Genomic DNA, 226,018 nt, shown 5'->3' with positions numbered 1-226,018 from the left:
TTGCTGGCGGACGCATGGGTCTTGCGTCCGACGAAACGGCCCGCCAGTTCCACGCCCCACTGCGACTGGTCATAGGCCAGGCCCAGCGCCGCGGTCAGCGGATCCACGCTGTCGAGCCAGGTGTCGTCGGTCTTGTCCTTGCCACGCGACCACGCCGCCGAACCACGCATCGACCAGCCGTCCCAGCTCGGCGACAGCGCGCCGAAGTCGATGCCCGCTTTCACCTCGGCGCCGTAGATCTCGGCCTCGGCGATGTTCTGCGACTGGAACACCATCAGCCCTTCGGCATTGAAGCCGATGTTGCGGCTGGACTCGATGAAGTCGTCGTACTGGTTGTAGTAACCGGACAGGCTGGCGTAGACGGCATCACCGGAGAAGCGCAGGCCCAGTTCCAGACCGTCACTGGTTTCCGGCTTGAGATTGGGGTTGGCGATGGCGGTATAGCCGAACTGGACGTTGGTGAAGCCGATGTTGACGTCGTTGTACGGCGGCGAACGGAAGCCGCGCGCATAGCCGCCGAACAGTGACCATTCATCGTTGAAGTGCCAGACCAGGCCGAACTTGGGCGAAATACTGGTCTCGTTGAGGCTGACCGCGCGAACGCCGGGATTGTCCTCGGCGAAGATGTTGTCCATCTTCGGCTTGAGCCGGTAGTGGTCCACGCGCAGGCCGGGAATCAGCCGCAGGCGGCCATCGACCATCGCGATTTCGTCCTGCACGTACAAGGCGCCGACCGTGGTTTCGCTGTTGGGAAAGTCGCGCACGGGGAAGCTGTCGGGCGCCATCACCGGCGTGGTCACGCCGGTGAGCGGGAAGGTGCGCACGCCGTCGCGCTTCTGGCGGGTGCGGGTCCAGGCCAGGTCCACGCCGTAGCTCAGATCGTGCTGCGCGGCACCGGTTTCGAAATGCTTGCGGAAATTCGCCTGCAGACCGTAGGTGCGCTGATCGAAATTGAACACGCGATCGCGGATGTCCTGCAGGATCGGCGGTGACAGCGTGCGCTCCTCGTGGGTGTACTGCGTGGTTTCACTGTCCTGACGGTAGATCTGCCAGTCCAGGCTGTCGGCAAAGCCGGCATCGAGTCCATCCCATTCATGCGCCAGCGACAGGCGCGCGCGGGTCTGGCGATCGCGGGCCGTGACCGCCGTGTTGGTGGCACGGGTCGCCGACTGGAAGCCCAGCGCATTGAGCAGGTTGGTATCGGCATTGTCCTCGGTGCCTTCCACCGTCAGGCGGAAGTGCTGCTGCTCGTTCGGTGCGAACACCAGCCGGGTCAGCAGGCTGCGGCCATCGCGTTCCTGCGGGTTGGGTTGCGTGCGACTGCTGCCTTCGCCACCGACGCGTCCCATGTTCTCGGTTTCCTTGCCCTGGCGATGGCCGACCACGGCCAGGCCGCTCCAGCGCTCGCCGCCGAAAGCGGCGGTGGCGCTGCCGAACAGTCCCTTCCAGTCGCCCTCGTAGCCGAGCTTCAAGCCGAAGTAGGCGTCCTTGCCGTCCCCCAGGTAGTCGGAGGGATCCTTGGTGATGAACGACACCACGCCACCAAGCGCGTCGGATCCGTACAGGGAACTCGAAGGCCCGCGCACGATCTCGACCTGCTTGATCGTGTCCAGGTCGACCAGGTTGCGGCCGGCGTTGGAGAAGCTGCCGATCGAGAATGCATCGGCGACGGCGATGCCGTCGGTCTGGATGCGCACGCGGTTGCCGTCCAGGCCGCGGATGCGGAATCCGCCCATGCCGAACCGGCCGAAACTCGAGGTAACGCTGACACCCGGCTCGTAACGCACCAGATCCTTGATGTCGCGTACCAGGTGATCGTCCATCTGTTCGCGGTCGATCACGCTGACGGTGTTGGGCACGTCGGCGATCTCGCGTTCGCTGCGGGTCGCGGTGACCTGGACGCGTTCGAACTCGCGGGTGGGCGCTGTGCCGGCGGATGCGGCGTCGGCAGGCGTCTCAGCCTGGGCCATGCTTGCGCAGGCCAGCCACAATGCGGAGGTAAGCAGGGTTGGGCGAATCATCGGGGTACGGCAGTCCTTGATCGGTTTCCCGGCGCGCAACGCGTGCGCACCGTGGGTGGCGGGAAACCTGGAAGGCTGGCGGGCCGGTCGAACCGATGGCTGGCGCCCAGGCGGAGAGAGAAGGTCACCACCGCGGCGGCGCGCCCCGCCGGGGAGAGAGAGCGTTGGGGCGCGGCCGCGGCGGCGGTGTTTACTTGGTGAGGATCAGCTTGTCGTTGCTGGTGTGGCGCAGGCGATAGATCTTGTCGCCGTGGCGGATCAGCACTTCGCGCTGGCCCTTGAGCAGCACGTGGCTGTCCAGTACGTCCTCGGCGAGGGCGGCCGGCCGGGCAGGCAGACGGTCGCGCAGCGACAGGGGTTCGACGTTCGGCAATGAGGTGACGTTCGAGATCATGGTGGTGGGCTCCGGGTCGGGCCACTCAAATGATAATGATTCTCATTGGCTAGTCAAATCTTTTTTTCAATTCCCGGCTGGCGTTTCCGCCCTTGCCGTCAATGGCCGGAATTCAGGGGTATTCGCGACGCACGAAGTCCCACAGACCCAGCGCCACGGCGGCTACGCCGCCCAGCAGGCCGGTCACGGCGACCTGTCCCATCAGTTCGCCCTGCCCCGCGAACACCTGCATCGGCAAGGTCCACGGATACCACGGTCCGAAGCGGGCCGACTGGCCGATCAGGAATCCGGCCACGGTGGCGGTCATGCCGGTCGCGACCGCCACGGTGAAGCTGGTCCAGCGCAGGGCGATCCACAGGTGCAGGCCGATGATGCAGGCGGACGCGGCCAGGACGACCGCCGCGCGCAGACCGAGGAAGGCCCAGGGCACCGGGCCGCCGATGCCGAGCGGATTGTGCAGTTGCACCAGCAGCCATCCCCCCAGCGGAATCAGCGCGGCCAGCACCAGCGTCGCCAGCGCCACCATTCCGATCAGGATGATCAGCTTGCCCAGGTAGTGGGCGCTGCGCGGAACCGGCAACGCGAACAGGTGCTTCCACTGGCGTTCGCCGTGTTCGAGGCCGGCGAGCAACGCCGATTGCAGGGTCACGTACAGCGGCAACATCAGGAACGCCCACAGCAGCATCACGCCCTGGATGAAGCGCTCCCACGCCAGCAGCGGCGTCGCCAGCGGTTGCCCGCCCTTGCTTAGCAGCAATTGCAGCACCGACAGCGCCACCACCAGCCCCGGCGCGATGAAGCAAAGGCGCAGTGCCAACGTGCCCTTCAGTTTCAACGATTCGGCGGACAGCGCGCGCAGGCTTGCGGGAATGATCGCGCTCATGCCGCCTGCTCCTGCGCGGGATCGCCGGTGAGGGTGAAGAACAGTGATTCCAGCGACACCGCCTCGCGCGCCAGATGGGAAACACCGATTCGGCGGCCGACCAACAGGCGATTGATGTCCTGTTCGCTGCGCAGATGCAGGTGGACCTTCAGTCCTTCCGCATCGAGATCGCTGATCCGCTCGCCTGCCTGGCGCAGGGTCTCGGCGGCCTGCGCGGGATCGTCGCAGCGGATCTGCAGGCGTGGGCGCGCGCGTGACCGCAGTTCCTCCAGCCGTCCTTCGAAACGGAGCTGCCCCGCCTGCAGCACGCCGACATGGCTGGCAATCAACTCGATCTCGCCAAGCAGGTGGCTGGAGACGAACACGGTAATGCCCTGCTGCGCAAGCTCCCGCAGCAACCGGCGCATGTCGAGGATGCCGGCGGGATCCAGGCCGTTGCTGGGCTCGTCGAGGATCAGCAGGCCGGGCGAAGGCAGCAGGCTGAGGGCCAGCGCCAGGCGCTGGCGCATGCCCAGCGAATACGCGCGCACGCGCCGATCGCCGGCGTCGCGCAATCCGGTCAGATCCAGTACTTCGTCGATGCGCTTGCGCGGCAGATCGAGCAGGCGGCGGGTGACCTCCAGGTTCTGCCGACCGCTGAGGTGGGGATACAACGAAGGGGATTCCACCAACGCACCCACCCGCGACAGTACCCGCCGGTCATCGCGCACGAGCGGCTGGCCGAACAGTTCCACCCGTCCGCGATCCGGATGCAGCAGGCCCAGCAACAAGCGCACCGTGGTCGTCTTGCCGGCGCCGTTCGGCCCCAGGAAGCCGTACACGGTGCCCGCCGGCACATGCAGGTTGAGCGACTGCACGCCGAAGCCGCCGGGAAAGCGGCGCTGCAGATCGAAGGTCCGGATTGCGTAGGTCATGGCCGCTCCTGCGGATAGGGCCGCAGTATCGGCATCGTCACCTCGCGGACTCCCCTGCCGGGAGTCACGCCGTGTCGTTGGTCATGTGTTGTGGTGGTTTTGGGTGAATGGCTTTCGGTGGCTGATCGGAGCGTCGAGATCATCGGCTTCGGCTTGCCCCCACCCCAGCCCTCCCCCCGGGAACGGAGGAGGGGGTACATGGTGCCGTGTGAACGTTGGAGTCACGCGGCGGGATTGGTCATGTGTTGTGGTGGTTTTGGGTGGGGGCGTTTGATGGCTGATTGGAGCGTCGGGATCAGTGGCTCCGGCTTGCCCCCACCCCGACCCTCCCCCGTGAACGGGGGAGGGGGGTGATGTCACTTCATTTGTTGTCAGCTGGCGGCGGCGCCCAGTCGTTCCCAGACGGTTTCGTCGTAACGCTGCGCCAGATCGATGGCGGTCAGATTCTGTTGCAGTTGCCCGACCCTGCTGGCGCCGGTGATGACGGTGGACACATGCGGATTGCGCAGGCACCACGCGATCGCCAATGGCGCCGGGGCTTCGCCGAGTTCGGCCGCCAGCGCGGTGAAGCGGCGCGCGCGCTCCAGCTTGCGGTCACCGGCGGTGCCGATCACCATCCGCTGCAACTCCTCGTTGCCGGCGTGGCCCAGGCGGGTATCGTCCGGAATGCCGTCGTTGTATTTGCCGGTCAGCAGGCCGGAGCCCAACGGCGACCAGGTGGTGGTGCCGAGGCCGAGTTCGGCATACAGCGGCGCGTATTCGAGTTCGACCCGCTGGCGGCGCAGCAGGTTGTACTGCGGCTGCTCCATGGTCGGGCCGTGCAGGTGATGCTGGCGCGCGACGCGGGCGGCCTCGCGGATCTGCGTCGCCGGCCACTCCGAGGTGCCCCAATACAGCACCTTGCCCTGCCGGACCAGCGCGTCCATCGCCCAGACCGTTTCCTCGATCGGCGTTTCCGGATCGGGACGATGGCAGAAGAACAGATCCAGATAATCGACCTGCAGACGCGCCAACGCCGCGTGGCAGGCGTCGGTGACGTGCTTGCGCGAGAGCCCGCGCTGGGTCGGGCGGGGCGTTTCGGCCGAACCGAAGAAGACCTTGCTGGAGACGCAATAGCCGTCGCGTGGCAGGCCGAGGTCGCGCAACGCCTGGCCCATCACCGTTTCCGACGCGCCCTGGGCATAGCTTTCGGCGTTGTCGAAGAAATTGACGCCATGGTCCCACGCGCAGGCCAGCAGATCGCGCGCGGCTTCGCGCCCGACGCGATCGCCGAACGTCACCCAGCTGCCGAAGGAGAGTGCCGACAACTGCAATCCGGAGCTTCCCAGGCGGCGGTACTGCATGGACGGCAACCTCGCACGGACGGGTAAATGAGAACAGTTTACGCCCGCGCCCGCGGGCCTCCGCTAGAATGCGCGCACTTACCTCCGGGGAGTAGCCCGTCCGCCACGCGCGGATACCCTGCATCAACACACTTGGCGGCACGCCATGGTGCGGGGGACGAAGCAAAGGCTTCGTCGGGCAAGACCGAAGGCAAGCGCGACGCGACCCGGGCCGGGCTGCGTGCGTTTGCCTTCGCGTCCATGCGAAGCCCGGCCCCGGAGTTCCTGATGTTGCTGTCGTTCCAGGCCCTGCTGGTCTCCACCGGCACGGTCGCGCTCGCCGAGATCGGCGACAAGACCCAACTGCTCGCCCTGTTGCTGGCCGCGCGCTACCGCAAGCCCTGGCCGATCGCCTGGGGCATTCTCGCCGCAACCCTGGTCAACCACGCCATCTCCGCCTGGCTGGGAGCCGAACTGACCCGCTGGCTGTCGCCGGACGTGCTGCGCTGGGGCGTGGCCGCGAGCTTCCTGGCGGTCGCGCTGTGGACGCTCAAGCCGGACAAGCTGGACGAGGACGAAGAGAAACTGCCGGCCTACGGCGCCTTCGTGGCGACCACGGTCGCGTTCTTCCTGGCCGAAATCGGCGACAAGACCCAGGTGGCGACAGTGCTGCTGGGCACCCGCTACGACCCGCTGTGGCAGGTCATCGCCGGCACCACCCTGGGCATGCTGGTGGCCAACCTGCCGGTGGTGTGGCTGGGCCACCGGTTCGCCGACCGGCTGCCGCTGAAGCTGGCGCGCACGGTCGCGGCGCTGGTGTTCCTGGGCCTGGCCGCGTGGGTGGCCTGCTTCGGGGTCGGCTGAGCCCCGCTGGAGCGCGATTCAGGCAGGCCGGCTCGCCCGGCCTGCTAGACTGCCCGCCTTTGAACGACGCGTAGTGGTCTGGGGGATTGCATGGTGGAAGCTCTGGGGCGGATCGGCTTCGGCCTGTTCGGCCTGGTGGTACTGATCGGTATCGCCTGGCTGTTCTCGAACAATCGCCGCGCCGTCGACTGGCGGCTGGTGGTCACCGGCATCCTGCTCCAGATTGGCTTCGCCGCCATCGTCCTGCTGGTGCCCGGCGGCCGCGACGTGTTCGACTGGCTCGGCCAGGGCTTCGTGAAGGTGCTGAGCTTCGTCAACGAGGGCTCCAACTTCATCTTCGGCGGCCTGATGGACACCTCCAAGGTGGGCTTCATCTTTGCCTTCCAGGTCCTGCCCACCATCATCTTCTTCTCCGCGCTGATGGGCGTGCTGTATCACCTGGGCGTGATGCAGGCGGTGGTGCGGGCAATGGCCTGGGCCATCACCAAGGTGATGAACGTGTCCGGCGCCGAAACCACCAGCGTGTGCGCCAGCGTGTTCATCGGCCAGACCGAGGCGCCGCTGACCGTGCGCCCGTACATCCCGCGGATGACCGAGTCCGAACTGATCACCATGATGATCGGCGGCATGGCCCACATCGCCGGCGGCGTGCTGGCGGCCTACGTGGGCATGCTCGGCGGCAGCGATCCGGTGCAGCAGGCGTTCTACGCCAAGCACCTGCTGGCGGCCTCGATCATGGCCGCGCCCGCCACCCTGGTCGTGGCCAAGCTGCTGATTCCGGAAACCGGCACGCCGCTGACCCGCGGCACGGTGAAGATGGAAGTGGAGAAGACCACCAGCAACGTCATCGATGCGGCCGCGGCCGGTGCCGGCGACGGCCTGCGCCTGGCGCTGAACATCGGCGCGATGCTGCTGGCCTTCATCGCCCTGATCGCGCTGCTCAACGCCCCGCTGACCTGGCTGGGCGAAATCAGCGGCCTGCAGGCGATGCTGGGCAAGCCGACCAGCCTGTCCACCCTGCTGGGTTACCTGCTGGCGCCGATCGCCTGGGTGATCGGTACGCCGTGGGCGGACGCGACCACCGTGGGTTCGCTGATTGGCCAGAAGGTCGTGATCAACGAATTCGTCGCCTACACCGAACTGGCCAAGGTCGTGAACGGCCAGGTGCCGGGCATGATGCTGAGCGACGAAGGCCGCCTGATCGCGACCTATGCGCTGTGCGGCTTCGCCAACTTCAGCTCGATCGCGATCCAGATCGGCGGCATCGGCGGCCTCGCGCCGGAGCGCCGCGCCGACCTGGCCCGCTTCGGCCTGCGCGCCGTGCTGGGCGGTTCCATCGCCACCTTCATGACCGCGACGATTGCCGGCGTGCTGACCCACTTCGGCTGATCGCCGCCTTCCGCTACCACGCCGCCGGAGACGATGTGCTCCAGCGGGCAACCGCCCCGCCCGGAACAAGCTGACCACCTCCATGCCCAGCGTCACCCTCGTCGGTTCCTTCAATGTCGATCACGTCTGGCGCTGCGATCAGCTGCCGGCGCCCGGCGCCACCATCGCTGGCCGCTACGACACCGGCCCCGGCGGCAAGGGCTTCAACCAGGCCATCGCCTCGGTGCGCGCCGGCGCGGACACGCGTTTCGTCTGTGCGCTGGGCGATGACGCCGGCGGGCAACTGGCGCGCGGCCTGGCCGCGGACAACGGCGTGACGCTGATCGCGCAGGCATCGGCCGAACCGACCGGCACCGCCGGCATCTACGTCGATGCGATGGGGCGCAACACCATCGTGATTGGCGCCGGCGCCAACGCGGATCTGTCGGTCGATTTCGTCGAGACGCAACGCGACGCGATCACCGGCGCCGGCGCGCTGCTGGTGCAACTGGAATCACCGCTGGACAGCGTGCTGACCGCCCTGCGCGCTGCGCGCGGACACGGGGTGCCCACGCTGCTCAACCCCGCCCCGGCCAACTCCGCGACCACCGTCGAGCTGCTGTCGCTGGCCGACGTGCTGACACCCAACGAAACCGAGTTCGCCGCCCTGCTCGCCCGCCATGTCGGCGAACGGGTGGCGCCGGAGGATGTGGCCGCGCTGGACGGCCAGCGCCTGCACGCGCTGTGCCGTGAAGTGCTGCCGCGCGGGACGGTGGTCATCACCCTCGGCGCCACTGGCGTGTTCGTCTCGCACGCCGAGGAGCAGCAACGCGGCGATGCCAGGATGTTCTATCGGCACGCGGCCGAGTCGGTGACCGCGATCGACACCACCGGCGCGGGCGATGCCTTCAACGGTGCGCTGGCCGCGTCGCTGGTGCATGCGCCGGACGCCGCGTTCGCCGAGCACGTGCGCTTCGCCAACCGTTATGCCGCGTTGTCGACCGAACGCGCGGGCGCGGCATTGGCGATGCCCACGCGGGCGGACGTGCAGGCGCGCTTCGGCGACTGATTCGTACGGCGGCGGCCACGGCTGTCACGCTTGCCCATTCCGGGTTTCGGCCAGCCAGCGCCAGAAGCGATCATCGGATTGGCGATCATGCAGGCTGGCGATCCGCCTGACGATGATCGATGCGGTCGCCGGGACGTCCAGATCCAGATCGCGTTCGACGTAGGCGCGGAACCGCAGCGGCGCCAGATAGTCTACCGCCAGGCCATAACCCATGGCATAGGCCTCGGCCGGCGCCATCGCGAAATAGTCCGGCGCCGACAGTTCCGGATAGCCCAGGGCCAGCAGGCGCAGCAGGTGCACCGGATCGTCGGCCAGTTCGCACAGCAGCGCCGGCCCTTCGGGCGCGCCGACATGGACCAGCCGCTGGTGGCCATGGTCGTCCAGCCACAGGCCGGCGCGGGAACCATCCAAGCCGGTATCGACGAACAGCACCAGGCGGTCGTTGACCCGCGGATGCTCGCTGCGCGTCCAGGCCCGGGTGTCGTCCCTCGCGGGTATCCTCAGCGTCACCCGCGAGGATCCCGGTTCCTGGCCGGGATACAGGCGCGCGACCTGCCCGCTTCTTCCGCCGCCGACAAAGCCATTCACGTCCAGCCAGTCCAGCGCCTGCCAAAGCAGGGGCGGTAGCGGATTGGCGACCGGAAAGGCCGCGGCGACACGCTCGGCGAAACCGCTCCCGCGCTTCATGCGGGACTCCCGAAGGCGGGCGCGGGATCGTTGAGGTGTCCGCCCGGGGTCTCGCCCAGTTGCTCGACCAAACCAGCCAACTGACCGACGAAGCCACCCTCCTCCTGCTCCAGGGCCAACCGGCGGGCCGCGGGAAGCATGGTCAGCGCGACCGCCCTGACCCGGCCGCGCGGCGAGGGGAACGCGGCGGGCACGGTCGCCGCGCGCACGCCAACCAGGACGGTCACCAACCCGCTGGCGGAACGCCAGGTATCGGGCAGGCCCGCCACCCTCATCTGCAGGCTGAAGGCGCCCTGCTCGCGCAGCAGCGACAGGAAACGACCGTGGGCCACCGCGTTCTGGCTGACCTGGTGGACCAGATCGAACAACCAGGAGGTCCCCGGATCGGCCAGCGCGCCACGCGCTTCGGCGTAGACCTCGATCCCCAGACCGGGCGTCGTCGTGCCCGCGCCGGCGGCGTCCAACGGATTGCCCGGATCGAAGGGGTCGAAAGGATCGGAAAGCCCATCGCTGAAAATCAGCGTGGTATCGGGACGCTGGATCACCCGCCAGGCCTGGCGCAGCGCCGGCCAGATCGGACCACGGGTGAAGACAGGGTGCCGGGGCGGCGGCAGTGGATACGGCCTGACGTTGCCCAGGCCGGTGAAGAAGGCCTGGCGCGCCCCCGCCATCGCGGTCAGCGCGGTTTCGTTGAGCCTGGGCTCCTGCGCGGTGGCGAATGGCGAGGCAGGGTTCTGGGGCGCCCTCGGGGCGGCCGGCGGAAGCGATCCGGCCCCATCGGACACCGTGTTCGGTTCTATGTTCCAGCTGTTCATGGGATGGCGAGGACTCCGGGCGATGCGCCGGGGATTCCCCTCCCGGCGCGCCTCCGGAAAAGACCATGCCGGCCGCCCCGGGGACCATCGGAAAGCTCCTAAAAAGCCAGGACGCCGCGCCATTCCGGAAGCCGGCCCGCGCTCGTACCGATAACGTTTCTCATTTACAATGCCGCCGATTTCACTCCACCCCCATCCCATGCATTCCCATCGTCCCCATCTGCTGGCGGCCGCCCTGCTGGCCGCCCTCCCCACCCTTGCGCACGCCCAGGCCGGCGCCACCGACGCGCCGGTCGAACTGGACCGCGTCAGCGTCTCGGCCAGCACCAGCCGCATCCCCGACTCCGCCGCCGCGCTGCCCAACACCATCACCGTGATCGACAAGGTCCAGCTCGACCAGCAACTGGCGCTGACCCAGGACCTGTCGCAGGTGCTGGCCAACCTGATTCCCTCGTTCACGCCCTCGCGGCAGAAGCTGACCAACGCCGGCGAGAACCTGCGCGGCCGCAAGCCGCTGTACCTGGTGGACGGCGTGCCGCAGTCCACCCCGCTGCGCGAAGGCGGCCGTGACGGCCACACCATCGATCCGGCGATGATCGAACGCATCGAAGTCATCCATGGCGCCAACGCGATGCAGGGCCTGGGCGCTTCCGGCGGCATCATCAACATCATCACCAAGCGCGCGCCGCGCAAGGACGGCGATCGCTTCCACGATGTTTCCGTGGGCGCCAGCACCGCGCTGCCGCACGAGAGCGACAGCACCGGCTACCGCGCCTCCTACGTGTTCGGCATGCGCGAAGGCGCGTTCGATTTCGTCGGCGGCGCCTCCTACGCCAGCGAAGGGCTGTACTACGACGGCGACGGCCGCGCGATCGCGGTCAACGACGTGCAGGGCGACCTGATGGACGCGCGCAGCCACAACCTGTTCGCCAAGGCCGGCTGGAACATCGACGAGAACCGTCGCCTGCAGCTCAGCGCCAACCGCTACGAGCTGGTGGGCAACAACGACTACGTGACGGTGAACGGCAACCCGGCCACCGGCCAGTTGGCGACCTCGGTGCGTGGCAGCAAGCCCGGCGAGGGCACCCGCAACCTGTCCACCTCGCTGAGTGTGGACTACACCGACAAGGACCTGGCCGGCGGCTACCTGCAGGCGCAGCTTTACTGGGTGGACTTCAAGGGCCGCTACGGCAGCACCGACTGGGAAGACTTCTGGGGCGACGGCCGCGACCCGCACTGGTTCGATCAGTCGCAGAACCTGTCCGAGAAACTGGGCGGCAAGTTCAGCTGGTCGCGCGGCAACCTGTTCGACCAGAACCTGCGCGTGACCCTGGGCCTGGACATCGCCCGCGACAAGACCCAACAGGAACTGGTGCGCGCGCGCATGGCCTGGGTGCCGGAGACCATCTACGAATCGTGGTCGCCGTTCGTGCAGGCCGAATGGTGGATGACCGAATCGCTGATGTTCACCGCCGGCCTGCGCCACGAGCGCGGCAAGCTGAAGGTGGACGACTACCTGACCGTTCCGGATCAGCGCACCAATCCGCCGGGCGTCCGCGGCACCCGCTACTTCGTCGAGGGCGGCGAACCGGAAACCCGCGAGACCATGCCCAACGCCGGCATCGTCTGGGAAGTCACCGACACGCTGAAGCTTTACGCCTCGTACTCCGAGGGCTACACCGTCGCCGACATCGGCCGCGTCCTGCGCGGCATCACCGCGCCCGACCAGCGTGTCGCCAACCTCGTCGATCTGCAGCCGGTCATCGCTGACAACCAGGAAATCGGCCTGGATTACGACAACGGCCGCTGGCTGGTGCACCTGGCGGCGTACTGGTCCGATTCGGACCTCGGCGCGCGCCTGAACTACGACACCGCCACGCGCACCTACAAGGTCGCGCGCGAGCGCACCGAGATCAAGGGCATCGACGGCAGCGTCGCCTACCAGGCCGAGAACGGCATGCGCGCCGGCGTCGCGTACGCACGCAGCGAAGGCCGCTACGACAGCGATCGCGACAACCGGGTGGACAGCGACCTGCCGGGCGTGAACGTCAGCCCCGACCGCTGGACCGCGTTCTGGGAAGTGCCGGTGACGCCGTCGGCGGATCTGCGCCTGCAGGCCAGCAGCTCGCAGGATCGCAGCTTCGATTTCCGCGGTGTCACCAATCCCAACACCCGCTTCAACGGCTACACCACCGTGGATCTGCTCAGTCGCTTCCGTCTGCCGGTCGGCACGCTCAGCGTCGGCATCGAGAACCTGTTCAACGAGCAGTACGTGACCTACTACTCGCAGAGCACGCCGCGCGAGGACACTTATGTCGCCGGGCGTGGACGGGTGCTGTCGCTGAGCTGGTCGCACCGGTTCTGAACGGCCACTCCTGAACGGCCACCGCCACAACGCCCCGCATGTCGCACCGCCAGGCCACATCCGCTTCCACGCCGCCACGCCATCGCGTGCGCGGCGCGCTGAAGTGGCTGCACCTGTGGCTGGGGCTGATTGTCGGCACGGTGTTCGCGCTGGTCGCGCTCAGCGGCACCGTGCTGACCTTCCAGCGGGAAATCCTGCTCGCCCAGCATCCGGAATGGACCCGGCGGCCGTTGCCGGGCGCGGATGCACAGGCAAAGGCGTTCGCACGCCTGCTGGCCGAATGGCAGCCGCGCGGCCTGCGCTCGGTGGACATTCCCACCGCGCGCCTGCCGGTCTGGCAGGCGTATTTCCCGGACGGCGAACGCCGCTATTTTGATCCGGCCAGCGGCGAACTGCTGCTGATCCGCAACGCCGACAACGATCCGGTGTTGTGGCTGCGCGAACTGCATACCCACCTGCTGTATGGCGAAACCGGCGAGGATCTGCTCGGCATCTGCGGGCTGATCGCGATCTTCCTGCTGTTGTCCGGCCTGTACCTGTGGTGGCCGCGCAAGGGCGCGCTGGCCGCCAGCCTGCGCTGGCACGCCGGCCCGCCGACCCGGCGCTGGCTGAGTTGGCACCGCAGCACCGGCGCGGTGCTGTTGCCGCTGCTGCTGCTGGTGACGGTGACCGGCGTGGCGATCGTCTATCACGACGCGGTCCGGCCGGCGCTGCGCTGGAGTTTCGACGACGGTCCCGAGGTGGTGCCGCCGCTGCCGATGGCGCCGCGCGAAGCCGACGTCGACTGGGCCGCGATCCTGCGCGCCGCGCAGGCGGTAGTGAAAGGCGGGGAACTGCGGCGCATTTCCCCGCCGGACGACCAGGACGCGCTGATCACCATCCGCTACCGGGCCATCGGCGAATGGCATCCGAACGGGCGCAGCCAGGTCTGGCTGGACCCCTACGCCGCCCGCGTCGTCCAGGTCCACACCGCCACCCGCCAGGGCGCGGGCGCACGCATCGACGAGGCCATGTATCCGCTGCATGGCGGCTTCATCGGCGGCTGGCCGTGGCAATGGGCGGTGGCGGCGTCCGGCCTGCTGCCGCCATTCTTCCTGGTCACCGGCTTCCTGTTCTGGCGCGCGCGCCGTCGTCGTACCGTCACGGATCCTTAAGACGCCACGGCTAAGCTCGCCAGGCCACCCGTTTCCAAGGAGGACTTCATGGCAGGCAAGTTCGTGATCGGCAAGCGCAGCAACGGCGATTTCCAGTTCAACCTGAAGGCCGGCAACGGCCAGGTCATCCTGAGCAGCCAGGGCTACGCCGACAAGGCCGGCTGCAAGAACGGCATCGACTCCGTGAAGAAGAACAGCACCGACGACGCCCGCTACGAGCGCAAGGTGTCCAGCAACAACAAGTTCTTCTTCAATCTGCTGGCCGGCAACAGCCAGGTCATTGGCACCAGCGAGATGTACGAATCCGAATCCAGCCGCGACAACGGCATCGCATCGGTGAAGAGCAACGCCCCGGATGCCGAGGTGGTCGACGAGACCGCCTGATGTCCTTCCGCGCGGCCCGGTCGACCACCGGCCGCGCCTCCCTGTTCCTTCGTTTCCATCGGCAGCCAATCGCCGCGCTTCCGCGGCGCGCGCCCGATCCGGCACGCTGACCGTCCGCGCCGCGCGCGCGGCGTATGCTGCGACCTTCCGTCGCATTGCCCCTCCTCCCGCGCCTCGTCCAGGATCGGGTCCCGACTCCGGAGATTCGCATGGAAGGCAATACGGCGCTGTTGTTGGCCGCGACGGGCACGGCGCTCGCGGCGCTGCTGCATATCGGCTGCATCGCGTTCGGTCCCGCCTGGTACGACGCCCTGGGGGCCGGCGAACGGATGGTCCGCTGGTCGCGCGAGCGCCGATGGCGGCCGACGGTCATCACCGGCGCGATCACGCTCGTACTGGGGATCTGGACGCTGTACGCGCTGGCCGGCGCGGGAATGCTTCCCACCCTGCCGGCCACCCGCTTCATCCTGCCCGCGATCACCGCCGTCCTGCTGTTGCGCGGAATCGCCGGCGTGGCCATCGCCGCGCTTCGGCCCGGCTACAACGGTGTCCGCTTCTGGATCGTCAGTTCGGTCGCCTGCCTGGGACTCGGCGGGTTCTATCTTGCCGGCACCCTGCAGGTCTGGCCCAGCCTGTAGGTACACGTTCCCGCGCGTCCGCCGCACTACAATGCGCGCATGCAGATCGGTCCGCACCGCATCGATACCCCGGTGATCCTGGCTCCCATGGCCGGGGTCACCGACAAGCCGTTCCGCCAGCTGTGCAAGCGGCTGGGCGCCGGACTGGCCGTGTCGGAAATGACCATCAGCGACTCGCGCTTCTGGAAGACCGACAAATCGCGCCGGCGCATGGACCACGACGGCGAGCCGGCGCCGATCAGCGTCCAGATCGCCGGCACCGAGCCGCGCCAGCTGGCCGAGGCCGCGCGCTACAACGTCGATCACGGCGCCCAGATCATCGATATCAACATGGGTTGCCCGGCCAAGAAGGTCTGCAACGCCTGGGCCGGCTCGGCGCTGATGCGCGACGAATCGCTGGTGGCGCGGATCCTGGAGGCCGTGGTCGGCGCGGTCGACGTCCCGGTCACCCTGAAAATCCGCACTGGATGGGATTGCGACCACCGCAACGGGCCGGTGATCGCGCGCATCGCCGAGGCCAGCGGCATCGCCGCGCTGGCGGTGCATGGGCGCACCCGCGATCAGCACTACACCGGCCAGGCCGAGTACGCCACCATCGCCGCGATCAAGGCCGAACTGCGCATCCCCGTGTTCGCCAATGGCGACGTCGATTCACCGCACAAGGCCGCGGCCGTGCTGAAGGCCACCGGCGCCGACGCGGTGATGATTGGCCGCGCCGCGCAGGGCCGGCCATGGATCTTCCGCGAGGTGGCGCATTTCCTGGCCACCGGTGACCTCCTGCCCGCACCCGCGCTGTCGGAAGTCCGTGATGTCCTGCTCGGCCACCTGCATGCGCTGCATGCGTTCTACGGCGAGGCGCAGGGCGTGCGCATCGCCCGCAAGCACCTGGGCTGGTATGCGAAGGATCGTCCCGAGAACGCCGCCTTCCGCGCGGTGGTCAACCGCGCCGAAACCGCCGAAGCGCAGATCGCGCTGACCACCGATTACTTCGACGCCCTGATCGCGGGCGTCGTCCCGGAGCTGCCCGCCGCCGCCTGACCGGAGCCGTGCCATGAGCGAATCCCCGTCTCCCGCGTATCTGCACGGTTTCTCGCCGGTGGAGCAGGCCCGCCTGATGAAGCAGGCACGGCTGGCCGAATCCACCATCTTCAGCCGCATCGACTACACCGGCGTGCGGCGGGTGTTGGAAGTCGGCAGCGGAGTCGGCGCGCAGACCGAAATCCTGCTGCGGCGGTTCCCCGACATCCACGTGACCTGCGTGGACCTGAATTCGCTGCAACTGGAAGCCGCGCGCCGCAATCTGGCCCAGATGCCCTGGTGCCGCGAACGCTACGAGCTGCACCAGGCCGATGCCACCAACCTGCCGTTCGAACCGCGCACCTTCGATGCCGCGTTCCTGTGCTGGGTACTGGAACACGTGCCCTCGCCGCAGCGGGTGCTCAACGAGGTGCGCCGCGTGCTCGCGCCCGGCTCGCCGGTCTACGTCACCGAGGTGATGAACTCCTCGTTCCTGCTGCATCCCTACTCGCCCAACGTGTGGCGCTACTGGATGGCGTTCAACGATTTCCAGTACGACAACGGCGGGGATCCGTTCGTCGGCGCCAAGCTCGGCAACCTGCTGCTGGCCGGCGGTTTCCGCGACGTGCAGACCGAGATCAAGACCTTCCATTTCGACAATCGCGAACCGGCGCGGCGCAAGACCATGATCGCGTTCTGGGAGGAATTGCTGCTGTCGGCGTCCGAGCAGTTGCTGGAGGCCGGCCGGGTCACCCCGGACGTCGTCGAAGGCATGCGCCGCGAGATGAACGATGTGCAGAACGATCCGAACGCGGTGTTCTTCTACGCGTTCGTGCAGGCCAGCGCCACGGTCTACTGACTATCCGTACCGCCGGACCGCTTCACTCACGGCGCCCCCGGGATCGCGGTCTCCGTCGGCGGTTCCTCCACGATGACGCTGCGCAGGGTGCGCGCATCGGCATGCCAGATGCGATGCCACATCGCCGCCAGCAGCGTCCGCAGCCCGCTCCAGCCGGATATCGGCGCCCGCCAGGGCTGTTGCACCGGCGGCATCGGCTGCCAGCGGCCCCCCTGCCGTCGCGCGACCTCGAAACTGAAGTTGTAGTCCGGCTCCAGTCCCATCCGCAGGTCCGACAGCACCAGCACGCCGTCGTCCCGTACCCGCGCGCGCATGAAGCCGCGGTTGAACCATTGCAGGCGTTGCACGGCGGGAATCCCGCCGGCTTCGGCCAGCGCCTGCACATTGGACGGATATCCGCGGAATGCCATCGCGCCGCGATCCGAAGCAATCGAATACTCCGCCTCCACGTAGCCGGAAGGCGTCATCGCCACCACCCGCCACAGCAGCGTGTTGAACGGCATCGGCACGCTGAAGTACGGCGCATCGCCCAGCCCCATCGCCGCCAGCGAGCGTTCGGCGACCCGATCGATCTGGGCCTTGGCCAGCAGCGACCAGCCCAGGTAGGCGCTGCTCAACACCAGTCCGGCCAGCAACGCACGCCGCGCGGCGATCCGGTCGCGCCACCACCACGCCAGCACGCAGGCGATCAGCAGCCAGATCGTGTACAGCGGATCGATGATGAAGACGCTCGACCACATCGTTGGATGTGGGTGCAGCGGCCACCACAACTGGGTGCCGTAGACGGTGAACGCATCCAGCAGCGGATGGGTGATCAGCGCCAGCTGGATCGCCCAGAACCAGCGCGCCGACGCCTGCGCGACGCGGCCATTGCGTCGCTTGCACAACCACCAGATCAACCCGCCCACCCACGGCAGCACGAACAGCGAATGGCTGAAGCTGCGGTGCATCGTCATCAATGCCACCGGATCGTCGGTGAACAGCAGGATGGGCAGGCTGTCGAGGTCGGGCAGCGTGCCCAGCGCGGCGCCGGCCAGCAAGGCGGCGCGACGGTGACCGGCGGGGGCGATGGCGGCGGCAACGGCCCCGCCAAGGACGATCTGGGAGAGGGAATCCATGCCGGGATGCTAGCAGTTGGCTGACTGGGGGGCGGGTGAGGCGAACAGCAAATCCCCCTCAATCCCCCTTTTCAAAGGGGGGTACTCCTCAATCAGTACAGGCGGCGCCCCTTCCATGCCCCCTTTGAAAAAGGGGGCGGGCGGCCGCGTAGCGGGCGACGGGGGATTTGCTTTTCGCGCCAAATTCCCCGGCTATCAGGCCGCCTTCGCTTCCGGTCGCTCCAGCGCCACCAGCCGCAGGCGCGGCGGGACTTCGCTCAGTACCTGACCGGTATGCGACAGCAGACGCAGGGTGCCGTCGGCTTCCTCGCTGAGCGCGGTGAGGCTTTCCACCCAGTCGCCGTCGTTGGCGTACAGCAGGCCGTCGCGCTGGAACAGCGCGGCGCGGTGGATATGGCCGCACAGGATGCCGTCGAGTCCGCGCCGGCTCGCATCGTCCAGGCCGGCCTGCACGAAGCGGCCGATGTAGCGTTCGGCCGCGTCGCTCTGGCGCTTGAGGTATTCGGCCAGCGACCAGTAGCGCAGGCCCAGCCGGCGGCGGATGCGGTTGGTCAGGCGGTTGCCGGTGAGGATGCGGTAGTACAGCCAGTCGCCGAACTTCTCCTGCAGCCCGCCGAAATGGGTGATGCCGTCGTAGTCGTCGCCGTGGGTGACCAGCAGACGGCGGCCATCGGCGGTCACGTGGATGGCGCGGCGGCGCACCTGCATCGCCGGCAGCATCAGCCCGCAGAAACGGCGGATCGGACGGTCGTGGTTGCCGGGCACGTAGATCAGCTCGGTGCCGTTGCGCGCCAGCGCATGCAATTGTTCGATCACCCGATTGTGGGCGGCATCCCAGTTGGCGCGGCGTTGCGCCATCCACCACAAATCGACGATGTCGCCAACCAGATACAGGCGGCGGCAGCGCAGGGTCGCCAGGAAATCGGCGAACTCGGCGGCGTGGCAATGCTTGGAACCCAGATGGACATCGGAAACGAAGACCGCCCGCCGGATGCCCGCGTCGACGGCCTGCGGGCTCATGCCGGCACCGCCTCGACGGACGGCTGCAGATAGCGCGCCCGCTTCTTTGGCCGGATCCGATGCAGATCCACTTCGATCAAACCGTCGATGGAATCGCAGAAGGCCGGATCCACGCCGAAGGCGAGGAAGCGCGCGCCGCCGGGTTCGCACAGATCCGTGTATTGCTTGTACAGCATCGGCACGCTGGCGCCGAGCGCGTCCAGGTTGGCCTTGAGCACGCGGAACGCGGTATCGGCGTCCATCCCGCCGTAGCTCGGTGGCACGGCGGAATAGCGGAACGGATGCCGCGACACCGCGTCGCGACTGTCCACGCCGTAGTAGCGGGCGTAGTAGGAAACGATCTGCTCGCGCGCATCACGCGGCAGCGCCGCGCTCATCGACACCGCGCCGAACAGGTAGCGCACCCGCGGGTGCCGGCACAGGTAGGCGCCGATGCCCTGCCACAGATAGTCGATGCTGCGGCTGCCCCAGTATTCCGGGACGACGAAGCTGCGCCCCAGTTCCATGCCCTCGGCGATGCGCGGCAGCGCATCGTCGGCATAGCGGAACAGCGAGGCGGTATACAGGCCCTTCAGGCCGTGCTCGGCCAGCACCGGCGCGCCGCGCGCGATGCGGTAGGCGCCGGCGATCTTCCGCGCCTGTTCGTCCCACAGCACGATGTGCTCGTACCAGGCGTCGTAGGGATCCACGTCCAGGCGCTTGCCGGTGCCCTCGCCCACTTCGCGGAAGGTCAGCTCGCGCAGGCGGCCGATTTCGCGCAGCACCGGCGAGTCCGGGGCCAGCCGGCCCACGCAGATGCGCTTGCCGTCGGTGGTGCGGCCCAGTCTTTCCAGCGCGTCGACCGCGACGGCCAGACGCGCCGGATCCACCGGCGGCACCAGCGGTTCCGGACTGACCGGTTCGCTGCGCTGCGCCTCGCGGCGACCCAGCGCGTACAGCGCCCGGCGTACCCGTTGCAGGGCGGTCTGGCTGTCCTCGTCGGCGGCGATGGTCATCGGCGTGCCGATTCGCAGGGCGATGCGGCGCTGGCTGCGCTTGAACATCTCGCGCGCCAGCAGGGCGGTACCGGCCGGCTTGAACAGCGCCGAGGCGCCATAGAAGAACGCAGAATTGCGCGCCTGCACCCGGATCGGCAGGACCGGCGTGCCGGTGCTGCGGGCGAAGCGCAGGAAGCCGCGCCGCCAGCGGGTGTCGGTGATGCCGCGCGGTCCCAGCCGCGAGACCTCGCCGGCGGGGAACACGATGACGCACTGTTCCGCCTCCAGCGCCTGCTCGACCGCGCGGATGCTCTCCGGGCGGGGATTGCCGCCCAGGATGCGCACCGGCAGCAGCAGGCCGGACAGGTTGTCGATGCTGGTCAGCATGTCGTTGGCGACGATCCTCACGTCGCGGCGGATGCCGCCGACGAAGTCCAGCAGGGCCATCGCGTCCAGCGCGCCGGAGGGATGGTTGGCGACGATCAGCAGGCGCCCGGTCGCCGGCACCCGCGCGCGCTCGGCCGCATCGACCGAGTAGCGCAGGTTGAGGAAGTCGATGGCCGCCTGCAGGAAGGCGAAGTCGCGCAGATGGGCGTGCTCGGCCAGGAAGGCGTAGGCCTGGTCCAGCCGCGACCAGCGGCCCAGGGTACGCAGCAGCGGCCGGGTCAGGCCGGCGCGACGGCCACGGAACCAGTGGGGGTAGCGTTCGGCAATCTGCTGTTCCAGCGGGCGCATGGTCGCTCGGATCCGGCCGGTCGGCGGGTTTCGCCGCGCAGCCTGCGCCCGCCGCGCGACAGCCCGATGGCAGCGGCGTGGCGGTTGCATGACAGCCCGGGAGGGCCCTGGCTTAACGCAAGGAACATCCTGAACGGCGCAGAATGCACGCACCGCCCGGCGCGTGTATCATTCGCGCCCATCTTTTCATCCGAATACAGGGATATAAGCCCGATGTCCAACTACCTGTTCACGTCCGAATCGGTCTCCGAAGGCCATCCGGACAAGATCGCCGACCAGATTTCCGACGCCGTGCTGGACGCCATCCTGGCCCAGGACAAGCGCGCTCGCGTGGCTTGCGAAACGCTGGTCAAGACCGGCGTGGCCATCGTGGCCGGCGAGATCACCACCTCGGCGTGGATCGATCTGGAAGCGCTGACCCGCAAGGTGATCCTGGACATCGGCTATGACAGCAGCGACGTCGGCTTCGACGGCGCCACCTGCGGCGTGCTCAACCTGATCGGCAAGCAGTCCCCGGACATCAACCAGGGCGTCGACCGCAAGAAGCCGGAAGAACAGGGCGCGGGCGACCAGGGCCTGATGTTCGGCTACGCCACCAACGAAACCGACAGCTACATGCCGGCGGCGATCCACCTGTCGCACCGCCTGGTCGAGCAGCAGGCCAAGGTCCGCAAGAAGAAGAACTCGCCGCTGCCGTGGCTGCGCCCGGACGCCAAGAGCCAGGTCACCCTGCGCTACGAAAACGGCAAGGCCGTGGCGATCGACGCGGTGGTGCTGTCCACCCAGCATGATCCGGACGTCAAGCAGAAGGATCTGGTCGAGGCCGTGCGTGAGCACATCCTCAAGCCTGTGCTGCCGGCCAAGTGGCTGCACAAGGGCACCAAGTTCCACATCAACCCGACCGGCAAGTTCGTCATCGGCGGCCCGGTGGGCGACTGCGGTCTGACCGGCCGCAAGATCATCGTCGACACCTACGGCGGCTGGGCCCGCCACGGTGGCGGCGCGTTCTCGGGCAAGGATCCGTCCAAGGTGGATCGCTCCGCCGCCTACGCCGCGCGCTACGTCGCCAAGAACGTGGTCGCCGCCGGCCTGGCCGATCGCTGCGAGGTGCAGGTCTCCTACGCCATCGGCGTGGCCGAACCGACCTCGATCTCGGTGACCACCTTCGGCACCGGCAAGATCAGCGACGACAAGATCGAGAAGCTGATCCGCAAGCACTTCGATCTGCGTCCGTACGGCATCATCCAGATGCTGGACCTGATCCACCCGATGTACCAGGCCACCGCGTCCTACGGCCACTTCGGCCGCAAGCCGCACGAGATCAGCTACCTCGACGGCGCCGGCAAGAAGCAGACCGGCACCGCGTTCTCGTGGGAAAAGACCGATCGCGCCGAAGCCCTGCGCAAGGACGCCGGCCTGAAGTAAGCCGGCACGCGCGAACGCCTCCGGACAGACCCCGCTTCGGCGGGGTTTTTCTTTTTCGGTCCCGCGCCTCGCGTGAGTGGAAGGATGACGCTGACCGGTCCGTGCCCCGCATTTCGTCTATTCTCCCTGCCATGGGGAAATCATCCGAACGACGACCGATTGCCGCGCGCGGCAGCGGCTGGGCGCGCGCATCGAGCGCGGCGCTGGCGCGCTCACGGGTCACACCCAACCAGATCTCGGTGCTCAGCATCTTTTTCGCGGCGGTCGGCGCGGCGATGCTGGCGTGGGTGCCCTCCACGGCCGGCCTGCTGCTGTGCGCGGCCTGCGTGCAGTTGCGCCTGCTGTGCAACCTGCTGGACGGCATGGTCGCGATGGAAGGCGGCAAGCAGACGCCGACCGGCGCGCTGTACAACGAGTTTCCGGATCGCATCGCCGATTCGCTGCTGATCGTCGGCCTGGGTTACGCCGCCGGCCTGCCCTGGCTGGGCTGGCTGGGCGCGCTGCTGGCCGCGCTCACCGCCTACGTGCGCGTGTCCGGCGGCAGCCTGGGCCTGGCCCAGGATTTCCGCGGACCGATGGCCAAGCAGCACCGCATGGCGGTGCTCACCGTGGCCTGCCTGCTCGCCATCGCCGAACGTCATTCGACCGGCACGGCGTGGGTGCTGCCCGCGGCCGCGTGGATCATCGCCATCGGTTCGCTGCTGACCTGCGTCACCCGTACCCGCGCGATCGCCGTGCAGCTGCGCGGGAACGCCTGAGATGGCGTCCCGCCTGCTGGCTGGCCTGGCCCATCTGTTCTTCGGCGCGTACCCGCGCTGGCAGGGCTCGCGGCCGGAGCCGCGCCAACGGATCTATTTCGCCAACCACGCCAGCCATATCGACACGGTGGCGCTGTGGGCCGCGTTGCCGCCGCCACTGCGTGCGCATACGCGACCGGTGGCCGCGCGTGACTACTGGGGCCACGGACCAAGGCGCTGGCTGGCCCGGCACGGTTTCAACGCGGTGCTGATCGATCGCCAGCGCAGCACGCCCGATCAGGATCTGCTGGAGCCATTGTACGAGGCGCTGGATGCCGGCGATTCGCTGATCCTGTTCCCGGAAGGCACCCGCAACCACGACATTCACCCGCAGGCGTTCAAGTCCGGACTGTTCCACCTGGCCCGCCGCTATCCGCAGGTGGAATTCATCGCGGTCTACCTGGACAACGCGCGCCGCTGCCTGCCCAAGGGCAGCCTGGTGCCGGTGCCGCTGGTGTGCACGGTGCGTTTCGGCGCGCCGGTCGCGCTGCGGCCGGACGAGGAGAAAGACGCTTTCCTGGAACGCGCCCGTGCGGCGGTGGTGGCGCTGGCATGAACCTGATTCCCTCCGACCTGCCGGTAGGCGGTTTCCTGCAGGCCGCCATCGCCCGCGCGCCGCAGACGTTCTGGGGTGTGATGGGCGGGATCGGCGCGTTGCTGCTGCTGGCCAGCCTGATCGGCTGGGTGCTGCACCTGCGCAAGCCCGGCCCGGTGATCGACAACCTCAACGCGCGCATCCGCGCGTGGTGGGTGATGGCGGCGGTGCTGGCCACCTGCTTCCTGCTGGGCAAGGTGGCGACGCTGATCCTGTTCGGCATGCTGTCGTTCCTCGCCCTGCGCGAGTTCATCAGCCTGACCCCGACCCGGCGCGGCGATCACCTGGCGCTGTGCCTGTGCTTCTACGTCGCCATCCCGTTGCAGTACTGGCTGATCGGGATCGACTGGTACGGGCTGTTCGTGGTGTGCATCCCGGTGTACGGCTTCCTGTTGCTGCCGGCGGTATCGGCGCTGTCCGGCGACACCGAGGATTTCCTCGCCCGCAGCGCCAAGGTGCAGTGGGGCCTGATGCTGGCGGTGTACTGCCTCAGCCACGCGCCGGCGCTGCTGCTTCTGCGCATCCCCGGCTATGAGGGCCAGAACCTGATGCTGCTGCTGTACCTGCTGCTGGTGGTGCAGCTGAGCGACGTGCTGCAGTACGTGTTCGGCAAGTTGTTCGGCCGGCACCTGCTGGCGCCGCAGGTCAGTCCGTCCAAGACGGTGGAAGGGCTGGTTGGCGGGGGCCTGGCCGCCGCGGGGGTGGGCGCGGCGCTGTGGTGGATCACCCCGTTCACCCCGCTGCAATCCGGGCTGCTGTCGCTGTTGATCGTGCTGTGCGGCTTCCTCGGCGGCCTGGCGCTGTCGGCGGTCAAGCGCAGCCTGGGAGCCAAGGACTGGGGCGAGATGATCGAGGGCCACGGAGGCATGCTGGACCGACTGGACTCGGTGGTGTTCGCCGCGCCGATCTTCTTCCACGTGGTCCGCTACGGATTCGGGTAGAGCGGAGCTTGCTCCGCTCTACGTGGGTGGCCTTGGAGCAGCGGAGCGAGCTCCGCTCTACGCGGGTGGCCTCGGGGTAGCGGAGCAAGCTCCGCTCTACGGCCGGGCGGCGGAGGGGTACGGCCGGGTACAATGGTGGCATGTCCCTTCTGCAATTCCAGCGGGTCGACTTCAGCGTCGGCGGTCCGCTCCTTCTCGAACACGTCGATCTGTCCATCGAAGCCGGCGAGCGCGTCTGCATCGTTGGCCGCAACGGCGCCGGCAAGTCCACCCTGATGCGGCTGATGGCCGGCGAAATCCGGCCCGACGACGGCGAAATCCGGATCCAGGGCGGCGTGGTGGTCGCGCGCATGGCCCAGGAAGTCCCGCAGGACACCGCCGGCAGCGTGTTCGACGTGGTCGCCCAGGGCCTGGGCGACCTGGGCGCGCTGCTGGCGCGCTACCACCATGCCGTGGCCGAGGGCGACATGGCCGCGATGGGCGAGGCGCAGGCGCAGATCGAGGCCCGCCACGGCTGGGATCTGGATCGCCGCGTGCAGCAGGTGCTGGCCCGGCTGGAACTGCCGGAGGACGCCGATTTCGCCGCGCTGTCCGGTGGCATGAAGCGGCGCGTGCTGCTGGCCCAGGCGCTGGTGCGCAAGCCGGACATCCTGCTGCTGGACGAACCCACCAACCACCTCGATATCGAGGCGATCGCCTGGCTGGAAGGCTTCCTCAGGCAGTTCGAGGGCAGCCTGGTGTTCGTCACCCACGATCGCAGCTTCCTGCGCGCGCTGGCCACCCGCATCGTCGAGATCGATCGTGGCCAGCTGACCAGTTGGCCGGGCGACTACGACAACTATCTGCGCCGGCGCGAGGAACGCCTGCACGCCGAGGCGCAGGAGAACGCGCGCTTCGACAAGCTGCTGGCGCAGGAGGAAGTCTGGATCCGCCAGGGCATCAAGGCCCGCCGCACCCGCAACGAAGGCCGCGTCACCGCGCTCAAGGCGATGCGCCGCGAGCGCGCCCAGCGGCGCGATCTGTCCGGCAACGTCAGGATGGAAGCCGCCGCCGCGCAGGCCTCCGGACGCAAGGTCATCGAGGCCACCGACGTGACCCAGGCCTATGACGGCCGCGTCCTGCTGGATCGCGTGTCCACCACCATCATGCGCGGCGACCGGGTCGGCATCATCGGTCCCAACGGCGCCGGCAAGTCGACCCTGCTGAAGATCCTGCTCGGCGAACTGGTCCCGCAGCAGGGCGAGGTCAAGCTGGGTACCGGCCTGCAGATCGCCTACTTCGATCAGCACCGCAGCCAACTGGACGAATCGCTCAGCGCGCTGGAGAACGTCGCCGAGGGGCGCGACTTCGTCGAGATCAACGGCAGCCGCAAGCACATCATCGGCTACCTGCAGGACTTCCTGTTCTCGCCCGAACGCGCGCGCGCGCCGATCACCCGGCTGTCCGGCGGCGAGCGCAACCGGCTGCTGCTGGCCAAGCTGTTCGCGCAGCCGTCGAACCTGCTGGTGATGGACGAACCGACCAACGATCTGGACGTGGAAACCCTGGAACTGCTGGAAGAGCTGCTGCTCGACTACAAAGGCACGCTGCTGCTGGTCAGCCACGATCGCGACTTCCTCGACAACGTGGTCACCAGCACCCTGGTGCTGGAGGGCGAAGGCCGCCTCGGCGACTACGTGGGCGGTTACACGGACTGGTTGCGGCAACGTCCGGAATCCGTCGTGATGGCGCCCGACCGGCCGGCGACGGCCGCGCCGGCAACAGCCGCGACTCCCGCCGCGGTGGCCAAGCGCAAGCTCAGCTACAAGGACGCGCGCGAATTGGAACAGTTGCCCGGACGGATCGAAGCGCTGGAGGCGGACATCGCCGGCCGCACCGCGGCGATGAACGAGCCGGCCTACTACCAGCAGGACCCCGCCAGTCTCCAGCGCGCCAACGAACAACTGGCCGCGCTCCAGCAGGAACTGGAACTGGCCTACCAGCGCTGGGCCGAACTGGACGCCTGATCCCCCGCGTCTTCCTCCCCGCGCCACGGCTCTTGACCGCTGCGCGGGCGCGCGCGATGTTGCGCCATGCCGACTGCTCACCCTGTCTCCGCCCTGCTCACCGACGATGGCCTGAGCCTGCAGCCGCGCGACTGGCCGTTGCCGCGGCCGCGTGCGCGCCTGCTGCTGGTGCATGGCCTGGGCGAGCATTCGGGCCGCTACGCGCGGCTGGCGGAGGAATTGAACGCGGCCGGCATCGCGGTGCGCGCCTACGATCACCGTGGACACGGCCGCTCGGAAGGCCCACAGGGCGGCGTGGACGAACTGGCGCGGTTGCCACGCGACACGATGGCGGCGTTCCATGCCTATGCCACCGAGGCCGACGACCTGCCGTTCCTGTTCGGCCACAGCCTGGGCGGGCTGGTGGCCATGTACGCGGTGTTGCTGATGGACCTGGCGCCGCGTGGCCTGATCGCCTCATCGCCCGCGCTGGCGACCCATGCCGGCGGCGCGCAGCGGGCGTTGGCACGCACGCTGTCCGGCTGGTGGCCGGGGCTGACGCTGCGCACGGGCCTGGCCGCGAGCCGGCTTTCGCACGATCCCCATATCGAGCGCGAGTATCTGGAGGATCCGCTCAACCATTCGCGCATCAGCGCGCGGCTGGCGCATTTCATCTTCACCGGCGGTCCCCGCGTGGTCGCGCGGGCCGCCAGCCTGAAAACACCCACGCTGCTGCAGTTCGCGGCCGACGACCATCTGGTTGATCCGGCCGGCGCCCGCGCCTTCGCCGCCGCCGCGCCCCAGCGCAAGCTGCAGGCACACGAATACCTGCGCCTGTACCACGAGATCTACAACGAGGCCGATCCCGAACGCAGCCGCGTGGTCGCGGATCTGCTGCGCTGGCTGGACCTGCAACTGGACAAGCCCAAGCGCGGCAGCCAGCCCTGACGGCGGAATCCGCCGGGAGGATTCGCCATCCCGGCGCCGCGGGCCTCAACCGGTGTTCTGCACGCCCTGCGACACGCCGTTGATGCTCGCCACCAATGCGCGCAACAGGGTGTCGTCCTCGCGCCCGGTCTCGCGCCAGCGCCGCAGCAGATCCGCCTGCAACACGCTGATCGGGTCGATGTAGGGATTACGCAGGCGTATCGACAGCGCCAGCCGCTGATCGTGCTGCAGCAGCCATTCGTCGCCGGTCAGGCGCAGGACCCAGTGCAGGGTCAGCGCATGCTCGCGCTGGATGCGCGGGAAGAACTCCTCGTGCAGGTCGCCGGCCATCCGCGAGAACATCCCGGCGATGCTCAGATCGCCCTTGGCCAGCACCATCGAGATGTCGTCGAGGAAGGTGCGGAAGAACGGCCAGTCGCGCGCCATCTCCAGCACCGCGTCCTCGCCATGCGCATCCACCGCCGCCTGCAGCCCGCTGCCGACGCCGAACCAGCCGGGGATCACCGCGCGCGCCTGACTCCAGGCGAATACCCACGGAATCGCGCGCAGGTTGCCCAGCGCCGCATCCTGGCCGAGCCGGCGCGAGGGCCGCGAACCCAGCGTCATCCGTTCGATCACGTCGATCGGCGTGGCGCTGCGGAAATAGTCCATGAAACGCGGCGCGCCGACGAACCCGCGATAGACCTCGCTGCTATGGCCCGCGACGGTGTCCATGATGTCCCGCCAGCCCGGCTCGCGCGGCTCCAGCGGACGCGGGCGCAACGAGGAGGCCAGCACCGCGCCGACCGATTGTTCCAGCGAGCGCAACGCCAGCGCGCGGATGCCGTACTTGCGATGGATGACCTCGCCCTGCTCGGTCACCCGCAGGCGGCCATCGACGCTGCCGCGCGGCGACGCATCGACCGCGCGAGTGGTCTTGCCGCCGCCGCGGCTGATCGAACCGCCGCGGCCGTGGAAGAAGGTCAGCTTGATGCCGAGTTCATTGGCGGTCTGCAGCAATTCGACCTGCCCGCGCTGCAATCCCCAGCGCGAGGCGGCGATGCCGCCGTCCTTGCCGCTGTCGGAATAGCCAAGCATTACCATCTGCACGTTGCCGCGCGCGGCCAGGTGCGCGCGGTACACCGGATCGGCCATCAGGTCGCGCAGGGTCTCCGGGCCGTGGCGCAGATCGTCCACGGTTTCAAACAGCGGCGCGATGTCCAGCGGCACGTTGCCATCGTCGTCGACCAGTCCACCACGACGCGCCAGCGCCAGCACGGTGAGCACGTCGGCGCGGTTGTGCGCCATGCTGATGATGTAGGCGCCCAGCGCGTCGGTGCCATGCCGGCGGCGCGCGTCGCCCAATGCGGCGAACACCGCGTCCAGGCGTGGATTGCCCTCGTCCTCCGAAGCCGGCAACACCTGCTCGCCGCTGGCATACGGTGCCAGCAGCGCACCGCGCTCGACCGCGTCGCGCGATTCCCATTCCGAATCCGCCAGCGCCGCCGCGACCGCGCGCGCGTGCACGCTGGATTCCTGGCGCACGTCCAGCCGCGCCAGGTGGAAGCCGAAGCTGCGGATGCGCCAGGCCAGCCGGCGTACCGCGAACCAGCCGGCGTGGATGCCGCGGTTGTCTTCCAGGCTGCGCAGGATCAGATCCACGTCGGCGGCGAGCTCATCGGGCCCCGTGTAACCCTGCGGCAGATCTTCCAGCGTCGCCTGCAACCGCGCCCGCATCAGATCGTTGAGCAGGCGATACGGCATGTCGCCGTGGCGCGGGCGCGACTGCGCGGCGGCCTTCGGCAGCAGTTCGCGGTATTCATCCACGCGCGCCAGCACCTCGGCCGACACGCCGACCAGCGAACTCGACTGGCTGAGCAGCGTGGTGAGCTGGCGCAATTCCTTGATGTAGCGGCGCAGGATCACCGCGCGCTGCGCGTTGAGCGTCGCGGTGACGGTGCCGGCGTCGACGTTCGGATTGCCGTCCATGTCGCCGCCGACCCAGGTGCCGAACCTCAACAGCCTGGGCAGATGGCGGGTGATCGCCGGATGTTCGCCGTAGACCTGGGTGATCGCGCTTTCCAGCGTTTCGTACAGCACCGGCATCACCCGGTACAGCACTTCGATCAGGTAGAAGCCGACATGTTCGCGCTCGTCCTCGACGCCGGGACGCACCGGCGAGGAATCGGCGGTCTGCCAGGCCGAGGTCAGCGCCATCCGGAAACGCGCGGTGTCGGTGGCCTGTTCGCCAGGCGTGCGGGTGCCGTCCAGCCCGTTGACCAGGCTGGCGACCATCAGTTGTTCCTTCTCCAGCAGCGCGCGCCGGACCGCCTCGGTGGGATGCGCGGTGAACACCGGCTCGATATCGATGCGCGGCAGCCATTGCGCGAGTTCGTCGATGCCCACGCCCTGCGCCTTCAGTCGCAGCAGCACGTCCTGCAGGCCTTCCGGTTGCGGCTTGCTGCTGTCGGTGCGCTGGTAATCGCGGCGGCGGCGGATGCGGTGCACGCGCTCGGCGATGTTGACCACCTGGAAGTACGCGCTGAACGCGCGGATCAGGCCTTCCGCCTGCGTGGGTTTCAGCCCGGCCAGCAATCCCGCCAGCGACTGCGGCGGCGCGTCGCTCTGGCGGCGCGCGATCGCGGTGGTGCGCACGCGTTCGACTTCATCCAGGAACGCGGGCGATACCTGTTCGGCCAGCATGTCGCCGACCAGCGCGCCAAGCCGGCGCACGTCTTCACGAAGCGGTACATCGGGTGGAGCGAACTCGAGACTGCGGGGCGAATTCATCGAGGCGGCAAACCGGACGTCGGGGTGAGCTCCCAACACTACCCCAATTCGGCCGCCGTTTGCTGCACCGCCGCACGCCTGTCCCGGGATATCTGCCGGGACAGTCGAACCGGACCGCAATTGGTCCGGTTCCGGTCTGGTTCCGGTCAGCGCTTGGCCGCGGCCGGCGCGGCCTGCTTCACGTAGCGATCCAGCCAGGCGTTGGATTCGGCCAGCATCTGCAGGATCGATTCGCGCGCGCGGTAGCCATGCGACTCGTTCGGCAGCATCACCAGCCGCGCGGTGCCGCCCAGTCCCTTGATCGCCGCGTACATGCGCTCGCTCTGGATCGGGAAGGTGCCGGAATTGTTGTCCTGTTCGCCGTGGATCAGCAGCAGCGCGTCCTTGATCCGATCCGCGTGGTTGAACGGCGACATGGTTTCGTACACGTCCGGGGCTTGCCAGAAATTGCGCTCCTCGGCCTGGAAGCCGAACGGCGTCAGGGTGCGGTTGTAAGCGCCGCTGCGGGCGATGCCGGCCTTGAACAGGCGCGTATGCGCGAGCAGGTTTCCGGTCATGAACGCGCCGTAGGAATGGCCACCCACCGCGATGCGATCGCGATCGGCCACGCCCAGGCGCACCGCCTCGTCCACCGCCGCCTCGGCGCTGGCGACCAGTTGCGGCACGTAGGTGTCGTTGGGTTCCTTGTCGCCCTCGCCCACGATCGGCACCGAGAAGTCGTCCCACACCGCATAGCCCATCGCCAGGAACGCCTGCGGCCCCCAATAGCTGATCGTGTTGAAGCGGTACGGCGAATCAGTCACCTGGCCGGCGGCCTCGGCGGATTTGAACTCCGCCGGATAGGCCCACATCAGCATCGGCAGGCGGCCGTCGCGTTTGGGGTCGTAGTTCGGCGGCAAGTACAGCGTCGCGGTCAGATCCACGCCGTCCTTGCGCTTGTAGCGGACCTGCTGCTTCTTCACGCCCTTCAGCTGCGGGGTCGGATGCGGGAAGCGGGTCAGCGCGCGCGGCTCCGCCCCGCCTTCGGCGATGAAGAGGTTGGTCGGCTCGTCCGGCGATTCGCGGGTGATCAGCAGGCGCTGGCCATCGGCGTCCAGCGGTGCCACCGGCACGGCGTAGTAAGGCGCCTGCGAATGGAACAGGCGGGTCTTGCCGCCCTGCTCGAGATCCACCTTGTCGAGGAAGGGACGATCCCCTTCCGGCGACGCGCCGTCGCCAATCCGGTAGATGCTGTGTCCATCGGCGGCGAGCATCAGGCGCATTTCACCGCGTTCGTCCTGCGCCAGCACCGGCTGGCCGGGATCGTTGTAGCGATCCTCGTAGGACCCCTCGCGGATCAGCTTTGGTGCCTGCGCCGCGTCGTCCGGCGCGATCCGCCATTCGCGGATCTGGCGGTTCTTCCACCACGCCTCGCTGATCAGCGCCAACCGGCCGTCGCCCCACTGGATGTCGGCCAGGCGCATGCCGAGGCGCGCCAGCGTCACCGGCGGCTTGTCAAAGGGCGCGGCCTGCATCATCACCGCGTCGCGGATGGCCGCTTCACGCGAAGGATCGCCGCCGTCCTGGGCCTCGGCCCAGACCAGCGTGGCGTCGGCGTCGGCCCGCCACTGGATGTCGCGCACGCCGGCGGGCACCGCGTCGTTGCCGGGCGGCAGGCCTTCGATCAGCGGCAACTTCGCCACTTCGTGGACCAGCCGTCCCTGCATGTCCAGGACTTCGATGCGGGTCGGGAACGAAGTCACCGGCACCAGATAGGAGAACGGCCGCTCGACCCGGCGACGCAGCAGGTAACGGCCGTCCGGCGACGGCGACAGCGACAGGTTCAGATCCGGATTGCCCAGCGGCTTCACCGCACCGCTCAGATCGACCAGCGCCGGCTGCGAACGCAGTTGGTACTCCAGCAGGCGCGCGTCGTCCTCGTTGCGCAGCATGTCCTGGTAGGTGCGGATCTGCACCACGCCGCCGCCCGCCTGGGTCTGCTGCACGTTGGGGCCGGTCGGCACCCCGCTGCGCTCGGGCGCCTCGCCCTGCCCCTGCGGCTGCAACTGGACCAGCAGGCGGCTGCTGTCGCCCAGCCAGGCGTAGCCGCGGCCGACGACGGTGTTGAGGGCGCGATCGGTCAATCGGCGCGCGCCGCGCGATGCCACGTCGATCAACCACAGTTCGTTGGCGGCCGATTGCGGATCGATGCGGTTGAACGCGATGTAGCGCTGGTCCGGCGACCAGCGGAAACCGACCATCGACAGCGGCTGCGGCAGCCCCTGGATGCGCAGTTCCTTGCCGGTGGCGATCTCCTGCAGCCAGAAGTCGGTGCCGAACGAGAACCGGCTGGCCGAATGGCTGCGCGGATGGATGCGCAGGCCGGCCAGTTTCAGCTCCGGCTGGGCGACCACGTCGATGCCCGGGAGCGTGGGGACCTGCATCAGGGCCAGCAGGTCGCGGCGGGGGCTGACCGAGATGTCGGGACGGCGCGGCGCGTCGACGATGGCCCGCAGCGGTGCCGGCGGAAGCTGGTAGCCGGTGTCGGCGACCGCCGCGACCTTGGGTGCGGCGGCCGGCGTACGGGCGATGGCGGCCGGCGCCAGCAGGGTCATCGCCAGGGCCAGCGCGGCGATACGGGGCATGGAGGGCATTGGGACTCTCTCGCGACAGGGTTTCATTCGAGCTTAACAACCCCGATCCCGGTCGGGCCACGGCCGTCGGTCATGCCCGGCCCATCCATCGCTTCATCCGGAACAGCCGATATAATGGCCGCCCTCGCCGAGGGGCGCTGCGACCATGACGGGCTTCAGGAGAAGCATCGATGGCCAGGCTCGGCAGGACTTTTCTGTAACGGCGCCCGGTCAAGAATGCGAGCACAGCTCGCCCATTAACCGGAGCCGAACCATGAACGCCGTACGCCAGTTCTCCACCGAGGGTGACTACAAGGTCGCCGACATTTCCTTGGCCGACTGGGGCCGCAAGGAAATCGACATCGCCGAGCACGAGATGCCGGGCCTGATGTCCATCCGCCGCAAGCACGCCGCCGCCAAGCCGCTCAAAGGCGTGCGGGTGACCGGTTCGCTGCACATGACCATCCAGACCGCCGTGCTGATCGAGACGCTGGTCGACCTGGGCGCCGACGTGCGCTGGGCCTCGTGCAACATCTTCTCCACCCAGGATCACGCCGCCGCCGCGATCGCCGCCAGCGGCACTCCGGTATTCGCCTGGAAGGGCGAGAGCCTGGAAGAGTACTGGGACTGCACGCTCGACGCGCTGAGCTTCGGTGGCGGCAAGCTGGGTCCGGAGCTGGTCGTCGACGACGGCGGCGACGTGACCCTGCTGATCCACAAGGGCTACGAACTGGAAAACGGTTCTGACTGGGTCAACACCGCCTCCTCCAGCCACGAGGAGCAGGTGATCAAGAACCTGCTTAAGCGCGTGCACAAGGAGCGTCCGGGCTACTGGACCGAAGTGGTCAAGGCCTGGAAGGGCGTGTCCGAGGAAACCACCACCGGCGTGCACCGCCTGTACCAGCTGGCCGAAGCCGGCACCCTGCTGGTCCCGGCGATCAACGTCAACGATTCGGTCACCAAGTCCAAGTTCGACAACCTGTACGGCTGCCGCGAGTCGCTGGCCGATGGCCTGAAGCGCGCGATGGACGTGATGCTGGCCGGCAAGGTCGCCGTGGTCTGCGGTTACGGCGACGTCGGCAAGGGTTCGGCGCACTCGCTGCGCGCCTACGGCGCCCGCGTCATCGTCACCGAAATCGATCCGATCTGCGCGCTGCAGGCGGCGATGGAAGGCTTCGAGGTCAACACCATCGAAGACACCCTGGGCACGGCCGACATCTACGTCACCACGACCGGCAACAAGGACATCATCACCATCGATCACATGAAGGCGATGAAGGACCAGGCCATCGTGTGCAACATCGGCCACTTCGACAACGAGATCCAGGTCGACGCGCTGGTCAACTTCCCCGGCGTGCAGAAGGTCAACATCAAGCCGCAGGTGGACAAGTACGTGTTCCCGAACGGCAACGCGATGTTCCTGCTGGCCGAAGGCCGTCTGGTCAACCTGGGCTGCGCCACCGGCCATCCCAGCTTCGTGATGTCCAACTCGTTCGCCAACCAGACCCTGGCCCAGATCGACCTGTGGGCGAACAAGGACGTCTACGAGAAGACCGTCTACCGCCTGCCCAAGCACCTGGACGAGGAAGTGGCGCGCCTGCACCTGGAAAAGATCGGCGTCAAGCTGACCAAGCTGACCCAGGACCAGGCCGATTACCTCGGCGTGCCGGTGGAAGGCCCGTACAAGCCGGATCACTACCGCTACTGATCGCGGTTCCGGTCAACGGTTGCAACGCGACGGGCGCCTTCGGGCGCCCGTCGTCGTTCATGGACAGCAAGCCCGTTCAAGACGACGGCGCGCGGCGCGGCCAGCATGATCGCCGCCGACGACACGGACATCGCCCATGACCCCTGCCATCGAACTGCTCAAGCGCCAGCGCATCGCCCATGCCGTGCACGCCTATGCGCATGATCGCGACGCCGGTTCCTACGGCGCCGAAGCGGTCGAGAAGCTGGGCCTGGACCCGGCCCGGGTGTTCAAGACCCTGCTGGCCGCCACCGAATCCCGCGAACTGCTGGTGGCCATCGTTCCGGTCGCCGGCCAGCTCGACCTCAAGGCGCTCGCCGAGGCCGCCGGCTGCCGGCGCTGCGACATGGCCGCCGCCGACGCCGCCCAGCGCGCGACCGGCTACCTGGTCGGCGGCATCAGCCCGCTGGGGCAGAAGAAGCGGCTGCGGACCTTCCTGGACGCCAGCGCGCAGTCGCTGCCGGCGATTCACGTCAGCGCGGGCCGGCGCGGACTGGAAGTGGAGCTGGCCCCGGCCGATCTCGCGCGCCTGACCGACGCCCGCTTCGCGCCGATCGGTCGCGCCCGCTGAAGGGCGCCGCCCGCGGCCTTCGCCTCCGGTACGGGATTACGGCCTCCAGTTGGCGTTGTTCTCCCAGAATTCCACCGCGCGGCGATAGGCGTCGCGGTCCAGCGGCGTGCCGGAGCCGCCCTCCTCGACGCCCAGCGCGTTGCGCATCATGGTGATGGGCGCCATCGGGATCTCCTCGGGTTCGGCGGTATACAGGCAGCCGACCACGCCCCAGTCGGCGTCGATGGGGCTGCCCTCGCGCGCCAGTTGCTCGCGGCTGTACAGGATCACCACCAGGTAGCGCGCCACCGGCGGCTCCACGCCCTCGAACCAGCGCACCAGCACCGGCAGCTCCTCGCGGGTGCGGGCCTCGTAGGCCGACCGCAGCCGATGGCGGTTGCCGTCGGTGATCGGCACGGTCAGGCAGCGGGTGGAGGTCCAGTTCCGGTGCACGTGCAGCCGGCAGAACGGCGCATAGCCCGGCAGGTCCTTCAGCGGCGCGTGCCGGTTCAGATGCTGCTCGAACTGCTCCGGCGTGCAGTCCTGGATGGTGTTGCGGCGGGTTTCGCGGGGAAACAGGCGGGTGCGGGCGAACGGCGTGAGGACGATGGACATGGACGAGCGCGGTGAAAGGTCCCGCACAGGGTAGCGCGTGGCCGCAAGCCGGCGGCCACAGCGTTTGCATATCCATCTTGATGGAGAGATATAATGGACGCGTTTCCGTCGCCCTGCCCGCCCATGACCGCCCTCAGCTTCGAGTTCTACCCCCCCAAGACCGACGAGCAGCGTGCCCAGCTCGACCGCACCGCGGAGAAGCTGAAGGGATATGGTCCCGAATATGTCTCCTGCACCTTCGGCGCCGGCGGCTCCACCCTGAGCTATACCTCCGAGACGGTCCGCCATCTCAACCAGCAGCATGGCTTCTCCGCCGCGCCGCACCTGTCCTGCGTGGGCGGCAGCCGCGAGGAAATCCGCGAACTGCTCAAGCTGTACCGCGCCATCGGCTGCAAGCGCATCGTCGCCCTGCGCGGCGACCTGCCTTCCGGCATGGGCCACCCCGGCGACCTGCGCTACGCCTCGGAACTGATCGCGTTCATCCGCGCCGAGCATGGCGATACCTTCCACATCGAGGTCGGCGCCTATCCCGAGACGCACCCGCAATCCGACGATGCGCTCAGCGATCTGAAGTACTTCAAGGCCAAGGTCGATGCCGGTGCCGATGGCGCGATCACCCAGTACTTCTACAACCCCGACGCCTATTTCCACTTCGTCGACGCCGCCCGCAAACTGGGCGTGGGCATTCCGATCGTGCCCGGCATCATGCCGATCTCCAACTATTCCCAGCTCAAGCGCTTCTCCGAAGCCTGCGGCGCCGAGATTCCGCGCTGGATCGCCAAGCGCATGCAGGCCTACGGCGACGACGTGGACAGCATCCGCGAGTTCGGCGCGGACGTGGTCGCCAACCTGTGCGAACGGCTGATTGCCGGCGGCGCCCCGTCGCTGCACTTCTATACCCTGAACCTGGCCAAGCCCACCCAGGCCGTGCTGAGCCGGCTGGGGCGCTGAACCACGGGTGGTGTGCGCGGCGTTGCGGTTGGCGCGCGCATGCATGAAGCTCATTGGCGGGCCACGCGTCGGCCGGTAGGCTGATGCGATGCGACTCATCCTCCTGCCGCTGCTTGCCGCCTGCCTGGCCTGGCCCACCGGAATCCTTCCCGCCAGCGCCCAGGATCCGGTGCAGCGCTGCACCACCATGACCGGCGAAACCGTCTACACCGACAAGCGCTGCGAGGACATCGGCGCGATGGACCGCCTGCCGGATCCCGCCACCGCGTCCACGCGCGGCGCCTCCGGCCTGTATCGCGGCACCTGTTCGCGCACGCTCAGCGATCTGGTGGCGCAGATCACCGCCGCCGTCGACGCGCGCGACGTCAACCGGCTGGCCGGCATCTACCAATGGAACGGGATCTCCGACCGATCCGCCCACCGCATCCTGGATCAGCTGGAAGCGGTGGTGCAGCGCCCGCTCATCGACATCGTCCCGATTCGCCCCGCCACGCCGGTGCTGGCCGAGGACGGCAGCGTGCTGGACGCCAACACCGATGGCTACTACCCGCAGACCACCCCGCAACGGCCCGTCGGCCTGCGGCTGGAGCAGACACTGAAGAACAGCGCGACGCCGTCGCGAACGGTGTTCGGCCTGCGGCGCGCCTACAACTGCTTCTGGATCACGCTGTAGGCACGATCGGAATGCGCCCGCCCGAGGAGGCATTCCCGGTCAGGAAAAGCGAAGCGTGGCGATCACGCCGCGTTGCTCTCCCGGCTTCACCCCGACCCGCCAGCCATACAGATCGCAAAGACGACTAACGATCGAAAGGCCAATGCCGCCTCCCTGTGAATGACCGGCGTGGGTACCGCGGTAACCGCGTTCGAACAGACGGGCCGCGTCTTCCTTGCTCAGCCCCGGACCGGAATCGATGACTTCCACCGCCGTCGGCAACAACCTCACGACGACCTCGCCTTCCTGGGTGTACTTGACCGCGTTGCCGATCAGATTGCCCAGGGCCACCGATAGCGCGGCTTCCGGCGCATCGATCTTCAACCCGCAATCGCCCTCGACCCGGAGGTCCAGCGTCTTTCCACCCAACTGGGCGCGGTGCGCATCCAGCAGTTGTTCCGCCACCCGGCCAACGTCGGTGTTGCCGTGCCCGCGTTCGCTCCGCGACAGCAGCAGCAGGGCGCTGATGAGATCCGTGCATTGCTGCTCCGCGCGCTGGATGCGCAGGATGCGCGTGCGGGTCTTCTCGTCCAGGTCCTGGCGCGACAGCATCAATTCGACCGAGCCGCGGATGATGGCCAGCGGCGTACGCAGTTCGTGGCTGACGTCGGCGTTGAACTCGCGATCGCGCTGGACCACCTCGGTCAGGCGGTCGGAATAGTCATCCAGCGCCTTGGCCAGCTCGCCCACTTCGTCCTCGGGAAAATGGGGCGCCAGCGGTTTGGGATCGCTGCTGCCCTTGTAGGCGCGCAACCGGCGCGCCAGGTTAGAAACCGGACTCATCACGCGCGAAGCGGACCACCAGCCGATGATCAGTGACAACGCGCCGAACAACAGCACGGCCAGGTACAGCCAGCGCTTGAGCTGCACTTCGCCCTTGCGCGACTGGGTCATGTCATAGGCCAGGAAAAACCACTGCTCGGGGGCTTTCCTCACCGCCAGCTTGTAGGCGTACTCGACGCCGGTTTCATCGACGCCGGTGATGTTGTGGGTTCCGTCGCGCAGGCGAATCCAGTCGGGGAACTCGGTCCGCAGCCGCTCGCTGTCGGGTGCGAACACGTAGGCGCGTATCTGCTGGACCTTGATGTCCGGGTTCCCGCTGGGGTCCAGGTAGAAACGACGCATGTACTCGTCGATGTTCTGGTTCATCACGTCTTCCACCAGCTGTGTTTCCACGCGCTGGCGGGCGACGTCGGTCAGATAGGCGAACAGGCCGGTCAGGCCGGTGCCCAGCAGGAAAAACGACAGGATGATGCGGGTGCGAAGGCGGTGGCGGAACTTGCGGGCGCGCGCCGCCGCCGGGCGTCCGGGCTCAGCCGTTGCCATCGGGCGCGGCGATCCGGTAGCCGATGCCGTGGCGGGTCTGGATCAGGGGGACTTCGAACGGCTTGTCGACCACCGCGCGCAGGCCGTGGATGTGCACGCGCAGGGAATCCGAGTCGGGCAATTCCTCGCCCCAGACCCGGGTCTCCAGTTCCTGGCGGGTGACCACCGCCGGCGAGGCTTCCATCAGCGCCTGCAGGATCTTCAGCGCGGTCGGGTTGAGTTGCAGCAGCTTGCCCTGCCGGCGCACTTCCAGGGTGTCCAGGTTGTATTCCAGATCGCCGACTTCCAGCACCCGCGTCTGCACGCCCTTGCCGCGACGCGACAGCGCGTTGAGGCGCACTTCCACCTCCTGCAGGGCGAACGGCTTGATCAGGTAGTCGTCGGCGCCGGAGTCGAAGCCGGCCAGCTTGTTGTCCAGGGAGTCGCGGGCGGTCAGCATCAGCACCGGGGTCTGCTTGCGCGCCTCGTTGCGCAGCTTGCGGCAGACTTCCAGCCCGTCCATGCCCGGCAGGTTGAGATCCAGCACGATGGCGTCGAACTCGTGGACCACGGCCAGGTGCAGGCCGGTGACGCCGTCGGCGGCGAAGTCCACGGTGTGGCCGCGTTCCTCCAGGTAGTCCCCGAGGTTGGCGGCGATGTCGCTGTTGTCTTCAATGACCAGAATTCGCATGGCGGTTCCTGTGTTGGGATCCGTTCGACCCGTCCTGCGGGCCGCGGTTCCAAAAGTGAGGCCCTGAATTTAACAAATTCTCCCTGCACGGCTCCGTGCACGGATCAATCGGCCCCGCAACGCCCCTCATTGCAAAGAAAAAGCCCAGGCCGGCGGGCGCCGACCTGGGCCAAGATGTGCCCCGATTACCGTAATCCTGTGCTTTCCGGAAGTAACCCAATCCAGGGAAGACGCAGAGCTGCGGTCGGGCAAGGCTACGCGGATTTCGACTAAAAAACCGTTAAAGCTCGCGTTAATTCCACGTGAAAACGCCCTGTTCAGGCAAAGGTTCAGCCTGAACAGGCGGCCCCGTCCGCTAGGTGGTCGACGATGGCGCCCGCCACGTCCACGCCACAGACCGCCTCGATGCCTTCCAGGCCGGGGGTGGAGTTCACTTCCAGGACCAGGGGACCGCGCCTGGACCGGATCAGGTCCACCCCGGCCACGCCCAATCCCAGCACCTGCGCGGCGCGGACCGCGACCGCCCGCTCTTCCTCGGTCGCCGGGGCGGCCTCGGCGGTGCCGCCGCGATGCAGGTTGGAGCGGAAATCACCCTCGGGTGCCTGCCGGCGCATGGAGGCGATGACCTGGCCGCCGACCACGAAGCAGCGCAGGTCGGCGCCCTCGGCCTCGCCGATGAACTCCTGCACCACGAAATTGGCGTACAGGCCGCGCAGGGCTTCCACCACGCTGCGCGAGGCGGACGGCTTCTCGGTCAGCATCACCCCGGCGCCCTGGGCGCCTTCGTTGAGCTTGATCACGTGCGGTGGCGGGCCGAGCATCGACAGCAGGTCGGTGGTGTCGTCCGGGTTGTCGCCGAACACGGTAATCGGCAGGCCGATGCCCTGTGCCGCCAGCAACTGGTGCGCGCGCAGCTTGTCGCGCGCGCGCAGGATGGCGTCGGACGGATTCGGGCTGAAGCTGCCCATCAGTTCGAACTGCCGCAGCACCGCCGTGCCATAGCGGGTCACCGAGGCGCCGATGCGTGGAATCACCGCCGCATACCCGGCGATCGGCTTGCCCATGTAGTGCATCGCGAACCCGTGCGAGGCGATGCGCATGTAGCAGCGCAGCGGATCCAGCACGCGCACCGAATGGCCGCGCTCGCGGGCCGCCTCGACCAGCCGGCGGGTGGAATAGAGCTTGCTGTTGCGCGAAAGGATGGCCAGTTTCATGGCGGGTCGCCGCGGCTGAGGCCCAGAGAATCGCACGTCCCCGGCAACCGTGGATGACGGCCCGGTGACATGGAAGGGGGGAAGGGAAAAGTGGAGCGGGTGATGGGAATCGAACCCACGTTAGCAGCTTGGGAAGCTGCAGTTCTACCATTGAACTACACCCGCACGGGAACGAGTCTATGCGGTGTCGGGGCGCCGATGCAATGCGGCGCCCACGAGGGGCGCCGCAAGGCAAAGCAGGTGATCGGTGGAATCAGAAGCCGCCACCCAGGCTGACGAACACGGTCGCATCGTGACCGTCCTTCTTGCCGGCCGAGACCCGCGCGCCGACGTCGGCGTCGAGGCCGAAGACCTGCGTGCGGGCACCGACGGTGAGGGTGCCGTAGTTGCGATCGAAGTTCAGGCCCGGCACCGCGTACGGCATCACGCCGGGCATCGACTGCAGGCTGGCGAACACCTGGCGATCGGCTTCCTCGAACTCGTGATCGTAGGTCAGCTGCGCGTACGGGCGGGTGTGCTCGGTGGCCTGGATGCTGGCCTTCCAGCCGACGCTGCCGATCAGCGAATCCAGATCCTGGTCGCCATAGGTCAGCGCGGTGGAACTGGGGTTGCTTTCCGAATAGCCGTCCAGCTTGACCCGCTGGGCGACCACGCTGGCGACCGGACCGTGGCGCAGCTTGCCGTGCTCGAAATCGTAGCCGGCGCTGATCGCCGCGGTCAGGTTGCTGCCGTCCGGCGAACCACTGTGGCGGCGGGTGGCGGGACCGAACGGGATCTCGCGGTCCACGTCGTAGGACAGCCAGGTGTAGCTGACCTGGCCATTGACCCACATGCGATCCTGGTACCAGCCGGCAAAGCCGCCGAGGGTGGCATCCGATTGCTTGAAGCTGCCGCGGCTGTCGCCGAAGTCCATCTTGCCGCGACCGAAACCGGCGAAGCCGCCGAACACGAAATCACCGCGCGTCCAGTCGAGGCCAAAGGTGCCGGTCGGGGTGATGCCGTCGAAATCGCCCTCGTCGTAGCGCAGTGAGTCGCCACGCAGGTCGCCCCACCAGCGCACGCCGTCGGATTCCGGCTTGGCGTCGATGTGGCTGGCGACGCGGTCGGCGCGCGAGCGGCCGATCACCGAGGCGGTGTACGGCAGCACGGCCAGCTGGCGCGGGCCTTCCAGCACCGAAATGGCGTACTGGCCCAGCATCTGGTGCGCGGTCATCGACGGATGCACGCCGTCGGCGAACGCATAGGTCGCCGCGGCGTTCGGATCCACGTAGTTCTGCGGTACGCACAACAGCGACGACACCGCGCCGCAGGCCGGCGTGGTCACATTGGCGAAACCGTACTGGCCCGGCGCGGAAGTGATTTCGCGCAGGAAGTTGAAGGTATCCAGCGGGATGACCCGCAGGCCCTGCGCGGTCAGGCCGTTGTAGAGCGCGGCATTGTAGGTCGCGGCCAGCTGGGTGGCGCCGGCATTGTTGAGGAATGCCGGCGTGCGGCCGAGGTCGGGGATGTTCGGCACCAGGATGTACTCGGCGCCGGCCTGCTTGAGGCCGGCGACCACGGTGACCTGCGACGTCACCGCCGCGCCGATGATGGCCGGCGTCTGCGACGGGTTGGCGACGGCCGCGAACAGATCGTTGGGGCCGCCCCAGACCGTGTACAGCGCGCGCGCGTCGGCCTTGCCGCCGGTCGTGCCCAGATACGAGGCCAACTGGGTGGTCAGCGCCGGAACCGGCACCGTGATCGGGCCGAAGGCCTGCGAACCATCCGTACCGGTGCGGGCACCACCCACCGCGTAATTGGTGCCGCCCTGGTTGGCGCTCACCGCACCCGTGCCGTAGTACTGGGCCAGGAATTCGGACCAGACGAAGCCCGGGTTGGTGGTGAAGCGGCCCGCGACCGCGGCGCCCGGGTTGAGCTGGACCAGGGTCGGCCGGAAATGTCCGCTGTCGGTCAGGCTGTCACCGAAGAAGATGGTTTGCGAGAAGGGGCTGCTCTGCGCGAAGGCAGGCGTCGCGGCAGCGGCCAGGGCCAAGGCCAGCAGGCGGCGCAACGGCCGTTGGGTCGATTTCATGGTGTTCTCCCGGGGCAATGTCGATGTTGTCGTTATGAATGCGATGCGGCGTGGGCTGCGTTGGCCGTACGGCGGCGCATGGGAGGCTATCGTTCCACCAAGGCCCGGGGCGTTCACGCTGCAACGCGGCAAACCGGCGTGCACCGGCACGGCGGGGCGGCGACAATAGGCGCATGAACATCGTATTGAACGGCGAAGCCCGCCACTTCCAGGCCGCGCTCACCATCGCCGGCCTGCTGCAATCCGAAGGCCTGGCCGAACGCCGCGTGGCCGTCGAGGTCAACGGCGAAATCGTGCCGCGCGGCCTGCATCCCTCCCACGCGCTGCACGACGGCGACCGCATCGAGATCGTCCACGCGCTCGGCGGCGGCTGAGCGCCGCCGGCCGCCCGCTCAGCCCGCGGGCGGTTCGACGTAGATCGGATTGCCGAGCAGCCAAAGGCGGCCATCGGCGCCGCGCACGTTGGCGCGCACCCAGTGCCTTGCGCCATCGCCGCGCCAGGTGAACCGCAGGACCTGCTCATGCGCGCCGGTCGGGATGGGACGGCGTTCCACGATCCGGCCATCCACGATCAGTTCGGCGGTGGCGCCGCCCACCGCGCTGGCGCGCAGGACGAACGCGGCTTCGCCATCCGCGGCCACCGGCAACGCCTGCCCCATCACCGCGCGCACCCGCCCTGCCTCGGCTTCCCAGCTCATCGCGCGATCGCGGCTGCCCTGGACATCGACGAACACCTGGCCCTGGCGGATGCCGTCCAGGATGGCCGGCATCGACAGTTCCGCCGCCCGCACCACCGTGACCGGCGTCCCCAGCGCCGCGCCGCCGGCATCGGTGACCTCCCGCAGCGCATCGTGATTGTCGCTGCCGCCAATCGCGGTGAGCCGGTGTCCGGCCGACAGCTGGCGCTCCCAGAACGGAATGCCCGACCACTCGCTGTCGGCGTCGGCGCCGTTCACCACTTCCACCGCCTGGATCCGCGACAGATCCGTCGTGTCCGGCGCACTCCAGCCGCAGCCCATGCAGGCCTCGCCGGAGGGGCGGATGGGATGATTGATGGAGACGATGCCCTGCCCCCGGGTCTGCGCCAGCACCGCGTTCCAGTCCGGCACCTCGGCCGATCCCACCCGGAAATCCAGCGGCGCGATGCTGCCGATCCAGTTGGCATGGCCGCTGAAGGTCGTGATCTCGCGGCCCGGCATCAGCAGCAGGCGATCGAAGTACGGCTGCAGTTCGCGCAGGCCGTTGGCCTGCGACATGGTGTTGTGATCGGTGACGGCGATGAAATCCAGTCCGCGTCGCGCGGCGGCCTGTGCGGTCAGGAACAACGGACAGGGCACGCGCGTGCCGGCCTGGCTGGCGCAACCGCCATCGCTGTGCGCGTCGTGCATGTGCAGATCGCCGCGATACCAGCCCGCTTCCCCGCGCAGGGGCGCCTCGGCGCGGGTGTCGTCGAACCACACCCGTGCGGTGAAGCGATCGTCCGCATCGGCGCGGACATTCGGAAAGCCCAGCAGCAGCGACCAGGTTCCCGGCGTGATCGGCCCGGGCAGGTAGGAGGGCGTGGCGTCCGTCGCCGATACCGTGAAGCGTTGCTTGTTGCCGCCGCTCCAGCCCCGGAATCCGTCGCGTCCACGGAAGCCATCCGGCCCCAGCAGGCCGAGATCGACCGTGGTCCGGCGCTCGCGTCCGCTGTACTCGAATTCCACGCTGATGCGGCCGGTGCCGGCGGGCACCTCGAACGGCAGCAGGCGGTAGCTCTGGTGATCACCACCACGGATGCTGCCTTGCAGGATCCGATCCGGCGCTTCCCCGGCGCGCAGCGAAAGACAGCACAGCAGCAGGCCCAGCAGGGCGACAAGTCGTTGCATCACGGAGTTTCTCCAATGGCGAGGCCCGCGCAGGGATCATCCCCGGGCCGCGGACGGCAGCGGGCGATGCCGCCGCCCGGCATGGCGACGCGGTATTCGCCGAATCGGGCGTCCGCGTCGATGTAGTCGGTGGATACGATCTGCGCGCCGCTGGCGAAGGCGGCGTCGCGGCGCCGGACATCGCCGGCGCGCGCTTCCCGGGTGTCGGCGTCGGCGCGCGTGCGCACCAGCAGGCCCGCTGCCAGCGCCTGCCGGATGGCTTCCGCCTGGTCCCGCGGGTCGTTGAGCGTGCGCCAGCCGGCCGCCGCCGAATCCACGCCGGTGTTGACGAACATCACCCGGCCTTCCAGTTGCCTGCGGGCGCCGCGGTACCGCGACACCTTGGCCTCGTCTTCGTCCAGCGCGAACAGGAAGCGCCCGCGCGCCTGGCCCAGCGTCGGCCAGCGTGGAGGGTCGCCGGCGCCCAGCACCTGATCCGGCAGAATCAGTTCGGCCTCGGAAAACACGTCGCGAATTTCGGCATCCAGCGCGTCGAATGCCGCGGTGTCGAATGGCAACGGCTGCACCTGTCCCGGCGCGGACGGTCCGTCCTTGGCATTGATCTGGACGATGATCGGTACATGCCGGGGATGCGCGCGCGACCACGCCCGCAGTTGCCGCAGGCATTCGCGGAAAGGCTGGCATTGGCTGCGCCAGTCGATGTCGGCCAGATGCATCACCTTGAAGCCCGGCTGGCGCATCGACCGCGCCAGTCCGGCCGGTGCGCCCGCATGCGCGAAGCGTCCGCCACGAGGATCATGGTAGACGTCCAGTTCGAAACCGCGCACACCGCGCGCCAACTGTTCGGCCAGCGGACGATGCGCGTAGTCGATGCCGTCCGCGCCACGAGGATCACGTGCGCGGTGCGCCGCCAGTTCGTGGCCGGGCAACGCGCGCTTGTAGCTGTTGTGCGTGGCCAGCAACTGGATGTCGTCCAGGCGCAGGTGCCGATCCATCCAGGCCTGCGCGCACCCGGCACCCGCCCCCACCGCGTCGGCCGCGGCGAAGTCGCAGGCCGCCGACGCCCAGGTCGCCGGCAGCCACAGTAACAGCGGGCCCAGTACCCGCCAGCCTCGTCCCGCCATCAGAACGCGCTCACTAGAAGCGGTACATCAATGCCAGGCGGTACGAACGCCCCAGCAGCGGGCGCGCGATGAAGGTGTTGGCACCGGCGTCGCCGCTGGATACCTCGCCCGCGCGCGGGTTGCCCTCGGTCAGTCCCAGCGAGTTGTCCAGGTTGTCGACGTAGGCATACAGCGACCAGCGGTCATCGAAGGCGTAGCTGCCGCTGAGGTTGATCACGTCGTAGGACGGCAGGCGCACGCTGTTGGCGGTATCCACGTAGCGCTCGCCCTGGCGTTCGTAGGACGCCTGCAGGCGCAGCTTGCCACCGGCCAGGTTGAACCCGGGCACCACCCGCAGGCTGTTCTTCGGCACCCGGATCAACTGGTTGCCGACGAAATCGCGCAGGACCGGCTGGCCGTTGACCACTTCGGTATAGCGCAATCCGCGATACTCCGGTTCCTGCACCGTCGCGGTCATAGAAACGTCGAACCAGTCCACCGGATAGTAGGCGGCTTCCAGTTCCAGGCCGAAAGTACGGGTGTCGGCGAACAGTTCCTGCCGGGTCGAAGCCCCCGTGTTCGCATCGAACACGTAGTTGCTGTAGCCGACGTTGTCGTACCTGGTGAAGAACGCCGTGGCGAACAGATCGAACTTCTGGTGGGTGAACTTGTAGCCCAGCTCGCCCAGGTCCATGGTCTGGATCACCGGCTTGGCGGTCGCGTTGGTGATGAACGAACCCAGGTTCGGCAGGCGGAAGGTCGAGGTCCAGCGCGCGAACAGGCCGGAATACTCGTCGAACTGCCAGTTGCCGCCCAGGGTCCAGCCGACCTTGTCGAAGTCCCGGTCGTAGGTCGAGAAGCGGCCGTTGCCGATCCACATCTGGCTGTCGGTGACCGGGCCGCCGGCGGTCAGGTTGGGCTGCACGCGCCCTTCCACCCAGCCTTCCACGTTGACCTTTTCCCAGCGCACGCCGCCGTCGATGCGCAGCTTGTCGTTGACCTGCCATTCGTCGGCCAGGTAGAACGCGTGCGTCTGCGAGCGGCCGCTGGCGTTCTCCCATTCGTAGCCGTAGCGCCAGATGCCGTTGTCGCTGATGGTGCCCACCGGATTGCCGCTGGCGTCCACCGCCACCAGGTCCAGAAGGCGGGCGTTGTCACGCGCGTCCAGCAGGACGGTGGAGGAATAGCGATCGAAGTCCTGATCCACCTTGGCGTAGTAATAGCCGAAGGTCAGGTCGTGGGACTGGCTGCCGAACTCGAAACGGCGCGACACCCGCGCGTCGTTCATCAGTTCCTTCACCGGCGCGGTGACGCCGCGCAGGCCGCCGATGACGATCAGGCCGTTGCCGTTCTGGTTGGCCGTGTCGTAGATCTGGCCGCCATGGGTGTAACGGAACTGCAGCGCGGTCGCGCCCGGGTAGCGGGCCAGCAGGGCCAGGTTGTCGCCGTTGGCCAGGAACGAACTGGCGCTCTGCAACGCGTTCGGGAACATGCCGTTGCGCTGGGTCTCGGTGTCGTTGTAGCGCAGGCTGTCGACGAAACGCCAGTCGCCCAGCGTCTTGTCGAACTTGACCGTGAACTGGTCGCGTTTGACGTGGGTGCCCTCGCCGTTGTCGAAATCGTAGATGCCGCCGTCGGCCATGCGCATGCGCACGTGCTCGGTTTCCGGCCCGGCCAGGGTGCCGTGGTTGCCGTCGAAGCCCGGCACCGCGCGGATCTTGCCGCCGATCGTGCGCATCGGGATGCCCAGGTACAGCATCACCTTGTCGTCCATGTGCTTGACGTCGAAGGACAGGCTGCCACCGTCCAGCGCGCGCACCAGGTTCAGTCGCACCTGGCCGCCGTCGTTGGCCTTGAAGCCCGGATCGCGCACACCGTCGTCCTGGCGGTAGTAGCCGCCCAGTGACATTTTCCAGTCCTGGCCAATCGGCGTGCCGACCCAGAAGTCGCCGCGATGCAGGCCGTAGTCGCCGACGGTGTACTTGAACACGCCCTCGGTGCGATCACCCGGCTGGCGCGGGATGTAGTTGACCGCGCCGGCGGGCGCGTTGGAGTAGAAGATCGAGGACGGTCCGCCGCGCACCACTTCGATGCGCTCGGTGGTCTCGTCGAGGCGGAACGCCTGGTCGCCGTTGAGATAGCCCAGCGCGGGGTCGTGCTGCACCGGCATGCCGTCATCGAGCAGGGTGATCGAACCGAAGCCGTCGACCGGCACGCCGCGCGCGCGCACGTTGCCGCTGGCCTCGCCGCCGGACGCCTCGACCCAGAAGCCCGGCACGCTCTTCAGCGATTCGGTGACGCTGGTGGGTGCCTGCAGGCGCAGGCGTTCTTCGTCGATGCCGGTGATCGAATAGCTGGTCTCGGCCTTGCTGCGTTCCTGCACGCCGGCGCGGCCGGTGACAATCACCGTATCCAGTTGCTTGGCGCTGGCGGTCGTGCCCGTCGTGGCCGTCGCGGCGGCCTCCTGGGCATGGGCGGGAAGCAGGCCGGCGGTGAGGCAGGCGCCGGACGCGAGGACGCAGCGAATCGAACCGCCGAGGCGGTGGAGGCGTATGGGCATGGTTGTTTCCTGGGGGAGGAAGAGCGATCGCGCGGCAGTGGCGCCGCGCCGTGATCGACGGGATGTTGGCCAGCGGATATGTCGTCGGGGTGACCGCGGCGGGTCAATCCGATGACCATCGCGACGCCGATCCCGCTTTTCCGGCGCCCCGCGTCGCTCCGCTCACGCACGCCCGGCCGGGATCGGCGATAATCCGCCGATGCCTCACGATACCCACACCGACCCGCTGGTCATTGCGGGAAAAAGCTACCGTTCCCGCCTGCTCACCGGCACCGGAAAATTCAAGGATTTCGAGGAAACCCGCCTGGCCACCGAGGCCGCGGGCGCCGAAATCGTCACCGTCGCGATCCGCCGCACCAATCTGGGCCAGTCGCCCAACGAGCCCAACCTGCTCGACGTGCTGCCACCGGATCGCTACACCATCCTGCCCAACACCGCAGGCTGCTACACCGCCGACGATGCGGTGCGCACCTGCCGGCTGGCCCGCGAGCTGCTGGACGGCCACACCCTGGTCAAGCTGGAGGTACTGGGCGACCAGAAGACCCTGTATCCGGACGTGGTGCAGACCCTGGCCGCGGCCGAGCAACTGGTGGCCGACGGCTTCCAGGTGATGGTCTATACCAGCGACGACCCGATCCTGGCCCGCCGGCTGGAGGACATCGGCTGCGTGGCGGTGATGCCGCTGGCCGCTCCGATCGGTTCGGGCCTGGGCATCCAGAACCGGTACAACCTGCTGGAAATCATCGAGAACGCCAAGGTCCCGGTGCTGGTCGACGCCGGCGTGGGCACCGCCTCGGACGCGGCCATCGCGATGGAGCTGGGCTGCGACGGCGTGCTGATGAACACCGCCATCGCCGGCGCCCGCAACCCGGTGCTGATGGCCAGCGCGATGCGCAAGGCGGTCGAGGCCGGCCGCGAGGCGTTCCTGGCCGGGCGCATCCCGCGCAAGCGCAACGCGTCGGCCTCCAGCCCCATCGACGGCCTGATCGGCTGATCCGATGACCGATCCGTTCTCCAGCCCGGGCGCCAAGACCCCGCCCAAGCCATTCACGGTGGAGGAAGGACGGCGCCAGATCCGCAGCTTCGTGCTGCGCCAGGGCCGCTTCACCGAGGCCCAGCAACGCGCGTTCGATACGCTGTGGCCGCGCTTTGGTCTGGACTACACCGGCCAGTCGCGCGACTACGACGCGGTGTTCGGCAGGCAGGCGTTGCGGGTGCTGGAGATCGGTTTCGGAAACGGCGAGGCGCTGCGCTTCGCCGCCACCCAGGATCCGGAGCGCGACTACATCGGCCTGGAAGTGCACGCGCCGGGCGTCGGCCGGCTGCTGAACGCGCTGGCCGAGGACGGCAGCAATCACGTGCGGCTCTACCACCACGACGCGGTGGAAGTGCTGCAGCACGAGGTCGCCGACGGCTCGCTGGACGAGATCCGCATCTATTTCCCGGATCCCTGGCACAAGAAGCGCCACAACAAGCGCCGCCTGATCCAGCCCGGCTTCGCCGCCCTGCTGGCGGGCAAGCTGCGCAGCGGCGGACGCTTGCATGCGGCCACCGACTGGCAGGACTATGCCGAGCAGATGTGGGACGTGCTCGACGCCACGCCCGGCCTGCGCAACCGGGCCGGCCCGCGCGGACACGTGCCGCGCCCGCCCTGGCGGCCGCAGACCCACTTCGAGACCCGCGGCCAGAAGCTGGGCCACGGCGTCTGGGATCTGGTTTATGACCGGGATTAGGGAATAGGGAACTCGGGATTGGACGTCTTCGCCAAATTGCCTGATAACCGTGCCGGCACCGCACTCGGCCCGCGCCACCGGCGCGCCCGCCCTACCGAATCCCGGTTTTCAACGTCCGAATGGACGGTCATCCCGAATATCGAATCCCAGCCGTGATCACCACTGCGCTGACGCTGACCAACGACATGAAGCTCGTGCTCGGGCTGGTCGGCTTCACGATGGCGATGTTCCTGTTCGAGCGCATCCGCGCCGATCTGGTCGCGCTGGTGGTGCTGGTGATCCTGGGCATCACCGGCCTGATCGCGCCGGAGGAAATCTTCGGCGGCTTCTCCGGCAACGCGGTGATGAGCATCATCGCGACCATGATCCTGGGGGCCGGCCTGGACCGCACCGGCGCGCTGAACCGGCTGGCCTCTTGGCTGTTGCGGCGCGGCCACGGCGTCGAGCAGCGGCTGCTGCTGATGACCACCGCCATCGCCGGCCTCAATTCCTCGTTCATGCAGAACCCGTCGGTGATGGCGTTGTTCATGCCGGTCGCCTCGCGGCTGTCCTCGCGCACCTCGCTGTCGCTGCAACGCCTGCTGCTGCCGATCGCCGCGGCCATCGTGATGGGCGGCGCGCTGACCATGGTCGGCAATTCGCCGCTGATCCTGCTGAACGACCTGCTGGTCTCGGCCAACAACAACCTGCCCTCCGGCATGGCCACGCTGGAGCCGCTGCGCATGTTCGCGCCGCTGCCGATCGGCGTGGCGCTGCTGCTGGCCTCGCTGCTGTACTTCCGCTACTACGGCGACAAGAAACTCAAGGACGAAACCGAAACCAGCGTGACCCCGGCGCGCACCGAGAGCTATTTCGCCAATACCTACGGCATCGAGGGCGACGTGTTCGAGCTGCTGGTCACCGCGGAAAGCCCGCTGGTGGGCATGTCGCTGGGCGAGGCCGAGGCGATGCACGACGCGCCGCTGATGCTGGCGCTGCAGACCGGCAACGACACCCGCCTGGCACCGCCGGCGGACATGCGCATCTGGGTGGGGAGCGTGCTGGGCGTGATGGGTTCGCGCCCGCAGGTGGCCGACTTCGCGCAGAACCATTTCCTGCGGATGTCCTCGCGCCTGCGCCACTTCGGCGATCTGTTCAATCCCAGCCGCGCGGGCATTTCCGAGGCGGTGATTCCGCCGACCTCCAAGCTGATCGGCAAGACCGCCGCCGACCTGCGCCTGCGAAAGCAGGCCGGCATCAGCCTGCTGGCGATCAACCGCGACAAGAAGGTGCTGCGCGAGGACGTGCGCAAGATTCCGCTGCGCGCCGGCGACATGCTGGTCTTCCACAGCATCTGGACCGACCTGCACCAGGCCGCCGAGAGCCGCGACTTCGTGGTGGTGACCGACTATCCCAAGGGCGAGCAGCGGCCGCACAAGTTCAAGATCGCGATGACCATCTTCGCGGTCACCATCATCATCGCGCTGACCTCGAAGCTGCCGGTCTCGCTGACCCTGATGACCGGCGTGGCCGGCATGCTGCTGACCGGCGTGCTGCGGATGGACGAGGCCTACGCGGCGATCAACTGGAAGACGGTGTTCCTGATGGCGGGGCTGATTCCGCTGGGCTGGGCGATGGACAGCAGCGGCGCGGCGGCGTGGGTCGCCGGGCACACCGTCGAGCGCCTGCCCGAGGGCATGCCGGTCTGGCTGATCGAAATCGCGGTGGCGCTGCTCACCACCGGCTTCTCGCTGGTGATCAGCCACGTCGGCGCGACCATCGTGATGGTGCCGATGGCGATCAACCTGGCGCTGGCCGCCGGCGGCAATCCGACCGCGTTTGCGCTGATCGTCGCGCTGTCGGCCTCCAACAACCTGATGACCGCGTCGAACCCGGTGATCTCGATGGTCACCGGCCCTGCCAACTACACCTCGCGGCAGATGTGGCGCGTCGGCGGACCGCTGTCGCTGATCTACACCGTGGTGGTGGTGCTGGCGGTCAACGCGCTGTTCTGGTGGAACGGCCGGGCGGGTTAGGCCCTGTCATCTCGACTGTGGGAGCGACGTCAGTCGCGAGCTGTTGCCTGAGCGGACCAGCATGGTTCATCGCGACTGACGTCGCTCCCACAGGTTGGCCGTGCGCGCTACACCAGCCGCACCATGCCCTCGACTACCTGCACCGGCACCGCCCGCAGCGAGTCGCCGCGGCAGGGACCGGCGACGCAATCGCCGCGCTGCAGTTCGAACGAGGCGCCATGGGCGGCGCAGACCAGCAGGCCGTCCTTGCTTTTCAGGAACTTGCCCGGCGCCCAGTCCAGCCGGCGGCCGGCATGCGGGCAGACATTCAGCCAGGCGCGAACTTCCCCGCCCTGCCGAAAAAGCACCAGAGACTCGCTATCTCCGTCGATATCGGCTTCGACTTCGGCGAACCCGCCGTCTTCTATTCTGTCCAGCGCTATAAGGGCCATGGTCGCCTTAACGAACTTCTCACACCGTCATATTCTTGTCACCGGATACTGCACGCCATCCGGCTCCGGCCGCATTGTGTCACGACCCATCGCCATGTTCGCACGCAGCTTCCAGTTCAACGCCTTCCGTTCCGCCTTCGCTCCGCGCAAGCCCCGTCATCCGCTGCTGCGGCTGGCCATCGGCCTGCTGGGCCTGGCCTTGTTGTGCGTGCTGGTGTTCTTCAGCGTGTTCATCGGCGCGGCTATGATCGCCGCCGGCCTGCTGTACAGGCTGTTCAAGCAGCGCGGCAAGCCGATCGCGCGTGGCGGTGTGGTCGAAGCCGAGTACCAAGTGGTGCGCAAGCCGGTGTTGCCGCTGTCGCACTGACGGCGCGCGTCCTACACTCAGCGGCCGTTTCCCTGCCCGGCACGGCCGGCCGCCGACATGACCGATCTGTTCCCCGCTCCTCCCGTTCCGCGCGTGACCGTGCGTGGCGGCGGCACGTTTCCCGTGCGCCGTATTTTCTGCGTTGGCCGCAACTTCGCCGATCACGCGCGCGAGATGGGCGCCGCCGCCCCGGCCTCGAAAACGGAGCGCGGGCAGCCGGTGTTCTTCCACAAGCCCGCCGATGCCATCGTCGCCGGTAACGCGGATGTTCCCTACCCGCCCGGCACGCAGGATCTGCACCATGAGGTGGAACTGGTTGCCGCGCTGGGCCAGGATGCCCCGGCCGGCGAGTTGGATCCCGCACGGGCGCAGGCGCTGGTGGTGGCCTATGGCGTCGGCCTGGACCTGACCCGCCGCGACCTGCAGGGCGCGGCCAAGGCCAAGGGGCTGCCGTGGGACACCGGCAAGGGCTTCGATCATTCCGCGCCGATCAGCGATCTGGTGCCCGTGGCGGACGTGGGCGATCTCGCGGCGCTCACGCTGACCCTCGCCGTCAACGACCAGGTGCGCCAGCATGGCGCGCTGTCGGATCTGATCTGGGACGTGCCGGAAATCCTGCACGAACTGTCCCGGCTCTACGCGCTCAAGGCCGGCGATCTGGTGTTCATGGGCACGCCGGCCGGGGTGGGTCCGCTGGTGGCCGGGGATCGCTTCGCCGCCTCGCTGGACGGCGTGGTCGAACTGCGCGGCACGATCGTCTGATCCCCGTCGTTCGCGCGAAAAACGTGCGGGAGGGATGCGATCTTCACCCGCCACGGTATAGTTTTGCGCCTACGGGCGCTGTCGCCCGGACATGAGGACATCCAGCATGGGCATGATCAGCGAGTTCAAGGAATTCATCGCGCGCGGCAACGTGGTCGACCTGGCGGTCGGCGTGGTGATCGGCGCGGCGTTCGGCAAGATCGTCACCGTGCTGGTCGACAAGATCATCATGCCGCCGATCGGCCTGCTGGTTGGCGGCGTGGATTTCTCCAAGTGGGTATGGACGCTGAAGGAAGCCACCGTCGATGCCGCCGGCAAGGAGATTCCCGCGGTGGTGATCGGCTTCGGCGAGTTCATCAACACGCTGATCCAGTTCGTCATCGTCGCCTTTGCCATCTTCCTGCTGGTCAAGGCGGTCAACCGCCTCTACAAGAAGGCGCCGGACGCACCGGCCGCTCCGCCCGAAGACGTGCTGCTGCTGCGCGAGATCCGCGACGCGCTGAAGAAGTAAGCCACGACTTGTTTCACAATCGGGGAAAGCCGCGGGCTGCTAAGCTCGCGGCTTTCCTGTTTCCTGCCCAATTTCCAGCCTGCTCCCAGGGGTACTCCATGCGTCTGACGCCGTTGTTGATCGCCCTCAGCCTGTCCCTCTCCGCTCCCATCGCGCACGCCGCGCAGAAACCCACCCGCATTCCCGACGCCGCCCTGGCCACCGCCGCGCAGCTGCGCGAGCAGGCGCTGGCCGACGACACCGGCTGGAAGGTGGTGGAATCGCTGACCACCGAAGTCGGTCCGCGCCTGGCCGGCAGCGAGGCCGACGCGCGCGCGGTGGCCTGGGCCACCGCCAAGTTCAAGGCGCTGGGTTTTGACAAGGTATGGACCGAACCGGTGACCTTTCCCAAGTGGGAACGCCGCAGTGAGCACGCCGCGGTACTGGGTGCGCATCCGCAGGCGCTGACCATCACCGCGCTGGGTGGCAGCCCCGGCGGCACGGTGGAAGCGGAGATCGTGCGCTTCGCCGATCTGGCCGCGCTGGAAGCCGCGCCCGCGGATTCGCTGAAGGGCAAGATCGCCTTCGTCGATTACCAGATGAAGGCGGATCGTTCCGGCAGCGATTACCGCAACGGCGGCGCGATCCGCTCGCGCGGCCCGTCGGCGGCGATCCGCAAGGGCGCCATCGGCTACCTGATGCGCTCGGCCGGCACCGACAACCATCGCGTCGCCCACACCGGCATCACCCGCTTCGACGACGGCCTGACCCCGGTACCGTCGGCGTCGCTGACCATCCCCGACGCCGACCAGCTCGCCCGCCTGCTGGCGCGCGGCCCGGTCAAGGTGCGGATGGCGCTGGATTGCGGCTGGGATGGCGAGGCCACCTCCTACAACGTGATCGGTGAAATCACCGGGCGCAGCCTGCCCAGGGAAGTCGTGGTCATCGGCGGCCACCTGGATTCCTGGGATCTGGGCACCGGCGCCATCGACGACGGTGCCGGCGTCGCCCTGACCATGGCCGCCGGCCATCTGATCGGACAACTGAAGCAGGCGCCCAAGCGCACCATCCGCGTAGTCGCCTTCGCCAACGAGGAACAGGGCCTGTACGGCGGCCGCGCCTATGCGGAGAAGCACGCCGCCGACGTGCGCCTGCACCAGATCGGCGCGGAGAGCGATTTCGGCGCCGGCCGCATCTACGCCTTCAACACCAGCGCGCCCGAGCATGCCCGCGAGGCCACCCGCCAGATCGCCGAGGCACTGGCGCCGCTGGGCATCGAGTACCAGGCCGACAAGGGCGGTCCCGGCCCGGACATCAGCCCGTTCGCCGCGCGGGGCCTGGCCTGGGGTTGGCTGGCGCAGGATGGCACCGACTACTTCAACCTGCACCACACCGCCGACGACACCCTGGACAAGATCGATCCCAAGGCGCTGGCGCAGAACGTGGCCGCCTATACCGTGTTCGCCTATCTGGCGGCGGAGGCCGAGGGCGGTTTCGGCAGCGAGCCCAAGCAGGTCAAGCCGCCGCAGGAATGATGCTTTCGTCTTCCGTGGATGAAAAAAAAGAGCGGGCCATTCGGCCCGCTCTTTCGTTCTGCAAGCGATGTTCGCGCCGGAAGCCGGGGCGGCCAGCGCGTCGCTCAGCCCCTCGCGAGACGCTGCCGCCACTGGGCGAGGAACACGGCGGTCGCCGAGGCCACGTTGAGGCTCTCCACCGCGCCGGTGCCGGGAATCGACAGGCGCGCATCGCAGGCGGCGGCCATTTGCGGATCCATGCCTTCGCCCTCGGCGCCCATCACGTAGACCAGACGTTCCGGCAAGCGCGCGGCGAACAGATCGTCACCGCCGCGCACCACCGTGGCGGCCAGCGAGAAGCCGGCGCCGCGCAGTTGCGCGATGGCGTTTGCGGTGTTGCCCAGGCGCACCAGCGGCACTTGTTCCGCGCCACCTTCGGCGACCCTCGCCGCGGCGCCTGACAGCGCCAGTCCACCCTGCGGCGGCAGCAGGATCGCCGATACGCCGAAGTGCGCGGCCGAGCGCAGGATGGCGCCGAAATTGTGCGGATTGCCGACCCCGTCCAGCCAGATCGCCAGCGCCGGACCGGCCGGCAGCGTGCGCAGCCAATCGCCGGCCGACGTCGGTTCCGCCTTCAGCACCTCGGCGACGATGCCCTCATGGTGCTGGCTGGCGGCGAGCCGATCCAGATCATCCTCGGCTACCACCCGGTAGCCGATGCGCTGCTTCACGCACCACGCCAGCAGCGCCTTGAACGCGGGAATCCGCGCCTCGGTCAGGTAGATCTTGCGGATCGCCTCCGGACGCCGTTCGAACACCGCGCGCACGGCGTTGATGCCATACAGGCGCAACTCGTCGCGCGCGCCCATCGGCGCCCCCATCTGCGCTCCCGCCGACCCGCGCGCGTCATCGCGGGGCTCGGCGGGACGCGGCGCACGCGGCTGGCGCGGGCCCGCGGGACGGCCGGTGCCATGCGAGCGCGGCGGTGGCCGCTTGTCCCAGGGACCACTCATGTCAGCCTTGCCGGTTCTTCCAGAAGTCGGCGTTCTTCACGCCCGCCACGTCCGGATCGAAGACGGGATCCAGGCCCAGCTTCTTCTGCCGCTCGTAGTCGCGCAACGCCGCCATCGCCGGCTTGTGCAGGATCAGGATCGCGATGATGTTCAGCCACGCCATCAGGCCGACGCCGATGTCGCCCAGCGCCCACGCGGTCTTGGCATTGTGGAAGGCACCGAAGATGACCATGCCCATGATGCCCAGCCGCAGCAGCAGCACGGTCAGCGGACGACGCCGGTTGCCGTTGACATAGCTCAGGTTGGTCTCGGCCATGTAGTAGTAGGCCATGATGGTGGTGAAGGCGAAGAAGAACAGCGCCACCGCCACGAAGCCCGCGCCCCAGCCCGGCAGCACCGATTCCACCGCCGCCTGCGCGTAACCCGGGCCTTCCTCGACGCCCGGCGGCATGCCGGTATACAGGTGCGCGCCGCCCGTGGGCGAGTACACGTTGTACTTGCCGGTGGTCAGCACCAGGAACGCGGTCGAGGTGCACACCATCATGGTGTCGAAGTAGATCGCGAAGGCCTGCACGTAGCCCTGCTTGGCCGGGTGCGAGACCTCGGCGGCGGCGGCGGCGTGCGGGCCGGTGCCCTGGCCGGCCTCGTTGGCGTAGATGCCGCGCTTGACGCCCCATTCCACCGCCAGGCCCAGGATCGCGCCGAACGCGGCATGGGTGCCGAAGGCGCTGCTGAAGATGACGCGGAACATTTCCGGCACCAGCTCGGCGTTGAGCACCATCACCGTGACCGCCATCAGGATGAAACCGGCGGCCATGAACGGCACCACGATTTCGGCGAAGTTGGCGATGCGCTTGACGCCGCCGAAGATGATCACCGCCAGCAGGATCGACACCGTGATGCCGATGCCCAGCTTGAATGCATCGCGCGCCGGCATGCCCAGCCACTGGCCGTCCATGGCGCCGCACAGCGACGTGCCCTGGCAGACGTTGGCCGCGCTGTCGGCGATCGCGTTCGCCTGCACGCCCGGCATCAGGAAGCCGGTGGCGGCGATGGTCGCGATGGCGAACAGCAGCGCGTACCACTTCAGGCCCATCGCCTTTTCGATGTAATAGGCCGGGCCGCCGCGATAGCGTCCTTCGGCATCCTTGACCTTGTAGATCTGCGCCAGCGTCGATTCGACGTAGGACGTCGACGCGCCCAGGAAGCCCATCACCCACATCCAGAACACCGCGCCGGGACCGCCGAAGGCAATCGCGGTGGCGACGCCGGCGATGTTGCCGATGCCGATGCGGCCGGCCATCGACATGGCCAGCGCCTGGAACGAGGACACGCCGGCCTCGGATTTCTGCCCGCTCACGGTCAGCCGCAGCATCTCCGCGAAGCCACGCACCTGCATGAAGCGGGTGCGGATGGTGAAATACAGGCCGGCGCCCAGGCACATGACGATCAGTGCCTTGCTCCAGATGATGCCGTTGACGGCATTGATGATGGCTTCCACGCAGTCTCCCCTGCCCTAAAAGGAAAAGTCCCCGTCACCGGGGACCGGTCGATTCTCCACGAATCGGCCCGCTCTGCGAAGCCCGGCGAGGGGGATCACCCTGCTGAACAGGGAAACCCGGGGTGTTCAGTGCGTGGTCGGCGTCCGCAGGCGGGAGAAGACCCGCAGGTCGTGCAACTGCCCATCCTTGCGGATGGCGTGGCGGAGCAGGCCTTCTTCCTGGAAGCCGTTCTTGAGCAGCACCCGTGCCGAGGCCGGGTTGATGTCCAGCACGTTGGCCTGCATGCGGTGCAGTTGCAGGTGATCCATCACCCACGGCACGTAGGCCGCGACCACCCGGCTCATCAGTCCCTGGCCCCAGTAGCGGCGGCCGAGCCAGTACCCCAGCTCGGCGCTGCCCCCACGCTCGCCCAGACGCGGGTGCGCGCCGATGCCGCCGCAGGCGCGGCCGTCGATATCGATGGCGAACACCGGATCGTTCAGATCCACCACTTCGCCGGCGAGGAACCGCCAGGCGTCCTCGCGCCGGTAGGGATGCGGGAAACGTTCGCTCAAGCCGCGCACGACCTGCGCGTCGTTGGCGTGGCGGAGCAGCCAGCGCGCGTCTTCCGCCCGCCAACGCCGCAATGTGAACCCGTCGCCCTGAACCACGCTGTCTTCCATGCTTTCCAGATCAACCATGACCGCCTACCGGGGGAGTTTCTTCTTCCAGTCGCTTCAGTTCGTGGGCCACGGCCTCGGGAGACCGCGTGAACGGTGCCAGCAGCGCGTAGAACGCCGGCACCACGTACAGCGACAGCAAGGTGGAGAAGGAGACGCCGAAGATGACCACGATGCCGATCGTCGCGCGGCTGGCCGACCCCGGTCCGCCGGCCACCACCAGCGGCACGGCGCCCATCACCGTGGCCACGGACGTCATCAGGATCGGGCGCAGGCGCACCTTCGAGGATTCGGCGATGGCGCGCGCCACGCTCATGCCGTCGTCGCGCAATTGGTTGGCGAACTCGACGATCAGGATGCCGTTCTTTGCCGCCAGGCCGATCAGCATCACGATGCCGATCTGGCTGAACAGGTTGAGCGTGCCGCCGGTGACCCACAGGCCGATCAGCGCGCCCAGCACCGCCAGCGGCACGGTCAGCATGATCACCAGCGGGTGGATGAAACTCTCGAACTGCGCCGCCAGCACCAGGTAGACGATCAGCAGCGCCAGCGCGAAGGTCAGCAGCACCGCGCCGCCGGCCTTGAGGTACTCGCGGGATTCGCCCTTCCAGTCGATCTGCGCGTAGTCGGGCAGTTCCTCCTGCGCCACCTGCTGGGCCCAGCCCATCGCCTCGCCCAGCGTATAGCCCGGCGCCAGCGACGCGGTCAGGGTGATCGCGCGCAGGCGGTTGAAGCGGTTGAAGCTGCCGGGTTCGGCGATTTCCGACAATGTCACCAGGTTGGACAGCGGAATCAGCTCGCCCGCGCTGCCGCGCACGTAGGTGTTGGCCAGGTCCGCCGGCGAGGAACGGCGCTCGCGGTCGGCCTGCATCAGCACGTCGTACTCCTCGCCGTTGTCGACGAACGTGGTGACCTGGCGGGAACCCATCATGGTTTCCAGCGTGCGGCCGATTTCCTGCACCGACACGCCCAGGTCGGCGGCGCGGCTGCGGTCGATGTTGACCCGCATCTGCGGCCGGGTTTCCTTGTAATCCGAGTCCACGCCGTACAGGCCGGGGTTCTGCTCCATGCGCGCCATCATCCGGTCGCGCCACTGCGAGAGCTCGTTGTAATCCGGACCGCCGAGCACCATCCGGAACGGCTGGCCACCACCGCGGACCAGGCCGGTGCGCTGGGAAGGCTGGGCGCGGATGCCCGGCATCTGCTCCAGTTGGCCGCGCACCGATTCCAGCACCTCGGTGGTGCTTTCGTGGCGCTTGCTCCAGTCCTGCAGGAACACGATCACCTGGCCGGTGTGCATTTCCTCGCTCGCGCCAAAGCCGCCCGGCACGCGGGCGTTGGCGCGCTGGATCGGCTTGCCTTCGCCGATGTTGTCGGCGAACAGATGCTCGACCTGCTGGATCTGTTTCACGGTGTAATCGAAGCCTGCGCCTTCCGGTCCCTGGATGGAGACGAAGAACGAGCCGCGATCCTCCATCGGCGCCAGTTCCTTGGGCACGCGCAGGCCCAGCACCGCCGCCACCGCCAGGCAGGCGCCCATCGCGATCAGCAGGATCAACAGGATGCGCCGGCCGGGCATCGCCACCATCCGCTGGACCTGGTGGCCATACCCCTCGCTGAGCCGGGCCAGCTGCCGGTTCATCCAGGCGTTGAAACCCTTGGGCTTGCTGTGCGGCCGGACCAGCTTGGAGGACATCATCGGAGTCAGGGTCAGGGCCACGAACGCCGAGATCGCCACCGCCGCCGCCAGCGCCACCGACAGTTCGCGGAACAGGCGTCCGGTGTTGCCTTCCATGAACCCCACCGGCAGGAACACCGCCACCAGCACCGCGGTGGTGGCGATGACCGCGAAGGCCACCTGCGCGGTGCCGCGACGCGCGGCCACCAGCGGCGGCTCGCCCAGGTCGGCGCGGCGCTGGATGTTCTCCAGCACCACGATGGCATCGTCCACCACCAGGCCGATGCACAGCACCAGGGCGAGCAAGGTCAGCAGGTTGATCGAGAAGCCGAACGCGTAGAGGGCGATGAACGAGGTAATCAGGCAGACCGGCACCGTCACCGCCGGGATCAACGCCGCGCGCAGGCTGCCCAGGAACAGCCAGATCACCGCGAACACCAGGATCATCGCCTCCACCAGGGTGGCGTAGACGCGCTCGACCGACGCCTCGATGAACACGGTGCTGTCGTAGGCGACGAAGATCTGGGTGCCTTCCGGCAGGGTCGGGCGGATGCGATCGGCGGCGGCGCGGGCCGCGCGCGCCACATCCAGCGCGTTGGCGGTTGAGGTCTTGACGATGCCCAGGCCGACGTTCGGGCGGCCGTTGCTGCGGAAATAGGCGCGGCGTTCCTCGGTGGTCAGCTCCACCCGGGCCACGTCGCCCACCCGCACCACGTAGCCGTCGGCGCCCTTGCTCAGCGGCATCCGCGCGAACTGCTCGGCGGTCATGTAGCCGCGTTCGACCCGCAGGGTGAAGTCGCGGGTTTCCGATTCGATGCGGCCGGCGGGCAGTTCGATGTTCTCGCGCCGCAGCGCCGCCTCCACGTCGCTGGCGGTGACGCCGCGCGCGGCCATCGCGGCGCGGTCCAGCCAGATCCGCATGGCGTAGCGCTGGGCGCCGCTGATGCGCACCTGGGCCACGCCGTCCAGCGCCGACAGCTGATCGACGATATAGCGATCGGCGTAGTCGGTCAGCTGCAGGGTGTCCATCTTGGTCGAACTCATGTTCAACCACAGGATCACGTCGGCATCGGCTTCCACCTTCTGCACTTCCGGCGGATCCGCCTCGTCGGGCATGCGATCCATCACCCGGCTGACCTTGTCGCGCACGTCGTTGGCGGCGGCCTCGATGTCGCGGGTAAGGGTGAACTCGATGGTGACCTGCGAGCGGCCGTTGGAGCTGCGCGACTCGATGGTCTCGATGCCCTCGATGCCGGCCAGCGCGTCTTCCAGGATCTGGGTGACGCGGGTTTCCACCACCGCCGCCGACGCGCCCGGGTAGGTCACTTCCACCGACACGACTGGCGGATCGATGTTGGGCAGCTCGCGCAGGGTCAGGCGCATGAACGACATCACCCCGAGCACGATCAGCAGCAGGCTCATCACCACGGCCAGCACCGGCCGCTTGATCGACAGGTCGGACAGCTTCATGGTTCAGCCCCGTTTGACGGCGGGTGCGGCGGCGGGCGCGGCGGCCGGTGGCGTGGTCGCGCCGGCCTCGGTGATCTTCGCGCCGGGCCGCAGCTTGCCGGTACCGTCCACGACGATGCGATCGCCGGCCTTCAGGCCTTCGGTGATCTCCACCCGACCCTCGCGACGGACGCCGGTGCTCACGGTGACCTGCTCCACGCTGCTGTCGGCCTTGACCCGGTAGACGAAGGTGTCGCGGCCCACCTGCACGACGGCGATCTCGGGAATCACCAGCGCCTGCCGCTCCGGCCGGAACAGATTGACGTTGAGCAGCATGCCCGGGCGCAGCGCGCGATCCGGGTTGGCGAACACCGCGCGCACGGTGACCGCGCGGGTGGCGGGATCCACCCGCGCATCGACCGTTTCCACGACGCCCTCGAAGGTGCGCCCCGGCCAGGCGGCGGTGGTTGCGTTGACCGCATCGCCGTTGTCGACCGTGGCCAGCGCCGCTTCCGGCACCTGGAAGTCCACGTACATCCGCGAAACATCGTCGAGGGTGGCGATGACGGTGCTGGCGGTGATCAGCGAGCCCGGGCTGACCTGGCGGATGCCCAGTACGCCGGCGAACGGTGCGCGCACCGTGCGATCGCCGATGTCGGCCTTCATCTGCTGCACGCGCGCTGCGGCGGCGTCGCGCAGGGCCAATTGTGTGTCCAGGGTGGAGCGGGCGACCAGTTGCTGTTCGGCCAGTTCCTTCTGCCGGCGGTACAGGCGGTCGGCTTCGGCGTAGGTGGCCTCGGCCTGCTCCAGCGACGCCTTGGCGGCGTCGCCGCGCAAGGTCACCAGCACCTGCCCGGCCCTGGCGTCCTGGCCGCTTTCGAAGTGCACGTCCTGGACGATTTCGCTGACCTTGGCGGTCAGGGTCACCGACTCGCGCGCCTTGGCGGTGCCCAGCGCCTCCAGGGTGTCGCTCCACGCCGAGAGCTGGGCCACCTGGGTGTTCACCGGCACCGGCCGATCCGCACCCTGCCCGCCTCCGCCCGCGCCGGCGGATTTTTCTCCGCAGGCGGTCAACAGGAACATCGACGCGGCGACGGCCAGCGTCGCCCGGATTCCGGTTCGGCTCAGCATGAAAGTACCGTAATGATCGTTATCACGTGAAGTTTACCTTCACGCCATGAACGAATATGCGTACGGAAGCGTTGACAGGGCTATGACTAACGACCCTTGTGCAGCGTGGTTCGCTAGGTCAATCCCAGTTTTTCCAGGACCCGCAGCGCCAAGTGTTCCGGACTCTCTGCGCCGGCATCCAGCCGCAGGTCGGGATGTTCCGGTGCTTCGTACGGCGAGTCAATGCCGGTGAAGTTGGGAATCAGGCCGGCCCGCGCCTTGCGGTACAGGCCCTTCACGTCGCGTTCCTCCGCGAGCGCCAGCGGCACGTCGACGAAGATTTCCAGGAACTCGCCTTCGCCGAACCGTTCGCGCGCCATCTGCCGCTCGGCCCGGAACGGCGAGATGAAACTGACCAGCACGATCAATCCGGCGTCGGTCATCAGCCTGGCGACCTCGGCCACGCGGCGGATGTTCTCCACCCGGTCCTCGGCGGTGAAGCCCAGATCCCGGTTCAGGCCATGACGCACGTTGTCGCCGTCGAGAATGAAGCTGTGGTAGCCCAGCGCGTGCAGGCGCTTGTCGACCAGGTTGGCCACGGTCGACTTGCCGGCGCCGGACAGGCCGGTGAACCACAGCACCCGCGGCTGCTGGCCCTTGATGCGCGCACGCGCCGCCTTGTCCACGTCCAGGTGCTGCCAGTGCACGTTGCCGGCGCGGCGCAGGGCGAAGTCCAGCGTTCCCATCGCGACCGTGTGGTTGCTCTGCCGGTCGATCAGGATGAAGCCGCCCAGCGCGCGGTTGTCCGCATAGGGTGCGAACGCGATCGGTTCGTCCAGGCTGAGGTTGCAGTAGCCGACCTCGTTGAGTTCCAGCCGCTTGGCCGCCAGGTGCTCCTGGCTGTTGATGTCGACCCGGTGCTTGATCTCGCTGATCGAGGCGGCGACCGTGCGCGTACCGATCTTCAGCCAGTACGGACGTCCGGGCAGCAGCGCGGCGTCGTCCATCCACAGTACGTGCGCGGCGAACTGATCGGCGACCTGTGGCGGATCGCCGGCGGCGGCGATGACGTCGCCGCGGCTGATGTCGATCTCGTCGTCCAGGGTCAGGGTGATCGCTTCGCCGGCACTGGCGAGTTCGCGATCGCCATCCGGCCCGAGCACCCGCGCGACCTTCGAGCGCCGGCCCGAGGGCAGCGCCACGATCGCGTCGCCCGGGCGCACCCGCCCCGCCGCCACGGTGCCGGCGAAGCCACGGAAATTCTGGTCCGGCCGGTTGATCCACTGCACCGGCAGGCGAAACCCACCTTCGGCGCCGGCATCGTCCACCGGCACGCTCTCCAGGTGCTGCAACAGGCTGGGGCCGTCGTACCACGGCGTGCGTGCCGAACGCTCGATCAGGTTGTCGCCTTCCAGCGCGGACAGCGGCACGCACGTCACGTCGGCGATGCCCAGTTGCGCGGCCAGTGCGCGGTAGGCGGTGGCGATGCCGTCGAACACCGCGGGATCGAAGCCGACCAGATCCATCTTGTTGACCGCCAGCACGACGTGGCGGATGCCCAGCAGCGAGACGATATAGCTGTGCCGGCGGGTCTGGGTGAGCAGGCCCTTGCGCGCGTCGACCAGCACCACGGCCAGATCCGCGGTGGACGCGCCGGTGGCCATGTTGCGGGTGTACTGCTCGTGCCCCGGGCAGTCGGCGACGATGAACTTGCGCCGCTCGGTGTCGAAGTAGCGGTAGGCCACGTCGATGGTGATGCCCTGCTCGCGCTCGGCGGCCAGGCCGTCCAGCAGCAGCGCGTAATCGATGTCGCCGCCGCGGGTGCCATGCCGGCGGCTGTCCTTCTCCAGCGCCGCCAGCTGATCATCGAACAACCGCTTGCTGTCGTGCAGCAGGCGACCGATCAGCGTGCTCTTGCCATCGTCGACGCTGCCGCAGGTGATGAAACGCAGCAGCGGCTTGGTTTCGTGCTGGCGCAGGTAGTCGGTGATGCTGGTGTTTTCGGGATTGGGGATTCGGGATTCGGGATTCGCAACAGCGGGCGCTTCCGCCAGCGGATCGCTTCCCGCTTTCCCTAATCCCGAATCCCGGTTTTCAACGGCCGGATGGCCGGTCATCCCCAATCCCGGCTTCATCAGAAGTACCCCTCCAGCTTTTTCTTCTCCATCGACGCGCCCGGATCGTGATCGATCACCCGGCCCTGGCGCTCGGAGGACGTCGCCACCAGCATCTCGGCGATGATCTTTTCCAGGGTATCGGCGTCGGACTCGATCGCGCCAGTGAGCGGGTAGCACCCCAGGGTGCGGAAGCGCACCCTGCGCAGTTGCGGCTGTTCGCCTTCATGCAGCGGCAGGCGTTCGTCGTCCACCAGGATCAGCGCGCCATCGCGTTCCACCACCGGCCGCTCGGCGGCGAAGTACAGCGGCACCACCGGAATGCCCTCGCGATAGATGTAAAGCCAGATGTCCAGTTCGGTCCAGTTGGACAGCGGGAACGCACGCACGCTCTCGCCCTTGTGGATGCGGGCGTTGTAGAGGTTCCAGAGCTCCGGTCGCTGGTTCTTGGGATCCCAGCGGTGGCGATCGTTTCGGAAGGAGAACACGCGCTCCTTGGCGCGCGACTTCTCCTCGTCGCGGCGGGCGCCGCCGATGGCCGCGTCGAAGCCGTATTGGTCCAGCGCCTGCTTCAGGCCCTGGGTCTTCATCACGTCGGTATGCACGGTCGCGCCGTGGCTGATCGGGCCGACGCCCTGGGCGATGCCCTCGGGGTTGATGTGCACCCGCAGATCCACGCCGGTCTCGGCCGCGCGGCGATCCCGGAACGCGATCATCTCGCGGAACTTCCAGCGCGTGTCCACGTGCAGCAGCGGGATGGGCGGGCGGCCCGGCGCGAACGCCTTGAGCAGCAGGTGCAGCAGCACCGAGCTGTCCTTGCCCACCGAATACAGCAGCACGGGATTGCGGAACTCCGCGGCCACCTCCCGGAGGATGTGGATGCTCTCGGCTTCCAGGCGGTCGAGGTGGGACAGGCGGTGTTCGGCGCTCATCAAAACGGGCTGCGGTGCGTGACGGGATGCCGGCGCAAAGCGTACCAGCTACCGCCGTTGCTTCTGCCCCAGGAGGCCAACGAGCATTCCATGCCTCCCCCGCGCCGGGAAATAAGCCAGCGGGATAAGCCCATAACCAGCCGTCCTTTCTGCACGGGACAACGGGTTCCTAACATCGGACTCCCTCCTGCGCAAAGCGATTGCCCGCGATGACCGCTTCCTCCTCCGCACTGGCGCCCAGTCCCCTGGCCGAGGAGCGGCGTGTGCTGCTGGCGCGGCTGGTCGAAGGGCTGGATGCGCCGACCCTTTGGTGGCTGTCCGGCTATACGGCCGGGCTCGCCCAGGGCCAGCACGTGCCCCAACTGGCGGTGCTGCCGGGCGGCCAGGCGCAGGCGGGCCAGCGCCTGACCGTGGTCTACGGCAGCCAGACCGGCAATGCGCGACGCGCGGCCGAGAAGATCGCCCAGGCCGTCGAGGCGGCCGGGTTGCCGGTGCGCCTGTTGCGGGCGGACGCCTATCCGACCCGCGAACTGGCCGGCGAACGCCTGCTGTACGTGGTCATCAGCACCCAGGGCGAAGGCGATCCGCCGGACGATGCCATCGGCCTGGTCGAGTTCCTGTCCGGCCGGCGCGCGCCCAAGCTGCCGGAACTGCGCTACGCGGTGCTCGGCCTGGGCGATTCCAGTTACGCCGATTTCTGCGGCATCGCCCGCCGCCTGGATGCCCGCCTGGCCGAACTGGGTGCCCAGCGCCTGTTCGAACCCGGCCTGGCCGATCTGGACATCGACACGGTGGCCGATCCCTGGCGCACCCAGGCGCTGTCGTCGGCGCGCGAACACCTGAAATCCCACCCCAGCGCCCCGCTGGCCACGGTCACCCCGCTGCGGCCAACGCACGCGGCCTCGCCGTGGTCGCACGAAAAACCCTACTCCGCCGAAGTCCTGCTCAACCAGAACGTCAGCGGCCGCGACTTCAAGGGCAAGGCATTCGGGCGGCATGGCGAACGCGACAAGGACGTGCGCCATCTCGAACTGTCGCTGGCCGGCAGCGGACTGCACTACGAACCGGGCGACGCGCTTGGCATCCGCCATCGCAATCCGGATTCGCTGGTGGAATCGATCCTCCAGGCCACCGCGCTGTCCGGCGATGCCGGGATCGAGCTCCAGGGCGATACGCTGCCGCTGCGCGAGTGGCTGGCCAGCCGTCGCGAACTGACCCGGCTCTCGCGCCCGTTCCTGGCCGAACACGCCGCGCAGGCGCGCGCCGAGGATCTGAACGCGCTGCTGGCGCCGGCGCAGCAGTCCGCGCTCGCCGGCCTGCTCAACACCCATCAGGTCGTCGACGTGCTGCGACGCTGGCCGGCACGCTGGGAAGCGCATGAACTGGTCGCCGCGCTGCGTCCGCTCGCGCCGCGGCTGTACTCGATCGCCTCCAGCCGCAAGCGGGTGGGCGAAGAAGTCCACTTGACCGTGGACGTGCTGGCCTACGAAGCGTTCGGTGAAGCGCATGGCGGCGCGGCCAGCGGGTACCTCGCCGCGCGTGCGGAAGGTGAAGCGGTGCCGGTCTATGTCGAGGCCAACGAACGGTTCCGGGTGCCCGCCGACGGCGCCCGCGACATCCTGATGATCGGTCCCGGCACCGGCATCGCGCCGTTCCGCGGCTTCGTGCAGGAGCGCGCCGAAACCGGCGCGCAGGGCCGCAACTGGCTGTTCTTCGGCGCCCGCCATTTCAACCAGGACTTCCTCTACCAGTCCGAATGGCAGGACGCGCTCCGTGACGGCTCGCTGCACCGGCTGGACCTGGCGTTTTCGCGCGACCAGGCCGACAAGATCTACGTGCAGGACCGCCTGCGCGAACACGCCCGCGAGGTCCATGCCTGGCTGGAAGGCGGCGCCCACTTGTATGTCTGCGGCGCCATCGGCATGGGCAAGGACGTGCACGCCACGCTGCTGGACATCCTCCGCACCCAAGGCGGCCACGACGAAGACACAGCCGCCGAATACCTGACCCGACTGCAATCGGAAGGCCGCTACTGTCGTGATGTGTATTGAAACGGGGATTGGTGATTCGGGATTGGGGATTCGTGAAAGCCCGTCCCGTTCCTGATTTCTCCGATCTCCTGCTGCGCTCTTGCGAATCCCGAATCACCAATCCCGAATCCCGGCCCCCACCCATGTCCCACTCCGTAGAAGACATCAAATCCGAAAGCCGTCGCCTGCGGGGCAGCCTGCTGGAGAGCCTGGCCGACCCGGTGACCGGCGCGCTGCGCGAGTCGGACCAGACCCTGATCAAGTACCACGGCAGTTACCAGCAGGACGATCGCGATCTGCGCGACGAGCGCCGGCGGCAGAAGCTGGAACCGGCCTACCAGTTCATGATCCGGACCCGCACGCCCGGCGGCGTGGTCACGCCCGAGCAATGGCTGAAACTCGACGCGATCGCCACCCGCTACGCCAACCACTCGCTGCGGGTCACCACCCGCCAGGCATTCCAGTTCCATGGGGTGATCAAGCGCGAACTGAAGGCGACCATGCAGGCAATCAACGCGGCGCTGATTGACACGCTGGCCGCCTGCGGCGACGTCAACCGCAACGTGCTGGTCGCGGCCAACCCGCTGCTGTCGAAGGCGCATGCGCAGGTGCAGTCCTGGGCGGCGCGCCTGTCCGAGCACCTGCTGCCCAATACCCGCGCGTACTACGAAATCTGGCTGGACGAGGAACGCGTGGCCGGCAGCGGCGAGGAGGAGGAGCCGGTCTATGGCGCCACTTACCTGCCGCGCAAGTTCAAGATCGGGTTCGCGGTTCCGCCGCTCAACGATGTCGACGTGTTCGCCAACGACCTGGGCTTCATCGCCATCCTGGAGGACGGCGAGCTGGTCGGCTTCAACCTGGTCATCGGCGGCGGCATGGGCGCGACCCACGGCGACGCCGCGACGTATCCGCGCATCGGCAACGTGGTCGGCTTCCTGCCACCGGAGAAACTGCTGGACGTGGCGACCGCGGTGGTCACCACCCAGCGCGATTTCGGCAACCGCGAACTGCGCAAGCGCGCCCGCTTCAAGTACACCATCGATGATCACGGCCTGGAGGCGATCGTCGGTCAGATCGAGGCCCGCTCCGGCCATGCGCTCCAGCCCGCGCGCGCGTGGCACTTCGATCACAACGGCGACCGCTATGGCTGGGTCGAGGGCGAGGATGGCCGCTGGCACCTGACCCTGCACTTCTTCGCGGGGCGCATCGCCGACACCGCGCAGGCCACGCACCTGACCGGCCTGCGCGAGATCGCCGGCATCCACCGTGGCGAGTTCCGGCTCACTCCCAACCAGAACCTGGTCATCGCCGGTGTGCCGGCCGGCGAGCGCGAGCGCATCGACGCGCTCGTGCGCGCGCATGGCCTGGACGACGGCCGCCGCGCCGGCACCGCGCTGGCGCGTGCGGCGGTCGCCTGCGTCGCCCTGCCGACCTGCGGCCTGGCCATGGCCGAAGCCGAGCGCTACCTGCCCGACTTCACCGCCCGCCTGGAGCCACTGCTGGATCGGCACGGCCTGCGCGATGCGCCCATCCTGCTGCGCATCTCCGGCTGCCCCAACGGCTGCTCGCGTCCCTACCTGGGCGAAATCGCGCTGGTCGGCAAGGCGCCCGGCCGCTACAACCTGATGCTCGGCGCGGATCACCGCGGCCAGCGCCTCAACACGCTGTACCGCGAGAACATCACCGAAGCGGAAATCCTGGAAGCGCTGGATCCGCTGCTGGCCCGCTACGCGCGCGAGCGCGAGGCCGACGAGGGATTCGGCGATTTCCTGCACCGCAGCGGCATCGTCGCCCTGCCGCCCTACCCCACCCATCGACAGATCGCCCTGGAACTGCACGCATGAGCGCGCCGCAAACCGCACCGCTGCCCGAAGCCACCGAAGACATCTCCGCCATCAACGCGCGCCTGGAAGCGCAGCCGGCCGAAGCGCGGGTGCGCTGGGCCCTGGCCAATGGTCCGGCGCAGGCGGCGATGTCCTCCAGTTTCGGCGCGCAGGCGGCGGTGCTGCTGCACATGCTGACCCGCCAGCAACCGGACATCCCGGTGATCCTGATCGATACCGGTTACCTGTTTCCCGAGACCTACCGGTTCGCCGACGAACTGACCGAACGGCTCAAGCTCAACCTCAAGGTGTTCCGTCCGCTGGTCAGCCGCGCCTGGATGGAGGCGCGCCACGGCCGCCTGTGGGAACAGGGCCTGGTCGGCATCGAGCAGTACAACAACCTGCGCAAGGTCGAACCGATGCGGCGCGCGTTGGCCGAACTGGACGTCGGCACCTGGTTCACCGGCCTGCGCCGCAGCCAGGCCAGCACCCGCGCCAACGCGCCCGTCGTCGAGTGGCGCGGCGCCCGCCTGAAGGTCAATCCAATTGCCGACTGGACCGATCGCGAAGTCTGGCAGTACCTCAAGCAACACGATCTTCCCTACCACCCGCTGTGGGAACAGGGCTACGTCTCCATCGGCGATTTCCACACCACCACCCGCTGGGAACCCGGCATGCGCGAGGAGGACACGCGCTTCTTCGGCCTCAAGCGCGAATGCGGCCTGCACCTGGACATCTGACCGGGAGTTTCGGGCCATCGGTTGCTGACCGGCGACGCCGGCCGCGCACCGTCACGTCGATGGCAGGGATCGGCGCGAGGGCCGCCGCCGGCGCCGCCGCCTGATACGGCCCATCCGGCCCCGGGCGGTTTCCGTCGCCCGAATCCGGCTTCCGTCGCCGGCCCCCTTCCCCGCCGGCGCCGGCCGGCTATGCTCCGCGGCAATCCAACACCGATGGATCCGCCGTGTTCGCCAGCCTGTTCTTCATCATCCGCATCTTCGCCGCCTGGTCCGGCGTGCTCCTGCTCGCCGGCCTGATCTGGGCCGGTACCTTCAATGTCGTCACCGGCAACGACGATGCACCCGGACCGGTGTTCGCCCTGCTGGCGCTGCTGGTCGCGCTGTCGGTGGTCATCAGCACCTTCTCGCACCTGCGCCGGGTCAGCCTGGTCGCCGGCCGGCTGGATCACGACACCCTGTCCAACCGCCAGCACCGCCGGATCGAGATTCCGCTGGAGGCCGACGAAGCCTTCCTGCTGGTCGAATCGGCGGTGCGCGAACTGCCGCGGGTGGAGGAACTGGAAAGCGCGCGCGACAGCCTGCAGGTCAAGGCCAAGCTCAAGCGCGTGGATCCCTATGGCAACGACCGCCCGGCGCGATACAACGTGTTCAACTGGTTCAGCACCAAGCGCAACCAGATCCTCGCCACCGTCACGCCGGGCGCCGGCAGTTGCAGCGTGTCGCTGCTGTGCGAGCCCGAAGCCAGCACCTGGAGCGACCTGCTGAAGGTGGACAACGGCACCAACCTGGAAAACGCCGAAGCCATCGTCCGTGCGATCGCACGCCGGATCGGCGAGCGCCGGCGCGAGGAAAAGGCCGACACCGTGCAGACCGTCACCGAGAAGGAATTGACGGTGGCCAAGCTCAACCTGCTGCAGGCGCAGGTGGAACCGCACTTCCTCTACAACACCCTGGCCAGCGCGCAGGTACTGACCCGCACCGATCCCGCCCGCGCCGATCTCATGCTCGGCCACCTCATCCAGTACCTGCGCCGCTCCCTGCCCCGCGCCGAGAATGCCGTCTCCACCCTGGGCGAGGAAGCCGAGCGCGCCGAGGCCTACCTGGAGATCCTGAAGATCCGGATGGGCAATCGCCTCAACACCCAGGTGGAGATTCCGGAGGCGCTGCGCGATGTCGCGATGCCCTCGATGATGTTGCAGACGCTGGTTGAGAACGCCATCAAGCACGGCCTGGAGCCCAAGCCCGGCGGCGGCACCATCTGGATCATCGCGCGCGAACAGGAAGGCCAGGTGGCGATCACCGTCGCCGACGACGGCCAGGGCTTCGGCAACCAGACCGGTGGCACCGGCATCGGCCTGAAGAACCTGCGCGAACGCCTGCGCCTGACCTACGGCGGCAATGCCTCGTTCGCCATCATCTCCAACTTCCCGCAGGGCGTGGCCGCCACCCTCAACCTGCCGTCCAAGCCGGCCGGAGTCGCCCGTCATGCCTAAGGCCGTGATCGCCGAAGACGAGGAACTGCTGCGCACCGCGCTGGCGTCGCTGCTGCGCGACACCTGGCCGCAACTGGAACTGGTCGCCGAATGCGAGGATGGCGCCTCCGCGCTGGAAGCCATCGCCGAGCACCAGCCCGACGTGGCGTTCCTGGACATCCGCATGCCGGGCCTGACCGGGCTGGAAGTCGCCACCGCGATGACCGAGGCCAGTCCCGCGACCCAGATCGTGTTCGTCACCGCCTATGACCAGTACGCCATCGGCGCATTCGAACAGGGCGCGGTGGACTACCTGCTCAAGCCAATCACCCGCGAGCGCCTGGCCACCACCGTCCAGCGCCTGCAGCAGCGCAGCGGTCACCATCCCGACGCGGCCACGCTGGCGGCCCTGCTCAAGCAGCTCGGCGACCAGTTGCCCGCCGCCGGCAAACCGCCGCTGGTCTGGATCACCGCCAACACCGGCAAGGAAACCCGGCTGATCCTGATCGACGATGTCGCCTACTTCCGCGCCGACAACAAGTACACGGTGGTGATGACCGCCGAAGGCGAGGCGCTGCTGCGCACGCCGCTGCGCGAACTGCTGGAGGCGCTGGATCCGCGGACCTTCAAGCAGATCCATCGCTCCACCATCGTCAACCTGAAGGCGGTCGCCTCGATCACCCGCGACGATGTCGGACGCGGCGTGCTTCGCCTGCGCAACCGCCCCGAAACGCTGCTGGTCAGCCAGCCCTTCATGTCCCTGTTCCGCGGCATGTGAACGCCGCTCCCCATCGTTCGTCGAGGCCCGCCATGCGCATCATCGTCACCGCCATGTCCTTCCTGCTGAGCCTGGTCGGCTGCCAGGACAAACCGTCCGTGACCTCCGTGGTGCGCAGCGAGGCCAACGGCGTGGAGCTGATCCACAGCCGCAGTGTCATCCGCGCCGGCGAGGGCCTGTTCCGCTGCAGGGCCAGCGCCACAGGCAAATGCCACTACCTGATCGTCGCGACGGACGAATGCCGCGCCGGCGAAAGCTGCCCGCCGCGCAAGTTGCAGGCATTCGTCCTGGACGTCGGCGGCGAAAGCCGCATCGACAACCTGCCGCGCGGGGTACGGACCTGCGTGGATCGCGAACGCGAACCCGACGCGGCGACCTGCCTGGACTAGCGGCGCGCGCCGCTCAATGCACGTGGCGGATTACCGTCTTGCCGCCGCAGCCGATGCACTTGCGATAGATCTCGCCGCGCCGGTTCAACCGTGGCCGCGACATCAGCCCACCGCAACCGCAGCGGCGCTCCCGCCCCAGTGCCCAGCGGTACAGTCGCCAGCTGGAATGCAGTGCCCAGGCGGTGCCCAGCACGATCGCCGCCAGGAACGACAGCGACGCGGTGCGCCCGCTGCTGAAACCGCTGAACGCGGTCTGGGTGCGGGCCACCGTCTCGGCCACGACGAAACCACCGGCGGCGATCACCACCGCCGGCGCGTACATGCGCAGCACCATCCGGGAGATCATCTTCATCGCTCGTCCCTCAGGGAACCAGTGGCCGGTGGCCGTAGCTGAGCACGCGGGAAAGCTTCCACTGCCCGCCTTCGAGTTTCCAGACCTGGCTGAAACCTGCCATCCCGACCGCCTTCTCGGGGCCATCGCCCTTGCGTTCGTGAAACCGGTGCTCGCCGATTTCCATCGCGCCGTAGCCGGGAATCGGATCCACCTGCAACGAGGATTCGATCAGTTCCCGGCGCGAACGCCATGCATCCGGTGCCTTCCAGGCCGCGCAATTCTTCTCGATGACGGCGATGAAGTCGGCGGCCGAGCGTGACACCACGCCGCCCTTGTCGTGATAGAACTCCAGGTCATCGGCCAGCATCGGCTTCAGCGCCTCGATGTCGCAGGTTTCGAAGGTGATCGCGAACAGGGCGAGATCCTGTTCGCGGATGATCCGCTTCAGTTCCTCCGGTGCGGGCAAGGTCAGCTGGCCGGCGGCCGGTTCGGCGGAAAGGGCGGGCAGGCCGAACGCCAGGAGGATTGCCGGAAGGATTGCCGGAAGGATCGCGATGCGCATGTCGATGTCCTTTTCGAATCAGTGCGGGAGTATGCGATCCCGCCACCGGCGCCGGTAGTCCCGCCGTCGTCAGGTGGTGATGGTCTGGGTCAGGGATTCCCAGGTGGGCGGTGTCGGCCAGTCGGCGACCTGGTTGCCGTCCAGTACCCGCCGCAGATCGCGCCGGTCCACCTGCGGCGCCAGGGCATGCACCAGCTCCAGCGCGTAATCGCGCAGCACGCGCTCGCGCGGCAGCACGGCCCAGGCCACGCATTCCTTGATCTCCGGCGGGGCCGGCCACGCGCGCAGGTCGGTGTCGCCACTGCCGATCGCCATTTCCGCCAGCAGGCCGACGCCAAGGCCGGCGCGCACGTAGGTCTTGATGAGATCCGCATCCAGCGCGGTCACGGCGATGGTCGGCTCCAGCCCCACGCTGGCGAACGCGCGCTGCAGCGAGGAACCCGGTCGGGTCGAGGAGTCGTAGCTGACCAGCGGCAGGTCGACCAGCTCGCGGATGCTCGGCGCGGCCCCGTCGCGATCCAGCGCATGGCCGCGCGGCACCAGCACCAGCCGGCGCCAGCGGTACAGCGGCACCGCGATGCCGCCCTGCGGCTCGTCGCCGGCGGTGCTGATCACCGCGATGTCGGCATCGCCCTGGCTCAGCAGATCCAGCGCGGTGCTCTCGGCGGCGTGCTGCAGGTGCACGCTGACCTGCGGGTAGGCCCGCTTGATCCGGGCGACGGCCGGCGGCAGCACGAAGCGCGCCTGGGTATGGGTGGTGGCCAGGATCAGCTGGCCCTGGCTCTCGCGACGCTGGTTGGCCGCGTAGGTGCGGATGTTGTTGGCTTCGGCCAGCACCGCGCGCGCGCGCTCGATGACTTCCTCGCCCGCCGGGGTCACCGATTCCAGGCTGCGTCCCTTGCGCACGAACAGCAGGAAGCCCAGTTCGTCCTCCAGTTGCTTGAGCTGCTTGGACAGGCCCGGCTGGGTGGCATGCACGCGGGCCGCCGCCAGCGTGATGTTGAGGTCGGCATCGGCGATCGCCACCAGGTAGCGAAGTTGGGTCAGCGTCATCGGAATCCGTCTCGGAAGCGCCGCGGCGGGCGGCGCAGGGGGAGCGAGGACTGTAGAGGATTTTCCCGGACCGTAACGCCGGTGGCTTATAACCGCAAGGCATGTCCGATCCGGCGCAAGTTATTTCCTTGTGCCGCTGTGCCAAAGCTACGGTCATGAGCCTCGAACCAGATGCTCCGCCGTGGCCACCCTGTTCCCTCTTTTCGTCGATCTGCATGACCGTCCGGTGCTGGTGGTGGGGGGCGGCGAGGTCGCCGAACGCAAGGTGCAGGCGTTGCGCGAAGCCGGCGCCCGCATCCACGTGCAGGCACCCGCGCTGACCCCGGCCCTGCAGTTGCTGGCCGACACCGGCCTGATCGGCTGGGATCCCGGCACCTTCCGCGCCGGGGCACTCGACGGCGTCTGGCTGGTCATCGCCGCCACCGACGACGCGACGGTCAACCGCGCCGTCGCCGATGCCGCCAGCCGCCGCCGGGTGTTCGCCAACGTGGTCGACGACGCGCTGCTGTCCAGCTTCCACGTGCCGGCGGTGGTCCGCCGCGGCGATCTGCAGGTCGCGGTGTCCAGCGGGGGCGGCACGCCGATGGTGGCCCGCCACCTGCGACGCCAGCTGGAAACCTGGCTGGATGACTCCTGGGGCGCGCTGACCGCGCTGCTGGCGCGCGAACGCGGCCGCATCCGCGCGCGCTTTCCGGAAACCGGCGCGCGCCGCCGTTTCTTCGAACGCCTGTTGGCAGGCCCGTTGCCGCGGCTGCTGCGGCAGCGGCGGACGGAGCAGGCCGAACGCGCGCTCGCCGACGCCCTGGCGGCGCCTGTTTCGCCGCCGCGGGGTTCGGTGGTCCTGGTCGGCGCGGGTCCGGGCGATCCCGGCCTGCTGACCCTCGCCGGCCTGCGCGCGCTCAACGAGGCCGACGTGATCCTGCACGACCGCCTGGTCAGCGACGAAGTGCTGCAGCTGGCGCGCCGCGACGCGCTGCGGGTGGAGGTCGGCAAATCGGCGCAGGGCCACAGCGTGCGCCAGGAAAGCATCCATGCGTTGATGCTCGAACATGCGCGGGCCGGCCGCCGGGTGGTGCGGCTGAAGGGTGGCGACCCGTTCGTGTTCGGCCGCGGCGGCGAGGAACTGGAGTTCCTGCGCGGGCACCGGATTCCCTACGAGGTCGTCCCCGGCATCACCGCGGCGGTGGCCTGCGCGGCCTACGCCGGCATCCCGCTCACCCACCGGGACCACGCCCAGTCGGTGCGGCTGGTGACCGCCCACTGCCGGGACTCGCTGGATACCCTCGACTGGGCCGCGCTGGCGCGGGGCCGGCAGACCCTGGCGTTCTACATGGGCGTGGCCGGGCTGGAAACCGTACAGGCGCGACTTTCCGCCGAAGGGTGTCCGGACCGGACGCCATTCGCGTTGATTGAAAGTGGGTCGCGCGCCGAACAGCGCGTGATCACCGGCCGCCTGGACGGGCTGGCGCGGACCGCACGCCATCACCAGGTGCGATCACCCGCCCTGCTCATCCTCGGCGAGGTCGCCGGCCTGGCCGATGCCCTGCACTGGTTCGGACCCGCGCCGCTGGCCGCGCCACCACATCCCGATGACCTGGCGGCGGCCACACTCCCGCACGCCGCCTGACTTCCCTTCTCCAGGAGATTCCCTCATGCCCATCCACGACAGCATCCTCGACACCATCGGCCGCACGCCGGTGGTCAAACTTCACCGCGTCGCGCCTTCGCACGTCGAGCTGTACGCCAAGGTGGAGTCGTTCAATCCCGGCGGTTCGGTCAAGGATCGCCTGGCGCTGGCGATCGTCCTGGATGCCGAGGCCAAGGGCCTGCTCAAACCGGGCGACACGATCGTCGAAGCCACCTCCGGCAACACCGGCGTGGCATTGGCGATGGTCGCCGCCGCACGCGGCTACAAGTTCGTCGCCACCATGGCCGAAACCTTCTCCATCGAGCGCCGCAAGCTGATGCGCGCCTATGGCGCCAAGGTCATCCTGACCCCCGCCGCGGAACGCGGCAGCGGCATGGTTCGCCGGGCCGAGGAACTGGCGAAGAAGCACGGCTGGTTCCTCGCCCGCCAGTTCGCCAATCCGGCCAATCCCGCCTACCACCGGCAGACCACCGCGGCGGAAATCCTGCGCGATTTCGCCGGCCGCCGGCTGGATCACTTCGTCACCGGCTGGGGTACCGGCGGCACCCTCACCGGCGTGGGCGAGGTGCTGCGCGTGGCCCGTCCGGAAGTGCGCATCACCGCCTCCGAGCCGGCCGGCGCGTCGCTGCTGCAGGGCAAGGAATGGGCGCCGCACAAGATCCAGGGCTGGACCCCGGATTTCGTGCCGGAAGTGCTCAACCGCGAAGTATTCGACGAACTGCTGACGGTGGACGATGCCAGCGCCATCGCCACCTCGCGGCGGCTGGCCGCCGAGGAAGGCATCTTCGTCGGCATCTCCGCCGGCGCCACCGTCGCCGCCGCCTTGCAGGTGGCGGAAAAGGCCAGCGAAGGTTCGGTCATCCTGGCGGTGCTGCCGGATACCGGCGAACGCTACTTCTCCACCCCGTTGTTCGAGGGCGTCAACGAAGGCTCCGACGACGAGTGGCTGGCCTCGCTGGGCTGAGCCGGCGTTGAGACGGCGGCGATCCGGGCACGGATCGTCGCCGGTGCGTGTCCCGGTACGCCGCATATCAACGTCCGTGGCTCTCGTCGATGCCGGAAGGTGCCCGCGCATGCATCCGGCGCGAACATCGGCACATCGGTTCCCGTCCCGGACAATCCTGTTATGACGCCGCCGGTTGCGGCGGCTTCGGGCGCGTTGCTAGGCTCGGCATGGTCCATCGCCTGGAGGTCCGCCATGAAGCTGGCCGGTTCGCTGCTGCTGTCGTCGCTGTTCCTCGTCTCCGGCATCGCGGCTGCCGCGCGGTCCTCGCCGCCAACACCACCGGCAAGCTACTTCGACAACACCGGCCGCGACGACGTGTTGTCCGGCGGCGCGCGCATGATTCCGATCCACACGCCCGCCGGCGACTTCAAGGTCTGGACCAAGCGGGTCGGCAACAATCCGCGCATCAAGCTGCTACTGCTGCATGGCGGTCCAGGCGCCACCCACGAATACTTCGAGGCCTTCGACAGCTTCCTGCCGGCCGCCGGCATCGAGTACTACTACTACGACCAGCTCGGTTCGGCCTACAGCGACCAACCCGATGACCCGCGCCTGCTGGACACCGCGCGTTTCGTCGAGGAAGTGGAGCAGGTCCGCCAGGCGCTCAAGCTGGACGGGAGCAACTTCTATCTGCTTGGGCATTCCTGGGGCGGCATCCTGGCGATGGAATACGCGCTCAAATATCCGCAGCATCTCAAGGGCCTGATCATCTCCAACATGATGTCCAGCATTCCCGCGTACAACGACTACGCGCACAAGGTGCTGGAACCGAAGATGGATCCCGCCGCGCTGGCCGAGATCAAGCAACTGGAGAAGGACAAGCGCTTCGACGATCCGCGCTACATGGAATTGCTGTTGCCGCATTACGAAGCGCACGTCCTGCGCATGCCGGCCGCGCAGTGGCCGGAACCGGTCAACCGCTCATTCGCCCACATCAACAAGAAGGTCTACGTACCGATGCAGGGTCCGAGCGAACTGGGTGCCAGCGGCATCCTCGCCGACTGGGACCGCACCGCCGACCTGGGAAAGATCCCCGTACCCACCCTCGTCATCGGCGCGCGCCACGACACCATGGATCCGGCCTACATGGAGATGATGAGCAAGCGGCTGCCGAAAGGTCGCTACCTGTTCTGCCCGGAAGGCAGCCACATGGCGATGTACGACGACCAGAGCACCTACGTGAACGGGCTGATCGATTTCCTGCGCGATACCGACGCGGGTCGTTGATCGATTCCCCGTTCCTGTGGGAGCGACGTGAGTCGCGAAATCCTGACTGACGGTGCCATCGCGAATCGCGACTTACGTCGCTCCAACAGGCAAGCGTCAATCCTCGTACAACTCCAGCGGCAACCCGTCCGGGTCCGCGAAGAAGGTGAAACGCCGGTCGGTGAACTCGTCCACCCGGATCGGTTCCACCGCCACGCCATGCGCTTCCAGATGGGAGACCGCGGCATCCAGGTCCGCCACCCGCAGCGCCAGATGACGCAGGCCGCACGCTTCGGGCCGCGACACCCGCGCTGGCGGCGAGGGAAACGAAAACAATTCGATCCGGGTGCGCTCGTCCACCCGCAGATCCAGCTTCCAGGAATCGCGCGCCTCGCGGTAGTGCTCCGCGATCACGTCCAAGCCCAGCACCTCGGTATAGAAGCGCCGCGAGCGTCCATAGTCCGAAGCGATGATGGCGACGTGGTGGATACCGAGCAGTTTCATGGACATCATTCTATCCCTGCATCCTGTAGGAGCGACGTGAGTCGCGACCGCTCGCCGCGATCACGATGCAGGAGCGACGCAAGTCGCGCCCCAATCCAGTGCCAGGCATGCGGTCGCGACTCATGTCGCTCCTACAATGAGGTGATGCCCGCTAATGCGCCGCTGCCGCATCCGCGCCCGCCGACCCACCGGCCGGATGCTTGCCGCTCTGCATCAGCAGCACCAACGGCATGGACACCAGGGTCAACAGCATCATCAGCTTGAAGTCGTTGAGATAGCCAATCGCCGCGGATTGCCGCATCACCTCGGCGTTGAGCAGCGCCGCGCCGCTCACGGTATCCGGATTCCACATCGGCGGCAGCAGCGTGGTCTCGGCGCCGAAGGCGGGTATGCGCGCGCTGATCTCCGCGTGGTTTATCTGGCCGGCGCGCGACAGCAACGTCATCACCACCGAGATGCCCACCGACGAGCCGATGTTGCGGACCAGACTGAACAAGCCGGCCGCTTCGGTGCGCTGGTGCGGTTCCAGCGTCGCATAGGCGACCGTGGAAATAGGCACGAACACCAATCCCAGTCCCAGGCCCTGGATCACGCCCAGCCAGACAATCGACGACATCGACGCGGTCGGACCGAATTGGGTCATGCCATGCAGCGAGAGCACCATCAGGCCCATGCCGACCAGGATCGGGCCACGCGCATCCACCCGTCCCAGCAGGCGCCCGACCACCATCATGCTCAGCATGGTGCCGACGCCGCGCGGCGCCAGCACCAGACCGATGGTCAGCACCGGGTAGTTCATCAGCGTGCTCAGGTACGGTGGCAGCAGCGCGAGCGTGGCGAACAGCACGATGCCGACAATGAAGATTAGCGCGCAGCCGACCGCGAAGTTGGCGTTCTTCAGCAGGCCGAGATCCAGCAGCGCGTGCTCGCGGTGGCGCCACCACCACAGCGCATACATGTACAACGCCAGGAACGCCAGCGCCGCTTCGATCTGGATTTCCAGGCTGCCGAACCAGTCCTCGCCCTGTCCGCGATCCAGGAACAGCTGCAACGCGCCGATGCCCAGCGCCAGCAGGCCCAGGCCGATGCCGTCCAGCGGGCGCTCGTGCGGCTGGTCCTTCTTCACGCTGGCCAGAATGCCGATGAGCGCGAGGATGCCGATCGGCAGGTTGATCAGGAATACCCAGTGCCAGCTGTAGTTCTGGGTCAGGAAACCGCCCAGCGGCGGGCCGAGGATCGGGCCGACCATGATGCCCATGCCCCACATTGCCATCGCCGCGCCATGCTTTTCCTTGGGGAATGAATCCAGCAGCAGCGACTGCGAGATCGGCACCAGCGAGGCGCCGAACACACCTTGCAGCACGCGGTAGAACACCATTTCGCCGATGCCGGTGGCGATGCCGCACAGCAACGAGGCGACGGTGAATCCGCCCACCGCGATGATCAGCAGGCGCCGGCGTCCCAGCCGACCAGCCAGCCAGCCGGTGACGGGAGTCAGGATCGCGGCGGCCACGATATAGCTGGTCAACACCCACGATACCTGGTCCTGGGTGGCCGACAGCGAGCCCTGCATGTCCGGCAGCGCGACGTTGGCGATGGTGGTGTCCAGCGCCTGCATCAGCGTGGCCAGCATCACCGACACCACCAGCAGGGTGCGGTTGCCGTTCGCGTTGTCGTTCTTCAATCGGCTGATCATGGCGTCACCGGCCTGGCACGGGGCGGCGCGCGCACGCGCCGCGCCATGGAGAATCAGAGGTCATCCCGGAGCGCCGCGGAACCCTTCGCGACTCCACCACAGCGCCGCTATGCGGTCCGCAGACGCCCGGAATGACGGTAACAAACAGCTTGCTTCAGCGCGCCGCGGTGGCCTTGCCGGCATGGCCGCCGCCGTCGGGATCGCGCAGATCGACCTCCACGTCGGCGCTCATGCCGGCGCGCAGTTGCGGGGCGTCCCTGCGATCGGCGCCGTCGATTTCGAGGCGGACCGGAATGCGCTGCACGATCTTGACCCAGTTGCCGGTGGCGTTCTGCGGCGGCAGCACGCTGAACTCGGCGCCGGACGCCGGCGCGATCGAGGCGACGTGCGCCTTCCACTTCACGCCCGGATAGGTATCCACTTCGACGGTCGCCTGCTGGCCGACGTGCATCCGGGTCAACTCGGTTTCCTTGAAGTTGGCTTCCACCCATATCGGGTTGGTGGCGACCAGCGGCATCGCGGTCTGGCCGACGTTGATGTATTCGCCCACCTGCAGATCGTGCAGGCCGACGATGCCATCGACCGGCGCGCGCACTTCGGCGTGCGCCAGGTCCAGTTTGGCCTTGGCCAGCATCGCCATCGCGCCGCGATAGCCCGGCAGATCCTGCAGCGGGGTATGCGAATCGCCGCTCAGCGCCGCGTTGGCTTCGGATTCGGATGCGATCGCGTCGGCCAGATCGGTCTTCGCTTCCGCCACGGCGTGACGCGCGTCGTCGAGCATCTTGCGTGAGACCAGTTGCTGGCCGGCGAGCTGCTGCATGCGCGCGAGGTCGCGCTGCGCCCAGGCCAGGGTTTCGCGCTTGGCCGCGACCGAAGTGCCGGCGCCGGTCACCTTGGCGCGGCTCGCGCTGGTGGTGTTGGCGACATAGGCCAGGGTCGCCTCGTTCTGCGCCAGCGCAATCTGCAGCGGTTCGGGGTCGATGCGGAACAGCAGATCGCCCTTCTTCACCACCTGGTTCTGGCTGACCGCCACTTCCACCACCCGGCCGCCGACCTGCGGCGCGATGAGGATGCGTTCGGCCTTGATGTAGGCGTTGTCGGTGCCGACCTGGCGGTTGGATACCACCCATTCCCAGGCAAAGAAACCGATGACCGCGGCCGGTGCGGCGATCCACAGCCAGACCGGCACGCGCCGGCGCTTGGGAGATGCGGGAGTGGCCACCTGCTCGGCGGCGGCATTGATCTTGGTGGTCATGGGGGGCGGGGTCAGGACTTGCGAAGGGAGGACTCGCCGCGGCTGGCGCGGTCGAGCTGGGAAAGGGTTTCGCGGATCTGGCCCAGCACCTGCAGGGTGATCCGCAGGTCATCGGGCGCGACTTCGGCCAGGCTGTCCTCACGCAGACCGGTGGCCACGTCCTCGATCAGATCCATCAGTTCGTTCGATTGCGGCGACAGGTGCAGCCGCCAGCAACGGCGATCGTTGGGATCGTTGCGACGCTCGACGAAGCCGGCCTTCTGCAGCCGATCGACCACCCGGCCGACCGCGATCGGCTCCATGTCCATCACGTCGGCCAGCGCCGCCTGGGTCAGGCCTTCGTTCTGGTGGATGCGCTTGAGCGCGCGCCACTGGACCCGGGTCAGGCCCAGGTGCGCGGCACGCCGATCGAACACCCGCCCATACAGGCGGCTGAGGTCGGCAATCAGGTAGCCGAGGGAAGCGGGATTACAGGACTCGCTCATGGCTGCCTATGATATAGCTGCCTAGGCAACAATATAGAGGGATGGCAGTTTTCTTGAACGGCCGTTCAGTTTGGAGCGCCCTCGCTGGCCGGCGATTGCCGGGGAGGGAAAAGCAAAACGCCGGCGCGTGGCCGGCGTTTTGGACTTTCTGGACTCTCGTTTCGCCGAACAAGCTCGGCGCTACGGGCTCAGCCTTCCCACTTGCCAAGGGCGGCCAGGCCGTTGTCCTTGGCGCGGGCGTAGACCGTGGACTGGGCTTTGGCGAAGTTGCCCTTCAGATCCTCGGACCACAGCTTCAGCGCCGCCTGCTGCATGGCGCGGCCATACGAGAACGACAGCGGCCACGGCAGCGCGCCGAGGCGGTTCATCGCGTCGAGGTGCGCGGTGGCGTCCTCGTCGCTCTGCCCGCCGGACAGGAACACGATGCCCGGTAGGATCGCCGGCACGGTGCTCTTCAGGCACATCACGGTGGATTCGGCCACTTCCTCAACGTCGGCCTGATCCGGGCAGTCCTTGCCGGGCACGACCATCGAGGCCTTCAGGATGGTGCCTTCCAGCAGCACGTTGTGCTCGTACAACGCGGCGAACAGCGAACGCAGCACCGCTTCAGTCACTTCGTAGCAGGTCTGGATGTCGTGTTCGCCATCCATCAGCACTTCCGGCTCCACCATCGGCACCAGTCCGGCTTCCTGGCACAGCGCGGCATAGCGGGCCAGCGCGTGCGCGTTCGCTTCGATGCAGGTGCCGGTCGGGATGTCCTCGCCGATGTTGATCACCGCGCGCCACTTGGCGAAGCGGGCGCCCAGCGCGTAGTACTCCTTCAGGCGATCACGCAGGCCGTCCAGGCCCTCGGTCACGACTTCGCCGGGGCAACCGGCCAGCGGGTGGGTGCCCTTGTCGACCTTGATGCCCGGGATGATGCCGTGCTGGGCCATGTACTTGGCGAACGGCACGCCGTCCTTGGTGGACTGGCGGATGGTCTCGTCGTACAGGATGGCGCCGGAAATGTAGTCGCTCAGCTTGGGCGTGGTGAGCAGCAGTTCGCGATAGGCGCGGCGGTTTTCCTCGGTGTTCTCAATGCCCACCCCGGCGAAGCGCTTGGCGATGGTGCTGGTGGATTCGTCGATCGCGATGATGCCCTTGCCCGCGGCCACCATGGCCTGGGCGGTTTCGGCAAGCTGTTCGATGCTCATGTGGGTCCTGGAGGAGCGGCGGGAAAGATACCAATTATAGCCCAATCACGGGAACAGCTTTGGGCCACCGGAATTTGCAAACGGTTACAAGCATGGCGTAACAACGGAGTGACGATTCAGTCCGGAGCGGACTCCTCCGCTTCCAGTCGGCCATAACGCCAGCGGTGCACGGATCCGGCTCTCGAACACGGGCTCGTGCGGCCGCGCCAGCGCCAGGCGTGCCAGCTTGTCGGCAAACAGCCAGGCCCAACCAGATCGCATCGCCCTGGTATGTGCCATCGCGCATGGCAATCATCAGGCCGGGAATCATCAGCAACAGGGAAGCGGAGAACCACACCACGACGGCACGAATCGCGACGCACAGCAGCGTATAGGCATTGGTCCTGGTCATGAACTCCGCTTCCATTCTCCGGGCGGGAGCGTGCGGCCTCGCCCGAATGGAAGGCAATTACAACTCGCCCAGCCCTTCGGCCTGTCCCTGCATGCCAATCTGCAGCAGGCGCAGGGTGTTGGTGGCGCCGTGCTTTTCCATGTGGTCGCCGCTGGTGAAGATGATGCGGTCGCCTTCGGACAGCAGCTTGCGGTCGTACAGGCAGCGCATCGCCTCGCGCGCGGCTTCGCGTGGCGCCAGGCCACGGCTGTCGAACGCGATCGGGAACACGTCGCGCATCATCGCCATCCGCCGGCGCGCGCCGTCGTGGCGCGAGAAGGCATAGACCGGTGCCCGCGCGCGGAACCGCGACAGGTAACGTGCGGTGCCGCCGGATTCGGTCATCGCGACGATCGCGCGCACGCCGATGTGCTCGGTCAGGAACATCGCGGCCATCGCGATGGCCTGGTCGGCGCGCGCCAGATCGCGCGGCGCCTTCTCGAAATCGGTATCGGTCTCGAACTGCTTTTCCGCACCCAGGCAGATGCGCGCCATCGCCTCGACCGCCTTGACCGGATAGCTGCCGGCCGCGGTTTCCGCCGACAGCATCACCGCGTCGGTGCCGTCGATGACCGCGTTGGCCACGTCCAGTACTTCGGCTCGGGTGGGAATCGGGTTGTCCACCATCGACTGCAACATCTGGGTGGCGGTAATCACCACGCGATTGCGGGCCAGCGACTCGCGGATGATCTTCTTCTGCAGGCCGGGCAGCTCGGCGTCGCCGATCTCCACGCCCAGGTCGCCACGCGCGACCATCACCACGTCGCTCGCCTCGACGATCTCGGCCAGGTTCTCGATCGCCTCGGTGCGCTCGATCTTGGACACCAGCGCGGCATCGCTGCCATGCTCGCGTGCGATGCGGCGCGCTTCGTTCATGTCCTCGGCATTGCGGCAGAACGACACCGCGATGAAGTCGACGCCAATCTCGGCGACGATGGCGATGAGTTCCTTGTCGCGCTCGGTCAGCGCGCCCAGCGACAGGCCGCCACCGAGCTTGTTCAAGCCCTTGCGATCGGACAGCACGCCATCGTTGAGCACGGTGGTGATGATGCGCTCGCCTTCCACCTGCTCCACCCGCAGCTGCATCAGGCCGTCATCGAGCAGCAGGGTGTCGCCGTGGGTCACGTCTCCGGGCAGCCCCAGGTAACTCACGCCCACCTGCGAGACATCGCCAGCCGGCGCACTGGCATTGGCGACCAGATCGAAACGCGCGCCGGCCTTGAGCACGACCTTGCCCTCGGCGAAACGCTCGATGCGGATTTTCGGCCCCGGCAGGTCGGCGAGGATGCCGACTTCGGCACCGGCACGTTGCGCGGCGGCGCGAACCGCGGCGGCGCGCTTGGCCTGGCCGGAAGGATCCCCGTGGGAGAAATTCAGGCGGACCACGTTGACGCCGGCACGGAACAGCTCGTCAAGCACGCCCGGCGGATCGGTGGCCGGTCCGAGGGTGGCGAGGATCTTGGTGCGGCGCTGGCGTTCGATCATTGGTGCGTTTCCCTGAATTGGCGCAAACGCTACCACACCGCACGGGCACTGCAATGATCCACGCGGACAGGTGGCGTACCGCGCGTCGGCAGGTGCGGCGCGAGCCTGCGCGGGATCCAGTGAAACCGCTGTTTTACAGCGGTTTCGTGGACTTCACGCCGATGCCGATACTGGTATTTTTTTGGTCTCTTGAGTGCGTTGCCATGCTGCGATCGCACCCCGGTTTGCGCGCCGGTCCGCGCGTGCCCACGATACTCAGGCCAGCAGCGCGCGCAGATCCGGCGGTCGCGTGGCGAGGTGATCAGCGCCGGCCTGGCGAAGTTCCGCCTCGCCGCCGAATCCCCACAGCACGCCGATATTGCGCATGCCATGATGGCGCGCGCCATCGATGTCCATGTGGCGATCACCGATCATCAGGCACTGTTCCGGTGCCAGCGACAGGCGGCGCATCGCCTCGGCGATCAGCTCCGGCTTGTGGCTGAGGCTGCCGTCGATGGTGGAGCCGATGACATCCTCGAACCGATGACCGAACGGCAGGTGCGCGATGATCTTGCGCGCATGCGGCTCGTTCTTGGCGGTGACGATCGCCAGGCGATGTCCCCGCGCGTGCAGCGCCTCCACCGCCTCACCGATGCCCTCGTAGACCTCGTGCTCAGCCCAGCCGTGCGATTCGAAGCGGGTGCGATAGTGTTCGACCGCCAGTTCCACCTGCCGCGGCTCCTTCAGCAGCGGACCGAAACTGGTGCGCAGCGGCGGGCCGATCCAGCGGCGCAGCTCGGCGTCGGCTGGCACCGGATGCCGCAATTGCTCCAGTGCATAGGCGACGCAACGGGTGATGCCGACGGCGGAATCGATCAGGGTGCCGTCGAGATCGAAGAACAGGGTATCGCGCGTCACTGTCCGCGGGCCTCCAGCGCGGCCACCGCCGGCAGGGTCTTGCCCTCGAGGAATTCCAGGAACGCGCCACCACCGGTGGAGATGTAGCTCACCTCGCCGGCGATGCCGTACTTGTCGACCGCGGCCAGGGTGTCGCCACCGCCGGCGATCGAGAACGCCGGCGACTGCGCGATTGCGCGCGCCAGCGCCTCGGTGCCCATGCCGAACGCGTCGAACTCGAACACGCCGACCGGTCCGTTCCACACCACCGTTCCGGCCGAACGGATCAGCTCGGCGTAGCGCTGCGCGGTCTGCGGGCCGATATCGAGGATCAGGTCATCGGCGGACACCGCATCGACCGCCTTCACCTCGGCCGGCGAATCGGCCTTGAATTCCTTCGCCACCACCACGTCGGACGGCAGCGGGATGTCGGCGCCGCGCGCCTTCGCGTCGGCGTCGATCTTGCGCGCGGTGTCGAGCAGATCCGGCTCGTACAGCGATTTGCCGACCGCATGACCGGCGGCGGCGATGAACGTGTTGGCGATGCCGCCACCGACGATCAGCTGATCCACCTTGCCGACCAGGTTGGACAGCAATTCCAGCTTGGTCGAGACCTTGCTGCCGGCCACGATCGCCAGCAGCGGACGGGCCGGCTTGTCCAGCGCCTTGGCCAGCGCGTCCAGCTCGGCCATCAGCAGCGGGCCGCCGGCGGCCACGCCGGCGAAACGGATGACGCCATGGGTCGACGCCTGCGCACGGTGCGCGGTGCCGAAGGCGTCCATGACGAACACATCGCAGAGCGCGGCGTATTTCTTCGACAGGGCCTCGTCATCCTTGCCCTCGCCCACGTTCATGCGGCAGTTTTCCAGCAGCACGATCCGGCCCGGCTTGACGTCCACGCCGTCCACCCAGTCGCGCACCAGCGGCACGTCCACGCCCAGCAGTTCCGACAGCCGCGCGGCCACCGGCGCCAGCGAATCGGCTTCGCTCCACACGCCTTCCTTCGGACGTCCCAGATGCGAGGTGACCATCACCGCCGCGCCCTGCCCCAGCGCCTGCTTCAGCGTCGGCAGCGACGCGGTGATGCGCTGTTCGGAAGTGATCCGGCCGTCCTCGATCGGCACGTTGAGATCCTGGCGGATCAGCACGCGCTTGCCGGCGAGGTCGAGGTCGGTCATGCGGACGATGGACATGGGCATTCCTTCGGGGCGGGGAAAGACGCCTATTGTCCCGGCTGCGCGCAGGCGCCGCAAACCGCGGGCCCTCAGCCCGCGGGTGGCGGCTTGCGCAGCAGGCTGAAGGCGAATCCCGCCACCAGCAGGGCACCGGCCACCAGCAGCCCCCACAGCAGCCAGGCCTTCCAGTCGCGCTGCGGTGGCGCGGGCGTCAGCGCGGCATCGCCGGCCAGCACGCGCGCCTGGCCCAGCGTCGCCACCGCTGGTTGCCAGGCGGGGCCGCGCTGGCTCCGCAGCGCGGCGACCAGTTCCGCAAGCGGCGCATCGTCGCGACGGGTGCGCGCACTGCCGGCCGCCAGCGCGAACGGCGGTTCGCCCTGGCCCACGAACACCAGCGTCTCGGGCCGATAGCCCAGCCGCAGGCGGGGTGCTTCGGTCTGCGCGCCGCGCGCGCCGGTCAGGCGCCAGTGGCGATCCCGGCGCAGGCCGTCCAGCGGCTGCGACGGCGAGGCATCGACGCGGTCGCCGGATTGCAAGCGGTACGCCACCCAGGGCGATGCCGCGCGGCGCCAGGGCGACGCCGGATCGTCGCGCGACTCCAGGGTCCACGCGCGGGTGCTGTTGCCGGGCAGCAGCACGTCGGCGCGCTCCACCGGAAAGCGTCCGGGCAAGACGAATTCGTAGTGCACGGCGCCATCGGGATCCTCGATGCGCGTTCCCGCCAGCTCCTGCCAGGCCCAGTCGGGCTCGTGCACCACCGTGGCCAGTTCGGCCTCGATCTGCTCCAGGCGCAGCGGCGTCCCCGCCGCCAGCGGGGCCAGCCGCAGGTAGCGTGCCTTCACCGGCGCCAGTTCGATGCGATCGCGCATGACCCGCTGGCCCTGGTTCTCCAGTTCGACCAGATGCCCTTCTTCCTGCACGGTCTGCCAGTCGCGCAGATTGTCGGATGCCATCACCCGGTAGGCGCGATCGAAGGGCGCCTGTCCCGCGCTCCAGCGCACCCGCAGCGCGACCGGCGCGGCCTCCAGGCGACTGGCATCGATCAGGATGCCGCCGTCCTGCGCGTCCGTGCCGCGCAGCTCGACCCGGCGCAGGCTGCCATCACTGGCGATCTCGCTGATCGCGGCGATATCGCGAGACGCCGCCCCGCTCATCACCGGCAGGGGAAACCAGGGCAGCGTTTGCCGGCGGGCTGTGGCCGCCTGCGGACGATCGGTTTCGAGCAACGCCGTCGGCACCGCCTGCCCGCGCGCATCGAACACTTCCAGATCCTTCAGCTCAGGCGACTGCACCTGCCGGTAGACGGCGGCATCCAGCGTCACCCGGTAGGCGCCCGCGTCGGATTGCGCCGCCTTCAATGGCCACTCGCGCGCATAGTCGCTGCGGGAACCGGCCAGCGCCTGCGAGGCCACCAGCAAGGCCAGCAGGGCGAGCGCGGCCTTTGCCGCGCGCGGTGTGATCGGGGTCATGCGTGTTCTCCGTCATTCTCCGGGCCGGCCACGCGCGGCGGCGCCGGCGCGAGATAACCGACCACCGTGCACAGCAGGCCATAGGCGATGAAGGAAGCGATGCCCAGCACATCGCCCAGGTTGCCGCGATCCACCAGGATCAGTTTCACCAGCACCACGCCCATCAACACGGCGCCGGCCAGCCACAGGCCGCGCTGGCCGCGACGCGAGCCGGCGATCCAGCCGATCACGCCCAGCACGCTCCACACCACGGTCAGGCTGGTCTGGGCCAGGCCCGTGGAAATCAACCGATCGTTCCAGGCCACGCCACCCCAATGGTGCACGGCATGCAACACGACCGAGGTGATCAGCACGAAGCCGAGCAGCGCCAGCACCATCGGCCGCCACCGCAGTAGCAGTTCCGGTGCCTGCGGCGACCATGCCCAGCATGCGAACAGGACGAAGATCGCCAGTTGCGCCAGTTCCAGCGGGTTGAGCAGCGGCACCCACGGCAGCGGCGATGCCGCGCCGGCCAGCCACAGCGATCCGAGTCCACCGATGCCCAGCACCACGAACAGCACCGCCAGCAGCGTGCCGCGATAACCTTCGAAGCGCTCGCCCAGCGGCGCCGCCAGCCACGGCCAGCGGAACAGGCCCAGCGCCGCGGCCGCCAGCCACGGCAGGCCGATGCCCAGCACGCGCCAGCCCTCGGCCAGTTCGAAACGTCCGCCGGTCCATTCCAGCAGCATCGACAGCACCGGGGGCCACACCAGCAGCCACGCGAATTGCGCCCAGCCGGCCAGCGCGTGTTCGCTGGAACGCAGGCACAGCAGGCTGCGCACGCCCAGGACCGCGTACGCCAGCCAGGCCAGCGCGCCGTAGCCGGCGAACGGTTGTCCGTGGGCCTGGGTCTGCGCCAGCGCCAGTGGCAGGGCCGCCGCGAGTGCCAGCAAGGTGGTCATCGCGAGCGCGGTCGCGGGACGACGGCGATGCACCTCGGCCGCGATCCAGCCGGTGAACGCGACCAGCACGAGCAGCGCATCGGCGCGCGCATCCCAGGCCACGAACCGGCCAATCTCGCTGACCGTCGTGCCCAGCCACCACGCCATTCCCCACAGATAGAACGCCAGCGCCGGCATCGGCTTGCCGTGCGCCCGCAACACCCACGCGCTCGCCAGTCCGGCCAGCGCGATCAGCAGCGCGCCCATGAAGGCCGGATTGGCGACGGCGGTATCGGGGAGCACCGGGCTCAGGCCAAGCAGGAACGCGAACGCCGCAAGCAACTGCAAACCGGTACCGCTGATCAGCGGCAACCGCCGCCGCTGGTGCAGGCCGAGCCAGACCAGCGCCGCGCCTTCCAGCGCGAACACGCTGGCGGTGGCATGCGCAGACAGCGCCAGCGGCACGGCGAGGGTGGCGAAACCGACCGCCAGCACCGCATACGACGGCACCATCCGTTCGAAACCGCCGCGTCGGCGCAGCGCCGCCGCCAGCAACGCGTACAGCGCCGCCAATCCCAGCGCGTTGAACGCCAGCGGCAGCCGTTCGCCCTGCAGCAATCCCGCCTGCAGCGAGAACGCGACCAGCGGCGTGCCGAACACCAGGCAGCCTTCGACCAGTCCGCGCCGGCCTTCCGGCTGCCGGCGCGCATACAGCAGCGGAATGATCAGGTAGAACGCGAAGAACAGCAGCAGGAACGGCTCGGTGGTCGCGAACTTGGTCGGCTGGTAGTCGAGCACGCCCCAGATCGTGCCGATGCCGAAGGTGAAGACGAAGCCCAGCAGGTTGAGGATGCGCCACGGTTTCCACCAGGCGACGCCCAGGATCGCGGCGTTCAACACCGCGTAGTACGAGAACAGCGCGACATGGTTGCCGCTGCCGGTGGACAGCCAGATCGGCGCCAGGAAGCCGGCGAGAATCGCGAACACGGCGAGCGCCTTGGCGTTCTGCAACACCGCCAGCGCCCCCGCACCGGCGATCAGGATCACGCTCAGGGCAAACGCCGGTGCGGCCTCCAGCAGTTCGTAGCGCTTGAACGCGGCGAACACCGTCAACAGCAGGATGCCGATGGCGCCGCCCTGCAACGACAGCGCGAAGCTGCGATTGCTTTCCCGCTTGCGCCAGGCGAATACCAGCGCCGCCAGCGATGCGGCCGCGATGCCGGCCAGGCGCAGTTCGATCGGCAGGCGCAGCCAACCCTGGTCGCTGGCGTACTTCAGCAACGCCGCCACGCCGGCGAACAGCACCAGCACGCCGATCTTCACCGGCACGTTGCCGACGGTGAACCACCGCTTGACCGCCCGCAGCCCCAGGCTGATGAAATCCGGACGCGGCGGTTCGGCAGGCGCGGAAGGCGGTGGTACGCGCGTGGATGCGGCGGCCGGGGGCAAAGGCGGCGGTACCGGCGCGACCGCACGCGGCGGCGGCGCCTGTTCGGGCGCGGACGAGCGCATCAGCTCGGCGAGCGTGGGCGTGGGCGTGGACACATCGTCGCTTTGCGGCTCCGGCGGGACCCGCTCGCGGACCGGTGCGGTCGCGCGCGGCGCCTGTTCCGTCGCGGGCGCGCCCGTGGCGGCCGCGGCGTTTCTCCGTAGCGCATCCAGTTGCTGTTCCAGCGCGGCGACCCGCCGTTTCAATCCGGCGACCGACACCAGCGCCAGGATCAGCAGTACCGGCACCGCCAGCACGGCCAGGCCGATCAGGACCAACACTCCCGCCAAGTCATCCATTTCCCGTCCTCGTCATGGATCCGGCGCGCCGCAAGTCGGGTCCGCGTCCGGATTCGCGTCCGCAGCCTCCGGCAAAGCCCGGGGCATTGCAAGAAGCTGCCCCCGGGTCGCCTCCCGCTGGCCAACCGGTATATCACGGCGATACCCGTAAACGCGGAAGGCGCCCGCAGGCGCCTTCGCGTATTGCTTCCGGAAAGTCCCGGTTGGCTTGATTACTTGCCGGCGACCACGCGGACCATTTCCAGGCACTTGTTGGAATAGCCCCACTCGTTGTCGTACCAGCTCACCAGCTTGACGAAGGTGCCGTCCAGGGCGATGCCGGCGTCGGCGTCGAAGATCGAGGTGCGGGTGTCGCCGCGGAAATCGGTGGCGACCACCTTGTCCTCGGTATAGCCCAGGATGCCCTTCAGCGCGCCTTCGCTCTGCGACTTCATCTCGGCGCAGATCTCGGCGTAGGTGGCCGGCTTCTCGAGTTCGCAGGTCAGGTCCACCACCGAAACGTCGCTGGTCGGCACGCGGAAGCTCATGCCGGTCAGTTTCTTGTTGAGTTCCGGAATCACCACGCCGACCGCCTTGGCCGCGCCGGTGCTGGAGGGAATGATGTTTTCCAGGATGCCGCGGCCACCGCGCCAGTCCTTGTTGGACGGACCGTCGACGGTCTTCTGGGTGGCGGTGGCGGCATGCACGGTGGTCATCAGGCCACGCTTGATGCCCCACTTGTCGTGCAGCACCTTGGCCAGCGGCGCCAGGCAGTTGGTGGTGCACGAAGCGTTGGAAATGATCGCCTCGCCCTTGTAGGTCTTGTCGTTCACGCCGTATACGAACATCGGGGTGTCGTCCTTCGAAGGCGCCGACAGGATCACCTTCTTCGCGCCGGCATCCAGGTGCTTCTGCGCGGTGGTCTTGTCGAGGAACAGGCCGGTGGATTCGATCACCACTTCGGCGCCGACTTCGTCCCACTTGAGGTTGGCCGGATCGCGTTCCTGGGTCAGGCGGATCTTCCTGCCGTTGACGATCAGGGTGTTGCCTTCGACCTTCACCTCGCCCTTGAAACGGCCGTGCACGGAGTCGTACTGCAGCATGTACGCCAGGTAGTCCGGTTCCAGCAGATCGTTGATGGCGACGATTTCGATGTCGTCGGCGAAATTCTGCACGGCGGAACGCAACACGTTGCGACCGATACGGCCGAAGCCGTTGATACCAACCTTGATCGACATTGCTCGGGACTCCTGCGGCCGCGCCCGGCGCGGCGGGGTTGACGGGATGACCATTCTATCAGGGCCGGCGCGGCCGGCCATGCGGGACGGAGGGGTGGGCGCGGATGCCGGGTCCATGCCCGCTCCGCATGCATTTCCGGCCTCTTCACGCCCCATTGATCCGGATCAAGGCGACGCGCCGCGCCGGCGCGGACACTGCGCACATCGATTCACCCACACGTCCCATCGAGAAGAAGAAGCCCCATGAACAAGCCCCTCGTATCCGCCGTTCTCGCCGTTGCCCTCGCCGGCGCCGCGCTGCCCGCCTTCGCGCAATCCAAGGGCGACTGGACGCTCGGTTTCGGCGTCCACCAGGTCAACCCGAAATCCGACAACGGCAAGCTGGCCAATGGCGCGCTGGCGCTGGACATCGACAGCGACGTCAAGCCGACCGTGACCTTCGAATATTTCCTGCGCGACAACCTGGGCCTGGAAGTGCTGGCCGCGCTGCCGTTCAAGCACGACATCGAGATCAAGGGCCTGGGCCGGGTCGGCAGCACCAAGCACCTGCCGCCGACCTTCACCCTGCAGTACCACTTCAACGGCCAGGGCAAGGTGTCGCCGTTCCTGGGCGCGGGCGTCAACTACACCACGTTCTTCAGCGAAGACACCCGCGGCGCGCTCGCCGGCAGCAAGCTGAAGCTGAAGGACTCCTGGGGCCTGGCCGCGCATGCCGGCCTGGATTTCAAGGTCAGCGAACGCGGCGCCGTGCGCGTGGACGTGCGCTGGATGGACATCGACAGCGACGTCAAGCTCGACGGCGTGAAGCTCGGCCAGGCCAAGATCGATCCGCTCGTCTACGGCGCGGCATATGTGCTGAAGTTCTAAGCCTGTAACCACCGGAGCGGGTCATGTCGGTTAAAGTGGCCGGCATGACCCGCACCGTTTTTTCCGCATTCCTTTCCTTCTGCCTGCTCCTGCCGCTCGCGCCCCGCGCAGGCGCCTGGGGTCCGTTGGGACACCGGCTGGTGGCACGCCTGGCGGAAGCCGATCTGGATCCGCGGGCGCGCGCGGAAATCCAGCGCCTGCTGCGCGGCGAAGCCGAGCCCACGCTCGCCGGCATCGCCAACTGGGCCGATGACCTGCGCGAGAACGATCCCGACCTCGGCAAGGCCACCGCACGCTGGCACTACGTCAACATCGGTGAACACGATTGCAGTTACCAGCCGGCGCGTGATTGCCCCGACGGCAAATGCGTGGTCGAGGCGATCCGCGCGCAGAGCGCCATTCTCGCCGACCCCAGGCGCCCGGACGCCGAACGCCTGCAGGCACTGAAGTTCGTCGTCCATTTCGTCGGCGATGCCCACCAGCCGCTGCATGCCGGCTATGCGCGCGACAAGGGCGGCAACGATTTCCAGACCAGCTACCAGGGCAAGGGCGGCAACCTGCACCGGGTCTGGGACAGTGGCCTGCTCAACAGTCGCGGACTGAATGAAGACGGTTACCTGCGGGTATTGCGCGCGCTGCCTCTTCCCGCGCCTGATCGGGCCGCCGCGCTGCCTCCCGCCTCGGCGGACTGGGCGCGTCAATCCTGCGCGATTGTCGTCGCGCCGGGCTTCTATCCCGCCCGTGCCAAACTGGAAACCGCGTACTACGAACAGCGGCGGCCGATCGCCGAGCGCCAGCTGAGGCTGGGCGGCGCGCGCCTGGCATCGCTGTTGAACGCGGCGCTTGCCCCGCACTGAATCCCCCGGCCCAGGACGCATCCCGATGAATGTCCGACGCTTGTTTTCGTTGTTCGCATTCGCTCCGCCGGCGATCGCGGCGTGCGCGCCCCGCGCCATCGCGCGCGTTTCGCACGCGGCGCGCGCCACGGCATTCCCTGACGCACCCGAGCAGAGCCCCGCCATGATCCGCCCCTTCCCGCTTCGTCGTTGGGTAAGCCTGCTGGTCCTGGGACTTGCCTTCACCACGACTGCACCGGCGCAGGAACCCGCGTCGCTGACGGTGTTCGCCGCCGCCAGCCTCAAGGAGTCGATGGACGAGGCCGCCGCCGCCTACCAGCGCGCCACCGGCACGCCGGTCCGGGTGTCCTACGCCGCCAGTTCCGCGCTGGCGCGGCAGATCGAGCAGGCCGCGCCCGCCGACGTGTTCTTCTCCGCCGATCTCGAATGGATGGACTACCTGCAGCAGCGCGGCAAACTCGATCCGGCGCAGCGGCGCAACCTGCTCGGCAACCGGCTGGTGCTGATTGCTCCCAAGGCGAGCACGCGCCAGGTGAACCTGGCCAGGCCCGGATCGCTGGCGACCGCGCTGGGCCAGGGCCGGCTGGCGGTCGGGCAGACCCGCACCGTTCCGGCCGGCAAGTACGCGCGCGCGGCGCTGCAGAAACTGGGCCAGTGGCCGGGCGTGGAGACGCGCCTGGCCGAATCCGAAAGCGTGCGCGCGGCGCTGATGCTGGTCGCCCGCGGCGAGGCCCCGCTGGGCATCGTCTACCTGTCCGATGCGCGCGCCGAACCCGCGGTGCGGGTGGTGGCGACTTTTCCCGCCGACAGCCATCCGCCCATCGTCTATCCGGTCGCCGCGCTGCGCGGCGAGCGCAACGCGCAGGCGAATGCCCTGGTGAAGTGGCTCGCTTCGCCGGAAGCCGGCGCGATCTTTCGCCGGCACGGCTTCGTCCTGCTGAAGTAGGCCGCGCCGCTTGGACTGGTTCACACCCGAGGAAATCACCGCCATCCGCCTGAGCCTGAAGGTGGCGGTGACCGCGGCGATCGCCAGCCTGCCGTTCGGCGTGCTGGTGGGCTGGCTGCTGGCACGGCGCCGTTTTCCCGGCAAGGCGCTGCTCGACGCGGTGGTGCACCTGCCGCTGGTGCTGCCGCCGGTGGTGATGGGCTACGCCCTGCTGATGACACTGGGAACGCAGGGTACGGTTGGCGCCTTCCTGCAACAGCACTTCGGTATCGTGTTCGCGTTCCGCTGGACCGGCGCGGCGCTGGCCTGCGCGGTGATGGGATTTCCGCTGATGGTGCGCGCCATCCGGCTCTCGCTGGAGAACACCGACCGCAGGCTGGAACAGGCCGCGGCCACGCTAGGCGCCGGTCCCTGGCGGGTGTTCTTCACCGTCACCCTGCCGCTGGCCTGGCCCGGCCTGGTCGCCGGTACCGTGCTGGCGTTCGCCAAGGCACTGGGCGAATTCGGCGCCACCATCACCTTCGTGTCCAACATTCCGGGCGAGACCCAGACATTGTCGTCGGCGATCTATGGGCTGATGCAGGTCCCCGGCGGCGAAGCCGGCATCTGGCGGTTGGCGGCGGTCGCGGTCGCGATCTCGCTGATCGCGCTGCTGTTGTCGGAATGGCTCACGCGGCGCCACGTTGGCCGGGAGGAAATCTGATGCTGCGGCTGGACGTGGAACTCAGGCGCGGTACGTTCCATCGGCGCGTGCGCATCCAATCGGACGCGCGCGTGCTCGCGCTTTCCGGTCCGTCCGGCGTGGGCAAGACCACCGTGCTCAACGCCATCGCCGGGCTGGTATCGCCGGTGGCCGGGCATATCGAAGTCGATGGCCGGGTGCTGTTCGACAGCGCGAACCGCATCGATATCGCCACCCATCGACGCCGCATCGGCTACGTGTTCCAGGATGCGCGCCTGTTTCCGCACCTGGACGTGCGCGGCAACCTGCGCTACGGGCGCCATGGCCGAAACACGCCGGTACGCTTCGGTTTCGACGCGGTGGTCGAACTGCTGGGCATCGGTGCGCTGCTGGGACGGCGCACGCGCAACCTTTCCGGCGGCGAAGCCCAACGGGTGGCGATCGGGCGTGCGCTGCTCTCGCAACCGGCGATCCTGCTGTTCGACGAGCCCCTGTCCGCGCTGGACCAGGCACGCCGTGAAGAGTTGATTCCCTACCTGCAGCGGGTCCGCGATGAAATCCGCCTGCCGATCGTCTATGTCAGCCACCACGCCGAGGAAGTGCGCCGCCTGGCCGACGCCGTGCATGCGATGGCGCCGGGCAGCGACTAGCGCTTGGCCGACGCCACCTCGCCCTTGCCGTTGCGGAGACTGAAGGTGAAGGCATAGGCCAGCGATACCGGCACGATCCGCTTCTGCACGGTCGCACCCGCGCAGCCGACGCCATTCCAGTCGCGATCGCGGGTGGCGGCATCGGGATAGTCGCAGAACATCGCCGGTTCGAACCGCCATTGGCTCACCGCGGCCAGCATCGCGTCGCGCAGCGGGACGAACTGCTCCGCCGGCGCGCAGCCTTCCTGGGCCAGTGCGTTGACCTGTGCAGGATTGCCCGCTGCATCGACGACGAACGACACGCACAGCGTGGTGGGCGCCAGTTCGCGCGCGGGATAGTCGGCGGGAAACACCGGCGAGACGTTGTCCTGCGGAATCGGATAGGCGAACGCCTGGTGCGCCGCCATTGGGTAGCGCGCGCTGCCTTCCGGCATGATCAGGCGGCGCTCGACGCTGTCGATGCGGGTGGCGGGAGGACTGGCACAAGCGGTCAGGCCGGCGATCGTCACCGCCAGCATCCAGCGTGGCGCGCTCGCATGCGCGGTGCGCCTCATCGCCGCGCACTCCGCTGTCCATTCCACGCGGGTTCGGTCGGATCGCGTGCGGCCTGTTGCGCCAGGTCATCCGGTTCATCCAGCGAAAACTCCACCGGCACCCGCACCATCGACACCACGGCACGGCCCGCTTCGATGGCCGGCTCGAAACGCCATCCGCGCGCGGCGGTCATCGCGGCCTGGTCCAGATCGTCGAAGCCGGAACTGCGCTCTAGGCCGACCTGGCTCACCCCTCCCTCCGTCCCGATGACCAGCCTCATCACCACCGTCCCCTCATGCCGGCTGGCGGGATATCGCGGCGGTGCGAGCGTGGAATGATCGACGGCGCGCTTCATCCGGCTGATTGGACGGCTGCCGGTACTCAGCGGCGAGGTGGTTCCCGGTTCGAGGGTGACCATCAGTTCGATGGAGAGGGAAGGCTTCCCGTTTTCACCGTCGATGCGAAGGCTCGCCGACTTGCCGAGCTCGATCAGCAACTCGGGGCTTCCCGCCGGCTTGCCGGCGACGTCGATATCGGCAAGCACGCGGGCACGCCCGGCCGTCATCGCTTCGACCCGGAACGTGCCCTTCCACGTCTCGCCGGCCTCCGTCTGGCCCGACACCGCGAATGCCTTTCCGGGCTTCTCGCGGATCTCGAACGCACGGGTCGCACCGCCCAGGCTCACCTGCATGGCGATGTGGTACAGGCGCTCCTGCGCGACCGCGGGCGGCGGCGCCGGTTGCGCGGCCCAGGCGCCGTAGCCGGCCGCGACGACCATCGCGGCCACCAGCAGCGTCGCCAGAGCACGGCGGCGCCGAGAGGGAAGCTGCTTTCCGAGTTGGGCGATCCTCTCCCTGAGCGGATGCGGCGCGGGCCAATGGCAGGCGAGCGGCACCGGACCGACATCCAGTTGCCCCTTCAGCATGGCCTCGCCGTAACTGCGCCGGGCACCGGGATGCCGGCGGATGACGTCCACGTCGCAGGCCAGTTCCTGATCGATGCGCAAGCGGCGCGCGGCCAGATGGATCAGCGGGTTGAACCAGTAGACGCACCGCAGCGCCGACATGAACGCATTGGCCACCAGATCGCCGCGGTTGATGTGGAGGCGCTCGTGGCAGGCGATGAGAACCCGTTCCCGTTCCAGATAGCGGGACTCGAAATCGGCCGGCACCACGATGCGGGGACGGAACAGTCCGATGGCCGCCGGCAGTCCGCGCGTACTCGTCGCGCTCCACAGCCCATCCCCGCACCGGCGCAGCTCGCCCAGGCCGCGCACGAAGCGGTGCTGTCGCATCCACAGCCAGCCCGTCATCGCGACGACGCCACCCAGCCAGGCGACCAGCAGGCATGTTTCCCACATCGAGGACAGGGACGGCGCCGCGGCCGCGGTGGCCGCCCGCATCGGCATCAGCACCGTGCCCACCGCGTCCCATTCCACCGCTACCTCGCGCGCGGGCAGCAGCACCGCGAGCGCGGCGACCGGTACGCACAGCCAGGACGCGTAGGCGGCACCCGCTCCCAACCAGCGCCGGAGTGGCGCACGCAGCAGATACAGGAGCAGGATGACCAGGGACGTGGCGAGCGTGGTCGCCAACAGCAAGCGCAGCAGATCACTGCTCATCGTCGAGCTCCGCGATCAGTTTCTTCAGTTCGGCGATGTCCGCCGGCGACAACCGACCCTGTTCGCTGAAATGCGCCACCAGTGGCGCCACCCGCCCGCCGAACAGGCGTTCGAGCATTCCCGCGCTCTGCTGCCGTACCCAGTCCTCGCGGGGCAGCACGGGCGTGTAGAGGTAACGGCGGCCTTCCTTCCGGGCCTGGATGGCGCCCTTGTTGAGCAGCCGGTTGAGCAGGGTCTTCACCGTCGGCTCGGCCCAGCCGGTCTGCGCGGACAGGGTCGCCAGCACCTCGTCGGCGCCGAGCGGGTGTTCCCGCCAGAGCACCTCCATCACCAGGGCTTCGGCATCGCTGATCGGCATGGCGTTTACACCTGTAAATTTTCATCAATTACGCGCGTAAACAGTTCGCCTGTCAAGCCCCCCGGCAGACGCCCCGTTCCTGCCTCCCTCACCGGCTTTCGCCTAAGCTTGCGCGCATGACCGTTCACCTGGACTCCCTCGACGGCGCCGTCGAATTCATCCTCCAGCACACCCCGCAGACCCTGCGCATGGGCGCGCCGCTGGGCATCGGCAAACCGCATCGCCTGCTCAACGCGCTGTACGCGCGGCTGCGGCAGGACGCCTCCCGCCCGTGGTTCCTCTACACCGCGCTGTCGCTGGATCCACCGCAGGCGCACGCGGGCCTGGAAGCGCGCTTCCTCGCCCCCTTCGCCTCGCGCCACTTCGGCGACGACTTCCCGCGCCTGGATTACGTGCAGGCGATGAAGCGCGACGCATTGCCCGCGCACATCGAAATCGAGGAGTTCTACATGCAGTCCGGCGCGCTGCTGTCCTCCTCGCAGGCGCAGCGGCGCTACGCGAGCCTCAACTACACCCACGTGGCGCGGGCGCTGGGCGATCGCGCGCTCAACGTGATCGTGCAGAAGGTGGCGCGCGAGCCCGGCGGAAGCCGGCTGTCGCTCTCCTGCAACAACGACCTCACCCAGGATGCGGTGGAGGCGGTGCTGGCACGCGGCCTGCCCCGTCCGTTGCTGGTGGCGGAAGTGGATCCGCAATTGCCCTGGCTGGGCGGTACCGCGGCGGTGGACGAGGACTACTTCGACGCGGTGGTGACCCCGCCCGGCCCCTATCCGGTGCTGTTCGGACTGCCGCGCCAGCCTGTTTCCGATGCGGAATACGCAATCGGCCTGTACGCCAGTGCGCTGGTGCGCGACGGCGGTACCCTGCAGATCGGCATCGGCGCGCTGGCCGACGCGCTCTGCCACGCCTTGGTGCTGCGCCATACCGACAACGCCGCCTATCGCGCGGTGCTGGCGGCACTGGATCCCCGGATCGAACAGCATCCCGCCGTGATCGAGAGCGGTGGCCTGGATCCTTTCGAAGCGGGCCTGTACGGCTGCAGCGAAATGATCAACGAGGGATTCAAGCGACTGGTGGAAACCGGCGTGATCCGCCGCAAGGTGGTCGACGACGAACTGCTGATGCAACGCATCGCCGACGGCACCGCGAACCTCGGCGACCAGGCGCGGCTGCAGCGCGACGGCGAGTACCTGCACGGCGCGTTCTACCTGGGATCGCCGGCTTTCTACGACTGGCTGCGCACGCTCCCCGATGACGAGCGCCGCGCCATCGGCATGCGCCGCATCGGCAGCGTCAACCAGATCTATGGCGGCCACGAATCGCTGGAACGCCTGCAACGCCGCGAGGCGCGCTTCTTCAACTCGGCGATGATGATGACCGCGCTCGGTGCGGCGGTGTCGGATGGGCTGGAAGATGGGCGGGTCGTGTCCGGTGTCGGTGGGCAGTACAACTTCGTGGCGATGGCGCATGCGCTGGACGATGCCCGTTCGGCGCTGATGTTCCGCGCCATCCGCGACGCCGGCGGCAAGACCCATTCGAACGTGCGCTGGAACTACGGCCACACCACCATCCCGCGCCATCTGCGCGATCTGTGCATCAACGAATACGGCATCGCCGATCTGCGCGGCCGCAATGACGAGGACTGCGTGACCGCGATGGCCGGCATCACCGACGCGCGCTTCCAGTCCGGCCTGCTGGAGGAAGCGCAGCGCAACCGCAAGCTCCGTCGCGAATTCGTCCCGCCGGCAGCCTGGACGGAGAACACGCCCGCGCATCTGACCGCGCGCCTGCGCCGCTTCCGCCACGACGGCACCCTGCCCGACTACCCGCTGGGCAGCGATTTCACCGAAGTGGAACAGCGCCTGGTGAAAGCCCTGTCCTGGCTGAAGAGCCAGACCACCACGCCACTGGGCAAGGTGGGCACGGTGTTGCGGGCAATGTCAGCGGGTGTCGCCGATGCCGAGGCGATGGAGCGGATGGGATTGAGGAATCCCGCCGGTTGGGGTGAGCGCGTGGAGGCGAAGCTGCTGGCATTGGGATTGCGCGAAACCCAGGGTTAGTCCAGGCCGCATCGCCACCACCGACGTAAAGCGGAGCTCGCTCCGCTGCTTTGCTTTTGTTCTTGATTTTTGCTCTTTCTCCCACCAGGACTTTCACCCCTGAAATCCAGGCCCGACCGATCATCCGTCTGCCGCAACCGCCGTCGATCGAACGGCAACGATCACGGCAGCGGAGCAAGCTCCGCTCTACGGCGCAATCGACGGGTGTCGGCGGCAACGGTACGCACCTATGAAAAAGGCCGGGCTCACGCCCGGCCTTTTTCGTGACTCACGACGGCAAGTCCGTTCTCAATCCAGCGACTTCACCGCCTCGACCACCTTCTCCACAGTGATGCCGAAGTGCTTGTAGAGCGCTTCCGCCGGCGCGGAGGCACCGAAGCTCTCCATGCCCACGACCGCGCCGTCCAGGCCGACATACTTGCGCCAGAAATCGGTGGTCGCCGCTTCCACCGCCACGCGCTTGCGCACCGCCTTCGGCAGCACCGCTTCGCGGTACTCGGCCGGCTGACGATCGAACACGTCGGTCGACGGCATCGACACCACGCGGGTCTTCAGGCCTTCGGCATCCAGCGTGGTCTTGGCCTGCATGGCCAGGCCCACTTCCGAGCCGGTGGCGATCAGGATCACGTCCGGGGTGCCGGCGGCATCGGCCAGCACGTAACCGCCGCGCGCGATGTCGGCGACCTGCGCTTCGCTGCGCGCCTGGTGCGGCAGGTTCTGGCGCGAGAAGACCAGGCAGCTCGGGCCGTCGCGGCGGACGATCGCCGCCTTCCACGACACCGCCGACTCGACCGCGTCGCACGGGCGCCACACATCGTTGTTGTGGATGTAGCGCAGCGACGCCAGGTGCTCGACCGGCTGGTGGGTCGGACCGTCCTCGCCCAGGCCGATGGAATCGTGGGTGTAGACGTGGATGGCGTGGGCCGGAATCAGCGCGCTCATGCGCACCGCGTTGCGCGCGTAATCGCTGAACACCAGGAAGGTCGCGTCGAACGGCAGGAAACCGCCGTGCAGCGCCAGGCCGTTGCTGATCGCGGTCATGCCGAACTCGCGCACGCCGTAGTACACGTAGTTGGCGTTCGGATCATCGGTGGCGACCGACTTGCTGGCCTTCCACAGGGTCAGGTTGGAGTGCGCCAGGTCCGCGGAACCGCCGATCATTTCAGGCAGCAGCGGGGCAAACGCTTCGATCGCCAGCTGCGAAGCCTTGCGCGAGGCAATCACCGGGCCTTCGGCCTGGGTCTTGGCAATGAAGGCATCGGCGGCGGCCAGGAAGCCTTCCGGCAGGTCGCCATGCGAGCGGCGGCTCAGTTCCGCGGCCTGTTCGGGATACTGCGCGGCATACTTGTCGAACAGCATGTTCCACTGTTCCTCGCGCACCAGGCCGGTGTTGCCGGCGCGCCAGCCATCGTAGATTTCCTGCGGAATCTCGAACGGGCCATACGGCCATTCCAGCGCCTTGCGGGTGGCTTCCAGTTCTTCCTTGCCCAGCGGCGCCCCGTGCGAGGATTCCTTGCCGGCCTTGTTCGGCGAACCGAAACCGATCGTCGTGCGGCAGCAGATCAGCACCGGCTTGTCCTCGGACTTCAGCGCGGTGTCGATGGCGGCCTTGATCTCGACCGGATCATGGCCGTTGACGTTGCGCACCACCTGCCAGCCATAGGCTTCGAAGCGCGCCGGGGTGTCGTCAGTGAACCAGCCATCGGTGTTGCCGTCGATCGAGATGTGGTTGTCGTCCCAGAAGCAGACCAGCTTGTTCAGGCCCCAGGTGCCGGCCAGCGAGGCGGCTTCGTGCGACACGCCTTCCATCAGGCAGCCGTCGCCCATGAACACCCAGGTGCGGTGATCGACGATTTCGAATTCGGGACGGTTGAAGCGCTGCGCCAGCAGCTTCTCGGCCAGCGCGAAACCGACCGCGTTGGCGAAACCCTGGCCCAACGGACCGGTGGTGGTTTCCACGCCGGGGGTTTCATGGCGTTCCGGATGGCCGGCGGTCTTGCTGTGCAACTGGCGGAAATGCTTGAGCTCTTCCAGCGGCAGGTCGTAGCCGCTCAGGTGCAGCAGCGCGTACTGCAGCATCGAGCCGTGACCGTTGGACAGGATGAAGCGATCTCGGTTGAACCAGTGCGGGTTCTTCGGGCTGTGGCTCAGGTAATCGTTCCAGAGCACTTCGGCGATGTCGGCCATGCCCATGGGCATGCCCGGATGACCGGACTTGGCGGTTTCGACCGCGTCGGCGGCGAGGAAACGGATGGCGTTGGCGAGCTGGCGGCGGGAGGGCGTCGTCATGGGGAGATCGGGGCTTTGGAGTGGCGCGCCGGAATGCGGGCCGCCCATTGTCCCATAGACCGGCGGCCGGGCAGAAACGGCGGAATCGCCCGGCGAACCGAATCCCCCCTTGAATCAGTGACTTGCGGGGACCCAGGATTTCCTGTCTTCAGTGTTTCCCGGCCGCGAAACGCCGACGCCCCGCGATCGGCGGGGCGTCGGGAGCGGATTCGGCCGGATCAAGAACTCAGGTGTGCCCGCGATCGGTTTCGCCCTTGGACACCATCGCCGCGATCGCGATGTCGCCGGTGACGTTGAGGGTGGTGCGGCACATGTCGAGGAAATGGTTGACGCCCAGGATCAGGCCGATGCCCTGCGGCGGTACGCCGACCATGCCGCAGATCATCGCCACCACCGGCAGCGAGCCGGACGGCACGCCGGCCGTGCCGATGCCGCCGAGGATGCACACCAGCATCACCAGCACCTGCTGGAACAGGGTCAGGTCCACGCCGAAGAACTGGGCCAGGAAGATCACCGTCACGCCCTCGAACAGCGCGGTGCCGTTCTGGTTGGCGGTGGCGCCGACGGTCAGCACGAAGCGCGAGATCCGCGGTGGCAGGCCGAGCTTCTCTTCCGCCACCCGCAGCGAGGTCGGCAGGGTGGCGTTGCTGGACGCGGTGGAGAACGCCAGCACCATCGCTTCCTGGGTGCCGCGGAAGAACGCGCGTGGCGAGTAGCCGCCGATCGCGCGCAACGCGATCGAATAGACCACGAACAGGTGCAGGGCCAACGCCAGCACCACCACGCCGACATAGCTGGCGAGCTTGAACAACAGGTCCCAGCCGAACTTCGCGGCCAGGTCGAACATGAAGCAGAACACCGCGTACGGGGCCAGGCGGATCACCAGGCCGATCAGGGTCATCGACACGTCGAACAGACCCTGGATGCCCTCGCGCAGCGTATCGGTGGCCTTGCCGGGCGTCAGCACCATGCCGATGCCCAGCATCAGGGCGAAGAACATCACCGCCAGGATGGTGTTGTCGGCGGCCGCCTTGATGACGTTGTCCGGAACGATCGATAGCAGCATGTCGAGCCCGTGCGGCTGCTCGTGCGTGCTGGCGACGATGGCACTGGCGCGTTGCGCCCCCTCGGCCAGCAGGTGCTGCGCGGTCTCGCGGTCAATGCCGCTGCCCGGTTGCAACCAGTTGACCAGCAGCAGGCCCAGCACCACCGCGATGGACGACATCAGCACGGTATAGCCCAGGGTACGCCAGCCTACTCGGCCGAACGCCCGGATATCGCCCATCTCGGAAACGCCGACCACCAGCGCCGAGAACAGCAGAGGCACCACCAGCATGAAGATGAGATTGAGGAACAGCTGGCCAATCGGCCCAGTCACGTAACTGGTGATCAGCTGCACCCATGGCATGCACTGCCAGGGCAGATCGGCGGCCCCGGCGACGCAGGCCGGATTGCCGGTGCCGGCGGCGGTCAGGTGGCCGATTCCCGTCATGTACACCAGCAATCCCATTGCCAGGCCGGCGATGAAACCGATCGCCATTTTCCAGTGCAGCGGTAGCTTGTTCTTGCCGGTGGTCGGGGCTTCGGTCATGAGGGATGCCTTCGGAGCGAAGCATCCAGCTTAGCAAACCTGCCCGGGCCGGCCGTTGTGCGCCTGCGTCAGTCCGCTCAGGCCGGTGGATACAACGGCGGCAACGGCGCCCGCGGCGGTGTCACCTCCTCATGCCAGCGGGGACCGTCGGCGAATGCCGTTCTCAGCGCGCCGCGGGCGGCACTGCCGTCGCCATCGGCCCATCGGGCCCGCCGCAATTGTTCCACCGCATCGCGTTGCGCGGGCGGTTGCAGGCGCCGCACGAGTTCGTCCAGATCCGCCGCGGGCGGGCTGGCCATGCCGCGCAGCACTTCGCCCACCTCGTCCAGGCTGCCGGTATCCAGCGCACGCTTGAGATCCGGCAACGCATGGCGAGGCGCCGGCGCCGTGCGAGCGGCGCCGTCATGCGCCGGCGCCGTCGCGGGAGCACGCCGGCGCTGGAGCGCCCATACCAGGGTGATCAGCCAGAGCACCGCGAACGCCACCGCCAGCCCTGGCCAGACGCCATCGCCCGCGAGCGCGCGGCCGTCCCCCGCCGGGCCGATCAGCGTGGCGGGCGCGGCACCGGGCATGGTGGCCGCAGGGGCGGGCGCGCCGGCGGCCACCTGCAACGGCAGATCCGGCAACCGGGCCGTTTTCGCCGCGCTGGCCGCCACGTCCCACCAGGGAATTCCCAGCCCCGACACCATCAGGCGTCCCGGGCGATCCGGCACCACCGCATAGCGCTGGGTCCACTTCACCTGCGGCGTGCCGCCAGTGAAGGTCTCGTCGTATTGAATCGGTTCGGCGAATACCTGCGCGCCCGGCACCGATGGCACCGGCATCTCCGGAAGCTGCGCCCGCGTGGCGCCCTCGGCAACGCCTTCCACGACCAGCGTCGCCGCCTCGCCCACCCGCGCCGCCGTGGGCGCGCCGACATAGCGCACGCGCAGATCCCGCAGCGGCAGCCAGGGTTGCGGCGCCCCTGGTGGCTGCGCGCGCACCACCAGTGCGCGCGGCGCACCGGCAACCCGCAACTCACGCCGCCCGTTGCCGACCAGATCGTCGAACCAGCCGCCCGCGCCGCGCCCGTTGAACCGGGGCGCCGGCAGGGTCACGGTTCCACTGCGCTCGGGCACCAGCAGGAAGCGCCTTTCGATCAGGTTATAGCGACGGCCGTTGATCTCCCGGCTGCCTTGCACGTCGTCGCCGATCTTCTGCAGCACCGCACCATCCGGCGCGTCCAGATCCAGTTCGCCGGACACCAGCGGTACGCCATAGAACAGGCGCAGCACCACCCCCACGCTCTGCTGGACATAGGGCGTGGCGTCGTCCACTTCGGTTTCCAGGAACACATCGGCATTGCCCGCGCGCGTGGCGACCGGCGGCGCGGGCCGGACGGTTAGCGCGATGGGCGCGGTGCGCTGTTTTCCGACCTGCAAAGGGGGAATGACCAGATTGCCTTCACGGCGCGGCCGCAGCGTGATCTGGTAGGTCACCCGCGAAGCGCTGGCGCCGTTGATCATTTCGAACGAGCGGCCGCTGCTCTGGTCCAGCAATTCGAAGTCCTGCATCAGCGGCGTGAGATCCGGCGCCGACGCCGCGCCCGTCGACTGGACGGTCAGCGCCACCGTGTCACCGAGATCGATCGGGTTGCGATCCAGGCGCGCCTCTACCTGCGCCTGCGCCGGCCATGCGGCCAATGCCAGCACGAGCCACATCAACACGCCGATCGGATGTCGCCACCACGCTCTCATTGCCCTTCCCTCATCCGACGTTCGTGTTCCAGCTGGAATTTGGCCTTCAGCAATCCGCCCGGATCATCCGGCACCCGCTTCAACCAGGCCTGCAGGGCCTGGCGGCGCTCGCGTTCGGCGGGCGTCTCGTCGGCGGCCTGGCCCGTCGAAGCCTTGCCGTCACGCTTTTCCGGCTGCCGCGCGAGCGCCTGGCGCATGCGCTCGCGCTGGGCCGCGTCGGCGGCCTGCTGGGCCTGCGGATTCGCGGGTGAATCCGGCGGCTGCGAGGCCGTCCGCGCCGGGGATTGCGCCGAATCCGCTTGCGGCTGCGGCGGTTTGCCGGGTGTCGCCGGTGGTGGCTGCCCCTGCTGCTGCGAGGCGGCGGCATTGTTCGCCGCGCGCGAAGCGTTCGGCGAAGCGCCGGCGTTGCCGGCGCCGCGATCGGAGGAATTCCTGCCCTGCTGTCCCTGCCCTTGCTGGCGTTGCCGCGCCTGTTCGACCGCGCGGCGGTTGGCAATCGCATCCTGCATGCCCGGCTGCCGCTGCAACGCCCTGTCGTAGGCGCCGATGGCCTCGTCGTAGCGACCCTGCTTGGCCAGCGCGTTGCCGAGGTTGTACTGCGCTTCGGCATTGTCCTGACCGGCGAACGCCTGTTCCGCCGCGGCGAAGTCGCCCTTGCGGTAGGCCTGCACGCCCTGTTCCATCCGCGCGTGCTGCTGCTGATCCGCACGGCGCCACCAGTTGCCATCGGCGGCCTGAGAAGGCTGTGCCCACAGCAACGAGCAACCGGCGAGCAGCATCAATGCGGCGCCACGACGGAAGGCGAGCAGCATCAGCAGCATCAACGGAGGCAACAACCAGTAACCCTCGTCCAGCCACGCCTTGCCGCGCGTACCGGATGGACTGGCGGCGTCGATGCTGTCAGGCGCCAGCACGCCTAGCGCTTCCAGATCCGTACTCTCGCGCGCCAGTACCTCGAAACGTCCGCCTCCGCGCTGCGCGAGCTGGCGCAACGAGGCCGCATCCAGCCGTGTCCGGGCCAACGCGCCATCGCGCGCGCGGTAGGCCGCTCCGGCTTCGCTGCCCAGGCCCAGCACGGAAACACGATAGCCCTGCCGGGACGCCCGGGCCGCCGCTTCGAGCGCGGCCGCGTCCGCATGATCCGCCATCAGCAGGATCTCGCCGCGGTCGAAACCCGCTTGCTTCAGCAGCCGCGCCGCCCCCTCAATCGCACGATCCATCCGCTGCCCATCGGCCGGCATGACGTCGGGAGACAGCGCGTCGAGGAACAACGCGACGTTGTCCGCATCTTCGGTCAACGGCGCCACCGTGAACGCATCGCCCGCGTACGCCACCAGCGCCACCTGCCCGCCTTGGCGCTGGCGCAGCAACGTGGCCAGCTTGCCGCGCGCCTGCAACAGGCGCGACGGCGGGAGATCGGCGGCTTCACTGGCGCTGGACAGATCCAGGGCGATCACCAGCGGAGCGCGTTGTTCCCACAATGGCTGTTCGCCCTGGCGCCAACTCGGTCCGGCCAACGCCACTATCGCCATCGCGAAACCCAGCGCCAGCAGGATCGGCGCGATCCAGCCGGCGCGTCCCGCGCCGGCGAGCAGGTGCGGCAGCAGGTGCGCGTCCACCGCCTGCCGCCAGACATTCGCCCGCCGTTGGCGCAGCCGCCAACCCGCGCCGATCAGCGGCGCCAGCAGCAACAACCACAGCAATTGCGGACGCAGGAAATGCAGCGATTCCATCCATGTCGTCATGCGTGCCTCCGTGGCAATGCGAAGGCGAGCAATCCCACGCACAGCGCCGCCGCCAGCGGCAGCGGATAGCGTTCGACGCGCGGACGCACCTGTTCACCGGGCAGTTCCACCGGTTCCAGGCGGTCCAGCTCCGCATAGATGCTCGCCAGCTGCTCGATATCGCGTGCGCGGAAGAAGCGCCCGCCGGTCTGCTTGGCGATGCGCCGCAGGGTGTCCTCGTCGATCTCCTCTCCGCCAGCTCCCGGCAACGGCACCGCCATGCCGAAGAACGAAGTCATGCCGCTGCCGCCAAAGGCGATGGTATGCACGCGCACGCGCGCCTGCGCCGCGAGTTCGGCCGCCTTCAACGGCTCAAGCATGCCGGCGGTGTTCACGCCATCGGTCAGCAGGATCAGTACGCGCTGCCCTTTCTCCTGCGCCGCCAATCGCTTGACCGCCAGGCCGATCGCATCGCCCACCGCGGTTTCCCTGCCGGCCAGTCCCACCACGCTGTCGCGCAATTGCTCGCGCACGCTCTGCCGATCCATCGTCAGCGGAGTGAGCGCGTAGGCGCGCTGCCCGAACACGAGCAGGCCCACCCGATCGCCGGCGCGGCGGTCGAGGAAGTCCGCGAGCACCGCCTTGGCGGCCGTCAGCCGATCCACGACACTGCCGCCGAGCTCCATGTCGGCCTCGCTCATGCTGCCGGACAGGTCCACGGCCAGCATCAGGTCACGTCCGCTTTGCGGCGGCGTGACGGCCTCGCCGAAAGTCTGCGGCCGGGCCGCCGCCGCGCACAGCAGGAACCAGGTCAGCCAGGCCAGCGCCGCCACCCGGCGCTTGCCCAGGAATCCATGCGTCGCCGCGATGGCCTGCAGGTTTCCACCATAGGGAACACGCAGCGCCGCCGAGGTGCTCCGGACCGGCGGCAGCAACCAGCGCATCAGCCACGGAAGCGGAAACGCCAGCCACATCCACGGCCACGCGAATCCGGCGTACGCGTCGCGCAAGACCTGCAGCAGCGGCCAGTCGCCGATCATCGCTTGCCCGCCATCAATTGCAGGAAACGCGCACGCGCCAGTCCACGCAGGCGCGCGACCGCATCGGCGTCGACTTCCCGTCGATAGCCGCCATCCAGCAGCAGGCGGCCCTCCCCCTGCGAGAACGCTCCCGCGGTGTCGCCATCGAGGAACCGCAACCAGGCTTCGCCCGACAGGCGGGTCGCGACGGAATCGGCCTCGCGCGCCGCACGACGCAGCAGATCGGACATCGCCGCCACCTGCGCGGCCGGTGCGTCGCCCAGGCCGCTCTCGTCGAACCAGCGCAGCCACTGGCGCTGGCGCCGGCTTCGACGCCAATGGCGCGCCACGAAAAACAGGACGACCACCGCCAGCAATCCCGCCAGCAACCACCAGCCGGGCGCCAGCGGCCACCAGGCCGGCGCGGGCGGCAGATGGACATCGCGCAGGACCAGATCGGCCGGCTTCATCAGGCCACCTGCGGTGTCGGTGCGCCCGCGGGCAGCCAGGATTCACTTGGCGCATCGCCACGCAGGGCGTAGGCACGCACGCCACGCAGCGGCAACCCGCGCACCGCGGCCTGCATGGGTTCCGAAAAGAACCGCTGCCAGCGTTGTCGCTGGGCGGCGTCGGCCAGATCGAGTTCCACCCGGCTTCCACCGGCCTGGAACGGAAGCGCGGACGCCGGCGGCGAGGCTTCCAGCGCATCGAACAGCATCACCACGCTGATCTCGTGATGCGCGGCCCAACGCGGCCAGTCACTCTGTGGAATGGCCGCGACACTGTGCGGATCGGCCAGCACGATCATCCGCGAGCCGGGCCGCAGCAGGCGCGCGGCATGATCCAGCGCCACCGCCAATCCCTGGTCGTCCGTGGGCGGACGCTCGTACCAGCGCACCAGCGCATCCAGCACGCGCAGCGCTCCCCGCGTTCCGGACGCCGGCGGCACCGGCGGCTCGGCGGCGGTACCGCGCAGCGCCGCGACGCGATCACCGTCGCGTATCGCGCTCCAGGCCGCCACCGCGCCGGCGCGCGCGGCCTGGGTGGATTTGAAGCGTACCCGGGTGCCGAAATACAGCAGCGGCGAAGTATCGGCCACGATCAGCGTCAGTCTTTCGCGTTCGGCCTGGAACAGCTTGGTATGGGTCCGCCCGCTGCGCGCGGTCAATCGCCAGTCGATGTGGCGCACGTCGTCGCCGGGCACGTACTCGCGCGATTCGGCGTATTCCATCCCCCTTCCGCGCAGGGTCGACGCTGCCGGCCCGGTGATCGAATGCCGACCGTGGCGCGCCGGCTTGCGTCGCTGCGCGGTGGCGCGCAGCGCGACCAGTTCGGCCAGGGTCGGGGCGATGCCGTCGCCGTTGATCGCCATGCCGGTTCCCTCAGGGCAACGGCACGATGTCGAGCAGCGCCGCGACCAGGCGATCGCCATCCCAGCCTTCGGCGGTGGCTTCGTAGCTGGGCAACACGCGATGGCGCAGCACGTCCGGGGCGATCGCGCGCACGTCCTCCGGCGTCACGTAGTCGCGTCCGGCCAGCCAGGCACGCGCGCGCGCGCAGCGTTCCAGCGCGATGGAACCCCGCGGGCTCGCGCCCCATGCGATGCGCCGCGCCAATTTCGGGTCGTAACGCGCGGCGTCGCGCGATGCGAGCACGAGTTCGATCAGGTAGCGCTCGAGTTGCGGCGCCACATGCAGGTCCAGCACCGCCTTGCGCGCGGCGAACACGTCTTCCTGCGGCATCCGGGTCAGTGTGGCCGGCACCGGTTTCAGGGTCTGCTGCGCGCGCTCGCGCGCCAGACGCAGGATTTCCGCTTCCGCGGAAGCCTCGGGATAACCGATGCGCACGTGCATCAGGAAACGATCGAGCTGGGCTTCCGGCAACGGGAAGGTGCCTTCCTGTTCGATCGGGTTCTGGGTCGCCATCACCAGGAACAGTGCCGGCAACGGATAGGTGTGCCGGCCGACCGTGACCTGGCGCTCGCCCATGGCCTCCAGCAACGCCGACTGCACCTTGGCCGGCGCGCGGTTGATCTCGTCGGCCAGCAGCAGCGGGTGGAAGATCGGTCCCGGCTGGAATTCGAAACGGCCGTCCTGGGGACGCCACACCTCGGTGCCGGTCAGATCGGCGGGCAGGAGGTCCGGGGTGAACTGGACCCGGGCGAAGTCCGCCTCCAGCCGGCCCGCCAGCGCCCGGACCGCCGTGGTCTTGGCCAGGCCCGGCGCGCCCTCGACCAGCAGATGCCCATCCGCGAGCAGCGCAATCAGCAGGCGCTCGATGAGCGCGGCCTGGCCGACGATGGTGTCCGACAGGTCCTGTCTCAACGCGGTGAACGCGGCATGCAGGCGCCCCTGCTCGGGCGGCGGAAGCGGCGCGGAAGCGGAATTTTCCATCGGGAGCGGCTGTGCGGAATCGGAGGGCCATTGTGACCCAAGGAAAGATGGATTGGTTCAGCCAGCCCCATCCACCGGTTTAGCCCGCGTGCACCTGGTCCCCGCCGTCCCGGAAACGCGGACGGGGGCCGAAGCCCCCGTCGTCATTCCGATGGCGGATTGCGCGTGCTTCAGTTGGCCGCGCGCGACAGCGCCTGCTGCGGTGCCACCCGAAGGACCTTCGGGGTGACGAAGATCAGCAGCTCCGCCTTTTCCTTGTTGCGTCCCTTCTTCTTGAACAGGTTGCCCAGGAAAGGGATGTCGCCCAGGAACGGCACCTTGGCGATGCTGGTGCGATCGGTGAACTCGTAGACGCCGCCGATGACAACGGTCTGGCCATCGTCGACCAGCACCGCGGTGTTGATCTCGCGCTTGGCGATTTCCGGCACCGAACCGAAGTCGCCCATCTCGATGAACCGCAGCACTTCGTCCTTCTTCACGTTCAGCGACAGGAACACGCGATTGTCGCTGGTGATGGTCGGCACGACCTTCAGTTCCAGCACGGCTTCCTTGAACTGCACGGTGGGCGTCAGCACGCCGGTGCCGCCGCCGGTGACGGTCAGGTAGCCGACCTCGCGGCCCTGCTTGATGACCGCTTCACGCTGGTTGGTCGTGACCAGGCGGGGGTTCGAAATCACTTCGCCACGGCCCTCTTCCTGCAGCGCCTGCAGTTCGATGTCCAGGTTGAAATTGCGGCCCAGCAGCGTGTAGGCGATGGACGCGGGCGTCCCCAGGGTATAGGTCTTCGCCGGCAGGTTGACGTTGAGGCCGCGATTGGCCGGCGACGTCCCCGCATCCGGCAAGCCGCTGCCGATCGTGCCGGTGTTGTCGCCGTTGTTGTAGCTGCGGCGTCCACCGATGCCGAATCGCGCGCCCAGATCGCGGGCAAAGCTGTCGGTGGCGATCACGATGCGGCCTTCGATCAGCACCTGGTCGACCGGGCGGTCGATCACGCTGATGAGCTCGCGCATCTGCGCGATCTTCTTCGGGATGTCGTTGATCATCAGCGTGTTGGTGCGCTCGTCGGCAACGATGCGCCCGCGCGGCGACAGGAAGCTGTTTTCCTGTTGACCGCCCGGGCCGCTGCCGCCGGAGCCACCGCTGCTGTTGCCGATGCCCTTGGCTTCGGTGATGGCTTTGAAGATCGCCGCGGCGTTGTGGTAGTTGATCTGGATGTAGTCCGTGACCAGGTCCTCGCGATTCTCGATCGCGATGCGCGCGTCTTCCTTGTCCTGCTCGAACTTGGCCAGTTCCGGCTGCGGGGCCACCCACATCACGCCGCCATCGCGCCGCTTGTCCAGGCCCTTGGCGCGCAGGACGATGTCCAGCGCCTGGTCCCAGGGCACGTTGACCAGTCGCAGGGTCACATTGCCCTGCACGGTGTCGGAAGCGACGATGTTGAGGTTGGATTCCTCGGCGATCAGCTGCAGGACCGTGCGGACCGGCACATCCTGGAAATTGAACGTCACCGGGCGTCCCCCGTAGGCGCGGGCGTTCTGCGTGGCCGCCACCTTGGCCGCCGCGCTGGCGACCGTACCCGCCGCCGTACCGCCGGGCGCTCCCATAGCCGGCTTGTCCGCCCGCGGGGCGATTTCCACCACGTATTCGTTGCCGGTCTGGTAGGCCAGTGATTCGAAGGCGCCCTGGGTGCTGAGCACCAGCTGGGTACCCTTGCCACTCGGGCGGGCGTCAACCCGCTGCACCGGGGTGGCGAAGTCGACCACGTTCAGGCCGCGCTGCAAGGTGGCGGGAATCTCGGCATTGCCGACGTCCACCACCACCGAGGAGCCCAGGTTGCGCAGGTCGGGGGCCGCGCCGGCCCGGTCGAACTTGACCACCAGCCTGCCCGCGCCGTCGTCGCCGCGGCGGAAGTCGATATTGGTGATGGCGACCTGCCCGGCTGCCGGCGTGGCGGCCGGTGCCGTGGCTGGCGCGGTCGCCTGGGGTACCGGATTGGCCGCGCCGGCAGCGCCCGTGGCGACCAGCAGGCCGATGGCGAAACCCAGGCCCTGGATCCTGAGCGAAGCCAGGCGCCGGATCGGCCGCAGGCCATTAGCGTTTGAAGCGGTCATCGTGTTTCCCCCAATCATTGATCTTCAAGCGCAACCGAAGCGGGCCGTTCCAGCCAGCCGCCAGCGCCATCCGGCACCAGTTCGACCATTTCGATGCCGTCCTCGCGTACCGCGGTGACGCGACCATCGCTCTGGCCCATGTAATTGCCCGGCCGGATCCGGTAAGTCACCTTGTCCGGCGCCATTACCAGGGCAATCAGGCCCGGTCCTTTGCCGATGGTCCCCACCATGTCCAGGCTGTCCAGCGGATACTGCTCGAGGGTTTCCTTGCGGCGATTCGGGTCGGGCCGCAGGCCCCCGTTGTCCACGTTGCTCCAGGCATTGCTGAATGGATCACGCAGGCTCTGCGCGGCATATTCGAAGGTTTCGAACTGCTGCATGACCGGCAGCGGATCCAGCGGAGGCGCGGGACGGGCGCGTACGTCCGCCACCCACTTCTCCAGGTTGGGCGCATCACCCGGCGTACTGGTGACGCCACGCGCGCAGCCCGCCAGCAACACCATCAGGCAAGCCAGGAACAAGGGGCGGAAAGCGGAGTGCATGTTCTTCACTTCTTCCCAGCCTTTGCCGCATCGGCGGCGGCCTTCTCCTGGTCCTCGATTTCCTTCTCGTCGAGGTAACGATAGGTTTTCACCGTACCCGACAGTTCAAGCGCGCCGCGGCTGGTGATGGCGCCCTTGCCCTCCTTGGGCTTGAGCGAGATGTCGTGCATGGTCAGGATGACCACGCGCGGCAGCGAAGCCACGCCGCTGACGAAGGCACCGAACTGGTGGTAGCTGCCGACCATGCGCAGGGCGATCGGCTTCTCGGCGTAGAACTCCTTAGGCGTCTCCGGTCCGGGCTGGAACAGCTCGTTGGACAGGCCGCTGGACAGCGCCGTCTGCGAGATGTCGATGATCAGGTCCGGCATCTCGGTCTTGCTGGGCAACTGGCGCAGCATCTGCTGCAGCACCTGCTCCATCTGCGCCAGTTGCTGCTTCAGCGGGCCCAGGTTGGCGGCACGCCCCTGCTTGTCCTCGAAGTCACTACGCAGCGTGCTCTCCTGGCGTTCCAGTTGCACGAGATCCTGGCGCTTGCCCTTGATCACCAGCAGATAGGCCATCACCACGATGAACAGGCCGACGATCACGCAGAAACCGATCTTGGCGTTCTGCGGCCAGGCGCCGATGTTGTTGATGTCGAGATTCTTGAGCGATGTCTTTTTCTGGCTCATGACGCATTCCCCGGGCTGTTGGCGGGCGTCTGGGCCGGAGTCGAGGGAGCGGCCGGAGTGGTGGCTGGCGCCGCCGGTTGCGAGGCGGGCGCGGGAGCGGCGGCCGGTGCCTGCCCGTCGCCGGGAGCCGCCGGGGTGGCCGGCGCGGCGGCGGCGGAGGGTGCTTCGACCGCACTGGCTTCGGACAGCGCTGCGCTTTCCGCAGTCTGGCCGTCCTTGCCTTCCGGGGCATTCGGGTTGGCCAGCCGCACCTGCAGGTTGAATACGTAGGGCAGCGAACTGCTGATCCCGCCGGTCAACGCCTTGGCATCCTCCGCCTTGGCTTCGATGATCGCCAGGTCGGGCTTGGTCATCCAGCCGGAGCCTTCCAGGTTGCGCATGTATTCGCTGACCCGGGCGTTGGACTGCGCGCGTCCTTCCAGGGTCAGGACCTCGCCTTCCTGCTTGATGTTCGACAACGCGACGCCATCGGGGATGGTGCGCACCAGCGAATCGAACAGGTGGACCATCTGCGACCGGTTGGCCTGCAGCTGCTCGATCACCTTCTTGCGCGCCAGCAGGCGGTCCTTCTGCTTGTCCAGCGCCTCGATTTCCTTGATCTGGGATTCGACCTTCTGGATCTCGCCGGTCAGGAAATCATTGCGCACCATCTGGCCGCTGATCTGGCGGTCGTAATGGAACCAGAGCAGGAATGACAGCAGCACGCCGCCCAGCGCGGCGAGGCCCAGCATGGCGTAGAAATCTCGCTGCCGCTGCGCGCGCCGTTCGGCACGCCACGGGAGTAGGTTGATTCTTGCCATCAGTCGAAGCTCCTCAGCGCCAACCCGGTGGCAATCATCAGCGCCGGAGCATCCTGGGCCAGCGCATGGGCCTGGACACGCGGCCCGAGGGTCATCTGCGAGAGCGGATTGGCCACCACCGTCGGCACGCCGAGTTGCTCTTCCACCATTTCCGGCAGGCCGGACAGCGCGGCGCAACCGCCGGCCAGCACGATCTGGTCGACCCGGTTGAATTCGCTGCCGGCGTAGAAGAACTGCAACAGACGGCTGATCTGCTGCACCGTGGCTTCCTTGAACGGTTCCAGCACTTCGACTTCGTAGCTTTCGGGGAGCCCACCCTGGCGCTTGGCCAAGCCGGCTTCCTCGTAGGTGAGTCCGTAGCGGCGCATCACCTCGTCGGTCAGCTGCTTGCCGCCGAACACCTGTTCGCGGCTGTACAGGCTGCGGCCGCGACGCAGGACGTTCAGGGTGGTCATGGTCGCGCCGATGTCGACCAGCGCCACCACGCCGTCCTGCGGAATCGGCAGTTCGTCGGCGATCAGCGCGAAGGCGTTCTCGACCGCGAAGGCCTCCACGTCCATCACCCTGGCGGTCAGCCCCCCGAGTTCCAGCGCCGACTGGCGAAGCTCGACGTTCTCCGAGCGCGAGGCCGCCAGCAGCACCTGCACCATCTCGGGATTGTTGGGCATCGGGCCGAGCACCTCGAAGTCGAGGTTCACTTCCTCGATCGGGTACGGGATGTAGTTGACCGCCTCCAGCTCGACCTGGGCCTCGAGATCACTCTCGTCCAGGTCGGCGGGCATCGGGATGATCTTGGTGATGACGGCCGAGCCGGCCACCGCGGCGGCGGCGTGCTTGACCTTGGTTCCCGCCCGCGTCACCGCGCGCCGGATGGCCTCGCCGACGGCCTCGACCTCGACGATGTTCTTCTCCACCACGGCATTGGGCGGCAACGGTTCGACCGCGTAGTGTTCCACGCGGTAACGGTTACCCACGCGGGAAAGCTGCAGGAGCTTGACCGCGGTCGAACTGATATCGACGCCGACCAGCGGCGCCTGGCTTCTTGGGATTAGCCCCACGGTCTTTCCCCTTCCGACGGGCACTGGACGGTACTTCTACCGGCCACATTAATAACCAACTCTTTACGCTTGGCAACCTGAGTTTTCGTGGCTGTGCGGCTTGTCACGGTTCACGAAGGTTGTCACCCAAGTTACTGTTCCCCCTAGGATCGCCGGTGGCAACCCCAGCCGTCATCTATACTCTGCCCTTGAGAATTCTGCAATCGGATCCCTCTGGATGCCCCGTTTCCGCCGTCTCTTCCGCTGGGCCCTGTTCGCCGGCCTGGCCCTGACCCTCGCCGGCCTGGCCGCCATCGGCATCCTCTATTACGTGGTTTCGGCCAAGGTTCCGGACATCCAGTCCCTCCGCAGCGTCGAGCTGCAGGAACCCCTCTACGTCTATGCCAGCGATGGCCGGCTGATCGGCCTGTTTGGCGAGACCCGCCGCTATCCGGTGTCGATCAAGGATGTCCCCGAGCCGGTCAAGCGCGCCTTCATCGCGGCCGAGGACTCGGATTTCTACAAGCACAACGGCGTGGACCTGACCGGCGTCAGCCGCGCGGTCTGGCAGATCCTCAGCCGCAAGGAAGGACGCGTCGCCGGTGGCAGCACCATCACCCAGCAGGTCGCCCGGCAGTGGTTCCTCAGCTCCGAATACAGCTACACGCGCAAGCTCGTCGAAATGATGCTGGCGATGCGCATCGAAAAGATGCTGAGCAAGGACGAGATCCTCGAGCTCTATCTCAACAAGAGCTTCTTCGGAAACCGCTCCTACGGCGTGGCCGCGGCCGCCGAGTACTACTACGGAAAATCGCTTGACCAGTTGACCCTGGCAGAGACCGCGACGCTGGTCAGCGCGCTGAAGTTTCCCTCCAGCGGCAACCCGATCAGCAACCCGGTGCGCAATCACCAGCGCAGCGTTTACGTCATCAACCGGATGCTCGAGGACCGCTACATCACCCCGGCGCAGGCGGCGGAAGCCAAGGCCGAACCGATGCACGCGACGCCGCACGAACGCCCGGTGGAGGTCTACGCGCCCTACGTCGCCGAGATGGTCCGCCAGGAAATGATCGCCCGCTTCGGCGGCGACGTCCTGACCAAGGGCTATCACGTCACCACCACCATCGACGCGACCCTGCAGGCCGCCGCCGACCAGGCGGTGCGCGAGGGCCTGCAGTTGTACGACCGTCGCCACGGCTGGAACGGCGTGGAGCGCCATTTCGATGTCGCCGCCGACGCCGATGCCAAGGCGCTGGCCGGGCAACTGTCCGGGATACCGCCGCAGGGCGGCATGCGCCCGGCCATCGTCGCCGCCACCGCCGCCGACGGCAGCGCCACCGTGGTCCTGTCCGACGCCAGCGAAGTGGTGTTGCCGCCGTCGGCCAGCCAGTGGACCGGCAAGGCGCCCGGCAAGCTGTTCAAGCGCGGCGACTTGGTCCGGCTGAAGGCCGGCAAGACCGAAGGCAGCTATATCGTCGACCAAGTGCCCCGTGCGCAGGCCGCGCTGGTATCGCTGGACGCCGACACCGGCGCGCTGCGCGCGCTGATCGGCGGCTACAGCTTCGCCGGCAACAAGTTCAACCGCGCTACCCAGGCACGCCGCCAGCCGGGTTCCAGCTTCAAGCCGTTCCTGTACGCGGCGGCCTTCGAGAAGGGCTTCAACCCGGCTTCGATCGTGCTCGACGCGCCGGTGGTGTTCCGCGATCGCCGCGGCCACATGTGGCGCCCGCAGAACGATGGCGGCGGATTCCGCGGCCCGATGCGCCTGCGCGAGGCGCTGGTGCAATCGCGCAACCTGGTGTCGGTGCGCCTGCTCGACGCCATCGGCGTGGACTTCGCGCGCAAGTACATCAGCCAGTTCGGCTTCGAGGAAGCCGAACTGCCGCCCAACCTGTCGATGTCGCTGGGCACCGCCTCGCTGACGCCGATGTCGGTGGCGCGCGGCTACGCGGTGTTCGCCAACGGGGGTTCGCGGGTCACGCCCTGGTTCATCGACGAGGTCAAGGACCGCGAAGGCAACGTGCTGTTCAAGGAAAAGCCGGCGGTCGCCTGCCGCGGCTGCGGCGGCACCTCGCTGGGCAACGCGGCCGCGCCCGCCAACGACGTGGTCGACGGTTTCAATTTCGGTCCCCAGCAGGCGTCTGCACCCAAGCCCGCGCCGGCCAAGCCGGCCGCGGCCGCGCCCGCGCCCGCCAAACCGCCGATCCAGACGGCCGACACGGTGGCCGCGCCGCGCGCCATCGACGAGCGCACGGCCTACCAGCTGGTCTCGATGATGCGCGACGTGGTCCAGCGCGGCACCGGCACCGCGGCCAAGACCCTGGGACGCGAAGATGTCGGCGGCAAGACCGGCTCCACCAACGACCACCGCGACGCCTGGTTCTCCGGCTTCGGCGGCACCTACGTCACCACCGTCTGGGTGGGTCGCGACGACTTCCGCTCGCTGGGTTACCGCGAATATGGCGGCAAGGCCGCGCTGCCGATCTGGATCGACTACATGCGGGTCGCGTTGAAGGACAAGCCGATCGCCGCGAACGACCCGCCGGCCGGCATGGTCCAGGTCACCACCAACGGCGCGACGGAATGGGTGAAGGCCGAGGACCTGGAACGCATCGAGCAGTTCGACGACTTCGGTCCGGAAGACGCGGTGCCGGACGAGGAAGCCTTCGACATCTTCTGACGCCGCTTGCGGCCGAATCGGTGGATCACCCGGTGATCCACCGATTTACATTCACAATCCTTGGTGTACAGTCGCCGCTAGTTTCGACGCGGAGGCTCGCCATGCACCACGCCCGTCAGCACGCCGAAACCCGCACCCGCGAACGCCGCCGGCGGCTTGCCCACGAAGCCGCCCGGCTGATGGCCGAAGGCGGCATCCGCGACTTCCACCAGGCCAAGCTCAAGGCCGCGAACCGGCTCGGCATCCACGACGACGCCTCGCTGCCCCGCAACCGGGAGATCGAAGACGCGTTGCGCGAGTACCAGCGCCTGTTCGTCGGCGAGGCGCATACGCTCGGCGTACGCCGCCGCCGCGAGGCCGCGCTGAGGGCGCTGGAATTCTTCAATGGCTTCTCGCCCCGGCTGGTAGGGCCGGTCCTGGATGGCACGTCCGACAACAACGCCGCCGTGCAACTGCATGTGCACAGCGATGATCCGGAGGCCGTGGCCCACTTCCTCGAAGAGAACCGCATGCCCACCGAATCCCGCACGCGCCGGCTGCGCCTGGATCGCGAGCGCAACCTCGATGCGCCGGTATGGCTGTTCAGCGCGGAGGAACTGAGTTTCGACGTGACCGTGCTGCCGCTGGACGCCCTGCGCCAGGCGCCGCTGTCGGGCATCGACGAAAAGCCGATGCGCCGCGCTTCCGCGACACAGTTGCGGCAGATACTGGCCGAAGAGGAAATCGCCGGTTACGAGTCCGGCATGCAGGGCTGAGCGCGGCAGGGGGCGGCATCGAGCACCTGCTTCCCGCTTCCGCCGCAATGCGCCCCCCGGCAGGACGCGATCGATTCACCTTGCTGAAAAAGCAAACGCCCCGCGAAAGCGGGGCGCTGCGTTTCGGTGCGTCATCGATGCGGCGGATTGCTCAGCGCTGGTCGATGCCCTTGTAGTCGCGCACGTCGTAGCCGGTGTAGATCTGGCGCGGACGGCCGATCTTGGCTTCCGGGTCGACCTGCTGTTCCAGCCAATGCGCAACCCAGCCGGCGGTGCGGCCGATGGCGAACATGACGGTGAACATCTCGGTCGGGATCTTCAGCGCCTTGTAGATGATGCCGCTGTAGAAATCGACGTTCGGGTACAGCTTGCGCTGGATGAAATAATCGTCCTTCAGCGCGGCCTCTTCCAGCTTCAGCGCCACTTCCAGCAGCGGATCGTTGACGCCGAGTTCGCCCAGCACCTTGTGGGTCATCTCGCGGATGATCTTGGCGCGCGGATCGAAGTTCTTGTAGACGCGATGGCCGAAGCCCATCAGGCGGAAGCCGGATTCCTTGTCCTTGGCCTTGGCGACGGCGCTGTCCACCTTGTCCGGCGTGCCGATCTCTTCCAGCATCTTCAGCACCGCCTCGTTGGCGCCGCCGTGCGCGGGGCCCCACAGCGCGGTGATGCCCGCGGCGACCGAAGCGTACGGGTTGGCGCCGGTGGAGCCGACCAGGCGAACGGTCGAGGTCGAGGCGTTCTGCTCATGATCGGCGTGCAGGATGAACAGCAGATCCAGCGCCTTGGCCACCACCGGGCTCAGTTCCAGTGGCTCGCTCGGCACTTCGAACATCATGTGCAGGAAGCGGTTGACGTAGTCCAGGTTGTTGCGCGGATAGCGGATCGGCCAGCCGATCGAATAACGATAGGCGGCGGCGGCGATCGTCGGCACCTTGGCGATCAGGCGGATGGCGGCCAGGCGGCGCTGTTCCGGATCTTCCAGGTCCAGGGTGTCGTGGTAGAACGCGGACAGCGAGGCCACCGTGCCGGCCAGCATCGCCATCGGATGCGCGTCGTAATGGAAACCGTGCAGGAAGTTCTTCAGCGACTCGTGCATCATCGTGTGATGCGTGACTTCGTGATCGAACTTCTCGAACTCCGCCTTGCTCGGCAGTTCGCCGTTCATCAGCAGATAGGCCACTTCCAGGAAGCTGGAATTCTTGGCCAGCTGTTCGATCGGGTAACCGCGGTACAGCAGCACGCCGTTGTCGCCGTCGATGTAGGTGATGGCCGACTTGCAGCTGGCGGTGGCGGTGAAACCGGAGTCGTAGGTGAAGAGACCGGTTTCCTTGGTCAACTTGGAGATGTCCACGCAGTTGTTGCCCAGCGTGGGTTTCAGGACCGGCAGGTTGACGGATTTGTCGCCGGCGGTCAGCGTGACCTGGTCGAGTTCGGACACAGTGTGCGCTCCTTCGTGGGGAAGCACCGGCCGCTTGCACGGGCGGTGTGTGACGGGAGTCCGGAGGGGGTTCCTCGGATAACGTCGATTATCGCACACGCGGTTTGGAGTCGTCGCTCGGTTCCAGACCAAACTCAGACCAAAGCATAAGGCGCCGCGCAACGCGCGTTACGCGAAAGACGGAAATGCAAACGGCCGCGCACCTGGCGCGGCCGTTGCAGGACGAACCGACCGTTCGCTCAGCGCGCGTAGCGCTTCTGGAACTTGTCGATGCGGCCGCTGGTGTCGATGACCTTGTGCTTGCCCGTGTAGAACGGATGCGAAGCGGAGGAAATTTCAACCTTGATCAGCGGATAGTCGTTGCCGTCTTCCCACTTCGTGGTTTCCTTGCTGCCCAGGGTCGAGCGGGTCAGGAACTTGAAATCGGAGGTCACGTCGTGGAAGACGACTTCGCGGTAATCGGGATGGATGTCGGCCTTCATGGCGGGCACACCGTGTTGCGGGATAGGGAAGAGCGGCATTGTAGCCTGCCCTCCCGTCCCGGTGCAACCCAGCCCCTTGCCCGGCCTCAGCGGGCGGCCAGGGCGGCCTGGATCAGGGCCTCGAAGCGCTCCTGGTCGTATTTGAGCAGGATGTCGGCCTTGTCCGGCTTGCCACCTTCCCGGCGCCAGTCCACCACGCTGGCGCCCCGGCTGTGGGCGCCCTGCAGCTCGATGGCCAGCGGCCGTTCGGCCCGTTCCAGCGTCCCTTCCGGGGCCAGCGCAAAGGCCATGGCCAAGGCGTCGGCCGCGTACCAGTAGTCGCCCCGGCGGTCGATCGACCACAGCCGGGTCTTTTCCGAGATGCCGGCATAGAACCTGGCCCGGTCCGAATCGGCCCGCAGCCAGCCAACGACCCGGTCGTGGTGGAGGCCATGGGCGATGGTGGCCTCCCAGTCCGCGAGTTCGATGCGGTCGAACGCCTCGAACACCAGGTGGGCCGCTTCCGGATCGAAGTAGAAATTGAACTCCGCCGCCGGGGTGATGTTGCCGTGGCAGGTTACCGCGCCGCCCATCACCACGAAGCGCGCGACACGCTGCGGCAGGGTCGGATCCAGCTTCAGCGCCAGCGCGATGTTGGTCAGCGGTCCCAGCGCGACCAGCAGCAGCTTGCCGGCGTGTTCGTGCGACAGGCGCAGGATGGCCAGCGCGGCATGTTCGGCTTCGGCCTGCTTGGACGGTGCGTCGTAGCCGATGTCGCCGAAACCGTCCTGGCCATGCACGTAGCCGGCGTCCGGCGCCGGATGCAGCAGCGGTTCGGGTGCGCCCGCGAATACCGGGATGTCGGCGCGGCCACTGATCTCGCACAGCTTCAGCGCATTGCGCACGGTGTGTTTCAGGCCGACGTTGCCGGCGGCGATGGTCAGGCCGATCACGTCGTGGCGATCGTCGTTGAACGCCATCAACAGCGCCAGCGCGTCATCGACGCCGGGATCGGTATCAATCAGCAGGGGAATCCTGTCGCTCATCTTTTTTCATTCATGTCGGTTGGCCTGCGAGTCTGGCACCGATGGATGACGAACGAAAGTCGAGTGCTCAGGCGCCCGCGTAGCGGACCGCCCCGCCCACCCAGCGCTGAACGATGCGGTCGGCCAGCGCCGGCGATTCGGCCAGCAGGCGATCGGCCATCTCGCGCACCTGCGGCAGCAGTGCCGCGTCGCGCGCCAGATCCGCGACCCGGAACGTCGCCAGGCCGGTCTGCCGCGTGCCCAGCAGTTCGCCGGGGCCGCGCAGTTCCAGATCCTTCTCGGCGATGACGAAACCGTCGTTGGTCCCGCGCATGGTCGCCAGGCGTTGCTTGGCCATCTGCGAGAGCGGCGCCTGGTACATCAGCACGCAGGTCGAGGCGGCCGCGCCGCGCCCGACCCGCCCGCGCAACTGGTGCAGCTGCGCCAGGCCGAGGCGCTCGGCGTTCTCGATGATCATCAGCGAGGCGTTGGGTACGTCCACGCCGACCTCAATCACGGTGGTCGCGACCAGCAGATCGCTCTCGCCCTGCTTGAACGCACGCATCGCCGCCTGTTTCTCCGCCGCCTTCATGCGTCCGTGGACGAGCGCGATGCGCAGTTCCGGCAGGGCGGCGGAGAGCTGTTCGTAGGTGGTCTGCGCGGCCTGCGCGATCACCTCGTCGCTGTCGTCGATCAATGTGCACACCCAGTACGCCTGGCGCCCCTCGGCGCAGGCGGCGCGGATGCGCTCGACCAGTTCGGGACGGCGCTCGGCGCTGAAGGCGACGGTATGCACGGGCGTGCGGCCGGGGGGCAGTTCGTCGATCGCCGAAACATCGAGATCGGCGTAGGCGGCCATCGCCAGCGTGCGCGGGATGGGCGTCGCGGTCATGACCAGTTGATGCGGCACCGACTTCCCGCTGGCCCCCTTGTCGCGCAGCGCCAGCCGCTGGTGCACGCCGAAGCGGTGCTGCTCGTCGACGATGGCCAGGGCAAGGTCCTTGAAGGTCACCGCTTCCTGCATCAGTGCATGCGTTCCCACCACCACTTGGGCCTTGCCGGTGGCGACCTCGTCCAGCACCTGCGCGCGCGCCTTGCCGGTGACCTTGCCGGCCAGCCACGCGACCCGGATACCCAACGGTTCCAGCCATTGCCGCAGGTTGGCCAAATGCTGCTCGGCCAGCAGTTCGGTGGGTGCGGCCAGCGCCGCCTGCCGGCCGGCTTCCACCGCCAGCATCGCCGCCATCGCGGCGACCACGGTCTTGCCGCTGCCGACGTCGCCCTGCACCAGCCGCAGCATCGGCGAGGGCAGCTTCAGGTCCTCGCGGATCTGCTTGAACACCCGTTGCTGCGCGCCGGTCAGGCGGAACGGCAGCGATTTCGCCAGTTGCGCGGCCAGGGTGCCGCGCCCGGTCAGCGCCGGTGCGTGATGGCGCTGCAGGGCGATGCGCTGGCGGCGCAGGCTGACGTGATGGGCCAGCAGTTCCTCCAGCGCCAGCCGCCGCTGGGCCGGATGCCGCCCCAGCGACAGGGCCTGCAGATCGGCGTCGCGCGGCGGGCGGTGCATGACCAGCAGCGCCTCGCGCAGCGACGGTAGCCCGGATTCGCGCAGCAGGGCTGTGGGCAGCAGTTCCAGCGCGACATCGTCCGGCAGGCGATCCAGCGCCTGGCCGACCAGTTTGCGCAGGCTGGCCGGCCCCACGCCTTCCACGGCCGGATAGATGGGATCCAGCGCCTCGCCGAGGGCGATCTCGGCATCGGCGTCGAGCACGCGATAGCTGGGATGGACGATCTCCAGGCCATGCTGGCCCGGCTTGGGCGTGCCGTAGCAGCGCACCCGGGTGCCCGGCGCGAACTGCGCCACCTGCGCCGCACGGAAATGGAAGAACCGCAGCACCACCGTGGCATGCGAATCGTCGCCGATCGCCACCCGCAACACCGGCCGGTAGCGGAAACCGCGCTCGACCGCCTCCACCCGCCCCTCCAACTGCGCGGGCACGCCTGGGCGCAGCGCGCGGATCGGCGTCAGCGCGGTGCGATCCTCGTAGCGCAGAGGCAGGTGCAGCCAAAGATCCTGCAAGGTCAGCAGGCCGCGCGCCGCCAGCTTTTCGGCGATGCGCGCGCCCACGCCTTTCAGCGACGCGATCGGAAGACGGGCCACCTCGTCGGCCCCGGGAATGGCATGCGGCATGGTGCAAGCATGCCGGGTATCGCGGTGCGATTGCCAGTCCGCGGCGGTTCCGGCGCACGGCCGGAACCGCCCGCCGGCATCAGAACCGGGCGCTGAACTCCACGCCGACCTGGCGCGGGGCCGAGATCGAGGCGAACGGCGTGCCCAGCACCGAGGCGGAAATGTTGTTCACCCCGGTCACGTAGCGCTTGTCGAACACGTTGTTGCCGTACACGCCGACGCCCCACATGCCATCGGCCGAGGACCACTGCACGCGCATGTCGGTGCGGTTCTGCGCCTCGCCGGTGCGGAACGCCGGGCTGGCCTGGCAGGTGCCCTGGGTTTCGGACTCGGCGTTGCAGCGGCTCTTGCCGCGGTAGGCGTGCAGCAGCGAAAAACGCACGTCGCCGCCGTCGCCCAGGTTCCAGGTATAGCCGGCGCCGAACGACGCCGACAGGTAAGGCTCGCCGGTCGGATCGCCGGAAATGTCGCGGCCGTTGGTGGACAGGCCATCCTTGTAGGTGGCGTCGATGAACGAGGTGTTGAAGGTCAGGTCCAGGCCGGTGACCGGCCGCCACTGCAAGTCCACGTCCACGCCCCAGGCCTGCATGTCGCTGGTGTCGACGATATAGCGCGGCACGCCGGAGCCGGCGGTGTTCAGGTCCAGGCTGATGGCCTGGCGATCCTTGTAGATGTAGTAATAGCTGGACGCGTTGAGTGACAGCTTCTGTTCCGGGAATACGGTCTTGATGCCGAACTCCGCGTTCCAGACATCCTCGTTGTCGAACTGCGACTGCGGCTGCACGCTGTTGAAACCGCCGGCCTTGTAGCCCTTGGCCAGCGAGCCGAACACCATGGTGTTGTCGTTGACCGCGTAGTCGACGACGAAACGCGGGCTGAGGTCGGTCCACGACTTCTTCCGGCTGTTCCGCACACCATCCAGTTCACCGAAGGCGAACACGAAATCGCGCTGGAACATATCAGGCGTGATCGGAAACTCGGGGAACATCTGCTGAAGCAGCTCGAAAAAGCCCTGCTGCTCCAGCATCGCCACGGTGGCATCCAGTGTCGCGGCCTCGCGCGGGCCGTTGAACCAGGAGAATTCCTTGCGATCGTGGGTCAAACGCAGGCCGAAGGTCAGGTTGAGCCGATCGTTGACGTGCCAGATGACGTCACCGAACGCGGCGTACGCCTCGGCCTTGCCCTCGTTGACCATGCTCTCGCGCCAGGGATGGCCTTGGAACCGCAGGGGCAGGCCCGCCCCTTCCAGTACCTGGTCCAGCAACGCGATGACGTTAAGCCCGCCGAAATCCGGAAGGTTGCCCATCGCGGTGCCCACGCTGTCGGTGAACAGGTTGGTCTCGCTGGTCTGGTCGGCCTCTTCCTTGAACCAGCTGGCGCCGGCCACCCAGTCGAACTTGCCGGACACGCCGGAGAACTTGAACTCCTGGTAGTAGCTGCGGTTGCTCTCGATGTTGGCGGTGTCGAAATAGAGGTTGATGCGGTTGGTGCCGTCCTCGTCTTCGCGGTTCACGGTGTCGAAATCACGCACGGCGGTGGTCGACTGCAGGCTGCCCCAAGGGAAGGCGTGGTCGATCTGCAGGGTCAGGCCGTTGAAGGTGCGTGATTCCTCGTTGTGGACCACGTCGTTGAAAACCGGAGCCTTCAGCGGGTTCCGATAGGTCAGCGGATTGGCGGGATACGGAGCCGGGGCCGGATACGGGTCCAGCGCCACCAGGCCGACCGCCGGACGCGCCAGCTGGTCGATGTTCTCGTAGTCCCAGGACAGGTTGAGGGTGGTCGACTCGCCCAGATCCGAACGCCAGGCCGCGCGCAGCGCCATCGTGTCCTCGGGGTTGAGCCGGTCACCGGTCGCGGCATCGGTCATCCAGCCGTCGCTGTGGTTGGACAGTGCGCTGAAGCGCAGCGCGTGACGCTCCCCGAAGGGGACGTTGAACAATCCGGACAGATAGCGGCGACCATCCTCGCCCACCCGGATGCGGGCATTGCCTTCCGCCACGTTGCTCGGCTTGTTGGTGATGATGGACACCGCGCCGGCGGCGCTGTTGCGGCCGAACAGGGTGCCCTGCGGCCCCTTCAGCACTTCGATGCGCTCAATGTCGTTGAACGCCAGCATCGCTCCGCCGGTGCGGGCCGAATAAACGCCGTCGATATAGACGCCCACGGCCGGATCGGTGCCGATGCCGAAGTCGCCGGTGGAAATGCCGCGGATGGCGTAGCGCGGCTGGGTCGGACTGCCGTCGCTGACCTCCAGGCCGGGCACGAACATGTCCAGGTCGCCGATGTCGGCGGCCGCGACCTGGTCGATCATCTCGCCGTTGAGCACGTTGATCGCGATCGGCACGTCCTTCAGTTCCTGCTCGCGGCTCTGCGCGGTCACCTTGATGGTGTCCAGCGTGGTCGCATCGTCGGGCGCGGCGGCGGCCTGCCCCCATGCGCTACCCGACACGCCCAGCAACACACAGCTTCCGAACAGGGCGCGCCGCAGCCCCACCACCAGACACCGTTGATTCAACTTCATCACTCCCTCCCAGAAGCGTTGTGTTCCTACGGATGTTTCCCTCAAATGGACGCCGGTACCGCTTCTCCCCCCGGCGCCTCCCCATCGCAACTGCCATGCTGCGCGCGAATCCAGGCATCAATCAGTTCGACGCCTTCGCGATGCACCACCGAGCGTCCCAGTTCCGGCATCATCACCGCCGGATCGGCGCTGTCCATGCGGAAGCTGAGAATCGATTCGTCCGGCTTGCCCGGCTCGATGTCGTGGCGTCGGTCGCCAGTGCCCTTGCCGGCGGCGATCGGCTGCTTGCAGAAACCCAGCTTCAGGCGTTCCCGGGTGCCCGCATCCAGCCACAGGCCGGAAGTGATCGCCGGTCCGGTCGGGCTGTGGCAATGCCCGCAGTTGACGTCCAGGTAGGCGCGCGCGCGCGCGTCGAGGCCGGCGTTCGTGTCCATCCAGTCGGCATCGCGCGGTGCCTGCGCAGGTGCGGGCGCGCCGGTCAGGTAGCCGATCCGGGCCAGGTGCGCGAGCTGGTTCTCGCGACCATCGCCATAGTCGAAATCCCGGTTCAGATGACGCGCCTTCGGCCCGATCGGCGACAGTTGCCGCGACCGGTTGTCGGTCATGTGGCAGCCGCCGCACTGGTTCTGGTCGGGTACCTGGTAGGACGCTTCCTCGCGCTCGCCGGAAGCGTCGACCAGTTCCAGCGAGATCAGATCACCGGTGCGCTTGAGCGTGGCCTCGGTCTGGGCTTCGTTCCAGACGTACGGCATCGCCACCCAGCCCGATTCGCGCCGCACCAGCAGGCGCGTTTCGATCAGGCGCACCTTCGACAGGTCCAGCGACTCCTGCTTCAGCATGCTGGCCGAGGGCGGGGTGCGCGCCACCGAGCGGCCATCCCATGCCTGTCCTTCCGGCAGCGGGTAGTAGAAGGTCTTGCTGATGATGGTGCCGACCGGGAAGTCGAACGCGGCGTCGGCCCGATAGGCCGCCGCCTTGCCCTTCGGCATCCAGATGGTGCGCAGCTTGTGCGCGTAGTCACTGAACAACGGGGTGTTGAGATCGTAGGGCACGACGCCGCCATTCAGGCGCAGCCGGCCGTCCTCGATGCGCAGCACGTGCCAGTCGTCCAGGCTGGACGGCTGGCCCTCGGCGAAGAAAGTCACTTCCTGCTGACGCTTGCAGCTCGTGATCAACGCGGCGGCCAACAGCGCGCCGATGGCCATCCATGCGGCCCGGTACTTCCGCATCGTGATCAACCCCGCTTCAGGTCCACCGCCGGCAGGCGCGGCAGTTCGCACTGATGGGACCGGGTGTCCTTGCTCGGGCTCTTGTAGCCGCCGGGGCCGTCGGCGTTGATCACGCCGCTGACGTCGCGCAAGCAGATTTCCGGTCCACGCGCCTGGCCATCGACCTTGCGGTCCTTGTTGAAATAGCCATCCCACAGCACGTCCGGGAAGTTGCCGCGCAACCCGTACATCGCCACCTTCAGCGCCTTCAGATCGAAACCGTCGGGCGAATCACCGCCGCCGGACAGGGTGTTGCCATGCACATAGATGCGCTCCGGATACGGATCGAAGGTTTCCGACTTGCTCGAATCCTTGTAGCCGGTGGAGTAGACACTGGAGATGATGATGTTGGTGGTCGCGTTGTCGCGGATCTCGTTGCCGAAGATCTCGATGTCGTCGTTGGAATTGACCACGATGCCGGAACCGGCCGGCACGCTCGCCACCGGCGTGCCCTTGGCGCCGAAGTTCTCGTGGTTGTTGGCGATGACCTTGTTGTTGAACACGCGGATGTTGCCACCCTGCTGCTTCAGCCCGGGCATGTTGAACACCAGGATGCCGCCGGTGTTGCCGGTGGCGACGTTGTCGTGGACGTCGGCGTTGATGGTGTTCTCGATCTCGATGCCCGCCACGTTCTTCTCGGCGCGGCTGCGACGCACGATGACGCCGTCGGACTGGCCCACGTAGATGCCGGCATCCGAGGCACCGATGGATACCGAATCCTCGATCAGCACGTTCTTCGTCAGCACCGGATACAGCCCGTAGGCACCGTTCTTGGTGCTGGGACCGCCGGTCCATTCGACCTTCACCCCGCGAATGGTGATGTTCTCCGATTCGCTGATCTTCAGGCCATCGCCCTTGGAGTCCTGGATGGTCAGGTTCTCGATGGCGAAGTCGTCGCCGTTGACCAACAGGCCCTCGGCGCCGGCCTTCTGGCCCTTGAAGCTGAGCACGGTCTTGTCCATGCCGGCGCCGCGGATCGTCACGCCGTCCGCGCGCAGGGTCAGGCTGCGATCGAAATGATAGGTGCCGGCGGGAATCTCGATGACCTCGCCGGGCTTGGCGTCGAGCAGCCGCTCGTGGAGTTTCCGGGCGAAGTCCGTGCTGGCCGCATCCGCCTTCGGTGCCTGTTCGTCGCCCTTCGGCTGGCAGGCGGCCAGCGCCAGTGCCAGACCCGCCATCAACATCGTCCGCTGCATCGCGTTCCCTCCCCGGTCCTCGCGCGGCGGCCGGCGGCCACCATACGCGTGCGAATTCAGTAATTGAGAGTCTTGTCCCACTGGTTTCCCTGAAGTAGGGCAGGAGCGGCATACTTGGGGGGGCAAAGCGGACAAGCTGGAGGGGCTTCGATGCGCCGTAAACTGGGCCTGGACGGGGGCAATCGCCTGTCCATCGCCAACCTGCCGACCAACATGCTGTGCAGCCTGGTGCTGCTGGCGGGCGAGTTGGGCGTGAACTGCGAGTCCTGGTTCAGCGGGCTCCGCCTGACCCCGCGCGAGATCCAGGATCCGCTGGCACGGGTCTCCTACCGGCAGGCGACCGAGGTCATCCGCCGCGCGCTGCCGACCCTGCCCATCGAGGACGTGGGCCTGACCCTGGGCGGCAACCAGAACGGCGCCAACTTCGGCCTGCTGGGCCTGGCGATGCGGATGGCGCCGAACTTCGGCGAGGCGGTCAACATCGGCCTGACCTACCAGCGCAACCTGGGGCCGCTGATGGACCTGCAGTTGCTGCAGGAAGATCCCGAAGTGGTGTCGGTGGTGGCGACCACGCCGCTGGATCTGCCGGAGATCCTGCCGTTCCTGTGCGAGGAGATGTTTTCCAGCGTGCTGATGCTGGCGCGGGAACTGGCCGGCCCGGAATTTCATCCGGTGCGGCTGGATCTGACCTACCCCGCTCCGGCCTATGCCAGCAAATACAGCCGGATGTTCGAATGCGAGGTGCGGTTCCGCCAGGGCCAGAACCGGATGCTGGTGGATCGCAGCTGGTTCTCGCTGCCGTTCACCAGCTACAACCCGGTCGGCTCGCAGCAGGTGCTGGCGCTGTGCCACGCGCAGTTGGCGGCGGTGGCGACCTCGGGCGAGGCGACCGCGGCGGTGGAACGACAGCTGCGACCACGCTTGCGCGAAAACCCGCAGATGACCGAGATCGCGACCGCGCTGCACCTCAGCGAGCGCACCCTGCGGCGGCAATTGGCCGACGAAGGCCAGCGCTTCAGCGACATCCACGACCGGGTACGCACCGATCGCGCACTGGAATTGTTGCAGGATCGCGAACTGACCATCGCCTACATCGGCACCCAGCTGGGCTTCAACGACGTGCGCGAATTCCGCCGCGCATTCAAGCGCTGGACCGGGCACACGCCCAGCGAGGCGCGCGATCGGATGGTGTGATCGCGCGCCGGGGTCAACGGCGGGCGGTCAGCCGACCACCATCACCGCGTCAACCTCGAACGCCGCGCCCTTGGGCAGGCCGGCCACCTCAATGGTGGAGCGCGCCGGAAACGGCGCCTGGAAGTAGTCCTGCATCACCGCGTTGACCTTGGCGAACTCGCCCAGGTCGGTCAGGTACAGGCCCAGGCGGACGATGTCGCCCAGCGAACCGCCGGCCGCCTCGGCCACCGCCTTGAGATTATCGAACGCGCGGCGCGCCTGCGCCTCGATGTCGCCCTCGACCAGGTTGCCGGTGGCCGGATCCAGCGGAATCTGCCCGGAGAAATACACGGTGTTGCCGGCGCGCACCGCCTGCGAATACGGGCCGATGGCGGCGGGCGCCTGTTCCGTGTGGATGATCTGCTTGCTCATGGGGCGCTCCTGACGGGAAAGGCGGGGATTTTAACCGAGGCAGCAATCCGGCACGGTACACGCCATCCCCTTGTGGGAGCGACGTGAGTCGCGACGGGATGTACCGGGCGACCGCAATCGCGACTCACGTCGCTCCCACAGGGCGAAATCCGGGCACCGGAAAGGCAGCGGAGCGAGCTCCGCTCTACTGGCGGCGGACGCCGTGGACGACGTTGAGGCGGCGCAGGCGGCGCATCACTTCGGCCAGGTGGTTGCGGTCGCGCACCTGGATGGAGAAGCGCAGCACCGCCACGTTGATGTCGCGCTCCAGATATTCCACCCGCTCGATGTTGGACTGGCTCTTGGCCACCGCGGCGGCGACCTGGGCCAAGACGCCCGGACGGTTTTCCACGTCGATCAGCAGCGAGGCGTCGTAGTCGCCAGTGACGTTGGCGTCCCAGGCGATCGGCACCCAGCGCTCGGGCGACTTGCGGAATTCGGTGACGTTGGGGCAGTCCATCCGGTGCACCACGATGCCCTTGCCGGCGGTGTGGTAACCCATGATCTCGTCGCCGGGAATCGGCTGGCAGCAGTTGGCGAAGCTGACCACGCCGCGCTCGGTGCCCTTGATCAGGATCTTTTCCTGCGAGTGGCGCGAGTGCGCGCCGGCACGCAGTTCGGCGTGCGCGGTCAGTGCCTGCGCGGCCTGTCCCGGCATCCAGTTGCCGAGCGCGATGTCGGCCAGGAAGGCTTCCAGGCGCGGATAGCGGTGCTCGGCCAGGAAGGTGTCCAGCCGCTGTTGCGGCAACCGCTCCAGCGAACTGTCCAGTTCCTCCAGCGCGCGATCCAGCATGCGGTGGCCCAGCTGCACGGCGTCCTCGTGCTCCAGTTGCTTGAGCTGGTGGCGGATCGCGGTGCGGGCCTTGCTGGTGACCACGAACTCCAGCCACTGCGGCTTGGGCGCGGCGGACTTGGCGGTGATGATCTCCACGCTCTGGCCGCTGGCCAGCTTGGTGCGCAGCGGCACCAGCTTCTTGTCCACGCGCGAGGCCACCGCCTGGTTGCCGACATCGGTGTGCACCGCGTAGGCGAAGTCCAGCGCGGTGGAGTTGCGCGGCAAGGACAGGATCTTGCCCTTGGGCGTGAACAGGTAGACCTCGTCCGGGAACAGATCGACCTTGACGTTCTCCAGGAACTCCAGCGACGAGCCGGCGGCGCGCTGGTTGTCGATCAGTTCGCTGATCCAGGCGTGCGCGCGGTTCTGCGCGCTGTTGGGCGAATCGGTACCGAACTTGTAGGTCCAGTGCGCGGCGATGCCGCGCTCGGCGATGAGATCCATCTCCTGGGTGCGGATCTGCACCTCGATCGGCGAACCGTAGGGGCCGAACAGCACCGTGTGCAGCGACTGGTAGCCGTTGGCCTTGGGAATGGCGATGAAGTCGCGGAAGCGGCCGTCCAGCGGCTTGTACTGCGCGTGCACCGCGCCGAGGGCGTGGTAGCAGGAAGGCACCGAATCGACCACCACGCGGAAGCCGAAGACATCCATCACCTGGTCGAAGCTTTTGCCCTCCGCGCGCATCTTGTTGTAGATGCTCCACGGGGTCTTGATGCGACTCACCAGGCGATGTTCGATGCCCTCCTTGGTAAGTCGCTGGGACAAATGCGCCTCGATCTGCGCCATCGACTCGCGGCGCATGACCGGCTGGCTGCGGATGTGCTTGTCGATCACCGCGTGCCGCCACGGATGCAGCGCGCGGAAGCCGAGATCCTGCAGCTCCGACTTGACCAGGTTCATGCCCAGCCGCTGGGCGATGGGCGCGTAGATTTCCAGGGTCTCGCGGGCGATGCGCTGGCGCGCCTCGGCGCTCTGCGCGCCCAGCGTGCGCATGTTGTGCAGGCGGTCGGCCAGCTTGATCATGATGACGCGCAGATCCCGCGACATCGCCAGCAGCATCTTGCGGAAACTCTCGGCCGCAGCCTCCTGGCGGTCGCGGAACTTCAGCTTGTCCAGCTTGGTGACGCCGTCCACCAGTTCCGCCACCGACTCGCCGAACTCGCCGGCGATGGCCTCGCGGGTAAGCGGGGTGTCCTCGATGGTGTCGTGCAGGATCGCGGCGATCAGGGTCTCCGCGTCCATGCCCAGTTCGGCCAGCACGCCGGCCACCGCGACGGGATGGGTGATGTAGGGCTCGCCCGACTTGCGGGTCTGGCCTTCATGCGCGGCGGCGCCGACTTCCCAGGCACGGCGCAGCAGCGGCAGCTGTTCCTTGGGCAGGTATCGGGCGGTCTTTTCGAATTGGGCGAGATAGTCCGGCACGCCATCGTTGCGCGATGAAGCGGGAGTGCGGAGCGCCTTGGCGGTACGGCCTGGGTTCATGCCGCCAGCCTAGTGCAGACGTGGCGGCACGGCAAACCCGGAAAACGCGAAAAGCCCGCTCGCGCGGGCCTTTCCGACAAGTGTGACCTGGCGGTGCCGCCCCTCGGGTGACGGGCGGCGTCCGGCGTCAGTCGTCGCCCTTGGACATGTCGTCGTCGGCGACCACTTCGGCGGCGGCCCATTCCAGCGCTTCGCGCTCGGCGCGCTCGCGCTCGGCCTTCTCGACGCGATCGATCAGATCGTTGTCGATCTTGCGGGCGGCGATTTCACGCAGCGCCAGCACGGTGGGCTTGTCGGCGGTTTCGCTGTTGTCGATGGTGGACTCGACGCCATTGGCGAGCTGGCGGGCGCGCTTGGCGGCCATCGTGACCAGTTCGAAACGGTTGTTGACGACTTCCAGGCAATCTTCGACGGTGATGCGGGCCATGCGGGCTCCCGGCGACCCAGGGGTCGCGCGATGAATAGGGAAAGGGGCGGCGATTGTACGGCCTCGGCTGGCCCGAGGCAACCGTTTCTTTACAAATCAGTCAGTTAGCAGCCCACGCGGCCCCTACTCGGCCAGCAGCGCCCCGATCAGCGCCTCGTGCCGCTGCTGCTGGGCTTCCCGGCGCAGGCGGCTGGCGGTGAAGATGGCATGCATCTGGTCGCAGGCGGTGTCGAACACGTCGTTGACGATCACGTAGTCGAACTCGTCGTAGTGCGACATCTCCTCGCGTGCCGCCGCCAGCCGGCGCTGGATGACCTCCTCGCTGTCCTGGCCGCGTGCGCGCATGCGCTGTTCCAGGGCATCGCGCGAAGGCGGCAGGATGAACACGCTGACCGCGTCGGGCACCTTCTCGCGCACCTGGCGCGCGCCCTGCCAGTCGATTTCCAGCAGCACGTCCTTGCCGGCGCACAGCTGCGGTTCCACCGACTGCCGGGCGGTGCCCTTCCAGTCGCCGTGGACCAGCGCGTATTCGAAGAAGTCGCCGGCGTGGATCATCGACTGGAACTCGTCGGCGTTGATGAAGTGGTAATGCTGGGCGTGGCGCTCGCCCGGACGTGGCGCGCGCGAGGTGAAGGAAATCGACAGGGCGATTTCCGGATCCCGCGCCAGCACGGCGTTGACGATGCTGCTCTTGCCGGCGCCCGAGGGCGCGGCAACGATGTAGAGGGTGCCGCGGCGGCTCATTCGATGTTCTGCACTTGTTCGCGGATCTGGTCGATCAGGACCTTCAGTTCCACCGCCAGGTTGGTGGTGCGCGTGTCCACCGACTTCGAACCCAGCGTGTTGGCCTCGCGGTTGAATTCCTGCAACAGGAAATCCAGCCGGCGGCCGACCGGCTCGGCCTGCTTGAGGACGCGGCGGATTTCCTTGACGTGGCTGTCCAGCCGGTCCAGTTCCTCGTCCACGTCCAGCTTCTGCAGCCACAGCACCAGTTCCTGCTCCAGCCGGCCGGGATCGGCGGGCTGGGACAGCTCGGCCAGCCGCGCTTCCAGCTTCTGCCGCTGGCCGGCGCGGATGATCGGCAACAGTTCGCGCACATCGGCGGCGCGGGCGGCGATCGCGTCGACGCGCTCCAGGATGGCGGCGACCAGCTTCTGTCCCTCGCGTTCGCGGGCGACGACGAACTGCTCGACCACCGCGTCCACCAGCGCCAGCGCCTCGGCCTGCAGGATCGCCTGATCCACCGCCTTGCTCTGCACCACGCCGGGGAACTGCAGCAGATCGGTGAACTCCGTGCGCAGGGCCGGGAACCGCGCATGCAGGTCCAGCGCCAGCTCGGACAGCTGGGCGACCAGCGCGGGATTGATCTGCAGCGCGCCCTCGCCTTCCGGCGCGCGCAGGCGCAGGGTGAAGTCCAGCTTGCCGCGCGACACCCGCGCGGACACGCGTTCGCGCAGCGCCGGTTCCAGCGCGCGCAGTTCCTCGGGCAGGCGCGTGCCCAGCTCCAGGAAACGATGGTTGACCGCGCGCAGTTCGCCGGTCAGCGTGCCACCGGAAGTGGCGCGTTCGACGGCGGCGAAGGCGGTCATGCTGCGGATCATGGGAAACCCGGTCGGATCGAAAGCGCGAATGGTACCCTAGCGCGCCCCGGTCGGCCGAATCGGCGGGCCATCCGGCCCACGCGGTCATCCGCTCCTTCCTCCAGTCGAGTTCCCTGCATGTCCGTCCTTCGTCCCAGCGGCCGCCTTCCCGATCAGATGCGCGAGGTCCGCATCGAGCGCGGCTACACGCGCCACGCCGAAGGCTCGGTGCTGATCCGCTTCGGCGAGACCCGGGTGCTGTGCACCGCCAGCGTCGAGAACAAGGTGCCCTCGTTCCTGCGCGGCAAGGGCGAGGGCTGGGTCACCGCCGAATACGGCATGCTGCCGCGCGCCACCCATACCCGTGGCGATCGCGAAGCCTCGCGCGGCAAGCAGGGCGGTCGCACGCTGGAAATCCAGCGCCTGATCGGCCGCGCCCTGCGCGCCTGCGTGGATCGCGCCGCGCTGGGCGAACGCACCATCACCCTGGACTGCGACGTGATCCAGGCCGACGGCGGCACCCGCACCGCCGCCATCACCGGCGCCTACGTGGCGCTGGCCGATGCGATCGGCTGGCTGCGCCAGCGCAATGAAATCAAGCGCGACGTGCTGCTCGGCGCGGTCGCCGCGGTCTCGGTGGGCATCTACCGAGGCGCGCCGGTGCTGGACCTGGATTACGCCGAGGACAGCGACTGCGACACCGACATGAACATCGTCATGAACGATGGCGGCGGCTTCATCGAGTTGCAGGGCACCGCCGAAGGACACGCCTTCCGCCGCGACGAACTGGACGCGCTGCTGGCGCTGGGCGGGAAGGGCACCGCCGAGCTGTTCGCGGCCCAGCGCGCGGCGCTGGCGGGCTGACGCCCCGCGCAAGCATTCCCTCCCTCCACCGGTTCAATCCGATGCGCCAGACGCTCAGCCTGATCACCGTCGTGGTCGACGACTACGACCGGGCCATCGCCCATTACACCGGCGCGCTGGGCTTCGAGCTGCGCGAGGACACCGACCAGGGCGGCGGCAAGCGCTGGGTGCGGGTCGCTCCGCCCGGCTCGCGGGAAACCTGCCTGCTGCTGGCCGTTGCCGGCAACGACGCCCAGCGCGCGCGCATCGGCGACCAGACCGGTGGACGGGTCGGTTTCTTCCTGGAGACCGATGACTTCCATCGCGACCATGCGCGGATGCTGGCGCAAGGCGTGGAATTCCTGGAAACCCCGCGCGAGGAAAGCTATGGCACGGTCGCGGTGTTCCGCGATCTCTACGGCAACCGCTGGGACCTGCTGCAGCTCAAATCCTGATCCCCCCGAATCCCCCTGACGGATCCCCACCCGTGAAACTGGTACTCGCCTCCTCCAACGCCGGCAAGCTCGAGGAACTGCGCCACCTGCTGGCCGATACCGACATCGAGCTGATCGCCCAATCCGATCTCGGCGTCACCGACGCCGACGAAACCGCCACCACCTTCGTCGAGAACGCGCTGATCAAGGCGCGCCACGCTTCCCGCCTGACCGGCTTGCCGGCGCTGGCCGACGATTCCGGCATCTGCGTCGATGCCCTCAATGGCGCGCCCGGCCTGTATTCGGCCCGCTATGCCGGCGAGCACGGCAACGCCGGCCGCAACATCGACAAGCTGCTGGACGCGCTCAGGGACGTTCCCGACGCGCAGCGCGACGCGCATTTCTACTGCGTGCTGGTGCTGCTGCACCATGCCGACGATCCGCAGCCGCTGATCGTCGAAGGCGAATGGCGCGGGCGCATCCTGCACGAGCGCCGCGGCACCGGCGGCCACGGCTACGACCCGGTGTTCCTGGATCCGCAGTTGGGCCGCTCGGCGGCGGAACTGGAAGTGGCGCTGAAGAACCGCATCAGCCACCGCGGGCGCGCCCTGGCCGCGCTGCGCGAGCGCCTGGCCCGCGCCTGATCGCCAAACCGGCATCCCGCCGGCGGCGGGATGCGACAATGTGCCGGCCATGCTGATCCCGCCGCCGCTGTCGTTGTACGTGCACCTGCCCTGGTGCGTCCGCAAATGCCCCTACTGCGACTTCAACTCGCACCAGGGCAAGGGACCGCTGCCGTTCGACGACTACGTCGACGCGCTGATCCGGGATCTGGATTTCGACCTGCCGCTGGTCTGGGGCCGTACCGTTCATTCGGTGTTCTTCGGCGGCGGCACGCCCAGCCTGTTCCCGCCGGAGGCCATCGACCGCTTCCTGCAGGCCGCCGCGGCGCGGCTGCGGTTCGCGCCGGGCCTGGAGGTCACCCTGGAAACCAATCCGGGCACCGCCGAGCACGGCCGCTTCGACCGCTACCTGGCCGCCGGGGTCAACCGCATCAGCTTCGGCATCCAGAGTTTCGATGATGGCTGCCTGCAGCGGCTCGGCCGCATCCACGACAGCGACGAGGCCGAAGCGGCGGTGAAGCTGGCCCAGGACGCGGGTTTCGACAACTTCAACCTGGACCTGATGTACGCCCTGCCCGGCCAGACCCTGGCGATGGCCGAGCGCGATCTGGAACGCGCCTTCGCCCTGCAGCCGGCGCACATCTCCCACTACCAGCTCACCCTGGAACCGAACACCATCTTCTTCGCCCGGCCGCCTCAGGGCATTCCCGACGACGATGGCGCCTGGGAGATGCAGGCGCATTGCCAGGCGCTGATGGCCGAAGCCGGGTTCGGCCACTACGAGATCAGCGCCTATGCCCGCGAAGGCCGGCAGTGCGCGCACAACCTGAACTACTGGCGCTTCGGCGACTACCTGGGCATTGGCGCCGGCGCGCACGGCAAGATCAGCCTGGGCGCTGAGCAGGCGATCCTGCGCCGCTGGAAGGTCAAGCATCCCACCGCCTACCTGGCCGCGGCCGGGACCGCGCAGGCGCTGGGCGGCGACGATCGCATCGCGCCGGAACAGCGTCCGTTCGAGTACATGCTGAACCTGTTGCGCCTGCACGAGGGATTCCGCGTGGCCGATTTCGAACATGGCACCGGGCTTCCGCTGGCCGCCATGGAAGCGCCGCTGGCGCGGGTCGTGGCCGCCGGGTGGCTGCGGCGCGAAGGGGACCGGTTCATCCCGACCGAACTGGGCAGGCGCTTCACCAACGACGTGGTGTCGGCCTTCCTGGCCGATTGACGACCCGCCATCACCCCTCCCCCACGCCGGGGCGGTCACGATTCCAAAATGTTGTGATAATTGTCGCCTCAGGGGAGATCCACCACGCCGTGACCGCGATACCACCACCACCGCCCAGCGCCGCCGCAGGCAGCCTCGCCGGCGCATCGCTGCCGCCGCGCGTGCGCAAGCTTCTCCGCGGCTTCTTCGATCACATCTCCAGCGACATCATCCAGTCGCTCAACGCGATGCTGCCGGAGTACGAGCAGGCCTTGTTCAAGCAGGCCGAACAGGCCCGCAGCGACAACCGCCAGGCTGAATTCTTCAGCAACCTGCGCGCGTTCCAGCGCAACCGCGGCGAGTTCGTCCCGCACTTCATGTTCGCGCTGGAAGCCGAGCTGGCCGCTGTCCGCACGCCGCCCTCGCGCACCCGCGCGGCGGCACCCTCCGGCATCGAGTTCCGCACCCTGACCCTGGTGGAAGACGCCGCGATGGACGAGGAAATCGTCCTCAGCGACATCGCCCGCCGGCACGAGGTCCGTGCGTCCCAATCGCTGCTGCTGCTGGGCCAGCGCTTCGGCGCCCTCGGCGGCGCGCCCGCCTTCGACAACGAACGCCTGCCGATCGGACCGCAGGGCCTGTGCCGGATGCTCAAGCTGGCCGCGCGCACCCTGGAGCTGGATCTGGAGGAGCGCCTGCTCCTCTATCGCACCTTCGACCACAAGGTGATGGGCAACTATCAGGAGTGGGCGGAAACACTGAACCAGTACCTGTCGCAGGAAGGCGTGCTGCCCGGCCTGATCTACCTGCCCCGGCGTACCCGGGCGGTGGATGCGACCTCGCCCGCGCGCGCCGGCGCCGATGCGGCCCGCGCCGCCGGGCGCGCCGACGCGAACAGGCCGCTCACCGGCTGGCACGGCCCGTCCACGCCCTCGGCCTGGACCATCCCCACGCCCGCGCCCGGCGCCACCCCGCCGCCGCTTCCGGATGCCCCGGGCGGCCGGGGAGCGGCTGGCGACGGCCCCAGTTTCGAACTCCTGCAGCAACTGCTGGCGGTCCGGCGACAGGCGACCGCGCGCTTCAGCGAGCCGGCCGCCACCCGCTTCGCCGGAGCGGAAACCGGCGGCGCCGGCGCGCCGGCGGCAAACACCGCCGGTCCGGCCATGCCGGCGGCCGCGACCGCCGACGGCACCCGCAAGCTGGTGCCGACCCCGGAAGTGCTGTCCGCGCTGCAGGCCCTGCAGGGCACGGCCGCGCCACGCATCGAGGGCCAGCCCAAGCGGAGCCTGAAGGACATCCAGCAGGCGCTGGTCGCGCGGATGCGCCAACAGCATGGTGCCCAGGCCGCGCTGGCCGCGCCGGACTCGGACACCTTCGAACTGCTGGGCCTGCTTTACAACGAAGTCGAGCGCGAGGTGCGCCCGGAGTCGCCGGCCAGCGATCTGCTGACCCGCCTGCAGGTGCCGCTGGCGCAGGTCGCCTTGCGCGATCGCGAATTCTTCCTGCGTCCGGAACACCCTGCCCGCGAACTGCTCAACGCGGTGGCCGAATCCGGCGCCACCTGGCAGACCGACGATGATCTGGATCCGCGCCTGCTGCACCAGTTGCACCAGTCGGTGGACTTCGTGGTCAAGCACTACCAGGGCGACGAAGCGGTATTCGCCCAGGCCAACACCGAGGTGCAGCGGCATCTGGAAGCCGCGGCGCGCAAGGCCGAACTGGCCGAGCGCCGGCACATCGAGGCCGCACGCGGCAAGGAACGGCTGGAGATCGCCAAGCAGCGCGCGAGCGAAACCATCGAGACCGCCTTCAACGATCAGCAGCCGCCGCGGTTCGTCCAGGCGCTGGTCAACCAGGCCTGGGCCGACGTGCTGACCCTGACCCAGTTGCGCCAGGGCGAGAACTCGGACGAGTGGACCGAGCAACTGCAGACCACCCTGCAGATCGTCGCCGCCACCACCGCGCCGGCGGACGCGCCCAAGGACTCGCAATTGCCGGCGCGGATCGAGAAGGCGCTGTTGCAGGTCGGCTACCACGAGGACGAGGCGCAGGCCATCGCCCGCCGCCTGTCCAGCGCCGACGGCGAGGACGATGGCACCTCGCGCACCGAACTGACCGCCAAGCTGAAGGCGCGCGCGCGCCTGGGCGAGCAGAACATGATCCGGCGCGAACCGATCCAGCCGCGCTCGCCCCGGGAACAGGAGTGCTACGACCTGCTCCGCTCGCTGCCCTACGGCACCTGGTTCGAATTCACCCTCAACCAGCAGGGCGACGTGCAGCGCCAGCGGCTGTCATGGTTCAGCCCGGTCACCGGCCACGCGCTGTTCGTCAACCAGCGCGGCCAGCGCACCGGCGAGCACACGCTGGACAGCCTGGCCCGGCTGATGGCCCAGGGCCAGGCGCAGGTCGTGACCGAAGACAAGGGCCGGTTGATCGATCGCGCCTGGAACGCCACGCTGCGCGCGCTGCGCAGCCTCACCGGAATGGGCAAGGCCGCGGACATCGGAGGAAACGGCGCATGATCCAGGAATTCCGCCGTGCCCGCCGCCGCAACGTGCCCGAGCCGGTCGCGGTGATGGATACCTTCACCGACCAGCTGGTCGGCCGCCTGGGCAATGTGTCCGAATCGGGCATGCTGCTGCTCGCCAGCGCGCCGGTGGTGGAGGACGCGATCTACCAGCTGCGTTTCCATCTTCGCCTGGGCGGCGGTCGCGAAGTGCCGATCGATGTCGGCGCGCACGTGCTCTGGATGGCCGAGGCCAACACGCCCGGACAGGGTTTCGCCGGCCTGCGGTTCCTGACCATCGAACCGGCTTCGCTGGAAACCCTGCGCGCGTGGGTGAACGCGCCCGGCACGGCCTGAGCGAACGTCACGGGAAAGGCGGGCGCGGATGCGGCAAAATGCGGGTTTCGCCCGCAAGAGCCGCCGCCATGAACGCCTCCGCCCCCCAGGCCACCGAACTCGTCCCGCTGTACGCCGAACACCTGGCGTTGATGAAGCGGCGCGCGGAGGAAGCGCTGGCGCGTGGCGGTTTCGATCACCTGGTCGTGCCCAGTGGCGGCCTGCACTACCAGGTGTTCGACGATCGCGACTATCCGTACGCGGTCAACCCGCAGTTCAAGGCCTGGCTGCCGCTGACGCGGGTGCCGGACAGCTGGCTGGTGTACACGCCCGGCCAGCGCCCGAAGGTGATCTACCACCAGCCCTTCGACTACTGGCACGTGGTACCCGCCGCGCCGACCGGCTGGTGGGTGGATCATTTCGACATCCAGATCATCCGCAAGCCCGCCGACGCGCTGGCGCTGCTGCCCGGCCCGGCGGCACGCTGCGCCATCCTCGGCGAACCGCAGAGCGCGCTGGGCGATTACCAACCCAACAATCCGGAAGCGGTGGTCAACTACCTGGAGTACCAGCGTTCGTACAAGTCCGCTTACGAAATCGCGCTGATGCGCGAGGCGCAGCGGTTGGCGGTGCGCGGGCATCGCGCGGCGGAAGCGGCATTCCGCGAGGGCAAGAGCGAATTCACCATCCACATGGCCTACTGCGCCGCGGTCGGCCAGGATCCCGCCGAACTGCCGTACGGCAACATCGTGGCGCTCAACGAACATGGCGCGGTGCTGCACTACATGGAACTGGATCGCCAGGCGCCCGCCGCCCCGCGCAGCTTCCTCATCGACGCCGGCGCCAGCTTCCACGGTTACGCCAGCGACATCACCCGCACCTACGCAGCCGATTCCGCCGGCGAATTCCAGGCCCTGATCGACGCGGTCGACCAGGTGCAGGTCGCGCTGGGCCAGGCGGTGCGCGCGGGCGTGGACTACAAGCAGCTGCACCTGGACGCGCACCTGCGCCTGATGGGCATCCTCAAGGATTTCGGCGTGCTGAAGGTGTCGCCGGAGGCGGCGCTGGCCAGCGGCGTCAGCTTCGCGTTCTTCCCGCACGGCCTGGGCCATCCGATCGGCCTGCAGGTACACGATGTGGCCGGTTTTGCCGAAAGCGATCGCGGCGGCCGCATCCCGCGTCCGGAAGGCCATCCCTACCTGCGCATGACCCGGGTGCTGGAACCGGGCATGGTGGTGACCATCGAGCCGGGCATCTACTTCATCGACATGCTGCTGGACGAAGTGAAGAAGAACGGCCACGCCGACAGCATCGACTGGGCGCGTGTGGATGCGTTCCGTCCCTACGGCGGCATTCGCATCGAGGACGAAGTCCTGTGCACCGACGGCGACCCGCTCAACCTGACCCGCCCGGCCTTCGCTGCGGATTGATGACCTTTCCCCCTGTGGGAGCGACGTAAGTCGCGATGCTTTTCCTGCCTCCGGGTAAGGATTCGCGACTTACGTCGCTCCCACACCACAGGTGAAGTCTGGACGAGTTTCAGCCGGCCATCGCCGCTTCGATTTCCTCGGCGCTGCGTGCCAGGCCATCGGTCAGCACACGGTGGCCGTCGGCGGTGATGACCACGTCGTCTTCCGTGCGGATGCCGATGCCGCGCCACTTCTCCGCGACACTGGTGTCGTCCTGCGATACGTACAGACCCGGTTCGATGGTGAAGACCATGCCCGGTTCCAGCAGCCGCGATTCGCCTTCGATGCGGTAGTCGCCGACGTCGTGCACGTCCAGGCCCAGCCAGTGGCCGGTCTTGTGCCGGTAGAAGCGGCGGTAGTGGCCCTCGGCGATATTGCGCTCCAGCGATCCCTTCAGCAGGCCCAGCCGCAGCAGGCCCTCGGTCAGCACTTCGACCGCGGCGAGATGGCCGGCTTCGTAGGGCACTCCCGGCTGCGCCTGCGCCAGCGCGGCCTGCTGGGCCTGCCCGACCAGGTCGTGCAGCGCGCGCTGCGCCGGACTGAAGCGACCGTTGACCGGGAAGGTGCGGGTGATGTCGCTGGCGTAGCCGCGGAACTCCGCGCCGGCGTCGATCAGGACCAGATCACCGTCCCGGGCGACGCCGTTGTTGGCGCGATAGTGCAGCACGCAGGCATTGGCGCCGGCGCCGACGATGCTGCCGTAGGCCGGCCAGGCGTCGTTGGCGCGGAACACCCGCTCCACGTCCGCCTGCAGCTCGTATTCGTGGATGCCGGGCCGGACCGTGCGCATCGCCGCGCGGTGCGCCTCGATGCTGATGTCGGCGGCCCGCTGCATCAGCTTGAGTTCTTCCTTCGACTTGAACAGGCGCAGGTCGTGCAACAGGTGGCCGAGTTCGAGGAATTCGTGCGGCGGCTGCGCGCCCTGGCGCACCTGCGCGCGTACGTGGCGGACCCAGCCAATCAGCTTGAGATCGAAATCGGCGTCGCGCCCGAAGTGGTAATACACCCGCGAGCGCCCTTCCAGCAGGCCAGGCAGGATTTCGTCCAGATCCTCGATCGGATAGGCATCGTCCATCCCGTAGTGCTCGACCGCACCTTCCTGCCCCGCGCGCGGGCCGTCCCAGCTCTCGCGCTCCGGATCGCGCTCGCGGCAGAACAGCAGCGTTTCGCCATGGCGGCGGCCGGGCACAAGCACCAGCACCGCTTCCGGTTCCGGAAAACCGCACAGGTACCAGAAATCCGAATCCTGCCGGTAGGGGTAATGGGTGTCATGGCTGCGCACGCGCTCGGGCGCGGCCGGCAGCACCAGGATGGCGTCGTTGCCGGCCATCCGCATCAACTGCCTGCGACGGCGGGCGAACTCGGCCGCGGCCAGGCCGGTCTCGGCCTTCATCAGTTCAGCCGCTTGCGGTGACGCGGCCCCATCACGCAATCGCCATGCAGCAGCAGCACCGCGATGCGCACGTATTCCTCGATCTCGGACAGCGCATCCTCGTCTTCCTGGTCGTCGCCGCCCTCCGGGCTGGCCTGGGCCAGCCGGGCCAGGTCCTGCAGCGCCTCGGCACCCTCTTCCGACAACGGCGGATGGGCGCCCGCGGCCAAACCGAAGCTGCCCAGGAAGCCCCGGCACCACGCGAACAGCGCGTCGGCGCGATCCACGGTGCTGGTCTCGTCGGGCAGCAGCAGTTCGAAGGCGAAGCTGCGATCTTCCAGTTGCGCCACGCTGGCCGTGCGCAGGCGATCCAGCGCGCTTTCCGGCTGCGGGGTCGGCAACTGCGGATCCGCCAGCGCGCGCGCGGGCCAGTCGGCCACGTCCGCGCCGCCGCCGGCGAGCCAGCCACACAGCGCGCCGTGGAGTTCGGCGGGGTCGGCGGCCAGGTGTTCCCGGCGCGAGGCTTCGCCGATTTCGGCGTAGGAAGGGAGATCGGACGGCTGGTGAGACATGGACTAACGCAATCCGCGAACGGAGTCGGACAGATCCCGAAGTGTAGCAATGAATTGCCCCCGGGCCGCTTGTTGTGCCTGTTCACCCGCCCCTACACTGGCCCATCTCCAGGCTCCGGACGGCTCCCAGCGACTTCATGCTCTGCGCACTCGCCGCCGTGACGCATCCCAGCTGGCCGCTGTCGGCGCGCCTGCCGCTGCTGGCGGTGGCGCTGCTGGTGCTGGCCGGGGTCGCGCTGGTCGCCACCCGCCGCTACTGGCGACCGTGGCTGGATGCCCGGCGCGCGCCGCCGGAACCCCTGCGCACCGAGTCCACCCGCACCCGCGACGAACGCCTGAAGCTGGCGCTGTGGGCCTCGGGCGAGCACTTCTGGGACTACGACCTGGTCCAGCGCAAGCTGTACCGGATGCGCGCGGACGAGACCGCCCTGCATTCCTCCGACATCACCGTGTTCACCCGCCATGGCGAAGTGCCGCCGATCCATCCCGACGACATGCCGCTGGTGATGGAACGCCTGCGCCTGCACCTGCAGGGCAAGGCGCCGTTGTTCATGTCCGAGCACCGCATGGACATGGGCCAGAACGGCAACTGGATCTGGGTGCGCGCGCGCGGTCGCGTGGTCGAGCGCGATCCGGAAGGACGCCCGGTCCGCATCGCCGGCACCGCCCGCGACATCACGCTCAGCCGCAACGCCGAGTACGAACACCGCATCGCCGGCGAAGTGATGCGCAGCATGAACGAAGCGGTGGCGGTGCTGGACTGGGCGCACCACTTCATCACCATCAATCCCGCCTTCACCCGCATCACCGGCTACAACGAGGACGAAGTGCTCGACCGGCCGGCGCGGATGCTGGACAGCGACCAGCACGACGAGACGTTCTTCGAGCGCATGAACGCCGAGCTGCTGCATACCGGCCACTGGTCCGGCGAAGTGTGGAAGGTGCGCAAGGACGGCGAGGAAATCCTCTGCCGGATCGAGACCAACGTGGTGCCCGACGCGTCCGGCGAACGCCAGCTGTACGTGCAGGTGCTGACCGACATCACCGAGCAGAAGCGCGCCGAGCAGGAACTGCGCTACCTGGCCAACTACGACACCCTGACCAGCCTGCCGAACCGCTCGCTGCTGTCCGAGCGGCTGTCGCGCGCGATTGTCCGAGCGCGGCGCGAGCAGGGTCACGTCGCGGTGCTGTTCATCGATCTGGACCGCTTCAAGGACATCAATGATTCGCTCGGCCATGCCACCGGCGACCGCATCCTTCGCGCGGCCGCCTCGCGTGTGCAGCAGACCGTCGGCGCCCAGCACACCGTCGCGCGCCTGAGCGGCGACGAGTTCACGGTGGTGCTGGAGGACATCGACTCGCTGCAGGACGCCGAGCGGATCGCCCAGCAGATCATCGAAGCCTTCCGCACTCCGCTGAACTTCGGCGAACGCCTGGAAATGTCGGTGTCGCCTTCGATCGGCATCAGCCTGTACCCGCAGCACGCGCAGGTGCCGACCGAACTGCTCAAGCACGCCGACACCGCGATGTACCAGGCCAAGGCCATGGGCCGGCACACCTACCAGGTGTATTCGGAATCGATGGACGAGAAGACCCGCCATCGCGCCATCCTTGCCAGCGCGCTGCGGCGCGCGCTGGAGCGCAACGAGCTGTCGCTGGTGTTCCAGCCGCGGCTGGCGATCACCCCGCAGCGGATCACCGCGGTGGAAGCGCTGATGCGATGGGACAGCCCGGAGTTCGGCATGGTGTCGCCGGCGCAGTTCATCCCGCTGGCGGAGGAGTCCGGCCTGATCCTGGAGATTGGCGCATGGGCCCTGCGCGAATCCTGCCGGATCATGCGCAGCTGGCACGATCGCGGGCTGGAAGAACTGACCGTGGCGGTCAACATCTCGGCGATGCAGTTGCAGCGCGGCGACCTGCCGGCGGTGCTGGCGCGGATCCTGGCCGAGACCGGCATTCCCGCCGATCGGCTGGAACTGGAACTCACCGAGAGCGTGGTCATGGCCAACCCGGAACAGAACGCCGACACCCTGCGCGCCTGCCGGCGGCTCGGCATTTCCCTGGCCATCGACGATTTCGGCACCGGCTATTCCTCGCTGGCCTACCTGAAGCGGCTGCCGCTGACCACCCTGAAGATCGATCGCGAGTTCATCGGCGATCTGCCCGACGACAGCGACGACGCCGCCATCACCAGCACCATCATCACCATGGGCCGTTCGCTGGCGCTGAAGGTCATCGCCGAGGGCGTTGAAACCTACGACCAGTTCGAATTCCTGCGCGATCACGGCTGCGACGAGGTGCAGGGCCACTGGGTTTCGCGGGCGCTGGAACCGGAACAGTGTTTGCAGTTCATCCAGGAGTACTACCCCGGTTCGGGCATCCGCGCGGTCTCCTGAACGGGGCGCCCGCCGGACGCCCTTGACCGGCCTCCGGCCCCGCCCCTATCGTGCCGCCCATGGACAACGCCGACCCGCTGGAACAGATTCGACGCCTCTCCGCGCGCATCCAGGCGCTGGCCGATCGTTGCCAGCAACTGGCCGACGAGAACCGCAGCCTGCGCCACCAGCAGGAACAACTGGTCGGCGAGCGTTCGCAACTGCTGGCCAAGAACGAACAGGCCCGCTCGCGGGTGGAAGCGATGATCAGCCGCCTGAAGTCCCTGGAGCAGCACACGTGAGCGCCAACGAGCCGGTCAGCATCCACATCCTCGATCGCGAGTACACCGTCGGCGTGGAGCCGGAGGAACGCAGCAGCCTGATGGCCGCCGCCAAGCTGCTGGACAGCAAGATGCGCGAAGTGCGCGGCAGCAACCGGATGGCGGCGGTGGACCGGGTCGCGGTCCTGGCCGCGCTGAACCTGGCACACGAATTGCAACAATTGCGCGACGAGCGCCATTCGCGCGATCGCGAATTCTCGCGCGCGCTCGACGATCTGCACCGCAGGCTGGACGAAGTACTCGACGCACCGCGTTAGTGCGGTGATCGCGCGGTGTCGCGAACCGCGACTGAATTGTGCCGACGAACGGACTAGGCAATTTCCGACGGGCCGCTATACTGGCGCCGCGTCCTCTGCTGTGAACGACAGCGCGCGCAAACATTCGCCTTGTCCCTTAATGACGACCACGGGATGGCAACGGTAGCCGGGAGTGCAGGTCCGCCTTCGCAGCGGGAAGCCCGATGGATATCCAGCCTTCCCACTTGAACCCCGGGTTCAAGGTCGTTTCGCGAGCATCGCCATGGCGGAGGACGTATTTTTTCCCGCGCAGCAGCGCCGTCAGTCGCGACCCGGCCGGTCTTGCCATCCACCTTCTGCCGGATTGCTTCGCGACGAAGCCGTCGTATCCGGACCGTCCTCCCGCGGCCGCGACTGACGGCGCTGCTGCCATTCCCGTGCTGTCATGCCCGCGTGGCACCCGCGCCGCGCCACCCGCCGTTCGCGCGTTTACGGGTCCTGGCGGTCTCGGCCTGGCGGCATCCGCTCCGCACGCGGACGGCATGTCCCGCCCCCCCGATGACGGTACCGTCCGGCAAACGACCCGGAACCGGCCGCTTGGCTTAAAATTCCGGGCCATGGATTCGTCCCGCCCGCTCTCATGAGTTCAGATCGCGACGCGCTCCGGCGCGAACTGCGCCAGCGCCGCCGGGCGATTCCCGCCGCGCAACGCATCGCCGCCGCCGATGCGCTGGCCGAGCGGCTGCGCGCGCTGCCTTTCCTGCCCGCATCCGGCTATGCCGCCGGCTACTGGGCCATGGACGGTGAAATCGGCCTGCACAACTGGCAGTTGCGCCTGCCCGCGGGCCTGGTCTACTGCCTGCCGGTGTTGCGCGCGGACAATACCCTGGGCTTCGCGCCCTGGCGTCCCGGCGATGCGCTGGTCACCAACCGCTTCGGCATTCCCGAGCCCGACGTCGAGCCCGCCTCGGCGCTGGATCCGACCGAAATGGCGCTGGTGCTGATGCCGTTGGTGGGCTTCGATGGCGAGGGCCACCGGCTGGGCATGGGAGGCGGCTGGTACGATCGCAGTTTCGCTTTCCGCCAGCGCTCGAACCCGCCGCCCTGGTTGGTCGGAGTGGGTTTCTCCGCCCAGCGCATCGACACCCTGGCGCCCGCTGCCTGGGATGTGCAGGTGGATGCCATCTGCACCGAAAGCCAGACCCTGTTCCCGTCCCGCAGCCCCCACGGAATGCCCGCATGACCGCACGCAAGCGCTACTGGTTGATGAAGTCCGAGCCGGATGCCTTCTCCATCGACGACTTGCGGAAGGTGGGCGTGGAACCGTGGAACGGCGTGCGCAACTACCAGGCGCGCAATTTCATGCGCGACGGCATGCAGGTGGGCGACGGCGTGCTGTTCTACCACTCCAACTGCCCGGTGCCGGGCATCGTCGGCGTCGCCAAGGTGGCCAGCGCGGCCTATCCGGATCCGACCCAGTTCGACAGGAAGAGCGACTACTACGACCCCAAGAGCAAGCCCGAGGAACCGCGCTGGGTGCTGGTCGACGTCGCCTTCGAACGCAAGCTCAAGCGCACCATCCCGCTGGACGAGATCAAGCAGCAGGCCGACGCCCTCGGCGACGGCTTCGCCCTGATCGCCCGCGGCAACCGCCTGTCCGTCCTGCCGGTCACCGCCGCGCAGTGGAAACACCTCCTCTCCATGGAATGACCGTCGTGTCGCAGAACGAACACAAGCGCCTGGCCGGCGAAAAGGCCATCGATTTCGTCGAGGACGGCATGATCGTCGGCGTCGGCACCGGTTCCACCGTGGCCTACTTCATCGATGCGCTGGCGCGGATCAAGGATCGCATCGCCGGCGCGGTGTCCAGTTCCGAGCAGAGCACCGAGCGCCTGCGCCGGCATGGCATCGAAGTCATGGATCTCAACGCCACCGGCACCCTGTCCCTGTACGTGGATGGCGCCGACGAGTGCGATCCGCACAAGCGCCTGATCAAGGGCGGTGGCGCGGCGCTGACCCGCGAGAAGATCATCGCCGAGGCCAGCCGCAAGTTCGTCTGCATCATCGACCCGATCAAGCAGGTGCCGGTGCTGGGCAAGTTCCCGCTGCCGGTCGAGGTCGTGCCGATGGCGCGCAGCCTGGTGGCGCGCGAGATCCTGGCGATGACCGGCGGCCAGCCGGTCTGGCGCGACGGCGTGACCACCGACAACGGCAACTGGATCCTGGACGTGCACAACCTGTCCATCGTCGATCCGGTCGGCCTGGAACGCGAACTCAACCAGATCCCGGGCGTGGTCAGCGTCGGCCTGTTCGCGCGCCGCCCGGCGGACGTGGTGATCATCGGCGGCGAGCCGCCGCAGGTGCTGTAATCCCCTTTTCCGCCCGCGCCGCAGGAGGCTCCGCATGCTCAACCGTATTCTCGTCACCGGCCTGCTTTCCGTCGCCGCGTCGCTGGCGTTGAGCGGATGCGCCAGCGCCGACGGCCGCTGGGTGGAAATCGGCGGCCAGCGCTACCAGGTGGAAATCGCCGACGACGACGCCGAGCGCGCGCGCGGGCTGATGTTCCGCGACGTGCTGGCCGACGGCACCGGGATGCTGTTCATCCACGACCGCGAGGAACCGCAGGCGTACTGGATGAAGAACACCCGCATCCCGCTGGACATCCTGTATTTCGACGACGAACGCAAGCTGGTTGCCCAGCGTCGTGACACCCCGCCCTGCTCGGCCGGCGACGCCTGCCCGTCCTATCCGAGCAACGCGCCGGCACGCTACGTGCTGGAACTGAATGCGGGCGAAGCCGAGCGTCTGAAGCTGCAGGACGGGGCTGAACTGCATCTGGGCAAGGACATCGCGCCCGCCCGCTAGGGCTTGATCGCGGCGGAAATTGGCCGCAGTCTGGCGTCATGGGGGATCGCCTCACATTGCCGGATTGGAACAGCCTGGCGACCCGCGCCGACGAGGCGCTGCCGCTGCTGGAAACCGCGCTGCTGATCGCGCGCGACGAGTACCCCGATCTCGACGCGGATGCGTACGACACGATGGTGCAGGGCCACGTCTCGCACCTGCGCGCGGAAATCGACGCCATCGCGGCATGGCCGCTGAAGATGGCCGCGATCAACCGCCACCTGTTCGACGAACTCGGCTACAGCGGCGACCACGAGCAGTACTACGACCCGCGCAACAGCTATCTCAACCAGGTGTTCGAACGCCGCCTGGGCAATCCGATCTCGCTGGCGATGGTGCAGATGGAAGTCGCGCGCCGGCTCGGCGTACCGCTGGACGGGGTGTCATTTCCCGGTCACTTCCTGGTCCGCCTGCCGGTGGACGATGGCCTGCTGGTGATGGATCCGTTCAACGGCGGCCGCCCGCTCGGCGCCGACGAACTGCGCGAGCGGGCCCGACCGCACCTGGGCGGCGACATTCCCGACGACAACGCGCTGCTGCGCATCCTGGACCCGGCCAGCCATCGCGCCATCCTGGTGCGCGTGCTGCGCAATCTGCACGGCGTGTACGCCGAACGCGACGAATGGGATCGCGCCGCGCGCAGCGCCGACCGCGTGCTCAAGCTGATTCCCGACCAGGCCGACGCCCTGCGCGATCGCGGCATGGCCTACCTGAAGATGGAACACCTCGGCGGGGCCCGCCAGGACCTCGCGCGCTACCTGCAACTGGCTCCCGAAGCCACCGACGCGGTCGAACTGCGCGAACGCCTGGTGGAACTGAATGCCACGCCGCCGGCGAGGATGCATTGAGGGCCGGGATTCGGGATGACCGGCCGTGCGGCCGTTGAAAGCCGGGATTCGGGATTCGGGATTCGGAATTCGAAGCTTTTGCCTTTTCTCCCCCTTTGAAAAAGGGGGACTAAGGGGGATTTGGCTTTGGGTGCGAAGAGCAAGCGCTCCTCAACAGCCGAATGGCTGGTCAATCCCCCGTCACCTGCTTCGCAGGCGCCCGCCCCCCTTTTGCAAAGGGGGCTCCCGGAGCAGGATCTTCCTTTGCGCGTCATGTAGAGCGGAGCTTGCTCCGCTGCCCTGGAGTTGACACACGTCCCCGACTCGCCCGTTCCCGGCATCGCGCCAGGGCAGGCAAACCCGGCGCTACGGCACCTCGACCATCTCGAAGTCGTCCTTGGTCACGCCGCAGTCCGGGCAGGTCCAGGTGTCGGGAATGTCCTCCCAGCGGGTGCCGGGGGCAATGCCCTCCTCCGGCAGCCCCTCCGCCTCGTCGTAGAGGAAGCCGCAGACCACGCACATCCAGGTGCGGTAGGTGGTGGCGGTGGCGTCGGTCATCGGATAATGCGGGTCGGTGGGCCGTCCATTGTCCCACTCCCGTTCCCGCACCGGAAGTTTCGCCGATGAATTCCCCCTGGCCCGCCGGCGGCCCCGCGCCGCGCGGCCTGTACCTGATCACCCCCGACGAGGCCGACACCGCGCGGCTGCTGGCGCGGGTGGAACCGCTGCTCGCCGAAGGTGTCACCTGGCTCCAATACCGGCACAAGGGCGCCGACGCGGCGCTGCGCGGCCAGCAGGCGAGCGCGCTGCAGGCGCTGTGCGCGCGTGCCGGCGTGCCGCTGATCATCAACGACGACGCGGCGCTGGCGCTGGCGGTGAACGCGGCCGGCGTGCACCTGGGCGAGGACGACGGCGACATCGCCGCCGCCCGCGCGTTGCTGGGCGAGGCGGCCATCGTCGGCGCATCCTGCTATGACGAACTCGATCGCGCCCGGCGCGCGGTCGCCGCGGGCGCCAACTACGTGGCGTTCGGCGCGTTCTTCCCCACCCGCAGCAAGGCCACCACGCGCCGGGCCACGCCCGCGCTGCTGGCCGACGCCGCCGTTCTGGGCGTGCCGCGGGTGGCGATAGGCGGCATAACCCCGGACAATACACCTGCCCTGGTCGCCGCCGGAGCGGATCTGGTGGCGGTCATCGGCGGCGTGTTCGAGGCCACCGACCCCATCGGGGCGGTGCGCGCCTACCGGCGAAGCCTCGCCGCCTGACCGGCGGCCTGCTGTGGGAGCGACGCCCGTCGCGATGAAGCTTTCCCCGGCGTTCCTTCGCGGTCCAGGCCGCTCCCACCGGACGCCCTCCTGCCTGTTTGGAATCCAGATGAACCACGATCAGTCCCACGCCCTGTTCTCCCGCGCCCAGCAACTGCTTCCCGGCGGCGTCAACTCGCCGGTGCGCGCGTTCAAGTCGGTCGGCGGCGAGCCCTTCTTCGTGCAGCGCGCCGACGGCGCCTTCCTGCATGACGTGGACGGCAACCGCTACATCGACTACGTGGGTTCGTGGGGACCGATGATCGTCGGCCACAACCATCCGGCCGTGCGCGAAGCGGTCCAGGCCGCCATCCAGAACGGGCTGTCGTTCGGCGCGCCGTGCCCGGCCGAGGTCACCATGGCCGAGACCATCACCCGCCTGGTGCCGTCCTGCGAAATGGTGCGCATGGTCAACTCCGGCACCGAGGCCACGCTGTCGGCGATCCGGCTGGCGCGCGGCGCCACCGGCCGCAACCGGATCGTCAAGTTCGAAGGCTGCTACCACGGCCATGGCGATTCGTTCCTGGTCAAGGCCGGCAGCGGCATGCTGACCCTGGGCGTGCCGACTTCGCCCGGCGTGCCCGCGGGCCTGAGCGAGCTGACCCTGACCCTGAGCTACAACGACTTCGAGGGCGCGACCGCGCTGTTCGAGCAATACGGCAGCGAAATCGCCTGCCTGATCATCGAGCCGGTGGTCGGCAATGCCAACTGCCTGCCGCCGCGCGAAGGCTATCTCCAGCATCTGCGCGCGCTGTGCACGCGGCACGGCGCGCTGCTGATCTTCGACGAGGTGATGACCGGCTTCCGCGTCGCCCTCGGCGGCGCGCAGGCGCACTACGGCATCACCCCGGACCTGACCACCTTCGGCAAGGTCATCGGCGGCGGCATGCCGGTGGGCGCCTACGGCGGCCGTCGCGAACTGCTCTCGCAGATCGCCCCGGCCGGCCCCATCTACCAGGCCGGCACGCTCAGCGGCAATCCGGTGGCGATGGCCGCCGGCCTGGCGATGCTGGAACTGATCCAGGCGCCGGGTTTCCACGCCGGCCTGGCGGACGCGACGAATGCGCTCTGCGATGGCCTGGAGGCCGCCGCGCGCGAAGCCGGCGTGCCGTTCTCCACCACCCGCGTCGGCGCGATGTTCGGCATGTTCTTCACCGACCAGTACGTGGACACCTACGCGCAGGCCGTGGCCTGCGACATCGGCGCGTTCAACCGCTTCTTCCACGCGATGCTGGAACGCGGCGTGTTCCTGGCGCCTTCGGCGTTCGAGGCCGGCTTCATGTCCAGCGCGCACGACGCCGCGATCATCGAGCAGACCGTCGCCGCCGCGCGCGAGGCATTCAAGGTGGTGGCCGCCGGATGATGGTGCCGCCGCGGATCGAGCGGGTGCTGTTCGACTTCGATGGCGTGCTCGCGCACTACCATCACGAACAGCGTATCGCCCACCTGGCCGCCCACGCCGGCGCGGAGCATGAACGCGTGCGCGAGGTGCTGTTCACCTCCGGCCTGGAAACCGAGTACGACGGTGGCCGGATCAGCACGGAGCTGTATCTGTCGCGCCTGGGCGAAGGCATCGCCCGGGCGATCGACGAAGACACCTGGATTGCCTCGCGGATGGCCGGCAGCCACGCCGACACGGCGGTACTGGACCAGATCCTGGCCCTCGACGCCAGCCTGGAACTGGGCGTGCTCACCAACAACGGCCTGCTGATGGCGCGGGCCATCCCGCGCATCGTCGCGCCCATCCATCCGCGCCTGGAAGGCCGCGTGATCTGCAGCGGCGCCCTGCAACTGCGCAAGCCGGAGCCGCGCATCTACACGCTGGCGCTGGCGCAACTGGGATGGGACGCCGCGCGCACGCTGTTCGTCGACGATGTGTTCGCCAATGTCCAGGGCGCCCGCAGCGTGGGCCTGCACGCGGAAACCGTCACCGATGCCGCCAGCCTGCGGCAGGTGTTCAGGCGTTACCGGTTGGCCTGAAACCCAGCGTGCATTCCGGCTTGTGTTGTGGGAGCGACGTAAGTCGCGATTGCCGTCCAACGAGCTGCTGTCGGCACACGCGCAGAAGCTTCGCGACTGACGTCGCTCCCACAAGGGGAGCAATCGGTTGTGCGCCTACTTCCCCACAAACTGGCGCAGCGCGGCATGCAGGCGCTTGCAGCCCTCGGCCAGCTCGTCGTCGTGGATGTTCAGCGCCGGCACGAAACGGAGCACGTCCGGGCCGGCCTGCAGCAGCAGCACGCCCTGCGCGGCGGCCAGGTCGAGGATTTCGCCGGCGCGTCCGGCGAAGGCCGGCTTCAGCACCGCGCCGAGCATCAGGCCACGGCCGCGCACCTGCGAGAACAGGCCCAGTTCGGCGTCCATCTCGGCGAGCGCTTTGCGCAGCGCCGCCGACTGGCGGGCGACGTTGTTGGCGATGGCCGGCGCGGCCAGCTTGCGCAGCGCGACCCGCGCCACCGCCGCGGCCAGCGGATTGCCGCCAAAGGTGGTGCCGTGCGCGCCGAACTGCATCGCCTCGGCCACCTTCGGGCCGGCCAGCATCGCGCCAATCGGGAAGCCGCCGCCCAGCGCCTTGGCCAGGGTGACGATGTCCGGGGTCACGCCATCCTGCCAGTGCGCGAACAGGGTGCCGGTACGGCCCATGCCGGACTGGATCTCGTCCAGTACCAGCAGCGCGCCGTGGTGATCGCACAGCTCGCGCACCGCGCTGAGGAAGCCGGGCGCGGCCGGCATCACCCCGCCCTCGCCCTGGATCGGTTCCAGCATCACCGCGGCGACATCACCGGCCGCCATCGCGATTTCCAGCTGGGTGAGGTCATTGAAATCCACATAGCGGAAACCGCCGGGCAGCGGTTCGTAGCCTTCCTGGTACTTGGGCTGCGCGGTCGCGGTCACCGTCGCCAGCGTGCGGCCATGGAAGCTGCCACGGAAGGTGACGATGACGCGCTTGTCCGGCGCCCGTCCCTGACCGGCTGCCCACTTGCGCACCAGCTTGATCGCCGCCTCGTTGGCCTCGGCGCCGGAATTGCACAGGAACACGCGGCTGGCGAAGCGCGACGAGGCCACCAGTTCCTCGGCTAGGCGCAACGGCGGCTCGCTATGGAAGACGTTGCTGGTGTGCCACAGCTTGCCGGCCTGCTCGACCAGCGCCTCCACCAGATCGGGATCGTTGTGGCCCAGGCCGCACACGGCGATACCGGCGGACAGATCGATGTATTCGCGGCCTTCGCTGTCCCAGATGCGCGCGCCCTGGCCACGATCCAGGATCAGCTCGCGCTGGCGATAGATGGGCAGGTAGTACTGCTTGCCCTTGGCGAGCAGTTCGGAGGCGGGGCTGGCGGTCATGGCGTCGGCGGGCGGGCGGGACAAGAGCGATATTGTCGCTGATTTCCCCCCGATCGGCGGTCCCCGCGGGCCGCCGGCGCCGTCATCCCCGGCGGCGTCGGCAAGGTTCGCGCCGGGATGCGCCGGGACGGACGTTGCGGATCAGGCGAAATCGATCGCGTCGGCCGGCACCGCCCGGATCCGCGGTCCGAAACTGGTGATGTCCGGCAGGGTGGCGTTGTGGTGCGTGCGGATCTGCGCGGCGCTGGCGTGCGCCTTGTCATGGGTGGTGTGCGCGTCCGCCGCCAGCGTCACCGCATAGCCGTGCGCGGCCGCGCTGCGGGTGGTGGTATCGACGCAGAACTCGGTGGCGTAGCCGCAGATCACCAGTTCCTCCACACCCAGGAAAGCCAGCACTTCGTCCAGCCCGGTACGCAGGAACGAATCCGGCGTGCTCTTGCGGATGCGGCGATCGCCATCGACGACGTCGAGCCGCGGATCCAGTTGCCAGCCGGACGATTCCGGCTCCATCCCGCCCGCGCGCTCGTGCTGCACGTGGATCACCGGCACGCCGCGCGAGCGCGCGCGCCCGGCGAGCGCATTGATGCCGGCGATCACGCCGTCCGCGTCGGCCGGTGGCGGGCTGGTCTCGAACAATCCACGTTGCACATCAATCACCAGCAGTGCCAGGCTCATCATGCATCCGTCGTGTCATCGCGGGAGCACAGCTTCCCCGATCTGGATGGCGAATCCAAGTGCGTCGCGCGCGCCCGCGACCGCCATCATCGAGGTCGCGTTCACCATACGCCGACGTTTGCCATCGACGTCCACGGCTCCTGCGGCGGCAATGCCGCGCCCTTCTGCAACAGCTCGATGGAAATCAGATCGGGCGTGCGCACGAACGCCATGCGGCCATCACGCGGCGGGCGGTTGATGGTGATGCCCAGCGACTGCAGGTGCGCGCAGGTGGCGTAGATATCGTCGACCTCGAAGGCCAGGTGGCCGAAGTTGCGGGCGCTGCCGTAGTCCTCGTCCGAACCCCAGTTGTAGGTCAGTTCGATTTCCGACTCGGGATTGGCCGGCGCGCCGAAGTAGACCAGGGTGAATTTGCCGGCCTCGTTGTCCATGCGGCGCGTCTCGCGCAGGCCCAGGCCCTCGGTGAAGAACTTGCTGGTGGCGTCCAGATCGTGGACGCGGATCATCGCGTGCAGGTATTTCATGTCGTTCTCGTGAATCGTTGTTGCGGTTCAATGGGGGATGGCGGAACGCCGGGGCCGGCAGGCCCAGGCCAGGCCGAGCAGGCAGGCCAGGATCAGCACGCTGTACTCCATGCCGTTGCGGCCGAGGCCGACCACGAACCAGCCTTCCTGCGCGTGCACCAGCCAGATGCCGCAGGCGTAGATGACGGCGAACACCAGCGCCAGCGGGGTCACCCAGCGCCCCCAGGCGAGCAGCAGGGTAGCGGAGAGTTCGAACCCGGTGATGAACCAGGCGATACCCGCGCCGAAGGGAAACCCTTGCGCGTCCAGGAACTGCCCGAACGGTGCCACGCCTCCCGCGCCCAGGCGGGCCGCGCCATGGATGAAGAGCAACGCCGCCAGCACGCAGCGGATCAGGGTCAGTCCTTGCCGGAAGGGGGCGGCGTCGGCGGTCATCGGGATGCTCCGGTGGAAAAGACGTTCTGGAAAAGTGGCCTGGACCTTCAGGAAGCGATATGGCAGTGCGGGCGCAGGCGCGCGGCCAGCCCATCCAGATCGGTGCGCGCGGCCGGTGCCGGCAGCCCCTGCGGATACAGCCGGAACAGGCCATCGCGATGCTGGCGCGGCTGCACATGCAGATGCACGTGCGGGACTTCCTGCCCGCCGGCGTGGCCGTTGGACTGCCACAGGTTGAGGCCGGGTGGATCGAATTCCGCCCGCAGCGCCTGTGCGACCCGCACCGCCATCCGCATCAGCGCGGCGGCGGTGTCCGGCGCCAGTTCGTAGATCGTCTCGACATGCGCGCGCGGCACCACCAGCACATGCCCCGGAACCGGCTGGCGCAGATCCAGGAACGCCACCACATCGGCATCCTCGGCCACCCGGCTGGCCGCGGCCCGACCTTCGAGGATGGCGCAGAAGATGCACGTCATCAGGGATCCAGGAACAGGTCCGGCAACAGCGGCTGGGAAGGGTCCACGGCGTAGCCGGAGAAATCCTCGACGCCGGCTTCTCGCAGCACGTTCTCGTCGATCAGGAAATGCCCGTGGAAACCCGCCGCCGGCCGGGTGAGCACGGCATGCGCGGCGTCGGCGACGATGGCCGGGGTACGGCAACGTGGAATCTCGACGCCGGGAATCATGTTCAGGGCGTCGGTGGCGATGATCGTGCGCGGCCACAGCGCGTTGACCGCCACGCCCTGCGGACCGAACTCGCCGGCCAGGCCGAGGGTCACGAAGCTCATGCCCATCTTCGCCAGGGTGTAACCGGTGTGCGGTGTCCACCAGCGCGGATCCAGCGACGGCGGCGGCGCCAGGGTGAGGATGTGCGGATTGGCCGCCTGGCGCAGGTACGGCAGGCACGCCTGCGCGCACAGGAAACTGCCGCGCGCATTGACCTGGTTCATCAGGTCGAAGCGCTTCATCGGCGTGTCCAGCACGCCGGCCAGCCAGATGGCGCTGGCGTTGTTGACCAGGATGTCGATGCCGCCGAAGGCGTCCACGGTCGCGGCCACCGCCGCGCGCACGTCGTCCTCCTCGCGGATGTCGCATTTCAGCGCCAGGCCCTGCCCGCCCGCCTCGGTGACCGCCTGCGCCGCGCTGTGGATGGTGCCCGCCAGCTTCGGATTGGGGACCGAGGACTTGGCCGCGATCGCCACGTTGGCGCCGTCGCGCGCCGCGCGCAGGGCGATCGCCAGGCCGATGCCGCGCGAGGCGCCGGTGATGAAGAGAGTCTTGCCCTGCAAGCTGGCCATGGAAGTCCTGCGTCCGCCGATGGAAATGGGATGCCTTTCAGGATACCCCGGCCGGGCGGCGGGCCGGCGGCGGCGGGACGAAGCGTCCGGATACGGGGCCGGGAGCACGCCGCCAGCCACGTTTCACGTTGAAAGTCCACGCCCATCAGACGGGATGCCAGTCATGAACGGCCGCCTATAATCCGGGCGATGAATCCGTCCTGGTTCGACTCGCTGCTGGCCTGGATCAGCGCACATCCGGTGGCCGCGGGGGCGGTGATCTTCGCGATCGCCTTCTGCGACGCGGTGATCATCCTGGGCGCCATCGTGCCGGCGCTGCCGCTGCTGTTCGCGGTCGGCGTGCTGATCGGCCTGGGCGAGATCTCCGGCCCCTATGCGCTGATCTGCGCCGCCATCGGCGCGCTGGCCGGCGACGGCACCAGTTTCTGGGTCGGCCACCGCTGGGGGCCGCAACTGCGCCGTCACTGGCCTTTCAGCCGCTATCCGCAGTTGCTGGACCGGGGCGAGGTGCTGTTCCGCCGCAACGCCATCAAGAGCATCCTGATCGCCCGCTACGTCGGTCCCATCCGGCCGTTCGTGCCGGCGGTGGCCGGCATGCTGCGGATGCCGATGAAGCGCTACCTGCCGGCCAGCCTGCTGGCGGCGGTTTCGTGGGCGGCCCTGTTCCTGCTGCCGGGCTGGATATTCGGGCACGCCTACGACGCGGTGGCCGCGGTCGCCGGCCGCCTGGGCCTGGTGCTGGGCCTGTTGCTGGTGGTGCTGGCCCTGGCCTGGGCGCTGGTGCTGTACAGCTACCGCTGGTTCGCCGCCCATGCCGATGCGCTGCTGGCGCGCGCGCTGGCCTGGTCGCACGCGCATCCGGTCATTGGCCGCTATTCGGCGGCGGTGTTCGATCCCGGGCGCCGCGAGTCGGTGCCGCTGGCGCTGCTGGCGATCCTGCTGCTGGCGATCGTCTGGGTGTGGTTCGCCTTCCTGGTCATCGTCATCGGCCACGGCGAGCCGCTGGGCATCGATCTGGCCGTGCACGAACTGATGCAGGTGCTGCGCAATCCGCTGGCCGACCAGCCGCTGGCCGCGATCGCCTCGCTCGGCGACGAGCAGGTGCTGGCGCCGGCCTCGCTGCTGGTGCTGGTCTACCTGTGCTGGCGCCGACGCTGGATGGCGGCGGCGCACTGGCTGGCCGCGCTGGCGTTCGGCCTCGCGCTGACCGCGTGGCTCGGCGCCTCGGTCGATATTCCCAAGCCGCCGTCGGTCAGCAGCGGTTTCGGCTTCCCGTCCATCGCGGTGACGATGGCGACCATCACCTTCGGTTTCTTCGCGGTGCTGATCGCGCGCGAACTGCCGGGCCGCCAGCGGGTCTGGCCCTACCTGGTCTCGGGAATAGTGGTGGCGCTGATCGGCTTCGCCCGCATCTACCTGGGCGCGCACTGGCTCAGCGACATCATCGGCGGCATGCTGTTCGGCATCGTCTGGCTGCTGGTGCTGGGCATCGCCTACCGGCGGCGCATGGTGCGCTCGTTCTGGATCACCCCGTTGGGCTGGCTGTTCTACGGCGCCTTCGCCGTCGCCGCGCTGTGGCACGCGCCGCGCAACGTGGATCGCATGCTGGCGCAGTTCGAGACCCCGGTGATGGTGCGGGCGATGGCGATGGACGACTGGTGGCGGGAAGGCTGGCAACGACTGCCGGCGCGCCGCAACGAGTTCGACGACGAACAGCGCTGGCCGCTGGACGTGCAGGTGGCCGGGCCGCTGGCGCCGCTGCAGGCGCGACTGGAAGCGGCCGGCTGGCGGGCGCAGCCGCAGGCCGGCTGGGAGGACGCGCTCAACCTGCTGGATACCGATCTGTCCCCGGCCGAGCAGCCGGTGCTGCCGGCCACCCTGGATACCCGCGCCGAGAGCCTGCTGATGGTGCGCGACGGCGCCCAGCCCGGCCTGCGCTTCGTGCTGCGGCTGTGGCCGGCGAACACGCTGCTGCAACCGGGCGACACCCCGCTGTGGATCGGCAGTGCGCAGGTGTTGAAGCACCAGCAGGCGTTCCGGCTGGTGGGCGTGTGGCGCCCGTTGCGCGAAGCCGATGCGGCACTGCTCGCGGTGAGTGCCGCCACCGCGCCGATGCAGCACCGGATCGAACCGCACCCGCAATCGAAACTGCCGGTGCTGCGCGTACGCACGGATGCCGTGCCGACCGCTCCGCCGGAACCTGCCGCCAGGAAACCTTGAGCCTGATCAGGCGATCGCCGCGAGCAGCCGATCCAGGCGCACGTGCGGATTGTCTTCCTGCAGCAGCATCGCCCGCTGCTGCGCGCTGAGCGGAAGCAGTTCCGCCAACCGCCATCCCACCCACGCGGCGCTGTCCATCTGCGCCGGGGTGATCCGCGCCAGATCCGCGCCGGCCTGTTCGAGCAGGCTCTGCAGCAGCGTCGCCAGCAGGCCGTGCTGGGGTTGCAGTTCGTCGTCGGGCTCGGGCTCGCACCACTGCACTTCGCCCATCACCAGGCCGTTGTCGCGCACGCGGGTGCGGATGACCCGGAACCGGCGCGCGCCGCGCACGCGCAGGGCGAGCAGGCCGTCGGGGCCGGTATCGAAGTCCTCGATCATGGCCTCGGTGCCGTAGGCGGCCGGCACCGCGGGCTGCCCCGCTTCCTCGCCTTCCAGGATCAGGCAGATGCCGAAACCACGACCGGATCGCCCGCAATCGCGCACCAGGTCCAGATACCGCCGCTCGAATACCCGCAAGCCCAGGCCCGCACCGGGCAGCAACACGGCATGCAGGGGGAACAACGGCAGGATTTCGGTCATCGGATCTCCGTCAACCACGGTCCAGGGTGGCATATCGGAATCCATCCACGGAACAGTCATCGACACTGGGCGGTGGTGGGGCGGGATCCACCCTACGCGGTTTCCCGCAGCGCCGCCAGGAAGCGGCGCTGCGCGCCGTCGAAGCCGCCGTTGGACATGAACACCACGTGGTCGCCCGGGCGCGCGATCGACCGCAGCGCGGCGATCAACGCCTCCACGTCCGGCACCGTGCGCGCGTCGCCGCGGATCGCGTCGACCACCTTGCCGGCGTCCCACGGCAATTCCGGCCGGTGCAGGAACACCACCGCGTCGGCCAGCGCCAGCGATGGCGCGAGCGCATCGGCGTGCGCGCCCAACCGCATCGAATTGCTGCGCGGCTCCATCGCCACCACGATGCGCGCGTCGCCCACCTTCGCCCGCAGTCCTTGCAGGGTCGTGTGGATGGCGGTGGGATGGTGGGCGAAATCGTCGTACAGGGTGATGCCGTCCGCCTCGCCGATGACTTCCAGCCGCCGCTTGACGCTGCGGAAATGCGCCAGCGCCGGCATCACCGTCGCCGGGTCCACGCCGACCGCGTTCACCGCGGCCAGCGCGGCCAGTCCGTTGAGCACGTTGTGGCGGCCCAGCAGCGGCCAGCGCACTTCACCGAGTTCGCGGCCCTGGTGGCTCACGGCGAAGACGCTGCCGTCCTCGCGGATCAAGCGCGCGCTCCATTCCAGCGCGGGATCGAAGCCGAATCGTTCCACCGGCGTCCAGCACCCCATCGCCAGCACTTCGGCCAGGCGCGCATCCTCGCCGTTGACGATCAGGCGGCCGCGGCGCGGCACCGTGCGGACCAGATGATGGAACTGGCGCTGGATGGCGGCCACGTCGGGAAAGATGTCGGCGTGGTCGTATTCCAGGTTGTTGAGGATCGCCACCAGCGGCCGGTAGTGGACGAACTTGCTGCGCTTGTCGAAGAACGCGGTGTCGTACTCGTCCGCCTCCACCACGAACTCGCGGCCCTGGCCCACCCGCGCCGACACGCCGAAGTCCTCCGCCACGCCGCCAATCAGGAAACCCGGCGAGCGTCCGGCCGCTTCCAGCAGGTAGGTCAGGATGGTGGTGGTGGTGGTCTTGCCGTGGGTGCCGGCCACCGCAAGGGTGTCGCGGCCGGGCAGCACGCGCTCGGACAGCCACTGCGCGCCGGAGGTGTAGCGGCGGCCCTCGTCCAGCACCGCCTCGACCGCGTCGTTGCCGCGCGAGAGCGCGTTGCCGATGACGATCTCCTCGCAGTCCGGCGAGATGTTGTTTGCCTGGTAACCCTGCGCCAGCGCGATGCCGAGGTTCTCCAACTGCGTGGACATCGGCGGGTAGATTGCCTGGTCGCTGCCTTCGACCTCGTGCCCCAGCTCGCGGGCGAGCGCGGCCACGCCGCCCATGAACGTGCCGGCAATTCCCAGAATGTGGATCTTCAAGACGACGTTTCCGTGGTGAACGACGAGACTTTAGCCCAGTGCTTCCCTTTCGGCACGCCGGTGCGCCAGCGGCGGTGCGGCCCGGCGCACGGACGATGCAACCGGGGCGGGAGGCCCGGGCCAGCGAGACAGGGAGCGCGTTATCAGCGGCGTTCCGCCGCCTCGCGGTGGGCCGCCATGCAATCACACAGCGGCCGCAGCCGTGCGGAAGCCGGCCTCAGCCGACTTCCTTGGCCGGCGCCAACGCTTCGATCAGGCGGCTGAACACCTCGTCCAGCGAACCGACGCCATCGACGACGGTGAGCTGGCCGTGCTGGCGGTAGTACTCGATGACCGGCGCGGTCTGGCTGGTGTACTTGTCCAGGCGGTTGCGGACCACGTCCGGGGAATCGTCGTCGCGGCCCTCGGCCTTGGCGCGGCCGGCGATGCGTTCCACCAGCAGATCGGTGGGGACTTCCAGCTGCACCGCGAAATCCATCGGCTGGCGGATCCGCTCCAGCAGCACGCCCAGGGCGTCGGCCTGGACCAGGTTGCGCGGGTAGCCGTCGAGGATGAAACCGTTGGCGGTGTCCGGACGGGCGAACCGATCCTCCAGCATGCCCAGCAGGATCTCGTCGCTGACGAAATCGCCGCGCGCCATGATTTCCTTGGCCTGCACGCCCAGCGGCGTGCCCGCCGCGACTTCCGCGCGGAGCAGATCACCGGTGGAAATGTGGGGAACCTGCAGATATTCCTTCAGACGCGCCGCCTGAGTGCCCTTGCCCGACCCGGGGGGGCCCAGTAGAACCAATCGCATTGTGTAACTCCCGAACTAGAATCCTGCTGGCGGTGCCGGGCGGCGGGATCCCCCGCGCCTCGCTGCACCGCGTCATCTGTGTGAAGCTTACCGCATCCCAGCAACCCGGAACGTACCCCCCATGTCCCAGGGCACCCTACTTTATGCGCAGTCCGGCGGTGTCACCGCCGTCATCAACGCCACCGCCGCGGCCGTCATCGGCGAGGCACGCGCCCGTAAAATCAAGGTCTTGGCGGCCCGCAACGGCATCCTCGGCGCCCTGCGCGAGGAGCTGATCGACACCAGCAAGGAGTCCGCCGCGGCCATCCGCGCGCTGGCCCAGACCCCCGGCGGCGCGTTCGGCTCGTGCCGGGTCAAGCTGAAGTCGCTGGAGGCCGACCGCGCCCGCTACGAACGCCTGCTGGCGGTATTCAAGGCCCACGACGTGCGCTGGTTCCTCTACAACGGCGGCAACGACTCGGCCGATACCGCGCTCAAGGTGTCGCAGTTGGCCAAGGCCTTCGACTACCCGTTGACCTGCATCGGCGTGCCCAAGACGGTCGACAACGATCTGGCCGTCACCGACACCTGCCCGGGCTTCGGTTCGGCCGCCAAGTACACCGCGGTATCCGTGCGCGAGGCGGCGCTGGACGTGGCGGCGATGGCCGAGACCTCCACCAAGGTGTTCGTGTACGAGGCCATGGGCCGCCACGCAGGCTGGCTGGCCGCGGCCGCCGGCCTGGCCGGGCAGTCGCCGGACGACGCGCCCCAGATCATCCTGTTCCCGGAGCGCGCCTACGACGAGACGGCGTTCCTGGCCCAGGTGAAGAAGGTCGTGGCCAAGGTCGGCTGGTGCGTGGTGGTGGCCAGCGAGGGCATCCAGCACGCCGACGGCCGCTTCGTCGCCGACGCCGGCGGCGGCAAGGATTCGTTCGGGCACACCCAGCTCGGCGGCGTGGCGTCCTATCTGGCCGGCCGGGTCAAGGACCAGTTGGGCTTCAAGGTCCACTGGACCCTGCCCGACTATCTGCAGCGCTCGGCCCGCCACATCGCCTCGAAGACCGACTGGGAACAGGCCCAGGCGGTCGGCAAGGCCGCGGTCCAGTACGCGCTTAAGGGACAGAACGCGGTGATGCCGGTGATCGTGCGCACGTCCGACGCGCCGTACCGCTGGAAGATCGAAGCCGCGCCGCTGGAAAAAGTCGCCAACCACGAAAAGAAGATGCCGAACGGCTTCCTGCGCAAGGACGGCTACGGCATCACCGCCGCCGCGCGCAAATACCTGGAGCCGCTGATCCGCGGCGAGGCCTATCCCGAGTTCGGCCGCGACGGCCTGCCGAAGTACGTCGCGCTGAAGAACGTGGCGGTGAAGCAGAAGCTGCCGAAGTGGGAGGGGTGAGCGGGAGATGGCGTCCGCGATGAAACATCGTGGCGCCGTCTTCCTGCTCGTTTCCTTGTTCATCGTTCAATGACGCGGGTGGGACCAAGTCCCACCGTCGCCCCAAACTTCGGCGTGATATCCCCTATGCAGTTCCCCACGCCTGCGCTAGCCTGCGCGCGGGGAAATCTGGAGGGGAAACCCGATGTCGACGGTTCGCGCCTTGCCGGCGCTGGCGTTGCTGTGCGCGTCCGCCGTCGCTGGCGCCGTCACGCCGGGTCAGGCGATTCCCTCCATTCCCGCGGTTCCACCCTCGGCGCCCGTCACGGTACCGGCCTGCCCGCCATCGGAAGGCGCAGAGCTGGAACTCGCACTCGCGGACACCTTGAATTCCGCCCGCACCCAACGCGGCGAACGCTTTCGCCTGACGCTTGTCGAGCCCGTGATCACTTCCGACGGCACCTTGCCCGCCGGCACCGCCGGCGTCGGTGAAGTCGTGCATGCCGAGCCGTCGCGCGGCGGCGGCAAGCCGGGCGAAATCCTGCTGGCGGCGCGGTATCTCGAATACCAGGGCGAGCAGATACGACTGAGCGGTTTCAAGCTGGGCGGCAGCGGCCAGGATCGCTCGCGTGCCGCGATCGGCACGGCCGTCGTGGCCGGTCCCTTCGCCTATTTCCTCAAGGGCAGGGAAATCGAACTGCCCGCCGGCACCCGCGCGCGGGCCCGGCTCGCGCAGGCGCTGCCGCCATCGGCATCGCCGTCGCCGGCCTGCGCCATCGCGCGGACGCCGCCAACCGAATCCCCACGCACCACCACCCAACCAACGGAGTAGAGCATCCATGCGTTTCCGCCTGACCCGCCTCGTGATCGCCGCAGTCCTGTGTGCCCCGTTCGCCATCGCCGCCCAGGAAGCCGCCACCGCGGCGCCGGCGGAAGCGGCCGATGCCGCCCCCTCGCCCGCGCCACGGGAACAAGCAGCACCTGCGCCGGCCCCCGCCGCCGACGCGCCCGCGCCGGCATCGCAGTCCAAGGGCGCGATCGCCATCGCCGCTCCGGAGGCCGGCAAGGGCCAGATCGTGTTCTTCCGTGAAAAGAAATTTGCCGGCGCCGCCGTCAACTACATCGTCCGCGAAGGCGAAACCGAACTGGGCAAGCTGAGCAGCGGCAGCTATTTCGTCGTCGCGGTGGAACCCGGCGCGCACGCCTACACCGTGCATTCGGAAGCCAAGGACGTGCTCAACCTGGAAGTGGAAGCCGGCGAGACCTACTACGTGATCGGCGGCATCACCATGGGCTTCCTGGCGGGCCGGCCGAACCTGTCGCCGTCGGATCAGGCCGCGTTCGACGCCATGTCCGGCAAGCTCAAGCCGTCCAAGCCGTTGAAGAACTGAGTTTCATCCACCGGCGCACGCGCGGCTGGGCCCGCGTGCGCCGCGTGTGGTCATTGCACGCATGGTGGGAATGACGCGGCGTGATTGGAACGGATTGCTCGACCATCGTCGAGCAACGACGATGGCCGTCAGGCAGGTCCCCACCCTAGGGACACTTGCCCTCGACCTTCATCCCGGCGGCGAACAGCGGAATCTTCGCCTGCGCGATCTTGCCGGCGGCGATGTCCTGCTTGGCGTCTTCCAGGTAGATGCGGGCCTGGCCCTGGCCATCCTTGTCCGGCGTGCTGACCGCCACCGGCTTGCGCCAGATGCGGACGACCGCCTGCTGCGAGGCGCAGGCCGCGCTCGGAATGCGGATCACGTCGTTGAGCAGCCAGCCCGACGCCGTGTCCGGCTTGGCCTTGGCCGCGTCCAGCAGGCGCGCGCGCGGCTGGCACTGCGCGCTGGTGCGGACCACGCTGAAACGGTAGGGCTGCGCCGCATCGCCGGTGAACATGCCCTCGAAACGGGCGCACGCCTCCGGAATCTGGCGGATGGTATGGACCGCGCCCACCGCCTGCGCGGTGGCGGCGCCGGGCCGCTTGATCTCCGGCTGCGGTTCGGCCGCAAACGCCGGCAGGACAACGGCGGCGGCCAGGGTGGCGGTGAGGACGAGGGAGGAAATCGGACGCATCGGGCAACCTCGGGAACACGACCGCGCAAGGCTGGCACGGCCTGCCTGAACCCCGGCTCGTGGTTGGCGGGCGGGCCGGGCTCGGGTCATACTCGGGGCGCTCCAGGGATTGTCTGAACACGTCGGTATCCGCGCGGCCCCTCGCCGCAGTGGCTGTATCCCGTTCGACAGGCTCCATCGGGATCACCGCCCCACCCGGATTTTCGACCGGTCATGCACTCGCCGGACGTCATCCATCTACCTTGGGAGGGGTCATGCTGGAACAACACGGTTTGACGCTGTCGCTGGTCTGCGCCGCGGTGGCAATTCTTTACGGAATATTCTCGGCACGCTGGATTCTGTCCCGGCCTGCCGGCAATCCGCGCATGCAGGAAATCGCGGCGGCGGTGCAGGAAGGCGCAAGCGCCTACCTGCGCCGGCAATACACCACCATCGCGATCGTCGGCGTCATCCTGTTCCTGATCATCGGCTTCGTGCCCGCGCTGGGCTGGCCCACCGCCATCGGTTTCGCCATCGGCGCGGCGCTGTCGGGCGTGGCCGGTTTCATCGGCATGTTCGTCTCGGTACGCGCCAACGTGCGCACGGCCGAGGCCGCCACCCACGGCCTGAACCAGGCGTTGAAGATCAGTTTCACCGGCGGCGCGGTCACCGGCTTGCTGGTGGTCGGCCTGGGCCTGCTGGGCGTGGCCGGCTATTTCATCGTGGTCTGGAACGGCCAGCCCACCGAGGCCGCGATCAAGGCCGCGTTGCAGCCGATGGTCGGGCTGGCCTTCGGTGCCTCGCTGATCTCGATCTTCGCGCGCCTGGGCGGCGGCATCTTCACCAAGGGCGCCGATGTCGGCGCGGATCTGGTCGGCAAGGTCGAAGCGGGCATCCCCGAGGACGACCCGCGCAACCCGGCGGTGATCGCCGACAACGTCGGCGACAACGTCGGCGACTGCGCCGGCATGGCCGCCGACCTGTTCGAGACCTATGCGGTGACGGTAATCGCGGCGATGCTGATCGCCGGCATCTCCTTCGCCACCTACGGCTGGGCCGGCGTGGTCTATCCGCTGGTGCTGGGCGCGGTGTCGATCCTGGCTTCGGTCATCGGCACCTTCTTCGTCAAGGCGCGTGAAGGCGGCAAGATCATGAACGCGCTGTACCGCGGACTCGCGGTTTCCGGCGTGCTGGCCGCCATCGCGTTCTTCTTCGTCACCAAGTCGATGTTCGCGCCGGAACTGTTGATGCCGCTATTCGGCTGCGCGCTGATCGGCCTGGTGCTGACCGCGGCGATGGTGGTAATCACCGAGTACTACACCGCCACCGAGTACGCGCCGGTGCAGCAGGTCGCCAAGGCGTCCGAAACCGGCCACGCCACCAACATCATCGCCGGCCTGGCGGTGTCGATGAAGTCGACCGCGCTGCCGGTGATCGCGGTGGCGATCGCCATCCTGGCCAGCTTCTGGGTGGGCGGCCTGTACGGCGTCGCCGTCGCCGCCACCGCGATGCTGTCGATGGCCGGCATGGTGGTCGCGCTGGATGCCTACGGCCCGATCACCGACAACGCCGGTGGCATCGCCGAAATGAGCGAGCTGGGCCCGGACATCCGCAAGATCACCGATGCCCTGGACGCGGTCGGCAACACCACCAAGGCGGTGACCAAGGGCTATGCGATCGGTTCGGCCGCGCTGGCGGCACTGGTGCTGTTCGCCGACTACGCGCACAAGCTGGGCGAGAAGTTCGGCGAGGGCGCGGTCAGTTTCGCCATCAACGATCCCAAGGTGGTGGTCGGCCTGCTGATCGGCGGCCTGATTCCGTACCTGTTCGGCGCCTTCGCGATGCAGGCGGTGGGCCGTTCGGCCGGCGCGGTGGTGGAGGAAGTGCGCCGCCAGTTCCGCGAGATCAAGGGCATCATGGAAGGCACCGGCAAGCCGGAGTACGACAAGGCGGTGGACCTGCTGACCAGGTCGGCGATCCGCGAAATGATCGTGCCGTCGCTGCTGCCGCTGATCATCCCGATCATCGTCGGCCTGCTGCTCGGCCCGGCCGCGCTGGGCGGCCTGCTGATGGGCACGATCGTCACCGGCCTGTTCGTCGCCATCTCGATGTGCACCGGCGGCGGCGCCTGGGACAACGCCAAGAAGTACATCGAGGAAGGCCATCACGGCGGCAAGGGTTCGGATGCGCACAAGGCCGCGGTCACCGGCGACACCGTCGGCGATCCGTACAAGGACACCGCCGGCCCGGCCATCAATCCGCTGATCAAGATCATCAACATCGTCGCCCTGCTGCTGGTGCCGCTGCTGCCGGTGGACGGTTGGTTCAAGGGCGGCGCCAGCGCGGCGGCGGGCGGCGCCCATTCGGCCGAATCCATGCACGTCGCGGAGATGACCGACGCCCGCCTGGCCAAGGTGTACTTCGATGTCGGCTCGGCGGTGGTTCCGGCCGATGCCAGCGCGCGGCTGGCCAGCGTGCTCGGCAGCCTGCACGCCAAATCCGACAGCAAGGCGCGGGTGTCCGGCTTCCACGACGCCAGCGGTGATCTGGCGACCAACCAGGAGCTGGCCAAGCAGCGCGCGCAGGCCATCCAGCAGTGGCTGGTGGTCAATGGCATCGCCGCCGAGCGCATCGAACTGGACAAGCCGATGCAGACCGAGGGCAACGGCAACGCCGACGAGGCGCGGCGGGTGGAAGTGAAGGTGGAATAGCGCGAACCGGCATTCGTCGGCGCAATCAGACAGGGCGGCCCATGGCCGCCCTGTTTGTTGTGGATACCCCATCTTGTGGGAGCGACGTAAGTCGCGATGCGCCGATCTTCGACGGATGCGGTCCCGTAAGAGCCTCGCGACTTACGTCGCTCCCACAGGTCAGGGACTCACCGGGTCGGCTGCAGCGCCACCACGCGCACGTTGAAGGAATTGCAGGCCTTGTCCACGCAGATGCCGTTGAGCCATGCCTCGCCACTGCCGAACATCACGCCCTTGTAGTTGACGAACAGTTCCGAGTAGCGCTGGCGGACGATCGCGTCGGCCATCGCCGGCGTGACGATGCGGCCGTACTGGGCGATGAATTCCGGCGCATTCCGGATGGTCGTGGCCTTGCCGTCGACCGTGGTCTTGAACGGGAAGTCGATCATCGCCGCCACCGTGGCGGCGTCCTTCTGCGCGACCGCCTGCTGGAACGCCAGGATTGCGGTTTCATAGCGCGCGGCGTCGCCCAGCAGCTGGCCGATGCGCTGGTTGACCTCGGTGTGATCGTCGGCTTCACCGGCCGCGGCGGGCGTCGGCGCGGCCGCGCCGCCATGGGTCTGCGCAATCGGTTCGGGCGTGGAAGACGCCGGCGCGTCCGCCGCCGGGGCCGCGGCTTCGGCCGGGACGGCAGCGGGTTCGGGAGCGGCTGCGGGTTGCGGTTCCGCGGCGGGTTTGCAGGCGGCCAGCAGCAGCATCGCGGCCACGGGAATCCATGCTTTCATTGTTCGCCTCCGGCAAAGGCGCGCGCGTCGCGCCACGGCGGCATGTTAGCCGGTTCCGTGGCGGCGACGCGGGAAGCGTGTCACTCCACGACTTCCGCCAGCACGCGGCGGCCGGTGGCGATCTCCACCGCCTCCTCCGCTTCGGTTTCGCGGCGCGCCGATTCGGCCAGCGCGCTCGCGCACGCCTCGGCCTGCTGCTTCAGGTACACCGGGCAGTGTTCCATCATGTAGTCCATGTCGAACTTCAGCCGCTCGACCAGGAAATCGACGAACGCGCGCACCTTCGGCGACATCATGCGGCCACGCGGAAACACCGCGTTGAACTCGAATTCCGGGCCGGTCCATCCGGCCAGCACACGCTGCACGTAGCCCTGTTCCAGGTAGGGTTTGACCATCACGTCGGCCGCCACCATCAGGCCCTCGCCGCACAGCAGCGCGCCCTTCAGCGCGGCCGGATCGTTGGCGACCAGGATCGGGTTGATCGCGAAGTCCTTGTCCTGGTTGCCGTCGTTGAGGGTCCAGCAGAAGCTGCCGCCGCCGCGCCGGTGCTTGGGCATCGCCAGCGCGCGATGGTGCTGGAGATCGTCCGGGCCCAACGGTTCGCCGTAGCGGGCCAGGTAGCTCTTGCTGGCGTAGACCTGGGTGCGCAGCACGCCCAGCCGGCGCGCGACCAGATTGGAATCGGGCAGGTTGCCCAGCCGCAGCGCCACGTCGATCTCGCCGCCGATCAGATCCAGCGGTTCGTTGCTGAGCAGCATTTCCACCCGGATCTCCGGAAACTGCGCATGGAATTCGCCCAGCAGCGGGGCAATCTTGTCGATGCCGATCGAGTAGGGCGTGGTGAAGCGCAGCCAGCCGCGCGGGCCACCCTGCAACTGGTTGACCGCGCTTTCGGCCTCGCTCAGTTCACGCGCGATGCGCTGGCAGTGTTCGTAGTAGATGTTGCCCGCTTCGGTGAGGCCCAGCTTGCGGGTGGTCCGATGCAGCAACTGCGCGCCCAGGCGCGTTTCCAGTTCCTGCACCTTGCGGCTGACCGTGGTCTTGGGCAGGCCGAGCGTCTTGGCGGCGGCGATGAAACTGCCCTGTTCGACCACCTTGACGAAGATCAGCGTGTCGTTGAGATCGTGGCTCATGGGGGAGACTCCGGGGAGGCGGATCCGGATTGGACCGCCAGCGGGATGATTATTCCCCTAAATCCGGACTAATCAAGTCCCCATTGAAGGCATAAGGTAGCCGCCTGTTCCGCTGGCGATGACCTCCCCATGTCGCTTTCCCTGCCCAACCGCCTTCCCCTGGCCGTCCGCCGTCTGTCCGAAACACCGGTCATGCGGTCGTTTGCGCTGGCCCATCGCGCGCCTGGCGTGGAGATCCGCCTGCGTCCGCGCCGCGCGGCCGAAACGGTGGAGGTGGGTCAAGGCAGCACCCCGTCGGCGACCGCTCCCTGGCTGTTCCCGATAATTATCCCGAATGCGGGAGTAAACATCCCATGAGCGGGATACTTGCTTCTTCTTTCTCCGGCCAGGCGGCGTCGCCGTCCCCGGCGCTGCGCCTGAACCTGGCCGCGACCGTGCGTTCCGGTTCCGCATCGCAGGATCGTGCAATCACGCCGCAGGATCCGGATATCGCTTTCCCGTCCGCCCGCCCCACACTTTCCCCCACGTCGGAACCCTCCCCCGCCGACGCGGTGAAAGCCACCGCCCCGGACAATGCCGCCGCCTCCCTCCCCCAAGCGCCTGGCGGCGTGTCCGGCCTGCTGGCCAGGTGGTGGCGCCGTTGGTCACGGGGACAGTCCGCCGACACGTCGACCGAACCGTCGCGTGCGCGTCTGTCCCCGCGGCCGCCGGTGGCGGGTTTCCGGGAATTCACCGTGCCGCGCCGGATGCAGTCGGGCGCCGCGACCGTGCTGCGCGCCCGCGCGTTCGGCCAGCGCGCGCTGTTGACCGGCGCGGGTTCCCGCCGGAGCCGGCCATGAAAGGCACCGCCGCGCATCCGCAGGCGCTGGTGCTGGGTGCCGCCGGCACGGTCGGCGCCGGTGTGGTCGGCGCGCTGCTGGAAGTCGGCAGCCCGGTGCTGGCGGTTGGACGCGAAGGCCCGCGCATGCAGGCGCTGGCCGATCGCTTCACCGACGAGCCCGGCCTGGAGTTCATGCACAGCGGCTGCATCTTCAGCGATGACGATGCGGCGCGGCTGGCCCGGGACATCCGTGCGCGCGGCCGGCCGCTGCGCGCGGTGTTCGCCAGCCTGACCAGCCCGCTCGAATCCGGGCGCCTGCTGGACAAGCCCGCCGACGTGCTTCGCCACAAACTGGAAATGGACGTCATCCCGCACCTGGCCGCGGCCCGGCACCTGCTGCCGCTGCTGGCCGAGTCGGGTGGCACCACGCACTACATCCTGGTCGGCGGCCCGTTCGCCGAACGCGGATGGTCCGGCTACGGACATGCTTCGGTGACCGGCGCCACCATGCGGATGATGGCGCAGGTGCTGCACGAGGAAGCGCACGCACTGGGCGTGCGCGTGCAGTTGCTGTCGGTGGACAAGCCGATCTGCACGCCGGCCAACGCCGGCAACGCCTGCGCCGAATGGCCCAACGCGCTGGCGGTGGGACGCAATGCGGTGTCGTTGCTGAGCCGTCACGGCAAGCCACTGCCAATCGTCTCCTATTCGAAGGAGTTGGCGGCGGCACCGACCCGGACGCTGTTCTCCGATTTTCCCGCTTCCCGCTGGGGCGATGCCGCCCCCGCTTGACCTCAACTTAAGTTCAGGTCTTAGGCTTCACGCCCGTTGTTCCTCCCCCACCCACCACGAGACTTCCATGAACAAGTACATCGACATCGCTCCGCGTACGCGACGATTCCTTGCCCTGGGCGCGGCCAGCGTGCTGTCGCTGGCCATCCTGGCCGGCTGCAGCGGCGGCCAGGCCAGCGAAACCGGCGCCCCGCCGCCGCCTTCGGTCAGCGTCGCCCCGGTGCTGATCAAGCCGGTCAGCCAGTGGGACGAATTCAGCGGCCGCATCGAGGCCATCGAGAACGTCGAACTGCGTCCGCGCGTGTCCGGCTACATCGATCGCGTCAACTACACCGAAGGCCAGGAAGTGAAGAAGGGCGAAGTCCTCTTCACCATCGACGCGCGCAGCTACCGCGCCGAACTGGCGCGCGCGCAGGCCGAACTGGCGCGTGCCCGCACCCAGGCCGAACTGGGCCGCAGCGAGGCCGAGCGTGCGCGCAAGCTGTCCGAGCTGCAGGCCATCTCCACCGAGGAATACGAGCAGCGCCGTTCCGCCGCCGCCCAGGCGCAGGCGAACGTCGCCGCCGCCCAGGCCGCGGTGGACTCGGCCCGCCTCAACCTGGAATGGACCCAGGTGCGCGCGCCGATCGACGGCCGCGCCGGGCGCGCGCTGGTGACCGCCGGCAACCTGGTCACCGCCGGCGACAGCGCCAGCGTGCTGACCACGCTGGTGTCGCTGGACAAGGTGCACGTGCACTTCGACGCCGACGAGCGCGCGTTCCTGCGTTACGCCGAGATGGCCCGCAAGGGTGAACGCCCGAGCGAACGCGACGGCAAGGTGCCGGTGCAGGTCGCGCTGGCTGACGACCAGGGCTTCCCCTACAACGGCACGGTCGATTTCCTCGACAACCAGGTCGATCGCAGCACCGGCACCATCCGCGCCCGCGCGGTGCTGGACAACAAGGATCGCCTGTTCACGCCGGGGCTGTACGCCCGCGTGCGCCTGCTGGGCAGCGGCGAATTCAAGGCCGCGCTGATCGACGACAAGGCCGTGCTCACCGATCAGGACCGCCGCTACGTCTACGTGGTCGACAAGGAAGGCAAGGCGCAGCGCCGCGACGTCAAGCTGGGCCGGATGGTGCAGGGCCTGCGGATCGTCGAACAGGGCCTGGTCGCCGGTGACCGCGTGATCATCAGCGGCGTGCAGAAGGTGTTCTTCCCCGGCATGCCGGTGAACGCCAAGGTGGTCGCGATGGATGCCAAGCCGGAAGACAAGGCCCCCGCGCGCGACGCCGTCGCCATGAAGTAAGCCCCGCCGCGCCCGCCGGAGGCGGGCAACGCATTGACTGAGCCGTCCCTCCCCACCTCCCCCACGTCGTGGGAGGGGCGAGTCCTCTGCTTTCCCATTTTCCAGGAAATCCACCCATGGACTTCTCAAAGTTCTTCATCGACCGGCCGATCTTCGCCGCGGTGTTGTCGATCGTGATCTTCGCCGCCGGCCTGATCTCGATCCCGATGCTGCCGATCGGCGAATACCCCGAAGTGGTGCCGCCCTCGGTGGTCGTGCGCACGGTCTATCCCGGCGCCAATCCCAAGGTCATCGCCGAAACCGTCGCCACGCCGCTGGAAGAAGCCATCAACGGCGTCGAGGACATGATGTACATCAAGTCCGTCGCCGGTTCCGACGGCGTGCTGCAGCTGACCGTGACCTTCAAGCCGGGCACCGATCCGGACGAGGCCGCGGTGCGCGTGCAGAACCGCGTCGCCCAGGCGCAGGCGCGCCTGCCCGAGGACGTGCGCCGCCAGGGCGTGACCACGCAGAAGCAGTCCCCCGTGTTCCTGATGGTCGTCCATCTGGTCTCCAAGGACGGCAAGTACGACTCGCTGTACCTGCGCAACTACATGCGCCTGCACGTCAAGGACGAGATGGCGCGCATCACCGGCGTGGGCGATGCCCAGGCCTTCGGTGGCGGCGACTACGCGATGCGCATCTGGCTGGATCCGGACAAGGTCGCCGCGCGCGGCCTGACCGCCAGCGACGTGCTGCGCTCGGTGCGCGAGCAGAACGTGCAGGTCTCGGCCGGCCAGCTCGGCGCCGAGCCGATGCCCAACGGCAGCGACTTCCTGCTGCCGATCAACGCCAAGGGCCGCCTGGAAAGCGCCGAGGAATTCGGCGACATCGTGCTCAAGAGCGGCAGCGAGGGCGAAATCGTGCGCCTGTCGGACGTGGCCCGGATCGAACTGGCCGCCGGCGACTACACCCTGCGCGCCCGCCTGAACGGCATGAACGCCGCCGCGCTGGGCATCTTCCAGGCACCCGGCGCCAACGCGCTGGAAATCCGCGACGCGGTCGTCGCCAAGATGGCGGAAATCCGCAAGAAGCTGCCGCCGGGCGTGGAAATCACCTCGGTGTACGACACCACGGTGTTCGTGCGCGATTCGATCAAGTCGGTGATCACGACGCTGCTGGAAGCCACCCTGCTGGTGGTGCTGGTGGTGATCCTGTTCCTGCAGACCTGGCGCGCCTCGATCATCCCGCTGCTGGCGGTGCCGGTGTCGGTGGTCGGTACCTTCGCGGTGCTGTACCTGCTGGGCTATTCCATCAACACCCTGACCCTGTTCGGACTGGTGCTGGCGATCGGCATCGTGGTCGACGACGCCATCGTGGTGGTGGAGAACGTCGAACGCCACATCGAGGAAGGCGCCACCCCGCTGGAAGCGGCGCACCTGGCGATGAAGGAAGTGTCAGGCCCGATCATCGCGATCGCGCTTGTGCTGTGCGCGGTGTTCGTGCCGATGGCGTTCCTGACCGGCGTGACCGGCCAGTTCTACAAGCAGTTCGCGGTCACCATCGCCATCTCCACGGTGATCTCCGCGATCAACTCGCTGACCCTGTCGCCGGCGCTGGCCGCCAAGCTGCTGAAGCCGCACGGCGCGCCCAAGGACGCCCCGGCGCGCATCATCGACCGCCTGTTCGGCTGGCTGTTCCGCCCGTTCAACCGGTTCTTCAAGCGCAGCTCCGAGCGCTATGAGGGCGCGGTCTCGCGCGCGTTGGGCCGTCGCGGCGCGGTGTTCGCGGTGTACGCGCTGCTGCTGCTGGGCGCGGGCGTGATGTTCAAGGCCGTGCCGGCGGGCTTCATCCCGCTGCAGGACAAGCTGTACATCATCGCCGGCGTGAAGATGCCGGAAGGCGCCTCGATCGAACGCACCGATGCGGTGCTGAAGAAGATGGCCAAGATGGCGATGGAAGTGGAAGGCGTGCAGGACGAGATCGCGTTCCCCGGCCTGAACCCGCTGCAGTTCACCAATACCCCCAACAGCGGCGTGGTGTTCTTCAACCTCAAGCCGTTCGGTGACCGCAAGAACAGCGCCGAGCAGATCACCGCCGAGCTGAACCAGAAGTTCTCCACCATCCAGGAAGGCTTCACCTTCGCGCTGATGCCGCCGCCCATCCAGGGCCTGGGCAACGGTTCGGGCTGGTCGCTGTTCATCGAGGACCGCACCCGCCTGGGTTATGGCGAGCTGCAGAATGCGGTGCAGGCGTTCCAGGGCGCGGCGTCGCAGACGCCGGGCATGGGCTTCCCGATCAGCAGCTACCAGGCCAACGTGCCGCAGCTGGACGCCGAGGTCGATCGCGTCAAGGCCAAGGCGCAGGGCGTGCCGCTGACCGAGTTGTTCGACACCCTGCAGACCTACCTGGGTTCGGCCTACGTCAACGACTTCAACATGTTCGGCCGCACCTGGCAGGTCATCGCCCAGGCCGACGGCCAGTTCCGCGACAACGTCGAGGACATCGCCAACCTGCGCACCCGCAACGCCAACGGCGAGATGGTGCCGGTCGGCAGCATGGTCAACATCAAGCAGACCTACGGTCCGGATCCGGTGATCCGCTTCAACGGCTATCCGGCCGCCGACCTGCTGGGTGAAGCCGATCCGCGCGTGCTGTCGTCCGGTGAGGCGATGGCCAAGGTCACCGAGCTGGCCGAGAAGGTCCTGCCGACCGGCATGGGCATCGACTGGAGCGACCTGAGCTACCAGCAGGCGACCCAGGGCAAGGCCGCGCTGGTGGTGTTCCCGCTGGCGGTGATGCTGGCCTTCCTGGTGCTGGCGGCGCTGTACGAAAGCTGGACCCTGCCGCTGGCGGTGATCCTGATCGTGCCGATGACGCTGCTGTCGGCGCTGCTGGGCGTGTGGCTGACCAACGGCGACAACAACGTGTTCGTGCAGGTGGGCCTGGTGGTGCTGATGGGCCTGGCGTGCAAGAACGCGATCCTGATCGTCGAGTTCGCCCGCGAGCTGGAACTGCAAGGCAAGAGCATCGTCGAGTCGGCGCTGGAAGCCTGCCGCCTGCGCCTGCGTCCCATCGTCATGACCTCGGTGGCGTTCATCGCCGGTACCGTGCCGCTGGTGCTGTCGACCGGCGCCGGCGCGGAAGTCCGCTCGGTCACCGGCATCACCGTGTTCGCCGGCATGCTGGGCGTGACCCTGTTCGGCCTGTTCCTGACCCCGGTGTTCTACGTGGCGCTGCGCAAGCTCGCGCATCGCCCGCTGGTCTCGCACGCCCCGGCGCACGCGACCGGTGAAGCACACCCGTAAGCATCCCTTTCGTCCTTTGGTTCGTTTCTCCCTCCCCCACTCCCTGGAGAATCCCATGCAAGACACATCCCGCATCGCCCTCGTCACCGGCGCCACCCGCGGCATCGGCCTGCACACCGTGCGGCAACTGGCCGAGGCCGGCGTGCACACGCTGCTGGCCGGCCGCGATCGTGCCAAGGCGGTCGAGGCCGCGCTCAAGCTGCAGGCCGAAGGCCTGCCGGTGGAAGCGATCACGCTGGACGTCACCGACGATGCCAGCATCGCCGGGGCCGTCGGCACCGTCGAGGCGCGCCACGGCCGCCTCGACATCCTGGTCAACAACGCCGGCATCCTGGTCGACGAAATGGGCAAGAAGGTCTCCGAGCAGACCGCCGCGACCTGGCGCAAGACCTTCGACACCAACGTGTTCGGCCTGATCGCGGTGACCCAGGCGTTCCTGCCGCTGCTGCACAAGTCCTCGTCCGGCCGCATCGTCAACGTGTCCAGCATCCTGGGCTCGGTGGCGCTGAACGCGGATCCGTCCTCGCCCATCTATGACTTCAAGGTGCCGGCCTACAACGTCTCCAAGAGCGCGGTGAACGCGTGGACGGTGCAGTTGGCCTACGAACTGCGCGACAGCCGGATCAAGGTCAACACCATCCATCCCGGCTACGTGAAGACCGACATGAACGCCGGCGAAGGCGAACTGGAAATCGCCGACGGCGCCCGCACCAGCGTCGCCCTGGCGCTGATCGACGACAACGGTCCGCAGGGCGGCTTCTTCTACCAGGGAGAGGTGCTGCCATGGTGATCCGTTCCCTCGTCGTCGGCATCGCCTCCGCGCTGCTGGCCGCCTGCGCCACCGTCGGCCCGGACTACCGTGCGCCGGAACTGGCGCCGGCCACGCTGCCCAGCGCCAGCGAGACCGCGTTCAACGACACCCGGCCGGTCGCCAACTGGTGGTCGCAGTTCGAGGATCCCACCCTCGACCAGCTGATCGCCGACGCGCTCGCCGCCAATCCCGATCTTTGGATCGCCGCTGCCCGGGTCCAGGAGGCGCGCGCGGTGTTCAGCGAGCGTCGGCTGGATCTCGCCCCGCACGTGCAGTTGGGCGTGGAGCAGACCCGCAGCAAGCAGCCGGTGGCCGATCAGGGCCGGGTGGAAACCGAAACCGACAGCGTCGGTTTCGACGCCGCCTGGGAACTGGATCTGTTCGGCCGGCTGCGCCGTTCGGCCGAGGCCGCGCATGCGGACCTGCAGGCCCAGCGCAACGACATGACCGCGATGCAGGTCAGCGTGGCGGCGGAAGTGGCGCGCAACTACTTCGAACTGCGCGGCGCGCAGAAACGCCTGGACGTGGCCCGCAAGACCCTGGGCAATCTCGGTGAGACCCAGCGCCTGACCGAGTCGCGCTGGGAGCTCGGCGCGGGCACCGAACTGGAAGTGCAGAGCAGCCTGGCGCGGATGAAGGCCATCGAGGCGACCCTGCCGGTGCTGGAAACCGCCGAGGCGCAATCGCGCCATCGCATCGAAGTGCTGACCGGCCGCCGGCCGGGCACGCTCGACGCGGTGCTGGCGCCGCGCGAAACACCGGCGCTGGTGAAGGTGCTGCCGATTGGCGACACCGGCAGCCTGCTGCGCCAGCGTCCGGACGTGCGCGCGGCCGAGCGTCGGCTCGCCGCCGCCACCGCGCGGGTCGGCGTCGCCACCGCGGATCTGTTTCCGCGGGTGAGCATCCGCGGTTTCGTCGGCTTCCTCGCCGGTGATTTCAGCGGGCTGATCAACGGCGACAACAAGGCCTGGTCGGTGACGCCGTCGATCAGCTGGGCGGCGTTCGATCTGGGCAGCGTGCGTGCGCGCCTGCGCGCGGTGCAGGCGCAGAACGACGGCGCGGTGGCCGAGTACGAGAAGGCCGTGCTGGGCGCGCTGGAAGACACCGAGAACGCGTTGCTGGGTTACGCCAAGCGGCAGACCCAGTTGCTGCGGGTCAACGAGCAGGCCACCGCGGCCCGCCGTGCCGCCGATCTGGCGGAGGCCCGCTACCGGACCGGCGCGTCGGACTTCCTCACCCTGCTCGATGCACAGCGCACGCAACTGGCCGCCGACGACGCGCTCGCGCAGGCCGAGGCCGGCGTCAACGTCGGCGTGGTCGCGGTCTACAAGTCGCTGGGCGGCTGGGGCGAACCGGACGTGGATCCGGCGCTGGCCAGCGTCAAGCGCGAGATCGGTGATCCCGCGCCGCGTGGCGAAAGCGACACGACGCTGGTGCAGCGCTGAAGTGAAGTAGAAGTACAGGACAGGCTATCGGCGGAGCCGATGACGCCAAGGAAGGCGTGGGGCCGGGTCGGGTGGACCCGGCCCCGCTTATTTCAGCCATGCCAGCGGGTGGTACCGAGCGCGCGGGTCATCTCGTCGGCCAGTTGGCGAAAGCAGCGGGCCAGCGCGGAAGGCTTGAGCCGGATCGCGTCGTCGGCATCGTCGCGGCGATGTGCCGGCATCACCAGCGCCGCCATCATTTCCAGTTGATCACGCACTTGCTGCAATTGCAGTTGCGCTTCTTCCGGAAGGTGGTAACCGGGATCTTCGTCCGGCGTTCCGCGTGCCTGCATCGTCGTCCTCCTGTCAGCGATCCTTGCATCGTGCGCGCGGATGAAAAACGTGAAAAACCACACTATAAAAACGCACATCACGATGGTTAGAGAGCCTTGCATATGCACCCGTGATAGGCAAGCCTGTTTGCCTGCCGACGGGCGCGACCGTTAGCGTATGCGCATGGTCAAGTCAGGCCCCACTCTCGCTCAGCGACTCACACAAGCGCGTGCCGCGATCGGCATGTCACAGGAACAGATCGCACAGGCGGTCGGCATCACCCAGCCGAGTTATTCCGCGCTGGAACGCGGTGTCAGCAAGAGCACTTCGAAGATCGGTTCGCTCGCCCACGTACTCGGCGTGGATGCGTACTGGCTGGAAACCGGCGAAGGCCAGCAGCCGCGCCGCGGCCACGTCGCCGAATCGCGCGCGGATTACCGGCTCGCCAGCGAACAGCGCCGCCTGTTGAAGCTGTTGGGCCGGCTGAGTCCACGCAAGCGCCAGGCGCTGCTGGATCTGTTGCAGGAGTGATCGCGCATCCGTGCATCGGCGTGCGCCCGCCGATGGGGATGGATGCGATTGCCGGCGGAAAGAGAAACGGGCGCATCCTGCGTTGGGATGCGCCCGCTTCGTGCCACACACGTTGATGTCGTTTGTCGTTTCCGGTTACTTCGCGCCGACGCTCAGGCCGCTGCTGTCGACCTTGCCGACGCCCTTGACGCCACGCGCCACCGATACGGCCTTGTCGACCTGGGCCTGGTTGTCGACCCGGCCCGAGAGCTTGACCACGCCATTGGTGGTCTCGACCTTGATGTCGAGGCCGGAGACGTCCTCGGCGGCCAGCAGTTCGGTCTTCACCTTGGTGGTGATCCAGGTGTCGTTGACCGGCTGGCTCGAATCGCCCTGCGAGGCGGACTGCGCGCGCTGCTCTTCCGGTTCGGTCTGCTGCTGCGCGAGCGCGCCGGCGCAGATCAGCGACAGGCCGGTGGCGCAGGCCACGGCCAGCAACGGACGGAAAACACGGGGAGTTGACCTGTTCATGGTTCCTCCTGTTTTGCGGAAACCGTGGCCAGTCTTCCCACGCCGGCGTACAGCAGGCGTGAAGAGCGGCGGTTTGCGCCGCTTCCGGCAGGTGCGCCATTCAGTTGCGCCATGCAGACGTTAAGATCGCGGCACGATGAGTCCGGAGAACCCGCGCATGACCACCTCCCTCAATGTCGCCCTGCTCGGTTATGGCTTCGTCGGCAAGGTGTTCCACGCGCCGCTGCTGGGCCGCACGCCCGGCTGGATCCTGCACACCGTGGTGTCGCGCGATGCCGGCAAGGTGCATGCGGACCTGCCGCATGCGCGGGTGGTGGCCGATCCGGCGGAGGCATTCGCGGATCCGGCGATCGACGTCGTGGTGATCGCCACGCCCAACGACACCCACGCGCCGCTGGCCATCGCCGCGCTCGCGCAAGGCAAGCACGTGGTGGTGGACAAGCCGTTCACCCTGTCGCTGGCGGAAGCCGAGCGGGTGATCGCACAGGCGCGTGCCAGCGATCGGCTTGTCAGCGTGTTCCAGAACCGGCGCTGGGATGCGGATTTCCTGACCGTGCGCCAATTGCTGGCCGATGGCGTGCTCGGCGAGGTGGCGGAGTTCCACTCCCATTTCGATCGCCATCGCCCGCAGGTCGCGCAGCGCTGGCGCGAAAGCGACGTGCCCGGTGCGGGTCTGTGGTACGACCTGGGCCCGCACCTGGCCGATCAGGCGCTGCAGTTGTTCGGCACGCCGCTGGCGGTGCAGGCGGATCTGGCGAAGCAGCGCCATGGCGCGCGCGCGCCGGACTACTTCCACGTCCAGTTGCGCTACCCGCGCGTGCGGGTGCACCTGCACGCGGGTTCGCTGGTGCCCGGCAACGGCCTGCGCTACGCCGTGCACGGGGATCGCGGCAGCTACCTCAAGCACGGACTGGACGCGCAGGAAGATCGGCTGCGCGCCGGCGGCCTGCCCGGCGACACCGGCTGGGGCGCGGATCCCCGCCCGGGCGAATTGGTCCTGGCCGGCGAGGACGGCGTACCGACCACGCATACGGTCGACAGCCTGCCCGGCGACTACCGGCACTACTACGCGGCGATGCGCGCGGCGATCGTCGACGGCGCGCCGCTGCCGGTCACCCCGGAGGAAGCGCTGGCGGTGATGCGGCTGATCGAACTGGGCATCCGCAGCGCCGACGAACGCCGCGAAATCCCCTACGCGTAGAGCGGAGCTTGCTCCGCAGGTGCCGCGCGCGGGAGGTTTCTTTTTCGCCGGACATCTCGGAGCCGAGCAAGCTCGGCTCTACGTGTAGAGCGGAGCTTGCTCCGCTGGTGCCGCGCGGGAGGTTTCTCTTTTCTCCGGGCACCTCGAAGCCGAGCAAGCTCGGCTCTACGTGTAGAGCGGAGCTTGCTCCGCTGGTGCCGCGCACGGGAGGTTTCTCTTTTCTCCGGATGCCTCGGAGCCGAGCAAGCTCGGCTCTACGTGTAGAGCGGAGCTTGCTCCGCTGGTGCCGCGCGCGGGGAGGTTTCTCTATTCTCCGGACGCCCCGGAGCCGAGCGAGCTCGGCTCTACGTCATGGGTCGAGCAGGCGGGGGCCGGGGCCTTCGTCCGCCAGTTCATCCAGCGGGTTGCGCAGCGGGCAGACCTTCAGCGACAGGCAGCCGCAGCCGATGCAGCTGTCCATGTGATCGCGCAGGCGGGTGAGCCGCTCGATGCGGTCGTCCAGATCCGCCTGCCAGCGCGCGGAAAGCTTGCGCCAGTCGGCGGCGGTGGGCGTGCGCCCTTCCGGCAGCGAAGACAGGGCCTCGCGGATCTCGGCGAGCGGAATGCCGGTGCGCTGCGCCACCTTGATGATCGCGACCCGCCGCAGCACCTCGCGCGGGTAGCGGCGCTGGTTGCCGGCATTGCGCCAGCTGTGTATCAGGCCCTTGCTTTCATAGAAATGCAGGGTGGAGACCGCCACCCCCGCTCTCGCCGCCACTTCGCCCACGGTCAATTCCATGCAGACGTTCGCCTTTTTCTTCGCCGTTTCCGGTTTGGCTTGCGCGGACATGGCCACACTCGCTTGACCTCAATATTGATTGAGGTTTTACCCTGTGCAGCCTCTCCCTGCAAGTCCTTGATGCGTCATGACTCCTCCCCTCGACCTGGCCCTGATCTATGGCAGCAACCGTGAAGGCCGCTTCTGCGACGTGGTCGCCAACTGGATCCGCGGCCAGATAGACCAGCGCCGCGACTACGCGGTGGACGTGGTCGACCCCGCCCTGATGGACCTGCCGCGTCGGCACGGCATGACGCCCTCCGCCGATCTGGTCAACCTGCAGCAGCGGATCTGGCGCGCCGATGCCTTCCTGCTGGTGGTGCCGGAGTACAATTACGGCTATCCCGCGGCGCTGAAGTTCCTGATCGATTCGGTCCAGGAGCATTGGCAGGCCAAGCCGGTGGCGTTCGTCGCGTATGGCGGCGTCAGCGGCGGTTCGCGCGCGGTGGAGCAACTGCGCCAGGTGTTCTCCGGACTGCACGCCTGCGCGGTGCGCAATTCGGTACTGTTCCCGATGGCGTGGGACCGTTTCGGCGCCGATGGGCAGCCGCGCGACGCGGCGGCCAGCGCGCAGGCCGCCTCCACCATGCTCGACCAGTTGGCCTGGATGGGCCATGCCCTGCGCCAGGCGCGCGCGGCCTGGCCCTATCCCGCGCGATGACGGCCCACCGCCGCCGGAGATGGCGGGGCGGCATTCCCCCTGACGTGCCGCGTGCACATGGAAGACCCGACCGATGTTCCGATTCTTCGAAAAGCGGATTGATCCCTATCCCGCCGGCGAACCCGCCACGCCGCCGCGCAAGCTGTTCGCGTTCCTGCTGCATTACTCGCGGCCGCTGCTGCCGTGGCTGCTGCTGATGTCGGTCCTGACCGGTGCCATCTCCGCGCTGGAAATCCTGTTCTTCGATTTCATGGGCGATCTGGTCGACTGGCTCGGCAGCGCCGATCGCGCCAGCTTCCTGTCCACCCACGGTTCGACCCTGCTGTGGATGGGCACGCTGGTGGTGGTGGTGTACCCGCTGCTGGTGCTGGTGCAGTCGCTGGTGATCCACCAGACCATCTTCGGCAACTACCCGATGATCGCGCGCTGGCTGTCGCACCGCTACCTGCTGCGGCAGAGCGTGTCGTTCTTCCAGGACGAGTTCGCCGGCCGCATCTCGCAGAAGGTCATGCAGACCGCGCTGGCGATCCGCGAGACGGTGATGAAGCTGATGGACGTGTTCGTCTACGTCGCCGTCTATTTCGTCGGCACGGTGATCCTGGTCGGGCGCGCGGACCTGCGCCTGATCCTGCCGCTGGCGCTGTGGCTGGTCGGCTACCTGGTCATCCTGTTCTGGTTCGTCCCGCGCCTGCAGCGGGTGTCGATGGCCCAGTCCGACGCGCGCGCGCAGATGACCGGCCGGATCGTGGACAGCTACACCAACATCCAGACCATCAAGCTGTTCGCCCACACCATGCGCGAGCAGGACTACGCACGCGACGCGATGGACGAGTTCATGGTCACCGTGCACCGGCAGATGCGGCTGGTCACCCAGCTGACCGTCAGCCTGCACAGCATCAACGCGCTGCTGCTGGCCGGCGTGGGCGGACTGGCGGTGATGGCGTGGCTGCAGGGTTCGATCTCGCTGGGCGCGATTGCGGTCGCGATCGCCCTGGTGATGCGCATCCGCTCGATGTCGGACTGGATCCTGTGGGAAGTCGCCAGCCTGTTCGAGAACATCGGCACGGTCGAGGACGGCATGAACACCATCGCCCAGCCGCTGGCGATCACCGACGGCGACGGCGCGCGCGACCTGGAGGTCAGCCGCGGCGAGATCCGCTTCGAGCACCTGCAGTTCCAATATGGCCGCACCTCCAAGGTCATCGAGGATCTGTCGCTGGTCATCCGTCCGGGCGAAAAGGTCGGCATCGTCGGCCGCTCCGGTGCCGGCAAATCGACCCTGGTCAACCTGCTGCTGCGCTTCTACGACCTGGAGGGCGGGCGCATCCTGATCGACGGGCAGGACATCGCCCGGGTCCGCCAGGAGTCCCTGCGCCGCAACATCGGCATGGTCACCCAGGACACCTCGCTGCTGCACCGTTCCATCCGCGACAACATCCGCTACGGACGGCCGGACGCGGACGAGGCGCAGATCGTCGAAGCCTCCCGGCGCGCGCACGCGGATGAGTTCATCCGCACCCTGACCGACGCCAAGGGCCGCAGCGGCTACGACACCCATGTCGGCGAGCGCGGCGTGAAGCTGTCCGGCGGCCAGCGCCAGCGCGTGGCGATCGCGCGCGTGCTGCTGAAGGACGCCCCGATCCTGGTGCTGGACGAAGCAACCTCGGCGCTGGACTCGGAAGTCGAGGCCGCGATCCAGGAACAGCTCTACGCGCTGATGGAAGGCAAGACCGTCATCGCCATCGCCCACCGCCTGTCCACCATCGCCGTGCTCGATCGCCTGGTGGTGATGGACCAGGGCCGCATCATCGAAACCGGTAGCCACGACGAACTGCTGCAGCGCGACGGCCTGTATGCGGCGCTGTGGCGTCGGCAGTCCGGTGGTTTTATCGGATTGGATGTGGCGGAGGTGGGGTGACGGCGGGGATTCGGGATTCGGGATTCGGGAATCGGGAATCGGGAATCGGGAATCGGGAATCGGGAATCGGGAAATGCTGCTCTTGCCTCCCCCTTTGAAAAAGGGGGATTGAGGGGGATTTGCTTTTGGCGCCAAGAGCAAATCCCCCGTCACCTGCTTACGCAGGTGCCCGCCCCCTTTTTCAAAGGGGGCAATTGCGAGCTCCGGTTTTTTGCCTCCCGCTTGGCCCGCCATTCGGCGGTTGAGAAGCGCTTGAGGTGAGGGGGATTTGCTCTTCCCTACACCAGCCATCCGCGCACCACGCACTTCTGCGCGTAGCGCCAGAACAGCAGGGCGATGACGATCAACACCGCCGGCATCACCAGCCCCGCCACGCCGTAGGCATCCCAGGCCGGCGTCACCAGGTAGGCGCCGATCATCTGCACCAGCAGCGCGAGCAGGGAGACGAAGAACATCGTCACCGCCCAGCGTTTCCCCATCAGCATGCCGATTGCACCCAATACGCCGCCGAACACCGCGATCGCGAAGGCCACGTTGAGCCACATCGGCGTCGCCTCGTAGACCTGGCGCTGCTGCTCGGTCATCGCTGCCAGCGCTTCGGCGCTCATGTTCACCTGCATCCAGAACATCGCCACGCCGATCAGGTTCCAGATCAGCGCGAGGACGGCGACCAGCCAGAACCCCTTGGAACGCGGAATCTCCATCGTGCCGTTCATATGCCCTTCCCTCCCCAGGTTGTCGGACGGCGCGAGCATACGCCCGGCGGACTGTCATTGCGCTTACGTCCTCAACGCGGGGCGAGCCTCCAGACAACATTTCCCACATCGTCCGCCACCAGCAACGCGCCGCCGCGGTCGAACGCCACGCCGACCGGCCGACCGCGCGCGTTGCCTTCGGCATCGAGGAAGCCGGTGAGCACGTCGATCGGCGATCCCGTCGGCTGGCCCTGCGCGAACGGCACGAACACCACCTTGTAGCCCGCCGGTTCGGAGCGGTTCCAGGAGCCGTGCAGGCCGATGAACGCGCCTTCGCGGAAACGCGCCGGCATCGGTTCGCCGCGCGCGAAGGCCAATCCCAGCGCCGCCACGTGCGCGCCCAGCGCATAGTCCGGGGCGATGGCGCGCGCGACCCGCGCGGGATCCTGCGGCTGCACCCGCGCGTCCACGTGCGCGCCGTAATAACTGTAGGGCCAGCCGTAGAAAGCGCCCTCGCGCACGCGGGTCAGGTAGTCCGGCACCAGTTGATCGCCAATTTCGTCGCGCTCGTTCACCACCGTCCACAGCGCGCCGGTGACCGGTTCCCATGCCAGTCCGACCGGATTGCGAAGGCCAGAGGCATACACGCGCCGCTGGCCGCTGGCGATGTCGATTTCCAGCACCGCGGCGCGGTCGGTCTCGTGCGCCATCCCGTTCTCGCCGATGTTGCTGTTGGAGCCCACGCCGACGTACAGCCGGCGTCCGTCGGCGCTGGCCAGCAGGCTCTTGGTCCAGTGGTGGTTGATCGGCCCGCCGGGCAGATCGGCGAGCTTCACCGGCGTGGCGTCGATGCGGGTCTGGCCGGCGCGGTACGGCACCCGCACCACCGCGTCGGCGTTGGCGATGTAGAGCTGGTCGCCGACCAGCGCCATGCCGAACGGCGAGAACAGATCCGACAGCAACACGTGGCGGGTCTCGGCGACGCCATCCCCGTCCGCGTCGCGCAACAAGGTGATCCGGTTGGCGCTGGGTACGCCGGCCCCGGCCTTGGCCATCGTGCGCTTCATGAACCAACTGCGCAGTCCCCCCTTCTCGCCGGGCTTGGGTGGCGCGTTGGTTTCCGCCACCAGCACGTCGCCATTCGGCAGCACGTACAACCAGCGCGGATGATCCAGATCGCGGGCGAACGCCTGCACCGCCAGTCCTTCGGCGGCGGTTGGCGCCGCGCCCTCCGGCCAGCCGACCGCGGGAGCAATGTTGACCGTGGGAATCCAGCGCTTCTGCGGAGCCGGCAGTTCCGGCCGCGGCCCGGTTTCGCTGGCCTGTTGCGCAACGGAGGGGGCGCATGCGGTGATCAGCAGCGCCAGCCCTCCTCCCAGGATCTTCCGCATGCCCATGGCCGCGCTCCTCGAGAAGGACGATTCATGCTGGCCCTCCGAGGGCGAACGCCGTGTCAAGACCAGCTCAGGCGTCGTCCTGGCGTTGCACCGACACCGCCGGCACGCCGTCCTCGTCCATCCGCACACGGATTTCGATGGGCCGGCAGCAGACCTGGCAATCCTCGACATAGTCCTGATCCCCGGCCGTATCGTCGACGAACAGCGTGATCGCTTCACCGCAGTAAGGGCAGTCGATATCGGCGGAAGGCAGTTGCGGCATGGGTCGATGCCGGCTCAGGCGGAACCGAGCTGCACGATCTCGCGGATGCTATCCATCCACAGATAGTGCGCGCGTGCGGGATCGCGCTGGTCGTCCAGGCGGACCACCGCGTTGAAGCCTTCCACGCCGTCGGCGTCGCGGAACACCTGCACGCTCGGGCGGGTGGAGACGGTGCCGGTCAGCGTGCCGCCATCGGTGAGGCGCAGTTCCACCACCGCCTCGTCGGGCAGCGCCCGCACCATCGCCTCGAGCCGTTCGATGTCGGCCTGCCGCGTGTACAGCGTCTGCGGAACTTCGATCATGGCCGCCGCTCCAGGGAGGGACGATTCCACTCTAGCGCCGCGACGATAAGCACCCGTGAAGGTGGCGGACCGTCAGGCGATCAGCTCGAGCAGCGCGCGCGCCGCCGGTTCGGACGAGGCGGGGTTCTGCCCGGTGACCAGCTTGCCATCCACCACCACGTGCGGCTGGAACGGCGGAGCGGCCTCGAAGCGCGCGCCCTTGGCCTTCAGCTCATCCTCCAGCAGGAACGGCACGATGTCGGTGAGCTCCACCGCCGCTTCCTCGGCATTGGTGAAGCCGGTGACCCGCTTGTCCTTCACCAGCGGCTGGCTGAGCGTTCCCTGCGCGTGGCGCAGCACCGCCGGTCCATGGCAGACCGCCGCCACCGGCTTGCCGGCGGCGAAACGGGATTCGATCAGGCGGATCGAATCCGCATCCTCGGACAGATCCCACAGCGGGCCATGCCCGCCGGGATAGAACACCGCGTCCACGTCCTCGTCGAGCACGTCCGCCAGCGGCCGCGTCTGCGCCAGTTCGGCGATCGCGACGGTGTCGTTGTTGAAGCGCAGCGTCGCCGGCGTCTGCGCGTCGGCGGCGTCGCTCTTCGGATCCAGCGGCGGCTGGCCGCCGCGCGGCGAGGCGAGCACGATCTCCGCGCCCGCATCCTTGAACACGTAGTACGGCGCGGCGAACTCCTCCAGCCAGAAACCGGTCTTGTGGCCGGTTTCGCCCAGGCGATCGTGCGAGGTCAACACCATCAGGATCTTCATGATCCGGCTCCATGCGGGAACATCGGGGAAGTGGCGACGCTAGCAGCGCAACCGCTAAAGGCAGGTAACGATCCCGTGGCGATCGCGTTACCGTCACCGCCCTGTCAACTTTCCGGATCAGCCCTGCTTGATGCGATGCCCGCCGAATTCGTTGCGCATCGCCGCCAGCAGCTTGTCGGCGAAGGAATCGTCCTCGCGCGAACGCAGGCGCTCCAGCAGCGACATGGTGATGACCGGTGCCGACACGTCCAGATCGATGGCCTCGGCCACCGTCCAGCGGCCTTCGCCCGAATCCTCGACGTACGGCGCGATGCCGGCCAGGGTCGGATTCTTCTTCAGTGCATCGGAGGTCAGGTCCAGCAGCCAGGAACGCACGACGCTGCCATGGCGCCAGATTTCCGCGACCTGCTGCAGATCGATGCCGAAGGCTTCCTTGCGCTCCAGGATGGCGAAGCCTTCCGCGAACGCCTGCATCATTCCGTACTCGATGCCGTTGTGGATCATCTTGGTGAAATGGCCCGCGCCGGAGGGACCGACATGGCCCCAGCCGCGATCGGCCGCCGGCGCGAGGGTTTCGAACACCGGCCGCAGCGCTTCCACCGCCTGCTTATCGCCGCCGATCATCAGGCTGTAGCCTTCGGCCAGGCCCCACACGCCGCCGCTGGTGCCGCTGTCGACGTAGTGCACGCCGGCCTCGGCCAGGCGCGCGCCGCGGCGCATGGTTTCCTTGTAGTTGGAATTGCCGCCGTCGACGACGGTGTCGCCGGCCGACAGCAGCGGCAGCAGCGTATCCAGGGTGTCGTCGACCACGCCCGCCGGCACCATCACCCAGACAATGCGCGGCGACGGCAGCGCGGCCACCACCGCCTGCAGGGAATCGGCAATGGCGATGCCGCGCTCGGCCGCCTGCTTGCGCGCGGGTTCGCCGGGGTCGTAGCCGTGCACGCGGTGTCCGCCGCGGGTGAGGCGTTCGGCCATGTTGGCGCCCATGCGGCCCAAGCCGATCATTGCCAGTTCCATAAATGCTCCTGAGTTCGGGGGAAGTGAGTGGAGGGGGAAATCGCGTGGCTCAGGCGGCCAGCCAGGCCCGCAGCAGGTCGTTGGTTTCGCGCGGCTTTTCCATCGGCGGAAGATGGCCGCAATGGGTGAACACGTGCAATCGCGCGCCGGCGATGCCGGTCTGGAGGATCCTGGATTCCTCCGGCGCGGTCATGCGGTCGTCGTCGCCCACGCCGACCACGGTCGGCATCGACAGGGTGGGCAGCAGCGGCTGCGAATCGGGGCGTTCCAGGATCGCGCGCTGCTGGCGCAGGAAGGCGTCGCGGCCCACCCGCTCGGCCATCGCCATCACCTCCTCGCCGACCGGCGTGTCGACCCGGCTGGCATGCACCAGTTGCGGCAGCAGCTTGCGGGTGACCCCGGCGAAGCGGCCGCGCTCGGCCAGCGCCAGGCTGGCCCGGCGCACCGCCGCGCGCTTGGGCGGATCGGCACGCGCGCTGGTCGACAGCAGCGCCAGCCGCTCCACCCGCTGCGGCGCCTGGCGCAGGATCTCGAACGCCACGTAGCCGCCCATCGACAGCGCGCCCAGCGCGAACCGCGCCGGCGCCCGCGCCAGCACGCGCGCGGCCATCGCGCCGACGCTGTCGTCCAGGGTCAGGTCGGGGACGGTGATGTCGGCCAGGTCGGCCAGGCCCTCCACCTGGTCCCGCCACAGCCGTGCATCGCACAGCAGGCCGGGGAGCAGCAGGAGGGACGGGCGCGGGGAAGAAACGGGCATCCGCGAATTTTAGTCGCCCCGCGCCCCGAAGCCGAGCGCACGATGCTTTCCACGGGCGGAACACGCGCCTGGGCGTACCCTGAAAGGCCCCACGACGCCCCTCCTGAATGCGCATCCTGCTCACCGGCGGCACCGGCTTCATCGGCCGCGCCCTGTGTACCCGGCTCCTGGCCGGCGGCCATCGCCTGACCGTATGGTCCCGCCGCCCCGCCCTGGCCCGCCAGCGCCTGCCCGGCGTGGCGGTCATCGAGGATCTGGCCGAGGCGGGCGAGATAGAGGCGGTGGTCAACCTGGCCGGCGAACCGCTGGTGGGACGCCGATGGAGCGCCCGGCAGAAGCAGGCCATCCGCGATTCGCGCCTGAACACCACCGCCCAGCTGGTGCGCTGGATGGCCCCGCGCCTGCGCCGTCCGCATGTACTGGTCTCCGGCTCGGCGATTGGCTACTACGGCGCGCACGGAGACGCCCTGCTGGATGAATCCACCCCGGCCGGCGACGATTTCGCCGCCGTCCTGTGCCGCGACTGGGAACACGCCGCCATGCAGGCCGAGGATCTGGGCCTGCGGGTGTGCCGCCTGCGCACCGGCATCGTGCTCGGCGCCGACGGCGGCGCGCTGGGGAAGATGCTGCCGCCGTTCCGCTGGGGCATGGGCGGCCCGATCGGCCACGGCCGCCAATGGATGAGCTGGATCCACCGCGAGGATCTGATCGGCCTGATCCAGTGGCTGCTCGAATTCGAATCCGCGGGCGGCGCCTACAACGGCACCGCCCCCGAACCCGTGCGCAACCGCGAGTTCGCGCGCACCCTCGGGCGGGTACTGCATCGTCCGGCATTGCTGCCGACGCCCTCGCCGCTGTTGCGGCTGGCCTTTGGCGAAGGCGCGCAGTTGATGCTGACCGGCCAGCGCGTCATGCCCATGCACGCGCTGGTGGAAGGCTTCCGCTTCCGCTTTCCGCAATTGGAAGACGCCCTGCGCGACGTACTGGACAAGCCCGCCTGACCCGCGCGCAGGCGCATCGCGATCAGAACGACTGCCGCAGCACCAACTCCCAGCTGCGCGGATCACCCAGGTAGACCATGCTGTCGTTCAGCGCGTACACGACGTGGGTGCGGTCGCCGAGGTTGCGACCGCGCAGGGTGAGCCACGTGTGCGGACTCCATTGCCAGCTCACGTGCGCGCCCCACAGCGCGTAGCCGGCGGTGGACAGCGTGTTGGCCGCGTTCGCATGACGCGAGGACACGCCACGAAGGTCCACGCCGGCCGACCAGCGATCGTCGAAGGCGTAGTCCACCCACAGGTTGCCGACCCGCGCGGGCGTGTTGGCCGGCCGGTTGCCCGCGCGCGACACCGGCACGCCGCCGACGTTCTCGAAGAAATCATCAAGGCTCGCGTCCACCCAGGCCAGATTGCCCTGCACATCCAGTCCCTCCAGCGGTTGCCAGCCGAAGGTGGCTTCGACGCCGCGCGCCGATTGCCTGCCGATCGGCAGGGTCTGGCCAGGATTGGCCGGATCGCTGATGGCCAGGTTGTGGCGCACGATCCGGTACGCCGCCAATGTCGCGAAGTGGCGGCCATCGCGCGACTGGAATTTCGCGCCCAGTTCGCCCTGGCGGCCGGTGGTCAGATCGAAGTCGCGCACGTTGGCGAAGCTGGCCGTGCTGAGGATGCCGGCAGGCGGATCGGCGGCGGTGCTGTACTGCACGTACACGCTGGCCTGCGGCGTGATCGCCCAGTTCAGCGCGGCGCGGCCGGTGGTGGGCGTGTACTCGCGTTCGAACCGTGCCGGATTGCTCGCGCTGGCGGCGCGATGATTGACCACGTCCAGGCGGATGCGATCCCGGCGCAGGCCGGTCAGCAGTGACAGCGACGGGGTCAGTTCGGTCAGGTTTTCGACGAACAGGGCCTGGGTATGCAGTCGATTGGTGCGATCCGGCCGGTAGGCGAGTTGCGCGCCGGGCACGTCGAGGAAATCGCCCGGGGTGACCGCATCCAGCGGCACGGTGTCGATCACCGCCGGCAGCGATTGCGGGAAGCGGGTCTGGCGGTTGTAGCTGATGTCCAGTCCCGCGTTCCAGCGCGAAGGCAACCGGCCCAGGGCTCCGTCGTGGGACCACTCCAGCCGGTTGCCGTAGACCTGCTGATCGTGGCGCTGCAGCAGCGCGCCCGAGCGGATCACGCTACGGTTGTCGGCGCTCAGGCGATAACTTTCGACATTGCGGTAATCGCGCAGGGCGTCGTAGTGGTAGATCGTGTTGCGCACGGTGTCCGCCGCGCCCGGAGACCACTCCAGGATCGAGCGCGCCCACAGCACGTCCTGCCCGTAGTAGCCATCGGACACGTTGTAGTTGCGACCCACCGTTTCCGGCAGCACCGCCAGGCGCCCGCCGGCCGGCTGGCGCACCGGCGTGCCCCAGTAGGGACGGTCGTTGTCTTCCCGCTGATGCTCCAGCGCCAGCGTGTGGCGCAGCGTGGGCGTCCATTGCGCCAGCCACGACGCGGCGACGGTGGTCGCCTGGCGCCGCTGGCCATCGATGGCGCTCTCGGCATCGCGCGTGCTGACATCCAGCCGCAGCGCCTGGCGCGCGGCGTCGCCGCCCAGGCGCAGGTTGGCGCCCATCGCCACGCTGCGATCACGGAAGGAGCCAATGCCGGCCTGCCATTGCGCGTCGTCGCGTTCGAGGTTCGCCAGCCGGGTGACGTAGTTGATGGTGCCGCCGACCGCGCCGGCGCCGTACAGGAAACTCGACGGGCCGCCGATCGCTTCCACCCGTTCGTACTGCCAGGCGTCGACCGGGCGCGCGGCGATCGAGGCGTACTGCACGTCGATGCCATTGAACAGCTGGGTGATCTGGCTGCCGGAAAAACCGCGCAGGGTCACCGCGTTGCCGTTGCCCGGCGGCGAAGCCACGGTCAGGCCGGGAATGCCGGACAGCGCCTCCTGGGTGGTACGCACGCCGCGCGCATCGAGCGTGTCGCGATCGATGATGGTGATCGAGGCTGGCGTCTCGCGCACGCTCAACCCGAGCCGGGTGCCGGTTCCGGCCGGCGCATCCAGCGCGGCGCGCCGGCCTTCGACGCGGACGGCGTCGAGGGTGGTGGCCTGCGCATCGGCGGGTGGCGAATCCGCATCGGCGGCGCGCGCCATCGCGGACGTGAGAACGGAAGACAGGGCCGCGAGCACGGCCAGTGAAAGGCGGGACGCGCGAAGCGCGCCGCGATGATGCATCGACATGAACGTAAGACTCCGGAAGCGGCGCATGCGGCGCCGTGGGGAACAGGGGCGGTGATGGCGTTGCGCTACGCCGCTGGTGGTCCCCGGCAACCCGCTCCCACCGGCCGGAATGCTTTTCGCGTCAATGATGTTTCAAATCCACGCCCAGGCGCGGGCGGGCACGGCGACGCCGCCCAGTCGAACGCCTCCGGTGGCGGCGGCAGCGCGGCGGCCAGCGGACATTGCGGACAGGCGTCGCCCTCGTCCGGCCAACTAGACGTCGGCGCGGCCGGCGCTTTTTCCCGTGCCGCGTTCGCGCGGGCATCCACCCACTTCAATCCGACGGGCGTGCACAGTTCGACCCATCCGGCCAGCACGTCGCCGCCGCGGCTGGCGAGCACGCGACTGATCGACGGCGCGAACACGAGCAGCAGCGCGGCCAGCAACGCCAGCCGCGTCGCCGTCCGCGCGAACGGAATTCCGGGACGCATCCGCGTGCTCCCTCAGCGCACCGACGCGCCTTTCAACCGCGGTTTGCCGTCATCCACATCGGTCCACACCAGCCAGGCGGCGCCATCGGCCCAGCGCAGGCGCGGCATCCCGCTGGCGCGTCCGCGCGCGGCCAGGGTGGCGACCTCCACGCGGGTGGCGGATTGCCAGCGCGGATCGTAGCTGCCCAGCACGATGCGCTGGCCGCCGGTACCGGTTTCCTCCAGCCAGCTGGCCAGCAGGCGGCCATCACCCAGCGCCAGGCCCAGCCGGCCCAGCACCTGTCCGCCGCGCGCGAGCGTGACCGGTGCGTCGAAATGATCGCCCGCGTCGCCGGAGTGGGCCGCACGCAGTTCCGGCGTACCGTCGGCCTCGGTGTACCACGCCACCCAGACATCGTTGCCGCGCGCGGCCACCACCGGACCATTCACCGGGCATGCGGGCATGTGCCAGCCATCGGTATGCACATCGCGCGGCGCGGTCCACGCCTGCCCGTCGAAGCGGACGATGCGGGTGTCGCGAATCTCGCCCGCGGTGCGTCCGCGATACACCACCACAACGCCGCGTTCGGTGATCGCCGACGCGGTGGTGCAGCAATCGCAGGTGGACGCATCGAGCGGCCATTCGGCCAGTTGCCGCGCCTGCGCGCCGTACAGCGCCGCGCGCAGCATCATCGCGCCGCCACCGCCGTGATGGCCACCATCGTGCGCGGCATCGGCGGAACGATCGACGCCGGCGGCCGCCTTCTGGCGGCTGTCCAGCCAGGCGATGCCGAGCTGGTCCTGCGCCTGTGCCCAGAAGGTCACGAAGCCATGATCGCCACGGGTACCCGCCGGATGCACCAGCTGCGGCGCGCTCCAGCTGCGTCCACCATCGCCGGAACGCACCAGATCGATGCCGTAGTCCATCCGCGAAGGCCCGGTGCTGCGCAGCCAGTGCGCCCACAGCGAGCCATCGGGCAGCGCCTGCACATGCGGCGTGTCGGCCCAGTTGAGGAACCAGTCGTTGCCTTCGGCGATCGTGATCGGCGCCTGCCAGTTCTCCTGGTCGGCCCACGCCAGGCGCAGGCGATGCGCATCGCCGGTCGCCGGTTCCACCCAGCTCAGCAGGCGTCGGCCATCCGGCGCGATTACCAGATCCGGCTGCGCGGCGCCGACGGGCGCGGGCAGGCTCCACTCGCGCACCCGGGCGGGCGCGGGTTGCGCCGGCGCGGATGCCGCGCGCTCGGTTTCCGGCTCCATGCGTTCGCGCTCACCGCAGGCGGCCAGCAGGCCGAGCAGGCCCAGCGCGCCCACGCGCAGCAAGGTGGAAACGGCAACGGCGGGAGCACGACGGCTCCCGCGGACGGCAAACGGCGACGCGCTCCGGCGCGTCGGCGGGTGAACGGACATCGGCATTCTCCAAAGCACGGGCGCGGCCACACGACCGCGGTAACAGCTCGGTACTCGTGGTTCAGAAAATCGACGGCGGCCCCTGCCCACCGAGCCCGCGCAGGCGGATCGGCACGTGCGGCACGGGATGACGTCCGGGCATCGCCAGTCGCGGCGACGGCGGCAACGGCACCTGCGCAATCAGCGACAGCGGCATCGGCGGCAACGACGACGCCAGCGGGCAATAGGCGCAATCCGCGCCGGCCGGCATGGCCGGATGCTTGGGCGTGGCGTCTCCGGCCGGCGCGGCCGTGTCCACCCACTTCAGACCGCTGGCGGTGCACAGTTCGACCCAGCCGGCCATCGCGCCGGAAGCACTCGCGGCCAGCACCCGGCTCAGCGCGGGCGCGAACGCCAGCAGCAGCATGGCGCAGAGCGCCAGCCGGGCCATCGGGCGGGAAAAGGCGGGGTTCCGGATCACGACCGGGATTCTAGTCATCGGCGACGCCCCGTGCGCGCCAGGCCAGCCGCGCAAGTGCCTGATCCGGCGGGCGTGCGACGAAATGTCGCACGTCGGTCAGGATGCCGCGGCCTCCGCCAACGCCCGCGCGCCGGCCTGGCGGGCACGATGGCGCCAGCACCACAACGCCATCAGCACGCTGGTGATCGCCAGCATGAAACCGAACTCGTCCACCGCGTACACGGTGACCAGGCCCGTCTCGACCGTCAGCAGGGTGAACACCGGCGTGATCACCGCGTTGTGGCTGCCATGCAGGATCGCGGCCGTCCAGACGCTGCCGGTGCTTTCACGCAGCCAGGCATAGACGAAACTCAGGCCGGTCACCATGACGGTGAAGCACGCCATCGCGAAGGGCTTGGGCGGATCGCCGGGAAAGTTCAGCCAGAACAGCACCGGGTAGTGCCAGGCCGCCCAGATCAGGCCGGTGGACAGGGCGCCCGCACCGAACCCGAATCGCCGCGCCAGCCGCGGCCCCAGCAAGCCGCGCCAGCCGATTTCCTCGCCCAGCGCCATCGCCACGTTGAGGATGAAGCCCATGCCCAGTTGCAGGGCCAGCATCATCGCGATGACTTCGCCGTCGGAGGCATCGGGCAGGCCGATCACGCGACGCGCGTACGGCAGGTAGATCTCGGTGGAGAGCCGCCCCAGGCCGGTCGCCCAGATGATCCCGTAGGCGAACAAGCCGTAACCAATCGGAATCAGATAGCTCAACCGGGCCAGGCGTCCGCCGGGCCAGCGCCAGCCCAGGTTCGCCAGCGGTATCCGCGCCAGCAGGCAGGCGGCCACGGCGGCCAGGCCCGGACTCCACATCAGCCCGGTGACGTACAGGCGCCGCCCTTCGGCGTTGGCGAAGGACAGGTTGAGCAACAGATAGAACGGCAGGCTGAAAAGAACGGTCAGCAGCAGGAACAGCACCACGGGATGGCGACGCAGCATGACGACGACTCGAGGGGCCCCGGTGGCATCATGCCAGCTTGTCCCCCCACCCGCAGCCATGGACCTCCAACAGACCCAACGCTTCTGCGCCGGCCTTCCCGGCGCCACCGTCACCGAATGGGGCGAGCCGGCCAACCTGTTGGCCTACTTCGTCGGCGGCAAGCGCTTCGCCCACTTCAAGACCAGCGCGCCGGAGCGCTGGCGCTTCAGTTTCAAGGTCGCGCCGGAGCGCTTCCTGGAACTGACCGATCAACCGGGCATCAAACCGGCACGCTGGCTGGGCCGCTACCGCTGGATCACCGTGGTGGACGTGCGCGCGATGCCCGATGAGGAACTGCAATCGCTGATCCGCTGGTCGTACCAGGCGGCGCTGGCCACGCTGAGTCGCGCGCGGCAGCGGGAGATCGCCGGCGCCGCGACGACGCCGGCGAATCCGCCCGCGCGCGGGAAAAAGCGTCAGGCTTCGCCCAGGTAATCCATCTTGCCCAGCGGCACGCCGTTGTGGCGCAGGATGGCGTAGGCGATGCCGACATGGAACAGCAGGTTGGGCAGCACGAAGCCCAGCAGATAGTCGCGGCCGCTGAAATGCTGGTCGCCGCTGCGACGCGGCAGCACCACGTCCCTGCCCTCGCTGCCGTCGACCTGCGCCGGCGTGAAGCTGCCGAGGAACTCCAGCGCGCGATCCAGCCGCGCCTGCAACTCATCGAAACTGGTTTCATTGTCCTCGAAGCGCGGCGAGTCCATGCCGGCCAGCCGCGCCGGCGCGAACTTGGCGGTATCGGTGGCGATCTGCACCTGCCGCAGCAGCGGCAACATGTCCGGATACAGGCGCGATTGCAGCAGCACCGCCGGGTCGTAGCCCTGCGCCAGCGCATGCGCCTGGCCCTTGGCGAGGATGTGCTTGAAGTTGCGCAGGGCGCGGATCAGCACGGGAACGGAGGCCTGGTACATCGACAGCGATTCGCTCATGGCGGCGGCTCGGGACAGGGAAGCGCGCAGCTTAGACAAGTCCGATGGCGGTGATTAGTCCTTCCCGGCGGGAGAGTCCATCCCGAATCGCGTGCTGCGTCCGCATCCCCCGCGTCAAGGAACGGGCGCGCGTTGCGCGCAATCCATCGCGGAAGTCCAGTGCCGATGCGTCATTCCTTCGTTCCATCGACGGGAAACTGCATCGCCGATGCCGCCGTTTGTTCCGGCGTCCGCATCCCTATCTTTGCTTCGCACGACGGCTGCCCAGGCACTCCGCCAGGACCCGTCGCCACACGCATCGCAACTCCCTCCCCCGCGCGATGCATGCAGGAGTTTCAGACATGAAGAACAACAACAAGCTGTCCCGTGCCCTTCTTTCCGCCGTGCTGCTGGGCGGCATCGCCTTCGGCGCGCAGGCCGCCGAACCCAAGGGCTTCTATGCCGGCGTCGGCGCCGGCCAGTCCAGCGTGGACGAACAGCGCTACGACGACGAGGACACTGCGTTCTCGGTGTTCGGCGGCTACCAGTTCAACCACTGGTTCGGCCTGGAAGCCGGCTATTCGGATCTCGGCAAGCTGGAACCGCGCGGCAACCTCGGCCGTCCGCTGGAAGCCAGCAGCGTTTCGCTGACCGCGGTCGCCACCGTGCCGTTCACCGACAAGTTCTCCGGCTATGCCAAGGCCGGCGTCCAGCGCTGGGATCTGGATCGCGCGTTGCCGGAAGTCACCCGCACCCGCGACGACAGCGGCACCGATGCCACCTACGGCCTGGGCCTGCAGTACCGCTTCACCGACAAGGTGGCGTTGCGCGGCGAATACAGCCGTTTCGAGATCGAGGACGCGGACCTGGATCTGGCGCAGTTGCAGGTCCGCTACGACTTCTGATCCCCCAGCAAGTCGCGCCTGGAAAACCGCCGGCCCGTCCGGCGGTTTTCGTTCGTGTGCGGGGACGCGGTAGCATCGCCCTCCCCCTTGTTCCCTGGCGAGCCTCCCGATGTCCCACTGGTCCGATCTGATCCGCGACGTACCCGATTTCCCCAAGCCGGGCATCGTGTTCAAGGACATCACCCCGGTTCTGGCCGACGCCGACGGCTTCGCCGAGGCGATGGCCGAACTGGCCGAACCCTGGCGCGGCACCGCGCTGGACGCGGTGATCGGCGTGGAATCGCGCGGCTTCATCCTGGGCGCGGCGCTGGCGCGCGAACTCGACATCGGCTTCGTGCCCGTGCGCAAACCCGGCAAGCTGCCCGCGCGCACCCTGACCCTGGACTACGCGCTGGAATACGGCAGCGACCGGCTGGAAATCCACGCCGACGCCCTGCCCGCCGGCGCGCGCGTGCTGGTGATCGACGACGTCCTCGCCACCGGCGGCACCCTGCGCGCGGCGGTGGCGCTGGCGCGCCAGCAGGGCGCCGAAGTGGTCGGCGCCGCGGTACTGGTGGAACTGGCATTCCTCGGCGCACGCGAACGCTGGAACGACCCGGCGCCGCTATGGTCCGTCCTGGCGTTCTGAGCGCAAACACCATTCCCCCTGCAGGAGCGACGTAAGTCGCGACAGCCCGCGATGACGATTGGAAAAAAGCTCGCGACTCACGTCGCTCCCACAGGCTGGCTCCTGATCATCCTGCCATGCCTGAGCCTGCTCGCCGGATGCCTGTCGGACACCCTCGATGCGGCCTATGGCAACCTGGCCGAGGCTCGCGCCGATGGCGCCATCGACCGCGGCTGGATTCCCGCCTGGGTGCCGGAGAGCGCGACCGCGCTGCATGAAGTGCACAACCTGGACACCAACGTCAGTGCGCTGGCGTTCGACCTGCCCGGCGATACGCGCATACCCTTGCCCGACGGCTGCCTCCCGGCCACTTATGCGCAGACGCTGCCAGTTCGGTTCGCACGTTCCTGGTGGCCTTCGCAGGGGACGCTTGCCTCGCAGTACAACTTCTTCACCTGTCCCGCCTCGTCTGCCAAGTTTGAATTCGTCGGGATGCGCCACGACGGCCGCCGCATGGTGCACTGGCGTACCTACGCGCCGGACTAGCCCCCTCCCTCTTCCCTCCTTGCAGGAGCGACGTGAGTCCCGCTAGCTCTTGTTGGCGTCACCTGAGGAGCGTCGCGACTCACGTCGCTCCCACAAGGGAGATCATGCTTGACTGTGGGAGCGACGTGAGTCGCGAGCTTTTCCGGCCGCCCAGGGTTGCATCGCTTTCATGGGGCATGCGGAACGGATTTCGCCCTGCCGACAGGCACTAGCCCATCCGGCATATGGCCCGGCATGGAGCCCGTGCTAACGTCGCCCACGGCCACAACGGGCGTGGACAGGCGAGGAGAGACGCGTGGCCTGCCCGTTGTCGGCTCCTTGGTTTCTCCCGGCCCGCATTCGCTTCCCCGGCCGCCGCTGCTCCGCACCACGCTCCAGCTGTCCGTTTCCACGACGCGTTCCGGCAAGGGGAATCCATGGCATCGATGAAGCAGGCCGCGCCTCCGCTGGAGGACGCGAAGATCCCGGTGAAGATCAAGCTGTCCGCGCTGTGGGCCAGCCTGATGCTGTGTTTCGTGTACGGCGACTATTTCGGCCTGTACGTGCCGGGCAAGCTGGACAACATGATTGACGGCCGGATGGGTCCGCTCGGGGCGGTGACCCAGAACGTGCTGGTCGGCACCTCGATCATGATGGCGATACCGGCATTGATGGTGTTCCTGTCGCTGGTGATGAAGCCGGCCATCAGCCGTTGGATGAACGCGCTGCTGGGCCTTGCCTATGCCGTCATCATGGTGATGACCATGCCGGGCGCCTGGCGTTTCTACCAGTTGCTCGGCGTGGTCGAGATCCTGCTGTGCCTGGCCATCGTCGGCTTCGCGCTGAAATGGCCGCGCCGACCGCTCTGACACTCCCGGACATCATGCCCATGAACATGGATTCCGCCGTCACCCTGCACCATCCGCGCACTACCGCCCGCATCGCCGGGTTGCTTTACCTGATCGTGGTGTTGGCCGGCATCTTCAGCATTGCCTACATGCCCTCGCAGACGCAGGTGGCGGGCGACGCCGCCGCGACCGTCGCGAAGATCACCGCGAACGAAGGCCTGTTCCGGCTCGGCATCGCCGCCGGGCTGGTCTGCTATCTCGCGTTCCTGTTGCTGCCGCTGGCGCTGTACCGCCTGCTGGCACCGCATGGCAGGACCGCGGCCACGCTGATGGTGGCGTTGGCGGTGGCCAGCGTGCCGCTGTCGTTCTTCAACCTGCTGCACAAGCTCGACGTGTTGAGCCTGCTCGGTGGCGCCGACGACCTGCGCGCGTTTTCTCCCGACGTACTCAACGCGCAGGTGATGCTGGCGCTCAAGGGCTACGCCAACGGCATCCTGGTGTCCAAGCTGTTCTGGGGACTGTGGCTGCTGCCGTTCGGCTGGCTGGTGTTCACTTCGCGCCTGTTGCCGCGCGTGCTGGGCATCCTGCTGATGCTGGGTTGCCTGGGTTACGTGATCGATGTATTCGCCCGCCTGCTGGTGCCCGGCTTCGCGGAGACCGCCGTGGCGGGATATATCACCCTGCCCGCGACGCTGGGCGAGATCGGCACCTGCCTGTGGTTGCTGGTGATGGGCGTGCGCGTGCCCATGCGCCGGTAACCGCCATCGCGACGACCGGCTGCGCCGATGGGCGGCAGGTGCGTGACACCGGCGCTTCCGGCATCATCCGCCGACGTCCCGGCCACCGGCCGGACACCACGGAGCATCGCATGCGGACGCGGAACCGGCAGGCACGGAGACAGGCGCCATGGAAAGCGGCACTGCTGGTATTCGCATGGTTCGTCACCCCCCTCGGCCTGCACGCGCAGACCCTGGCCTGGCCGGACAAGCCACAGGACTCCGGCACGGCGCTCGAACGACAGGTGCCCGCGCTCGCCCGCAAAGTGCTGGCCGGCTACGAGGATCCGGATCGCGAACGCGAGCTGATCAACCGGGTGCGCCTACAGAGGGTGGCCGGTCAGCCCAAGGCCGCACTGGCCAGTATCGCCGCGTTGCGCGAGGTGCGCCGGAAGACGTCACCGGAACAGGCCGACGTGCTGTTCGTCCAGTACGAAATCGACGCTGACGCGCAACTGCGTGGCGAGGCCAATCCCGCCGCGGCGTTCCGGCGCGTGTTCGCGCGTCTGGACGATCGCCAGGCCGCCCGCACCCTGCCGGTGATGGGCGCGGATCTGCCGCGCGCGCGTCGCGATCTCGACGCGGCGCTGGAAAAGCAGCGCGGCAAGACGCGCATCGAGCAAACCGACGCGCTGGAACTGATCCGGCTGTACCAGTTCCACACGGTCTACGCGGCGCTGCTGCCGGTGCTTCCGGACCTGTTGGCCGAGGACGAGGCCAGGCGCTATGTCATCGAACGCGACGTGGTCGTCCCCGGTGCGGACGGGACGAGCCTGCGCGGCCTGGTGGTGCGGCCACGAAGTATGGCCGCGCCGCAGCCGGTGCTGCTGGGCTTCACCATCTACGTCAACGACAGCTGGTCGCTGGCCGATGCGAAGGCGGCGGCCGCACACGGCTATGTGGGCATGTTCGTCTACAGCCGCGGCAAGGCCGGCGCGCCGGGTGAGCCCGTACCCTATGAACACGACGGCGAAGACGCCGCCGCCGCGATCGACTGGATCAGCCGGCAACCGTGGTGCGACGGCCGCGTGGGCATGTACGGCAACAGCTACAACAGCTTCACCCAATGGTCCGCGGCCAAGCACCGCCCGCCCGCGCTGAAGGCGATGCTGACTTCGGCCTCGACCGCGCCGGGCATCGATATCCCGATGCAGGGCAACATCTTCCTCAATTTCCTGTATCCGTGGCCGCTGTGGACCGCCGCCAACGCGACCCTGGACGCCGACAGCTACGGCGACGAGGAACGCTGGCGGCGACTGGATGCGAACTGGTACCGCAGCGGTCGCGCCTACCGCGACCTGCCCGCCATCGACGGCCACCCGAATCCCTATTTCTCGCGCTGGCTGGAACACCCCACCTACGACGCCTACTGGCAGGCGATGACCCCGCAGGGCGACGAATTCGCCGCCATCGACATCCCCGTGCTCGCGGTCACCGGCTATTTCGACGGCGCGCGCGTGGGCGTGCAGCACTACTTCGACGAACACACGCGGCACAACCCCAACGCGAATCACACCCTGCTGATCGGACCGTACAACCACTTCTCCATGCAGGCCGGCGCGGCGCGCGTCCAGGAAGGCTACGAGGTGGATCCGGTTGCGCTGATCGATCTGCCAGCGTTGCGCTTCCAGTGGTTTGACCACGTGTTGCGCGGCGCGCCGCGTCCGGACGTCCTGAAGGACCGGATCAACTACCAGGTGATGGGCGCCAACACGTGGAAGCACGCCGCAACCCTCGATGCCATGGCCAACCAGCGCCAGCGCCTGTACCTGCAACCGGCCATGTCCGGCGGCACAGAGGGCGCGCTGTCGGAACAGGCGCCAGGCAAGCGCGCCGAGAGTCTGCTGACCGTGGATCTTTCCGACCGCAGCGACGCCAACTGGAATCCGCCGGCGCTGTCGATGCTGGATGCGCTGGATCCGCACGCTGCGCTGGTGTTCCGCAGCGCACCGCTGTCCGCCCCGGCCGAATTGTCCGGCCTGTTCTCGGGCCAGCTCGACTTCATCACCAACAAGCGCGACTTCGACCTCAACCTGGCCCTGTACGAACAGCTACCCGACGGACGCCACCTGCTGCTGTCCTGGCATCTCGGTCGCGCCAGCCACGCGCGTGACCGCGGCCGTCGCGAACTGCTGACGCCCGGCAAGCCGCAATCGATCACTTTCCGCAGCGAACGCCTGGTCAGCCGGCAGTTGCAGCCCGGCAGCCGGCTGGTGGTGGTGCTGGGTGTCAACAAGCAGCGCGACATGCAGGTCAACTACGGCAGCGGCAAGGAGGTCGGCGAAGAAACCATCGCCGACGCCGGCGCACCGCTGGAAATCCGCTGGCGGGACAGTAGCCATATCGAGGTGCCGTTGCTGCGTTGAGCGTCTTCGCCACGCCACGCTTGCGACTGGCGCCTCCGTGTCGTAGACATGCGTTCGTCCGTCGCAAAAGCAATCCTTCATGAACTCGCCTTACCAACCACCGCAATCACCCATCGGCGCGCCGTCCCGCAAGCGCAGGTTCGCCCACGTGGTGACGGCCTTCGCTGCGGGGCTGGTGGTGGTTCCCCTATTGGCGCATCTGCTGGACCGCCTGGGCCTGCGGTTCGGCCGCATCGGTTCCGCCAACACCGCGTTCTGGAGCGCGGTCGCATGGGGAAGCCTGCTGGCCGCCGCCTCGGTCTACCGGCATCAGCGCCTTCCGCTGGCATGGGCAGGCGCCATCGGCGTGGCGATCGTGTTGCTCCTGCTGGCCGCCCCTTCGATTTGGGCGTGGGTGCTGCCCTAGCCTCCGGACGTCAGTTGCGCAGCGCGCGCCCGCACATCGCCACACCGACCATCATCGCCGCCAGCAGCAGGAACGCGATGGGCAGGCTGCTGTGGTGGGCGACGAAGCCGATGCCGGCCGGACCGGTCAACACGCCGGCATAGGCGATCGTGGTCATCGCCGGCACCGCCAGCGCCTGCGGCATGACCTTCTGCCGGCCGGCGGCGGTGAACAGCACCGGCACGATGTTGGAGCAGCCCAGGCCCACCAGCGTGTAGCCGACCAGCGACCACTGCCATTGAGGCAGGCAGGCCGACAGGGTGATGCCGGCGGCGGCCAGCAGGCCGCCCTGCCACACCACCCGCGAGGGTCCCAGCCGCGCGACGATCGCATCGCCGGCAAACCGTCCGGCGGTCATCGCCAGCGCGAAGCAGGCGTAGCCGAACCCGGCCTGCGCCGACGCCATGCCCCGCTGTTCGGTCAGGAACACTGCGCTCCAGTCGAGCATCGCGCCTTCGGTCAGGAACACCACGAAGCCCAACACGCCCAGCAGGATCACGAAGCCGTGCGGCACCGCGAACAGCGGTCCCTCGTGCGGACTGCCATAGGGCAGCAGGCCACGCCAGTTGAAAGCCAGCAGCAGCAGGATGAAGGCCGACCAGAACAGGGTCATCGCCAGCGGCGCCACGCCCAGCGACATCATCACCGCCGCCCCGGCCGCGCCAACGATACCGCCCAGGCTGAAGAAGCCGTGGAAGCCGGACATCATCGGACGGCCCGCCGCTTCCTCCACGATCACTGCCTGCACGTTGAACGCGCAGTCCGCCGCGCCAATCGCCGCGCCGAACACGAACAGCACCGCGCCCAGCGCGTACACCGACGGCACCCAGGCCAGCAGCGGCAACATCAGGCTGGACACGACCGTGCACAGCACCAGCACCACCCGGCAGCCCTGTCGCGTGGTCCAGGCGCCGGCCAGCGGCATCGCGATCAGCGAGCCCAGGCCCAGGCACAGCAGCAGCGCGCCGAGCGAGGCTTCATCCAGCGCGGTGCGCGCCTTGGCGAACGGCACCAGCGCCGCCCAGACCGCCACGGCGCAGCCGGCGGCGAAGAACAGCAGGCGGGTGGCGCGGTACTCGACACGGGAGATGGGGGAATCGGAGGCGGCAACGGACATCGGACGATTCTCGCGGGGGACGGGAACGGAGCAGCGGCGTTCAGCGCCGATCGGCGCGGAGCACGGCGATTTCCTGCTGCTCGAAGGATCTGCGCAGGCTTTCCAGCGCATCGTGCTCGACGATGAGGTGGTCGATCTGGTGCAGCGAGGCGAACTGGAAGCGCGCGTCGGCGCCGAACTTCTCGTTCATCACCACCACCGCGGTCTCGCCGCTGCACTCGATCATCGCACGCTTGAACAGCGATTCCTCGGCATCGTTGCCCCACAGGCCACTGTCGATGTCGACCGCGCAGGTACCGGGGAAGCACAGATCCGCACGCACGCGCCGCAGCTCCTGCACGGCCTGCGCGCCGATGGCCGCGCCGATCCGGTGTTCGATGCGCCCGCCGATGATCAGCACTTCCACGTCCGTGCGTTCCATCAACCGGAAGGCGATGTCGGGCGCGTTGGTGACCACGGTCAGCTCGAAGTTGCGCGGCAGCGCGTCGGCGATCGCGCTGTTGGTGGATCCGGCGTCGAGGATGATCGTCTGGCCCTTGCGCAGCAGGCCCAGCGCCTTGCGCGCGAGCAGCTGCTTGCGCTCCGAATCCTGGCCCTGGCGCTGCAGCAGCGGCTTCACTTCCGGCGCATGCAGCAGCGCGCCGCCATAGATGCGCCGGCACAGGCCGCGTGCGGCCAGTTCGCGCAGATCGCGGCGGATGGAGTCCTCGGACACCGCGAATTCCTGCGCCAGTTCCACCGCCAGAACCCGGCCCTGCGCGTGCAGGCGCTGCAGGATGCGCTGCTGGCGTTCCTCGGGCAGCAGATCGATGCCGGTCGACTGGCTCATGGCATCGTCTCCGCCAAGTTGATGGCCACGCCCAGCCGCGCGAGTTCGTGGCGCAGCAGGGAGGCGTCGCGGAAGTGGATCGCATGCATGCCCAGGCGCGCGGCGGCCTCCGCGTTGTAGGCCATGTCGTCGATGAACACCGTGCGCTCGGCGAGCAGGCCGTGGCGCTCCATCAGCAACCGGAAAATCGCCGGATCCGGCTTGGCCAGGCGCTCCTGGCCGGACACCACGATGCCGTCGAACCAGCCGAGGAAGTCATAGCGTTCGAGCGCATGCGGGAAGGTCTCGCGCGACCAGTTGGTCAGCGCATAGAGCCGGCAGTCGCCACCGCGCAGTTCGTCCAGCACCCGCACGGTCGGCGCCAGCGCCTCGCCCAGGGTTTCAATCCAGCGGTCACGGTAGGCGCGGATGCGCCCGGCCTGGTCCGGATGCCGCGCGATCGCCTCGTCCACCGCCTCGTCCCAGCTGCGGCCGGCATCCTGCGCGGCGTTCCAGGCCGGACTGCACACCTCGGCGAGAAACCATTCCATGCCGGCGACGTCTTCGCCGAACAATTGCCGGTAGAGATAGCGGGGATTCCAGTCGACCAGCACGCCGCCCAGATCGAAAACGATGGCGTCGATGGCCGGTGCCTGGGCGGGCACGGGAGCGGGTTCCGGGCGGTTCATGGGGGAATGACCTGGTGCGGATTCGCCATGATTGTGCATAAACATGCACAATCATGCAATATCAGGCAAGCTTCCGCCGGTTCCGATCGTTGCTGCGCCACGTCACGAGGGGTTCGTGGGCGACGGTTACACTCCGGCGCTCCCCCGCACGAACCCGGAAGCCATGCGCCGACTCGCCGCCCTGCTGCTCGTCCTGTCCACCGCCCTGACGGGGTTTGCCGCCTCGGCGGCCGACGCCGCCATCGCTCCCTTGAAGGTGATGGCCTTCAACGTCCGCCTGCCCACCGACGCCGATGGCGACAACCGCTGGCAGGCGCGCAAGGACATCCTCGTGGACACCATCCGCGACCAGCGTCCCGTGGTGTTCGGGACCCAGGAACTGTTCGCCGAGCAGGGCGATTACATCGTGCGGCAGTTGCCGGAATACGCCTGGTTCGGTGTCGGCCGCCGCGGCGACGCCGAAGGCGCCGGCGACGAGCACATGGGCGTGTTCTACCTGCGCGACGAACTGAAGGTGATCGAGTCCGGCGATTTCTGGCTGTCGGACACGCCGGAGGTGGCCGGCAGCATCACTTGGGGCAACCTGTATCCGCGCATGGTCACCTGGGCGCTGTTCGAACGCATCGCCGATGGCCGCCGCTTCTATTTCTTCAACACCCACCTGCCCTATCGCGACGAGGACGAACCCATCCGCGAGCGCGGCGCCGCGCTGCTGCTGAAGCGCCTCTCGGCGCTGCCGGCGGAGGTGCCGGTGGTGGTCACCGGCGATTTCAACACCGGTCCGGAAAGCCGCGTGCATGCGCTGCTCACCGCCGCTCTGGCCGATGCCTGGGAACGCAGCACGCAACGCAGCGGTCCGGAGGCGACGTTCCATGCCTTCTCCGGCAAGGCCGATCGCCGCATCGACTGGATCCTGGTGCGTGGCTTCGAGGTGGGTCCGGTCTCCACGGTGACCGACCACGAGAACGGCCGTTACCCTTCGGATCACTTCCCGGTGGTGGCCGAATTGCGCTGGACGGCCATGCCCTGATCGAGGGGCTGGCGTCACGGTCGCGTCCGGCATAGGCTGCGCGGACGCGCGGTGACCGTCCCGGAGGGGGAAGGCACGACGACCGGGGGCATCCCGTGCGGCAGGTCGAAGTTCCTTTTCCTCCCTTCGAAAGGACACGCACCATGACGCCCTCGTTCTCGCCGCTCGGCATCGTCCATACCGTCCTCAGCCTGCTGCCCGTCGTGTTCGGCGCGATCGCGCTGATCCGCGACGGCCGCATCGAACCCACCTCGCGTATCGGCAAGGCGTATCTGGCCGGCATGCTGATCTCGATCTTTACTTCGTTCGGACTGTCCAGCACCGGCGGCTTCAACGAGGCACACGCACTGGGCGTCCTCGCCCTGCTGGCGCTGGCCGTGGGCTTCACCGCGCGCCGCCATGCCTGGCTGGGTGCTGGCGCCGAGTATCTGCAGAACCTCAGCCTGTCCTTCAGTTACATGCTGCTGTTCATTCCCGCCATCAACGAGACCCTGCGCCGCGTGCCGCCATCGCAGCCGCTGGCCGACGGACCGCAGTCACCGCTGGTGCTGGGCCTGGTGTCGGTCGTGTTCGTGCTGTTCGTGATCGGCGCGGGCTACCAGGCATTGCGACTGCATGCCCGCCGCAAGGTCATGGCCGCCAGCACTGCGTGACGGTTCCTTGGCACGAACCGGTCCGCCGGTCCACCCGCGTAGAGCCGAGCTCGCTCGGCTTCGGGTTCCCGAAGGCACCGTTGCCCGGTGTTCGCGATCAGCGGAGCAAGCTCCGCTCTACCATTCATGTAGAGCCGAGCTTGCTCGGCTTCGGGATCTCAATCGCGCAGCACGGTGACGTAGGCGCCGGTGCCCAGCACGCGGAAGGTATCGCGATCGATCCGATGCAGGCGCGAGCCGTCTTCCAGCAGGTAGACCGGCGCGTTGTCGTGCAGCGTCGCCTCCCGCTCCCTCATGTCGCAGGCACGCAGCACATCGACGCGGCAGCGGTTGCCCGCATCGTCCTGGGCGAAGAAGTAATCGGTATTCATGCTTGCCTCCTCTCGACGACGGCAAGCGAGACTATTCCGCGGCGCGTTAAAAAGACCGTAGCGATTCGTGATCCTGGCGTGGCGATCCGTGGCGGCGGTCACGAAGCGACGGCGGCATGCGGCAGGCGCATCGGCTGCGGCGCCCCGTAGGTCAGGCTGCGCCACAGCCATTCGCAGGGTCCGTAGCGGAAACGCGCGAGCCACCAGTGGCTGAACAGGATCTGCGCGCCGAAAATGCTGACCCACGCCAGCAACCAACCGACCGCTCCGGTCTCCGGCCCCACGCCCAGGCCGATGCCGTAGAACACGAAGATGCCCACCACGCTCTGCGCGAGGTAGTGGGTCAAGGCCATGCGCCCGACCGGCGCGAGCACGCCAAGCAGGCGCTCGCCGCGCGGACGCAGGAACAGGAGGGTGAAGCCGGCCGCCCAGGTGATGCCCAGCGCCAGGGAGTCGAGCCTGAACAGGAATCCGTTGATCCAACGCGGCAGGAACTCCGCGCCCCAGCCCAGGTGCGCTTTTGCCAACTGGAGCAAGGTACCCGCGACCGCGATCGCCAGGCTGCCCCAGAACAACTTGTGGAACAGCGCCCGGTGGTTTCGCGGCTGTTGCAGCAATCGCCGGCGACCGGCCCAGTAACCCAGCAGGAAACGGCCCAGCACGAAGCACAGCAGCATGCCGCCGGAAAGGCGGGTCCAGTTCACCATCGCCGCGTTGGCGGTGAACACGCGCTGCCAGTTGTCGGTGCGGAAAGCCTGCAATGTCATCGCGTCGATCTCGGCGCGCGACGGCAGGCCGGGAAATCCGCCTCCCAGCCAGGGCACCAGCAAGGTGGGCAGGACCAGCGCGACGAACAGGCCGCCCCAGAGCAGCACGCCATCGGGCGCGCGCCGGAACAGCACCAGCAGCAGGCCGACCACCGCGTAGGTCATCAGGATGTCGCCCCACCAGACGAAGTAGCTGTGGACCACTCCGATGATCAGCAACCAGCACAGGCGCCTGACGAACCGCGACAGCCCTGCGCCGCGCGCCTGTGCGCGCTCGATCTGGATGGCGAAGCCCAGTCCGAACAACAGCGAGAACACCGTGATGGCCTTGGCGCTGACCAGCCATTCGATGACTCCGATCGCCATTGCGTCGAAGCCCGCGGTGGGCAGCGCGGCGCGCGCCGGTTCGGTCAGCAGGTTGTAGAGGCTGAGATAACCCAGGTTGGCGAGCAGCACGCCGGCAAGCGCGAATCCGCGCAGCGCGTCGATGAGGTGATGGCGATCTTCGGGACTGACCGGTGCATCGGCTGCGGGCATAGGCATTCGTTCTTCCATGGACGGGATGCCACGCTGAAGCCGCCACCGGACGCCTGCACGCGGATCGTTCGCGCGCCCGCCGCTGCTCCATCGGGGTGTTTCGAAATGTAACACCGCTAACGTCTAAGTGGCCTGTGCCACCGCCGATCCAGTTGTTGCGGATGCACCAACAACCGCGCTGACCGGGTCCTGTCAGCTGCACGGATGGAACAATCCAATTCCCCCAAGGGCCTCAATCCGGCGCGGGGGGCTGGCCTATAGTCACCGCGCTGCCGCAGTACGACCCGCTCCCCCTCCTGCCACCCGTGGAGATTTCCATGTCCAAGATCCTCGTCCTCTACTACTCCGCCTACGGCCATATCGAGAAGATGGCCGAAGCCGTCGCCGAAGGCGCGCGTTCCACCGGCGCCACCGTCGACATCAAGCGCGTGCCCGAACTGGTGCCCGAAGACGTCGCCAAGGCTTCGCACTACAAGCTCGATCAGGCCGCGCCGATCGCCAAGATCGACGACCTCGCCAACTACGACGCGATCATCGTCGGCACCGGTACCCGCTTCGGCCGGATGGCCTCGCAGATGGCCAACTTCCTGGACCAGGCCGGCGGCCTGTGGGCCAAGGGCGCGCTCAACGGCAAGGTCGGCGGCGCCTTCACCTCCACCGCCACCCAGCATGGCGGGCAGGAAATGACCCTGTTCTCGATCCTGACCAACCTGCTGCATTTCGGCCTGGTCACGGTCGGCCTGCCCTACAGTTTCCAGGGCCAGATGCGCCTGGACGAAGTCACCGGCACCAGCCCGTACGGCGCGTCCACCATCACCGGCGGCGATGGCTCTCGCCAGCCCAGCGACAACGAGCTGGAAGGCGCGCGCTTCCAGGGCCGCCATATCGCGGAAGTGGCGAACAAGCTGTTCGGCTGATGACGCCGGCGCCCCCCTCTTCCGCCCGCGGGAGAGGGGGTGCGGACACCGTGGAATGGACGGCACGGTTATCGTCCGTCACTCAGTACCGATACGGACGCAGGCTTCGCCCACGGTCGCTTCGCTTCAGTGGCTTTCGACCGGATAGGGTCCATCCGCGAAGGATTCGGCGTGGTAACCCTTGGCGCCGATGCGTTCAGCCAACGGGCTCAATACCGTGCCTCCCGACCGGAGACGCGCCAGCACGTCGGCGAAATCATGCCGCGGCCGCCAACCCAGTTCCTCGCGCGCCCGCGCGTTGACGTAGACGCGATCGATGCCGGCCGGCAGATGCCAGCCGCGCCGCGCGTATTCCGGTTCGAATCCCGGCACGCGATCGCGCAGCACGCCCGCCATGTCGGCACGCAACCGCGCCATGTCCGCCTGCGCGAAGGGCGTGGTGGCGCTGACGATGTAGCGGCCGAAGCCCAGCATGGGCGCACGTTCGATCGCGCGCAGGTGCGCGTCCACCACGTCCTCGATGTCCACCCGCCGGTACAGGAATTCGTTGGCTTTCAGGTTGGCGTCGCTGAAGCTTTCCCGCGCCCGCCGATCGTCGTCTTCCTCGGCGAAGAAGCGTGACGTGCGCAGGACGATGCACGGCAGCTTCTGGTTACGCTGGAACAGCTGGCACAGATCCTCGGCGGCGGCCTTGGTGACGCCGTAGATGTTCTTCGGTTCCGGCCGCACGTCCTCGGTGATCCAGGCCGCCGGCTCGCCCGGCGGCGGCACCAGCGCATCGCCGAACACGCTGGTGGTGCTGGTGTAGACGAACGCGCGCACCCCGCCGGCCACCGCTTCCTCCAGCAGATTGAGCGTGCCGGTCAGGTTGGTGTCGATGAATTCCTGCCGCGAATGGGTCGCCACGTGCGGCTTGTGCAGGGTGGCGGGGTGCAACACCACGTCCACGCCCGCCATCGCCTCGCGCACGAAGGCGCGATCGGCGATCGTGCCGACCCGGTGCGTGTGCGCGCCAGGCAGCAGATCGACGCCCACCACCGCGTGCCCGCGCGCCTGCAATGTGGAGACCAGGGCTTCGCCCAGATGCCCCGAGCTGCCCGTCACCAGGACCTTGCCGTACATGCTTCATGTTCCTGCCGTGTCGCCGGGGATCCTACAACGCGTTGCGTCGGGAACCGATAGCGGCAGGAGCGGCGTAAGCCGCGACCGGTGGTTCCGGACTTACGGTATCGCGACTGACGTCGCTCCCACAGGGTGGGGATTTCCTGTGGGAGCGGCGTGAGCCGCGATGGGTGGCTCGGATTTACGGTTGCGACTTATGTCGCTCCTACAGGGATGGGGTTATCACACACCCCACAGGCGGCGTGCCTCCTCGGCCACCAGATCCGGGAACTCTTCCGGCCAGAACAGTTTGGCGCCATCGATCCGGCGCACGCCGCGCGAATCGCCAAACACCCCGGCCAGGTAGTCCGGGCTTGCCTTGGAAAAGATGTCGTCGCCGGTGCCCCACAGGATGCGGGTGGGGTAACGGCCCTGCTTCAACGCGGCTTCCACGCCGGCCAGCACATTGCTGTCCAGGCCGATCGCATAGGCGTGGGTGCGCGCGGCGTTGTCGACCAGCGGGCGCAGGTACATGTCGATGGCCTCGTCGCTGGGATTGTGCGGATGGGTGAAGGTCATGCCCCCCAGGCCCTGCGGCGAGCGCGCCAGCGCGTGGTCCGCCTGCCAGGGGGCCAGCCATTCGCTGACGAACCGCCCTTCGCGCGCCAGGTCGATGACGGGCTTCAGCGCCGGCGGCGGGCAGTCGATCTCCGCGTCGCAGTTGGTCAGCAGCAGGCTGCGCACGCGGGCCGGATGCGCCACCGCGAACAACTGCGCCACCGCGCCGCCACTGTCGTTGGCGACCAGATCCACGTTTTCCACGCCCAGCCGATCCAGCAGGTCCGCCAGCATCCGCACCTGATCCGCCGGCGTCACGCCCTGGCCTTCGGCCACTTCGGTGTATCCCAATCCCAGCATGTCCGGCGCGATGCAGCGGCGGTGCGCGGACAACCGTTCCAGCGCGCCGCGCCACTGGAAACCATTGAGCGGGAAGCCATGCAGGAACAACGCCGCGGGACCGCCGCCGCGCTCGACGTGGGCGATGCGCCCGAACGCCGTACGCGTCCACTGGCGCGCGGCGTTCCAGGCCGCCGCGTCCAGGGTGTCCGCACCGGCCGCGACGGAACCGCCCGATGCCGCCGCCCACGTCCGCCCCGCACCGCCGGCCCAGGCCACCGCCGCCATGCCCAGTCCCAGCTTCAATATGTCTCTGCGCTGCATTTCCGTTCTCCGTAATCCGCGTTGGGTGGCGGCAGGATGGGCGTCCCGGCATCCACGCTCAATTACCTCGGAGGTCATGGCGGCGATGACCGGGCGGCCGCTATGCTCGGCGCCATGATCAACGCCATCGCTTCCGTCCCGGGTCCGGGTCCGCTGCTGCGCGAATGGCGCGCGGCGCGTCGTTTCAGCCAGCTCGATCTGGCGTTGGCCGCGGACATCTCCGCGCGCCATCTCAGCTATGTGGAAACCGGCAAGTCGCAGCCCAGCCGCGAGATGGTGGTGCGACTGGCCGACGCGCTGGCGTTGCCGCTGCGCGAACGCAATGCCCTGCTCCAGGCCGCCGGCTACGTCGCGCAATACCCGGAAACACCGCTGGACGCGCCCGAACTCGCGCGCATCCAGCGCGCCATCGACTTCATCATCGCCCAGCAGGAACCGTATCCCGCCTTCGTCCTGGACCGGCACTGGAACATCCTGCGCGCCAATGCCGCCGCCCTGCGGGTCAACGGCTTCCTGCTGGCCGGGCGTGCCAGTCCGCACGCCAACATGCTGCGGCACGTATTCGATCCGAACGACCTGCGCGCCGCGCTGGTCAACTGGGAGGAAGTCGCCGGCGATCTCGTCCATCACCTGCACGCCGAGATCGCCGCGCATCCTTCCGATCCGGTTCCGCGCCGCTTGCTGGAGGAAATCCTGGCCCATCCCGGCGTGCCGCAGCGCTGGCGCCAGCGCGATCCGGGACAGCGGACCTCGCCGCTGCTGACCACGATCTTCGAGCGCGATGGCCGGCGCCTGCAGTTCTTCTCCAGCATCACGGTGTTCGCCGCGCCTCGCGACGTCACCCTGGACGAACTGCGCATCGAATGCTGCTTTCCCATGGACGACGCCACCGCCGCGTTCTGCCGGCGCCTGGCCGACGAGGCGGCACCGGGCTGAAGGCATTGGCCGTGACCGGCGTCCAAATCCGTAGCCATGTCTGGGACTAAGCTGTCCCGCGCATACGGTTCCCCCGCCGACAGGAGTTCACGATGGCCAAGATGGAAGCGCCCTACTACCCGATCATCTACGTCCGCGGCTACGCGATGACCCGCGGCGAAATCGACGAGACCACCGCGGACCCGTTCTGCGGATTCAACCTGGGCTCCACCGTGTATCGCGCGGTCTCGGATCCCTCGCGCAAACCGCGCAAGTACGTGTTCGAATCGCCGATCGTGCGGTTGATGTCCGAATTCGGCTATTCGGACGTGTACGAGGACGGGCGCGACATCCTGGATCCGGAATGGGAAACCGATGCGGAGGGCCAGCCCACCCGCAACCGGCTCGGCAGCCGCTCCATCATCATCCATCGCTACTACGACAACGCGTCGGGCCTGTTCGGCACCGGCAACACGCCGAAGATAGAGACGTTCGCGCGCGAGCTTGGCGATCTGATCGTCAAGACCCGCGACCTCATCTGCGGCAATCCCGACAACGGGGTGAGTCCGGCCAATTTCCGCTGCTATCTGGTCGCCCATTCGATGGGCGGGCTGGTCTGCCGCGCATTCCTGCAGAACCCGGTTCTGGATCCCAAGCAGGCGCGCAAGTACGTGGACAAACTGTTCACCTACGCGACTCCGCACAATGGCATCGACGTGGCCGGGGTCAACGTGCCGCAGTGGTTGTCCGCCTTCGACATCAACAATTTCGACCGCGACAAGCGGATGCCGGAATACCTGGACCTCAAGACGGCATTCAAGCAGCACAAGCGCGTGGACCTGCTGCCCGAGGATCGCTTCCCGTCGCGGCGGGTATTCTGCATGGTCGGCACCAACCGGATGGACTACGCCACCGCCGCCGGCCTGTCGCGCACCTTCGTCGGACACGGCAGCGATGGGCTGGTGCTGATCAAGAACGCGACCCTGCGCGGGCTGAATGCGGACGGCTCCATCGGCGCGTATTGCGCCAAGGCGTTCGCCTACCGCGCGCACTCGGGCTTTTTCGGCATCGTCAACAGCGAGGAGGCGTTCCAGAACCTCGCCCGCTTCCTGTTCGGCGACGTGCGCGTGGACGTGTGGCTGGACGTGGACGAGATACGCCTGCCCGAACCGGTGCAGAAGGCCGCCGACCAGGGCCGCCAGATCGACGCGCTGTACCAGGTCGAAGCGCTGGCGGCGCCACGCGGCAAGCTGTGGTACCTGACCCGGCGCATGTCGGAGGAGGACTCGGTGTCGTGCTTCTCGCACGCCGAATGGAAGCAGCAGAAGTCGCACTACCTGTCCAGCGTGTTCCTCGCCAACCGTGCCCGGGTCAATCCGGATCGCCGCTCGCTGTCCTACAGCATGACCCTGGGTGTGCGGGTGCCTGACTACGAGATTGAGCGCAAGCTGTGGATCAACGAGCACTACGAGGGCGGCTACCTGTTCCGCAATTCGTTGATCCTGGATCTGACCCCGCCATTGCAGGCTGGCGGCAAGTGGAAGATCAGCTATGCCTGGCAGGACGCCGGCGTGGCGGCGGCGCATACCGAAATCGACGCGAAGAAGATCAGCGGCGAGGAAGTCGAGATCGCCATTCCCTTCGACAGCCATACGGTCGCCGCCGACGGCAGCCGCCGGCCCAGCGTGCCGGGCATCCGCGGCAAGGTGCGGCTGCGGATTTCGGCTTGGGAGTGAGGCAATATGGTCCACGCGCACTGGCTCCCGGCGCCACACGACACAAGGAAGATCGCATGAACATCTGCAAGCAGGAGCACCGTTACGACGAACGCTTCGAATCGTTGCCCTCGACCAGGGTGGGCCGGGGCGCCATCGTTGCGCAGGCTGTGCCTATCAATTGGGTTATGACGCGGGCAAGCGCGGCGACCCAAGATTCCAGCTGGATCTGGATTCGTTGCCCGAAAGCCAGGCGGGCAGCGTGCGCCATCGTGATCCGGAGGCGGCGTTCCAGTTGGGTCTCCATCTGGGCGCGTTGGCGGCGCGAGGCGCTTAGGACGGGTTTCGATTGACGGAATTACCGGGATTTGGTTGGAGTCGAGCGCGCGGTCGCGACTTACGTCGCTCCCACAAGGATGGTTGGACGCAGGCACCACCGCGCCGGAATTTCCGTTTGCCTGGCCGTGACGCCAAACAAAGCCGTTCAAATTGCCGATGCTGACGGTGGGTGTATGGGAAAACGGGGTGATGAAGGAGGAATACCTCTACTGGGACAACCAGGCGCTGATGAAGCAGATCGGCCTGGCCCAGTAGCGCCCACGGAGCAACGGTGGGCGGACGCCGCTTACCTCGCTCCCGCGAGGGGCGTGGCGCCGGACGCGGCTTCCGCCATCACCGGTTCCGTGGCGTTGCGGCCCTCGGCCATCCAGGCGAAAAGGGCTTCGAACACCGGGCGCAGGCGGCGCGCGGGCTCGGCGATTGCGTATTCCACGCGCGGCGGTACTTCGGGATAGATGGTGCGGCTGATCAGCCCGTCGCTTTCCAGCTCGCGCAACTGCTGGGTCAGCATGTGCTGGGTGACGCCCGGAATCGCGCGACGCAGTTCGTTGAAGCGATGCATCCTGTGGCTGAGCAGCCAAAGGATCTCCAGCTTCCATTTTCCGCCGATCGATTGCATCGCGGCACGAATCTGGTCATGCCGTGGAGCCACTTCCTCGTAGCTGCCTTCGCAGGGTTCGGTATGGTTTTGCATACTAGGTATTGAAAAGCATCCTTCTTGAAGGAAGCGCGATACGCCAATAGTTTCATGCGCCCCACACGAGCAATCGCGCATGAACATCCTGCACATCGATTCCAGCATCCAGGGCGATCAGTCGGTCACCCGTTCGCTTTCGGCCGCCATCGTAACCCACCTGCGCAAGCACCAGCCGCACGCGCAGGTGACCTACCGCGACGTCGCCGCCGCGCCCTTGCCGCAATTCTCGACGGACGCATTCGTTGCCGATCCCGCACCGGCGTCGACTGGCGAACTGGCCGTCGCGCTGGAGGAGGTGCTGGCGGCCGACGTCATCGTCATCGGCGCGCCGATGTACAACTTCGGCGTGCCCAGCCAGCTCAAGTCGTGGCTCGACGCGCTGGCCATCCCGGGCCGGACCTTTCGCTACAGCGAACAGGGCGTGGAAGGATTGCTCGGCGAAAAACGGGTCATCGTCGCGTCGGCGCGCGGCGGCTTCTATGGCCCCGAAAGCCCGATGGCCGCGCTGGAACACCAGGAAAGTCACCTGCGCGCGTTTTTCGGTTTCCTCGGCGTGACCCGCCTGGACGTGGTCAGCGCGGAAGGGGTGCGCATCAGTCCCGAGCGCGCCGATGTGGCGATGCGCCAGGCGATGGCGCAGGTCGAACAGTTGCAAGCGGCGTAAGGGCGAAGTGGTCGCGCGCCGCGGGACGCGGCGCGTGGCTACGGCCTGGGAGGATGGCGCACCACGAGCCTCGCGGCCGCCTCGGTCTCGGGTCCGAGCATCGGCGCCGCGATCGCCGCCGCGCTGGCGACGCGCGGCAATCGAGCCGGAGTGGCACCAGCGGGTTGACGTGCGGGGATCGGAATCGCATCAGGCGAATTGGACGACATGGCCTGTCCGGGCGCTCCGGCACGCTCGTGCGCGGCATCCCGTCCCAGCGAATAGGCGCTGGCCCAGAGGCACAACATGCCGGCCAGCAGCAGCATGTGGCGTGTCGCGCTTTTCATCCTGTTTCTCCGGGCCGGCGCGCGGGTCGACCGTGCAGCGCAGGTTGCCCCATTCCGGGTGAGGATCCGGTCAAATCCCGGATTCATTGCAGCGCGTTCATTGCGGCGCGCCCGCTCCGGCGCTAGCGTGGCGGTCCCTCCTCGGTCCGACTCCGCCATGCGCCTGTTCATGTACCTGCTGATGGTGGCCTGCCTGGTCCCTGCGTCGGGCGTCCTGGCGCAAACGTCGCCGCCGCGCGAGGAACTGGCCGCCGGATCGCGATACCTGGTGTACGAAACCGGCACTGCCGGACCCGCCGATGCGCTGCCGCTGATCGTCGCCCTTCATTATTCCGGCGCCCATCCGGAGGTGCTGGTCGACGCCTTCACCGGCCTGCAGGTGCCGGCGCGGGTGGTGCTGCCGGAAGGCCCGCACCCGCGTCCACAGGGAAAGTCATGGTTCCCGCAGGGGTATGGCCAGCGTCCCGACATCGAACAGGCGGCGCTGACACGCGAAAGCGAACGCCGGTTGCTTGAGGTCATCGGCGCGGTGGAAGCGCGGTATCCGGGAAGCGGCAAGGCGATCGTCACCGGCGTTTCCTATGGCGGCGATCTGGCGTTCCTGCTGGCACTGGATCATCCCGCTCAGTTCCGTGCGGCGTTCCCGGTGGCGGCGCGGTTGTTGCCGGAGTGGCTGCCCGCGCGTCCGGCGTGCGCGGCGGACTGCCCGTCGCTGCATGCGCTGCACGGGGAAGACGACGCCACGGTGCCGATCGGCCCGACCCGGGCGGGGGTGGAGACCTTGCGCGAGCGCGGTTTCGATGCCGCGCTCACCCCGTATCCCGGCATCGCCCATGATTTCAGCGCGGACATGCAGGCGGACCTGCGCGCGCGCATCGAGGCATTGCTGCGCTCACCCTGATCCGTCGCACCTGCTCGGCAGCAACCGGCCATCGGATACCTGCGCGCGCCATCGCCATCTCCGACGTCGTCTTGAAACAATGCTGTTCCGGCTTGAAGAAATCGTGAAGCGGCGCGCCACGCGCCGATGCTATAAGACGAATCCACGCCATCTCGGGAACTTCGTCCATGGATACCAACGAACTCCACCGCGGTCGCCTGATCGATCACCTGCAACTGGTGGTGCGCGATCTGGAGGCCAGCCGCCGTTTCTATCAAGCCGTCTTCGATGCCTTGCAGATTCCGATGAGCGGCAGCGGCGACGATTATTTCTGGGCCGACGAACTGTTCGTGTCCACCGCCAGCAGCGAGGCCGCGCAGGGCGAACTCACCGGCCGCCATCACCTGGCGTTCCAGGCGCAGGACCGCGCGATGGTGGAGGCCTTCCATCGCGCCGCGCTCGCCAACGGCGGTCGCGACAACGGCCCGCCCGGCGAACGCGCCTATCACCCGGGCTACTACGGCGCGTTCGCGCTGGATCCGGACGGCAACAACATCGAGGCGGTCTATCACGGCGAGGCCAAGCGCAGCGCATCGTCGGTAAAAGTCACTTTCTAGCCGCGCGGTCACGCTTCCCCGGGAGGCACTTGCGCAACACATAAGTAATCGCTAATGTGTTGCGCATGGTCGAAAACGACATCTTCAAGGCCCTGGCCGATCCCACCCGCCGCGCGATCTTCGAGAAGCTGGCGGCGGGACGGATGAACGCCAGCGCCCTGCGCACGGGCCTGGACATCAGCCAGCCGGCGATGTCCCAGCACCTGGCCGTGCTGCGCGGCGCGGGACTGGTGCGCGAGGAACGCGAGGGCCGGTTCGTGAATTACGAAGTCGATCCGGACGGCCTGGCGCTCATCGCGCGCTGGCTGGCGAAGTACCGCGCCTACTGGCCTGCCCGGATCGACGCCCTGAAGGCGCTGTTGAAGGACATGGACCAATGAACGACTCCGCGATCGAAACGCAGGCCGACGATGGCGATCTGGTGCTCGAATACGATCTGGACGCGCCACCGGCCCAGGTCTGGCGCGCCATCAGCATCCCGGAATTCCGCGAACAGTGGCTGCCCGACGGCGCCTTGGCCGACGCCACGCCGGTATCCACCGTGGGCGGCGAGGAAATCCGCTATCGGGTGCGCGATGACGAACCACCCTTCCTCGAAAGCGTCGTGACCTTCCGGATACGTCCCAACGAAGGCGGCGGCAGCACGCTGCGGATCATCCATGCGCCGCCGGATCCGCGGCTGACCTCCGCCGTGCCGGCCGCCAACGACGACGCCCCCCTCCTCATGCGCGCAGCCTGATACCGCGCGCCCCTCGCCACTTTCTGGAAACCGGGAGTTCGCGCATGCGCGAAACGATGCAACTCGTCCCCATGGTGCTCGAACAATCGAGCCGGGGGGAACGTTCCTTCGATATCTATTCGCGGTTGCTGCGCGAACGGATCATCTTCCTCAACGGCGAGGTCAACGACACCGTCTCGGCGCTGGTGTGCGCGCAGTTGCTGTTCCTGGAGGCGGAGAATCCGGACAAGCCCATCCATCTCTACATCAATTCACCTGGCGGATTGATCACTGCCGGCCTGGCGATGTACGACACCATGCAATACATCAAGGCGCCGGTGCACACGCTGTGCATGGGAACCGCCCGTTCGATGGGTTCGTTCCTGCTGATGGCGGGCGAACCGGGCGAGCGCAAGGCGCTGGCCAATGCCAGCCTGCACGTGCACCAGCCGCTGGGCGGTTTCCAGGGGCAGGCCTCGGACATCTTCATCCACGCCGAGGAAATGCGGAAAACCAAGGAGCGCGTCATCCGCCTGTACGCCGAGCATTGCGGACGCAGTTGCGCGGAAGTCGAACGAACGCTCGATCGCGATCACTACATGAGCGCGGAGGAAGCCAGGGAGTGGGGCCTGATCGATCACGTGCTCAAGCACCGCGAAGCCAAGGCGGCCTGACCGCCGCGCCGGTTCAGGCGCGCAGCACGCCTTCCACGTGATCGCCGAACGCCGCGTGCAGCGCGTCCGGATCGCCGCCCAACGCGCCGCGCATGCGCTCCTCGTCGATCGGGCGCACCACCCACTGGTAGCGCCCGCTGCGCCAGCCGTTGCGCTGGTACTCGGCGACGGCGACGTAGTAGTTCGGTCCCGGACCCACGCAGTACCAGAACGCCGCCAGCGGTGCGTGGTCGCTGTGCCGCGAAACCTCATGGGTCACCCGCTTGACCACGGTGATTTCATCCACCCGCAAGGTACCGGTCCCGGCTGGAAACCGCAGTCCCTCGAAGGAGCGTTGCAGCAGGCGATCGCCCACCCGGCTGTGCTGGACATGCAGCATCACCACGGCTGCGAAAATCAGGACGGAAGCCAGGAACGCGTAGACCATGGCAAATGGACCGGAATGCGTGGAAAGGCCGCGGCTATCTTAGCTTGGTCCCGCCCAGCAGGGGCGGCGTGCCCCGGGCGCATGAAGATCTGTCCTGGACGCGCACAGGTTGTGAAACACGCCTCGTTTTCGCGGGGAAACGCCACCTATGGTCTCCATGCCACACGGGTGGCCAACGTCAAATGGAGTTTGCACATGAAAACCCGCAACCTGCTTGCCCTGTCTTCCTTGCTGCTTCTGGTGGCCAGCTTTCCGGCCATCAGCGGGCGCCAGTACGCAAGTCATACCACGTATTTTGACGAGAACGGCAGCGTCGTCGGCTGGGAGGTCATTCCCTGCCAAGGCCCACCGACGACCTGGGGCGTGGTCACCAACAACTATCATGAGGATCTGTTCGAATGCTCATGAAGATTCCTGCACTTCGCTGAAGTGTCTCCCGACGGGACCTCATCAGGTCCCGTCGTCGTTGGGGGAACCCGTGCGCAGCTTGCGCTATCGCCCTACAGTTCGGGGGGCGGCGGGTTCTGCTCGGCTTGGCCGGGATGCACCCAGACCCGGATCGCCTCGGTACCCGCATCCATCGGCTTGGGACACTTGCCGTCCCCGGCGCCGGTGAAACCGCCGGACGGACTGCAGATCTCCTTGCCACGCGCATCGAGCAGCGGGTTGAACTGATCGCAGCAGGGCGACACCAGGTAGAACGCCGGCGATCCCTGATGGGTGATCCGCCAGATCGAACCGGGCGCGCCGCTTGCGGGCAGTCGTTCGTAGTCGGCGATTCTCGCGCGCAGCCAATCCGGCAGCGGTGCCTGTCCCGTACTCGCCGTCGTGGCCGCGCTCGTGGTGTTTCCGCTGTTTCCGCTGTTTCCGCTGTTTCCGCTGTTTCCGCTGCCCGCATCCGCGCCGCTGTCCGCGGGCGCATGCGTGCAGGCGGCCAGGGCGGCCGATAGCAGCAAGCATGCGGTGATCCGGAAGCGCGTCGCGCGCCGCGGCGATGTCATGGTCCAGCCACACGATCACGGAAGGAGGACACAGCCTACCAGTCCTCCCGGCGGGCCGGTGTCGTGATCCGGCCCGCCACATTTCGCATGCCTCGCGACCCGGCATCAGGACGCGTCGCCAGGACACGTCGCCAAGGTCCGGTCAGAACCCGGCATTGACCTCCAGCTGGAAGACGTCGATGGACAGCGGGGCGCCGCTGACTTCCTTGGCGGCCATCCAGCGGCCGGTCAGCCAGACCTTGCGGTCGAAGGCGTAGGAGGCGCCCAG

Annotated in this window: 213 protein-coding genes, 1 tRNA gene, 1 other RNA gene, 1 pseudogene and 1 riboswitch (1 of these 217 cut by a window edge); of the genes and pseudogenes, 102 read left to right on the top strand and 114 right to left on the bottom strand. The window is 68.1% G+C overall.

Translation table 11 applies throughout. The features are described 5' to 3' along the window. The 5 genes from IB228_RS01075 to IB228_RS01055 form a co-directional block, all read right to left on the bottom strand. On the bottom strand, nt 1–1,970 hold the 5' portion of the coding sequence (locus IB228_RS01075; protein WP_225562243.1) for a TonB-dependent hemoglobin/transferrin/lactoferrin family receptor. 214 nt of this gene lie to the left of the window's left edge; the window shows 1,970 of its 2,184 coding nt (coding positions 1–1,970); the start codon lies at nt 1,968–1,970; its stop codon lies off the left edge, out of view. A gap of 241 nt (nt 1,971–2,211) precedes the next feature. Further along, nucleotides 2,212–2,415, bottom strand: a complete 204-nt coding sequence (locus IB228_RS01070) for a hemin uptake protein HemP (RefSeq protein ID WP_183644039.1) — start codon at nt 2,413–2,415, stop codon at nt 2,212–2,214. Between the two features lie 112 nt (nt 2,416–2,527). Beyond that, complete coding sequence (locus IB228_RS01065) at nt 2,528–3,298, bottom strand: ABC transporter permease (RefSeq protein WP_192197335.1); 771 nt, start codon at nt 3,296–3,298, stop codon at nt 2,528–2,530. Continuing rightward, on the bottom strand, nt 3,295–4,212 hold the full coding sequence (locus IB228_RS01060; protein ID WP_192197334.1) for an ATP-binding cassette domain-containing protein: 918 nt from the start codon (nt 4,210–4,212) through the stop codon (nt 3,295–3,297). Before IB228_RS01060 ends, IB228_RS01065 begins: the two co-directional genes overlap by 4 nt. A gap of 371 nt (nt 4,213–4,583) precedes the next feature. Continuing rightward, nucleotides 4,584–5,555 carry an aldo/keto reductase gene (locus IB228_RS01055; RefSeq protein WP_183644058.1) on the bottom strand — a complete coding sequence of 324 codons (972 nt, stop codon included), beginning with the start codon at nt 5,553–5,555 and terminating at the stop codon, nt 4,584–4,586. Nucleotides 5,556–5,822: 267 nt separating this feature from the next. Between IB228_RS01055 and IB228_RS01050 the strand changes: the two genes are divergently transcribed. The 3 genes from IB228_RS01050 (at nt 5,823) to IB228_RS01040 (ending at nt 8,835) form a co-directional block, all read left to right on the top strand. Beyond that, nucleotides 5,823–6,398, top strand: a complete 576-nt coding sequence (locus tag IB228_RS01050; protein WP_183644061.1) for a TMEM165/GDT1 family protein — start codon at nt 5,823–5,825, stop codon at nt 6,396–6,398. 90 nt (nt 6,399–6,488) lie between these two features. Next, complete coding sequence (locus IB228_RS01045; RefSeq protein WP_183644064.1) at nt 6,489–7,787, top strand: nucleoside transporter C-terminal domain-containing protein; 1,299 nt, start codon at nt 6,489–6,491, stop codon at nt 7,785–7,787. An 82-nt stretch (nt 7,788–7,869) separates the two neighbouring features. Then, entirely contained in the window at nt 7,870–8,835 is a 966-nt protein-coding gene (locus tag IB228_RS01040; RefSeq protein WP_192197333.1) for a ribokinase, read from the top strand. A gap of 24 nt (nt 8,836–8,859) precedes the next feature. Here the strand turns inward: IB228_RS01040 and IB228_RS01035 are convergent, their stop codons facing one another. Both IB228_RS01035 and IB228_RS01030 read right to left on the bottom strand, forming a co-directional pair. Beyond that, nucleotides 8,860–9,522 carry a hypothetical protein gene (locus IB228_RS01035; protein ID WP_192197332.1) on the bottom strand — a complete coding sequence of 221 codons (663 nt, stop codon included), beginning with the start codon at nt 9,520–9,522 and terminating at the stop codon, nt 8,860–8,862. Beyond that, on the bottom strand, nt 9,519–10,337 hold the full coding sequence (locus tag IB228_RS01030; RefSeq protein ID WP_192197331.1) for a hypothetical protein: 819 nt from the start codon (nt 10,335–10,337) through the stop codon (nt 9,519–9,521). Before IB228_RS01030 ends, IB228_RS01035 begins: the two co-directional genes overlap by 4 nt. Before the next feature lie 199 nt (nt 10,338–10,536). On the opposite strand from IB228_RS01030, the gene IB228_RS01025 reads away from it, so the two are divergent. The 6 genes from IB228_RS01025 to IB228_RS01000 all read left to right on the top strand — a co-directional run bounded on the left by IB228_RS01025 (nt 10,537) and on the right by IB228_RS01000 (nt 16,754). Further along, entirely contained in the window at nt 10,537–12,702 is a 2,166-nt protein-coding gene (locus tag IB228_RS01025; RefSeq protein WP_192197330.1) for a TonB-dependent receptor, read from the top strand. 38 nt (nt 12,703–12,740) lie between these two features. After that, a complete protein-coding gene (locus IB228_RS01020) occupies nt 12,741–13,856 on the top strand; it encodes a PepSY-associated TM helix domain-containing protein (RefSeq protein ID WP_192197329.1) in 1,116 nt (371 codons plus the stop codon). A gap of 48 nt (nt 13,857–13,904) precedes the next feature. Continuing rightward, entirely contained in the window at nt 13,905–14,240 is a 336-nt protein-coding gene (locus tag IB228_RS01015) for a YegP family protein (protein ID WP_192197328.1), read from the top strand. Between the two features lie 209 nt (nt 14,241–14,449). Then, nucleotides 14,450–14,878, top strand: a complete 429-nt coding sequence (locus IB228_RS01010; RefSeq protein WP_192197327.1) for a hypothetical protein — start codon at nt 14,450–14,452, stop codon at nt 14,876–14,878. A gap of 39 nt (nt 14,879–14,917) precedes the next feature. Then, entirely contained in the window at nt 14,918–15,916 is a 999-nt protein-coding gene (dusB, locus tag IB228_RS01005; protein WP_192197326.1) for a tRNA dihydrouridine synthase DusB, read from the top strand. Nucleotides 15,917–15,929: 13 nt separating this feature from the next. Continuing rightward, nucleotides 15,930–16,754 (top strand): class I SAM-dependent methyltransferase, encoded by an 825-nt coding sequence (locus IB228_RS01000; protein WP_141453905.1) that lies wholly within the window; start codon nt 15,930–15,932, stop codon nt 16,752–16,754. A gap of 26 nt (nt 16,755–16,780) precedes the next feature. Here the strand turns inward: IB228_RS01000 and IB228_RS00995 are convergent, their stop codons facing one another. The 3 genes from IB228_RS00995 to IB228_RS00985 form a co-directional block, all read right to left on the bottom strand. Continuing rightward, on the bottom strand, nt 16,781–17,872 hold the full coding sequence (locus tag IB228_RS00995; RefSeq protein ID WP_192197325.1) for a metal-dependent hydrolase: 1,092 nt from the start codon (nt 17,870–17,872) through the stop codon (nt 16,781–16,783). Nucleotides 17,873–18,067: 195 nt separating this feature from the next. Continuing rightward, entirely contained in the window at nt 18,068–18,892 is an 825-nt protein-coding gene (locus IB228_RS00990) for a UDP-2,3-diacylglucosamine diphosphatase (protein ID WP_192197324.1), read from the bottom strand. Continuing rightward, on the bottom strand, nt 18,889–20,604 hold the full coding sequence (locus IB228_RS00985; protein ID WP_192197323.1) for a GNAT family N-acyltransferase: 1,716 nt from the start codon (nt 20,602–20,604) through the stop codon (nt 18,889–18,891). Before IB228_RS00985 ends, IB228_RS00990 begins: the two co-directional genes overlap by 4 nt. 213 nt (nt 20,605–20,817) lie before the next feature. Here IB228_RS00985 and metK point away from each other — a divergent pair, with 213 nt between their 5' ends. From metK to IB228_RS00955, 6 genes are all read left to right on the top strand, one after another. Further along, nucleotides 20,818–22,029: a methionine adenosyltransferase gene (metK, locus tag IB228_RS00980; protein ID WP_183644102.1), complete on the top strand. Its 1,212-nt coding sequence runs from the start codon at nt 20,818–20,820 to the stop codon at nt 22,027–22,029. 131 nt (nt 22,030–22,160) lie between these two features. Continuing rightward, nucleotides 22,161–22,787: a CDP-alcohol phosphatidyltransferase family protein gene (locus IB228_RS00975; protein WP_192197322.1), complete on the top strand. Its 627-nt coding sequence runs from the start codon at nt 22,161–22,163 to the stop codon at nt 22,785–22,787. Between the two features lies 1 nt (nt 22,788). Beyond that, on the top strand, nt 22,789–23,382 hold the full coding sequence (locus tag IB228_RS00970) for a lysophospholipid acyltransferase family protein (protein WP_183644108.1): 594 nt from the start codon (nt 22,789–22,791) through the stop codon (nt 23,380–23,382). A gap of 80 nt (nt 23,383–23,462) precedes the next feature. Continuing rightward, nucleotides 23,463–24,362, top strand: coding sequence for a phosphatidate cytidylyltransferase (locus IB228_RS00965; RefSeq protein ID WP_225562242.1), 900 nt, complete (start codon nt 23,463–23,465; stop codon nt 24,360–24,362). A gap of 140 nt (nt 24,363–24,502) precedes the next feature. Continuing rightward, nucleotides 24,503–26,368 carry an ATP-binding cassette domain-containing protein gene (locus IB228_RS00960; RefSeq protein WP_192197320.1) on the top strand — a complete coding sequence of 622 codons (1,866 nt, stop codon included), beginning with the start codon at nt 24,503–24,505 and terminating at the stop codon, nt 26,366–26,368. 66 nt (nt 26,369–26,434) lie between these two features. After that, nucleotides 26,435–27,295, top strand: coding sequence for an alpha/beta hydrolase (locus IB228_RS00955; RefSeq protein ID WP_192197319.1), 861 nt, complete (start codon nt 26,435–26,437; stop codon nt 27,293–27,295). 45 nt (nt 27,296–27,340) lie between these two features. Here IB228_RS00955 and ppc read toward each other — a convergent pair whose 3' ends face one another. Together ppc and IB228_RS00945 are read right to left on the bottom strand one after the other, a co-directional pair. Beyond that, entirely contained in the window at nt 27,341–30,064 is a 2,724-nt protein-coding gene (ppc, locus tag IB228_RS00950; protein WP_183644132.1) for a phosphoenolpyruvate carboxylase, read from the bottom strand. Between the two features lie 146 nt (nt 30,065–30,210). Further along, nucleotides 30,211–32,688, bottom strand: coding sequence for a prolyl oligopeptidase family serine peptidase (locus tag IB228_RS00945; protein WP_225562179.1), 2,478 nt, complete (start codon nt 32,686–32,688; stop codon nt 30,211–30,213). A gap of 132 nt (nt 32,689–32,820) precedes the next feature. After that, a riboswitch (S-adenosyl-L-homocysteine riboswitch) is annotated at nt 32,821–32,912 on the top strand. Between the two features lie 38 nt (nt 32,913–32,950). Between IB228_RS00945 and ahcY the strand changes: the two genes are divergently transcribed. Both ahcY and ybaK read left to right on the top strand, forming a co-directional pair. After that, on the top strand, nt 32,951–34,384 hold the full coding sequence (gene ahcY, locus IB228_RS00940) for an adenosylhomocysteinase (protein WP_192197318.1): 1,434 nt from the start codon (nt 32,951–32,953) through the stop codon (nt 34,382–34,384). A gap of 136 nt (nt 34,385–34,520) precedes the next feature. Then, on the top strand, nt 34,521–34,994 hold the full coding sequence (ybaK, locus tag IB228_RS00935) for a Cys-tRNA(Pro) deacylase (RefSeq protein WP_192197317.1): 474 nt from the start codon (nt 34,521–34,523) through the stop codon (nt 34,992–34,994). Between the two features lie 36 nt (nt 34,995–35,030). On the opposite strand, the gene IB228_RS00930 is transcribed toward ybaK, so the two are convergent. Beyond that, nucleotides 35,031–35,588: a DUF3228 family protein gene (locus IB228_RS00930; protein WP_183644145.1), complete on the bottom strand. Its 558-nt coding sequence runs from the start codon at nt 35,586–35,588 to the stop codon at nt 35,031–35,033. 123 nt (nt 35,589–35,711) lie between these two features. Here IB228_RS00930 and metF point away from each other — a divergent pair, with 123 nt between their 5' ends. Together metF and IB228_RS00920 are read left to right on the top strand one after the other, a co-directional pair. Then, a complete protein-coding gene (metF, locus tag IB228_RS00925) occupies nt 35,712–36,539 on the top strand; it encodes a methylenetetrahydrofolate reductase [NAD(P)H] (RefSeq protein WP_141453920.1) in 828 nt (275 codons plus the stop codon). An 88-nt stretch (nt 36,540–36,627) separates the two neighbouring features. After that, nucleotides 36,628–37,212: a hypothetical protein gene (locus tag IB228_RS00920; RefSeq protein WP_183644150.1), complete on the top strand. Its 585-nt coding sequence runs from the start codon at nt 36,628–36,630 to the stop codon at nt 37,210–37,212. A gap of 39 nt (nt 37,213–37,251) precedes the next feature. Here IB228_RS00920 and IB228_RS00915 read toward each other — a convergent pair whose 3' ends face one another. The 5 genes from IB228_RS00915 to IB228_RS00895 all read right to left on the bottom strand — a co-directional run bounded on the left by IB228_RS00915 (nt 37,252) and on the right by IB228_RS00895 (nt 42,532). Continuing rightward, nucleotides 37,252–38,577, bottom strand: coding sequence for a HAMP domain-containing sensor histidine kinase (locus IB228_RS00915; RefSeq protein WP_183644153.1), 1,326 nt, complete (start codon nt 38,575–38,577; stop codon nt 37,252–37,254). Beyond that, nucleotides 38,564–39,247: a response regulator transcription factor gene (locus IB228_RS00910; RefSeq protein WP_183644157.1), complete on the bottom strand. Its 684-nt coding sequence runs from the start codon at nt 39,245–39,247 to the stop codon at nt 38,564–38,566. The genes IB228_RS00915 and IB228_RS00910 overlap by 14 nt, the downstream gene beginning before the upstream one ends. A 329-nt stretch (nt 39,248–39,576) precedes the next feature. Continuing rightward, nucleotides 39,577–40,461 carry a 30S ribosomal protein S6--L-glutamate ligase gene (rimK, locus tag IB228_RS00905; RefSeq protein ID WP_183644160.1) on the bottom strand — a complete coding sequence of 295 codons (885 nt, stop codon included), beginning with the start codon at nt 40,459–40,461 and terminating at the stop codon, nt 39,577–39,579. A gap of 91 nt (nt 40,462–40,552) precedes the next feature. Then, nucleotides 40,553–40,626, bottom strand: a tRNA-Gly gene (locus tag IB228_RS00900). 88 nt (nt 40,627–40,714) lie between these two features. Further along, nucleotides 40,715–42,532, bottom strand: coding sequence for an autotransporter domain-containing protein (locus IB228_RS00895; protein WP_192197316.1), 1,818 nt, complete (start codon nt 42,530–42,532; stop codon nt 40,715–40,717). A gap of 173 nt (nt 42,533–42,705) precedes the next feature. Here IB228_RS00895 and thiS point away from each other — a divergent pair, with 173 nt between their 5' ends. Next, nucleotides 42,706–42,906: a sulfur carrier protein ThiS gene (gene thiS, locus IB228_RS00890; RefSeq protein WP_192197315.1), complete on the top strand. Its 201-nt coding sequence runs from the start codon at nt 42,706–42,708 to the stop codon at nt 42,904–42,906. Between the two features lie 18 nt (nt 42,907–42,924). On the opposite strand, the gene IB228_RS00885 is transcribed toward thiS, so the two are convergent. Genes IB228_RS00885 through IB228_RS00875 form a run of 3 tightly spaced genes read right to left on the bottom strand, consistent with a single transcriptional unit; the run spans nt 42,925 to nt 48,063 of the window. After that, nucleotides 42,925–44,400 carry a CehA/McbA family metallohydrolase gene (locus IB228_RS00885; RefSeq protein WP_192197314.1) on the bottom strand — a complete coding sequence of 492 codons (1,476 nt, stop codon included), beginning with the start codon at nt 44,398–44,400 and terminating at the stop codon, nt 42,925–42,927. Then, nucleotides 44,400–45,524, bottom strand: a complete 1,125-nt coding sequence (locus IB228_RS00880; protein ID WP_192197313.1) for a Ca2+-dependent phosphoinositide-specific phospholipase C — start codon at nt 45,522–45,524, stop codon at nt 44,400–44,402. Before IB228_RS00880 ends, IB228_RS00885 begins: the two co-directional genes overlap by 1 nt. Nucleotides 45,525–45,537: 13 nt before the next feature. Continuing rightward, the gene (locus tag IB228_RS00875) at nt 45,538–48,063 is read right to left on the bottom strand and encodes a TonB-dependent receptor (RefSeq protein ID WP_192197312.1); all 2,526 of its coding nucleotides are present in this window, start codon (nt 48,061–48,063) and stop codon (nt 45,538–45,540) included. 199 nt (nt 48,064–48,262) lie between these two features. On the opposite strand from IB228_RS00875, the gene IB228_RS00870 reads away from it, so the two are divergent. From IB228_RS00870 to IB228_RS00860, 3 genes are all read left to right on the top strand, one after another. After that, nucleotides 48,263–49,057, top strand: a complete 795-nt coding sequence (locus IB228_RS00870) for a thiazole synthase (protein ID WP_183644178.1) — start codon at nt 48,263–48,265, stop codon at nt 49,055–49,057. Nucleotides 49,058–49,061: 4 nt separating this feature from the next. After that, the gene (gene trmB, locus IB228_RS00865; protein ID WP_183644182.1) at nt 49,062–49,796 is read left to right on the top strand and encodes a tRNA (guanosine(46)-N7)-methyltransferase TrmB; all 735 of its coding nucleotides are present in this window, start codon (nt 49,062–49,064) and stop codon (nt 49,794–49,796) included. Between the two features lie 155 nt (nt 49,797–49,951). Next, nucleotides 49,952–51,811 carry an SLC13 family permease gene (locus IB228_RS00860; protein WP_183644843.1) on the top strand — a complete coding sequence of 620 codons (1,860 nt, stop codon included), beginning with the start codon at nt 49,952–49,954 and terminating at the stop codon, nt 51,809–51,811. Between the two features lie 107 nt (nt 51,812–51,918). Here the strand turns inward: IB228_RS00860 and IB228_RS00855 are convergent, their stop codons facing one another. Beyond that, a complete protein-coding gene (locus IB228_RS00855; RefSeq protein WP_183644185.1) occupies nt 51,919–52,242 on the bottom strand; it encodes a Rieske 2Fe-2S domain-containing protein in 324 nt (107 codons plus the stop codon). A 94-nt stretch (nt 52,243–52,336) separates the two neighbouring features. Between IB228_RS00855 and IB228_RS00850 the strand changes: the two genes are divergently transcribed. From IB228_RS00850 to IB228_RS00835, 4 genes are all read left to right on the top strand, one after another. Further along, complete coding sequence (locus IB228_RS00850; protein ID WP_183644189.1) at nt 52,337–52,609, top strand: hypothetical protein; 273 nt, start codon at nt 52,337–52,339, stop codon at nt 52,607–52,609. 57 nt (nt 52,610–52,666) lie between these two features. Beyond that, nucleotides 52,667–53,371: a fumarylacetoacetate hydrolase family protein gene (locus IB228_RS00845; protein ID WP_192197311.1), complete on the top strand. Its 705-nt coding sequence runs from the start codon at nt 52,667–52,669 to the stop codon at nt 53,369–53,371. 106 nt (nt 53,372–53,477) lie between these two features. Beyond that, nucleotides 53,478–53,882, top strand: a complete 405-nt coding sequence (gene mscL, locus IB228_RS00840) for a large-conductance mechanosensitive channel protein MscL (protein WP_183644195.1) — start codon at nt 53,478–53,480, stop codon at nt 53,880–53,882. 98 nt (nt 53,883–53,980) lie between these two features. Beyond that, a complete protein-coding gene (locus tag IB228_RS00835; protein WP_192197310.1) occupies nt 53,981–55,396 on the top strand; it encodes a M28 family peptidase in 1,416 nt (471 codons plus the stop codon). Between the two features lie 104 nt (nt 55,397–55,500). On the opposite strand, the gene IB228_RS00830 is transcribed toward IB228_RS00835, so the two are convergent. The 7 genes from IB228_RS00830 to cysD form a co-directional block, all read right to left on the bottom strand. Then, the gene (locus IB228_RS00830; protein WP_192197309.1) at nt 55,501–56,388 is read right to left on the bottom strand and encodes an RNA methyltransferase; all 888 of its coding nucleotides are present in this window, start codon (nt 56,386–56,388) and stop codon (nt 55,501–55,503) included. A 1-nt stretch (nt 56,389) separates the two neighbouring features. Continuing rightward, nucleotides 56,390–57,889: an alanine/glycine:cation symporter family protein gene (locus IB228_RS00825; RefSeq protein ID WP_192197308.1), complete on the bottom strand. Its 1,500-nt coding sequence runs from the start codon at nt 57,887–57,889 to the stop codon at nt 56,390–56,392. Between the two features lie 126 nt (nt 57,890–58,015). Continuing rightward, nucleotides 58,016–58,552: a GNAT family N-acetyltransferase gene (locus tag IB228_RS00820; protein ID WP_183644846.1), complete on the bottom strand. Its 537-nt coding sequence runs from the start codon at nt 58,550–58,552 to the stop codon at nt 58,016–58,018. Between the two features lie 10 nt (nt 58,553–58,562). Then, nucleotides 58,563–61,697, bottom strand: a complete 3,135-nt coding sequence (locus tag IB228_RS00815; RefSeq protein WP_192197307.1) for an efflux RND transporter permease subunit — start codon at nt 61,695–61,697, stop codon at nt 58,563–58,565. 3 nt (nt 61,698–61,700) lie between these two features. After that, complete coding sequence (locus tag IB228_RS00810; RefSeq protein ID WP_192197306.1) at nt 61,701–62,807, bottom strand: efflux RND transporter periplasmic adaptor subunit; 1,107 nt, start codon at nt 62,805–62,807, stop codon at nt 61,701–61,703. Nucleotides 62,808–62,920: 113 nt separating this feature from the next. Then, nucleotides 62,921–64,903 (bottom strand): sulfate adenylyltransferase subunit CysN, encoded by a 1,983-nt coding sequence (gene cysN, locus IB228_RS00805; protein ID WP_192197829.1) that lies wholly within the window; start codon nt 64,901–64,903, stop codon nt 62,921–62,923. 17 nt (nt 64,904–64,920) lie between these two features. Continuing rightward, nucleotides 64,921–65,832, bottom strand: coding sequence for a sulfate adenylyltransferase subunit CysD (gene cysD / locus IB228_RS00800; protein WP_192197305.1), 912 nt, complete (start codon nt 65,830–65,832; stop codon nt 64,921–64,923). Nucleotides 65,833–66,041: 209 nt separating this feature from the next. On the opposite strand from cysD, the gene IB228_RS00795 reads away from it, so the two are divergent. The 6 genes from IB228_RS00795 to IB228_RS00770 all read left to right on the top strand — a co-directional run bounded on the left by IB228_RS00795 (nt 66,042) and on the right by IB228_RS00770 (nt 73,064). Next, nucleotides 66,042–67,883 carry an assimilatory sulfite reductase (NADPH) flavoprotein subunit gene (locus IB228_RS00795; RefSeq protein WP_192197304.1) on the top strand — a complete coding sequence of 614 codons (1,842 nt, stop codon included), beginning with the start codon at nt 66,042–66,044 and terminating at the stop codon, nt 67,881–67,883. A gap of 122 nt (nt 67,884–68,005) precedes the next feature. Continuing rightward, complete coding sequence (gene cysI, locus IB228_RS00790) at nt 68,006–69,706, top strand: assimilatory sulfite reductase (NADPH) hemoprotein subunit (protein WP_192197303.1); 1,701 nt, start codon at nt 68,006–68,008, stop codon at nt 69,704–69,706. Then, nucleotides 69,703–70,425, top strand: a complete 723-nt coding sequence (locus IB228_RS00785; protein ID WP_192197302.1) for a phosphoadenylyl-sulfate reductase — start codon at nt 69,703–69,705, stop codon at nt 70,423–70,425. Before cysI ends, IB228_RS00785 begins: the two co-directional genes overlap by 4 nt. A gap of 224 nt (nt 70,426–70,649) precedes the next feature. Next, nucleotides 70,650–71,918: a histidine kinase gene (locus IB228_RS00780; protein ID WP_192197301.1), complete on the top strand. Its 1,269-nt coding sequence runs from the start codon at nt 70,650–70,652 to the stop codon at nt 71,916–71,918. Further along, nucleotides 71,911–72,675, top strand: coding sequence for a LytTR family DNA-binding domain-containing protein (locus tag IB228_RS00775; protein ID WP_183644229.1), 765 nt, complete (start codon nt 71,911–71,913; stop codon nt 72,673–72,675). Before IB228_RS00780 ends, IB228_RS00775 begins: the two co-directional genes overlap by 8 nt. Nucleotides 72,676–72,707: 32 nt before the next feature. After that, the gene (locus IB228_RS00770; RefSeq protein ID WP_183644232.1) at nt 72,708–73,064 is read left to right on the top strand and encodes a hypothetical protein; all 357 of its coding nucleotides are present in this window, start codon (nt 72,708–72,710) and stop codon (nt 73,062–73,064) included. A 13-nt stretch (nt 73,065–73,077) separates the two neighbouring features. Here the strand turns inward: IB228_RS00770 and IB228_RS00765 are convergent, their stop codons facing one another. The 3 genes from IB228_RS00765 to IB228_RS00755 form a co-directional block, all read right to left on the bottom strand. Beyond that, on the bottom strand, nt 73,078–73,416 hold the full coding sequence (locus IB228_RS00765) for a hypothetical protein (protein WP_192197300.1): 339 nt from the start codon (nt 73,414–73,416) through the stop codon (nt 73,078–73,080). 10 nt (nt 73,417–73,426) lie between these two features. After that, on the bottom strand, nt 73,427–73,960 hold the full coding sequence (locus tag IB228_RS00760; protein WP_192197299.1) for a nuclear transport factor 2 family protein: 534 nt from the start codon (nt 73,958–73,960) through the stop codon (nt 73,427–73,429). 69 nt (nt 73,961–74,029) lie between these two features. Beyond that, nucleotides 74,030–75,013: a LysR family transcriptional regulator gene (locus IB228_RS00755; protein WP_141453949.1), complete on the bottom strand. Its 984-nt coding sequence runs from the start codon at nt 75,011–75,013 to the stop codon at nt 74,030–74,032. 181 nt (nt 75,014–75,194) lie between these two features. Here IB228_RS00755 and cysG point away from each other — a divergent pair, with 181 nt between their 5' ends. The 3 genes from cysG (at nt 75,195) to IB228_RS00740 (ending at nt 78,894) form a co-directional block, all read left to right on the top strand. Beyond that, entirely contained in the window at nt 75,195–76,640 is a 1,446-nt protein-coding gene (gene cysG, locus IB228_RS00750) for a siroheme synthase CysG (RefSeq protein ID WP_192197298.1), read from the top strand. Between the two features lie 25 nt (nt 76,641–76,665). Continuing rightward, nucleotides 76,666–77,625, top strand: coding sequence for a cysteine synthase A (gene cysK, locus IB228_RS00745; RefSeq protein ID WP_141453951.1), 960 nt, complete (start codon nt 76,666–76,668; stop codon nt 77,623–77,625). Nucleotides 77,626–77,859: 234 nt separating this feature from the next. Then, nucleotides 77,860–78,894, top strand: a complete 1,035-nt coding sequence (locus IB228_RS00740; RefSeq protein WP_192197297.1) for a proline iminopeptidase-family hydrolase — start codon at nt 77,860–77,862, stop codon at nt 78,892–78,894. Nucleotides 78,895–78,990: 96 nt separating this feature from the next. Here the strand turns inward: IB228_RS00740 and IB228_RS00735 are convergent, their stop codons facing one another. The 11 genes from IB228_RS00735 to gap form a co-directional block, all read right to left on the bottom strand. Then, nucleotides 78,991–79,377, bottom strand: a complete 387-nt coding sequence (locus IB228_RS00735; protein ID WP_225562237.1) for a VOC family protein — start codon at nt 79,375–79,377, stop codon at nt 78,991–78,993. 151 nt (nt 79,378–79,528) lie between these two features. Then, nucleotides 79,529–81,073 carry an MDR family MFS transporter gene (locus tag IB228_RS00730; protein WP_192197295.1) on the bottom strand — a complete coding sequence of 515 codons (1,545 nt, stop codon included), beginning with the start codon at nt 81,071–81,073 and terminating at the stop codon, nt 79,529–79,531. Nucleotides 81,074–81,227: 154 nt separating this feature from the next. After that, nucleotides 81,228–82,328 (bottom strand): HlyD family secretion protein, encoded by a 1,101-nt coding sequence (locus tag IB228_RS00725; RefSeq protein ID WP_192197294.1) that lies wholly within the window; start codon nt 82,326–82,328, stop codon nt 81,228–81,230. Between the two features lie 11 nt (nt 82,329–82,339). Next, nucleotides 82,340–82,813, bottom strand: a complete 474-nt coding sequence (locus tag IB228_RS00720) for a MarR family transcriptional regulator (protein WP_183644254.1) — start codon at nt 82,811–82,813, stop codon at nt 82,340–82,342. A gap of 188 nt (nt 82,814–83,001) precedes the next feature. Continuing rightward, on the bottom strand, nt 83,002–84,006 hold the full coding sequence (locus IB228_RS00715) for a class I fructose-bisphosphate aldolase (protein ID WP_183644257.1): 1,005 nt from the start codon (nt 84,004–84,006) through the stop codon (nt 83,002–83,004). A gap of 448 nt (nt 84,007–84,454) precedes the next feature. Continuing rightward, nucleotides 84,455–85,921, bottom strand: coding sequence for a pyruvate kinase (pyk, locus tag IB228_RS00710; protein ID WP_183644263.1), 1,467 nt, complete (start codon nt 85,919–85,921; stop codon nt 84,455–84,457). A 255-nt stretch (nt 85,922–86,176) separates the two neighbouring features. After that, nucleotides 86,177–86,818: an HAD family hydrolase gene (locus tag IB228_RS00705; protein WP_183644265.1), complete on the bottom strand. Its 642-nt coding sequence runs from the start codon at nt 86,816–86,818 to the stop codon at nt 86,177–86,179. Continuing rightward, nucleotides 86,815–87,990, bottom strand: coding sequence for a phosphoglycerate kinase (locus tag IB228_RS00700; RefSeq protein WP_192197293.1), 1,176 nt, complete (start codon nt 87,988–87,990; stop codon nt 86,815–86,817). The genes IB228_RS00705 and IB228_RS00700 overlap by 4 nt, the downstream gene beginning before the upstream one ends. Nucleotides 87,991–88,061: 71 nt before the next feature. Beyond that, the gene (locus tag IB228_RS00695; protein ID WP_192197292.1) at nt 88,062–89,441 is read right to left on the bottom strand and encodes a DUF3999 domain-containing protein; all 1,380 of its coding nucleotides are present in this window, start codon (nt 89,439–89,441) and stop codon (nt 88,062–88,064) included. Further along, nucleotides 89,438–92,140 (bottom strand): DUF2339 domain-containing protein, encoded by a 2,703-nt coding sequence (locus IB228_RS00690; protein ID WP_192197291.1) that lies wholly within the window; start codon nt 92,138–92,140, stop codon nt 89,438–89,440. The genes IB228_RS00695 and IB228_RS00690 overlap by 4 nt, the downstream gene beginning before the upstream one ends. Before the next feature lie 221 nt (nt 92,141–92,361). Beyond that, on the bottom strand, nt 92,362–93,366 hold the full coding sequence (gene gap, locus IB228_RS00685; RefSeq protein ID WP_183644277.1) for a type I glyceraldehyde-3-phosphate dehydrogenase: 1,005 nt from the start codon (nt 93,364–93,366) through the stop codon (nt 92,362–92,364). A 243-nt stretch (nt 93,367–93,609) separates the two neighbouring features. Between gap and IB228_RS00680 the strand changes: the two genes are divergently transcribed. The 5 genes from IB228_RS00680 to IB228_RS00660 all read left to right on the top strand — a co-directional run bounded on the left by IB228_RS00680 (nt 93,610) and on the right by IB228_RS00660 (nt 97,368). After that, a complete protein-coding gene (locus IB228_RS00680) occupies nt 93,610–94,233 on the top strand; it encodes an OmpW family outer membrane protein (RefSeq protein ID WP_192197290.1) in 624 nt (207 codons plus the stop codon). Between the two features lie 44 nt (nt 94,234–94,277). Beyond that, nucleotides 94,278–95,090 carry a S1/P1 nuclease gene (locus tag IB228_RS00675; protein WP_192197828.1) on the top strand — a complete coding sequence of 271 codons (813 nt, stop codon included), beginning with the start codon at nt 94,278–94,280 and terminating at the stop codon, nt 95,088–95,090. A gap of 163 nt (nt 95,091–95,253) precedes the next feature. Beyond that, nucleotides 95,254–96,036 (top strand): molybdate ABC transporter substrate-binding protein, encoded by a 783-nt coding sequence (modA, locus tag IB228_RS00670; protein WP_192197289.1) that lies wholly within the window; start codon nt 95,254–95,256, stop codon nt 96,034–96,036. A gap of 10 nt (nt 96,037–96,046) precedes the next feature. Continuing rightward, nucleotides 96,047–96,739: a molybdate ABC transporter permease subunit gene (modB, locus tag IB228_RS00665; protein ID WP_183644286.1), complete on the top strand. Its 693-nt coding sequence runs from the start codon at nt 96,047–96,049 to the stop codon at nt 96,737–96,739. After that, nucleotides 96,739–97,368, top strand: coding sequence for an ATP-binding cassette domain-containing protein (locus IB228_RS00660; RefSeq protein ID WP_183644289.1), 630 nt, complete (start codon nt 96,739–96,741; stop codon nt 97,366–97,368). Before modB ends, IB228_RS00660 begins: the two co-directional genes overlap by 1 nt. On the opposite strand, the gene IB228_RS00655 is transcribed toward IB228_RS00660, so the two are convergent. From IB228_RS00655 to IB228_RS00645, 3 genes are read right to left on the bottom strand one after another with little or no spacing between them, the layout of a single operon-like run. Then, entirely contained in the window at nt 97,365–97,922 is a 558-nt protein-coding gene (locus IB228_RS00655; RefSeq protein ID WP_192197288.1) for a hypothetical protein, read from the bottom strand. The genes IB228_RS00660 and IB228_RS00655 overlap by 4 nt on opposite strands. After that, complete coding sequence (locus IB228_RS19700; RefSeq protein ID WP_225562178.1) at nt 97,919–99,523, bottom strand: TonB family protein; 1,605 nt, start codon at nt 99,521–99,523, stop codon at nt 97,919–97,921. Before IB228_RS19700 ends, IB228_RS00655 begins: the two co-directional genes overlap by 4 nt. After that, entirely contained in the window at nt 99,513–99,881 is a 369-nt protein-coding gene (locus IB228_RS00645) for a BlaI/MecI/CopY family transcriptional regulator (protein ID WP_183644295.1), read from the bottom strand. Before IB228_RS00645 ends, IB228_RS19700 begins: the two co-directional genes overlap by 11 nt. Before the next feature lie 116 nt (nt 99,882–99,997). Here IB228_RS00645 and IB228_RS00640 point away from each other — a divergent pair, with 116 nt between their 5' ends. Next, on the top strand, nt 99,998–101,941 hold the full coding sequence (locus IB228_RS00640; protein WP_192197287.1) for an acetyl-CoA hydrolase/transferase C-terminal domain-containing protein: 1,944 nt from the start codon (nt 99,998–100,000) through the stop codon (nt 101,939–101,941). Nucleotides 101,942–102,229: 288 nt separating this feature from the next. Here IB228_RS00640 and tkt read toward each other — a convergent pair whose 3' ends face one another. The 13 genes from tkt to IB228_RS00580 all read right to left on the bottom strand — a co-directional run bounded on the left by tkt (nt 102,230) and on the right by IB228_RS00580 (nt 117,875). Further along, nucleotides 102,230–104,230: a transketolase gene (tkt, locus tag IB228_RS00635; RefSeq protein ID WP_192197286.1), complete on the bottom strand. Its 2,001-nt coding sequence runs from the start codon at nt 104,228–104,230 to the stop codon at nt 102,230–102,232. A gap of 226 nt (nt 104,231–104,456) precedes the next feature. Further along, on the bottom strand, nt 104,457–105,821 hold the full coding sequence (locus IB228_RS00630) for a dicarboxylate/amino acid:cation symporter (RefSeq protein ID WP_192197285.1): 1,365 nt from the start codon (nt 105,819–105,821) through the stop codon (nt 104,457–104,459). A 77-nt stretch (nt 105,822–105,898) separates the two neighbouring features. Beyond that, nucleotides 105,899–107,521 carry a BatD family protein gene (locus tag IB228_RS00625; protein ID WP_225562236.1) on the bottom strand — a complete coding sequence of 541 codons (1,623 nt, stop codon included), beginning with the start codon at nt 107,519–107,521 and terminating at the stop codon, nt 105,899–105,901. 32 nt (nt 107,522–107,553) lie between these two features. Further along, entirely contained in the window at nt 107,554–109,302 is a 1,749-nt protein-coding gene (locus tag IB228_RS00620; protein ID WP_192197283.1) for a VWA domain-containing protein, read from the bottom strand. Next, nucleotides 109,299–110,321, bottom strand: coding sequence for a VWA domain-containing protein (locus IB228_RS00615; RefSeq protein ID WP_225562177.1), 1,023 nt, complete (start codon nt 110,319–110,321; stop codon nt 109,299–109,301). The genes IB228_RS00620 and IB228_RS00615 overlap by 4 nt, the downstream gene beginning before the upstream one ends. Beyond that, the gene (locus IB228_RS19695; protein WP_225562176.1) at nt 110,318–110,770 is read right to left on the bottom strand and encodes a DUF4381 domain-containing protein; all 453 of its coding nucleotides are present in this window, start codon (nt 110,768–110,770) and stop codon (nt 110,318–110,320) included. The genes IB228_RS00615 and IB228_RS19695 overlap by 4 nt, the downstream gene beginning before the upstream one ends. Next, nucleotides 110,770–111,672: a DUF58 domain-containing protein gene (locus IB228_RS00610; protein WP_183644316.1), complete on the bottom strand. Its 903-nt coding sequence runs from the start codon at nt 111,670–111,672 to the stop codon at nt 110,770–110,772. The genes IB228_RS19695 and IB228_RS00610 overlap by 1 nt, the downstream gene beginning before the upstream one ends. 10 nt (nt 111,673–111,682) lie before the next feature. After that, complete coding sequence (locus IB228_RS00605) at nt 111,683–112,693, bottom strand: MoxR family ATPase (RefSeq protein ID WP_183644319.1); 1,011 nt, start codon at nt 112,691–112,693, stop codon at nt 111,683–111,685. Between the two features lie 170 nt (nt 112,694–112,863). Continuing rightward, nucleotides 112,864–114,804 carry a type IV pilus secretin PilQ family protein gene (locus IB228_RS00600; protein WP_183644322.1) on the bottom strand — a complete coding sequence of 647 codons (1,941 nt, stop codon included), beginning with the start codon at nt 114,802–114,804 and terminating at the stop codon, nt 112,864–112,866. Between the two features lie 14 nt (nt 114,805–114,818). Further along, a complete protein-coding gene (locus IB228_RS00595) occupies nt 114,819–115,346 on the bottom strand; it encodes a pilus assembly protein PilP (RefSeq protein WP_183644325.1) in 528 nt (175 codons plus the stop codon). A gap of 5 nt (nt 115,347–115,351) precedes the next feature. Beyond that, nucleotides 115,352–116,017: a type 4a pilus biogenesis protein PilO gene (gene pilO, locus IB228_RS00590; RefSeq protein ID WP_141453983.1), complete on the bottom strand. Its 666-nt coding sequence runs from the start codon at nt 116,015–116,017 to the stop codon at nt 115,352–115,354. Continuing rightward, on the bottom strand, nt 116,014–116,817 hold the full coding sequence (locus IB228_RS00585; protein ID WP_192197281.1) for a PilN domain-containing protein: 804 nt from the start codon (nt 116,815–116,817) through the stop codon (nt 116,014–116,016). Before IB228_RS00585 ends, pilO begins: the two co-directional genes overlap by 4 nt. Next, nucleotides 116,817–117,875, bottom strand: coding sequence for a pilus assembly protein PilM (locus tag IB228_RS00580; RefSeq protein WP_343205581.1), 1,059 nt, complete (start codon nt 117,873–117,875; stop codon nt 116,817–116,819). Before IB228_RS00580 ends, IB228_RS00585 begins: the two co-directional genes overlap by 1 nt. Nucleotides 117,876–118,092: 217 nt before the next feature. Here IB228_RS00580 and IB228_RS00575 point away from each other — a divergent pair, with 217 nt between their 5' ends. Both IB228_RS00575 and IB228_RS00570 read left to right on the top strand, forming a co-directional pair. Beyond that, nucleotides 118,093–120,534: a penicillin-binding protein 1A gene (locus IB228_RS00575; RefSeq protein ID WP_192197280.1), complete on the top strand. Its 2,442-nt coding sequence runs from the start codon at nt 118,093–118,095 to the stop codon at nt 120,532–120,534. 101 nt (nt 120,535–120,635) lie between these two features. Beyond that, nucleotides 120,636–121,289 (top strand): hypothetical protein, encoded by a 654-nt coding sequence (locus IB228_RS00570; protein WP_192197279.1) that lies wholly within the window; start codon nt 120,636–120,638, stop codon nt 121,287–121,289. A gap of 151 nt (nt 121,290–121,440) precedes the next feature. On the opposite strand, the gene IB228_RS00565 is transcribed toward IB228_RS00570, so the two are convergent. From IB228_RS00565 to IB228_RS00535, 7 genes are all read right to left on the bottom strand, one after another. Further along, complete coding sequence (locus IB228_RS00565; protein ID WP_141453990.1) at nt 121,441–122,730, bottom strand: citrate synthase; 1,290 nt, start codon at nt 122,728–122,730, stop codon at nt 121,441–121,443. A 239-nt stretch (nt 122,731–122,969) separates the two neighbouring features. Beyond that, entirely contained in the window at nt 122,970–123,212 is a 243-nt protein-coding gene (locus tag IB228_RS00560) for a type B 50S ribosomal protein L31 (RefSeq protein WP_141453991.1), read from the bottom strand. Nucleotides 123,213–123,298: 86 nt separating this feature from the next. Next, nucleotides 123,299–124,237, bottom strand: a complete 939-nt coding sequence (locus tag IB228_RS00555) for a nucleoside hydrolase (RefSeq protein WP_192197278.1) — start codon at nt 124,235–124,237, stop codon at nt 123,299–123,301. Nucleotides 124,238–124,304: 67 nt separating this feature from the next. Continuing rightward, nucleotides 124,305–126,407: an ATP-dependent DNA helicase RecG gene (gene recG / locus IB228_RS00550; protein ID WP_192197277.1), complete on the bottom strand. Its 2,103-nt coding sequence runs from the start codon at nt 126,405–126,407 to the stop codon at nt 124,305–124,307. Nucleotides 126,408–126,486: 79 nt separating this feature from the next. Further along, nucleotides 126,487–128,928, bottom strand: a complete 2,442-nt coding sequence (locus IB228_RS00545) for a TonB-dependent receptor (protein WP_192197276.1) — start codon at nt 128,926–128,928, stop codon at nt 126,487–126,489. Nucleotides 128,929–128,969: 41 nt separating this feature from the next. Continuing rightward, nucleotides 128,970–130,157: an SO2930 family diheme c-type cytochrome gene (locus IB228_RS00540; protein WP_192197275.1), complete on the bottom strand. Its 1,188-nt coding sequence runs from the start codon at nt 130,155–130,157 to the stop codon at nt 128,970–128,972. Nucleotides 130,158–130,162: 5 nt separating this feature from the next. Further along, nucleotides 130,163–131,392: a parallel beta-helix domain-containing protein gene (locus tag IB228_RS00535; RefSeq protein ID WP_192197274.1), complete on the bottom strand. Its 1,230-nt coding sequence runs from the start codon at nt 131,390–131,392 to the stop codon at nt 130,163–130,165. Between the two features lie 150 nt (nt 131,393–131,542). On the opposite strand from IB228_RS00535, the gene IB228_RS00530 reads away from it, so the two are divergent. Next, a complete protein-coding gene (locus tag IB228_RS00530; protein ID WP_183644351.1) occupies nt 131,543–132,586 on the top strand; it encodes an AraC family transcriptional regulator in 1,044 nt (347 codons plus the stop codon). A gap of 27 nt (nt 132,587–132,613) precedes the next feature. Here the strand turns inward: IB228_RS00530 and IB228_RS00525 are convergent, their stop codons facing one another. The 5 genes from IB228_RS00525 to IB228_RS00505 form a co-directional block, all read right to left on the bottom strand. Next, nucleotides 132,614–132,997: a RidA family protein gene (locus IB228_RS00525; protein WP_192197273.1), complete on the bottom strand. Its 384-nt coding sequence runs from the start codon at nt 132,995–132,997 to the stop codon at nt 132,614–132,616. Between the two features lie 184 nt (nt 132,998–133,181). Next, the gene (locus IB228_RS00520; RefSeq protein WP_183644357.1) at nt 133,182–135,353 is read right to left on the bottom strand and encodes a bifunctional (p)ppGpp synthetase/guanosine-3',5'-bis(diphosphate) 3'-pyrophosphohydrolase; all 2,172 of its coding nucleotides are present in this window, start codon (nt 135,351–135,353) and stop codon (nt 133,182–133,184) included. Nucleotides 135,354–135,480: 127 nt separating this feature from the next. Then, entirely contained in the window at nt 135,481–135,780 is a 300-nt protein-coding gene (gene rpoZ / locus IB228_RS00515; protein WP_183644360.1) for a DNA-directed RNA polymerase subunit omega, read from the bottom strand. 123 nt (nt 135,781–135,903) lie between these two features. Beyond that, nucleotides 135,904–136,524 carry a guanylate kinase gene (gmk, locus tag IB228_RS00510; protein WP_192197272.1) on the bottom strand — a complete coding sequence of 207 codons (621 nt, stop codon included), beginning with the start codon at nt 136,522–136,524 and terminating at the stop codon, nt 135,904–135,906. Continuing rightward, on the bottom strand, nt 136,521–137,381 hold the full coding sequence (locus IB228_RS00505) for a YicC/YloC family endoribonuclease (RefSeq protein WP_183644366.1): 861 nt from the start codon (nt 137,379–137,381) through the stop codon (nt 136,521–136,523). Before IB228_RS00505 ends, gmk begins: the two co-directional genes overlap by 4 nt. 117 nt (nt 137,382–137,498) lie before the next feature. On the opposite strand from IB228_RS00505, the gene rph reads away from it, so the two are divergent. From rph to pepQ, 7 genes are all read left to right on the top strand, one after another. Continuing rightward, nucleotides 137,499–138,224 (top strand): ribonuclease PH, encoded by a 726-nt coding sequence (rph, locus tag IB228_RS00500; protein WP_183644369.1) that lies wholly within the window; start codon nt 137,499–137,501, stop codon nt 138,222–138,224. Between the two features lie 41 nt (nt 138,225–138,265). Continuing rightward, entirely contained in the window at nt 138,266–138,658 is a 393-nt protein-coding gene (locus tag IB228_RS00495; protein WP_183644373.1) for a VOC family protein, read from the top strand. A gap of 32 nt (nt 138,659–138,690) precedes the next feature. After that, nucleotides 138,691–139,281, top strand: coding sequence for an RdgB/HAM1 family non-canonical purine NTP pyrophosphatase (gene rdgB / locus IB228_RS00490; RefSeq protein WP_183644376.1), 591 nt, complete (start codon nt 138,691–138,693; stop codon nt 139,279–139,281). Between the two features lie 49 nt (nt 139,282–139,330). Beyond that, the gene (hemW, locus tag IB228_RS00485) at nt 139,331–140,485 is read left to right on the top strand and encodes a radical SAM family heme chaperone HemW (RefSeq protein ID WP_192197271.1); all 1,155 of its coding nucleotides are present in this window, start codon (nt 139,331–139,333) and stop codon (nt 140,483–140,485) included. Nucleotides 140,486–140,574: 89 nt separating this feature from the next. Further along, on the top strand, nt 140,575–142,986 hold the full coding sequence (locus tag IB228_RS00480) for a DUF1631 domain-containing protein (RefSeq protein ID WP_192197270.1): 2,412 nt from the start codon (nt 140,575–140,577) through the stop codon (nt 142,984–142,986). Beyond that, entirely contained in the window at nt 142,983–143,327 is a 345-nt protein-coding gene (locus IB228_RS00475; RefSeq protein ID WP_183644385.1) for a PilZ domain-containing protein, read from the top strand. Before IB228_RS00480 ends, IB228_RS00475 begins: the two co-directional genes overlap by 4 nt. A 68-nt stretch (nt 143,328–143,395) precedes the next feature. Beyond that, the gene (gene pepQ / locus IB228_RS00470; protein WP_192197269.1) at nt 143,396–144,736 is read left to right on the top strand and encodes a Xaa-Pro dipeptidase; all 1,341 of its coding nucleotides are present in this window, start codon (nt 143,396–143,398) and stop codon (nt 144,734–144,736) included. A gap of 109 nt (nt 144,737–144,845) precedes the next feature. Here the strand turns inward: pepQ and IB228_RS00465 are convergent, their stop codons facing one another. Next, a complete protein-coding gene (locus tag IB228_RS00465) occupies nt 144,846–146,168 on the bottom strand; it encodes an aminopeptidase P N-terminal domain-containing protein (RefSeq protein ID WP_192197268.1) in 1,323 nt (440 codons plus the stop codon). Further along, nucleotides 146,168–146,719, bottom strand: coding sequence for a UPF0149 family protein (locus tag IB228_RS00460; RefSeq protein ID WP_183644395.1), 552 nt, complete (start codon nt 146,717–146,719; stop codon nt 146,168–146,170). Before IB228_RS00460 ends, IB228_RS00465 begins: the two co-directional genes overlap by 1 nt. Nucleotides 146,720–146,856: 137 nt before the next feature. Between IB228_RS00460 and IB228_RS00455 the strand changes: the two genes are divergently transcribed. The 9 genes from IB228_RS00455 to IB228_RS00415 all read left to right on the top strand — a co-directional run bounded on the left by IB228_RS00455 (nt 146,857) and on the right by IB228_RS00415 (nt 153,423). Then, nucleotides 146,857–149,115 carry a GGDEF domain-containing phosphodiesterase gene (locus IB228_RS00455; RefSeq protein WP_183644399.1) on the top strand — a complete coding sequence of 753 codons (2,259 nt, stop codon included), beginning with the start codon at nt 146,857–146,859 and terminating at the stop codon, nt 149,113–149,115. 59 nt (nt 149,116–149,174) lie between these two features. After that, entirely contained in the window at nt 149,175–149,396 is a 222-nt protein-coding gene (locus tag IB228_RS00450) for a TIGR02449 family protein (RefSeq protein ID WP_141454012.1), read from the top strand. Beyond that, nucleotides 149,393–149,692 (top strand): cell division protein ZapA, encoded by a 300-nt coding sequence (locus tag IB228_RS00445; RefSeq protein WP_141454013.1) that lies wholly within the window; start codon nt 149,393–149,395, stop codon nt 149,690–149,692. Before IB228_RS00450 ends, IB228_RS00445 begins: the two co-directional genes overlap by 4 nt. Before the next feature lie 89 nt (nt 149,693–149,781). Continuing rightward, a non-coding RNA gene (gene ssrS, locus IB228_RS00440) (6S RNA) lies at nt 149,782–149,968 on the top strand. A 343-nt stretch (nt 149,969–150,311) separates the two neighbouring features. After that, on the top strand, nt 150,312–150,914 hold the full coding sequence (locus IB228_RS00435; protein WP_192197267.1) for a 5-formyltetrahydrofolate cyclo-ligase: 603 nt from the start codon (nt 150,312–150,314) through the stop codon (nt 150,912–150,914). Further along, nucleotides 150,911–151,381: an EVE domain-containing protein gene (locus IB228_RS00430; RefSeq protein WP_183644409.1), complete on the top strand. Its 471-nt coding sequence runs from the start codon at nt 150,911–150,913 to the stop codon at nt 151,379–151,381. Before IB228_RS00435 ends, IB228_RS00430 begins: the two co-directional genes overlap by 4 nt. A 68-nt stretch (nt 151,382–151,449) precedes the next feature. After that, a complete protein-coding gene (rpiA, locus tag IB228_RS00425) occupies nt 151,450–152,040 on the top strand; it encodes a ribose-5-phosphate isomerase RpiA (RefSeq protein WP_255431403.1) in 591 nt (196 codons plus the stop codon). A gap of 34 nt (nt 152,041–152,074) precedes the next feature. Continuing rightward, the gene (locus IB228_RS00420; RefSeq protein ID WP_183644415.1) at nt 152,075–152,536 is read left to right on the top strand and encodes a DUF192 domain-containing protein; all 462 of its coding nucleotides are present in this window, start codon (nt 152,075–152,077) and stop codon (nt 152,534–152,536) included. Between the two features lie 38 nt (nt 152,537–152,574). Then, nucleotides 152,575–153,423 (top strand): SirB1 family protein, encoded by an 849-nt coding sequence (locus IB228_RS00415; protein WP_192197266.1) that lies wholly within the window; start codon nt 152,575–152,577, stop codon nt 153,421–153,423. Between the two features lie 345 nt (nt 153,424–153,768). Here the strand turns inward: IB228_RS00415 and IB228_RS00410 are convergent, their stop codons facing one another. Then, nucleotides 153,769–153,960 (bottom strand): rubredoxin, encoded by a 192-nt coding sequence (locus IB228_RS00410; protein ID WP_141454019.1) that lies wholly within the window; start codon nt 153,958–153,960, stop codon nt 153,769–153,771. A gap of 65 nt (nt 153,961–154,025) precedes the next feature. Between IB228_RS00410 and thiE the strand changes: the two genes are divergently transcribed. The 3 genes from thiE to IB228_RS00395 all read left to right on the top strand — a co-directional run bounded on the left by thiE (nt 154,026) and on the right by IB228_RS00395 (nt 156,686). Further along, nucleotides 154,026–154,667 carry a thiamine phosphate synthase gene (gene thiE, locus IB228_RS00405; RefSeq protein ID WP_183644421.1) on the top strand — a complete coding sequence of 214 codons (642 nt, stop codon included), beginning with the start codon at nt 154,026–154,028 and terminating at the stop codon, nt 154,665–154,667. Between the two features lie 109 nt (nt 154,668–154,776). Then, nucleotides 154,777–156,069: a glutamate-1-semialdehyde 2,1-aminomutase gene (hemL, locus tag IB228_RS00400; RefSeq protein ID WP_192197265.1), complete on the top strand. Its 1,293-nt coding sequence runs from the start codon at nt 154,777–154,779 to the stop codon at nt 156,067–156,069. Then, nucleotides 156,069–156,686 (top strand): HAD family phosphatase, encoded by a 618-nt coding sequence (locus tag IB228_RS00395; protein WP_192197826.1) that lies wholly within the window; start codon nt 156,069–156,071, stop codon nt 156,684–156,686. Before hemL ends, IB228_RS00395 begins: the two co-directional genes overlap by 1 nt. Before the next feature lie 135 nt (nt 156,687–156,821). Here the strand turns inward: IB228_RS00395 and IB228_RS00390 are convergent, their stop codons facing one another. From IB228_RS00390 to IB228_RS00365, 6 genes are all read right to left on the bottom strand, one after another. Further along, nucleotides 156,822–158,051, bottom strand: a complete 1,230-nt coding sequence (locus IB228_RS00390) for an acetylornithine transaminase (RefSeq protein ID WP_192197825.1) — start codon at nt 158,049–158,051, stop codon at nt 156,822–156,824. Nucleotides 158,052–158,192: 141 nt separating this feature from the next. Further along, entirely contained in the window at nt 158,193–158,726 is a 534-nt protein-coding gene (locus tag IB228_RS00385; protein ID WP_141454023.1) for a cysteine hydrolase family protein, read from the bottom strand. Nucleotides 158,727–158,827: 101 nt separating this feature from the next. Then, entirely contained in the window at nt 158,828–159,250 is a 423-nt protein-coding gene (locus IB228_RS00380; RefSeq protein ID WP_183644428.1) for a VOC family protein, read from the bottom strand. Nucleotides 159,251–159,277: 27 nt separating this feature from the next. Then, nucleotides 159,278–159,685 (bottom strand): DoxX family protein, encoded by a 408-nt coding sequence (locus IB228_RS00375; protein ID WP_192197264.1) that lies wholly within the window; start codon nt 159,683–159,685, stop codon nt 159,278–159,280. A gap of 47 nt (nt 159,686–159,732) precedes the next feature. Then, entirely contained in the window at nt 159,733–160,161 is a 429-nt protein-coding gene (locus IB228_RS00370) for an HIT family protein (RefSeq protein WP_192197263.1), read from the bottom strand. Further along, nucleotides 160,161–160,982, bottom strand: coding sequence for an NAD(P)-dependent oxidoreductase (locus tag IB228_RS00365; RefSeq protein ID WP_183644438.1), 822 nt, complete (start codon nt 160,980–160,982; stop codon nt 160,161–160,163). Before IB228_RS00365 ends, IB228_RS00370 begins: the two co-directional genes overlap by 1 nt. 189 nt (nt 160,983–161,171) lie before the next feature. Between IB228_RS00365 and IB228_RS00360 the strand changes: the two genes are divergently transcribed. Beyond that, on the top strand, nt 161,172–163,202 hold the full coding sequence (locus IB228_RS00360; RefSeq protein ID WP_183644441.1) for a bifunctional DedA family/phosphatase PAP2 family protein: 2,031 nt from the start codon (nt 161,172–161,174) through the stop codon (nt 163,200–163,202). Between the two features lie 6 nt (nt 163,203–163,208). Here IB228_RS00360 and IB228_RS00355 read toward each other — a convergent pair whose 3' ends face one another. The 3 genes from IB228_RS00355 to IB228_RS00345 all read right to left on the bottom strand — a co-directional run bounded on the left by IB228_RS00355 (nt 163,209) and on the right by IB228_RS00345 (nt 166,034). Further along, entirely contained in the window at nt 163,209–163,781 is a 573-nt protein-coding gene (locus IB228_RS00355) for an LON peptidase substrate-binding domain-containing protein (RefSeq protein WP_192197262.1), read from the bottom strand. Nucleotides 163,782–163,873: 92 nt separating this feature from the next. Next, nucleotides 163,874–165,238 carry a UDP-N-acetylmuramate:L-alanyl-gamma-D-glutamyl-meso-diaminopimelate ligase gene (mpl, locus tag IB228_RS00350; protein ID WP_225562175.1) on the bottom strand — a complete coding sequence of 455 codons (1,365 nt, stop codon included), beginning with the start codon at nt 165,236–165,238 and terminating at the stop codon, nt 163,874–163,876. Nucleotides 165,239–165,455: 217 nt separating this feature from the next. After that, nucleotides 165,456–166,034, bottom strand: coding sequence for an adenylate kinase (locus tag IB228_RS00345; RefSeq protein WP_183644447.1), 579 nt, complete (start codon nt 166,032–166,034; stop codon nt 165,456–165,458). A 121-nt stretch (nt 166,035–166,155) separates the two neighbouring features. On the opposite strand from IB228_RS00345, the gene IB228_RS00340 reads away from it, so the two are divergent. The 3 genes from IB228_RS00340 to IB228_RS00330 all read left to right on the top strand — a co-directional run bounded on the left by IB228_RS00340 (nt 166,156) and on the right by IB228_RS00330 (nt 168,782). After that, a complete protein-coding gene (locus tag IB228_RS00340) occupies nt 166,156–167,412 on the top strand; it encodes a 6-phosphofructokinase (RefSeq protein WP_183644450.1) in 1,257 nt (418 codons plus the stop codon). A gap of 184 nt (nt 167,413–167,596) precedes the next feature. Continuing rightward, nucleotides 167,597–168,223 carry a hypothetical protein gene (locus tag IB228_RS00335; RefSeq protein ID WP_192197261.1) on the top strand — a complete coding sequence of 209 codons (627 nt, stop codon included), beginning with the start codon at nt 167,597–167,599 and terminating at the stop codon, nt 168,221–168,223. Between the two features lie 7 nt (nt 168,224–168,230). Beyond that, complete coding sequence (locus IB228_RS00330; RefSeq protein WP_183644455.1) at nt 168,231–168,782, top strand: DUF2846 domain-containing protein; 552 nt, start codon at nt 168,231–168,233, stop codon at nt 168,780–168,782. A 145-nt stretch (nt 168,783–168,927) separates the two neighbouring features. Here IB228_RS00330 and IB228_RS00325 read toward each other — a convergent pair whose 3' ends face one another. After that, nucleotides 168,928–169,455, bottom strand: a complete 528-nt coding sequence (locus IB228_RS00325) for a hypothetical protein (protein WP_183644458.1) — start codon at nt 169,453–169,455, stop codon at nt 168,928–168,930. A 254-nt stretch (nt 169,456–169,709) separates the two neighbouring features. Here IB228_RS00325 and IB228_RS00320 point away from each other — a divergent pair. Both IB228_RS00320 and IB228_RS19690 read left to right on the top strand, forming a co-directional pair. Beyond that, nucleotides 169,710–171,743, top strand: a pseudogene (locus IB228_RS00320) (sodium-translocating pyrophosphatase); the annotation flags it as partial. Nucleotides 171,744–171,809: 66 nt separating this feature from the next. Beyond that, a complete protein-coding gene (locus tag IB228_RS19690; RefSeq protein WP_318289324.1) occupies nt 171,810–172,145 on the top strand; it encodes an OmpA family protein in 336 nt (111 codons plus the stop codon). A 167-nt stretch (nt 172,146–172,312) separates the two neighbouring features. On the opposite strand, the gene IB228_RS00315 is transcribed toward IB228_RS19690, so the two are convergent. After that, nucleotides 172,313–172,909 carry a hypothetical protein gene (locus IB228_RS00315; protein WP_183644464.1) on the bottom strand — a complete coding sequence of 199 codons (597 nt, stop codon included), beginning with the start codon at nt 172,907–172,909 and terminating at the stop codon, nt 172,313–172,315. A gap of 80 nt (nt 172,910–172,989) precedes the next feature. Then, on the bottom strand, nt 172,990–174,042 hold the full coding sequence (locus tag IB228_RS00310; protein ID WP_183644467.1) for a LysR family transcriptional regulator: 1,053 nt from the start codon (nt 174,040–174,042) through the stop codon (nt 172,990–172,992). Between the two features lie 353 nt (nt 174,043–174,395). Here IB228_RS00310 and IB228_RS00305 point away from each other — a divergent pair, with 353 nt between their 5' ends. The 6 genes from IB228_RS00305 to IB228_RS00280 all read left to right on the top strand — a co-directional run bounded on the left by IB228_RS00305 (nt 174,396) and on the right by IB228_RS00280 (nt 182,485). Next, nucleotides 174,396–174,881 carry a hypothetical protein gene (locus IB228_RS00305; protein WP_183644473.1) on the top strand — a complete coding sequence of 162 codons (486 nt, stop codon included), beginning with the start codon at nt 174,396–174,398 and terminating at the stop codon, nt 174,879–174,881. Next, nucleotides 174,878–175,654, top strand: coding sequence for an SDR family NAD(P)-dependent oxidoreductase (locus IB228_RS00300; protein WP_192197260.1), 777 nt, complete (start codon nt 174,878–174,880; stop codon nt 175,652–175,654). Before IB228_RS00305 ends, IB228_RS00300 begins: the two co-directional genes overlap by 4 nt. Before the next feature lie 67 nt (nt 175,655–175,721). Continuing rightward, a complete protein-coding gene (locus tag IB228_RS00295; protein WP_192197259.1) occupies nt 175,722–176,942 on the top strand; it encodes an efflux RND transporter periplasmic adaptor subunit in 1,221 nt (406 codons plus the stop codon). A gap of 116 nt (nt 176,943–177,058) precedes the next feature. Then, a complete protein-coding gene (locus IB228_RS00290) occupies nt 177,059–180,229 on the top strand; it encodes a multidrug efflux RND transporter permease subunit (protein ID WP_183644482.1) in 3,171 nt (1,056 codons plus the stop codon). A gap of 55 nt (nt 180,230–180,284) precedes the next feature. Further along, entirely contained in the window at nt 180,285–181,019 is a 735-nt protein-coding gene (locus IB228_RS00285) for an SDR family oxidoreductase (protein ID WP_183644485.1), read from the top strand. Then, on the top strand, nt 181,013–182,485 hold the full coding sequence (locus tag IB228_RS00280; protein ID WP_192197258.1) for an efflux transporter outer membrane subunit: 1,473 nt from the start codon (nt 181,013–181,015) through the stop codon (nt 182,483–182,485). Before IB228_RS00285 ends, IB228_RS00280 begins: the two co-directional genes overlap by 7 nt. 92 nt (nt 182,486–182,577) lie before the next feature. On the opposite strand, the gene IB228_RS00275 is transcribed toward IB228_RS00280, so the two are convergent. Further along, entirely contained in the window at nt 182,578–182,817 is a 240-nt protein-coding gene (locus IB228_RS00275; protein ID WP_141454044.1) for a hypothetical protein, read from the bottom strand. A 157-nt stretch (nt 182,818–182,974) separates the two neighbouring features. Here IB228_RS00275 and IB228_RS00270 point away from each other — a divergent pair, with 157 nt between their 5' ends. Next, entirely contained in the window at nt 182,975–183,328 is a 354-nt protein-coding gene (locus IB228_RS00270) for a helix-turn-helix transcriptional regulator (protein ID WP_343227042.1), read from the top strand. Nucleotides 183,329–183,463: 135 nt separating this feature from the next. On the opposite strand, the gene IB228_RS00265 is transcribed toward IB228_RS00270, so the two are convergent. Continuing rightward, on the bottom strand, nt 183,464–183,838 hold the full coding sequence (locus IB228_RS00265) for a BON domain-containing protein (protein WP_183644494.1): 375 nt from the start codon (nt 183,836–183,838) through the stop codon (nt 183,464–183,466). Between the two features lie 157 nt (nt 183,839–183,995). On the opposite strand from IB228_RS00265, the gene IB228_RS00260 reads away from it, so the two are divergent. Beyond that, nucleotides 183,996–185,039: an oxidoreductase gene (locus IB228_RS00260; RefSeq protein ID WP_183644498.1), complete on the top strand. Its 1,044-nt coding sequence runs from the start codon at nt 183,996–183,998 to the stop codon at nt 185,037–185,039. 349 nt (nt 185,040–185,388) lie between these two features. Here IB228_RS00260 and soxR read toward each other — a convergent pair whose 3' ends face one another. Continuing rightward, nucleotides 185,389–185,868 (bottom strand): redox-sensitive transcriptional activator SoxR, encoded by a 480-nt coding sequence (gene soxR / locus IB228_RS00255; RefSeq protein WP_305076303.1) that lies wholly within the window; start codon nt 185,866–185,868, stop codon nt 185,389–185,391. A gap of 76 nt (nt 185,869–185,944) precedes the next feature. Between soxR and IB228_RS00250 the strand changes: the two genes are divergently transcribed. After that, nucleotides 185,945–186,517: an NAD(P)H-dependent oxidoreductase gene (locus tag IB228_RS00250; RefSeq protein WP_183644501.1), complete on the top strand. Its 573-nt coding sequence runs from the start codon at nt 185,945–185,947 to the stop codon at nt 186,515–186,517. Nucleotides 186,518–186,590: 73 nt separating this feature from the next. Further along, nucleotides 186,591–188,435 (top strand): ABC transporter ATP-binding protein, encoded by a 1,845-nt coding sequence (locus IB228_RS00245; protein WP_183644504.1) that lies wholly within the window; start codon nt 186,591–186,593, stop codon nt 188,433–188,435. A gap of 278 nt (nt 188,436–188,713) precedes the next feature. On the opposite strand, the gene IB228_RS00240 is transcribed toward IB228_RS00245, so the two are convergent. The 7 genes from IB228_RS00240 to IB228_RS00210 form a co-directional block, all read right to left on the bottom strand. Continuing rightward, nucleotides 188,714–189,151 (bottom strand): hypothetical protein, encoded by a 438-nt coding sequence (locus IB228_RS00240; protein ID WP_183644507.1) that lies wholly within the window; start codon nt 189,149–189,151, stop codon nt 188,714–188,716. Between the two features lie 71 nt (nt 189,152–189,222). After that, complete coding sequence (locus IB228_RS00235; protein WP_183644510.1) at nt 189,223–190,527, bottom strand: sorbosone dehydrogenase family protein; 1,305 nt, start codon at nt 190,525–190,527, stop codon at nt 189,223–189,225. 67 nt (nt 190,528–190,594) lie between these two features. Then, nucleotides 190,595–190,789: a CPXCG motif-containing cysteine-rich protein gene (locus IB228_RS00230; RefSeq protein ID WP_183644513.1), complete on the bottom strand. Its 195-nt coding sequence runs from the start codon at nt 190,787–190,789 to the stop codon at nt 190,595–190,597. A 14-nt stretch (nt 190,790–190,803) separates the two neighbouring features. Beyond that, the gene (locus IB228_RS00225; RefSeq protein ID WP_192197257.1) at nt 190,804–191,091 is read right to left on the bottom strand and encodes a DUF3247 family protein; all 288 of its coding nucleotides are present in this window, start codon (nt 191,089–191,091) and stop codon (nt 190,804–190,806) included. A gap of 72 nt (nt 191,092–191,163) precedes the next feature. Next, the gene (locus IB228_RS00220) at nt 191,164–191,841 is read right to left on the bottom strand and encodes a type 1 glutamine amidotransferase domain-containing protein (protein WP_183644518.1); all 678 of its coding nucleotides are present in this window, start codon (nt 191,839–191,841) and stop codon (nt 191,164–191,166) included. A 117-nt stretch (nt 191,842–191,958) separates the two neighbouring features. Continuing rightward, the gene (gene gnd, locus IB228_RS00215) at nt 191,959–192,861 is read right to left on the bottom strand and encodes a phosphogluconate dehydrogenase (NAD(+)-dependent, decarboxylating) (protein ID WP_183644521.1); all 903 of its coding nucleotides are present in this window, start codon (nt 192,859–192,861) and stop codon (nt 191,959–191,961) included. Nucleotides 192,862–192,910: 49 nt separating this feature from the next. After that, nucleotides 192,911–193,618 (bottom strand): alpha/beta fold hydrolase, encoded by a 708-nt coding sequence (locus tag IB228_RS00210; RefSeq protein ID WP_183644524.1) that lies wholly within the window; start codon nt 193,616–193,618, stop codon nt 192,911–192,913. A gap of 107 nt (nt 193,619–193,725) precedes the next feature. On the opposite strand from IB228_RS00210, the gene IB228_RS00205 reads away from it, so the two are divergent. Beyond that, nucleotides 193,726–194,619, top strand: coding sequence for a TIGR01777 family oxidoreductase (locus IB228_RS00205; protein ID WP_192197256.1), 894 nt, complete (start codon nt 193,726–193,728; stop codon nt 194,617–194,619). A gap of 22 nt (nt 194,620–194,641) precedes the next feature. Here IB228_RS00205 and IB228_RS00200 read toward each other — a convergent pair whose 3' ends face one another. The 5 genes from IB228_RS00200 to IB228_RS00180 form a co-directional block, all read right to left on the bottom strand. Beyond that, complete coding sequence (locus IB228_RS00200) at nt 194,642–196,852, bottom strand: TonB-dependent receptor (protein ID WP_225562173.1); 2,211 nt, start codon at nt 196,850–196,852, stop codon at nt 194,642–194,644. A 65-nt stretch (nt 196,853–196,917) separates the two neighbouring features. After that, the gene (locus IB228_RS00195) at nt 196,918–197,322 is read right to left on the bottom strand and encodes a DUF2946 family protein (RefSeq protein ID WP_192197255.1); all 405 of its coding nucleotides are present in this window, start codon (nt 197,320–197,322) and stop codon (nt 196,918–196,920) included. A gap of 12 nt (nt 197,323–197,334) precedes the next feature. Then, nucleotides 197,335–198,615, bottom strand: a complete 1,281-nt coding sequence (locus tag IB228_RS00190; protein ID WP_343227052.1) for a hypothetical protein — start codon at nt 198,613–198,615, stop codon at nt 197,335–197,337. Between the two features lie 157 nt (nt 198,616–198,772). Next, on the bottom strand, nt 198,773–199,171 hold the full coding sequence (locus IB228_RS00185; RefSeq protein WP_192197253.1) for a DUF2946 family protein: 399 nt from the start codon (nt 199,169–199,171) through the stop codon (nt 198,773–198,775). A 96-nt stretch (nt 199,172–199,267) separates the two neighbouring features. Beyond that, complete coding sequence (locus IB228_RS00180) at nt 199,268–200,146, bottom strand: CPBP family intramembrane glutamic endopeptidase (RefSeq protein WP_183644536.1); 879 nt, start codon at nt 200,144–200,146, stop codon at nt 199,268–199,270. A 58-nt stretch (nt 200,147–200,204) separates the two neighbouring features. On the opposite strand from IB228_RS00180, the gene IB228_RS00175 reads away from it, so the two are divergent. Beyond that, nucleotides 200,205–200,621: an MmcQ/YjbR family DNA-binding protein gene (locus tag IB228_RS00175; protein ID WP_192197252.1), complete on the top strand. Its 417-nt coding sequence runs from the start codon at nt 200,205–200,207 to the stop codon at nt 200,619–200,621. Here IB228_RS00175 and IB228_RS00170 read toward each other — a convergent pair. Next, nucleotides 200,603–201,115 (bottom strand): DUF1993 domain-containing protein, encoded by a 513-nt coding sequence (locus IB228_RS00170; protein WP_225562172.1) that lies wholly within the window; start codon nt 201,113–201,115, stop codon nt 200,603–200,605. The two genes, IB228_RS00175 and IB228_RS00170, sit on opposite strands and share 19 nt — an antisense overlap. Nucleotides 201,116–201,456: 341 nt before the next feature. Here IB228_RS00170 and IB228_RS00165 point away from each other — a divergent pair, with 341 nt between their 5' ends. The 7 genes from IB228_RS00165 to IB228_RS00135 all read left to right on the top strand — a co-directional run bounded on the left by IB228_RS00165 (nt 201,457) and on the right by IB228_RS00135 (nt 207,527). Further along, nucleotides 201,457–201,999: a porin family protein gene (locus IB228_RS00165; protein WP_192197251.1), complete on the top strand. Its 543-nt coding sequence runs from the start codon at nt 201,457–201,459 to the stop codon at nt 201,997–201,999. Nucleotides 202,000–202,108: 109 nt separating this feature from the next. Further along, nucleotides 202,109–202,627 (top strand): adenine phosphoribosyltransferase, encoded by a 519-nt coding sequence (locus IB228_RS00160; RefSeq protein WP_192197250.1) that lies wholly within the window; start codon nt 202,109–202,111, stop codon nt 202,625–202,627. Nucleotides 202,628–202,678: 51 nt separating this feature from the next. Continuing rightward, nucleotides 202,679–203,152 (top strand): hypothetical protein, encoded by a 474-nt coding sequence (locus IB228_RS00155; protein ID WP_192197249.1) that lies wholly within the window; start codon nt 202,679–202,681, stop codon nt 203,150–203,152. A 416-nt stretch (nt 203,153–203,568) separates the two neighbouring features. Then, nucleotides 203,569–204,000: a DUF6326 family protein gene (locus tag IB228_RS00150; RefSeq protein WP_225562171.1), complete on the top strand. Its 432-nt coding sequence runs from the start codon at nt 203,569–203,571 to the stop codon at nt 203,998–204,000. 20 nt (nt 204,001–204,020) lie between these two features. Further along, entirely contained in the window at nt 204,021–204,737 is a 717-nt protein-coding gene (locus IB228_RS00145) for a DUF4386 domain-containing protein (RefSeq protein WP_225562170.1), read from the top strand. A 110-nt stretch (nt 204,738–204,847) separates the two neighbouring features. Further along, entirely contained in the window at nt 204,848–207,121 is a 2,274-nt protein-coding gene (locus tag IB228_RS00140; RefSeq protein ID WP_192197248.1) for a CocE/NonD family hydrolase, read from the top strand. A gap of 79 nt (nt 207,122–207,200) precedes the next feature. Further along, nucleotides 207,201–207,527, top strand: coding sequence for a hypothetical protein (locus IB228_RS00135; RefSeq protein ID WP_183644553.1), 327 nt, complete (start codon nt 207,201–207,203; stop codon nt 207,525–207,527). Nucleotides 207,528–207,537: 10 nt separating this feature from the next. On the opposite strand, the gene IB228_RS00130 is transcribed toward IB228_RS00135, so the two are convergent. The 3 genes from IB228_RS00130 to IB228_RS00120 are packed head-to-tail and all read right to left on the bottom strand — an operon-like array spanning nt 207,538 to nt 210,180. Further along, the gene (locus IB228_RS00130) at nt 207,538–208,683 is read right to left on the bottom strand and encodes an MFS transporter (RefSeq protein ID WP_183644557.1); all 1,146 of its coding nucleotides are present in this window, start codon (nt 208,681–208,683) and stop codon (nt 207,538–207,540) included. A 40-nt stretch (nt 208,684–208,723) separates the two neighbouring features. Then, on the bottom strand, nt 208,724–209,512 hold the full coding sequence (locus IB228_RS00125) for a DeoR/GlpR family DNA-binding transcription regulator (protein WP_183644571.1): 789 nt from the start codon (nt 209,510–209,512) through the stop codon (nt 208,724–208,726). Next, entirely contained in the window at nt 209,509–210,180 is a 672-nt protein-coding gene (locus IB228_RS00120; protein ID WP_183644574.1) for an HAD family phosphatase, read from the bottom strand. Before IB228_RS00120 ends, IB228_RS00125 begins: the two co-directional genes overlap by 4 nt. Nucleotides 210,181–210,343: 163 nt before the next feature. Here IB228_RS00120 and IB228_RS00115 point away from each other — a divergent pair, with 163 nt between their 5' ends. Together IB228_RS00115 and IB228_RS00110 are read left to right on the top strand one after the other, a co-directional pair. Further along, nucleotides 210,344–211,210 (top strand): endonuclease/exonuclease/phosphatase family protein, encoded by an 867-nt coding sequence (locus IB228_RS00115; protein WP_192197247.1) that lies wholly within the window; start codon nt 210,344–210,346, stop codon nt 211,208–211,210. A gap of 143 nt (nt 211,211–211,353) precedes the next feature. Further along, nucleotides 211,354–211,863, top strand: coding sequence for a hypothetical protein (locus IB228_RS00110; RefSeq protein ID WP_183644580.1), 510 nt, complete (start codon nt 211,354–211,356; stop codon nt 211,861–211,863). A gap of 158 nt (nt 211,864–212,021) precedes the next feature. On the opposite strand, the gene IB228_RS00105 is transcribed toward IB228_RS00110, so the two are convergent. Further along, on the bottom strand, nt 212,022–212,234 hold the full coding sequence (locus IB228_RS00105) for a hypothetical protein (protein ID WP_141454075.1): 213 nt from the start codon (nt 212,232–212,234) through the stop codon (nt 212,022–212,024). A 98-nt stretch (nt 212,235–212,332) separates the two neighbouring features. Beyond that, nucleotides 212,333–213,544, bottom strand: a complete 1,212-nt coding sequence (locus IB228_RS00100) for a DUF418 domain-containing protein (RefSeq protein WP_192197246.1) — start codon at nt 213,542–213,544, stop codon at nt 212,333–212,335. A 311-nt stretch (nt 213,545–213,855) separates the two neighbouring features. On the opposite strand from IB228_RS00100, the gene wrbA reads away from it, so the two are divergent. Next, nucleotides 213,856–214,455: an NAD(P)H:quinone oxidoreductase gene (wrbA, locus tag IB228_RS00095; RefSeq protein WP_192197245.1), complete on the top strand. Its 600-nt coding sequence runs from the start codon at nt 213,856–213,858 to the stop codon at nt 214,453–214,455. 126 nt (nt 214,456–214,581) lie between these two features. Here wrbA and IB228_RS00090 read toward each other — a convergent pair whose 3' ends face one another. Together IB228_RS00090 and IB228_RS00085 are read right to left on the bottom strand one after the other, a co-directional pair. Then, complete coding sequence (locus IB228_RS00090) at nt 214,582–215,577, bottom strand: NAD(P)-dependent oxidoreductase (RefSeq protein ID WP_192197244.1); 996 nt, start codon at nt 215,575–215,577, stop codon at nt 214,582–214,584. 222 nt (nt 215,578–215,799) lie between these two features. Then, entirely contained in the window at nt 215,800–216,777 is a 978-nt protein-coding gene (locus IB228_RS00085) for an alpha/beta hydrolase (protein WP_192197243.1), read from the bottom strand. Nucleotides 216,778–216,891: 114 nt separating this feature from the next. Here IB228_RS00085 and IB228_RS00080 point away from each other — a divergent pair, with 114 nt between their 5' ends. The 3 genes from IB228_RS00080 to IB228_RS00070 all read left to right on the top strand — a co-directional run bounded on the left by IB228_RS00080 (nt 216,892) and on the right by IB228_RS00070 (nt 219,760). Next, entirely contained in the window at nt 216,892–217,713 is an 822-nt protein-coding gene (locus IB228_RS00080; RefSeq protein ID WP_225562169.1) for a helix-turn-helix transcriptional regulator, read from the top strand. 92 nt (nt 217,714–217,805) lie between these two features. Then, complete coding sequence (locus tag IB228_RS00075; protein WP_183644599.1) at nt 217,806–219,428, top strand: hypothetical protein; 1,623 nt, start codon at nt 217,806–217,808, stop codon at nt 219,426–219,428. Between the two features lie 56 nt (nt 219,429–219,484). Beyond that, nucleotides 219,485–219,760: a hypothetical protein gene (locus IB228_RS00070; RefSeq protein ID WP_225562168.1), complete on the top strand. Its 276-nt coding sequence runs from the start codon at nt 219,485–219,487 to the stop codon at nt 219,758–219,760. A gap of 272 nt (nt 219,761–220,032) precedes the next feature. Here the strand turns inward: IB228_RS00070 and IB228_RS00060 are convergent, their stop codons facing one another. After that, nucleotides 220,033–220,440 (bottom strand): helix-turn-helix domain-containing protein, encoded by a 408-nt coding sequence (locus tag IB228_RS00060; RefSeq protein ID WP_183644605.1) that lies wholly within the window; start codon nt 220,438–220,440, stop codon nt 220,033–220,035. Between the two features lie 79 nt (nt 220,441–220,519). On the opposite strand from IB228_RS00060, the gene IB228_RS00055 reads away from it, so the two are divergent. Then, complete coding sequence (locus tag IB228_RS00055) at nt 220,520–221,107, top strand: NAD(P)H-dependent oxidoreductase (protein WP_192197241.1); 588 nt, start codon at nt 220,520–220,522, stop codon at nt 221,105–221,107. A gap of 38 nt (nt 221,108–221,145) precedes the next feature. Here IB228_RS00055 and IB228_RS00050 read toward each other — a convergent pair whose 3' ends face one another. Further along, nucleotides 221,146–221,412 carry a hypothetical protein gene (locus tag IB228_RS00050; RefSeq protein WP_183644611.1) on the bottom strand — a complete coding sequence of 89 codons (267 nt, stop codon included), beginning with the start codon at nt 221,410–221,412 and terminating at the stop codon, nt 221,146–221,148. A 178-nt stretch (nt 221,413–221,590) separates the two neighbouring features. Between IB228_RS00050 and IB228_RS00045 the strand changes: the two genes are divergently transcribed. The 5 genes from IB228_RS00045 to IB228_RS00025 all read left to right on the top strand — a co-directional run bounded on the left by IB228_RS00045 (nt 221,591) and on the right by IB228_RS00025 (nt 224,322). After that, complete coding sequence (locus IB228_RS00045) at nt 221,591–222,334, top strand: dienelactone hydrolase family protein (RefSeq protein ID WP_192197240.1); 744 nt, start codon at nt 221,591–221,593, stop codon at nt 222,332–222,334. 167 nt (nt 222,335–222,501) lie between these two features. Continuing rightward, on the top strand, nt 222,502–222,930 hold the full coding sequence (locus tag IB228_RS00040; protein ID WP_192197239.1) for a VOC family protein: 429 nt from the start codon (nt 222,502–222,504) through the stop codon (nt 222,928–222,930). Between the two features lie 65 nt (nt 222,931–222,995). Further along, nucleotides 222,996–223,310 (top strand): metalloregulator ArsR/SmtB family transcription factor, encoded by a 315-nt coding sequence (locus tag IB228_RS00035; protein WP_183644623.1) that lies wholly within the window; start codon nt 222,996–222,998, stop codon nt 223,308–223,310. Beyond that, nucleotides 223,307–223,669, top strand: coding sequence for an SRPBCC domain-containing protein (locus IB228_RS00030; RefSeq protein WP_192197238.1), 363 nt, complete (start codon nt 223,307–223,309; stop codon nt 223,667–223,669). Before IB228_RS00035 ends, IB228_RS00030 begins: the two co-directional genes overlap by 4 nt. 44 nt (nt 223,670–223,713) lie before the next feature. Continuing rightward, nucleotides 223,714–224,322, top strand: a complete 609-nt coding sequence (locus tag IB228_RS00025) for an ATP-dependent Clp protease proteolytic subunit (protein ID WP_192197237.1) — start codon at nt 223,714–223,716, stop codon at nt 224,320–224,322. A gap of 13 nt (nt 224,323–224,335) precedes the next feature. Here IB228_RS00025 and IB228_RS00020 read toward each other — a convergent pair whose 3' ends face one another. Continuing rightward, nucleotides 224,336–224,749, bottom strand: a complete 414-nt coding sequence (locus IB228_RS00020) for a hypothetical protein (protein WP_183644633.1) — start codon at nt 224,747–224,749, stop codon at nt 224,336–224,338. Between the two features lie 195 nt (nt 224,750–224,944). On the opposite strand from IB228_RS00020, the gene IB228_RS00015 reads away from it, so the two are divergent. Further along, the gene (locus tag IB228_RS00015) at nt 224,945–225,157 is read left to right on the top strand and encodes a DUF6289 family protein (protein WP_183644636.1); all 213 of its coding nucleotides are present in this window, start codon (nt 224,945–224,947) and stop codon (nt 225,155–225,157) included. Between the two features lie 92 nt (nt 225,158–225,249). Here IB228_RS00015 and IB228_RS00010 read toward each other — a convergent pair whose 3' ends face one another. Together IB228_RS00010 and IB228_RS00005 are read right to left on the bottom strand one after the other, a co-directional pair. After that, the gene (locus tag IB228_RS00010) at nt 225,250–225,705 is read right to left on the bottom strand and encodes a hypothetical protein (protein WP_192197236.1); all 456 of its coding nucleotides are present in this window, start codon (nt 225,703–225,705) and stop codon (nt 225,250–225,252) included. A gap of 187 nt (nt 225,706–225,892) precedes the next feature. Next, nucleotides 225,893–226,018, bottom strand: a complete 126-nt coding sequence (locus IB228_RS00005; RefSeq protein ID WP_225562230.1) for a putative porin — start codon at nt 226,016–226,018, stop codon at nt 225,893–225,895.

Source organism: Pseudoxanthomonas sp. PXM04 (assembly GCF_014851695.1).
Lineage (GTDB): Bacteria > Pseudomonadota > Gammaproteobacteria > Xanthomonadales > Xanthomonadaceae > Pseudoxanthomonas_A > Pseudoxanthomonas_A beigongshangi.
The sequence above is the reverse complement of the archived record's forward strand: the minus strand, read 5'-3'. Positions and strand labels throughout refer to the sequence as shown.

Bases quoted from the DNA above. Each gene is read 5' to 3' on its own strand.
- IB228_RS00385 (WP_141454023.1), bottom strand. From the start codon at position 158,726: ATGAGCCTGGCACTGCTGGTGATTGATGTGCAACGTGGATTGTTCGAG.
- IB228_RS00990 (WP_192197324.1), bottom strand. From the start codon at position 18,892: ATGAGCCCGCAGGCCGTCGACGCGGGCATCCGGCGGGCGGTCTTCGTT.
- IB228_RS00035 (WP_183644623.1), top strand. From the start codon at position 222,996: ATGGTCGAAAACGACATCTTCAAGGCCCTGGCCGATCCCACCCGCCGC.
- IB228_RS00555 (WP_192197278.1), bottom strand. From the start codon at position 124,237: ATGAGCGACAGGATTCCCCTGCTGATTGATACCGATCCCGGCGTCGAT.
- IB228_RS01065 (WP_192197335.1), bottom strand. From the start codon at position 3,298: ATGAGCGCGATCATTCCCGCAAGCCTGCGCGCGCTGTCCGCCGAATCG.
- IB228_RS01070 (WP_183644039.1), bottom strand. From the start codon at position 2,415: ATGATCTCGAACGTCACCTCATTGCCGAACGTCGAACCCCTGTCGCTG.
- IB228_RS00995 (WP_192197325.1), bottom strand. From the start codon at position 17,872: ATGGATTCCCTCTCCCAGATCGTCCTTGGCGGGGCCGTTGCCGCCGCC.
- IB228_RS00970 (WP_183644108.1), top strand. From the start codon at position 22,789: ATGGCGTCCCGCCTGCTGGCTGGCCTGGCCCATCTGTTCTTCGGCGCG.
- IB228_RS00135 (WP_183644553.1), top strand. From the start codon at position 207,201: ATGAACTCGCCTTACCAACCACCGCAATCACCCATCGGCGCGCCGTCC.
- IB228_RS00520 (WP_183644357.1), bottom strand. From the start codon at position 135,353: ATGAACCCAGGCCGTACCGCCAAGGCGCTCCGCACTCCCGCTTCATCG.
- IB228_RS00415 (WP_192197266.1), top strand. From the start codon at position 152,575: ATGGGGGATCGCCTCACATTGCCGGATTGGAACAGCCTGGCGACCCGC.
- cysD (WP_192197305.1), bottom strand. From the start codon at position 65,832: ATGAGCGCCGAACACCGCCTGTCCCACCTCGACCGCCTGGAAGCCGAG.
- trmB (WP_183644182.1), top strand. From the start codon at position 49,062: ATGACCGATCCGTTCTCCAGCCCGGGCGCCAAGACCCCGCCCAAGCCA.
- gnd (WP_183644521.1), bottom strand. From the start codon at position 192,861: ATGGAACTGGCAATGATCGGCTTGGGCCGCATGGGCGCCAACATGGCC.
- IB228_RS01025 (WP_192197330.1), top strand. From the start codon at position 10,537: ATGCATTCCCATCGTCCCCATCTGCTGGCGGCCGCCCTGCTGGCCGCC.
- IB228_RS00265 (WP_183644494.1), bottom strand. From the start codon at position 183,838: ATGAACAGGTCAACTCCCCGTGTTTTCCGTCCGTTGCTGGCCGTGGCC.
- IB228_RS01050 (WP_183644061.1), top strand. From the start codon at position 5,823: ATGTTGCTGTCGTTCCAGGCCCTGCTGGTCTCCACCGGCACGGTCGCG.
- IB228_RS00460 (WP_183644395.1), bottom strand. From the start codon at position 146,719: ATGTCTCACCAGCCGTCCGATCTCCCTTCCTACGCCGAAATCGGCGAA.
- IB228_RS00715 (WP_183644257.1), bottom strand. From the start codon at position 84,006: ATGAGCATCGAACAGCTTGCCGAAACCGCCCAGGCCATGGTGGCCGCG.
- IB228_RS00325 (WP_183644458.1), bottom strand. From the start codon at position 169,455: ATGCGTCCGATTTCCTCCCTCGTCCTCACCGCCACCCTGGCCGCCGCC.
- IB228_RS00160 (WP_192197250.1), top strand. From the start codon at position 202,109: ATGTCCCACTGGTCCGATCTGATCCGCGACGTACCCGATTTCCCCAAG.
- IB228_RS00330 (WP_183644455.1), top strand. From the start codon at position 168,231: ATGCGTTTCCGCCTGACCCGCCTCGTGATCGCCGCAGTCCTGTGTGCC.
- IB228_RS00200 (WP_225562173.1), bottom strand. From the start codon at position 196,852: ATGTCGATGCATCATCGCGGCGCGCTTCGCGCGTCCCGCCTTTCACTG.
- IB228_RS00130 (WP_183644557.1), bottom strand. From the start codon at position 208,683: ATGTCCGTTGCCGCCTCCGATTCCCCCATCTCCCGTGTCGAGTACCGC.
- metK (WP_183644102.1), top strand. From the start codon at position 20,818: ATGTCCAACTACCTGTTCACGTCCGAATCGGTCTCCGAAGGCCATCCG.
- IB228_RS01035 (WP_192197332.1), bottom strand. From the start codon at position 9,522: ATGAAGCGCGGGAGCGGTTTCGCCGAGCGTGTCGCCGCGGCCTTTCCG.
- IB228_RS00765 (WP_192197300.1), bottom strand. From the start codon at position 73,416: ATGAAGATGATCTCCCGGATGGTGCTGCGCATGTACGCGCCGGCGGTG.
- IB228_RS00530 (WP_183644351.1), top strand. From the start codon at position 131,543: ATGCGCCGTAAACTGGGCCTGGACGGGGGCAATCGCCTGTCCATCGCC.
- IB228_RS00205 (WP_192197256.1), top strand. From the start codon at position 193,726: ATGCGCATCCTGCTCACCGGCGGCACCGGCTTCATCGGCCGCGCCCTG.
- IB228_RS00475 (WP_183644385.1), top strand. From the start codon at position 142,983: ATGATCCAGGAATTCCGCCGTGCCCGCCGCCGCAACGTGCCCGAGCCG.
- IB228_RS00195 (WP_192197255.1), bottom strand. From the start codon at position 197,322: ATGCGTCCCGGAATTCCGTTCGCGCGGACGGCGACGCGGCTGGCGTTG.
- IB228_RS00730 (WP_192197295.1), bottom strand. From the start codon at position 81,073: ATGATCAGCCGATTGAAGAACGACAACGCGAACGGCAACCGCACCCTG.
- IB228_RS00025 (WP_192197237.1), top strand. From the start codon at position 223,714: ATGCGCGAAACGATGCAACTCGTCCCCATGGTGCTCGAACAATCGAGC.
- cysI (WP_192197303.1), top strand. From the start codon at position 68,006: ATGTCCCACTCCGTAGAAGACATCAAATCCGAAAGCCGTCGCCTGCGG.
- IB228_RS00420 (WP_183644415.1), top strand. From the start codon at position 152,075: ATGCTCAACCGTATTCTCGTCACCGGCCTGCTTTCCGTCGCCGCGTCG.
- IB228_RS00165 (WP_192197251.1), top strand. From the start codon at position 201,457: ATGAAGAACAACAACAAGCTGTCCCGTGCCCTTCTTTCCGCCGTGCTG.
- IB228_RS00360 (WP_183644441.1), top strand. From the start codon at position 161,172: ATGAATCCGTCCTGGTTCGACTCGCTGCTGGCCTGGATCAGCGCACAT.
- IB228_RS00630 (WP_192197285.1), bottom strand. From the start codon at position 105,821: ATGACCGAAGCCCCGACCACCGGCAAGAACAAGCTACCGCTGCACTGG.
- ybaK (WP_192197317.1), top strand. From the start codon at position 34,521: ATGACCCCTGCCATCGAACTGCTCAAGCGCCAGCGCATCGCCCATGCC.
- IB228_RS00675 (WP_192197828.1), top strand. From the start codon at position 94,278: ATGACCCGCACCGTTTTTTCCGCATTCCTTTCCTTCTGCCTGCTCCTG.
- pilO (WP_141453983.1), bottom strand. From the start codon at position 116,017: ATGAGCCAGAAAAAGACATCGCTCAAGAATCTCGACATCAACAACATC.
- IB228_RS00660 (WP_183644289.1), top strand. From the start codon at position 96,739: ATGCTGCGGCTGGACGTGGAACTCAGGCGCGGTACGTTCCATCGGCGC.
- IB228_RS00700 (WP_192197293.1), bottom strand. From the start codon at position 87,990: ATGTCCATCGTCCGCATGACCGACCTCGACCTCGCCGGCAAGCGCGTG.
- IB228_RS00030 (WP_192197238.1), top strand. From the start codon at position 223,307: ATGAACGACTCCGCGATCGAAACGCAGGCCGACGATGGCGATCTGGTG.
- IB228_RS00820 (WP_183644846.1), bottom strand. From the start codon at position 58,552: ATGGAAGACAGCGTGGTTCAGGGCGACGGGTTCACATTGCGGCGTTGG.
- IB228_RS19695 (WP_225562176.1), bottom strand. From the start codon at position 110,770: ATGAAGCCGGCCGATCTGGTCCTGCGCGATGTCCATCTGCCGCCCGCG.
- IB228_RS00910 (WP_183644157.1), bottom strand. From the start codon at position 39,247: ATGCGAATTCTGGTCATTGAAGACAACAGCGACATCGCCGCCAACCTC.
- IB228_RS00260 (WP_183644498.1), top strand. From the start codon at position 183,996: ATGACCACCTCCCTCAATGTCGCCCTGCTCGGTTATGGCTTCGTCGGC.
- IB228_RS00045 (WP_192197240.1), top strand. From the start codon at position 221,591: ATGCGCCTGTTCATGTACCTGCTGATGGTGGCCTGCCTGGTCCCTGCG.
- IB228_RS00080 (WP_225562169.1), top strand. From the start codon at position 216,892: ATGATCAACGCCATCGCTTCCGTCCCGGGTCCGGGTCCGCTGCTGCGC.
- IB228_RS00735 (WP_225562237.1), bottom strand. From the start codon at position 79,377: ATGAAACTGCTCGGTATCCACCACGTCGCCATCATCGCTTCGGACTAT.
- IB228_RS00545 (WP_192197276.1), bottom strand. From the start codon at position 128,928: ATGAAGTTGAATCAACGGTGTCTGGTGGTGGGGCTGCGGCGCGCCCTG.
- thiE (WP_183644421.1), top strand. From the start codon at position 154,026: ATGAATTCCCCCTGGCCCGCCGGCGGCCCCGCGCCGCGCGGCCTGTAC.
- IB228_RS00145 (WP_225562170.1), top strand. From the start codon at position 204,021: ATGAACATGGATTCCGCCGTCACCCTGCACCATCCGCGCACTACCGCC.
- IB228_RS00120 (WP_183644574.1), bottom strand. From the start codon at position 210,180: ATGAACCGCCCGGAACCCGCTCCCGTGCCCGCCCAGGCACCGGCCATC.
- IB228_RS00380 (WP_183644428.1), bottom strand. From the start codon at position 159,250: ATGAAATACCTGCACGCGATGATCCGCGTCCACGATCTGGACGCCACC.
- IB228_RS00020 (WP_183644633.1), bottom strand. From the start codon at position 224,749: ATGGTCTACGCGTTCCTGGCTTCCGTCCTGATTTTCGCAGCCGTGGTG.
- IB228_RS00455 (WP_183644399.1), top strand. From the start codon at position 146,857: ATGCTCTGCGCACTCGCCGCCGTGACGCATCCCAGCTGGCCGCTGTCG.
- IB228_RS00760 (WP_192197299.1), bottom strand. From the start codon at position 73,960: ATGCGCATCGCGATCCTTCCGGCAATCCTTCCGGCAATCCTCCTGGCG.
- IB228_RS00285 (WP_183644485.1), top strand. From the start codon at position 180,285: ATGCAAGACACATCCCGCATCGCCCTCGTCACCGGCGCCACCCGCGGC.
- IB228_RS01045 (WP_183644064.1), top strand. From the start codon at position 6,489: ATGGTGGAAGCTCTGGGGCGGATCGGCTTCGGCCTGTTCGGCCTGGTG.
- IB228_RS00915 (WP_183644153.1), bottom strand. From the start codon at position 38,577: ATGGCAACGGCTGAGCCCGGACGCCCGGCGGCGGCGCGCGCCCGCAAG.
- IB228_RS00610 (WP_183644316.1), bottom strand. From the start codon at position 111,672: ATGGCGATCAACGGCGACGGCATCGCCCCGACCCTGGCCGAACTGGTC.
- IB228_RS00795 (WP_192197304.1), top strand. From the start codon at position 66,042: ATGACCGCTTCCTCCTCCGCACTGGCGCCCAGTCCCCTGGCCGAGGAG.
- IB228_RS00250 (WP_183644501.1), top strand. From the start codon at position 185,945: ATGACTCCTCCCCTCGACCTGGCCCTGATCTATGGCAGCAACCGTGAA.
- IB228_RS00625 (WP_225562236.1), bottom strand. From the start codon at position 107,521: ATGTGGCTCGTGCTGGCATTGGCCGCATGGCCGGCGCAGGCGCAGGTA.
- IB228_RS00315 (WP_183644464.1), bottom strand. From the start codon at position 172,909: ATGAAAGCATGGATTCCCGTGGCCGCGATGCTGCTGCTGGCCGCCTGC.
- IB228_RS00620 (WP_192197283.1), bottom strand. From the start codon at position 109,302: ATGACGACATGGATGGAATCGCTGCATTTCCTGCGTCCGCAATTGCTG.
- pepQ (WP_192197269.1), top strand. From the start codon at position 143,396: ATGAACGCCTCCGCCCCCCAGGCCACCGAACTCGTCCCGCTGTACGCC.
- IB228_RS00645 (WP_183644295.1), bottom strand. From the start codon at position 99,881: ATGCCGATCAGCGATGCCGAAGCCCTGGTGATGGAGGTGCTCTGGCGG.
- mscL (WP_183644195.1), top strand. From the start codon at position 53,478: ATGGGCATGATCAGCGAGTTCAAGGAATTCATCGCGCGCGGCAACGTG.
- IB228_RS00895 (WP_192197316.1), bottom strand. From the start codon at position 42,532: ATGAAATCGACCCAACGGCCGTTGCGCCGCCTGCTGGCCTTGGCCCTG.
- rimK (WP_183644160.1), bottom strand. From the start codon at position 40,461: ATGAAACTGGCCATCCTTTCGCGCAACAGCAAGCTCTATTCCACCCGC.
- IB228_RS00100 (WP_192197246.1), bottom strand. From the start codon at position 213,544: ATGCCTATGCCCGCAGCCGATGCACCGGTCAGTCCCGAAGATCGCCAT.
- IB228_RS00410 (WP_141454019.1), bottom strand. From the start codon at position 153,960: ATGACCGACGCCACCGCCACCACCTACCGCACCTGGATGTGCGTGGTC.
- IB228_RS00340 (WP_183644450.1), top strand. From the start codon at position 166,156: ATGTCCCAGGGCACCCTACTTTATGCGCAGTCCGGCGGTGTCACCGCC.
- IB228_RS00945 (WP_225562179.1), bottom strand. From the start codon at position 32,688: ATGCCCCGTATCGCCGCGCTGGCCCTGGCGATGACCCTGCTGGCGCCG.
- IB228_RS00085 (WP_192197243.1), bottom strand. From the start codon at position 216,777: ATGCAGCGCAGAGACATATTGAAGCTGGGACTGGGCATGGCGGCGGTG.
- IB228_RS00695 (WP_192197292.1), bottom strand. From the start codon at position 89,441: ATGACCCCGATCACACCGCGCGCGGCAAAGGCCGCGCTCGCCCTGCTG.
- IB228_RS00395 (WP_192197826.1), top strand. From the start codon at position 156,069: ATGGTGCCGCCGCGGATCGAGCGGGTGCTGTTCGACTTCGATGGCGTG.
- IB228_RS00070 (WP_225562168.1), top strand. From the start codon at position 219,485: ATGAACATCTGCAAGCAGGAGCACCGTTACGACGAACGCTTCGAATCG.
- IB228_RS00060 (WP_183644605.1), bottom strand. From the start codon at position 220,440: ATGCAAAACCATACCGAACCCTGCGAAGGCAGCTACGAGGAAGTGGCT.
- ahcY (WP_192197318.1), top strand. From the start codon at position 32,951: ATGAACGCCGTACGCCAGTTCTCCACCGAGGGTGACTACAAGGTCGCC.
- IB228_RS00310 (WP_183644467.1), bottom strand. From the start codon at position 174,042: ATGAGCCACGATCTCAACGACACGCTGATCTTCGTCAAGGTGGTCGAA.
- IB228_RS00115 (WP_192197247.1), top strand. From the start codon at position 210,344: ATGCGCCGACTCGCCGCCCTGCTGCTCGTCCTGTCCACCGCCCTGACG.
- IB228_RS01000 (WP_141453905.1), top strand. From the start codon at position 15,930: ATGAGCGAATCCCCGTCTCCCGCGTATCTGCACGGTTTCTCGCCGGTG.
- pyk (WP_183644263.1), bottom strand. From the start codon at position 85,921: ATGATCGAACGCCAGCGCCGCACCAAGATCCTCGCCACCCTCGGACCG.
- IB228_RS00150 (WP_225562171.1), top strand. From the start codon at position 203,569: ATGGCATCGATGAAGCAGGCCGCGCCTCCGCTGGAGGACGCGAAGATC.
- IB228_RS00845 (WP_192197311.1), top strand. From the start codon at position 52,667: ATGACCGATCTGTTCCCCGCTCCTCCCGTTCCGCGCGTGACCGTGCGT.
- rpoZ (WP_183644360.1), bottom strand. From the start codon at position 135,780: ATGGCCCGCATCACCGTCGAAGATTGCCTGGAAGTCGTCAACAACCGT.
- IB228_RS01010 (WP_192197327.1), top strand. From the start codon at position 14,450: ATGGAAGGCAATACGGCGCTGTTGTTGGCCGCGACGGGCACGGCGCTC.
- IB228_RS00830 (WP_192197309.1), bottom strand. From the start codon at position 56,388: ATGAGTGGTCCCTGGGACAAGCGGCCACCGCCGCGCTCGCATGGCACC.
- IB228_RS00125 (WP_183644571.1), bottom strand. From the start codon at position 209,512: ATGAGCCAGTCGACCGGCATCGATCTGCTGCCCGAGGAACGCCAGCAG.
- IB228_RS00885 (WP_192197314.1), bottom strand. From the start codon at position 44,400: ATGCAACGACTTGTCGCCCTGCTGGGCCTGCTGCTGTGCTGTCTTTCG.
- IB228_RS00245 (WP_183644504.1), top strand. From the start codon at position 186,591: ATGTTCCGATTCTTCGAAAAGCGGATTGATCCCTATCCCGCCGGCGAA.
- IB228_RS00930 (WP_183644145.1), bottom strand. From the start codon at position 35,588: ATGTCCATCGTCCTCACGCCGTTCGCCCGCACCCGCCTGTTTCCCCGC.
- IB228_RS00110 (WP_183644580.1), top strand. From the start codon at position 211,354: ATGACGCCCTCGTTCTCGCCGCTCGGCATCGTCCATACCGTCCTCAGC.
- cysK (WP_141453951.1), top strand. From the start codon at position 76,666: ATGCCCATCCACGACAGCATCCTCGACACCATCGGCCGCACGCCGGTG.
- IB228_RS00575 (WP_192197280.1), top strand. From the start codon at position 118,093: ATGCCCCGTTTCCGCCGTCTCTTCCGCTGGGCCCTGTTCGCCGGCCTG.
- soxR (WP_305076303.1), bottom strand. From the start codon at position 185,868: ATGTCCGCGCAAGCCAAACCGGAAACGGCGAAGAAAAAGGCGAACGTC.
- IB228_RS00305 (WP_183644473.1), top strand. From the start codon at position 174,396: ATGAGCGGGATACTTGCTTCTTCTTTCTCCGGCCAGGCGGCGTCGCCG.
- IB228_RS00225 (WP_192197257.1), bottom strand. From the start codon at position 191,091: ATGATCGAAGTTCCGCAGACGCTGTACACGCGGCAGGCCGACATCGAA.
- IB228_RS00570 (WP_192197279.1), top strand. From the start codon at position 120,636: ATGCACCACGCCCGTCAGCACGCCGAAACCCGCACCCGCGAACGCCGC.
- IB228_RS00880 (WP_192197313.1), bottom strand. From the start codon at position 45,524: ATGGCGGGACGAGGCTGGCGGGTACTGGGCCCGCTGTTACTGTGGCTG.
- IB228_RS00280 (WP_192197258.1), top strand. From the start codon at position 181,013: ATGGTGATCCGTTCCCTCGTCGTCGGCATCGCCTCCGCGCTGCTGGCC.
- IB228_RS00050 (WP_183644611.1), bottom strand. From the start codon at position 221,412: ATGCTGCTGCTGGCCGGCATGTTGTGCCTCTGGGCCAGCGCCTATTCG.
- hemL (WP_192197265.1), top strand. From the start codon at position 154,777: ATGAACCACGATCAGTCCCACGCCCTGTTCTCCCGCGCCCAGCAACTG.
- tkt (WP_192197286.1), bottom strand. From the start codon at position 104,230: ATGACGACGCCCTCCCGCCGCCAGCTCGCCAACGCCATCCGTTTCCTC.
- IB228_RS00775 (WP_183644229.1), top strand. From the start codon at position 71,911: ATGCCTAAGGCCGTGATCGCCGAAGACGAGGAACTGCTGCGCACCGCG.
- IB228_RS00290 (WP_183644482.1), top strand. From the start codon at position 177,059: ATGGACTTCTCAAAGTTCTTCATCGACCGGCCGATCTTCGCCGCGGTG.
- IB228_RS00075 (WP_183644599.1), top strand. From the start codon at position 217,806: ATGGCCAAGATGGAAGCGCCCTACTACCCGATCATCTACGTCCGCGGC.
- IB228_RS00495 (WP_183644373.1), top strand. From the start codon at position 138,266: ATGCGCCAGACGCTCAGCCTGATCACCGTCGTGGTCGACGACTACGAC.
- IB228_RS00355 (WP_192197262.1), bottom strand. From the start codon at position 163,781: ATGACCGAAATCCTGCCGTTGTTCCCCCTGCATGCCGTGTTGCTGCCC.
- IB228_RS00220 (WP_183644518.1), bottom strand. From the start codon at position 191,841: ATGAAGATCCTGATGGTGTTGACCTCGCACGATCGCCTGGGCGAAACC.
- IB228_RS01060 (WP_192197334.1), bottom strand. From the start codon at position 4,212: ATGACCTACGCAATCCGGACCTTCGATCTGCAGCGCCGCTTTCCCGGC.
- IB228_RS00300 (WP_192197260.1), top strand. From the start codon at position 174,878: ATGAAAGGCACCGCCGCGCATCCGCAGGCGCTGGTGCTGGGTGCCGCC.
- IB228_RS00390 (WP_192197825.1), bottom strand. From the start codon at position 158,051: ATGACCGCCAGCCCCGCCTCCGAACTGCTCGCCAAGGGCAAGCAGTAC.
- IB228_RS00605 (WP_183644319.1), bottom strand. From the start codon at position 112,693: ATGGAAAATTCCGCTTCCGCGCCGCTTCCGCCGCCCGAGCAGGGGCGC.
- IB228_RS00365 (WP_183644438.1), bottom strand. From the start codon at position 160,982: ATGGCCAGCTTGCAGGGCAAGACTCTCTTCATCACCGGCGCCTCGCGC.
- IB228_RS00755 (WP_141453949.1), bottom strand. From the start codon at position 75,013: ATGACGCTGACCCAACTTCGCTACCTGGTGGCGATCGCCGATGCCGAC.
- IB228_RS00725 (WP_192197294.1), bottom strand. From the start codon at position 82,328: ATGACCACCAAGATCAATGCCGCCGCCGAGCAGGTGGCCACTCCCGCA.
- IB228_RS00105 (WP_141454075.1), bottom strand. From the start codon at position 212,234: ATGAATACCGATTACTTCTTCGCCCAGGACGATGCGGGCAACCGCTGC.
- IB228_RS00680 (WP_192197290.1), top strand. From the start codon at position 93,610: ATGAACAAGCCCCTCGTATCCGCCGTTCTCGCCGTTGCCCTCGCCGGC.
- metF (WP_141453920.1), top strand. From the start codon at position 35,712: ATGACCGCCCTCAGCTTCGAGTTCTACCCCCCCAAGACCGACGAGCAG.
- IB228_RS00335 (WP_192197261.1), top strand. From the start codon at position 167,597: ATGTCGACGGTTCGCGCCTTGCCGGCGCTGGCGTTGCTGTGCGCGTCC.
- gap (WP_183644277.1), bottom strand. From the start codon at position 93,366: ATGTCGATCAAGGTTGGTATCAACGGCTTCGGCCGTATCGGTCGCAAC.
- IB228_RS00785 (WP_192197302.1), top strand. From the start codon at position 69,703: ATGAGCGCGCCGCAAACCGCACCGCTGCCCGAAGCCACCGAAGACATC.
- IB228_RS00615 (WP_225562177.1), bottom strand. From the start codon at position 110,321: ATGATCGGCGACTGGCCGCTGCTGCAGGTCTTGCGCGACGCGTACGCC.
- IB228_RS00430 (WP_183644409.1), top strand. From the start codon at position 150,911: ATGACCGCACGCAAGCGCTACTGGTTGATGAAGTCCGAGCCGGATGCC.
- IB228_RS00230 (WP_183644513.1), bottom strand. From the start codon at position 190,789: ATGCCGCAACTGCCTTCCGCCGATATCGACTGCCCTTACTGCGGTGAA.
- IB228_RS00955 (WP_192197319.1), top strand. From the start codon at position 26,435: ATGCCGACTGCTCACCCTGTCTCCGCCCTGCTCACCGACGATGGCCTG.
- IB228_RS00055 (WP_192197241.1), top strand. From the start codon at position 220,520: ATGAACATCCTGCACATCGATTCCAGCATCCAGGGCGATCAGTCGGTC.
- IB228_RS00465 (WP_192197268.1), bottom strand. From the start codon at position 146,168: ATGAAGGCCGAGACCGGCCTGGCCGCGGCCGAGTTCGCCCGCCGTCGC.
- IB228_RS00965 (WP_225562242.1), top strand. From the start codon at position 23,463: ATGGGCGGGATCGGCGCGTTGCTGCTGCTGGCCAGCCTGATCGGCTGG.
- IB228_RS00740 (WP_192197297.1), top strand. From the start codon at position 77,860: ATGAAGCTGGCCGGTTCGCTGCTGCTGTCGTCGCTGTTCCTCGTCTCC.
- IB228_RS00600 (WP_183644322.1), bottom strand. From the start codon at position 114,804: ATGACCGCTTCAAACGCTAATGGCCTGCGGCCGATCCGGCGCCTGGCT.
- IB228_RS01020 (WP_192197329.1), top strand. From the start codon at position 12,741: ATGTCGCACCGCCAGGCCACATCCGCTTCCACGCCGCCACGCCATCGC.
- ppc (WP_183644132.1), bottom strand. From the start codon at position 30,064: ATGAATTCGCCCCGCAGTCTCGAGTTCGCTCCACCCGATGTACCGCTT.
- IB228_RS00720 (WP_183644254.1), bottom strand. From the start codon at position 82,813: ATGAGCGAGTCCTGTAATCCCGCTTCCCTCGGCTACCTGATTGCCGAC.
- IB228_RS00540 (WP_192197275.1), bottom strand. From the start codon at position 130,157: ATGCGGAAGTACCGGGCCGCATGGATGGCCATCGGCGCGCTGTTGGCC.
- IB228_RS00560 (WP_141453991.1), bottom strand. From the start codon at position 123,212: ATGAAGGCCGACATCCATCCCGATTACCGCGAAGTCGTCTTCCACGAC.
- IB228_RS00275 (WP_141454044.1), bottom strand. From the start codon at position 182,817: ATGCAGGCACGCGGAACGCCGGACGAAGATCCCGGTTACCACCTTCCG.
- IB228_RS00525 (WP_192197273.1), bottom strand. From the start codon at position 132,997: ATGAGCAAGCAGATCATCCACACGGAACAGGCGCCCGCCGCCATCGGC.
- IB228_RS00090 (WP_192197244.1), bottom strand. From the start codon at position 215,577: ATGTACGGCAAGGTCCTGGTGACGGGCAGCTCGGGGCATCTGGGCGAA.
- IB228_RS01055 (WP_183644058.1), bottom strand. From the start codon at position 5,555: ATGCAGTACCGCCGCCTGGGAAGCTCCGGATTGCAGTTGTCGGCACTC.
- IB228_RS00175 (WP_192197252.1), top strand. From the start codon at position 200,205: ATGGACCTCCAACAGACCCAACGCTTCTGCGCCGGCCTTCCCGGCGCC.
- rpiA (WP_255431403.1), top strand. From the start codon at position 151,450: ATGATCGTCGGCGTCGGCACCGGTTCCACCGTGGCCTACTTCATCGAT.
- IB228_RS00640 (WP_192197287.1), top strand. From the start codon at position 99,998: ATGACCGTTCACCTGGACTCCCTCGACGGCGCCGTCGAATTCATCCTC.
- modA (WP_192197289.1), top strand. From the start codon at position 95,254: ATGATCCGCCCCTTCCCGCTTCGTCGTTGGGTAAGCCTGCTGGTCCTG.
- IB228_RS00815 (WP_192197307.1), bottom strand. From the start codon at position 61,697: ATGAAGCTGTCCGACCTGTCGATCAAGCGGCCGGTGCTGGCCGTGGTG.
- IB228_RS00235 (WP_183644510.1), bottom strand. From the start codon at position 190,527: ATGGGCATGCGGAAGATCCTGGGAGGAGGGCTGGCGCTGCTGATCACC.
- IB228_RS00040 (WP_192197239.1), top strand. From the start codon at position 222,502: ATGGATACCAACGAACTCCACCGCGGTCGCCTGATCGATCACCTGCAA.
- recG (WP_192197277.1), bottom strand. From the start codon at position 126,407: ATGCCGCATGCCATTCCCGGGGCCGACGAGGTGGCCCGTCTTCCGATC.
- gmk (WP_192197272.1), bottom strand. From the start codon at position 136,524: ATGAGCCGCCGCGGCACCCTCTACATCGTTGCCGCGCCCTCGGGCGCC.
- IB228_RS00920 (WP_183644150.1), top strand. From the start codon at position 36,628: ATGCGACTCATCCTCCTGCCGCTGCTTGCCGCCTGCCTGGCCTGGCCC.
- wrbA (WP_192197245.1), top strand. From the start codon at position 213,856: ATGTCCAAGATCCTCGTCCTCTACTACTCCGCCTACGGCCATATCGAG.
- IB228_RS00855 (WP_183644185.1), bottom strand. From the start codon at position 52,242: ATGGCCCTTATAGCGCTGGACAGAATAGAAGACGGCGGGTTCGCCGAA.
- IB228_RS00875 (WP_192197312.1), bottom strand. From the start codon at position 48,063: ATGCCCATACGCCTCCACCGCCTCGGCGGTTCGATTCGCTGCGTCCTC.
- cysN (WP_192197829.1), bottom strand. From the start codon at position 64,903: ATGACCGGCCATCCGGCCGTTGAAAACCGGGATTCGGGATTAGGGAAA.
- IB228_RS19700 (WP_225562178.1), bottom strand. From the start codon at position 99,523: ATGAGCAGTGATCTGCTGCGCTTGCTGTTGGCGACCACGCTCGCCACG.
- IB228_RS00270 (WP_343227042.1), top strand. From the start codon at position 182,975: ATGCGCATGGTCAAGTCAGGCCCCACTCTCGCTCAGCGACTCACACAA.
- IB228_RS00015 (WP_183644636.1), top strand. From the start codon at position 224,945: ATGAAAACCCGCAACCTGCTTGCCCTGTCTTCCTTGCTGCTTCTGGTG.
- IB228_RS01030 (WP_192197331.1), bottom strand. From the start codon at position 10,337: ATGAACAGCTGGAACATAGAACCGAACACGGTGTCCGATGGGGCCGGA.
- rph (WP_183644369.1), top strand. From the start codon at position 137,499: ATGTCCGTCCTTCGTCCCAGCGGCCGCCTTCCCGATCAGATGCGCGAG.
- IB228_RS00295 (WP_192197259.1), top strand. From the start codon at position 175,722: ATGAACAAGTACATCGACATCGCTCCGCGTACGCGACGATTCCTTGCC.
- hemW (WP_192197271.1), top strand. From the start codon at position 139,331: ATGCTGATCCCGCCGCCGCTGTCGTTGTACGTGCACCTGCCCTGGTGC.
- IB228_RS00975 (WP_192197322.1), top strand. From the start codon at position 22,161: ATGGGGAAATCATCCGAACGACGACCGATTGCCGCGCGCGGCAGCGGC.
- IB228_RS00450 (WP_141454012.1), top strand. From the start codon at position 149,175: ATGGACAACGCCGACCCGCTGGAACAGATTCGACGCCTCTCCGCGCGC.
- IB228_RS00370 (WP_192197263.1), bottom strand. From the start codon at position 160,161: ATGACGTGCATCTTCTGCGCCATCCTCGAAGGTCGGGCCGCGGCCAGC.
- IB228_RS00535 (WP_192197274.1), bottom strand. From the start codon at position 131,392: ATGCAGCGGACGATGTTGATGGCGGGTCTGGCACTGGCGCTGGCCGCC.
- IB228_RS00850 (WP_183644189.1), top strand. From the start codon at position 52,337: ATGTTCGCACGCAGCTTCCAGTTCAACGCCTTCCGTTCCGCCTTCGCT.
- IB228_RS00210 (WP_183644524.1), bottom strand. From the start codon at position 193,618: ATGCCCGTTTCTTCCCCGCGCCCGTCCCTCCTGCTGCTCCCCGGCCTG.
- IB228_RS00505 (WP_183644366.1), bottom strand. From the start codon at position 137,381: ATGATCCGCAGCATGACCGCCTTCGCCGCCGTCGAACGCGCCACTTCC.
- IB228_RS00985 (WP_192197323.1), bottom strand. From the start codon at position 20,604: ATGCGCCCGCTGGAACAGCAGATTGCCGAACGCTACCCCCACTGGTTC.
- IB228_RS00595 (WP_183644325.1), bottom strand. From the start codon at position 115,346: ATGCACTCCGCTTTCCGCCCCTTGTTCCTGGCTTGCCTGATGGTGTTG.
- IB228_RS00240 (WP_183644507.1), bottom strand. From the start codon at position 189,151: ATGAACGGCACGATGGAGATTCCGCGTTCCAAGGGGTTCTGGCTGGTC.
- IB228_RS00435 (WP_192197267.1), top strand. From the start codon at position 150,312: ATGAGTTCAGATCGCGACGCGCTCCGGCGCGAACTGCGCCAGCGCCGC.
- IB228_RS00140 (WP_192197248.1), top strand. From the start codon at position 204,848: ATGCGGACGCGGAACCGGCAGGCACGGAGACAGGCGCCATGGAAAGCG.
- thiS (WP_192197315.1), top strand. From the start codon at position 42,706: ATGAACATCGTATTGAACGGCGAAGCCCGCCACTTCCAGGCCGCGCTC.
- IB228_RS00835 (WP_192197310.1), top strand. From the start codon at position 53,981: ATGCGTCTGACGCCGTTGTTGATCGCCCTCAGCCTGTCCCTCTCCGCT.
- IB228_RS00770 (WP_183644232.1), top strand. From the start codon at position 72,708: ATGCGCATCATCGTCACCGCCATGTCCTTCCTGCTGAGCCTGGTCGGC.
- IB228_RS19690 (WP_318289324.1), top strand. From the start codon at position 171,810: ATGCACGTCGCGGAGATGACCGACGCCCGCCTGGCCAAGGTGTACTTC.
- IB228_RS00345 (WP_183644447.1), bottom strand. From the start codon at position 166,034: ATGCGATTGGTTCTACTGGGCCCCCCCGGGTCGGGCAAGGGCACTCAG.
- IB228_RS00960 (WP_192197320.1), top strand. From the start codon at position 24,503: ATGTCCCTTCTGCAATTCCAGCGGGTCGACTTCAGCGTCGGCGGTCCG.
- IB228_RS00155 (WP_192197249.1), top strand. From the start codon at position 202,679: ATGACGATTGGAAAAAAGCTCGCGACTCACGTCGCTCCCACAGGCTGG.
- IB228_RS00870 (WP_183644178.1), top strand. From the start codon at position 48,263: ATGCCTCACGATACCCACACCGACCCGCTGGTCATTGCGGGAAAAAGC.
- IB228_RS00585 (WP_192197281.1), bottom strand. From the start codon at position 116,817: ATGGCAAGAATCAACCTACTCCCGTGGCGTGCCGAACGGCGCGCGCAG.
- IB228_RS00180 (WP_183644536.1), bottom strand. From the start codon at position 200,146: ATGCTGCGTCGCCATCCCGTGGTGCTGTTCCTGCTGCTGACCGTTCTT.
- IB228_RS00655 (WP_192197288.1), bottom strand. From the start codon at position 97,922: ATGAGGCGCACCGCGCATGCGAGCGCGCCACGCTGGATGCTGGCGGTG.
- IB228_RS01040 (WP_192197333.1), top strand. From the start codon at position 7,870: ATGCCCAGCGTCACCCTCGTCGGTTCCTTCAATGTCGATCACGTCTGG.
- IB228_RS00170 (WP_225562172.1), bottom strand. From the start codon at position 201,115: ATGAGCGAATCGCTGTCGATGTACCAGGCCTCCGTTCCCGTGCTGATC.
- dusB (WP_192197326.1), top strand. From the start codon at position 14,918: ATGCAGATCGGTCCGCACCGCATCGATACCCCGGTGATCCTGGCTCCC.
- IB228_RS00375 (WP_192197264.1), bottom strand. From the start codon at position 159,685: ATGACCGCCGACGCCGCCCCCTTCCGGCAAGGACTGACCCTGATCCGC.
- IB228_RS00810 (WP_192197306.1), bottom strand. From the start codon at position 62,807: ATGCTGAGCCGAACCGGAATCCGGGCGACGCTGGCCGTCGCCGCGTCG.
- IB228_RS01015 (WP_192197328.1), top strand. From the start codon at position 13,905: ATGGCAGGCAAGTTCGTGATCGGCAAGCGCAGCAACGGCGATTTCCAG.